Annotated in this window: 198 protein-coding genes, 1 tRNA gene, 1 pseudogene and 1 riboswitch (2 of these 201 cut by a window edge); of the genes and pseudogenes, 106 read left to right on the forward strand and 94 right to left on the reverse strand. The window is 44.5% G+C overall.

What is annotated here, in order from left to right; all coding sequences use genetic code 11:
- The 6 genes from Q1A23_RS00705 to Q1A23_RS00730 all read left to right on the forward strand — a co-directional run.
- Positions 1-1,579: the 3' portion of a TonB-dependent receptor gene (locus tag Q1A23_RS00705; protein WP_299818034.1), read on the forward strand. Its footprint begins 809 nt before the window's first position; only the last 1,579 of its 2,388 coding nucleotides appear in the window; its start codon lies beyond the left edge, outside the window; its stop codon occupies positions 1,577-1,579.
- Positions 1,580-1,609: 30 nt separating this feature from the next.
- Complete coding sequence (locus Q1A23_RS00710) at positions 1,610-2,833, forward strand: DUF4374 domain-containing protein (RefSeq protein ID WP_299818037.1); 1,224 nt, start codon at positions 1,610-1,612, stop codon at positions 2,831-2,833.
- A gap of 81 nt (positions 2,834-2,914) precedes the next feature.
- Positions 2,915-4,141, forward strand: coding sequence for a PepSY-associated TM helix domain-containing protein (locus Q1A23_RS00715; protein WP_299818040.1), 1,227 nt, complete (start codon positions 2,915-2,917; stop codon positions 4,139-4,141).
- Positions 4,142-4,440: 299 nt separating this feature from the next.
- A complete protein-coding gene (locus Q1A23_RS00720) occupies positions 4,441-5,265 on the forward strand; it encodes a helix-turn-helix domain-containing protein (RefSeq protein WP_299818043.1) in 825 nt (274 codons plus the stop codon).
- A 61-nt stretch (positions 5,266-5,326) separates the two neighbouring features.
- Positions 5,327-5,896, forward strand: a complete 570-nt coding sequence (locus tag Q1A23_RS00725; protein WP_299818046.1) for a hypothetical protein — start codon at positions 5,327-5,329, stop codon at positions 5,894-5,896.
- Positions 5,897-5,917: 21 nt separating this feature from the next.
- Positions 5,918-6,406: a hypothetical protein gene (locus Q1A23_RS00730; RefSeq protein ID WP_299818049.1), complete on the forward strand. Its 489-nt coding sequence runs from the start codon at positions 5,918-5,920 to the stop codon at positions 6,404-6,406.
- 264 nt (positions 6,407-6,670) lie between these two features.
- Here Q1A23_RS00730 and Q1A23_RS00735 read toward each other — a convergent pair whose 3' ends face one another.
- From Q1A23_RS00735 to Q1A23_RS00765, 7 genes are all read right to left on the reverse strand, one after another.
- Complete coding sequence (locus Q1A23_RS00735; RefSeq protein WP_299818052.1) at positions 6,671-8,968, reverse strand: toxin-antitoxin system YwqK family antitoxin; 2,298 nt, start codon at positions 8,966-8,968, stop codon at positions 6,671-6,673.
- A gap of 40 nt (positions 8,969-9,008) precedes the next feature.
- On the reverse strand, positions 9,009-10,940 hold the full coding sequence (locus tag Q1A23_RS00740) for a tetratricopeptide repeat protein (protein ID WP_299818055.1): 1,932 nt from the start codon (positions 10,938-10,940) through the stop codon (positions 9,009-9,011).
- Between the two features lie 39 nt (positions 10,941-10,979).
- Positions 10,980-11,426 carry a hypothetical protein gene (locus tag Q1A23_RS00745; protein ID WP_299818057.1) on the reverse strand — a complete coding sequence of 149 codons (447 nt, stop codon included), beginning with the start codon at positions 11,424-11,426 and terminating at the stop codon, positions 10,980-10,982.
- A gap of 68 nt (positions 11,427-11,494) precedes the next feature.
- Positions 11,495-12,121: a hypothetical protein gene (locus Q1A23_RS00750; RefSeq protein WP_299818059.1), complete on the reverse strand. Its 627-nt coding sequence runs from the start codon at positions 12,119-12,121 to the stop codon at positions 11,495-11,497.
- A 445-nt stretch (positions 12,122-12,566) separates the two neighbouring features.
- Positions 12,567-13,463 carry a hypothetical protein gene (locus Q1A23_RS00755; RefSeq protein WP_299818061.1) on the reverse strand — a complete coding sequence of 299 codons (897 nt, stop codon included), beginning with the start codon at positions 13,461-13,463 and terminating at the stop codon, positions 12,567-12,569.
- A gap of 131 nt (positions 13,464-13,594) precedes the next feature.
- Positions 13,595-14,449, reverse strand: coding sequence for a DUF5677 domain-containing protein (locus Q1A23_RS00760; protein ID WP_299818063.1), 855 nt, complete (start codon positions 14,447-14,449; stop codon positions 13,595-13,597).
- Between the two features lie 246 nt (positions 14,450-14,695).
- Positions 14,696-17,362, reverse strand: coding sequence for a UvrD-helicase domain-containing protein (locus tag Q1A23_RS00765; protein WP_299818065.1), 2,667 nt, complete (start codon positions 17,360-17,362; stop codon positions 14,696-14,698).
- Positions 17,363-17,642: 280 nt separating this feature from the next.
- Here Q1A23_RS00765 and Q1A23_RS00770 point away from each other — a divergent pair, with 280 nt between their 5' ends.
- Positions 17,643-17,993 (forward strand): hypothetical protein, encoded by a 351-nt coding sequence (locus tag Q1A23_RS00770; protein ID WP_299818067.1) that lies wholly within the window; start codon positions 17,643-17,645, stop codon positions 17,991-17,993.
- A gap of 372 nt (positions 17,994-18,365) precedes the next feature.
- On the opposite strand, the gene Q1A23_RS00775 is transcribed toward Q1A23_RS00770, so the two are convergent.
- The 13 genes from Q1A23_RS00775 to Q1A23_RS00835 all read right to left on the reverse strand — a co-directional run bounded on the left by Q1A23_RS00775 (position 18,366) and on the right by Q1A23_RS00835 (position 38,364).
- Entirely contained in the window at positions 18,366-19,634 is a 1,269-nt protein-coding gene (locus Q1A23_RS00775; protein WP_299818069.1) for a hypothetical protein, read from the reverse strand.
- Entirely contained in the window at positions 19,624-22,656 is a 3,033-nt protein-coding gene (locus Q1A23_RS00780; RefSeq protein ID WP_299818071.1) for an AAA family ATPase, read from the reverse strand. Before Q1A23_RS00780 ends, Q1A23_RS00775 begins: the two co-directional genes overlap by 11 nt.
- A 115-nt stretch (positions 22,657-22,771) precedes the next feature.
- Entirely contained in the window at positions 22,772-23,701 is a 930-nt protein-coding gene (locus tag Q1A23_RS00785; RefSeq protein ID WP_299818073.1) for a hypothetical protein, read from the reverse strand.
- A 662-nt stretch (positions 23,702-24,363) separates the two neighbouring features.
- Positions 24,364-25,260, reverse strand: a complete 897-nt coding sequence (locus tag Q1A23_RS00790; RefSeq protein ID WP_299818075.1) for a hypothetical protein — start codon at positions 25,258-25,260, stop codon at positions 24,364-24,366.
- On the reverse strand, positions 25,250-26,452 hold the full coding sequence (locus Q1A23_RS00795) for a hypothetical protein (protein ID WP_299818077.1): 1,203 nt from the start codon (positions 26,450-26,452) through the stop codon (positions 25,250-25,252). Before Q1A23_RS00795 ends, Q1A23_RS00790 begins: the two co-directional genes overlap by 11 nt.
- Before the next feature lie 53 nt (positions 26,453-26,505).
- A complete protein-coding gene (locus Q1A23_RS00800) occupies positions 26,506-26,919 on the reverse strand; it encodes a hypothetical protein (RefSeq protein ID WP_299818080.1) in 414 nt (137 codons plus the stop codon).
- A 499-nt stretch (positions 26,920-27,418) separates the two neighbouring features.
- Entirely contained in the window at positions 27,419-28,105 is a 687-nt protein-coding gene (locus tag Q1A23_RS00805) for a SprT family zinc-dependent metalloprotease (protein WP_299818082.1), read from the reverse strand.
- Complete coding sequence (locus tag Q1A23_RS00810) at positions 28,068-31,343, reverse strand: HsdR family type I site-specific deoxyribonuclease (RefSeq protein ID WP_299818084.1); 3,276 nt, start codon at positions 31,341-31,343, stop codon at positions 28,068-28,070. The genes Q1A23_RS00805 and Q1A23_RS00810 overlap by 38 nt, the downstream gene beginning before the upstream one ends.
- A gap of 34 nt (positions 31,344-31,377) precedes the next feature.
- The gene (locus Q1A23_RS00815) at positions 31,378-32,370 is read right to left on the reverse strand and encodes a hypothetical protein (protein ID WP_299818087.1); all 993 of its coding nucleotides are present in this window, start codon (positions 32,368-32,370) and stop codon (positions 31,378-31,380) included.
- 120 nt (positions 32,371-32,490) lie between these two features.
- On the reverse strand, positions 32,491-33,771 hold the full coding sequence (locus Q1A23_RS00820; RefSeq protein WP_299818090.1) for a restriction endonuclease subunit S: 1,281 nt from the start codon (positions 33,769-33,771) through the stop codon (positions 32,491-32,493).
- Positions 33,764-36,157, reverse strand: a complete 2,394-nt coding sequence (locus tag Q1A23_RS00825; protein ID WP_299818092.1) for a class I SAM-dependent DNA methyltransferase — start codon at positions 36,155-36,157, stop codon at positions 33,764-33,766. Before Q1A23_RS00825 ends, Q1A23_RS00820 begins: the two co-directional genes overlap by 8 nt.
- Positions 36,158-36,248: 91 nt before the next feature.
- Positions 36,249-37,088, reverse strand: a complete 840-nt coding sequence (locus Q1A23_RS00830; RefSeq protein ID WP_299818095.1) for a hypothetical protein — start codon at positions 37,086-37,088, stop codon at positions 36,249-36,251.
- A gap of 31 nt (positions 37,089-37,119) precedes the next feature.
- On the reverse strand, positions 37,120-38,364 hold the full coding sequence (locus Q1A23_RS00835) for a PD-(D/E)XK nuclease family protein (protein ID WP_299818097.1): 1,245 nt from the start codon (positions 38,362-38,364) through the stop codon (positions 37,120-37,122).
- A gap of 53 nt (positions 38,365-38,417) precedes the next feature.
- Here Q1A23_RS00835 and Q1A23_RS00840 point away from each other — a divergent pair, with 53 nt between their 5' ends.
- Both Q1A23_RS00840 and Q1A23_RS00845 read left to right on the forward strand, forming a co-directional pair.
- Complete coding sequence (locus Q1A23_RS00840) at positions 38,418-39,038, forward strand: hypothetical protein (RefSeq protein WP_299818098.1); 621 nt, start codon at positions 38,418-38,420, stop codon at positions 39,036-39,038.
- A gap of 169 nt (positions 39,039-39,207) precedes the next feature.
- Positions 39,208-39,900, forward strand: coding sequence for an SOS response-associated peptidase (locus Q1A23_RS00845; protein WP_299818100.1), 693 nt, complete (start codon positions 39,208-39,210; stop codon positions 39,898-39,900).
- 113 nt (positions 39,901-40,013) lie between these two features.
- On the opposite strand, the gene Q1A23_RS00850 is transcribed toward Q1A23_RS00845, so the two are convergent.
- From Q1A23_RS00850 to Q1A23_RS00870, 5 genes are all read right to left on the reverse strand, one after another.
- A complete protein-coding gene (locus Q1A23_RS00850; protein ID WP_299818103.1) occupies positions 40,014-40,394 on the reverse strand; it encodes a DUF6567 family protein in 381 nt (126 codons plus the stop codon).
- Positions 40,395-41,185: 791 nt separating this feature from the next.
- Positions 41,186-41,692, reverse strand: coding sequence for a hypothetical protein (locus tag Q1A23_RS00855; protein WP_299818106.1), 507 nt, complete (start codon positions 41,690-41,692; stop codon positions 41,186-41,188).
- Between the two features lie 92 nt (positions 41,693-41,784).
- Positions 41,785-42,795, reverse strand: a complete 1,011-nt coding sequence (locus tag Q1A23_RS00860; RefSeq protein ID WP_299818109.1) for a type IX secretion system membrane protein PorP/SprF — start codon at positions 42,793-42,795, stop codon at positions 41,785-41,787.
- Positions 42,796-42,801: 6 nt separating this feature from the next.
- Entirely contained in the window at positions 42,802-53,013 is a 10,212-nt protein-coding gene (locus Q1A23_RS00865; RefSeq protein WP_299818112.1) for a PKD domain-containing protein, read from the reverse strand.
- Positions 53,014-53,280: 267 nt separating this feature from the next.
- Positions 53,281-53,781, reverse strand: coding sequence for an SH3 domain-containing protein (locus Q1A23_RS00870; protein ID WP_299818115.1), 501 nt, complete (start codon positions 53,779-53,781; stop codon positions 53,281-53,283).
- 171 nt (positions 53,782-53,952) lie between these two features.
- Here Q1A23_RS00870 and Q1A23_RS00875 point away from each other — a divergent pair, with 171 nt between their 5' ends.
- The 4 genes from Q1A23_RS00875 to Q1A23_RS19555 all read left to right on the forward strand — a co-directional run bounded on the left by Q1A23_RS00875 (position 53,953) and on the right by Q1A23_RS19555 (position 57,261).
- Positions 53,953-54,516, forward strand: a complete 564-nt coding sequence (locus Q1A23_RS00875; RefSeq protein WP_299818117.1) for a helix-turn-helix transcriptional regulator — start codon at positions 53,953-53,955, stop codon at positions 54,514-54,516.
- Between the two features lie 11 nt (positions 54,517-54,527).
- Positions 54,528-55,388: a hypothetical protein gene (locus Q1A23_RS00880; RefSeq protein ID WP_299818119.1), complete on the forward strand. Its 861-nt coding sequence runs from the start codon at positions 54,528-54,530 to the stop codon at positions 55,386-55,388.
- 93 nt (positions 55,389-55,481) lie between these two features.
- Positions 55,482-55,664 carry a hypothetical protein gene (locus tag Q1A23_RS00885; protein ID WP_299818122.1) on the forward strand — a complete coding sequence of 61 codons (183 nt, stop codon included), beginning with the start codon at positions 55,482-55,484 and terminating at the stop codon, positions 55,662-55,664.
- On the forward strand, positions 55,657-57,261 hold the full coding sequence (locus Q1A23_RS19555; RefSeq protein WP_363322012.1) for a recombinase family protein: 1,605 nt from the start codon (positions 55,657-55,659) through the stop codon (positions 57,259-57,261). The genes Q1A23_RS00885 and Q1A23_RS19555 overlap by 8 nt, the downstream gene beginning before the upstream one ends.
- Here the strand turns inward: Q1A23_RS19555 and Q1A23_RS00890 are convergent.
- Positions 57,218-57,293, reverse strand: a tRNA-Met gene (locus tag Q1A23_RS00890). The genes Q1A23_RS19555 and Q1A23_RS00890 overlap by 44 nt on opposite strands.
- A gap of 80 nt (positions 57,294-57,373) precedes the next feature.
- Entirely contained in the window at positions 57,374-59,134 is a 1,761-nt protein-coding gene (locus tag Q1A23_RS00895) for a BamA/TamA family outer membrane protein (RefSeq protein ID WP_299818125.1), read from the reverse strand.
- Between the two features lie 174 nt (positions 59,135-59,308).
- On the opposite strand from Q1A23_RS00895, the gene hemW reads away from it, so the two are divergent.
- The 5 genes from hemW to Q1A23_RS00920 all read left to right on the forward strand — a co-directional run bounded on the left by hemW (position 59,309) and on the right by Q1A23_RS00920 (position 63,219).
- Entirely contained in the window at positions 59,309-60,436 is a 1,128-nt protein-coding gene (gene hemW, locus Q1A23_RS00900; protein ID WP_299818128.1) for a radical SAM family heme chaperone HemW, read from the forward strand.
- 104 nt (positions 60,437-60,540) lie between these two features.
- A complete protein-coding gene (locus Q1A23_RS00905) occupies positions 60,541-60,966 on the forward strand; it encodes a hypothetical protein (RefSeq protein ID WP_299818131.1) in 426 nt (141 codons plus the stop codon).
- Between the two features lie 71 nt (positions 60,967-61,037).
- A complete protein-coding gene (locus Q1A23_RS00910) occupies positions 61,038-61,808 on the forward strand; it encodes a cyclase family protein (RefSeq protein ID WP_299818134.1) in 771 nt (256 codons plus the stop codon).
- A gap of 64 nt (positions 61,809-61,872) precedes the next feature.
- On the forward strand, positions 61,873-62,808 hold the full coding sequence (ctlX, locus tag Q1A23_RS00915; protein ID WP_299818136.1) for a citrulline utilization hydrolase CtlX: 936 nt from the start codon (positions 61,873-61,875) through the stop codon (positions 62,806-62,808).
- Positions 62,809-63,219 carry a GNAT family N-acetyltransferase gene (locus tag Q1A23_RS00920; RefSeq protein WP_299818138.1) on the forward strand — a complete coding sequence of 137 codons (411 nt, stop codon included), beginning with the start codon at positions 62,809-62,811 and terminating at the stop codon, positions 63,217-63,219.
- A gap of 96 nt (positions 63,220-63,315) precedes the next feature.
- On the opposite strand, the gene metF is transcribed toward Q1A23_RS00920, so the two are convergent.
- The 4 genes from metF to rplU form a co-directional block, all read right to left on the reverse strand.
- Positions 63,316-64,272 carry a methylenetetrahydrofolate reductase [NAD(P)H] gene (metF, locus tag Q1A23_RS00925; protein WP_299818141.1) on the reverse strand — a complete coding sequence of 319 codons (957 nt, stop codon included), beginning with the start codon at positions 64,270-64,272 and terminating at the stop codon, positions 63,316-63,318.
- 265 nt (positions 64,273-64,537) lie between these two features.
- Positions 64,538-68,248, reverse strand: coding sequence for a methionine synthase (metH, locus tag Q1A23_RS00930; protein WP_299818144.1), 3,711 nt, complete (start codon positions 68,246-68,248; stop codon positions 64,538-64,540).
- Positions 68,249-68,319: 71 nt separating this feature from the next.
- Positions 68,320-68,429: riboswitch (SAM riboswitch) on the reverse strand.
- A 264-nt stretch (positions 68,430-68,693) separates the two neighbouring features.
- Positions 68,694-68,963, reverse strand: a complete 270-nt coding sequence (gene rpmA, locus Q1A23_RS00935; protein WP_219876965.1) for a 50S ribosomal protein L27 — start codon at positions 68,961-68,963, stop codon at positions 68,694-68,696.
- A gap of 74 nt (positions 68,964-69,037) precedes the next feature.
- Complete coding sequence (gene rplU, locus Q1A23_RS00940) at positions 69,038-69,346, reverse strand: 50S ribosomal protein L21 (protein WP_299818153.1); 309 nt, start codon at positions 69,344-69,346, stop codon at positions 69,038-69,040.
- 646 nt (positions 69,347-69,992) lie between these two features.
- Here rplU and Q1A23_RS00945 point away from each other — a divergent pair.
- The 4 genes from Q1A23_RS00945 to Q1A23_RS00960 all read left to right on the forward strand — a co-directional run bounded on the left by Q1A23_RS00945 (position 69,993) and on the right by Q1A23_RS00960 (position 75,944).
- The gene (locus tag Q1A23_RS00945) at positions 69,993-70,952 is read left to right on the forward strand and encodes a ribonucleoside-diphosphate reductase small subunit (RefSeq protein ID WP_299818156.1); all 960 of its coding nucleotides are present in this window, start codon (positions 69,993-69,995) and stop codon (positions 70,950-70,952) included.
- 355 nt (positions 70,953-71,307) lie between these two features.
- On the forward strand, positions 71,308-73,686 hold the full coding sequence (locus Q1A23_RS00950) for a ribonucleoside-diphosphate reductase subunit alpha (RefSeq protein WP_299818159.1): 2,379 nt from the start codon (positions 71,308-71,310) through the stop codon (positions 73,684-73,686).
- Positions 73,687-73,791: 105 nt separating this feature from the next.
- Positions 73,792-74,646: a hypothetical protein gene (locus Q1A23_RS00955; protein ID WP_299818162.1), complete on the forward strand. Its 855-nt coding sequence runs from the start codon at positions 73,792-73,794 to the stop codon at positions 74,644-74,646.
- A 779-nt stretch (positions 74,647-75,425) separates the two neighbouring features.
- Entirely contained in the window at positions 75,426-75,944 is a 519-nt protein-coding gene (locus tag Q1A23_RS00960; RefSeq protein WP_299818165.1) for a transposase, read from the forward strand.
- A 176-nt stretch (positions 75,945-76,120) separates the two neighbouring features.
- Here Q1A23_RS00960 and Q1A23_RS00965 read toward each other — a convergent pair whose 3' ends face one another.
- The 3 genes from Q1A23_RS00965 to Q1A23_RS00975 form a co-directional block, all read right to left on the reverse strand.
- A complete protein-coding gene (locus tag Q1A23_RS00965; protein WP_299818168.1) occupies positions 76,121-76,750 on the reverse strand; it encodes an OmpA family protein in 630 nt (209 codons plus the stop codon).
- A gap of 198 nt (positions 76,751-76,948) precedes the next feature.
- Positions 76,949-77,362 (reverse strand): hypothetical protein, encoded by a 414-nt coding sequence (locus tag Q1A23_RS00970; RefSeq protein ID WP_299818170.1) that lies wholly within the window; start codon positions 77,360-77,362, stop codon positions 76,949-76,951.
- Between the two features lie 172 nt (positions 77,363-77,534).
- On the reverse strand, positions 77,535-79,274 hold the full coding sequence (locus Q1A23_RS00975; RefSeq protein ID WP_299818173.1) for a T9SS type A sorting domain-containing protein: 1,740 nt from the start codon (positions 79,272-79,274) through the stop codon (positions 77,535-77,537).
- Between the two features lie 502 nt (positions 79,275-79,776).
- Between Q1A23_RS00975 and Q1A23_RS00980 the strand changes: the two genes are divergently transcribed.
- The gene (locus Q1A23_RS00980) at positions 79,777-80,163 is read left to right on the forward strand and encodes an Hsp20/alpha crystallin family protein (RefSeq protein WP_299818176.1); all 387 of its coding nucleotides are present in this window, start codon (positions 79,777-79,779) and stop codon (positions 80,161-80,163) included.
- Positions 80,164-80,290: 127 nt separating this feature from the next.
- Here the strand turns inward: Q1A23_RS00980 and Q1A23_RS00985 are convergent, their stop codons facing one another.
- The gene (locus Q1A23_RS00985) at positions 80,291-80,560 is read right to left on the reverse strand and encodes a hypothetical protein (protein ID WP_299818179.1); all 270 of its coding nucleotides are present in this window, start codon (positions 80,558-80,560) and stop codon (positions 80,291-80,293) included.
- Between the two features lie 1,110 nt (positions 80,561-81,670).
- On the opposite strand from Q1A23_RS00985, the gene Q1A23_RS00990 reads away from it, so the two are divergent.
- The 5 genes from Q1A23_RS00990 to Q1A23_RS01010 all read left to right on the forward strand — a co-directional run bounded on the left by Q1A23_RS00990 (position 81,671) and on the right by Q1A23_RS01010 (position 84,530).
- The gene (locus Q1A23_RS00990; RefSeq protein ID WP_299818182.1) at positions 81,671-81,979 is read left to right on the forward strand and encodes a hypothetical protein; all 309 of its coding nucleotides are present in this window, start codon (positions 81,671-81,673) and stop codon (positions 81,977-81,979) included.
- Between the two features lie 37 nt (positions 81,980-82,016).
- Positions 82,017-82,748, forward strand: a complete 732-nt coding sequence (locus Q1A23_RS00995) for a hypothetical protein (RefSeq protein ID WP_299818184.1) — start codon at positions 82,017-82,019, stop codon at positions 82,746-82,748.
- Between the two features lie 78 nt (positions 82,749-82,826).
- Positions 82,827-83,576: an alpha/beta fold hydrolase gene (locus Q1A23_RS01000; RefSeq protein ID WP_299818187.1), complete on the forward strand. Its 750-nt coding sequence runs from the start codon at positions 82,827-82,829 to the stop codon at positions 83,574-83,576.
- Positions 83,577-83,579: 3 nt separating this feature from the next.
- Entirely contained in the window at positions 83,580-84,002 is a 423-nt protein-coding gene (locus Q1A23_RS01005; RefSeq protein WP_299818190.1) for a septal ring lytic transglycosylase RlpA family protein, read from the forward strand.
- A gap of 132 nt (positions 84,003-84,134) precedes the next feature.
- Positions 84,135-84,530, forward strand: a complete 396-nt coding sequence (locus Q1A23_RS01010; RefSeq protein WP_299818193.1) for a hypothetical protein — start codon at positions 84,135-84,137, stop codon at positions 84,528-84,530.
- Between the two features lie 33 nt (positions 84,531-84,563).
- Here the strand turns inward: Q1A23_RS01010 and Q1A23_RS01015 are convergent, their stop codons facing one another.
- The 7 genes from Q1A23_RS01015 to Q1A23_RS01045 all read right to left on the reverse strand — a co-directional run bounded on the left by Q1A23_RS01015 (position 84,564) and on the right by Q1A23_RS01045 (position 89,120).
- The gene (locus Q1A23_RS01015; protein ID WP_299818196.1) at positions 84,564-84,896 is read right to left on the reverse strand and encodes a DUF962 domain-containing protein; all 333 of its coding nucleotides are present in this window, start codon (positions 84,894-84,896) and stop codon (positions 84,564-84,566) included.
- 111 nt (positions 84,897-85,007) lie between these two features.
- A complete protein-coding gene (locus Q1A23_RS01020; RefSeq protein ID WP_299818199.1) occupies positions 85,008-85,757 on the reverse strand; it encodes a ZIP family metal transporter in 750 nt (249 codons plus the stop codon).
- 12 nt (positions 85,758-85,769) lie between these two features.
- The gene (locus tag Q1A23_RS01025; RefSeq protein ID WP_299818202.1) at positions 85,770-86,507 is read right to left on the reverse strand and encodes a class I SAM-dependent methyltransferase; all 738 of its coding nucleotides are present in this window, start codon (positions 86,505-86,507) and stop codon (positions 85,770-85,772) included.
- A gap of 172 nt (positions 86,508-86,679) precedes the next feature.
- On the reverse strand, positions 86,680-86,988 hold the full coding sequence (locus Q1A23_RS01030) for a hypothetical protein (protein WP_299818205.1): 309 nt from the start codon (positions 86,986-86,988) through the stop codon (positions 86,680-86,682).
- Between the two features lie 116 nt (positions 86,989-87,104).
- Entirely contained in the window at positions 87,105-87,692 is a 588-nt protein-coding gene (locus tag Q1A23_RS01035; RefSeq protein WP_299818207.1) for a hypothetical protein, read from the reverse strand.
- A 102-nt stretch (positions 87,693-87,794) separates the two neighbouring features.
- Entirely contained in the window at positions 87,795-88,652 is an 858-nt protein-coding gene (gene nadC / locus Q1A23_RS01040; RefSeq protein ID WP_299818210.1) for a carboxylating nicotinate-nucleotide diphosphorylase, read from the reverse strand.
- 66 nt (positions 88,653-88,718) lie between these two features.
- Positions 88,719-89,120, reverse strand: a complete 402-nt coding sequence (locus Q1A23_RS01045; RefSeq protein WP_299818213.1) for a DUF4783 domain-containing protein — start codon at positions 89,118-89,120, stop codon at positions 88,719-88,721.
- 215 nt (positions 89,121-89,335) lie between these two features.
- Here Q1A23_RS01045 and gpmI point away from each other — a divergent pair, with 215 nt between their 5' ends.
- The 3 genes from gpmI (at position 89,336) to Q1A23_RS01060 (ending at position 93,027) form a co-directional block, all read left to right on the forward strand.
- Entirely contained in the window at positions 89,336-90,859 is a 1,524-nt protein-coding gene (gpmI, locus tag Q1A23_RS01050; protein WP_299818216.1) for a 2,3-bisphosphoglycerate-independent phosphoglycerate mutase, read from the forward strand.
- 7 nt (positions 90,860-90,866) lie between these two features.
- Positions 90,867-91,442: a hypothetical protein gene (locus tag Q1A23_RS01055; RefSeq protein WP_299818219.1), complete on the forward strand. Its 576-nt coding sequence runs from the start codon at positions 90,867-90,869 to the stop codon at positions 91,440-91,442.
- 97 nt (positions 91,443-91,539) lie between these two features.
- Positions 91,540-93,027, forward strand: coding sequence for a M43 family zinc metalloprotease (locus Q1A23_RS01060; RefSeq protein WP_299818222.1), 1,488 nt, complete (start codon positions 91,540-91,542; stop codon positions 93,025-93,027).
- A 52-nt stretch (positions 93,028-93,079) separates the two neighbouring features.
- Here the strand turns inward: Q1A23_RS01060 and Q1A23_RS01065 are convergent, their stop codons facing one another.
- From Q1A23_RS01065 to prfA, 3 genes are all read right to left on the reverse strand, one after another.
- On the reverse strand, positions 93,080-93,499 hold the full coding sequence (locus Q1A23_RS01065; RefSeq protein ID WP_299818225.1) for a secondary thiamine-phosphate synthase enzyme YjbQ: 420 nt from the start codon (positions 93,497-93,499) through the stop codon (positions 93,080-93,082).
- Between the two features lie 115 nt (positions 93,500-93,614).
- Positions 93,615-94,988, reverse strand: coding sequence for a hypothetical protein (locus Q1A23_RS01070; protein WP_299818228.1), 1,374 nt, complete (start codon positions 94,986-94,988; stop codon positions 93,615-93,617).
- A gap of 163 nt (positions 94,989-95,151) precedes the next feature.
- A complete protein-coding gene (gene prfA / locus Q1A23_RS01075; RefSeq protein ID WP_299818231.1) occupies positions 95,152-96,225 on the reverse strand; it encodes a peptide chain release factor 1 in 1,074 nt (357 codons plus the stop codon).
- A gap of 311 nt (positions 96,226-96,536) precedes the next feature.
- On the opposite strand from prfA, the gene Q1A23_RS01080 reads away from it, so the two are divergent.
- Positions 96,537-96,857: a thioredoxin family protein gene (locus Q1A23_RS01080; protein WP_299818233.1), complete on the forward strand. Its 321-nt coding sequence runs from the start codon at positions 96,537-96,539 to the stop codon at positions 96,855-96,857.
- Between the two features lie 12 nt (positions 96,858-96,869).
- Positions 96,870-97,112, forward strand: coding sequence for a hypothetical protein (locus Q1A23_RS01085; RefSeq protein ID WP_299818236.1), 243 nt, complete (start codon positions 96,870-96,872; stop codon positions 97,110-97,112).
- Positions 97,113-97,172: 60 nt separating this feature from the next.
- Here Q1A23_RS01085 and Q1A23_RS01090 read toward each other — a convergent pair whose 3' ends face one another.
- From Q1A23_RS01090 to rbfA, 8 genes are all read right to left on the reverse strand, one after another.
- The gene (locus tag Q1A23_RS01090; protein ID WP_299818239.1) at positions 97,173-97,784 is read right to left on the reverse strand and encodes a TetR/AcrR family transcriptional regulator; all 612 of its coding nucleotides are present in this window, start codon (positions 97,782-97,784) and stop codon (positions 97,173-97,175) included.
- 115 nt (positions 97,785-97,899) lie between these two features.
- Entirely contained in the window at positions 97,900-98,589 is a 690-nt protein-coding gene (locus Q1A23_RS01095; RefSeq protein ID WP_299818242.1) for a carotenoid biosynthesis protein, read from the reverse strand.
- Positions 98,582-100,087 (reverse strand): 1-hydroxycarotenoid 3,4-desaturase CrtD, encoded by a 1,506-nt coding sequence (crtD, locus tag Q1A23_RS01100; RefSeq protein ID WP_299818829.1) that lies wholly within the window; start codon positions 100,085-100,087, stop codon positions 98,582-98,584. The genes Q1A23_RS01095 and crtD overlap by 8 nt, the downstream gene beginning before the upstream one ends.
- Before the next feature lie 68 nt (positions 100,088-100,155).
- On the reverse strand, positions 100,156-100,596 hold the full coding sequence (locus tag Q1A23_RS01105; RefSeq protein ID WP_299818245.1) for a hypothetical protein: 441 nt from the start codon (positions 100,594-100,596) through the stop codon (positions 100,156-100,158).
- Positions 100,597-100,776: 180 nt separating this feature from the next.
- Positions 100,777-103,698, reverse strand: a complete 2,922-nt coding sequence (locus Q1A23_RS01110) for a DEAD/DEAH box helicase (RefSeq protein ID WP_299818248.1) — start codon at positions 103,696-103,698, stop codon at positions 100,777-100,779.
- Positions 103,699-103,924: 226 nt separating this feature from the next.
- Entirely contained in the window at positions 103,925-105,148 is a 1,224-nt protein-coding gene (locus Q1A23_RS01115) for an FtsX-like permease family protein (RefSeq protein ID WP_299818251.1), read from the reverse strand.
- Positions 105,149-105,216: 68 nt separating this feature from the next.
- Positions 105,217-106,026 (reverse strand): class I SAM-dependent methyltransferase, encoded by an 810-nt coding sequence (locus Q1A23_RS01120; RefSeq protein ID WP_299818254.1) that lies wholly within the window; start codon positions 106,024-106,026, stop codon positions 105,217-105,219.
- A gap of 22 nt (positions 106,027-106,048) precedes the next feature.
- Entirely contained in the window at positions 106,049-106,441 is a 393-nt protein-coding gene (gene rbfA, locus Q1A23_RS01125) for a 30S ribosome-binding factor RbfA (RefSeq protein ID WP_299818257.1), read from the reverse strand.
- A 102-nt stretch (positions 106,442-106,543) separates the two neighbouring features.
- Between rbfA and Q1A23_RS01130 the strand changes: the two genes are divergently transcribed.
- Positions 106,544-107,947: a hypothetical protein gene (locus tag Q1A23_RS01130; RefSeq protein WP_299818260.1), complete on the forward strand. Its 1,404-nt coding sequence runs from the start codon at positions 106,544-106,546 to the stop codon at positions 107,945-107,947.
- Between the two features lie 12 nt (positions 107,948-107,959).
- On the opposite strand, the gene rpiB is transcribed toward Q1A23_RS01130, so the two are convergent.
- From rpiB to Q1A23_RS01170, 9 genes and pseudogenes are all read right to left on the reverse strand, one after another.
- Positions 107,960-108,397, reverse strand: a complete 438-nt coding sequence (gene rpiB / locus Q1A23_RS01135) for a ribose 5-phosphate isomerase B (protein WP_299818263.1) — start codon at positions 108,395-108,397, stop codon at positions 107,960-107,962.
- Complete coding sequence (tatC, locus tag Q1A23_RS01140) at positions 108,397-109,239, reverse strand: twin-arginine translocase subunit TatC (RefSeq protein WP_299818266.1); 843 nt, start codon at positions 109,237-109,239, stop codon at positions 108,397-108,399. Before tatC ends, rpiB begins: the two co-directional genes overlap by 1 nt.
- Before the next feature lie 21 nt (positions 109,240-109,260).
- Positions 109,261-110,535 carry a serine hydroxymethyltransferase gene (gene glyA / locus Q1A23_RS01145; protein ID WP_299818269.1) on the reverse strand — a complete coding sequence of 425 codons (1,275 nt, stop codon included), beginning with the start codon at positions 110,533-110,535 and terminating at the stop codon, positions 109,261-109,263.
- A gap of 178 nt (positions 110,536-110,713) precedes the next feature.
- Positions 110,714-113,125: an IPT/TIG domain-containing protein gene (locus tag Q1A23_RS01150; protein WP_299818271.1), complete on the reverse strand. Its 2,412-nt coding sequence runs from the start codon at positions 113,123-113,125 to the stop codon at positions 110,714-110,716.
- A gap of 48 nt (positions 113,126-113,173) precedes the next feature.
- Positions 113,174-113,473 (reverse strand): annotated as a pseudogene (locus Q1A23_RS19560) (IPT/TIG domain-containing protein); the annotation flags it as partial.
- A 355-nt stretch (positions 113,474-113,828) separates the two neighbouring features.
- Positions 113,829-114,524 carry a metallophosphoesterase family protein gene (locus Q1A23_RS01155; RefSeq protein ID WP_299818274.1) on the reverse strand — a complete coding sequence of 232 codons (696 nt, stop codon included), beginning with the start codon at positions 114,522-114,524 and terminating at the stop codon, positions 113,829-113,831.
- Between the two features lie 87 nt (positions 114,525-114,611).
- Positions 114,612-114,845, reverse strand: a complete 234-nt coding sequence (locus Q1A23_RS01160; protein WP_299818277.1) for a hypothetical protein — start codon at positions 114,843-114,845, stop codon at positions 114,612-114,614.
- A 33-nt stretch (positions 114,846-114,878) separates the two neighbouring features.
- Positions 114,879-115,181, reverse strand: coding sequence for a hypothetical protein (locus tag Q1A23_RS01165; protein ID WP_299818279.1), 303 nt, complete (start codon positions 115,179-115,181; stop codon positions 114,879-114,881).
- A gap of 88 nt (positions 115,182-115,269) precedes the next feature.
- Positions 115,270-116,130, reverse strand: a complete 861-nt coding sequence (locus Q1A23_RS01170; RefSeq protein ID WP_299818281.1) for an SDR family oxidoreductase — start codon at positions 116,128-116,130, stop codon at positions 115,270-115,272.
- Between the two features lie 137 nt (positions 116,131-116,267).
- On the opposite strand from Q1A23_RS01170, the gene Q1A23_RS01175 reads away from it, so the two are divergent.
- From Q1A23_RS01175 to Q1A23_RS01200, 6 genes are all read left to right on the forward strand, one after another.
- Positions 116,268-116,516, forward strand: a complete 249-nt coding sequence (locus tag Q1A23_RS01175) for a 4a-hydroxytetrahydrobiopterin dehydratase (RefSeq protein WP_299818283.1) — start codon at positions 116,268-116,270, stop codon at positions 116,514-116,516.
- Positions 116,517-116,646: 130 nt separating this feature from the next.
- A complete protein-coding gene (rsmI, locus tag Q1A23_RS01180) occupies positions 116,647-117,357 on the forward strand; it encodes a 16S rRNA (cytidine(1402)-2'-O)-methyltransferase (RefSeq protein WP_299818286.1) in 711 nt (236 codons plus the stop codon).
- 2 nt (positions 117,358-117,359) lie between these two features.
- Entirely contained in the window at positions 117,360-118,580 is a 1,221-nt protein-coding gene (locus tag Q1A23_RS01185) for a DUF4105 domain-containing protein (protein ID WP_299818288.1), read from the forward strand.
- Between the two features lie 10 nt (positions 118,581-118,590).
- Positions 118,591-119,394 carry an inositol monophosphatase family protein gene (locus tag Q1A23_RS01190; RefSeq protein WP_299818291.1) on the forward strand — a complete coding sequence of 268 codons (804 nt, stop codon included), beginning with the start codon at positions 118,591-118,593 and terminating at the stop codon, positions 119,392-119,394.
- A gap of 34 nt (positions 119,395-119,428) precedes the next feature.
- Complete coding sequence (locus Q1A23_RS01195; protein WP_299818293.1) at positions 119,429-119,608, forward strand: FeoB-associated Cys-rich membrane protein; 180 nt, start codon at positions 119,429-119,431, stop codon at positions 119,606-119,608.
- A gap of 152 nt (positions 119,609-119,760) precedes the next feature.
- Positions 119,761-120,099, forward strand: coding sequence for a hypothetical protein (locus Q1A23_RS01200; RefSeq protein ID WP_299818296.1), 339 nt, complete (start codon positions 119,761-119,763; stop codon positions 120,097-120,099).
- A gap of 59 nt (positions 120,100-120,158) precedes the next feature.
- Here the strand turns inward: Q1A23_RS01200 and Q1A23_RS01205 are convergent, their stop codons facing one another.
- The 5 genes from Q1A23_RS01205 to Q1A23_RS01225 form a co-directional block, all read right to left on the reverse strand.
- On the reverse strand, positions 120,159-121,091 hold the full coding sequence (locus Q1A23_RS01205; protein ID WP_299818298.1) for a mechanosensitive ion channel family protein: 933 nt from the start codon (positions 121,089-121,091) through the stop codon (positions 120,159-120,161).
- A 32-nt stretch (positions 121,092-121,123) separates the two neighbouring features.
- A complete protein-coding gene (locus tag Q1A23_RS01210) occupies positions 121,124-122,146 on the reverse strand; it encodes an SPASM domain-containing protein (protein ID WP_299818300.1) in 1,023 nt (340 codons plus the stop codon).
- 118 nt (positions 122,147-122,264) lie between these two features.
- Positions 122,265-123,446 carry a hypothetical protein gene (locus Q1A23_RS01215; protein ID WP_299818303.1) on the reverse strand — a complete coding sequence of 394 codons (1,182 nt, stop codon included), beginning with the start codon at positions 123,444-123,446 and terminating at the stop codon, positions 122,265-122,267.
- A gap of 237 nt (positions 123,447-123,683) precedes the next feature.
- The gene (gene radA / locus Q1A23_RS01220; RefSeq protein WP_299818304.1) at positions 123,684-125,063 is read right to left on the reverse strand and encodes a DNA repair protein RadA; all 1,380 of its coding nucleotides are present in this window, start codon (positions 125,061-125,063) and stop codon (positions 123,684-123,686) included.
- Positions 125,064-125,127: 64 nt separating this feature from the next.
- Positions 125,128-128,043 (reverse strand): CHASE domain-containing protein, encoded by a 2,916-nt coding sequence (locus tag Q1A23_RS01225; RefSeq protein WP_299818306.1) that lies wholly within the window; start codon positions 128,041-128,043, stop codon positions 125,128-125,130.
- A 229-nt stretch (positions 128,044-128,272) separates the two neighbouring features.
- Here Q1A23_RS01225 and Q1A23_RS01230 point away from each other — a divergent pair, with 229 nt between their 5' ends.
- The 5 genes from Q1A23_RS01230 (at position 128,273) to Q1A23_RS01250 (ending at position 132,748) form a co-directional block, all read left to right on the forward strand.
- Positions 128,273-128,755: an Mpo1-like protein gene (locus Q1A23_RS01230; RefSeq protein ID WP_299818307.1), complete on the forward strand. Its 483-nt coding sequence runs from the start codon at positions 128,273-128,275 to the stop codon at positions 128,753-128,755.
- Between the two features lie 24 nt (positions 128,756-128,779).
- Entirely contained in the window at positions 128,780-129,496 is a 717-nt protein-coding gene (locus Q1A23_RS01235) for a hypothetical protein (RefSeq protein ID WP_299818309.1), read from the forward strand.
- 206 nt (positions 129,497-129,702) lie between these two features.
- Complete coding sequence (gene fumC / locus Q1A23_RS01240; protein ID WP_299818312.1) at positions 129,703-131,100, forward strand: class II fumarate hydratase; 1,398 nt, start codon at positions 129,703-129,705, stop codon at positions 131,098-131,100.
- Between the two features lie 119 nt (positions 131,101-131,219).
- Positions 131,220-132,062, forward strand: coding sequence for a GIY-YIG nuclease family protein (locus Q1A23_RS01245; protein ID WP_299818314.1), 843 nt, complete (start codon positions 131,220-131,222; stop codon positions 132,060-132,062).
- Between the two features lie 155 nt (positions 132,063-132,217).
- Complete coding sequence (locus Q1A23_RS01250) at positions 132,218-132,748, forward strand: YkgJ family cysteine cluster protein (RefSeq protein WP_299818317.1); 531 nt, start codon at positions 132,218-132,220, stop codon at positions 132,746-132,748.
- Positions 132,749-132,843: 95 nt separating this feature from the next.
- Here the strand turns inward: Q1A23_RS01250 and Q1A23_RS01255 are convergent, their stop codons facing one another.
- Complete coding sequence (locus Q1A23_RS01255; RefSeq protein ID WP_299818320.1) at positions 132,844-133,584, reverse strand: SDR family oxidoreductase; 741 nt, start codon at positions 133,582-133,584, stop codon at positions 132,844-132,846.
- Between the two features lie 330 nt (positions 133,585-133,914).
- Between Q1A23_RS01255 and rlmF the strand changes: the two genes are divergently transcribed.
- From rlmF to Q1A23_RS01280, 5 genes are all read left to right on the forward strand, one after another.
- Positions 133,915-134,880, forward strand: a complete 966-nt coding sequence (rlmF, locus tag Q1A23_RS01260; protein WP_299818323.1) for a 23S rRNA (adenine(1618)-N(6))-methyltransferase RlmF — start codon at positions 133,915-133,917, stop codon at positions 134,878-134,880.
- A gap of 128 nt (positions 134,881-135,008) precedes the next feature.
- The gene (locus tag Q1A23_RS01265; protein ID WP_299818325.1) at positions 135,009-135,539 is read left to right on the forward strand and encodes a GNAT family N-acetyltransferase; all 531 of its coding nucleotides are present in this window, start codon (positions 135,009-135,011) and stop codon (positions 135,537-135,539) included.
- A 234-nt stretch (positions 135,540-135,773) separates the two neighbouring features.
- Positions 135,774-136,550 carry an SDR family oxidoreductase gene (locus Q1A23_RS01270; RefSeq protein ID WP_299818328.1) on the forward strand — a complete coding sequence of 259 codons (777 nt, stop codon included), beginning with the start codon at positions 135,774-135,776 and terminating at the stop codon, positions 136,548-136,550.
- 96 nt (positions 136,551-136,646) lie between these two features.
- Positions 136,647-137,042, forward strand: a complete 396-nt coding sequence (locus Q1A23_RS01275; RefSeq protein ID WP_299818331.1) for a methionine-R-sulfoxide reductase — start codon at positions 136,647-136,649, stop codon at positions 137,040-137,042.
- Between the two features lie 21 nt (positions 137,043-137,063).
- The gene (locus tag Q1A23_RS01280; RefSeq protein WP_299818334.1) at positions 137,064-137,381 is read left to right on the forward strand and encodes a peptide-methionine (R)-S-oxide reductase; all 318 of its coding nucleotides are present in this window, start codon (positions 137,064-137,066) and stop codon (positions 137,379-137,381) included.
- A 13-nt stretch (positions 137,382-137,394) separates the two neighbouring features.
- Here Q1A23_RS01280 and Q1A23_RS01285 read toward each other — a convergent pair whose 3' ends face one another.
- The 3 genes from Q1A23_RS01285 to Q1A23_RS01295 form a co-directional block, all read right to left on the reverse strand.
- A complete protein-coding gene (locus tag Q1A23_RS01285) occupies positions 137,395-138,324 on the reverse strand; it encodes a hypothetical protein (RefSeq protein ID WP_299818337.1) in 930 nt (309 codons plus the stop codon).
- A 161-nt stretch (positions 138,325-138,485) separates the two neighbouring features.
- Positions 138,486-139,082 (reverse strand): hypothetical protein, encoded by a 597-nt coding sequence (locus tag Q1A23_RS01290; RefSeq protein WP_299818339.1) that lies wholly within the window; start codon positions 139,080-139,082, stop codon positions 138,486-138,488.
- Between the two features lie 32 nt (positions 139,083-139,114).
- Entirely contained in the window at positions 139,115-139,840 is a 726-nt protein-coding gene (locus Q1A23_RS01295) for a hypothetical protein (protein WP_299818341.1), read from the reverse strand.
- Between the two features lie 261 nt (positions 139,841-140,101).
- Here Q1A23_RS01295 and Q1A23_RS01300 point away from each other — a divergent pair, with 261 nt between their 5' ends.
- From Q1A23_RS01300 to Q1A23_RS01310, 3 genes are all read left to right on the forward strand, one after another.
- Positions 140,102-140,482, forward strand: coding sequence for a diacylglycerol kinase family protein (locus Q1A23_RS01300; protein WP_299818342.1), 381 nt, complete (start codon positions 140,102-140,104; stop codon positions 140,480-140,482).
- Between the two features lie 72 nt (positions 140,483-140,554).
- On the forward strand, positions 140,555-140,944 hold the full coding sequence (locus tag Q1A23_RS01305; protein ID WP_299818345.1) for a hypothetical protein: 390 nt from the start codon (positions 140,555-140,557) through the stop codon (positions 140,942-140,944).
- Positions 140,945-140,946: 2 nt separating this feature from the next.
- Positions 140,947-141,423 carry a DinB family protein gene (locus tag Q1A23_RS01310; RefSeq protein ID WP_299818348.1) on the forward strand — a complete coding sequence of 159 codons (477 nt, stop codon included), beginning with the start codon at positions 140,947-140,949 and terminating at the stop codon, positions 141,421-141,423.
- A 212-nt stretch (positions 141,424-141,635) separates the two neighbouring features.
- On the opposite strand, the gene Q1A23_RS01315 is transcribed toward Q1A23_RS01310, so the two are convergent.
- Positions 141,636-142,424: a DUF4382 domain-containing protein gene (locus Q1A23_RS01315; RefSeq protein WP_299818351.1), complete on the reverse strand. Its 789-nt coding sequence runs from the start codon at positions 142,422-142,424 to the stop codon at positions 141,636-141,638.
- A gap of 258 nt (positions 142,425-142,682) precedes the next feature.
- A complete protein-coding gene (locus tag Q1A23_RS01320) occupies positions 142,683-145,688 on the reverse strand; it encodes an AsmA-like C-terminal region-containing protein (protein WP_299818354.1) in 3,006 nt (1,001 codons plus the stop codon).
- Positions 145,689-145,826: 138 nt separating this feature from the next.
- On the opposite strand from Q1A23_RS01320, the gene Q1A23_RS01325 reads away from it, so the two are divergent.
- The 3 genes from Q1A23_RS01325 (at position 145,827) to Q1A23_RS01335 (ending at position 148,994) form a co-directional block, all read left to right on the forward strand.
- Positions 145,827-146,840, forward strand: a complete 1,014-nt coding sequence (locus Q1A23_RS01325) for a PorP/SprF family type IX secretion system membrane protein (RefSeq protein ID WP_299818357.1) — start codon at positions 145,827-145,829, stop codon at positions 146,838-146,840.
- Positions 146,841-146,903: 63 nt separating this feature from the next.
- Positions 146,904-148,136 (forward strand): gliding motility lipoprotein GldJ, encoded by a 1,233-nt coding sequence (gene gldJ, locus Q1A23_RS01330; RefSeq protein WP_299818360.1) that lies wholly within the window; start codon positions 146,904-146,906, stop codon positions 148,134-148,136.
- 96 nt (positions 148,137-148,232) lie between these two features.
- Positions 148,233-148,994, forward strand: coding sequence for a creatininase family protein (locus tag Q1A23_RS01335; RefSeq protein ID WP_299818363.1), 762 nt, complete (start codon positions 148,233-148,235; stop codon positions 148,992-148,994).
- 198 nt (positions 148,995-149,192) lie between these two features.
- Here Q1A23_RS01335 and Q1A23_RS01340 read toward each other — a convergent pair whose 3' ends face one another.
- Together Q1A23_RS01340 and Q1A23_RS01345 are read right to left on the reverse strand one after the other, a co-directional pair.
- The gene (locus Q1A23_RS01340) at positions 149,193-150,323 is read right to left on the reverse strand and encodes a hypothetical protein (protein ID WP_299818367.1); all 1,131 of its coding nucleotides are present in this window, start codon (positions 150,321-150,323) and stop codon (positions 149,193-149,195) included.
- A 120-nt stretch (positions 150,324-150,443) separates the two neighbouring features.
- On the reverse strand, positions 150,444-151,130 hold the full coding sequence (locus Q1A23_RS01345; protein WP_299818370.1) for a ComF family protein: 687 nt from the start codon (positions 151,128-151,130) through the stop codon (positions 150,444-150,446).
- 95 nt (positions 151,131-151,225) lie between these two features.
- Between Q1A23_RS01345 and Q1A23_RS01350 the strand changes: the two genes are divergently transcribed.
- From Q1A23_RS01350 to Q1A23_RS01405, 12 genes are all read left to right on the forward strand, one after another.
- Positions 151,226-151,579, forward strand: a complete 354-nt coding sequence (locus Q1A23_RS01350) for a carboxymuconolactone decarboxylase family protein (protein WP_299818372.1) — start codon at positions 151,226-151,228, stop codon at positions 151,577-151,579.
- A gap of 68 nt (positions 151,580-151,647) precedes the next feature.
- Positions 151,648-152,007, forward strand: a complete 360-nt coding sequence (locus Q1A23_RS01355; protein ID WP_299818375.1) for a hypothetical protein — start codon at positions 151,648-151,650, stop codon at positions 152,005-152,007.
- Positions 152,008-152,157: 150 nt separating this feature from the next.
- On the forward strand, positions 152,158-152,919 hold the full coding sequence (locus tag Q1A23_RS01360; protein WP_299818378.1) for an exodeoxyribonuclease III: 762 nt from the start codon (positions 152,158-152,160) through the stop codon (positions 152,917-152,919).
- Between the two features lie 133 nt (positions 152,920-153,052).
- The gene (locus Q1A23_RS01365) at positions 153,053-156,364 is read left to right on the forward strand and encodes a DUF4175 family protein (RefSeq protein WP_299818382.1); all 3,312 of its coding nucleotides are present in this window, start codon (positions 153,053-153,055) and stop codon (positions 156,362-156,364) included.
- A gap of 27 nt (positions 156,365-156,391) precedes the next feature.
- Positions 156,392-156,817, forward strand: coding sequence for an ATP-binding protein (locus tag Q1A23_RS01370; RefSeq protein ID WP_299818385.1), 426 nt, complete (start codon positions 156,392-156,394; stop codon positions 156,815-156,817).
- Positions 156,801-157,229, forward strand: coding sequence for an rRNA maturation RNase YbeY (ybeY, locus tag Q1A23_RS01375; protein WP_299818388.1), 429 nt, complete (start codon positions 156,801-156,803; stop codon positions 157,227-157,229). Before Q1A23_RS01370 ends, ybeY begins: the two co-directional genes overlap by 17 nt.
- A 66-nt stretch (positions 157,230-157,295) precedes the next feature.
- Positions 157,296-159,158 (forward strand): tRNA uridine-5-carboxymethylaminomethyl(34) synthesis enzyme MnmG, encoded by a 1,863-nt coding sequence (mnmG, locus tag Q1A23_RS01380; protein ID WP_299818391.1) that lies wholly within the window; start codon positions 157,296-157,298, stop codon positions 159,156-159,158.
- Complete coding sequence (locus Q1A23_RS01385; RefSeq protein ID WP_299818394.1) at positions 159,159-160,046, forward strand: class I SAM-dependent methyltransferase; 888 nt, start codon at positions 159,159-159,161, stop codon at positions 160,044-160,046.
- Between the two features lie 75 nt (positions 160,047-160,121).
- Positions 160,122-161,735: an Ig-like domain-containing domain gene (locus Q1A23_RS01390; protein WP_299818396.1), complete on the forward strand. Its 1,614-nt coding sequence runs from the start codon at positions 160,122-160,124 to the stop codon at positions 161,733-161,735.
- A 1,156-nt stretch (positions 161,736-162,891) separates the two neighbouring features.
- Entirely contained in the window at positions 162,892-164,967 is a 2,076-nt protein-coding gene (locus Q1A23_RS01395) for a cation:proton antiporter (RefSeq protein WP_299818399.1), read from the forward strand.
- Positions 164,939-165,442 carry a DUF4385 domain-containing protein gene (locus tag Q1A23_RS01400; protein ID WP_299818402.1) on the forward strand — a complete coding sequence of 168 codons (504 nt, stop codon included), beginning with the start codon at positions 164,939-164,941 and terminating at the stop codon, positions 165,440-165,442. Before Q1A23_RS01395 ends, Q1A23_RS01400 begins: the two co-directional genes overlap by 29 nt.
- An 81-nt stretch (positions 165,443-165,523) precedes the next feature.
- Positions 165,524-165,982, forward strand: a complete 459-nt coding sequence (locus Q1A23_RS01405; RefSeq protein WP_299818404.1) for a hypothetical protein — start codon at positions 165,524-165,526, stop codon at positions 165,980-165,982.
- Positions 165,983-166,195: 213 nt separating this feature from the next.
- Here the strand turns inward: Q1A23_RS01405 and Q1A23_RS01410 are convergent, their stop codons facing one another.
- Positions 166,196-167,332: a hypothetical protein gene (locus Q1A23_RS01410; protein ID WP_299818407.1), complete on the reverse strand. Its 1,137-nt coding sequence runs from the start codon at positions 167,330-167,332 to the stop codon at positions 166,196-166,198.
- A 232-nt stretch (positions 167,333-167,564) separates the two neighbouring features.
- On the opposite strand from Q1A23_RS01410, the gene Q1A23_RS01415 reads away from it, so the two are divergent.
- Both Q1A23_RS01415 and Q1A23_RS01420 read left to right on the forward strand, forming a co-directional pair.
- The gene (locus tag Q1A23_RS01415; RefSeq protein WP_299818409.1) at positions 167,565-169,067 is read left to right on the forward strand and encodes a glycine--tRNA ligase; all 1,503 of its coding nucleotides are present in this window, start codon (positions 167,565-167,567) and stop codon (positions 169,065-169,067) included.
- A 780-nt stretch (positions 169,068-169,847) separates the two neighbouring features.
- Entirely contained in the window at positions 169,848-170,018 is a 171-nt protein-coding gene (locus tag Q1A23_RS01420) for a hypothetical protein (RefSeq protein ID WP_299818412.1), read from the forward strand.
- On the opposite strand, the gene Q1A23_RS01425 is transcribed toward Q1A23_RS01420, so the two are convergent.
- On the reverse strand, positions 170,015-170,194 hold the full coding sequence (locus Q1A23_RS01425) for a hypothetical protein (protein ID WP_299818415.1): 180 nt from the start codon (positions 170,192-170,194) through the stop codon (positions 170,015-170,017). The genes Q1A23_RS01420 and Q1A23_RS01425 overlap by 4 nt on opposite strands.
- Before the next feature lie 58 nt (positions 170,195-170,252).
- On the opposite strand from Q1A23_RS01425, the gene Q1A23_RS01430 reads away from it, so the two are divergent.
- From Q1A23_RS01430 to Q1A23_RS01475, 10 genes are all read left to right on the forward strand, one after another.
- The gene (locus tag Q1A23_RS01430) at positions 170,253-172,685 is read left to right on the forward strand and encodes an MMPL family transporter (protein ID WP_299818418.1); all 2,433 of its coding nucleotides are present in this window, start codon (positions 170,253-170,255) and stop codon (positions 172,683-172,685) included.
- Positions 172,675-176,028 carry an isoleucine--tRNA ligase gene (ileS, locus tag Q1A23_RS01435; RefSeq protein ID WP_299818421.1) on the forward strand — a complete coding sequence of 1,118 codons (3,354 nt, stop codon included), beginning with the start codon at positions 172,675-172,677 and terminating at the stop codon, positions 176,026-176,028. The genes Q1A23_RS01430 and ileS overlap by 11 nt, the downstream gene beginning before the upstream one ends.
- A 132-nt stretch (positions 176,029-176,160) precedes the next feature.
- On the forward strand, positions 176,161-176,781 hold the full coding sequence (locus tag Q1A23_RS01440; protein WP_299818424.1) for a lipoprotein signal peptidase: 621 nt from the start codon (positions 176,161-176,163) through the stop codon (positions 176,779-176,781).
- A 217-nt stretch (positions 176,782-176,998) separates the two neighbouring features.
- On the forward strand, positions 176,999-178,828 hold the full coding sequence (locus Q1A23_RS01445; protein ID WP_299818427.1) for an ABC transporter ATP-binding protein: 1,830 nt from the start codon (positions 176,999-177,001) through the stop codon (positions 178,826-178,828).
- A 390-nt stretch (positions 178,829-179,218) separates the two neighbouring features.
- Positions 179,219-181,486, forward strand: coding sequence for a ribonuclease R (rnr, locus tag Q1A23_RS01450; protein WP_299818430.1), 2,268 nt, complete (start codon positions 179,219-179,221; stop codon positions 181,484-181,486).
- Between the two features lie 5 nt (positions 181,487-181,491).
- On the forward strand, positions 181,492-182,466 hold the full coding sequence (locus Q1A23_RS01455; protein WP_299818433.1) for a polyprenyl synthetase family protein: 975 nt from the start codon (positions 181,492-181,494) through the stop codon (positions 182,464-182,466).
- An 82-nt stretch (positions 182,467-182,548) separates the two neighbouring features.
- Positions 182,549-183,172, forward strand: coding sequence for a rhomboid family intramembrane serine protease (locus tag Q1A23_RS01460; protein WP_299818436.1), 624 nt, complete (start codon positions 182,549-182,551; stop codon positions 183,170-183,172).
- Between the two features lie 97 nt (positions 183,173-183,269).
- Positions 183,270-183,752 (forward strand): fasciclin domain-containing protein, encoded by a 483-nt coding sequence (locus Q1A23_RS01465; protein WP_299818439.1) that lies wholly within the window; start codon positions 183,270-183,272, stop codon positions 183,750-183,752.
- Between the two features lie 96 nt (positions 183,753-183,848).
- Positions 183,849-184,283 carry a hypothetical protein gene (locus Q1A23_RS01470; protein WP_299818442.1) on the forward strand — a complete coding sequence of 145 codons (435 nt, stop codon included), beginning with the start codon at positions 183,849-183,851 and terminating at the stop codon, positions 184,281-184,283.
- Positions 184,284-184,432: 149 nt separating this feature from the next.
- Complete coding sequence (locus Q1A23_RS01475) at positions 184,433-186,211, forward strand: SLC13 family permease (protein WP_299818445.1); 1,779 nt, start codon at positions 184,433-184,435, stop codon at positions 186,209-186,211.
- Positions 186,212-186,353: 142 nt separating this feature from the next.
- On the opposite strand, the gene Q1A23_RS01480 is transcribed toward Q1A23_RS01475, so the two are convergent.
- Complete coding sequence (locus Q1A23_RS01480) at positions 186,354-188,207, reverse strand: ABC transporter ATP-binding protein (protein WP_299818449.1); 1,854 nt, start codon at positions 188,205-188,207, stop codon at positions 186,354-186,356.
- 228 nt (positions 188,208-188,435) lie between these two features.
- On the opposite strand from Q1A23_RS01480, the gene Q1A23_RS01485 reads away from it, so the two are divergent.
- Together Q1A23_RS01485 and Q1A23_RS01490 are read left to right on the forward strand one after the other, a co-directional pair.
- The gene (locus Q1A23_RS01485) at positions 188,436-188,948 is read left to right on the forward strand and encodes a hypothetical protein (RefSeq protein WP_299818452.1); all 513 of its coding nucleotides are present in this window, start codon (positions 188,436-188,438) and stop codon (positions 188,946-188,948) included.
- Between the two features lie 21 nt (positions 188,949-188,969).
- A complete protein-coding gene (locus tag Q1A23_RS01490) occupies positions 188,970-189,431 on the forward strand; it encodes a hypothetical protein (protein ID WP_299818455.1) in 462 nt (153 codons plus the stop codon).
- A gap of 653 nt (positions 189,432-190,084) precedes the next feature.
- On the opposite strand, the gene Q1A23_RS01495 is transcribed toward Q1A23_RS01490, so the two are convergent.
- From Q1A23_RS01495 to Q1A23_RS01505, 3 genes are all read right to left on the reverse strand, one after another.
- Positions 190,085-191,134, reverse strand: coding sequence for a glutathione synthetase (locus tag Q1A23_RS01495; protein ID WP_299818458.1), 1,050 nt, complete (start codon positions 191,132-191,134; stop codon positions 190,085-190,087).
- Positions 191,135-191,174: 40 nt separating this feature from the next.
- Positions 191,175-193,016 carry a tyrosine/phenylalanine carboxypeptidase domain-containing protein gene (locus Q1A23_RS01500; protein ID WP_299818460.1) on the reverse strand — a complete coding sequence of 614 codons (1,842 nt, stop codon included), beginning with the start codon at positions 193,014-193,016 and terminating at the stop codon, positions 191,175-191,177.
- 151 nt (positions 193,017-193,167) lie between these two features.
- On the reverse strand, positions 193,168-193,977 hold the full coding sequence (locus Q1A23_RS01505) for an N-formylglutamate amidohydrolase (RefSeq protein ID WP_299818463.1): 810 nt from the start codon (positions 193,975-193,977) through the stop codon (positions 193,168-193,170).
- 90 nt (positions 193,978-194,067) lie between these two features.
- Here Q1A23_RS01505 and Q1A23_RS01510 point away from each other — a divergent pair, with 90 nt between their 5' ends.
- The 6 genes from Q1A23_RS01510 to Q1A23_RS01535 all read left to right on the forward strand — a co-directional run bounded on the left by Q1A23_RS01510 (position 194,068) and on the right by Q1A23_RS01535 (position 198,061).
- Positions 194,068-195,690 (forward strand): rhomboid family intramembrane serine protease, encoded by a 1,623-nt coding sequence (locus tag Q1A23_RS01510; protein WP_299818466.1) that lies wholly within the window; start codon positions 194,068-194,070, stop codon positions 195,688-195,690.
- A 35-nt stretch (positions 195,691-195,725) separates the two neighbouring features.
- On the forward strand, positions 195,726-195,920 hold the full coding sequence (locus Q1A23_RS01515) for a zinc-ribbon domain-containing protein (RefSeq protein ID WP_299818469.1): 195 nt from the start codon (positions 195,726-195,728) through the stop codon (positions 195,918-195,920).
- A gap of 136 nt (positions 195,921-196,056) precedes the next feature.
- The gene (locus Q1A23_RS01520; RefSeq protein WP_299818472.1) at positions 196,057-196,242 is read left to right on the forward strand and encodes a hypothetical protein; all 186 of its coding nucleotides are present in this window, start codon (positions 196,057-196,059) and stop codon (positions 196,240-196,242) included.
- A gap of 152 nt (positions 196,243-196,394) precedes the next feature.
- Entirely contained in the window at positions 196,395-196,775 is a 381-nt protein-coding gene (locus Q1A23_RS01525; protein WP_299818475.1) for a magnesium citrate secondary transporter, read from the forward strand.
- A gap of 181 nt (positions 196,776-196,956) precedes the next feature.
- Positions 196,957-197,676: a head GIN domain-containing protein gene (locus Q1A23_RS01530; protein WP_299818478.1), complete on the forward strand. Its 720-nt coding sequence runs from the start codon at positions 196,957-196,959 to the stop codon at positions 197,674-197,676.
- 193 nt (positions 197,677-197,869) lie between these two features.
- Entirely contained in the window at positions 197,870-198,061 is a 192-nt protein-coding gene (locus tag Q1A23_RS01535; protein WP_299818481.1) for a hypothetical protein, read from the forward strand.
- A 64-nt stretch (positions 198,062-198,125) separates the two neighbouring features.
- On the opposite strand, the gene bla is transcribed toward Q1A23_RS01535, so the two are convergent.
- From bla to recF, 6 genes are all read right to left on the reverse strand, one after another.
- The gene (gene bla, locus Q1A23_RS01540; protein WP_299818484.1) at positions 198,126-198,854 is read right to left on the reverse strand and encodes a subclass B1 metallo-beta-lactamase; all 729 of its coding nucleotides are present in this window, start codon (positions 198,852-198,854) and stop codon (positions 198,126-198,128) included.
- Between the two features lie 6 nt (positions 198,855-198,860).
- A complete protein-coding gene (locus Q1A23_RS01545) occupies positions 198,861-200,243 on the reverse strand; it encodes a M28 family metallopeptidase (RefSeq protein ID WP_299818487.1) in 1,383 nt (460 codons plus the stop codon).
- Between the two features lie 528 nt (positions 200,244-200,771).
- Entirely contained in the window at positions 200,772-201,326 is a 555-nt protein-coding gene (locus tag Q1A23_RS01550) for an acyl-CoA thioesterase (protein ID WP_299818490.1), read from the reverse strand.
- A gap of 57 nt (positions 201,327-201,383) precedes the next feature.
- Positions 201,384-201,707, reverse strand: coding sequence for a DUF721 domain-containing protein (locus Q1A23_RS01555; protein WP_187068191.1), 324 nt, complete (start codon positions 201,705-201,707; stop codon positions 201,384-201,386).
- A 41-nt stretch (positions 201,708-201,748) separates the two neighbouring features.
- Entirely contained in the window at positions 201,749-203,146 is a 1,398-nt protein-coding gene (locus Q1A23_RS01560) for a hypothetical protein (protein ID WP_299818499.1), read from the reverse strand.
- Between the two features lie 43 nt (positions 203,147-203,189).
- Entirely contained in the window at positions 203,190-204,296 is a 1,107-nt protein-coding gene (recF, locus tag Q1A23_RS01565) for a DNA replication/repair protein RecF (protein ID WP_299818501.1), read from the reverse strand.
- A 128-nt stretch (positions 204,297-204,424) separates the two neighbouring features.
- Between recF and pdhA the strand changes: the two genes are divergently transcribed.
- The 14 genes from pdhA to recJ all read left to right on the forward strand — a co-directional run bounded on the left by pdhA (position 204,425) and on the right by recJ (position 220,168).
- Complete coding sequence (gene pdhA, locus Q1A23_RS01570) at positions 204,425-205,471, forward strand: pyruvate dehydrogenase (acetyl-transferring) E1 component subunit alpha (RefSeq protein ID WP_299818504.1); 1,047 nt, start codon at positions 204,425-204,427, stop codon at positions 205,469-205,471.
- A gap of 122 nt (positions 205,472-205,593) precedes the next feature.
- Positions 205,594-206,307 carry a tetratricopeptide repeat protein gene (locus Q1A23_RS01575; RefSeq protein ID WP_299818507.1) on the forward strand — a complete coding sequence of 238 codons (714 nt, stop codon included), beginning with the start codon at positions 205,594-205,596 and terminating at the stop codon, positions 206,305-206,307.
- Between the two features lie 108 nt (positions 206,308-206,415).
- On the forward strand, positions 206,416-206,892 hold the full coding sequence (gene ribH / locus Q1A23_RS01580) for a 6,7-dimethyl-8-ribityllumazine synthase (protein ID WP_299818510.1): 477 nt from the start codon (positions 206,416-206,418) through the stop codon (positions 206,890-206,892).
- A gap of 366 nt (positions 206,893-207,258) precedes the next feature.
- Positions 207,259-207,648, forward strand: a complete 390-nt coding sequence (locus tag Q1A23_RS01585; protein WP_299818513.1) for a TraR/DksA C4-type zinc finger protein — start codon at positions 207,259-207,261, stop codon at positions 207,646-207,648.
- An 11-nt stretch (positions 207,649-207,659) separates the two neighbouring features.
- The gene (scpB, locus tag Q1A23_RS01590; RefSeq protein ID WP_299818516.1) at positions 207,660-208,223 is read left to right on the forward strand and encodes an SMC-Scp complex subunit ScpB; all 564 of its coding nucleotides are present in this window, start codon (positions 207,660-207,662) and stop codon (positions 208,221-208,223) included.
- 95 nt (positions 208,224-208,318) lie between these two features.
- Positions 208,319-209,890 (forward strand): pseudouridine synthase, encoded by a 1,572-nt coding sequence (locus Q1A23_RS01595; RefSeq protein ID WP_299818518.1) that lies wholly within the window; start codon positions 208,319-208,321, stop codon positions 209,888-209,890.
- A gap of 3 nt (positions 209,891-209,893) precedes the next feature.
- Positions 209,894-210,610 (forward strand): type III pantothenate kinase, encoded by a 717-nt coding sequence (locus tag Q1A23_RS01600; protein WP_299818521.1) that lies wholly within the window; start codon positions 209,894-209,896, stop codon positions 210,608-210,610.
- A complete protein-coding gene (locus Q1A23_RS01605) occupies positions 210,603-211,895 on the forward strand; it encodes a hypothetical protein (RefSeq protein ID WP_299818524.1) in 1,293 nt (430 codons plus the stop codon). The genes Q1A23_RS01600 and Q1A23_RS01605 overlap by 8 nt, the downstream gene beginning before the upstream one ends.
- 140 nt (positions 211,896-212,035) lie before the next feature.
- Positions 212,036-212,578 (forward strand): LPS export ABC transporter periplasmic protein LptC, encoded by a 543-nt coding sequence (lptC, locus tag Q1A23_RS01610; RefSeq protein WP_299818526.1) that lies wholly within the window; start codon positions 212,036-212,038, stop codon positions 212,576-212,578.
- A complete protein-coding gene (locus Q1A23_RS01615; RefSeq protein ID WP_299818529.1) occupies positions 212,575-212,757 on the forward strand; it encodes a hypothetical protein in 183 nt (60 codons plus the stop codon). The genes lptC and Q1A23_RS01615 overlap by 4 nt, the downstream gene beginning before the upstream one ends.
- A gap of 8 nt (positions 212,758-212,765) precedes the next feature.
- A complete protein-coding gene (locus Q1A23_RS01620; protein WP_299818531.1) occupies positions 212,766-214,064 on the forward strand; it encodes a hemolysin family protein in 1,299 nt (432 codons plus the stop codon).
- Positions 214,065-214,144: 80 nt separating this feature from the next.
- The gene (locus tag Q1A23_RS01625) at positions 214,145-216,256 is read left to right on the forward strand and encodes a peptidylprolyl isomerase (RefSeq protein WP_299818534.1); all 2,112 of its coding nucleotides are present in this window, start codon (positions 214,145-214,147) and stop codon (positions 216,254-216,256) included.
- A gap of 131 nt (positions 216,257-216,387) precedes the next feature.
- Positions 216,388-218,205 carry a tetratricopeptide repeat protein gene (locus Q1A23_RS01630; protein WP_299818536.1) on the forward strand — a complete coding sequence of 606 codons (1,818 nt, stop codon included), beginning with the start codon at positions 216,388-216,390 and terminating at the stop codon, positions 218,203-218,205.
- A gap of 256 nt (positions 218,206-218,461) precedes the next feature.
- A complete protein-coding gene (recJ, locus tag Q1A23_RS01635; RefSeq protein WP_299818538.1) occupies positions 218,462-220,168 on the forward strand; it encodes a single-stranded-DNA-specific exonuclease RecJ in 1,707 nt (568 codons plus the stop codon).
- 67 nt (positions 220,169-220,235) lie between these two features.
- On the opposite strand, the gene Q1A23_RS01640 is transcribed toward recJ, so the two are convergent.
- A complete protein-coding gene (locus Q1A23_RS01640; protein WP_299818540.1) occupies positions 220,236-221,045 on the reverse strand; it encodes a GH25 family lysozyme in 810 nt (269 codons plus the stop codon).
- A 193-nt stretch (positions 221,046-221,238) separates the two neighbouring features.
- On the opposite strand from Q1A23_RS01640, the gene lptB reads away from it, so the two are divergent.
- Positions 221,239-221,970, forward strand: a complete 732-nt coding sequence (lptB, locus tag Q1A23_RS01645) for an LPS export ABC transporter ATP-binding protein (protein WP_299818542.1) — start codon at positions 221,239-221,241, stop codon at positions 221,968-221,970.
- Between the two features lie 325 nt (positions 221,971-222,295).
- Positions 222,296-223,774, forward strand: a complete 1,479-nt coding sequence (locus Q1A23_RS01650; RefSeq protein ID WP_299818832.1) for a GH3 auxin-responsive promoter family protein — start codon at positions 222,296-222,298, stop codon at positions 223,772-223,774.
- 142 nt (positions 223,775-223,916) lie between these two features.
- Here the strand turns inward: Q1A23_RS01650 and Q1A23_RS01655 are convergent, their stop codons facing one another.
- The 4 genes from Q1A23_RS01655 to gltX all read right to left on the reverse strand — a co-directional run bounded on the left by Q1A23_RS01655 (position 223,917) and on the right by gltX (position 227,081).
- Positions 223,917-224,117 carry a hypothetical protein gene (locus tag Q1A23_RS01655; RefSeq protein ID WP_299818544.1) on the reverse strand — a complete coding sequence of 67 codons (201 nt, stop codon included), beginning with the start codon at positions 224,115-224,117 and terminating at the stop codon, positions 223,917-223,919.
- Between the two features lie 37 nt (positions 224,118-224,154).
- On the reverse strand, positions 224,155-224,922 hold the full coding sequence (locus Q1A23_RS01660) for a TIGR00266 family protein (protein WP_299818545.1): 768 nt from the start codon (positions 224,920-224,922) through the stop codon (positions 224,155-224,157).
- A 121-nt stretch (positions 224,923-225,043) separates the two neighbouring features.
- Entirely contained in the window at positions 225,044-225,409 is a 366-nt protein-coding gene (locus tag Q1A23_RS01665) for a hypothetical protein (RefSeq protein WP_299818548.1), read from the reverse strand.
- Between the two features lie 130 nt (positions 225,410-225,539).
- Positions 225,540-227,081, reverse strand: a complete 1,542-nt coding sequence (gene gltX, locus Q1A23_RS01670; RefSeq protein ID WP_299818551.1) for a glutamate--tRNA ligase — start codon at positions 227,079-227,081, stop codon at positions 225,540-225,542.
- A gap of 173 nt (positions 227,082-227,254) precedes the next feature.
- Here gltX and Q1A23_RS01675 point away from each other — a divergent pair, with 173 nt between their 5' ends.
- Positions 227,255-228,283: a YihY/virulence factor BrkB family protein gene (locus Q1A23_RS01675; protein WP_299818554.1), complete on the forward strand. Its 1,029-nt coding sequence runs from the start codon at positions 227,255-227,257 to the stop codon at positions 228,281-228,283.
- 270 nt (positions 228,284-228,553) lie between these two features.
- Here Q1A23_RS01675 and Q1A23_RS01680 read toward each other — a convergent pair whose 3' ends face one another.
- A complete protein-coding gene (locus Q1A23_RS01680) occupies positions 228,554-228,934 on the reverse strand; it encodes a RidA family protein (protein WP_299818557.1) in 381 nt (126 codons plus the stop codon).
- A gap of 48 nt (positions 228,935-228,982) precedes the next feature.
- Here Q1A23_RS01680 and Q1A23_RS01685 point away from each other — a divergent pair, with 48 nt between their 5' ends.
- A complete protein-coding gene (locus Q1A23_RS01685; RefSeq protein WP_299818560.1) occupies positions 228,983-229,660 on the forward strand; it encodes a 3-hydroxyacyl-CoA dehydrogenase family protein in 678 nt (225 codons plus the stop codon).
- A gap of 77 nt (positions 229,661-229,737) precedes the next feature.
- On the opposite strand, the gene glmS is transcribed toward Q1A23_RS01685, so the two are convergent.
- Positions 229,738-230,686: the 3' portion of a glutamine--fructose-6-phosphate transaminase (isomerizing) gene (glmS, locus tag Q1A23_RS01690; protein WP_299818562.1), read on the reverse strand. It continues 887 nt past the right edge of the window; only the last 949 of its 1,836 coding nucleotides appear in the window; its start codon lies off the right edge, out of view; its stop codon occupies positions 229,738-229,740.

Genomic DNA, 230,686 nt, shown 5'->3' on the forward strand with positions numbered 1-230,686 from the left:
GAGGGGCAGCGGCAACTATAACTACTCCGACAACAACTATAAAGTATGGGCAGAGATAACCGACGGAAATGGTAATATAAAAGAGACTGCCGAAGTAGAGCGCTTCCATGACCGCTACCGCTCTGCTACTTTGATGCTGGAGACCGGCTGGACGGGCCGCAAGTTTGCCGACAACCTGCTATTTGGTGTGATCGCGTCAGGAAATGACCAACAGGTGCAGACGGGTGCAACTATGGCGTCGGTTTACGGCGGCATTTTGCGTAACAACCAGTCTGTGGTGCCTACCTTAAAGTATAGCAAAGACAACCTGTTTACCGAAGGCCTGAACGTAAGCCTGAATACAGCCTTTAACTATACCAAGAGCGAGAGAATTGACACCCTAAGTGGTGCCAGGTTTAACTGGGCCGGCGAAAGATTTATAACCGAAGGCTCTAAAGATGGCGAAAACCAGCGCACTTTCACCACATTTGATGATACCGACTTTAACAGCCAGCTAAATGCAGGCTATACTATCAGTCCAATGCACTCGCTGGCGCTAAACTATGCCGTTTCATACTTTAGGCGCGATGCATTTGATACTGAAAACCCCGATAAGATAGAAAACAAGCTTCCGAAGGCGCTAAACAAGCAGGTGTTGGGATTGGCTTATAAGTTTGATCCCTCTGAAAAGTGGTCTACAACGCTATTTGGTAAACTGTACCTGATGCACGCCGAAACAAGCAAGGAGTTTGATTTTGGAGGAGAGACACGCCGTATTGATGCCCTTGATGTAAGCAAAGATAATTTGGGCTATGGCTTGGCAAGCACCTACTTTCTGCTGCCAACGCTCCAGATAAAAGCATCTTACGAGCATACTTACCGGCTACCTGAACCTATCGAGATCTTTGGCGATGCCCTTTTCATCAACCCAAACCCTGACTTGGGGCCGGAGCAGAGCAACAACTTTAATGTGGGGGCTGCTTACAGTTTTAAGCTTTCACAAGATCATCAGTTTAACCTGGAAAGCAGCTTTATTTACCGCGATTCAAAAGATTTAATTCATCAGAATGTTCGGATCGCCAGCCCAATCACCACCTACGGCAACCTAAGCGAAATTCGCACTTTGGGTGTAGAAGGAAGCATAAGATACCAGTGGCGAAAAATGCTGCACCTGGGTGGTAGTGCCACTTACCAGGATATAACCGATCAGGCCGACCTCCTTTACAACGATTACAATGGTTGGGTGAGGAACTTTAATAAAAGTTATCGCCAGCCTAACAAACCCTACCTGTTTGCAAACGCCAATGCAGGTTTTACACTTAAAGACCTGTTGGCCCCTGAGTCTGCAGTAGGTATAAACTACTACTACAATTTTGTAGAGCAGTACTTTTTAAACTGGGCACAGAACGGATCAAAAAATGACAAAGTAGTTATCCCGAGGCAATCTTCGCATAACGTGGAAGTATACCTGAGCCTATCCAACGGAAAGTATAACATCTCGGCGGAGTGCCGCAACCTGACCGATGCCCTGCTTTACGACAAATATTATTTACAAAAACCCGGGCGTGCTTTTTACCTGAAGCTGCGGTATGTCCTCTAATTTATCATTCATATAAAATAAGTAACTCCTATGTCTCTAGCTAAACTTACTAAACGATTTGCATTGCCCGTTCTTGGCCTCTGCGCAACAGCTTTCTTTACATCTTGTAGTGATGATGCTTCTGATCCAAATCCTGCAGCTACCGGAGAAGAGCAATTTGTGGTATCGCTTGCCTTAGAAGGCAACGATGGTAGCTTTACATACTACTCAGTACCTTTTGATGATGTGATGACAGGAACGCTCTCTGCCGTTGGCCAAGGTATAGAGCAGCCGGGCTATTTCGACTTCACGCAGATTGACAAAACCATTTACAGCATTGGCGGATTAGATGATGTGAATGTAGTAGGCATCTCGAGAGATGAAAAAGGAGAACTGAAGAAAATAGGAAACGTATCGTTCGCCAACAGCCTTTCTGATATTGTAAAAGCCGACGATAACACCTTAGTGGCCGTAGAAATGGCAGGAACCTCTGATGTTGTGAAATTCCATACGATAAACGCTAATACACTTACTGTTACAAGCACCAAACAACATAAGGTTTCTGACGTCACAAGCACAAAAGCTCCTGCTTATGCTGGCATGCGCATTAGTGGTAACAACTTGTTTCTAAGTTACTACATCAGCGATCCGGTTACTTTTAACACACCTCATACCGATAAGGCTCAAATAGCTGTTTATTCTTATCCTGGATTAGAGTTCCAGAAGGTGATTGAGGATACACGCACAGGCCCGATAGGTGGCTTTAATACAAAAACAGGCCTGGTGAAGAATGAGCAGGGAGATGTGTATGCTGTTTCGCACTCTAACCCCGCAAACGGCTACAGCCAATCTACTAAACCGGCAGGCATTCTGCGCATCAAGAGCGGACAGACAACGTTTGACCAAACATACTTCTTTGATGTGGCAGCAGTTACTGGCGGCAAAACAATTTCGCATATGAAGTACCTCGGCAACGGAAAAGTATTTGCCGAGATCAACATGACAGATCGTGCGCAGCAGGTTAGGTGGTCGGATAGCCCCCTGAAATCAGCCGTAATCGACCTTAACAACAAAACACTCAACTTTATTGAAGGTATGCCAGAGCATGCAGGTGTGGGGCGCAGGCTGGCCACACTACACGATGGCAATGCTGTATACATGGCTGTACCAGAAGGCAACAGCATATACATGTATAAAATAAACCTTGAGAATAACACGGCTACCAAAGGTGCTGAAGTGCAGGCAAATTTTGTAGCTGGTATTTCAAAGCTATAGCAGCGCACAATAGTGCAGTTCCAGCTCCATCCAAAACAGGTGGAGCTGGCATTATTCATTCTTTATTACATTTCAGCTCCGATGAAAGGCAAAAAAAACAGCAGCAAAAGTGTTTTCAGGAAGGTTAACGATTGGTTGCATCTCTGGCTTGGCCTCACTTCAGGTATTGTGGTGTTTATTGTGAGCATCACAGGCTGCTTTTATGCTTTCCAGCAAGAGATAAAAGATGCTATGGAGCCTTGGCGCTTTGTAGAAGTACAAAACAAAGCGTTTGTACCACCCAGCCAGCTGTTGGATACTGCTAAAGTATACATGCCCAACGCTGAGCCTACCGGCCTAACCTACAGCAATAAAGAAGGTGCAGCAGCCGTAGGTTTTGAAGGTGAGGAAAATGGCAAGCGCACATTTACAGCTATTTTCATGAATCCTTATACTGGCGAGTTTTTACAGAAGCAGCAAAGTATAGGAGAAGGGCAGTTTGACTTTTTTCGATTTATCATTGATGGCCATCGCGCTTTGTGGTTGCCTTATAACATAGGGCGCCCTATTGTTGGGGTAGCCACGCTTGTTTTTGTGCTGCTGCTGGTAACAGGGTTGGTAATGTGGTGGCCCAGGAAATGGAATAAGTCTAATGCAGCTAAAAGCTTTAAGATAAAATGGAGTGGCAGCTTTAAACGTGTAAACTATGACCTGCACAATGTAGTCGGTTTTTATAGTTTGATTCTGGCTTTTGTATTGGCTGTTACTGGTTTAGTGTGGAGTTTTGAGTGGTTTGCTAATTCGCTATACTATGTAACGTCTGGTGGTCAGGAAAAACCAGAGCACCATCACCCCCACTCAGATATCTCTAAAGCCGGCTTACTTGCCAACGACACCATACCTGTGCTTGACAAAGCCTGGTTTAAAACTTTGGCCCAGGAGCCTACTGCACAGGGTTTTTACATGACCCCTACGCTGCACGACAAAGAAGATGCGATTGAGGTTATAGCTTACCAGGACCACGGATCATGGTATAACCGAAACGAGTACTACTACGACCAGTATACCTTAGAGCACTACCGCGTAAAAGGCGACAAGTATACAGAAGCCAGCCTTGCTGACCAGCTCGATATGCTTAATTACGATATTCACATTGGGGCTGTTTGGGGACTATGGGGCAAGACACTTGCCTTCTTTATCAGTCTTATTTGTGCCAGTTTACCTATTACAGGTTTTTTAGTATGGTGGAACAAGAAGAAACCTAAGAAAAAACGAAGCGCTAGTGTAGTTAACTTCAGGAAGGCATCAGCAGGAGCTACAACTAGATAAACTTAAAACGGATTCTACGTTTGGAAATCAACTAAAACCATGTGTACTTCCGGTTTGTTTCAGCCATTTTCAAATGCCATACATGGAGGTTATAAATAGTCTATCAAAAACTAGAAGCTATTTAAAACAAAGAAGCCTGACTCATTTCTGAATCAGGCTTCTTTTTAGGTAGACCAACTAGTTCAGCAATCGAACTTTTTAGAGGAAGACATTGCTGCCTTAGAGGCTTTCTACTACCATGCCGGCTACACCTCCACGGGCGGCTCTAAATCATCTCCAAAATCTAAAAAGAAGTAGAGATGACGGCAAAGCAACACCTTCCACAGAACGCAGCTAACCCGGGCAGCACGAAGCAACCGGCTGCAAAACCAGGCATCAAGACTTTCCTGACAGCTGAATCCCGTTATGACAAGCGTCTAAGCTCAACTGCCAAGATCATCCTCTCTGAGATCGCAGGCCTTGCCAAAAAGCACAATAGATGCTGGGCCACCAATGCACACTTTGCTAAAAAGTTCGGTGTAGACCCTAAGACTATCTCTAGAAGCATTACCTGCCTTGCCAAACTCGGTTATATCCGGGTTGAGATCAACCAGGAAGAAGGAAATAAAAGGAGCATTTTTTTGTGTGAGGATACCCCAAAAACGCCCCGACCTATGGACAAAAACGACCCCAGCTCTGGACAAAATACGCCAGAGGATGCGGCTTCACTCCTTATATATAATAAGAATATTAAATCTAAAGATGAAAGTGAAGGGAACACGCACGCCAATTTTAATTCAAAAGTTTTATCAGGTTCAATAGCTGCTAGGCAGCAGCCAAGTTGGCAAGAGGTGGAGCTGTATATGCTAACACTCGGTCATGGCTGGCTGAAGGGGAATGAAAAGGCTCAAGCGACAGCCTTCGTTGATTACTACTCTGCCACAGGCTGGCAAATGAAATCCGGCCCTATACAAAACTGGCAGGCGGCTGCCCGCAACTGGTTAAACAAATCACAAACACTTTCTCACAACTCAAAAAACCAAAAAAATGACAGCAATACGATCAATAAAGGAAATAACCGATGGATGGGCTTCCCTGGCTACCACAGCACCGACAGAAACAAGAAATACAGCGGTAAGCTATAGCATTGCCCCTAGATGGACTACTGAAGCCATACTTGCCTACTTCCTGCACAGTCTGCAAAGTGTGGACTGGCCACAAGAGACAAGAGAAAAGCTGATTGAATTCAATTGGCACCGGAACATTTTCGAGATACTGGCAGCCTATGCTGCAAACGATGTGGATGCTATGCATAGACTCCAAATCAACCCAAAGAAAGGCTTTTTGCTAATGGGACCTGTCGGGTGTGGAAAAACTGAGGCCATTATGATGCTTAGAAAGTTTATAAAGCCTGGGCTCAAGTGTGAGTTTATGTATGACATCAAAACAGCATGCAGCATAAAAGGGGAGGCAGCAATTACACCTTTTCGTTTTGGCCCGATACACTCCACTTCGAGCAAACAAATCGAATGCCTGTTTGATGACTTGGGGGTAGATGTTCCCATAAATTACTTCGGAAGATATATACATATTGGTCAGGAGCTTATTTATGGCAGGCATCTAAATTTCAAGAAAACAGGAGTCAGAAGCCACTTTACTACCAATCTAAATGTGGAAGAGCTTACTGAATACTATAAAGAAATCTCTGGGTCCAGGCTTAGGGAAATGTGTAATGTAGTCCAATACCCAGATGATGCACCCGATTTACGATTTTAACCCTTTAACAAACTTAAACTTATGAGACAGCTAAAAGAAAAAACCGCCTCCATTTCCTGCAGGGTACCTGTAGACACGAAACAGAAGTTTATTGAAATGTCTGACATACTGCAGCTAAGCTTAGCACAGTACGTTGCTCTATTGGTACACATTGGAGACAGCGGAGAAGCAGGCTTTAAAGAAGTAGAAAAACAATTGGAGGATGCCTATGCCACACAGAAGGCTTTAAAGGAGGAACTTCAGAAGTATAAGGACTTGCTACCGTTTGCCCAGGCTCCTTATTTAACTCCCCTAACCGCCATTCTGCAGAATGACCAAATCCTGAAAGAGCTTTATGAAAACCACAGAAAAGAGCCTTTAGCTAAAGCGATTTTACTAACGAAGGAATTTCAGTTCAACGTCATGCTTGAGGCAAAGTTTTTCGAGAAAACAACTTACTATTCCATGGGGGGCTTTGGCTGGACCTATATGGGTAAAGACAGAAACACTGTAACTATAAGAAAATTTTAAGCATCAATGGAGAACGTACTAATGCACCCCGAGCCTTGTGATTTATACTGGGAGCCTACTATGGCAACAGATTCTAATTCTACCTTTTCACTAGTACCCTTTTTCCTACTATTCCTTGTAGTAGGCTTTATAATTGGGCTATTCATCTTACAAATGAAAAAGGAAAAGCATCTGCTAGAACGAGAATGTTGAAAGCAAAACCGCCACAGCTAACAGTACAGATCTTACTTTGCTGTGGCGGTTTTAATTAGAAACTGGAAGCTGCTACTTTAACGCTCCATTCTTGTAGTTTTCTTTCCTAATCATTTTGTTGTTGCTGTCCAGGTACGTTGTTTTGCCATTGCGAACCCCGTCCTTAATCTTTCGCTCTTCCTTCAGGCCAGCAGTAGCATCATGATATACAAACTCACCTGAAAATGGCTGCCCACTAAGCGTTTTGTACTTCTCATCAAGAGGCTGTCCACTCGCATAGTTCTGCTCCAGTACGACATCCTGCTCAGGATAATGGTATGCCCACAAGCCCACTTTGTTTTCTTTTATGAAATCACCTTTAACCAGTAAATCACCCTTCGGAGTCGTTACCTTATACTCTCCATCCTTGTAACCATAGATCCCGCTGGATATAACACCAGTAAGGCTTCGGAAGACCTTTTCAAAGTCAGCATGATGTATTTTCTCCTGCCTAAAGATCCTGTACTCCTGTGAAATGGTTTTGTCGCTCAGGTACTCTGTTTGCCGGCACATGAGGCTGGCTGAGCTCTCATTGTAGATCTCATACTTTGTTAATGGCTTCTCTCCTGCGCTGTCATAGGTTGTTAGTTGCTCAAGATTTCCGTCTCGGAGTATTTTGATTTCAGAGGGCTTGCCAAGTTTGTTCCAGACAATGTATTCCCCGTTCAGCTCACCTGCCTTAAAGTTTAACGTTTCAACTATGATATTCCTATCAAAATAAGCTATCCATTTACCCTCCTCTTTACCATTTAGGTATTCGCCCTCAAAATATAGCCTTGCCTTGGTACCGTCTGCTAACTCACGTGAGTAGCCTTCTATCCAATGCCCATGTTTCTCGTCATTTAAGAATGTACCTTTACTTATTAAGACACCTGTAGAATCTTTCAATTCATAGCTTCCATTTAGCAGATCATTCTTAAAAGTCGCTACTTCTTGAACAGGATATACCTTATAATAGAATTTTAGCTTATCACCGGTAGGGGCTTCAACTTTGTCAATTACAAAAAAGCTTTTTTCTATACCGTTCTTTTTTCCTTTAACATAGTTTGTTTCAGCCATTACTTTGTCCGCACGCACTCCTACTGGTGTATAGTATATCCACTTCCCTTCCCTAAGGTCATTTATATACAATCCTTCGCTTAGCTTACCCAATAAGTCAGAGTAGACCCATTTGCCATTTTTTGATCCGTTTTCATACTCACCTTCACTATCAACAGCCCAAACGAAGCTTCTTTCCCCTGTTTCAGGAACAGTTAAATGAACTTTGACTTGCCGCTTATAAAGTCCATTTAACCTTCCATCTGTGTAATTAGCTATTTCAATGGTATCAGCACCTATAAATTCTTTTACCTCACCGTGCTTGACTCCATTCTTGTAGTTTCCATAAGCAACTACTTCTTCTTTGCCATCCTCAATAAAATAAGATACCCACTTCCCGTCGTTCTCCCCATTCTTTGTCGCACCCGTTATCTTAAAATTGAGATTCCCGCTCTCTTCATCATAATAGTACTCCGTGTATTTACCTGTTTGAACCCCATTAACATAATTTTTTTCGATCGACTTCTTCCCTTGTTCATAAAGTAAAGCGGTACCATTTAACTCTCCATTAAGCATATAGTATTCCACTTTTTTGCTCCCAAGGCTATCATACTCAATGAACTTTCCATTTTCGTTACCGTCAGCAAAAAACCCTTGCTTTTGTAGTTGTCCATTTCTATAATAGGATTTAAACTGGCCATGTAGCTCACCATTCTTTAAAAAATATTCTGTCTCTAACTCACCATCATCATAATAGCTGGTTTTTTTCCCGTTATCAGGATCATAAATACCAGCTTTTCTGATTACCGTTATTTGATAAGCAGTTAAACTTGCATCTGACCACTCATCTTCATCCCTTTTCTGGGTGCTTATTTTGATAACATAAGTAGCATTGGCATAAGTTGAAACGACCTCACCGTCTTCTATCTTACTACCTATTAGCTTAAAGCCTGTAGATGTCAGAGAGCTCTGTATTTGTGTATAGAAGGCCTTACTTAAAGTTACATATGAAATTTTATCTGGCTGAGAATCAAATGTGAAGAGATAAAACCAGCCTTGGGCTTTATTGTTGTAGCTGTTCTTATTATAAGACCAGGTTATCGTGTTGTATTGAACATTATCTCCATTTTGCGAGTCATGATAAACCCAGCCTTTAGCAAGCAGATTCGAATTAACCCCTTCCCAGTTTTGCTTACCACATAAGCCGATTAACTCTGCAAGAGTTAACTTTTGAGCAAAACAAGTAGGCGAAATAAAAAGCAGAGCAGCTAAAACCAGTAATAGCTTTTTCATATAGGTACTGTACTTAATAATGCTAAATGTATTAAAATGATTACTTGCAAACTGTTTTGGCCAATTCTGTAGCATCCAGGTCGCCTAATTCACCGGCTATGTTTAAGTCTACACAGGCCCCTTCTTTTTCCCCCATTGCGCTCTTCAATGCTCCACGTCGGTAATAGGCATTAGCATATTGGGCATTCAATTCAATTGCTTTTGTGTAATCTTTTAAAGCTGCCTTATTTTTTTTCTGTTCTTCTTTAATTGTACCACGATTAAAATATGGTGTAGCATCCTCAGGGTCTAGCTTGATAGCCATTTTATAATCTTTTAAGGCTGCCTTTTCATCGCCTAAGTTCATTTTTGCCACACCACGATCATTATAGGCAACAGAAGACTTAGGATTTAACGCTAATGCTTTATTATAATCTTCGATTGCACCCTTAAAGTCTTCGATGTAGTGCTTAGAATTACCGCGCAGGATATATACATCTATATCATCAGGATTCAGCTTTAGGAAGTTACTGAAATCTACTATAGCTCCTTTATAGTCTTCTAAATCATTCTTCACTGTCCCTCTACAGTAATATGCAAAAGCATTAACATCATTAAGCTCAATAGCCTTATCGTAGTCGAGAAGTGCCTTTTGATAATCATTCATAAAGTCATATGCTAACCCTCGGGATACATAGTTGTAACTATTATTAGGTGCCAACTTAATGGCCTCATCAAAATCTAAAATAGCTTCAACATAGTTTCCCATGCCTCTATTTATCGTTCCACGCTCAATAAATGCACCTACAAACTCAGAGTTTAGATTTATGGCAGCTGAAAAATCTGAAATTGCTCCTATACTATCTCCCATTTCGGCTCGTAATATGCCGCGGTTAAAAAGTGCATCCAAATTCGAGGAGTCTGCCTCAATCGATTTACCATAGTTGTCCAGCGCATTTTCTTTATTATTGAGCAACCCCCAAATAACTGCACGATTATAATATGAATAGGAGTGGTTCGGGTTTATCACAAGTACTTGATCATAATCTGCAAGGGCTCCCTGATAGTCTTTGGCTTGAAGCCTGACATAACCTCTTTTATAAAATGCATCAGCATATTCAGGGGCTAATTCAATGACTTTAGTAAGATCGTGTATCGAAGTTGAGTCATTTATAGCTTCTTTTGCTAGTGCTCTGTTATAGTAAGCACTTGCATATTTATTGTCTATCTCAATAGCTTTACTATAGTCTTTTATTGCACTTTGATATTCTTCTAGTATCGCTCTGACATATCCCCTACTGTTATAAGTTTCCGCATTACTTGAGTCGAGAGCAAGAGCAGCCGAAAAGTCCTCAATTGCACCTAAATTATTTTCAAGATAACCTTTAGCTTCCCCTCGTCTATAATATGCGTTAGCATCTTTGGGATCTAACAAGATAGCCTCATCATAGTCATTTATTGCTTCACTATAGTTTTCTAAGGCAGCCTTGGCAATACCACGACTATAATAAAAAAAGTTGTCGGTTGGACTTATTTCAATCGCACGATCATAATCATTTAAGGCTCCTTCTATATCACCAAGCTCTAACTTTGTTATAGCCCTATTTAAGTACATCTTAGGGTAACTATCGTTATTTAGTCCGATAGCTCTATTATAATCAATTAGGGCGCTTTCGTGCTCCTCAAGGTACGCTTTTACAAACGCACGACTGTAATAGGCCATACCTGTGCCAGGGGTTAAGCTGATAGAGCGATCAAAGTCTTCTATTGCCTCAGCATTATTACCTATATAAAATTTTGCCATTCCTCTTTTGAGAAATGCTTCTTCATCTCTTGGATTTAGCTCAATGGCTTTGTTAAGATCCTCAATAGCTCCTGTGTAATTTTCAGCTTCTAACTTAGCCATTCCACTTGCCTTCAAGGCATCAAGGGACTGTGCAGAAGAGTTTAACACACTAAAAGAGAAAGCTAAAAACAGTAAAAGTTTTTTCATGGATTGTTAAGTATTGTTTTCTAAAATTTTGAAGTTAAGCTATTGGTTCTCACAGTCACTCGCGTAGGACTCGACATCCTCGCCGGCATCCATCGCTCTCTTAGCATAAGACTCGCCGTCTTCTACTGTGTCAGCATTATATGCCTTCCTGGCATATTCATAAGCTTCATCTGCAGCATAGTTTGCTTCATCGCAGCCACAGTCTGAGGCGTAGCTCATTGCGCTTTCAAACTCGTCCATTGCTTTTCTAGCGTAGTACTGTATATCCTCCATCGCTTCTGAGTGATATGCCTGTCTGGCATAGTCGTACCCATTGCTCGCAGCAGACTTTGCATCGGAGCAGTCTATGCTTTCTTCGTTTTCATACTCAGACTCAGTTGTTTCAGAGTAAGCTGGGCTCTCATCAGATGTGCCGGTATAAGAAGTGTCATTGGTCTCACAACTGAAGAGCAGGAAACTGATCAGGAGCAGGTAAAGGTGTTTCATGTTGCGTTAATAAGGAAAGTAGAAATTATTGATATAAAGCAGTATGCAATCAGGCACATCTTTTTTTCCTAGTTACAATCTATTCCAAAGGAAGAGCTCAAGGGAGTACAGGTGATGGCCATGGTGGAGAATTTACCTTGTGCCTCGCCTTGATTAAACCCTTCCACAGAATTACACATGATTCCGAAGGAGTTGGTTGAGGTAGACGAGTTATACTTATCGCCCTTCTTGATCGTGATTTTTACAGTCTTAGCATCACCAGGATTGACCGCATAGAAAGAGTAGAACCCATTTATATTCACCCTATAGATGGAAACACAGTCATTTTGCTTAATGAAGACGGGGGAAAGACCAGTTTCTCTTATAAATGTGTTAAAGTTTGAAATATCTACTTCATTTGAAGTACTATGGCAGCGGGTAAGTGTCGCAGCAAAATCATAGAAAGCCGCAGTCTTTTTAAGAACCCTTTTAAGAGCTATAAGATCTCCTTCATTGTCATCTATAGCTTCTTCAATGTCATCTTCCAGAGCGTTTATTTTCCTGAAGAAGTATTCGCAGTCTTCTTCGTTAGCATTTGCAGCAAAGGACCTTGTAAGGCTCCGGAGTTCATACTCCAGATCATCGATTTTATCAGCCTTAGGTGAAAAGCTTAGCAGCAGCATAGCCGCAAGGATGAGTAGTAAATTTGTTTTCATTTAGTAGTTATTTGTTGCCTTATTTATCTCATTTTCATGCCGCCGCCATATTTATGCAGCAGGTAAAGCGTTCTAAACACATCAAACCTCACATCATCTTCAAGATTACTTCTTTTTTGTCAGCGTCACTCAGATCATCTATTCTTGTGTTGAGATAGAAGTAATAGTGGTTTAACATATGATGGAAGGTGCCACCTACGCTGCCCCTCAAATGTTCTACTTGTTACTGGTCATAGCGCCTTTTGTCTATTATTTAATCAACAATGTAAAGTACATCTCACATCATTTCAGGTGTGCCATCAGGTTCTAAAATAATGCTAGGATATACATATAAGAAATAAAGCAGAACTGCCACACCTATATTACAATTAATGCTTTTTGGTTTTACAAACACTTAAGGCACAAAAGACGTAAAGCTATTTGTTAGTGTAGATCTTTTAATTTTTTATTTCTTCCCACTTCTTTTAGACATCTTAGGAACGCCACTACCTGGACTAATTATTTTAGTAAACTTTGCATCTGTTAAAAGTCTCTGCAAAATATTGCTAATGGGTTCTTTTGTTCTTTTACTTTCCTCCATTGCCTCCGCAATTATTTTACCTGATATTGTTTGACCTTGAGGTGGCTGAATAAAGGTTTGAGTACGAAAAGTTGCATTTGTTTCATCTTCTGAAACTTTCATAGCTTTGTCAATAATTTCCAAGCTTTCACTATCTTCCAGTAATCCAATTCCATGGCCGTAAATATGTTCTAACTTAACTTTATCACCTGCCTGCCTAAGAAGTTCTATTTGAAATAAGTCTTCATCAGAAAAAGGTATATGGAAATCATTAAACTTTAAAAAAATTCTACCATCAACCATCATTTGGATATGGTAATGTGGCAATGAGCCAACTTTACCAGCTTTGTGACCTTCCATATCTGTATGACCTATTGAAAAAGCCCATTCTATGTTTTTATATCTGATGGTAGTTTCAAGATAAGACGTTGATGATACATCTGCTTTTAAGTCATTAATATTACCAATAGGTTTTTCAATATTTGCCAACCATCTGAAGTAAGATTCGAGTCGAAAGAAGCCTACTGGTTGTTTAAGATAGCTTTCAAAATTCTTCTTCCTTATTCCGGAAGGATAGGTAAACCAATGAAAACATGGTTTTTGTTCTTCAAAAGAAGATAATTTACCATTACATAGATAGCACTTATCATTTCCCAAATCTTGAACAAAAGCTTGGTACTCACGTTTATTTCCTTCTAATTGAAGACGTGTTTCCCTTTCTATTACATCCTGAGGAATCTTTTCTAAAAACTTTTGTAAATCCGTATCTTTATATGGGTTCATGGTAAAGGTTTAACAACTTATCATATATCGCTTTTAATTAGCTTAACTATTAGCAGCTTATTATCATATTGTAGATGCCAGTTCATTATACCAATGATTTTAGCTGTGTTGCTATATCCTAAGTAGTAATACTATCTACCTAATTTATGTGCTGACTTAGCTAACAATTGTGTAATAATTGATGGTGGCTTGATGTTGCACTCCTCGAAAGTCACAATCTCAGGCATTCTTATTTGCTCGTCTAATACTTCCCTAATCAATTTGATGTCTTTCTTTATTAACTTATCAAGCTGCAAATCTTTTTTAAATGATTTGTAAAATTCTATAAATAGAATCGCAGCATAATAAGAACAGAAATCAGCATGATACCTATTGAAGTTTTTAGTAGAAAATATAAAGTTATCTGATTGCTTGTTTTCAGTCCACCCCAATCGCAGCAATAAACCAGGCTCAAAATGCACTGTTTTAGAAGTTGCATAATAGAGATAATCATAAAGTTTAATCAATTTGGCATCAGTAGCCATTTGTGCTACACTTGGAAATTCCTTATCACCTTTTAACCCATTCTTCACTAATATAGCCTTTATTTCATCTGTTAACTCCCCAACTTGTTTTTCTGCATCTTTAAATTCTAAAAATATCTGATGTGGTTTCTGTTCAAGTAAAAATGACTTTTGAACGATAGTACCCTCTAAAGTTCTTTTTCGAGTCATTAACCTAATTAGCTTATCTCTATCAATCTTGATGTGTTCATTAATATATTTTATAGCTATTAAATCCTCACAAATACCTCTTAATGAAGACATGAGAAAAAATGAATCTTGTATGTTCTCTAAAGAATTACATAGGCAGTTGAATTCATAATTTTTAGCAAACGCTGCTTTAGTTACACATAAGAAAGCACTGTCTTCTCCCAGGCGCTCAACTATTATAGTCTGGTAATGCGGATGTATATCTCTAAAAATTTTATCAAGTTGTTCTTTCAAAATGTACTTACTTTTCCAGGTTGAATTTTCAATCTATTTTAACTTTATTAAATTGTACACCTTAACCAGTAAAATATACTTCTATATATTAAGCTTTGAGAATTGTGCTAATGCAAGGCCTGGTATCCTTAAGAGTAGATGATCTCATCTAACAGTATAACTAAAAGTTCACATCTGAAGGGTTACAATTAACGAGCAAATTTCATTGATCAAACTGCAAAAGTATTATACGTTTAGCTTGTTAACTTATACCTCACTTAGAGCCCTTTGCTTCTTTGTTTTGTTGTCCCACTCCATATTGGAGTAGTCACATCCGTAGAGAAAATTCGTGCAGCCCCAGAATGTGTACAGATTTCCGTTCTTGGCAACACCTTTCTTCCTTACAACCAAGTCGGCGATTTTACAATCCGGACATTTCTTTACCTTCTTATCTTTTTTGCCTACTTCCAGTTCGGTAATAAACTTGGACTTGTAGGTCTCGTCTGCCACAAAGTAAACCTGCTCCTTGGCCCTGGTCATGGCCACGTAAAACAGGCGTCTCTCCTCGCCGTTCTCATATTGGTCAGCATCGCTCAGCAATAGGTTAAGCACTTGGTCATCCGACATCTCGGAAGGAAAACCATGCCTGCCCGAGTTGCAGTTAATGACGATCACAATATCCGCCTCAAGGCCCTTTGACTTGTGCACCGTCAGGAACTCTGCTTTGACCTTCGGCCTGCCGATGGGGCTGTACTCTACGACGTCAGCCTCGCGTGTAAACTCGTGGCCTGCCTCTACCTCGGTGACTGATATGCAGCGCTTGATGCTAAAGGCGCTGTTCTTGTCCTCCAGCCTCCTTAGATCAAAGCTGTAGCGACCGAGTATGAAGATAGACTTCTTGTCTAAATCAACATGCCTGGACAGCAGCTCATCTAAGATGTTCTTTACCGCTATCGTATCGCCTTGGTCGCCAGAAGGTGCGTAGACAAGGTCGTACTTGGTCTTCTTGTCAGGAAACGCGGGTTTGAGTGACTTGGCGGTTTGGCTGTCGTTTTTGAGTATGAAATCACTCGACAGGTTAATTAGCGGATTACAGAAGCGGTACGTGGTCTCTATTTTTGACTTGATGCAATACCCGAAGTAGCGCTCAAAGTCCTTGAACAGGGTAATGTCGCTGCCCGTGAAGCGGTAAATCGACTGCCAGTCATCGCCCACGCAGAACAGCCTGCATCCGGGGTTATTGTCCCGTAGTGCCTTTATTAGTTTATAGCGGCCAATGGAGATGTCCTGGAACTCATCAATGATGATGTAGTCAAACTTCTTTTGGTAAGCGCCGGCAACAACATAGGCTGTGGCTTTGTTGATCATGTCGCTGAAGTCTATCTCCTGCCTTTCAGTCAGGTGTGCCTCATACCTTTCATAGATGGGCTTTATGATCTGAATAAAGCGATTGTTTCGCTCTCTCATCATCTCATCCTTTACCAATCCGTTGTGTTCAGCCAGGTCGCTTACTGTGTAGTTGTTTGACTTCATCAGGGTAATGAATGTCTGGAACAGCGTCACAAAGCCATCCACCTCCTCGCCGGCAGTATGGTTGATAATTGCCCAGATCTCTTTAGGGGACTTCGGAGACAGCTTTATGCCGGCGTTCTGCAGCTTCTCTGTGAGACTGGCAGTCCAGGTGCCGTCAAGCATCTCATAGCTGTAGGTCTCTATCAGCCGGGTTCTGTTCTGCTTGTGCACATCCCGTTGCCAGTTGATTTTGCTCCAGTATTTCTGGTTCGCCTGCTCCTGCGTTTCGCCTCTTTTCGCGAAGAAAGGGGGCACGCTGTTATCCTTTGAAATTGCCTGGTGCTCCAGGTAAACCCGCTTGCCGTCCTGAAGAATGGTGAAGTCCGGCTTGTACTGCCGTTTGTCTGTTGTGGCCGTCTCGAACTCGTAAGGGTACTCGTACTCGTAGTTGATGCCGTTGAAGAGCAGGAAGTTGGCGATCCGGCACTCCTCAATGCTTTTGACAATCTCCATTCGGTGGGTGGTCCTGCCGTTACTGGAGGTAGTGTATGCTTTGTAGGTCCGGAAGTTCTGGTCCTTGATGTACTGGATGTACTCGCCCTGATTCTTGAAATCAAACTGGTTTTTGACAGGCTTTAGGAAGTTGGCAAAGTAGTCCGTAACTGCCGCTAAGTACTCTTCATGTTTTATTAACTCATTGAAGGTTTTCTTGATAAACGGCTTAAACTGCTGCTCTTCGAAAATTGATGGGCGCTTTTCCTCTACCTGCTTGATCACGTCTATGCCAAAGCTGTGGAAGGTTTTTGCAACTACCCCTTCCACATTTACGCGGGAAGCAAGCGTAACTGCTGACTTTCTTGTAAAGGAAATCAGCAGGATGTTCTCCGGGTCCGTCTTGTAGCGCTCCACCAAGTACTTTACCTTGCCCACGATGGTCGTGGTTTTACCGGAGCCTGCTCCGGCAATCACCAGGTTGGCATCCTCGTCCTCCACGATGGCTGTTCTTTGCTGCAGGTCCAGCGGCTTGCCTGCGGCTGTGTCGAAGAAGTCTTTGTAGGCATTAAGTTCTTGCTTTACAAAGGCTGCGTTATGCTTGCTTCTGCCGCTTTGTGCGCTCTTGTAGTAGTACAGAAACTTCTTCACCATTACTGTGCTCTTCTGCTCTAACTTGGCCTTTTCAACTGGCTTCCCCTTTAAGGAAGCATATAACTCCTGATAGTTGGCTAACCATATTTCCAATTTGGAGTTAGTAAAATAGCCCAGTTTATAATCAAGATTTACCTCATAAGCCGCTACTGCCGCCTTTATATACTGTAGCTTGCTAGACAACAGCTGTTGAAGTTCCGCCTTCGTTTTTTGATTACTGTTCCACTTGAATATGAAGTAGCCAGCAACGGCTATAAATAAAAGTATTAACGGCATTTTAATTTGGTAATGCTTATGAGAGCCTTAAAACTCTAAGTTTTTGTCAACTTCGAGCCAAGCCCCTATACTAGATTTAGTGTTTACTATTATGGAGTAACTTCTTGTTAAAATCTAATAAATACCCTGAAGTGTTGAATCAGAATTTTAATGCACCCCTCTAATCCATTCTATTATATAAATATATTAATATGTAACAATATACTCTTTACAGTATCTGCTTTTTTAGTTAAAATTAAAGCAGAGCTTTGCACTAGAACCCTTTTCTAAACTTTCTTTTATGACGTTCAACTTCTACATTGGTGGATATGGCCGAGACAGTCATCGCTTCACTCTTGACAACTCTAGGTTACGCTGCTCTGAGTACTATGGAATACCGTCCGATCATGACAAGATCATTTCTGTTGCAGAAAATGAAGATTGGGGGAAACTGTTAAATTTCCTTAAAGGCTGTGACTGGAAGAGAAGGTACGATAGTGATATTCTGGATGGAACGCAGTGGGAGTTGAAAGTGAAGGCACCACGCATTCATATTAACTCTTATGGTTCTAATGCTTATCCCGAAAACTTTGGGGAGTTCCTGGTTTTGCTAAACAGAGTGTTAGGCGAAACTGGTCTACAGGTAAAATAGCAGATAGTTAGTTAATCCCAGCATCCCATAGACTCAAACCGTAGATTTTCCCTTTTACACCTTGGGCAATGCCATGTCTCTTTTGCCCATAGATACTCGTCAGAAGCAAAACTATATCCTAAAGCATCATCTTCTCTTTCTTCGGTTTCTGGCTTGTAAAAGCTAACTTTCTTCCGACACTTTGGGCACTTGCAGTATAGCCTATTAATATCCCTACCCACAACTATTCCACAAGCATCGCAGTACGCAGGCTCAATTTGAGTTCTAGTGTCTGGATAGCTGAACCCTATACCCTGCATGATTGCTTCTGACTCTAGCCCGCATGTACAAACGGCTTTGATGATGCTTCCCATATATTTTCCACAATACAGATCAACTTGCTAATGGAGTCAAACCCGTTACAGATTCAATAATTCTTTTACCGACTCCCTGCATCAAACTTCCATCTGGCTCAACTAAGTCTATGAATTCTAAGCTACATGAATGATTGTCTGCGTAAAAATCAGAAGGATGATACGCTTCATGTAGCTTCTGTATTCCATGCACCTGAGGGTATAGGAGTGTGCTATGATTTGCTCCAAAGTGTATGTTGTAAGCATACATCTGCTTTAAATCATTATCAGAGGGAGTATGATCTGAAAGTACTTTCCACTTTGTATCAACAATAACTTTCTGCTTCACCTTTACACCGCCTTTATCTTCTTCATATTGAATTACAATATCCGGACGGATAGTCTTGGAGCTCCAGAACTTCCTGCTTGACTGTCCAGATACAAAAAGCCTGTTCGCTTGAAATAGCTGCTCATCCTTCTTGATTTGCCTATACACATACTTTTCAAACAGCTGGTTCATGTCAAACAGAATAGAAAGTATGTCTTCGCCACCTGAGGATAAGTCCGGACTATAGTTAAGAATGATTAGTTTAGAAAGTTGGATTACCTGCTCGTAAGGCTGCGTTTTGCGATTAAATATGATTTTACTAAATGTAGCATTTGTAACTACTATATCATCAAAATCACCAAAGGTATAGAGTAACTTAAACGCATTACTTCTTATATGTGCAGAACTAACACCTGTTAAAATAGTCAGCGCCTTTTTTATTATCTGATGTAAAAGGTGGTTTTGATCATATACCTGATGATCAGTAAAGAATCGCTCTTTATGTACAAGATTCCTTTTTATCTGCTCTTGAAAAAGCAATCTACCCTTTAAGGCATTCTGATTGTTTTGCTCTTGCCGATAGCGCTTTACCAATCCCTGGTGCTCTAGTTGATCCACTCCTTCCAGGAACTGCCAGAGAAACAACTCCAGCAACGAAGATGAGCGCAACCGAAGCATTGCACTTGATAAGGAAGAAACTGATAGATACCCAGTTTCTCTAAGAAGCAGGAATAAGGCCTTTTGCCACTTTACAGTATCATCTCCTACATCAGCTTTAGGTAATACTTCAATCGTAAGGCCATCAATTTGTATAACTCCTACATAGCTTTTAAAATGGAGACGCTTATGGCCAACATTAAAATAGATATTACCATGCTTTTCATTGTGTTGTACAAGCCTATTAAAATGCTTTGTAGTGAATTTAACTTCATCCACCTCAAGGCATGAATGTTCAAAGACTTGTACAACATCAACCGGCATAAACTTGCTTAAATGTGTCTACTGACCAGGATGCAGAGTCTGTAAACTCAAATACATCCTTTTCACTTAACTCATAATCATTACCCCAATTACCTTTTGCAAACTTTCTTCTGCCTGTGGCCCCATTGGTTTTCTTTTTTACAAATCCCTCGCCCAGAACCATACCTATGCGCCCATAGTCGCCATAGAAATATTCTTGTAGCAAGGGAATGATGTTGTCTTTAAAGATTTTCTTAAGTTCTGTTATTACATCATCTGTACGCGCTAAGGAGATAAAATACGAATGGCCGATACAATGATCTCTGTTCAGGAGCACTTCAATTCTATCATTGATGGCTCTGAACAGTTCCTGAGGATTTACCCCTGGAAACTCCATTCCTACGAAATGCTTATTTGGATCAAACCCGATCTCTCCCTCTCCCTTCATACCATTCCAAATAGTATACTTTTCAGCATGCAGATCTTCTGGTGTTCCGATAACTTCCAGTACCATGGCTTCGGCAGCCTTATAACGATTGCTTTGCCAATTGTTATCCTTGTGACGCCATAACAGGTTGTAAAAAAGGTGAGCTGCACTTGGCACTAGCGCAGCATCCGGAGCCAGTTCTTTGAATGAAAAACGACGTCTAAGAGCAGTATCGAGAGCCTCTACACTTCGGTCTGCAGTATTCATTGTTCCCAGCAGATAAAGGTTAGCAGGAACAGAGAAATCTTCTTTAGAATAAGGCAGTATAACTTTTAACTGTTCTATATTGCCAGCTCTCTTATCAGGCTCTATAAGTGTTATCAGCTCTCCGAATATTTGAGAGACATTACCCCGGTTTATCTCATCTATGATGAGAACATGATTCTTCCGGAACTCTTCTGTTATTGAAACCGATTCAAAATAATTTTGCTTTATCAGTCCTTTGTTAAGGCTGTAGATAGTCTGTTGTGAAAAGGCTTTTTTGTAAATCTCCGTAACCGGTAAGTTAACTTCTTTTACCAGCCACTTTACCTTGCGGAAGTGCCGATAAGAAACCGGAGAATCCTGCTCAAAGTAGTAGCCACCGCTTACTTGACCGATTGCACGTATTTTATAGTTACCATTAGAGACAAACACAAAATCGCCGTGCTTCATATCCACTACAAACATTTTTACAGCAGTCGTCTCATACTTACTCCTCTCTAGGCCATCTTTATCCAGAAGATCCTTAATTTCCTTACGGTTCTTTACCCCCTCAAAATTTATTCCGCCGCCCCACCCTAAGGCTATACAGTCGTTCTTTAAGCAGTATTGATAGATTTCATCATCGTCTGAAGAAGCTGTATTACCAACAGACATCTTATAGAAACGTGCATTTTTGAAGCTTTCCTTTATAACAATTTTAAACTGATCAGATTGACTTTTAGGCTCATAGTTTACATAGCTTTCTGCTCTTTCACATATATTCTTAAATATCCCTGGTAGAAGCTCATAAGCAATGTCGCCTGATTGCGTTAATGCGGTTTCTTCCTCTTCTTCTTTAGTTTCTTCAGAAGGCAGCACCGGCTTGATGCCCTCTACAAAGTCTTCATAAGAAAAAGACTGATGGAATGTAACAAACTCAACCTGCTTACGCTCCTGATAAACCTGAAATTGCTTGTTTATAGCTTCTCTTGTCGTATACTTTTTCTTCAGTTCATCTTCCGTTAATTCTTCTATTATCTGGAGTGCATACTGCTTTGTGTAGTATGTTTTGCCTGTACCAGGAGGTCCATATAATATCTGATTTAATGGCATAGTATGTTTAGCAGTACCTTTATCATTTTGATTCTGTTCTTCGGTTTTAGTTGCTTTAGCCTGGCTTGACTGGAAGTTGAAAAGTATAGCTCTGTAAGCCTTATCAAAAGCAGCTTTTCTAAAGGCAGCATTATCATATTCTTTACGCTCAGTGCTGTTATCCCTTTCTATCTCAAATTGGACAGCCTCAACAATGGCGTTTATATGTTGTTGAACAACCTGCGCAGATGTATTCTTATAGTATGCTGCATTGTCACCGCCAGTAAAGCCTCCCTTTTCAACTCCAGGAATTATATAATCTTCTGGTGCAATGAAATAAAATGAGTTGCTCTTTAAATTTAAGCAGTATCGCTTACCAACATGGAAACCTAGCTGTCTCGATCCTGTGCTAAATACTAAGTTATCTTCGTCTGCTAAGGAAAGCTCATCTATGATGAAGTCTAACACCTGAAAGAAGACGTTTAGATCATCAATTGAGCACTTGCTAATTCTATCTTTAAATTCCTTTTCGTCTTTCTGGAAGGGATAATCAATGGCGCTGTTCAGCTCTCTCCATTTAGGGAGCTCTTCTGCTATACTTTTTGTAAGTTCTTCCCAACTAGCATATGGCTTATCTACAGAGTTAAAACCATTGCTATTTACTCTATGACCTTTGTATAAGCCACCACTAATTCCCGCTTTATCAATTCGAAAAAATAGTTGATATGCATCCTGCGGACTTGTTGCCTTATCCGGAATTATAGCTCCCCAAACATGATCGGTACCATAGTTATTAGGTCCATCAAAATCATTCCAATGCGCTTTAGCATTGGGAATGTCATTTTCTGCGATAATGTCGTTTGTTAGGTGTTGTAGTAGTTGCTTTACTTCCTGCTTCTCTGCTTGATTATAGAAAAAGGGAAAAAGTATAATGTATGGGTCTTTCCACTGATGGAACATCCCTAATTTACTCGTTTTATAGCCTCTTATACTTCGGAGATATTCATGTGAAGGAGAATAATAAGCAGCAATATCCCTGCTTTCAATTGCTGCCTTAAATTCATCAATCGTTTGTTGGCTAACCTTCTCTACGTTAAGTAACTTCTGAGCGATCAGGAAACGAAGGAGAACAACTGGCTTGAAAGTTTTATCAGGTTGCCAGTCATTAACCAACTCTGTAAGAATATCAGGCTTAATCTTATTGAGCTCATTAAATATGACTTTAGGATCACGTAGGTTGTGTAGTTCTTTACTTTTTTCAACAAGATTTTCTATAGTCATGCTGGTCTGGCTTCTGGTTCTAAGAATTCGATACTAAATCAGGATTGTAAACTTCTGAGGATTGATGATCACATTCGTTCTTCCCAAATGTAACACCGGTTTAGATGTACCGCTTTTAAGTTAGTCTCTCATCTAAAATGTACTCTGCTTCGTTCTTCAATCTTTGAATCAAGATTTTGGCAAAAATTTCAAAATTTTCTACATGACAGTCTTCAAGATGGCTAGAGTAGAAATTATTGAAAACTACTGCATCACCATTATAATAGAACCAGTAATTCGTGATTGTGCCACAATTGTGGAAGTTATGACCAGCACCATAATTAAAAAAACATAAATACTCTTTTGCCTTATTTTTCAGGTAATGTTCTGTAAAATGTCCGAGAGCTACACATTTACCACCATGTAAGAAGGCTACGTCTGCTTTCTCTCCATTTCCTAATTCAAAATCATAAATAACTTCTATCTCTGAATTAGTAAATTCTGTTAAAGTCTTTAGTTCTTCTTCTAATGACCATTTGATAGTAGATTTAGAGATAACATTACCATCTAGGGTGTACTTCGTTTCATCTCCACTTTTGCGCGCATAGAATAGGCAATCTTCCTCTTCAAAATAGATTTTGCTATAATCAGGGCTCACAATATATTCACCCCACTTATTCATTACACCCATTCTATACTCATCAGGATCTATTCCATAGTACTCTGCCGAATCATAAGCTAATAGTTGTCTCCCTGTCACCTGAACTATAAAGCAGTCATGAGGCTCGAGTAAATCTTCTTCAACAGAGTATATATCCCTCAATACTATATGGCCTGAGCTTGATATTAAAGCCATATTATAATTTTCATCCCAGTCACTGTAGCTAACGCTTATTAACTTTTTGTCTTTTCCCCACCAGTCACACTCAAAAATATCTACATCAAGCAGTCTGTTGAGGTTGATTTCAGTTGCATCTCTATTATTGATTAATCGCCAGACAGTTAGGGCTTCCTGATCATCTTCATTTATTACCTCTTGGCAAGATTTTATTTCTAATTCCATCATATCATCCAAATTTTATAAGTTAAGCAGTAGTAGTCGCTACGGCACTAAATGAATACATTAAAAACATTTATTTTCTGATATATTTAGATTGGCTAATCTAAGCGAATTGAATTAAAATAATCGTAATGACTATCCTTCTGGTGGCTTTTAAGGTTGATGAACTCTTCGGTTATCATAAATGGTCAGCTTTTATAGATCAATATAAAAGTAGCCATTTCTTCTAGAAAGTTTTATTCAGTATTGGGCTATCAGCTGGGCAGTCATGATCAGATGCCGCTGCCTACACGATATAACCAGACTTATTGTCCTTACAATAAGCGCTCGTAGCAGCACTAAAACCACGTGTAACCCAACAAGTGACGAAGAACAAGAATGATGAGTACGTTTATTCACGAAAGAGATATTTATAACCAGTCAAGTGTCTTAAATGCTCCTCTTGAAAAATCGTGTAAAACGCAAAATGCCCGTTTGTCTGAGTCCCAAAAAAGATAATGGAGCTAAACACTTACACAATTTTTAAAGCTAAGGAGCGGGCAAGAACAATGCATATTTATTCTTCCCCGCTCCTAAAACATATCACTTATAAAACAGGTTAATTTAACCAAGTCAAGTCCCTAGTTAACACGATTTTAGCAAACTTATACCAGAGAAATCTAGCATGGCTATTTACTCCTGAAAAAGCTTTCAATTCGCTTCTCTGTGTTTGATGGTAAATCAGTGTTATATAACACTTTATTTCCTACCTTCATTTCATCAAACCACTTTCCTAAATAAGCGCGGATGATGTCCTCATCGTTCCTATGCGCAGGGGACGGGTTAATTTCTAAAACCAACACATCTAGGTTTTCATAGCTCTGCTCCGAAGCAATTAAGCCATAGTTTTCTTTTTCAAACTTTTCCTTCCAGTTTGAATTGTCTCTAAATCCTTCTTTTTGAAAAAAGTTAGCTGTTATAAACGCGGTCTTGTTTTCCTGTCTGTCTTTGGACTGCGAGTGGTATAAGTAGCCGTCTGTTACAATAACCAAAACATTTCTGTATTGTGGATTTGGGTCTACGCATAGCTCCTTTGCATCATACTTGAAAAAGCGCCAAATATCAGATCCAGACCAATTCTTGGTTCTTATAGCTTGTGCATAAATTTCTTCCAGACCTTGTGTGAAAGTAGTGGTGATATTGTCGTAAACATCTTTTTTTCCTTTGTTGTCCAGCTTCGTCAAATCAACTGACAAACTGCTGGCAATGCTGTTTATGTTAGGATCTTTTGGGGCAGGAGTGAACAGGACTCTTATTTTATCCTTGGCTTGAAAGGCTCCCTTAGCCTTCATATTGTTTTTGAAGATCTCTGTTATTTTGTTTACAACCTGAATATCTCTTTCACTCTGTGATGGTTGCATTGGTTGTACTACTCTGTCAGAAAGATCTAAAATAATACTGATGTTGAGTAAGTCTGGCTGCACAGCACTTGTTGGTTTACTGGCAGAAGCTTCTTTTTGCTCTGTCTCTTCTTGGCATCCAAAAAGAAGCAAAGCTATAAGAAGAATAGTTAGTCTATTTTTCATTCTCTTGTGTTAAGGCTTCTAAAGGTTTTACATTTAGATTGATAAAATCACAAACAATATTGTGCGCATTCTGTCGGAGCATCTCATTGCTACTGTTGAAGTTCAGGAACTCAAGCCAGCCATCTAAAAACCGCATAAGAGAATGCTCTAATTCTTTAGGTTTGATAACATCGGAGTGCTCCAGTATCGTATTAAGCTTTTCTATTTCCGTGTTGTTTGTACCTATAGTATAAGTAAGCTTGTTTATTTCTTCATCTAACTTCTGTACCTGTTCCTCCTTCTTCTGTATTTCCTCTTTCTTAGCATTAATCAATACACTTAGCTGGTCCAGCTTGCCATATGCTTCCATCACGAAGTCAAAAACGAAACCCCAGATCAAGTACACGATAAATCCTGCAAAGATGATGAGCCAGAAGTTCACAGCCTGAAATGCCATTGCTACTGTATAAGGGGGTAAACTTTCGAAACTATTCTCAGCTTTTATCGTGTAAATCTTTTCTGTAATCTCATAGGCTAGTATACAGTCAAATATGAAGGTCACTAAAATAAGCATAGCTATTTTAGGGTATTTCCCCCACCCTTTTACCTCCTGAAACTTGTGAATCAGATAGCCTAACCCTAAGAATACAAAAGGGATTGTGAGGATTAGTATCAGTTCAGTAAAGCCATCATGGAAAGCTATCGTAAGAGCCTTGGGATCAAATATGGAGCTAGCGACTCCGATTTCATTCAATGTGAATTCTTTGAAGAAGGCAGAGAATGAAGCAGAGCTGTAAAAGATAAATAGATAAACAGTCAAAAATGCTAGGATAATACAACCCACCATGAAGCCGGCTTTTCCAACCTTATCGCCTATAAACTGATCGGGGTTCTTTTTTATTTCTCTGATTTCCTCCTGCAGGTATTCAATTTTGCTTTCCAGTTTTGGAAGCTCTTCCATTTTGATCTTTTCTATCCGCTCCTGGAGAAACTCATTCTTTTTGATATACTCCTTAAGCTTTACCCTATAAGGTTGCTTAGCTTTTTCTTGCTCTATCTCATCCTTTCGTAAGATTTCCTTATGATTGTGGTAAATTTTGCCGATACATGTTTTTAGGCCTGTTTCTGAAGCTCCATGATTTAGAGCCTTTGCCTTTCCTTCGTCGTACCAATCAACTAAAACAAACTCCTCAAATGAAGGTGTGCGCTCCATAGTATCAGTTTGGCTGGTATTATCGAAGATTCCTTTGAATAGCTTAACCATAATTAAAGAGCCTGTTTTACTTGTTCAATAATCACTTTCTTATCAGTGCCTTTAGTTGCTTCCTCTATCAGATATTGCATGATGACTGGGATGTTTTGCTCCTCAAAGCCGAACTTTTTACAGAATTTCCTAAGAGTCAGCTCTTCGTGTTCATCCACTCTTCCATCTGCCAGGATCATGGTAACATAATCATACAAGTACTCTATTTTGGTTAGGGTGTCCTGTGGAATAGTGAATTTGATGCTGTCTGGGCGGAGGATAATTTTCTCGATTTCCTCTCTTGCTATACCTTTATTTTGTCCCAGCTGAAAAAGCATTTCAAGTTCTTCAGAATCTATTTGAGTGTCAGAAAGAGCTAGAAAGTACAGGTTAAGGAAGTGACTCTTTAGTTCCTGGTCAAGTATTGTTGTTTGCATAACTTTAATAAATAGTATTTAGGAATATATTAGAAGGCAAAATTGTGTGTGGCTTTACCAGTCACAGCTAATAGAGAAATATAAAATCTCTTTTAAAAGAGAACCCACTCTTTCTATACTTATACAAGAGATGCCTATAAGATTATTTTATCTCTTTTGATACAAAAGGACAAAGCTGGCCTGAGGGTGTTTTCCCTTTAAATGAAAAGTATTCAGTAGTAAAGTTCTAATATAGTTAAAATATACTAATATTCTAATGTTATGCTGATTTTTATTGACAAGATTATAAGCAATAATCAACGTTATTTTTGTTGCTGTTAAGAAGCATCAAACATTAAAGCTACTTGTTAAGTAGTGTTATGCCTTTTCTTCTCTTAAGATGCGATGTTGAGCAGACTGTGAAACAGGGGATAGCATCAAATTGATAGGTTTCTGGACCCGTAATGGATATGGTCAACAGAGGATGTAATAAGCATTAGGAGCTATTGCTACTTAGTTTCTACAAATCCATCCCAGCTCCGTTCACCCGTAACCAGTTCTTTCTTTCCCGGTAATCCGGCAGCACTTTGTCTACTTCATTCCAAAATGCTTCGGAGTGGTTGGCGTGGATCAGGTGGGCCAGTTCGTGCACAATGATGTAATCCAGCACCTTGAGCGGGGCCATCATGCACTTCCAGTGGAAGTTGAGGTCGCCTTTGGTGTTGCAGCTGGCCCAGCGGTTTTGCAGGTCCATAATACGGATCTCGCTGGTGGTAAGGCCCATCAGCTTTTCGTAGTAACGCACGCGCTCTGGTATGCGCTTGGCACCTTTCTCTTTGTAGTACTGCTTGAAAATCTGCTCAGCTTTAGGAGCATGCTTTTTCTGGAGCAGGAAATACCCATCCTTTAGCTTGAGCGGTGCTTCCTGCTGTTCTACTAGTTCCAATCTGTAGTTGCGGCCCAGGTACAGGTAGCTTTCGCCATTCACGGCTTCGCGTGTTTTCTTTACCTGGTTCAGCTCTTCCAGCTCTGCCTGGTGCTTGAAAATAGAGGCAGCTTTGCTGTCTACCAGCTCGTCAATGGCGGCATCGGAGAGCTCTTTGGGAGCCATCACCATAACCTCGCCGTCACGCTCTACATAGATACTAACTGTTTTGCGCTGGCTTCGCTTAAGATTGTACTGGATCAGGTGCTTGCTGCTCTTCATGGATCAACTCGTTGTGTCTGCGCCTTGCCAGGTCCAGCAGGTCATTTATAATCTTGTTCTCGTGGTCAATCAACCCCTTTACATCAGATGAAATAAGGATGTCTGACAGGTCGCCTTTAAGCAGGTCTATCTCGCTGCCTTTTTCCCAGAAGCTGGTAAACTTAATGGTGGCCCTCATCAGCTTTACCGCCAGCTTTAAAGTAGCTTTCGCTTTTTCTTCCTCTTCTGCTGATGGTGCTTTGCCTTTGAATGCGGTCTGCATCATTAGGTCGTAGAAGGGGGCTTCGGTGGCAGAGAGTCCAGCTATACCTTCCTGACGGCCAGCAGCAGTCTCATTTCGGAGGTTTTCCAGTGCTTTTACCATAGCTTCCCAGTCGTCGTGGTGCTGCTGCAGGAGTTTCTCCAGGCGTTCGCTCAGCTTGGTGTAAAAGGCCGGGTCATCATCCACGTTTACCTTGATGTGCTTACGGATGGCGTGCTCCATTTCAGAGGCTACGGCTTTCGGGTTGCTGTTCTTCCTGGCTTCTTTGATGAAGTCTTTGGAGAGCAGCTCTACCGGCGGAATCTTCGGGTTAATGCCCAGGCTGACCAGGTGCTCGTTGATGAGCTGGCGGATCTTCTCGCCGGCACCTTCTATGTTGATTGTGTCGTCTTTGTAGCGGTTGCGGATAAGGATCTGCAGGTGGCCCAGTTGCTTGGCCGGGATACGGTATGGCGAAGCGGCAGGACGCGGAAGTACAATATCCATACTTTCCATGAACTGCTTTAGGTATACGTCGAAGCTGGAGCGGAACTTGATGTCTGCGGCCAGTTCTATGCATTGCTCCTGTAGCTTGAGTAGGGTAGGGATGTCCTTGATCTGTTGGGTCAGGTACTTCTCAAAGTTGACTACGCCTTTACTCTCGAAGAGCTGCACCAGCCTGCGGTAACGCGACTCCAGTATCGGTATCTCTGTCTCCACCCCCTTAAGGTTCTCCATGATCTCCTGCACTTCGTCGGAGCCGTAAATGCTGAGGGCAGTCTGCAGGTTTTGGGTGTTGGTAGCGTAGTCAATTACATAGCCACGGGTTTTGCCTTTGTAGGTTCGGTTTACGCGGGCAATGGCCTGCAGCAGGTTGTGCTCCTTCAGCTTTTTATCCAAGTACATTACCTGTTCGATAGGGGCATCAAAGCCCGTTAGCAGCATATCGCACACTACCAGGAAGGCGATACCTGTTTCCGTAACATCGTAGTTGAAGGCTTTCTTGAAGTTCTCTACGGCATTATTGGCAGAAGCTTCTTTACGGGCCTGCGTGATGATCGCTTCTTCGTTTGTGCCCTGCCCGGAAACTACGGCGTATACCTGCAGGAACTCCAGCTTTTTGATCAGCTCTTCATCCTGCTTGGCTTCTGCTTTTAGCGAGGCTATTTTCTCCTGCAACGCTTTTAGCAGGGCATCTTTGTAGCGCACGGCTGCCAGCACCGAGCTGGTTACCACCTGTGCCTTAAAGCCGTTGGGCAGGATGTTTTCAGTGTAGTGGTTTACAATATCCCGGGCTACGGCATTAACGTGTTCCTCTGCTTCTTTCAGATCACTACCGATGGCGTATTTGCGCTTGATCAGCTCTTTCTCTTTCTGCTCTTTGCTGCCGAAAGCTTCTTCGAACTTCTGGTCCAGTCCGCTTTTGTCGTTGATGGCGTTGTCGGGTTCGCGGCCCTCGTAAAGGATAGGGATAGTGGCTCCGTCGTTTACGGCATCGCGCAGGCGGTACTGGTCTATATAGCCGCCGAAGCGGTCGTGTGTCTTTTTCTTGTGGCGCTCCGTGATGAGCGGCGTACCGGTAAAGGCGATCTTGGTAGCGTTTGGGAAAGCCTCGAACAGGTTGTTTCCTAAGTCGCTGCTTTGCGTGCGGTGCGCCTCGTCTATCAGGATCAGGATCTTCTCGGATGGGTTTACCTCGCCGAACGCGTTGAACTGCTTTAGGGGCTCAGCTGCCTGGCTCAGTATCTCGCCGGCTATACCTGTCAGCTTGTACTCCTTTGCCTGGAACTTGTGCATCATCACCATCACGGCGTTGCTGGTAGGGGTGGAGAGCTTCGGCTTGACGTCTTTTATGCTTTCAATAAAGTCTATCTTCTCGCCGGTGAGCGTCGCGGTGTCGCTGAGCTGGTCTTCCAGGTCGGTTCGGTCGTTTACGAGCAGTACTTTGTAGTCTTTTAGCTTCTCTACTGTGCGCAGCTTTTTGATGAGCATCACCATGGTTAAGCTCTTGCCGGAGCCTTGCGTGTGCCATACTACACCGGATCGCTCCAAGGGTGTCTGGCCTGTTTTCAGGCGCTCTACTATCTTGCCCACGGCGCGGTACTGCTGATAGCGGCACACAATCTTGGCTTCTTTGCCTCCGCCTACTGGCATAAACAGCGTAAAGCTGCGGACAATATCCAGCAGGGTACGCGGAGGGAGAATACCCTGCACCAACCGCTCCTGGCTGCGCTCTACATCCAGCGGCTTGATGTAGTTCTGGAAAGCTTCAGGGTAGATGTACTTCCACTCGGCGAAGAACTGTTCATCGAGACTGGTGATGGTGCCGTAGCAGGCTTTGTCGCCGTAGGTGGCTACGCAGATCTGGTTATACCAGAACAGGCTTTCTTCGCCTTCCTTCAGGCCGGCTGCGTGAGTGGAAGGGCGCTGGTTGCTGTAGCGCTGCAGTTGCTTCAGGGCCTCGTGCAGCGGGTTGGTGGTATAGGCGTTGGTGTTCTTGCACTCCACTACTACTAGCGGCAGACCATTCACGAACAGCACCACATCGGGTATGATACAGGCTTTTGCCAGCCCCAGCGTATCTACCTTAAACTGGTTGATGGCAATGAAGCTGTTCCGCTCGGGGTGGTCGAAATCTATTAGCTTGATAGGACGCGGATCGGCGGGGTCATCGTGGTAATCGGCGCGAAGGCTGTTGTTGAGCAGCGTGTGCGTGAAGCTTTTGTTAGCCTCCAGCAGGTGCTTGCGCCCGAAGTCGCTGATCTCGTTGTATAGCTCATCTACCTGCTTCTCGCTTAGCCAGGGCTGCCCGTTCTCGTCCAGGTTTATACTTTGTAGGGCTTTCTTCAGCACGCCGGGCAGCAGCACTTCTTTAAAGTTGGTGCGCAGCGAAAGCGTAGCGTCTGAAGGTATACCAGCAGACTGCTTATATACTTGCCAGCCAAGGCTCTCCAGCTGCTTCAGGAAGGGTTGCTCTACTAAAGTATGTTCTGTCATAGCTAACTAAAAGTCTTAATTGTTCCTAGAGAAATTATCGTAATATCTTCTCTAACTTAAGTTTTTGAAATTCCTCTTTGGCTTTTTGCTTATCACAGTTTTGTCCTAAGTGGATTGCTTTTATTCTGAAGCTTCCATATTTGCTAATAAAAGGTAGTTCTATAAATGCAACGTCACCTGCTTCTTGATGAACTGTGAAATTAAAATCATAGTCATCCGTATGCTCCTTTATAAGGAAACGGGTTTCATTCTCGATGTCATATGAACTTGGTAAATAGAAACCGCCTATTTTAGAAATCTTAGAAAGGGCAAATTGTCTATTGTATTTGCTCATAAAGTGGCTTTCGAGTGCCTTTAAAAGCAAAGTGTGGTTTGGGGTAGAAGTATATTTATAGTAAATATCACGAAAATCAATATGCTGGCTTTGTACTTCGAACTCTAGCTTAACTCCCTTGCTACAGTCTGCAAACACTTCCCACATACTGTCCTCTTGTAGATTATTCAAAGTACTTTTTTTCGCTAAAGATAAGGAGTAGGTTTGCTTCATTATATGCTTCTCATAGAGGTCGCCGTTTGGTGCATAGGATTTTCTGTATCCATCTATATTGTGATCATTATAGAAAGTTCGAAACTCATCAAAGTCGTAATTCTTGATTAAATTATACAATCTAAACTTTTCAGATGTTAGAATTTTAATAGCAGAATCAAGCTTTGTGAAGTGATAGAACTCTGAGATCTGTGGTCTAGGATAATAATAGTCAAAAATTATTTCAGAAAGCTTTGGAGCATATTCAACTATCATCTCTCTTGTTACAATATCACAGTTTAGAATCATTCTATTGCCAAAATGAGTTCTGCCAAACATTACATCATGTTTGGTTATCTTTCTTGAGATTCCATACTGCTGAAAGATTTGATGTATTTCATCAACTACACTATCTAATTTCTTATTTAGAGCTTCTGTTTTGTTTTGTATATCGAACTCTTTTTTAATTAGCTCTATGTATTGATCTGGAATTTCTGTCATGGAATAAAATTACTGTAAAGCCTATGCTTCCAAATTATAAAGTATTATGATGGTATTAGTGTCGCAGTTTAAAATATAGAATGATGTTACAGGGATCAGTATTACAGCGTAGTGTAAGCATTAGTAAACAGCTTCCTCATCAACCTGCACTCGTACTTTGCCTGAAAGCAAATCAGACATCAAGCCTTTCTTAATTTGTTGAATCTTGTGTCTATGATCCATTTCCTCTTCCAGAAGCTTATCTGCTCTTTCTAATCTTGACGCTATTAGTTCTTGCTCCTTTCTATCTTTAGGAGTTGGAAACTTTATTTTCCTAATGTCTGATAAGACTAGACGTTTAAGAGCACTTCCACTTTGAAGCTGATACAGTTGTACATCAAAATAACTTGTCTTGAATAGATAGCCTAAATATGTAGAATTGATGTGCTCGTAAGGGGTAAGTATTGCAATAGAAGACAGCAGTACTACTTGTTCATCATCATTGAAAACAATAACTCTACCTATCGTACCATCCTTGGACAGTAAGACATCTCCCTTTTTAGGAGAACAGTTCTGCCTAGCGAGCTCTTGAAAATCTTTCTGACTAATTTTGGTCATACCCTCATAGTCAAAACCATAATCAGTCATATCCTTAACGTTACCGATCCTGTAGCCATAGTCTAAAGGCTTTGGGCTGAAATGAGCTCCATCGGTGACTTTAGAACATAATGTTTGAACAGCATCAATATCCCACTCCTTCGGAATCATGCCCAGCGGAGAAGGTTTGTATAGTTCAGGAGCATCTTGGAAGCGGGGGCGGAGTTTGGCTGTGGCCACGTCTATACCTCGGGCGAAGAGGTCTTGCATAAGCCCTTGTTTGATGGCTTTATACTTCTTAATGGTAGCCTCAGTCTTCTTAATTTGACCATCTACCGTCCTCAGAATTCTGGTTATTTTCTTCTGCTCATTATAGGGTGGAATAACAATACCTATAGTTGAGAAGACATCGTTCATCAACTTTGGGTTTCCTATGTATGATACATACCTTTTCGCTATTGTAGACAAAAGATATGCGAAGTAACCATAGTGTATTTTATTAGATTCTTTAGCTGTTAATACTCCACAAACATTAGTGCAATTGTACTTCCCGTCTCTGTAAAAAACAGTTCCTGCATAGGCGCCGTCAGTCGTCCATGTAATTTTCTCCCCCTCAAAATCATAGGTATCTATTTTGCCCATCTCACCGTTATTCGCCGACTGAGATGAATAAACCGGATATACTCCAGGATTTTTGGAGACCTCTTCTTGACTGATAACTCTGCCTCTGCCAAGTATAAAATAATCAGCTACAGTACCATATTCCCAACCTTCAGGAATAAAGCTGATTCCAGACTTCTGTAATTGCTTTTTAACTTTATTCATACCCCAACTCCACTAAGAATTCCTGTAAAATAGCCTGTTCTTCTTCTCTGCTGCTCAAAAGCTCCTTCAAGTTCACCTGGTATTTCTCAAACAGGTTCTCCAGCTGAGCCAGCACGTCCATCTGGTTCTGCTTCAGGTGCGTTTGTAAGCCTGACCATAAAGCATTTTGCCACCGTTGTAGTATCAGCGCTTCAGCATCGGTAGGCGTTATTTTCTGGCGGGCCACCTCTACCAGCTCGTCTTTCTTTTTTTCCATCGTGCTGATGTCGGTTTTCAGCTTCTTCAGCTCTTTTGTCAGGTCTTCGTGCTTCGCTACTAGCGCTCTTATACTATTGTCGGTTTTGGCTTTTGCCTTTAGTTCTTTAAGCACCTCTTTTGGCAAGGCACCGCTTTCGCTGTTTTCCCAGTCGTAGTCTTCGCCTTCGGCTTCTTCCAGAGCGGCTTCTATTTCGGCAATGCGAGCTTTATATTGCTCTATCTTCTCCAACTGCTCCGGAAACTGCGAGGCCAGTATGTCGGCACCTGGTATAAGCTCCGGGCCCCAACCGCTGGCCGCCACCGATTTCAGGTCGCTGTTCAGGTCGCTCCAGAAGCCGGCAAAAGCACCGCGTAACTGCGAGTCGCTCAGCATCGGCAAAGGCTGGAAGAACTCCACCAGCGACGTATAGCCCTGCTGCTTTACCTCGTGCAGCGGCTTACCGTTTGGCAATTGCTGCAGCTCCTGCTGGTATTGGCTCCACCACAGGCCAAACATGCTGTTGTACTGCTGCAGCACCTCGGCTACGCCTGTATGCGCCTCTACCAGCGGCTTTATGCTTTCCTTCTCGCTTATGTGCGGGTGGAACTGCAGGTACTCTGGTTTCAGGTCGCAGAGCAAGTCTTCTTTAAGTCCCTTGTAGTGCGCCATACCGTTCTGTTGCAGCGCCTCCACCTCGCTGGCAGGTATACCGCCATTCAGGTGCGCGTGCACGTCGTGTGGCTCCGGGGCAGGAGAGTTGTCCACGTAGCGGCGGATGTTCAAGTTAAAGTCCTCCTGCGCCAGCTCCAGATGCGAAACCAGCCGTGCGTATTTCTCCACTTGCTGTCGGGTGTGGTACACGTAGCTGATCTTCTCAATATCTTCAGGGCGCAGCTTGTTCTGGTTCTTGCCCTCTTTGTATTCTTTGTCGGCGTTGATGAACAGCACCTCTTTGCGGTCGGTAGCGTTCTGCTTGTTTACCACCAGCACGCAGGCAGGTATACCGGTGCCGTAGAATAGTCCCGGTGGCAGTCCGATCACCGCCTCCAGCAGTCCACTTTGTACCAACCAGGTACGGCAGGCTTTCTCCTCACCGCCCCTGAACAGTACACCGTGCGGCATCACTACCGCCATGCGGCCCGTAGTTTTGAGTGTGCTTACCATGTGCTGCACAAACATAAAGTCGCCTTTCTTGCCACTCTCAGGCATCCAGTACTTAAAGCGGTCTTTGTGCAACATCTCCTTTGAGGTGTAGTTCTGGCTGAACGGAGGGTTAGCGATCACGCGGTCGTAGCGGCGCAGCTCTCCGTTCTCTTGCAGGTGCTGCGGGTTCTTTAGGGTGTCTTCGTTGCGGATGTCGGCAGAGTAGAAGCCGTGCAACAGCATGTTCATGCGGCAGAGCGCCCAGGTTGTGCCGTTGAGCTCCTGCCCGTACAGCGCCAGGTCGCGGGTATTACCGCCCATCTCTTCCACAAAGTTCTTGCTCTGGATCAGCATACCACCCGAGCCTACCGTAGGGTCGTAAATGCTCATGCCCTGTGCCGGCTCCAGAATGGTTACCAGCAGGCGCACCACTTCGGCAGGCGTATAGAATTCGCCACCCTTCTTGCCCGCGCTGTCAGCAAAGTACTTGATCAGGTATTCGTAGGCAGCGCCCAGCAGGTCCGGGAACTCAAAGTCAGAATCCTTCAGCGGGATGTTCTCGAAGTGCTGGATAAACTCCACCAGCTTTGCATCGTCCATCGCCTTCTGACCGATCTTCTTGTTGTAGTTAATGCCTTTCAGCACGTCCTGCAGGGTGTTTGGGTTGGCGTCCTCAATGGCAGCCAGGGCTTTATTGAGTGATGTGCCCACGTCCTTCTTCAGGTGGCGGATGTTCTTCCAGAGCGATTGCTCCGGTATGTAGAAGTTATACTTGTTGGGGTTATCGAGCTGCTTCTGTATCAGCTCTTCGCTCCAGCCTTTCGCCTCGTACTCTTTCTTCAGGTTGGCTCTGTCCTCCTCAAACTTGTCAGACAAACGCTTCAGGAACAACATCCCGAAGATATGCTCCTTAAACTCAGAGGCATCCATGTTGCCTCGCAGAATGTCGCAAGCCTTAAGCAGGAGGGACTCTAATCTGGGTAGGGTAAGTTTATGTTTGGTCATTTTACATTCACGCTTTATAGCGTGAATGTACAGGAAATATAGGTGAATTAATAGTTGATATTTTTATAGTTTGTTGTATTATGTAGTGGCCTTAGCATAAAACTGATTTAGACATGTTAGGGTTTTTCTGATGTCTCAACCTAAATAGTAAATCATCAATTTGCTCTAGTTTTGATTGTATAAATTCAATGTTTTGATCTTTATTTATAAGGCTCTTAGATGGATGGGCTACTGAATTTCTTAGTTTATTCATTGAATACAGTTCTTCCCATTCTTCATTTGAAGTATACCCTAAAATAAGGTGAAGATTAAATTCTTTAATTATTTCAAAAAATTGCCTAAAGTATAAGCTTTCCGTTATACTATTTTCATAATCTTCGGATAGTAGCTTATTATAATTTTTTACTAATGATCTGATTTTATTATCATATTTAGCTTTCTCTTTTAAGTTTTCTAGTAGCACTCCTTCTTCTATATTATCCTGAATAAATTCACTTAATGTTCTTTCTAACTCGCACACCAGACTAAAAATATATACTTGTGCGCTCCTGGTGTTTAAATTACTCAGAGAGACCAAGCCTGAAACTTTTCCATTTAGGGTTAAAAAAAAGTGGCTTTTGGACATATAGCCAAACTTGAATATGAGTTCTTTTATACTTGTATCTAGCGTGATAGTGTCTTTATATGTAATGATTTCGCGAGTAGCAGCACTGTAGTCATTTAGTGATACCGATCTAAAGTACTCATATGCCTGACCATCAGATGAAATTATTGGGAGAATATTGAACCTGTTCTCCTGCATGATAGTGAGATAATTGTTACCATCAATTTCACTATCTTTTATTGCTACCCATTTATTTTTGCTAACACCTATCGTTGCAGCGGTGATGTTTGGATTTATTACGTCGTGATAGTAAAGTTCTTCAATCATAGCTTTATCTGTATAATTAAGTATCAATCTCTTAGTTGGAAACCATTGTTGTTAGAAAGCCATCAATATTACATTCTTCCAGATAGGCTTTTGCTTCACTCCATAGATCAGCTATATATTGTTTTCTAAAAGAAGGGTCTGCTATTAGTAAGGTTCTCTTATCAGAGAATGCTTCAAAATTTACAGGTTTACTAAAATACTTTTTTGCAACCCATCGTTCGTCTTTTCTTTCGATAGTCGATTTACACATTAATGCCAGTTGGTCGTACTCAGAACTGCTGCTTTTATGTCTGTCTTTGCCGTTGCCCAGCACAGTTATACCGCAGTATATGTTTCTAATACCTCGTCTGATGTACAAGCAGATTATATCATCCTTATGATGCGCTAACTCAATCATAATTCCGAACCAAGGGTTACGGTTTCTATTTTTATGAATTACACTATTCAGCTTTTGTGCATCAAACTTCTCATTCGGGAGTATACTGAAGCCGTCATTGCTAATCTCAGCTTCGAGTTCATTCCAAAAGTCCCACTCCGTGTACCATTTAATGTGCTTCCAGTTCTTTACTATTTTAGAAGCTTTTAAAATGTTATCGTTTTCTGAAAGCAATTCTTTTATCTCAATTCGTTCTTCTGCAGGCATAGAGTTACCAGTAAGTTCTTCAATTAATTTTTTGTATTGGACGATAGTTTCTCTAAGAGTGGGCTTTGTAGAAACCTCCTTTAGGCATGAATCCAGCCAAGGGAGAATCTCATTGCCATAGGAACATAGAAAGAGTTTTTTATAAAGTTTAGGATCAGTCTTTAACGCACCAAGACTGAAGTCACTCGGCTCCTTTCCATCCAATGTGAGGTAAATAATCTTGATTTCCTGTGCACCTTCAGCTTCCATAATCTCATGATACCTGTCAAGCTGTCTCTTCTGATCTCTGGCCCAGATCTTATTCTCAATAATTATCGCCTTTATGCCACTTCTTATTAGGATGTCAATGTCGTTGTATTCCTTGTGTACTCGTGCATTTGGGTATTGAGTTACTGTCAAATTAAACAGTTCGAGAAAGCTTTTTAGGAAGGTGTCACCTAGTCTATGGCTACCTGTCGGATTAAGTAATTCTGCAATGAATCTCGAGTGAATCCGTACTTCATCAGTTTTACTCCTGAGTATGCCGAAAATATTAAAATCATCCTGCTCGCGCAGCTTTTTATATTTGAAATCTATTACTCCAATTTTATCTAGAAGTGTTTGCATGTAAATCAGCTTGTTTTCGTATCCCATAAAATTACAATATAAATTATGGCATATATAGTATAATATCAAAGTAATAGAAGATGAAAGAAGATAGCTTGTCAACGAAAGACATGTTGCTAAACATCGGCTCCATGAGAAATAAAGCCCATAGCCTAATCGGAAACGGAAAGAGATATGAGGACCTTCTAAAATGTATACTTGCAAGAGACTTTTATCATGACGAAGATATTCCGGTGCCTTCACTAAAAGAACTAAGTGAGGCGAGCGGGGTAAAGTATGGGAAAGTAAGGAAGCTTATAGAGGCCATATACGATGACCTTGTGATGAATTATGAGGCACGCCCGGTGTTTACCTTTCATAAATTCCGTTATGAACTCTTGATTAGAGGGTATAGTAAAAACAAGTTCTTAAGCATGGAGGTTGATCAGTTGCCTATCATGCCCAGAGTAGGGGAGGAGATTTCCTTACCATTCTTCTCGGCGTACCTGGAGACATCCCACTTCTTTGTCGAAAAGATAAGCTATGAGCTTGAAGAAGAGGTGCAAGTGGTTCAAATATGGCTACAGGCAGGATACTACAACTCCTATTGGCATTACAGGAAGGATAAAGCTAAAGAAGAGCATGAGCTTGGTTTGATGGACTTTTTCCGTCTGGATGAGTTTGAGTTAAAAGAGAAGCTGAAAGTTGGGTTGTATAGGTAAAGCCTTAAGCCGCCTGACTTCTATTTAATAGAATTAACCTATTTTAGCTCTTACGAAGAAAGAACCGTTATGAGGTCATATACCCAATCATATACTTATTAAGCTTTAGCGGAATCAGCCGGATTGGGTGTTACAAGTTGTAACAAAAAGTAATAAACAATTATAACAGATGTGTGGCAGGTATTCCGTAACCATTACGGTAAAAGATAAGAACAACAAAGCTTCCCGTATAGCACGATTGCTGGAGAAGTTGAAGATGGATTCGTACTACAATGCCGCACCTTCCCAGCTGTTACCGGTTGTAACAGGGGATGAGCCGGAGAAAGCACAGCTCTTTTCCTGGGGATTGTTGCCGCATTGGGCTAAAGACAATAACTACAGAAATAAGGCAGTCAATGCTCGTGCGGAAACGCTTTTGGATAAGCCAAGCTTCCGGGAATTGATCAACCGCAGGCGCTGCCTTGTTCCGGCAGACGGATTTTACGAATGGCGGAAAACAGCTGGCGGAAAAATACCTTACCGCTTCCTCCTTAAGAGCGAAGAACTGTTCACTTTTGCCGGACTTTGGGATGAGTGGACGGACACCGAAACAGGTGAAGCACAGCAAACTTTCACTATCATTACTACGGAAGCAAACGAGCTTGTAAAGCCGACACACAACCGGATGCCGGTAATCCTTACGCCGGAAAAAGAAGAGGCTTGGCTTGATGTAACAAAAAGCAACAACTTGTTACAGGAACTCTTGCAGCCCTTTCCGGCAGAAGAGATGAAGTCTTATGTGGATTCTCCGCTAGTTTATTCTATAGCTAACAGTACACCTGCTGTTTTAGCTCAAGTGCCGGAACAGGGTAGTTTGTTTTAGAAGTGTTACAAGTTGTAACATGTTTTGTCTAATAACGGCACCTGAGTAAGTAGAGTGTAAGACGTAGAAGCAAAGTCTAAGCACTGTGCTCCTACGTCTATCAAAGTAACTTTTTACTGCTTTGCTGTTACATTAGAGTTGTTAAACTCCACCACATCAGCAGTAACTGTACATGTCACAGTTCTATAAAGCAGCCCTACATAAAGTGATGACTTATAACTTACAGTTACGTTTGCCAGAGCTTGGTTCGCGCTTAAAGGATTAGAAGCCAACATTTGCTGCTTTGCGTTAGCTACCAAGGATTCCTTTGCCATGCCGCCAATTCCGAAGACATAAGTAGCTGTTGACTCGCCTTTGATGCTTTGCTTAGCATAGGAGAAATTAGCTGAGTTTAGTGATGCGGAGCTAGCCATATCACCACTGTGAAATGCAGCGCAGCTGGAGAACGTTACAGCAATAAGCAACGCACCGAATGATTTTAACAGTTTGTTCATTTTGTGTTATGTTATTTGATTTGTTAATGATTCAAAGTTACACCAATAATATTTTATATTATATTTTTAATATATATCATTTTACATATTTCTATTCCGTGTACATAAGTTGTTGTGTTATAAGACTATTCAAAAGAAGTAAAAAATGAATATCTGCTCCAGCCAAGCTTTTAGAGCAAAAAGAGGCGCTAAAGCAAGCAACCCAAGAGACTAAATCAACAGCAGAAGCAGCTTTACAAGCTACAGTTCTTTTCGTGGGGCCGCCAGCCATTTTGGGCGAAAGCGCTAATCAATTCCTTGAGTGGCAGATAACAGGGCAAGATAAAGTGACTTACCGCATCATGTTAAAGAATGAAGAGCTGTTTATTTTTGCGGAGCTTTGGAATGGATGGGCGGGTAAAAGCTCAAGCGAGTGCTGCACAAGTTCATTATCATCAAGACAGAGGCCAGTGTCGTGGTGAAGTCAGCGCACAACCGGATGCCGGTGATCCTTAACCGTAAAAGGAGGAGGCTTGGCTGCATGTAACAAAAAGTAGCAACTTGTTACAGGAATTCCTGCAGCCTTTTCCGGTAGCAGCAATGAGTTCTTATGCGGTTTCTCCGCTAGTTAACTCTATAGCTAACAGTAAGCCTACTGTGTTAGCTGAGAAACCGGAGCAAGGTAGTCTGTTTGATAAGTGTTACAAGTTGTAAAGCTGTATACAAAAGTATACTTATCATCTAAACAACTTCACCGCTATGCTTCTGTTACTTCAAGAAGCATATCCTTTAGTTTGATAGAAGTAGTGGCTTTAATTAAAGATGTCATTTATTTCTTTATTTGCAGATCTCCCATTCAACAAATTATCAAAGTTTTGAAGCATCTCTTTATCACTAAATTCTATAAAAGTATCGTAGCTGCTATTGTATGGCTTTATCATTAACTCAAATGAACCGTCTTCAAAGCCTTTGAACAACAACACTATTTCAGAAGTAAACTGATCTACGTAACCATGAAATTTGTACAGTTCTTTATCCATGACTTTAAAGCGACAGATTTCTTTTTCAAAGGCTTTCTGATGCAATTCATTTAAGCTGCCCCATTCAAGTGCCTTTTTAGTTCCTTGTTTAAGAGTTACTAGTGCACCTGGTCCTAATCTGTAAGCCTTATCAAGGCTCAACTCATCGCCAAAAGTCTTATTATAGGTTTCTATATAAGTATCTGTTCCGTTGATAGAAACGCTAATTTTCGCTTGTGAATGGGCGAATTGTACTTGAAGTAATAATATAATTGTTATAATCAATGCTTTTAAGTCCATGATGTCACTCTTAATTTATTGACAATAAGTTTTTTATCAATGAGCTAGGTTAAATTCGTAGTTATTTAATCCTTTAGGGCAACATATCATAGTTACCAAATCCACTGCGGACAGATAATCTTGTTGCGGTTATTTAGCTTAAAGCCAATCACTATCTCATGGCTGTTGGCGCTTACCCGGTTCAGGTCTGAGGTTGCAAAGTCGTAGGAGTAACTCACATCTGCATAGTACCCCAAGTGCACACCTGCCATAATAGAGGCTGCATCTTTGTGACGGTAAGATACGCCCGCCCAGAGACGCTCCGCATATATTCCTTTGGCGTTTACATCCACAGTTGTTAAACCGCCTTCTCCCATTTTTGCCAGAACTGAAGGTATCACATCCAGCTCACGGTTTACCTTAATTCTGTAGCCGGCTGTAGCATAAAAGTGTGGTTGCAGCGACGCTCGCGGACTGTTCTTCACCTCTATATCGCCCCTGCTTTTCACCAGCTGAAGCCCCGAGGCCCCCACATAAAAATCACGTCCGTAAAACCAGAGCCCCACGCCAAGGTCCAGTTTGTTCATGTTGCCGATGTCACCTGAAAGATAAGGGTCATCTGGGGTACTCATGTCCAGCTCATTTCTGTTCAACCTATACTGCACCAAACCTGCAGAAAAACCGCTGGAAAAGTACATGTCTCTGGCAACAGGCAAGTGGAAGGCATAGCTCGCATTGATAGAAGATACAGTCAACAATCCGGACCGGTCAAACTGCGCAACGGCACCCACCCCGTGATGCGGCTGTGCGTAAAAGCGGTTGTTTTTGTTGGCCTTTGTTCTGAATTTGCCCGCGTCGTGCATTTTAGATTTTGAGGACGGGGCATTTCTATCGTTTTTATTCAGAGATGTATGGATGCTGGAGTAAAAGGTGATCGGAGCGCCCTCTAATCCTACCCACTGGCTACGAAAACCAAGCCTTAAATCCGTATAGCTCTCGATACCGCCTACCGCCGGGTTAAGGAGATAGTTGTTTTGCACATACTGGGTAAACTGTGGCCGCTGTTGCCCCATTGCTGTTAAGCACACGCAGCAAAAAATAATAATAGTGGTAAAAAACTTCATGTGCCGTTATTTAATAAGTGTAACACTACCTGAAACCGGTTTCTCCCCGCCCATACCTAAGTCAATCACATAGTAGTAAGCAGCCATTGGAAGCGGCTTCCCATTGTGGGTTCCATCCCACGGAACCTTATATCCATAGGACTCATACACGAGTGCTCCCCAACGCGTGAACACTTTTACATGGCAGTCAGGATAAGACTCAATATTTCTGATCTCCCACCAGTCGTTGATGTTGTCCCCGTTCACGGTGATGGCGTTTGTCGGGTCGATGCGAGGCAGCACAGTAACCGTTACTTCATCGGTATAAGTACAGCCTGCCTTTGTCGTCACTGTCAAAGTATAGGTTGTCGTTTCCTGCGGAGTAGCCACCGGATTGGCAATATTCGGGTTAGACAGACCGGTAGCAGGTGACCATTGGTAAGTTTCCCCACCCTTGCCGTGCAGGCCTGTATTTTGACCTTTGATGATGATAACATCCTGACCCGCGTCAGCAGTAGAAGCGAGAACTTCCGCCGTTACTTTCACCCTGCTGGCACTGGCGCAGCCGAAGCTGTTAACCGTCTGCACATAGAAATCAGTAGAAGTCATCAGAACATCGGTCGTATAGGTGCTACCTCTGTGCAGCATCACACCGTCTGTCGGTTGGTCATACCACTCAAATACTACACCTGCAACCGGTGATGAGGCCTTTAAAGTGGCCGTTTCCCCAGGACAGATGGTTGCTCCTGTTCCGGAAGGTGGCGCCGGCAAGGGATCCACCGTGATGGCGATTGCCGCACTCACACTGTTCTGACATGGAAGGGACGACACCACACGTCTGAACCAGGTAGTGCGGCTAAGTGGTCCCGGTTGGTAGGTGGCAGTGTTGTTTACACCTGAAGCTGCCGTAAAGCCAGCTGTGGCGCTGGTAATGCTTTGCTCCCACAGGTAAACGTAAGTGCCGCTGCCGCCTGTAGGCAAGGTGCCTTGCAGCGAAGCCGGTGTAACGCCTGCGCAAATGCGCTGCGGAGAGCCTACTGTGTTGTTGGCTATCGGCATGTTAACCGTTACTTTCACAACGTTGCTAACCACTTCAGAGCATGGTGCTGATGACACGATGCGCCTGAACCAGGTGGTGGAAGTCAAGGTGCCTGGATCATAATCTACTCCATTGTTGATTCCCCTTGCAGGGGCAAAGTTCATATTATCTGTGCTAGCCTCCCACAGGTAAGTATAAGAGCCGCTGCCGCCTGAAGGCACAGTGCCTGTGAGTGCGCCTGCCGGAGAACCGACACAAACGGTTTGATCGGTACTGATGCTGTTTCCGGTTACCTGAGGAAGCACTGTAATCTGAACAGCAACAGAGACATGCACACAGCCTCCGGAATACACCGCCCTGCGGAACCAGGTAGTCGTTGTTATTTGCTCCGGAGCATATGTAAACTCATTGTTTGTACCGTCCGCCGGTACAAAGCCGGTATTTGGCCCTTTGGTACTGCTCTCCCACACATAGCGATACTCACCATCGCCGCCCGTTGGCTTTGTACCGGTTAACGGTGCCGGGGTCACGCCCATGCACACAGCCTGCGCCAGACCGACTTTGTTATTTGCGATTGGCGGGTTCACAGAAATCTTAACAGCATTGCTATAGCTCGGAGGGCAAGGACCGGCCGTAACCATACGCCTGAACCAGGTAGTCTGCGTAAGTGCTCCCGGATCATAACTTTCCTGGTTGTTTACACCTACCGCTGCCACAAAACCTGAGTTAGGCCCTTTGGTGCTGCTCTGCCATTCATAAGTGTAGTTCCCGTTACCGCCTTTTGGTTCTGATCCGGACAGACCGATCGGTGTACCACCCATGCAGACAGCCTGGTCCTCAGAAATCAGATTGTCTGAGATCGGCTGGTTGACTGTTATTTTTACTGCTGAAGTTACAGAGGTACAATTACCAGACATCACTACTCTTCTGTACCAGGTGTCCTGCGTCAGGCTGGTGGCTTGGTACGTCTGCACGTTGTTTTTACCTGGTGCCGCTTCGTAAACTACCCCGTCCTGGCTGTACTCCCACAGATATGCGTAAACTCCGTCACCACCCTTAGGCACAGAGCCTGCAAACAAGGCCGGTACATCGCCTGAACAAATCACTTGGTTGCCGCTGATTGTGTTTTCCGTAATTACAGGATTTACCGTAACCCTGATGACATTGCTCACTAGTGCCGGACAAGGCGCGGACAGTACTGTTCTCCGGAACCAGGTTGTTTGGGTAAGGGCACTTGCCTGGTACTGATCTCCGTTGTTCATGCCCGAAGCTGGCTTAAAGCCACTGGTCGCACTCTCGGTACTGTACTCCCACAGGTAAACATAAGCTCCACTACCGCCTGTCGGTGATGAACCTGTTAAAGCAGTGGGTGCGGTACCGGCGCAGATAATTTGGTCTCCTGTAATAGCATTGTCTGCAATTGCTTCGTTTACCATGATTTTAACAACAGCGCTGACATGTTCCTCACAGGGCCCTGAGATTACCCGCCTTCTGTACCAGGATGTTTGGGTAAGGGTGCTTGGGGAATAGTGCTGGCCATTACTCGTCCCCGTTGCCTGTGTAAAGCCGTCTGTGGCGCTTAAAGTGCTTACTTCCCACACATAAGTATAAGTGCCATTGCCGCCAGTCGGCAGGCTACCGTTTAGCGTTGCCGCATCACTGCCCTTACATACAATCTGGTCTGCAGAGATAGCATTATTGCTAATCTTCTCATTCACCTTCACCTCTATGGCCGAAGACAAATCAGCGCATCCGCCAGATTGAACAACACGTCTGTACCAGGTAGTTTTGGTAAGCGGTCCCGGCTCATAGCCTTGTTTGCTATTATCTCCCGGCGCCGCTGTAAAAATACCGGTTGGACCGTTTGTGCTTATCTCCCAGCGATAGGAGTATGTGCCGTCGCCCCCGGTTGGCGCTGTACCGCTTAGTGCCGCCGGTACTGTACCCGTGCATATTGTCTGTGGAGAGCTGATGCTGTTGTTGGCGATCACACCGTTCACGATGATCTGCACCGGTTCTGATATGCTCTCACATCCTCCTGATAAAACCCTGCGCCTGTACCAGGTCTCCTGCGTCAAGGCCGTAGTCTGGTAGTCGCGTGAGTTGTTGACTCCCGTGGCTGGCACATAGGTCACGTTGTCAGCGCTCTGCTCCCACAGGTACACATAGACACCGTTACCGCCTGTAGGAGTGGAACCTACAAGGTCAGCCGGTTTCTCCCCCGTGCAGATAGCTTGGCTTTCTGTAACACTGTTGCCTGCCAGCAGAGGATTCACCTTTACAGTAACAGGAGTTCGTGGACTGGCACACCCTTTTGCATCCGTCACCTGCACGTAATAGGTGGTGGTGCTATGAAGGGCAGGTGTTTTGAAACTGGTTCCGGTATGCAGTGTGTTTTCACTAGTGACTTCCTCATACCAGGTATAGATGCCGCCGTTGTCTGTTACTATCAATGTGGCCATGTCGCCCTTGCAAATTTCCTGACCTGCTGCCGTAGGAGCCAAAGGTAGCGGGTTCACCGTCACTTTAATGGCAGATGACACGACTTCGCAACCGCCGGACTTTACAATACGCCTGTACCAGGTGGTAGCAGTTAGTGCTCCCGCAGCATAGTCCTTGCCATCGTTAGCGCCCGGGGCATTCACGAATCCTGCGGAGGCGGATGTTGTGCTCACCTGCCAGGTATACCTGTAATCTCCGTCACCCCCCGCAGGAGTAGAGCCGACAAACGCTGTCGGGATACTGCCATAGCAGATCTCCTGTTCCTGTCCGATAGTGTTGTTGGTCAGGGAAGGGTTGGCGGTAACCAACACCACGTTGCTCTCGCTTTGCTGGCATACCCCCGAAGTCACCACTCGTTTAAAATAAGTGCTCTCCGCTAGTGCCGGAGGAGCATAACCAGGTCCTGTGTTTGCTCCGGGTGCCGCTGTAAACGTGACGTTGTCAGTACTCCAGAGCCAGGTGTAGGTGTAGCTCCCAGAGCCATTGGTTGGCGTAGAGCCTGTCAGGGCACTCGGTATTGCTCCTGCACAAATCACCTGTTCCTGCCCGATGGTATTGTTTGCAATAGGCTGCTCCACTTTAACCGTAACCGCGGTGCGGGTAGCGCTGGCGCAGCCGTCTTTCACGGCCTGCACATAAAAGGTAGTGGTTGCTGTGAGATTATCTGTTTTGTAAGACTCTCCGGTAAATAAGGCCGTTCCGCCGACAGCATCTGCATACCATTCGAAAGCATCTGCAGCACCGGAGGCCATGAGCGTGGCGGTACTGCCGGCGCAGATGGTCTGCCCGCTGGCTGTCGGTGCGGAAGGAAGTGCTTTTACCGTTACCTTGATAGCGTCAGAAAGCAAGAAACAGGCTCCTGAAAAGGCCTTACGGCGGAACCAGGTTGTTTGCGTTAAAGCGCCTGGGCTGTAGCTAATACCTGTGTTGGCGCCTGCGGCTGCGGCAAACCCGCTTGTGGCGGAGGTAGTGCTGCTTTCCCACACATAAGTGAAGGAGCCTGTACCGTTTCCGCCCTCCGGCTCAGGACCTGTGAGCTCTGCCGGTATCGTGTTGTAGCATATCTCCTGTGACGAAGAGATGGAATTCATCGTGATTACCGGCGTTACCGCAATCTCAATTGCGGGGCTAAAGTCTGACGCACAGACGCCAGAAGTAACTTTTCTGCGGAACCAGGTCGTCTGTGTGAGCGCTGCAGGCGCATAGGTTGCACCGTTGTTTATACCTGTAGTTGCGGTAAATCCTTCGGTAGCGGAGGTCGTGCTGCTCTCCCATAGGAAGGAGTAGGTTCCAGCCCCCGCTCCCCCTGTCGGTACCGTTCCGGTGAGGGCGGTTGGCACCGAGCCTGCGCAAATGCTCTGAGCGGAAGCGACGGTGTTATTGCCTATAGGAACCTCTACTGTTATTTTGATCAGGTTGCTGAAAACGCTGCAGCTGCCGGAGGTGACTTTTCTGCGGAACCAGGTGGTTTGGGTTAGCGCCTCAGGGGAATAGTCTTGCCCGTTGACAGCTCCTGGAGCCGTTGAGAAGCTGTTGCCGTCTGTGCTTTGTTCCCATGTGTAGGCAAAGGCGCCATTACCTCCTTGCGGCAAACTTCCCGTAAGCTTTTGTGGCAATGAGCCGCTGCAAACAGTCTGAGCCGCAGAAATGGCATTGTTGGCAATGGTTGCTGTTACCGTTATTTTAACTTCGTTACTGTAACTCGGCTCACAACTTCCTGATGTCACTTTCCTGCGGAACCAAGTATCTGCGGTTAGTGCCCCCGGAGTATAATCCTTCTGGCTGTTAGCACCTGCGGCTGATGAGAAGGTAGCACCGTCGGCGCTGCTTTCCCAGAGGTAAGTGAAGCTCCCGCTACCATCCCCGCCTGTCGGAGTTGAGCCTGGCAGGCCTGTCGCGGTGCCTCCAAGGCAAATCTCCTGCGCTCCTGAAATGGTGTTGCCGGCCACTGGATTATCCACCGTCACCGTTACCGCCGTTCTTGTGCTGCTCGCGCAGTCATTCTGGATGGATTCGGCATAAAACGTAGTGGTGGTTGACAGGGGATCTGTTGTGAAGGTACTGCCTGTTTCCAGCACAGAACCTCCAGTTGGAGTAGCGTACCAGTTATAGGTGGTGGCTGTTCCCATGGCTGTTAGAGTAGCCGTTGAGCCCGCACAGATTCGTTTCGGAGATACAGACGGAGCCGCCGGCAAAGGTTTTACAGTAATCGCTATGGCATTTGAAGTACCTGAGCAAGCCCCCGAGTTGACAACCCTTCTGTACCAGGTGTTTTGGGTATGCGCTGCAGTAGGCGAATAATCCTTCGAGGTGTTAGTACCTGCCGCTGGGCTGAAGCCATTCGTAGCAGATACGGTACTGCTTTCCCATCGGTAGCTGAAATTGCCGGCACCGTCACCTCCTGTAGGCGTTGACCCCACAAGCGCTCCCGGAATACTACCGCTACAGATAGACTGCTCCGTATAGATAGTGTTGTCTGCGATTGGTTCAGAGACCGTAACCTTGACAGGGTTACTGTAGTCTGGGGCACACATGCCGCCGCTTACCTTCCTTCTGAACCAAGTAGTTACCTCAATGGCACCTGGGCTGTAATGCTGAGTATTAATTGTTCCTGATGCGGCAGTATAGGTTGTACCATCGGTACTACTCTCCCAGCTATATGTGTAGGCTCCACTACCACCTGATGGTATGCTACCAGTAAGCTGAGCGGCACTTGTCCCTTTACAGATTGTCTGATCCGCTGTAATTGTGTTGCTGCCTAAGTTTTTCTCTACCGTAACCTTCACTGCTTCGCTGTTGACGGTACAGCTTCCCGAGGTTACATCGCGCCGGAACCAGGTGGTTTCTGTCAGTACTCCGGGGGTGTACTCCCGCTCAGTAGCGTTCGCCATAGGGGTGAAGGTTGTTCCGTTTGTGCTGAAAGACCACGCATACGCAAAGGTGCCTGTGCCGCCGCTTGGTTCGGCCCCGGATATTTTTGCGGGTGTAGTCCCCTCGCAAATTGTTTGTTCACCCGTGATAGTATTTGCTGTAATCGCCGGCGTGATATTGATCTCCACCACGTTACTTTCGCTGTTGGCGCACTGCCCTGAGATAACTACTCTTCGGAACCAAGTTGTCTGCGTCAGGGTACCTGGGCTATAGGTGCTTCCTGTATTTGTGCCTGAAGCAGCAGAGAATCCCGCTGTGGCAGAGGTGGTACTGCTTTCCCAGCGATACGTGTAGGTGCCGCTGCCTCCAGACGGATTACTTCCTGTCAGGGTGGCAGCCGGCATTCCCTTGCATAGGCTTTGCTGTCCGCTAACGATGTTGTTGGTGATTGGCTGCTGTACTGTAACGGTAACGTTTGTCCTGGTGGCGCTTGTACAGCCATTTACCATTGTCTCCACATAGTAACTCGTGGTGGCGTTAAGCACTGGTGTGGTAAAAACATTGGTGTTCTCAGCTACTTTGTAGCCGCCGGCATCATACCAGGTATAGCTGCCGCCTGGAGCGGTGGCCGTAAGCGACGCGGTATTGCCCTTGCAGATTGTCGGGTTCGCGACTGTAGGAGCAACAGGGGCCGTTTTAACTGCTATCTCTACAGCAGCAGACTGGCTGATACAACCTCCTGACAGGACTTCGCGGTAATACCATGTCTTGACAGACACTGCACCGGGCGCATAATCCTTTTCCGTGGCTCCGGAAACCAAGGTAAAGCCAGTAGAGGCGCTGGTGGTGCTTTTATACCACCTGTACGTGTAGCCATCATTGCCGCCTACAGGCGCAGCCCCCACAATGGTTGCTGCGACTGCCCCTGCACAAATATCTTGATTGGCGCTAAGCGTGTTGTTGCTGATCACAGGGTTAACCTTCACGGTTACGGCTGTTCGGGCTGGGCTCGCGCAGTTGCTGCTATTGACCGCCTCCACGTAATAAGTTTTCGTAGTGGAAAGCTGCGGAGTAGGAAAACTGTTGGCTGTTGCCAAAGGAAAGCCTCCCGAGGCAACATCATACCACTTGTAGGTAATGCCAGTGACTACAGGCGCAACCAATGTAGCGGAGCTCCCTGTACAGATTTCTGTGCCTGCGACGGTAGGTGCACCCGGTCTTGCAATTGTAGTGATTTCTACCGGGGCACTAATGTCTTGTATACATTCACCTGACTTCACGATTCTCCTGAACCAAGTCTTCTGCGTAAGCACGCCTGGGCTGTAGTCTTTCTCGTTGTTTATTCCGATTGCGTTAACAAAAGAAGTACCGTTGGTGCTGCTTTGCCAGGTGTAAGCATAATTCCCGTCTCCTCCGGTAGGGGTAGAGCCTGTCAAAGTGGGAGCGGTTGAATTTTCGCAGATACTGGCAGATGACCCGATGATATTGTTTGCCACCGGCTCGGTCACAGTTAAGGTAACCGGGGTACGGGAGGCGCTGATACAGTTCTGCGCACTAACCGCCTCGACATAATAGGTGGTTGTTGTATTGGCTGGATTTACTGTTAAAGCTGTTCCAGTATAGATAGCCGTACCGCCCGTTGCGGCTGTGTACCACTTATAGGTTGGGCCGCTGCCTGAGACCGTAAGCGTAGCGCTGCTGCCCTTGCAAACAGTTACCGGCGTGACACTAGGGGCAGCAGGAAGTTCATTTATAGTGATGATTTGGCTCTCAGGGGTCGAGATTCCACACTCGTTCGTCGCCTGCACAGTAACCGTATAGGTGCCTGCTACAGGAAAATTGATCTCCGGATACTGTGAAGAGCTGCTTGTACCGCCTACAAATGTCGCTCCTCCGCCCACAGACCAGGTGTAAGCGCTGATGGTTCCATTCTTTGCGTTGTAGGCTGGGGTATGGCTGGTATTGACAGTACTGAATTTAATTGTCTGCGGACCACAGTAGGTCTTGTCAGATGGCAGCTGGACGATTGGTTTTTCTTTGACAATGATGCTCTTGGTGGCTGTGCTAGTGCCGCAGGAGTTCGTGGCAACAAGTGTGATGGTGTAGTTGCCTGCCTGCGTGAAGCTGAATACAGGATTGGTGCTGGTTAACGAGCCATTTGTTAATGTATAGCCGCTGTTGGGACTTACCGACCATGTATAGCTCAAGTTCTCCCCAACAGAGGTATTGGTTGGAGTAACAGTTAGATTGGCACACCCTTCTCCGCTGGCAGGATTAGTGGTAAATGCTGCCTGTGGTGGAGCAATAACTTTGATTTCCTTTACTATTTCATCTGACCCGCACCCACTCGTAGCCGTCAGCTTTACTTTATATGTGCCTGTGGCTGTGAATTTGAGACTAATGTTTTCTGAAGTAGAGTTGCCTGTCTGCCATCCCCAGCCTGTTGCTGGCTCAATCTCCCATTTATAGTCAGTTACTGATACACAGTTATTCCCAACTATTGTGTTTCCCCTGATTGTTGTATTGGTGAATGATATAATATCTTGAGGGCAGTAAGAAATCTTTAGAGGTGAAGAACTATAATTCGCTTTAGGTTTAGACCCAATTTTAATAGAACTAACTGTAACAGTTGTTTCCCCACAAGGATTTTCTGCCCTTGCTGTTAATGTAAATGCATTCTTTGTATTACCGCATGAGCTTTTATTGAATTCATGGGTAAGGCTTGCTGGTATGTTATCCTGTGTAAATTCGTAAGCAGGCGTACCATCATCAAACTGGAAAGTATATTTTGTAGCTGGCGTGTTACCTGATACATCACTAATTGGAAAAGTATAGGCCTGAGGGGTACACCCTACAGTGTTGCCTGGCTGCCCTACAGTAAGGCTTGGATTACTTCCGATATATGCAGGATAAGTTTTCCGTGATACGCACCCATTAGAACCCGTAACAGTTAGGACGATGTTGAAAGCACCTAATTGAGTATATGTATGGGATGCAGTAGTAAAGTTTGCGCCAAATGATTCTACAGAGGTCCCATCTCCCCAATCAATGGAGTAGCCGCTATTATTTGCTGATGTTGTGGATTGGTTACTAACATTAAATGTATAATTAACAGTAGAAGCATTTTCAGAGCATCTTACAAACGGAGTTTGCCATGAGCTTACATCCGTATCTTTTAACTCAGCACTTGGTGCCTCCTTTACTCTTACTACTCTAGCAATAGAACTTGAACATCCCTTATCTGATGTTACAGTAAGCCTAACTGAAAAATCTTTTGTGCCTGAACCTACAACGTTAAATTTGTGAGCAGGAGAATGTGAATTCACTATAGGGCTGCCATCTCCAAAATCCCAGCTATAGCTAAGACCGCTTCCTGTCGAGTTATTTGTGAATTTGATTGAAGTCCCTGAACAAGCCTCATCATTGGTGAATGAAAAATCAACTGCTGGTTTAGGGTTGACAGTAACAGTTACTGCCTCCGAAGGCGCTGTTGAACCAGTACAATCGGCAACTCCATTAGCCTCTACAGTATAACTGCCACTTTCGGATACGTTATAAAAATCATTCGGCCCCTCATAAACTATGTTGCCCCCTTTCTTCCATATATATGCTGTGCCCTTTAAACTTGATGTTAACTTGATACTACTTCCTTCGCACACCTCTAAAGGTCCTGCTGGTGTAATAACGGGTTTACAATTAGGGTCTGCCGCAAATACATTCAACGAAAATCCTGAAAAGTCTCTGGTAAGCGCAAAAACTGAAAAGAGAGATAGAAAGGCAAGGGTAATGGACAGAACAATTCTGTTCCGGAGTAAACGTATTCCCATAGAATGGTTAAACTAAGTTTGTTTTCTTAGGCAATAGCAGGCAGGTCGTGTTTTGGTACGTCCATTCGAATATTCACCTATTGTTATATTTCGGATGCGAATTTAAATATAATCGGTTGATTAATATATAACAATGAAAAAATATGTAACAAATAATGATAAAACATAAAACCCCAAATGGTCTCTAAAAAGGACTGCACTTGGGGTTTCGCTGGAGAAGCAAGGAGATGCTTCAATAGTTACTGCAGCAGTTGAATACAGAAGGCCTTAATAAGCTATCAGATATTTCTTGCTCACATAGCCTGCTACCTGCCTAACCGAGCCTTCAGCATCCGTAACATAATCTATCTTTACCCAGGAGGAAGAGATACTGCTAGTGCCACTTATAACCTCTCCTCTGGAAACTCTACCCACCACGCTATAGTCAGAACCTGGCCCACTTCGCACGTTTAACAGATCTGCATCTATGTAGTAGCGTGCTTTGCTTAAAACTGATCCCCCAGAACTAGAAGGAAAGTATGTACTTGATGTACCTGAAGAGCTAGAAGAGTAAGTGCTCTTACCTGAAGAGCTGCCCCCTCCACAAACCCCGCATGAGCCGCCGCTGTTGCAATGCTTGCAATAGTTACAGGAAGAGCAGGCGGTGCAGTTGACTTTTCCGGTGCATCTGCCACCGTGCGCATCACCAGCAGACAAATCAGATTCTTTAGGCGCAATAAGAGACAGCAAAAGAGATGTTGCAAAAATGTAAACGCTACAGGTGCTCATGTAAGAGAGGTTAATATATAATTCTGAGTCGCTAATTTATTAAACTATATATTCAAAATCTAAGATTTTTGAATACCTATAGTCCTCTCGATCTAACACTGCAACTTATGCAACAAAATATATTTTTTAAACTTTATTGCAAATGTAACATAATGTTACTTCCTTTGGATCATGACAGAGATTCACAATAAAATAAAATCAATCCGCCTTTCTAAAAAGCTAACTCAGGAAGATGTTGCTCAGAAATTAGGCATGAGCAAAGCCAATTACAGCAGGATAGAAAAAGGCGATGTAGCTTTGACTCCTGAGAAATTAGAAATCCTGCAAGAAGTGTTTGGGATGTCCAGCGAGGAGATACGGAACCATGAAACAGCGCAGGAGAGGCTAGGGTTAACGAATAGCAACGTATTAGAAGAAACAATAAAACAGCAGGCTGCCCAGATTGAGCGCATGCAGGCAAACACAGAGCATTTTTTAGAGGCTTTAGTAAAGCACTTTCAAAACCCTGCCCTTGCGTCCACCCTTGAAACCAAAGACACACCTATGGACGCCATGGCAGCAGTTTTCAATATAGATGGCTTGGCCCACATCCTTAACAAGGAAAACACCTTTGCCGACTCGCCACTTTTACATGCGTATAATGAATACAAGAAAGCACAGTTACTAATGACAACAAGTTATTTTATTGACGCATTAAATAAGGACTTGAAGAGTAGGTTAAGCGGGAAAAAATAAACAATCCAACTATGAAAGCACCAGACGCATCTTATTTTAAGCCAGCCACTCCGCTAATTAACCACAACCTGAAGCTTAGCCAGAAGGATGCCGTATCGCAGGTACGGAAAAGGATAGCAACGCTTGAACAAGCGGGCTTGGCTGACGATACGTACCAGCAGCTCCTTAGAGAGCGTCTTGTGCCACGACCGCTGGAGGTAAAAAAGCACAAACATTTCAACATTACTGAATGCGTTTGGTTTGTTATGCTAAAGGAGCTAAAAAGCTGCAACTACGCACCTGAGGTCCTGTGGAGCTTTATGCTTCGCCTCTTTGCAGACATAGTAGAAGAAGCAGATGCACTTATCTCTACTGAAGAAGAAACAGGAAACCCTATACTATCCTACCCTAATGCCTCCAGCACCTTTCTAGAATTGCTTGTTGCCGCAGCGCTTGTCCAGCAGAAAGACCTGGTTATACAATTCACACGTGATGGGGATATAGGATTTCTGGCACAGGTACCCAGCAGTGAAAACTACGCGCTCCATGATCAGGCTGTAATCTCCTTCTCTGTTTACAGCATACTGAAGTGCATAGCAGGACCGATGAGCTTACCCGAGATAAAAACTCAGACAACTTTAACATCACCTGAAGAAAAACAGGTGCTTGAGCTGGCAAGAGCTAAAGAATGGGAGAAGATAGAGATCAAACAAGTAACTGATAAACAGCACACCAATTGGTTACTGGCAACGTCTAAATACCTGGTTCTCACAAAACAGGAATTTCATCTGTTCTCCAATAAAATGCCCAGCCACAACAGATTAAACAATGTTGAGTATGGACCTAAAACCGTCAAATTCGAATATGAAGAACGCTTAAGGCTGAAAGTTTGATCTTTTAGCAACAGTGGCACCGTAGCCATCGGGCCAAACAACAATAGGCTCTTCTACTGGAGAAACCAGAGAGGCGCTAGATCAATGTTAACTTTGAACACTTTAAAGAAAAACCAGAAAAAACAGAAAGCATTACCACCATTAACTTCTGATCTATTGAGAACCTATCCTGGTTTACAGGATTTGACTGATGAGCAAGCGGAAGAAAGCTTGAGAACGCTTCAGGAGCTTGCAGCAATTGCATTTAGCATTTTTAACAACGTGAGCCATGAGTAAACAAGCCTTATTTCAACAATTCGCTAAAACTGGCAAAGACACCAGTAAAGCAGAAAGCAAGAAAGCGGTGATCTATACACGGGTATCAACTAAGAATCAGGCAGAACATAACCAGAGTCTACCTTTTCAGAAAAAGGCCTGTACTGATTTTGCAAACAAGCAAGGGTATGAAATAGTAGAATTTTTCGGAGGAACCCACGAAAGCGCCAAGAATGATGAGCGCAAGGAATTCAACCGCATGCTCAATTTTGTGCGACGGAAGGATTCTGATATTGGGCATATCATTGTATATAGTTTTGATCGCTTTTCCAGGTCAGGGCTGAACGCAGCGACTATCAAGAAGGATCTTGAAAAGGAGGGAGTTCATGTTTGCTCGGTTACCCAACACGTGGATTCTAAAACTCCAAGCGGCGTTTTCACTCAGAACATGATGTTACTAGTGGGTGAGCTAGATAACGACCAGCGCAGGGAAAAAACCATGGCCGGTTCAATTGAAAGACTCAGACAAGGCCATGCAACTTTTAAGGCACCTATGGGCTTCGACCAGAAGACTGAGAATGGCGAACAAAAAATCACAGTCAACGCTACAGGCAAGCTGATTCAAAAAGCCTTTAAAATGAAGGCCAACGAGGGACTGAGCAATGAGCAAATTTTAGAAAGGCTTCGAATGATGGGTTTAAGAATTCGCAAGCAGATGCTCACAGCAATATTTAAGAATCCTTTCTATTGTGGCAAGATTGTCAACAAGTTAATCCCGGGAGAAGTGGTAAACGGAAGGCAGGAAAAACTGATCTCGGAGGATATATTTCTGAAGGTGAATCAGATTCAGGCCCGCAACAACCATGGCTACAAACACAAAGCCATAGATGACACCTTACCACTAAAGCGCTTTGTATACTGCAGCAAATGCGGCACACTGATGACGGGATATGAAGTCAAGAGGAAGAAACTCTTTTATTATAAATGCAATAAAAAAGGGTGCGGAAGTAACAAAAGCGCACAGCACATGCATGCCCAGTTCAACAGCTTCCTGAAAACTTATGACTTAGCCCCCGACTACATTGCCCCGTTAAAGCATCAGCTGGCAGTCACATTCAACGAACTTACCAAGCAACAGGCAGAGGTCAAGCAAGACTATAGGGCTACTATCAAAGCCATAGAAGACAAATTGGAGAAAGCAGCTGAAAACCTTATTGATGGCAACATCAAAAAGGCAATGTACGATAAACTCGTTACACGCCTGGAAGCTGAATTACACGCAATAAAGGAAGAAAAAAGAAAAGCTACTTTAGAATTATCGAACCTTGAAAAATTCGTAGATTTTGGCACCAGTATTCTTGTAAACATCTCAGAATCATGGGGTTTAGGCAACACCAACGAGAAGCACAGGATCCAAAAACTCTTGTTCCCTAACGGTATTTCCTACAACACAGAAACAGGGCATTATCGAACCAAAAGAACCAACACAATACTTAACTTAATTCACACTATGTCAAGCACTTACAGCACTAAAAACAAAAGACCGATTAGCGTTTCCACTAATCGGTCCGTTTTGGTAGCGGGAACAGGACTCGAACCTGTGACCTTTGGGTTATGAGCCCAACGAGCTACCAACTGCTCCATCCCGCACTATTATGATACAAAAGTATAGCTTTGAAGTATACTATGCAAGTGTTTATACAAAAAAAGGCTAAAAAAGTTGGAGATTGCTAAAATCTGCTGGTTATACCAAAATGTATCTTAGAATATTTAAAAGATAACGGCTGATCACTTGATTTGCCCAAAGAGTATACTAGCTGAAATATGCCTGCGCCTGTGCTAAAGCTGATACCACCACCAACACCAAAAGGATAATCAGATGCTTCGCTGTTCTCTAAATCGCTGCGATAGTAAGCTTGGTCGTAGAACAGGAGTACGTAAGAGTCGGCGGCTGTAAACAGGCGATATTCTAAGGTGCCAACGGCAAAGGCTGAAGCATAAAAGAAGTACTCGTCAAAACCCCGAAGCGTGTTAAGGCCTCCGATCCGGTACATATCGTTCAAGAACACTTGGTCGTTTAGCAGCGCCTCGCCGCGTAGTCTTGTTAGCAAGGCGCTGTTCTTGCCAAACCGCAGAAAGTTCTCTACCCTTAGGCCCAGGCTAAGTTGGGTTGTCTTCAGGTCTAGGGTATCGTAAAAGCTTTTCTCCAGGTCAGGGTTGCGCAACAGTCTTTTTGTGCCTGCCGCCAGCTGCATCTCAACAAGCCGTCCTCTTCTCGGAAAGTAAAAGTCATCCAGGTTATTCCAGAGGTAGTTAAGGCCGTAGGTATTTGTGCGGGCATCCGCTAAATCAAACTGTTGCAGGCTTTGGGTATTAGCCGACGATAGTATGCGTGAGTTGCGCCACTCTGTGAACACGCTAAACTTGCCATACTTTAAAGTATAATAAGCCAGTTGCAGGCGCGGCTGTATGGTAATAAACGACGAGTCTTGCTTGAGCAGATTAAGTTTGGTGCCGAGCTCGAATGGCGTGCCAAATAAGTTAGGGTGCAGGTACTCGCCGTTAAGTATAACAGAGCCTTTATTTACCCGTCGCCATTGCAGCCCCAGTTGCTTGCCTGTGCCGCGTATGTTGCGGATGTTCAAGTTAGCCTCGCCGGTTATCAGCAGCTTGTCCTGCCTCGAAGGGTCGGGCAAAAACCCGACGATACCATCTATCTGGTTTGCCTGCCGGTCTTCCAGAAAATAATACACTTTGGCCTTATCGCGGGTAAACTGCACCTGTGGCGGCCGTGTTTGCCTGATGTAAGGCAGTTGCGTAAGCATGCGCTGCGATGCGTTTACCTGATCCTGATTGTAAATTTGCCCGGGCAAGAGCTGCAGGTAACGCATCAGGAACTTAGGCTGTGTTTTGGTTTCGCCTACTATCTCCAGCGAGTCATAGGTAACGACAAAGGCCTTTTCCACCATCAAGGCAGCATTAATTTTACCGTCTTTTATACTGATGGAGTCGAGCCAGACAGAGGCAAACGGATAACCGTTTCGCTCGGCATAATCTAAAATGCGTTGCTGCAGCTTTACGTATTCCTGCGGCTTAAAAGGCACATCTCTGTAGAATTTATCCCTGAAGCCTGATTCAATTAAAATGCCCTCGCTTAAATTACCATTGCGAAGCTGTGCCCACGCATATTGCTGGCCAAGGTGTAGTTTCACGTGGAGCGTATCGCGGCGCAAGTATAAACTATCTGCCGAGGCCAGCAAGTATGCGTCTTGCTGCAGCCTGTGCACAAAAGAACGTACTTCTTTAACCGCCTCTACAGAATCGGAAAACGTGGTCTGATAAGTATAACTGCGAACAGCAGGAGCATCTGCGGGGGTGTTATGCACCCGAAGTATAACTTTAGGCCGGGGTGTAGCAGCAGGTTGCTTTTGAGCCTGCACATGCGGCAGCCACAAAAGCAAACACAATACTACGGCGGCTATTTTATACATTTGCAGGATGAACTGTTAAAGGGTTAAATTGTTACTAGTTATGTGGTTCTAAAGGACTGATAGTTATACTTTGTACCAGCAAAGGTAAAGGGTTCTGTTATACTTTTAAGAATACAGAAATTCAGTTTGCAGTACACCAGTAATTTAACCACCCAACAATTTAGCATTTAAATTTTGTCCGGAATATACCTCCATATCCCTTTCTGCAAGCAGGCCTGCCATTACTGCGATTTCCATTTCAGCACCTCGATGGGGCTAAAGGAAAAAACCATACAAGCCATTGCCCAGGAACTGGAACTGCGAAAAAACTACCTGCAAGACCAGGCGGTTAAAACCATCTACTTCGGCGGCGGCACCCCGTCGTTACTTACCCAGGATGAACTGCAACTACTTCTGCAAACCATTAACAGGCTGTTTATAGTTTCGGATAACGCTGAAATTACGCTGGAGGCTAACCCAGATGACCTGTCTCCGGAGAAACTGCAGGAACTAAAGGCTGCTGGCATCCACCGCTTAAGTATAGGCTTGCAATCGTTTCATGAGCCGCACCTGCGCATGATGAACCGCGCCCACAATGCCACCGAAAGCCTGCAATGCGTACGCGATGCCCAAGCCGCTGGCTTCGATAATATTACCGTAGATTTAATTTATGGCATACCGGCACCAGACCACAGCATTTGGTTGGATGACCTGAAAACGCTTTTCTCGCTGAACGTGCAGCATGTGTCCTGCTACGCTTTAACCATTGAACCCGACACAGCTTTAGGCCGCTGGAGTAAAAAAGGAAAATTTATTCCTTCTGAGGATGACTTTACGGCACAGCAGTTCGAAATCTTGCTGGACCACATGGCGAAGCATGACTATGTGCAGTACGAAATATCTAACTTCTGCCAGCCAGGCTACGAGTCGAAGCATAACAGTAATTACTGGCGAGGCGTGCATTACCTGGGTGTTGGGCCAAGCGCACATTCTTTTAATGGTGTGTCGCGGCAGTACAATGTAGCCAACAACCGCAAGTATACGGATGCCATTAACCAGCGCCTACTACCTGCAGAGGTAGAAAACCTTACACCAGCCGACCAGGCAAACGATTATTTACTTACAACGCTACGCACTATCTGGGGCTGCGATTTAACCCAGCTGCGCGACAAGTATAAACACAATGTGCAGGCAACACACGAAAAGTATTTGCAGGAGTTACAGTATAAAGAATTGGCACGTATAAAAGATAACATCCTTTACCTGACTGATAAAGGAAAACTCTTGGCCGACCAGATCACGCTTGACTTATTTGCAGAGTAATGCATGAATCAAGCTCGCTGCTAAACACAAATATGGTTATATTCCGTACAAACAATATTTGCAAACGGTGTCAGTAATTTCGAAGCTTCTAATCTAATTGGTACATGTCAGCATTGCTCCTAACTACAGTCTACAAATCAAACGATTTTAAGATAGAAGCAGATGATGATGCGTTGTATGTACGTACAGAGTGGCTGCAGCCGCTTACTGATAAAGAATTTGTGTTTGAGGCAATGAAAGCTTACGAGGTGATCGTGGAACGCAAAGCCGAGCTAGTGCTTGTAAATGCGCAGCAGGTATCTATACTTGGCCCCGAAACAAAAGACTGGCTATCCAACACCTACTATACCTTGTTTTCCCAAACAGCCGTAAAAAAAATGGCTCGTGTTATGCCTGATAACCTGTTTAAAAAACTGGCCTTGTCCTCTGTCGTAACCCGCGCCGAGGCATCTACCGAAATATCTTATACCATACAGGATTTTGCCTCGGAAGAAGAAGCTGTGCGCTGGCTGCTGGAAGATTACCTGTAAGCATACTTTTACATGGCACAAGGTATAGGTTTCGGTATTTTAGCTTATACTTGCTAAAAAGCCCCTATACCATGGAAGCCACCATTACTTACCGCGACCAACTTTATACTTTTAATCCCACGCAACCGCTGGATATCTCGATGCCGTTGCACAACAAAGCGCTGCAACCAGAGTGCTTTTGGGCAGATCCTGCTCAGTTTGATGTGATCAGGGTAGGGGATTTTGTAGGAAGCGTGGCAGAAGGAGGAAGCACCAACTATAAGCGCATACACCTAACGCCGCACGGCAACGGTACCCACACCGAATGCTACGGCCACATCTCTGCCGATGAAAACGCGACCATACACAACTGCCTGAAACGTTTTTTATTTGTGGCCCAGCTGATAACGGTAGAGCCGCAGAAGCTGGAGAACGGCGATGAAATAGTTTTGCTTGAGGATGTGCGGGCGCAGCTACAAGGCATAAAGTGCGAGGCGCTTATACTGCGCACCTTGCCTAACTCTGATGACAAACTTACTCGCCACTACTCTGGCACTAATCCGCCATACTTGGAGCACACCATTGGGCAATACCTGGCAGAGAAAGGCGTACAGCACTTACTCTTAGACTTGCCCTCTGTAGACCGCGAACTTGATGAAGGTAAGTTGCTATGCCACCATGCCTTTTGGCAGTACCCGAAGAACACCCGCTGCGGCGCCACTATCACAGAACTGATTTACGTTCCGGAGCATGTAGCAGATGGTTTATACTTGCTGAACCTGCAAATTGCCAGCCTGCAGCTCGATGCCAGCCCCAGCAAGCCTGTACTTTATACTTTATCGCCAGTATTTCCGCAGTTGTAGCACGCAACAGATCTAAAGAATGTACGATAAGTAAACTAATACTACGCCTCCATTCTCAGAAAATATGAAACAGAGCACCGACACCATCCTGATGATTGAGCCGACAAATTTCTGCTATAACCCGGATGCCGCCGAAACAAATAAATTCCAGCGGCAGGCCGAAGGGTTATCAACAGCAGAAGTGCAGGCAAGAGCGCTGGAGGAGTTCAGGCAGATGGTGCAGCAACTACAGGAAATTGGGGTGACTGTAAACGTGATACAGGACGTGGAAAACTCCTGCACCCCGGACTCTATCTTCCCGAACAACTGGTTTTCGACACACCAAACAGGCCAGCTCGTTACTTACCCCATGGCCCCGGTTAACCGAAGAGGCGAACGCAGGCAAGATGTGATCGATTTTCTTACTCAAAAGTATGGCTTTACACAACACCTGCAGTTGGAGCATTTTGAGGATCAACCTGAACCCAGATTTTTAGAAGGAACCGGGAGCATGATTTTGGACAGGGTGAACAAGTTAGCCTACGCAGCTTTATCGCCTAGAACAGAAATGGAGCCGCTGCTGGAATTTTGCAATAAGCTAAAGTATAAACCGGTAACTTTTAGCGCTTACGGGCCTACAGGAGAGTTAATTTACCACACCAATGTGATGATGTGCCTCGGAAGCACATTTGCCGTTATTGGTATGGATGTAGTGGCTCCGGAAGATCGTCAGAAACTAAGGCAGCAACTGGAAAGTACCGGCAAAGAGATTATCGAACTGAGTGCCGCCCAAACCCACCACAGCTTTGCCGGTAACATGCTGCAACTGCAGAATAAGAGCGGTGAAAGTATACTTGTGATGTCTCAGGCTGCTTATACTTCGCTTACAGCAGAGCAGCTCGCAAAGCTCCGGAAGCACAACAACCACCTGCTATACTTCCCGATACACCTGATTGAGCAATGCGGCGGCGGTAGCGTGCGCTGTATGATTGCAGAGATTTTTAAACCTGCACAAGTATAAATGCTGCCAGTCACCATACGCCCCCTGGCCCCAGCCGAACTGCTGCCGATGGAGCTGCTCTTGTTAGCAGATCCCAGCGAGGAAATCATACTTTCGTACATCCATCAAAGCCATACTTTTATTGCTGATTACAATGGAGAAACCGCTGGTGTGCTGGTAATACAGCAGCAGGGTGCAGCAGCAGAGGTGATGAACGTGGCAGTACCCGAAGCAATGCAGGGGAGAGGCATAGGCCGAAAACTTGTCGCCTTCGCGAAGCAATGGGCGAGCCAGCAAAGTATAAAGCAGCTTAGTGTTTGCACCGGCAACAGCACTTTACCAGCCTTAAGCCTTTATAAAAGCTGCGGTTTTAAGGTTGAAAGTATAGACGAAGGGTATTTTCTGCGAAATTATCCCGAACCGATAATGTAAAACGGCATGCGGTGTACTGACAGGGTGAAATTAAGGCTGGAGCTGTAGCCCCAGCCTAAGGTAGTTAAAGTATAGGTAGTGTGTAAGGTATTCTCGTTAAAACAGCGCCTCTGCCACTTTTCTTACCGACTCTGATTTGCCCATAGAGTAGTAATGCAGGCAGGGTACGCCAAAATCCATCAGTTCTTTAGATTGCTTAATTGCCCACTCCACACCAACCTGTGCGGCCGCTTTGTTATCCGGGCAGGCTTCAATGGCGTCGGCCAGGTCGCAGGGAATCTCTATATGGAAGAAGCTGGGAAGTATACTTAGCTGGCTTTTGGTAGTCATTGGTTTAAGGCCCGGTATAATGGGCACGTTTATACCTTCTTCACGGCAGCGGTTCACAAAGTCAAAGTATTTCTGGTTGTCGAAAAACATCTGTGTTACGATGTACTCTGCCCCAAGCTCTACTTTCTTTTTAAGCCAGCGCAGGTCTGACTTTGGATTGGGTGCCTCGAAATGTTTTTCAGGGTAACCAGCCACGCCAATGCAGAAGTCGGTGCAGCTGTTGCTTACCTGCTCCTCGTCCAGGTAACAGCCCTGGTTCATAGCCACCACCTGCTCAATCAGCTCCGACGCATAGTTATGGCCACCAGGCTCCGGCACAAAGCGCTGCTCACTTTTTACGCAGTCTCCGCGCAGTACCAGCACGTTGTCTATACCTAAAAAGTGCAGGTCGATTAATGCATTTTCTGTTTCTTCTTTGCTAAAGCCCCCGCAGATCAGGTGTGGCACCGTATCTACTTTGTAGTTATTTTGGATAGCCGCACAAATACCAACCGTTCCGGGGCGCTTGCGCGTGGTAATTTTCTCCAGGAGGCCATTCTCCCGCTGCTTGTACACATACTCTTCCCGGTGATAGGTTACGTCAATAAACGGCGGGTTAAACTCCATCAACGGGTCGATGTGGTTGAAGAGGGTTCTCATGTTCTCGCCCTTCAGGGGAGGCAGTATCTCAAAAGTGAACAGGGTTTTCCCGTTGGCATTCTTGAAGTGGTCTGTTACTTTCAATTTATTAGGTAAATTGTTAGATGGTTCAATTGTTAAACGGTTGGTTTCGTGGGGTCCAACCACCCCTAACCCCTCCTTGTCTAAGGCGGGGAGTTTTTACTTACTGCTTCATCAGCTCTTACAAAAGTACTGGCCCCTTTTCATTTGTCATCCTGGAAGGATCTTGTGTAAAAGGAGGTTAAACAGTAGCTCCTGAGTTTATACTTAAGTTATGGTAGCAGCAGAATTCCTCGCCTTGCCCAAAGAGGGGATAAGAGTGGTTGGGTTACACCGCCTGCTGCGCCACCGGCTTTGGCTCGTAGTTCAGGTTAGGCGATAGCCATCGTTCCAGTTCTTCTTTGGCCATTCCTTTGCGCTGCGCAATGTCGGCTACCTGGTCTTCGCCTACCTTACCCAAGCCAAAATACCTGGACTCAGGGTGCGAGAAGTATAAACCGCTTACTGACGCTGCCGGATACATTGCCAGGTTTTCTGTAAGTATAACGCCTGATGTTCTTTCAGCATCCAGCAGGTTAAACAGCGTTATTTTCTCTGTGTGGTCAGGGCAGCCTGGGTAACCCGGTGCAGGCCGTATACCTTTGTAGCTTTCCTTGATCAGGTCTTCGTTGCTTAGGTTTTCTCCTGGTGCATAAGCCCACAACTCTCTTCTGACTTTCAGGTGCATTAGCTCTGCAAAGGCTTCTGCTAACCGGTCAGCCAAAGCCTTCACCATAATAGACCTGTAATCATCGTGCTCTGCTTCATACTTTTCAAGCAATTTCTCTATACCAAACCCTACAGACACTACAAAGCCGCCAATGTAGTCTGCCACAGCAGTTTCTTTAGGAGCCACAAAGTCAGAGAAGGACATATTAGGAACATTAGCGCCCTTCTTGCCCTGCTGCCTTAACGTATGAAACTCGGTCAGCACCTTTCCACGTGAATCATCGGCGTACACTTCAATGGTATCGTCGGCCTCTACGTTGGCAGGATAAAAACCAACTACTGCACGTGCTTCCAGCAGTTGCTTATCTACAATCTCCTGCAGCATTTCCTGGGCATCTGCAAACAGCTTGGTTGCTTCAGGCCCTAACTCAGGATCGTTTAAAATTTTAGGGTACTGCCGCTTTAGCTCCCAAGTATGAAAGAACGGGGTCCAGTCGATGAAGGGCACAATCTCCGTTAGTGGGTAGTTGGTATATACTCTATTGCCCAGGAAGCTTGGCTTGGCTGGCTGTGTTGCTAACCAGTCTACTTTATACTTATTGGCACGGGCCTCTTCTATACTTCCAAAAGCACGGTCTTTAGTGCGACTCAGATGATCTTCGCGTAGCTTTTCGTATTCTGCTTTTATCTCGGCAATATAGCTATCGCGGTCGCTGCCCAGTAGGCTGCTTACTACCGTAACGCTACGCGATGCATCGTGCACATGCACTACAGGTCCGCTATACTGCGGCGCAATTTTTACTGCTGTATGCACCCTGGATGTAGTTGCGCCACCAATCAACAGCGGAATCTTCATGCCCCGGCGTTCCATCTCCTGCGCTACGTATACCATCTCATCCAGCGACGGCGTGATCAAGCCACTTAAACCAATAATATCTACTTTCTGTGCTTCGGCTTCAGCCAGGATCTTATCTAGCTGCACCATCACGCCCAGGTCTATTACCTCATAGTTGTTACAGGCCAGCACCACGCCTACAATGTTTTTTCCAATGTCGTGCACGTCGCCTTTTACCGTGGCCATAAGTATAGTGCCAGCTGTGGACTTAGATGTATCTGAGGACAGCTTTTCAGCTTCCATGAACGGCAGCAGGTACGCCACAGACTTCTTCATCACGCGTGCACTCTTCACCACCTGCGGCAAAAACATCTTGCCAGCCCCGAACAAGTCGCCCACCACCGACATGCCGGCCATCAGCGGGCCTTCAATCACATCCAGCGTTTTAGTTGCTTCCTGGCGGGCTTCTTCGGTGTCTTCCTCCACAAACTCTACTATGCCGCGTACCAGCGCATGTTTCAGGCGTTCCTCCACCGAAGCCTCGCGCCAGGCATTATCTGCTCCGGCAGCTGCTTTGCCTTTTCCTTTTATCTTTTCGGCATAGGTTACCAGCTTCTCGGTAGCGTCGGGGTGGCGGTTAAAGATCACATCTTCTATCAGGTCGCGCAGTTCGGTTGGTATCTCGCTGTACACGCCCATCATACCAGCATTTACAATGCCCATATCCATACCCGCCTGCACGGCATAGTATAAAAATACGGTGTGCATGGCCTCCCGTACCAGGTCGTTGCCCCTAAACGAGAACGACAGGTTACTTACGCCACCGCTTACCAAGGCATGCGGCAGGTTCGCCTTAATCCATTTCACCGTCTCGACATAGTCTACAGCATAGTTGTTATGCTCTTCTATACCTGTGGCAATGGCTAAAATATTTGGGTCAAAAATGATGTCCTGCGGCGGAAAACCTACTTCATCTACCAAGATGCGATACGAACGCTCACAGATTTCTATTCTACGATCATACGTATCAGCCTGCCCCTGCTCATCAAAGGCCATCACCACAACGGCTGCACCATACTGGCGTACTTTGCGGGCAAGCTTCTTAAAGGCTTCTTCGCCCTCTTTTAAGCTGATGGAGTTAACGATGCTTTTGCCCTGCACGCACTTCAGACCCGCTTCAATTACACTCCATTTAGAAGAGTCGATCATGATAGGCAGTTTGGCAATGTCAGGCTCAGAAGCAATCAGGTTAAGGAAATCAGTCATGGTCTGCTCTGAGTCCAGCATGCCTTCGTCCATGTTCACGTCAATTATCTGCGCGCCACCTTCTACCTGCTGCTGCGCCACAGAAAGCGCTTCCTCGAACTTGCCCTCTACTATCAAACGGGCAAATTTCTTGGAGCCGGTTACGTTCGTGCGTTCGCCAACATTTACAAAAAGGGTATCAGAGGTGATGGTGAGAGGCTCGAGGCCGCTGTAGCGTGGGAGAGGAGCTACTAGAGTGGGAACGTGCGGTTTATACTTCTGCACTAAGTCTGCGATTACTTTGGTATGGATTGGCGTAGTGCCACAACAGCCACCCAATACATTTACCAGCCCTTCTTTCAGGTATTCTTCTACAATGGCACCCATTTGCTGGGCTGTTTCGTCGTAGCCGCCAAAGGCATTTGGCAAACCGGCATTTGGGTAAGCGCTAATGTAACAGTCAGAAATACGCGACAGCTCCTGAATATGCGTTTTGAGTTGACGTGCGCCAAGAGCACAGTTAAAGCCCACGCTAAGTATAGGCGCATGCGAGATGGAGTTCCAGAATGCCTCTACTGTCTGGCCGGACAAGGTACGGCCGCTGGCATCGGTTATCGTTCCGGATACCATGATCGGCAGTTCTTTACCACCATCGTTTAGGAATTGCTGTATTGCAAAAAGTGCAGCCTTACAGTTAAGTGTATCAAAAACAGTCTCAACTAACAATAAGTCAGAGCCACCATCCACTAAACCACGCACCTGCTCATAGTATGCCTCTACCAGCTGGTCGAAGGTGATGGCGCGGTAGCCGGGGTTGTTTACATCCGGAGAAAGCGAAGCGGTACGGTTAGTCGGGCCAATAGCACCAGCCACAAAGCGTTTATGCAACGGGTTCTTTGTTTCTATTTCATCCGCCGCCTCACGCGCTATTTTCGCTGACTCATAATTTAGCTCATATACGATCTCCTCCAGCTTATAATCAGCCATGGCTATACTTGTGCCGCTAAAGGTATTGGTTTCTATGATGTCAGCGCCAGCTTCTAAATACTCGGTATGTATGGCTTTTATGATATCTGGCCTGGTAATGGATAGAAGGTCATTATTGCCTTTCAGGTCCAGGAAGTGGTTTTTAAAGCGTTCGCCACGAAAATCGGATTCCTGCAGTTGGTAACGCTGTATCATGGTGCCCATTGCGCCATCAAGCACAAGTACGCGTTCTTTTAATAAGTTCTGGATCGGATGGTTCTTCATGTGGTGTCGCTCTCTTCTTCTAAGTCTTCAGTAACTACTTATCAAGAAGGACACCCAAAGGCAGGTATACTTTCTTATCTTCTCTCAGCTAAAGTATAACTGAGAAGGGAATTAGCACCAGGCTTGTACAAGGTTGCTAAGACGTCATAGGGCCCAATCCCTCGGTCTTTCTTGATAAGAAGTTGCAATTTAAACAGATATCCTGAATTACGAAATCTTTTAAATATAGATATGTGCTATTTATTCAGATAGCACATAAAACAGAAAAGGACACGTGATGTGTCCTTTTCCTAAAAGAGTTTAATTGTTTTCACTCTGTAACTCTTTATACTTACTTATACGGCAACCAGAGATATAAGTTGTTGATGCTTAATATTTTGGCAAAAAAAGAAAGGGATGCCAGCAGGTATCCCTTTCTTTTAACTGTGCAACAGTTATACTTTGCTTATGCTTCTGCTTCCACTCTAGGAATTACAGATACATAAGAACGGTTTTTCACGCTCTTTCTGAACTCTACAACGCCGTCGATCAAAGCGAACAAAGTATGGTCTTTGCCCATACCCACGTTTTTGCCTGGGTGGTGTGCAGTACCTCTTTGTCTTACAATGATGTTACCAGCGATGATGTCCTGGCCACCGTAAATCTTAACACCAAGTCGTTTAGAATGTGACTCGCGGCCGTTATTAGAACTACCAGCTCCTTTTTTGTGTGCCATTTTGTTTAACTATTTACTTCAGGTTAGCGGGGGCATCCCCTGAATAGATTCTACGATTAATTTCTTCTTACTGCTTAACCAATGCTCTCGATCAGGACCTTTGTGAAGTGCTGGCGGTGGCCATTCTTCTTACGGTATCCTTTTCTTCTCTTCTTTTTGAAAACGATTACTTTGTCGCCTTTCACGTTGCCAAGGATTTTACCAACCACTTTAACACCGCTAACGAAAGGAGCACCTAAAGTAATGCTGCCGTTATCATCAGTAAGAAGAACATTGGTGAACTCAACGGCGTCACCCTCATTGCCGGAAAGCTTGTTAGCGTAGATGAACCTTCCGGCCTCTACTTTGGTCTGTTGACCTGCGATTTCTACAATTGCGTACATCAGCTTCAATGTATGATTAAAAATTTAGTCTGCAAAAGTACGGCACATATTTTAAATATGCAACGCTCTAAACTATAAATTGTTAACCGATTCTCAAATACTACACATAAACATGTGGATAACTATGTTGAAATCCACAGGCACTTTCTAAGCGTGTCTTGAATTATCCCACAAATGTTTTAGCATCAAGACAGTACAGCCCGTTATAGAAATCCACATTTTCCACACCTGGTGTGTAAATCTTAATTCAAGTACACATATTTTATCAGTTACGCCATCCTTGTTTACACACTTGTCTTAATTTATTTTGCGTTTCAAGGCCAAAATCCCTATTAGCGATTACAACAGGCACTTTACAAAGATTTAATAGATACTTAATAATATTATAACAAAACTATATAGTTAATAACTTATGTGGATAAAGGTGTTTATTCAGCCATAAAAACCAATATATCAAACACTTAAAAGAGTGTGCATAAATTGAACAACTTTAGCCCCTAAATTCAAGTTCAATTATCTATATTTGAAGTCAGTATATTTTGGATGTCTGCAAAACATTCACCTAAAACTAAATTTCCTCTGGGGTGTTTTCTAAGCAAATAGTTTGCTTACCCCTTCAACAAATAAAACGCTTAATTACAAGTTTATGGAGCCAATATTACAAGAGAACCCAAACCGCTTTGTACTGTTCCCGATTCAGCACGACGATATATGGCAGATGTACAAGAAGGCTGAAGCCAGCTTTTGGACTGCCGAAGAGATCGACCTGTCGCAGGATATCAAGGACTGGGAGAACCTGAATGATGGCGAGCGCCACTTTATCAGCCACGTACTGGCGTTCTTTGCAGCCTCTGACGGTATTGTAAACGAGAACCTGGCCATAAACTTTATGCAGGAGGTGCAGATTCCGGAGGCGCGTTGCTTCTATGGCTTCCAGATTATGATGGAGAACATCCACGCTGAAACCTACTCGCTCCTGATAGATACTTATATAAAGAAGCAGTCTGAGAAAGATTACCTGTTTAATGCTCTGGAAACGGTGCCGTGTGTGAAGAAAAAAGGGGAATGGGCGCTTAAGTGGATCAACAGCGAAAACTTTACAGAACGCCTGATCGCTTTTGCTGCTGTAGAGGGTATTTTCTTCTCGGGTTCTTTCTGCTCTATTTTCTGGCTGAAGAAGCGTGGTTTAATGCCGGGCTTAACTTTCTCGAACGAGCTTATCAGCCGCGACGAAGGCTTGCACTGCGATTTTGCCTGCCTGCTGTACTCTATGCTGAACAATAAGCTGCCGGAAAGCCGCGTGCACGAGATCATCCGTGATGCGGTAACTTTTGAGCAGGAATTTGTAACAGATGCGTTGCCAGTTGACCTGATCGGCATGAACGCGAAGCTAATGAGCCAGTACATTGAGTTTGTGGCTGACCGCTTATTGGTAGCTTTAGGCTGCAGCAAGATTTACAACGCCACCAACCCATTCGACTTTATGGAAATGATCTCGCTGCAGGGTAAGACAAACTTCTTTGAGAAGCGCGTGGGCGAGTACCAGAAAGCAGGTGTGCTGGGAGACAAAGACAAAAACGTTTTCTCTCTGGACGAAGACTTTTAATAGAATTAAAGTTTCGCTATGTTTAGGAAGCCAAAGGGAAAAGGCCCATCTTCTTTTCCTGCCCTAAACATTTATACTTAATGCTTACCAAGCGGATGCTAAGGCAACAGGCCTGGATAACGCAACGGAACCACAGCTGGCAGCATCGCCAGTTAACAGGGTATCTCTACCCTTATATATAGTAAAAGCATTTTGCTTTACACATAAATAGTTGTACTACAACGGCTTATACCTATAACATCGTATGAGCGGTTGTATACTTTAAAGTATAACCGCCTGCTGTTAACCGGCAGTTTCATTTATATATTATTTCAATCAACCCGAGGCCTTTAACCTCGCTAATAGTATACCATATATGTTAGTAGTTAAACGAGACGGCAGACGCGAATCTGTCAAATTCGATAAGATAACGGCACGCATCGAGAAGCTGTGCTACGGCCTGCACATGGATTACGTGTCGCCGATTGAAGTGGCCAAAAAGGTGATTGACGGTATTTATGATGGGGTAACCACCGTAGAACTGGACAACCTTGCAGCCGAGACAGCCGCATCGCTTACAACCAAGCACCCGGATTATGCTGTACTGGCTGCCCGTGTTGCAATCTCAAGCCTGCACAAGGTTACGAGTAAGTCTTTCTCCAACACCATGAAGCGCCTGTATACTTACACCGACCCTAAAACCGGTGAGAATGCTTCGCTGTTGGCTAAAGATGTGTATGAGATCATCCGTAAGCATGCTGCCATGCTGGACTCTACCATTATCTACGACCGCGACTATAACTATGACTACTTCGGTTATAAAACGCTGGAGCGCTCTTATTTACTGCGTTTAGATGGTAAGATCGTAGAGCGCCCGCAGCACATGCTGATGCGTGTAGCAGTAGGTATACACAAAGAAGATATCGAATCGGCTATTGAGACATACAACCTGATGTCGGAGAAGTGGTTTACGCATGCTACGCCAACTTTATTTAACGCTGGCACTCCTAAGCCACAGCTTTCGTCATGCTTCCTTCTTGCCATGAAGGATGACAGTATACCAGGCATTTACGATACCCTAAAGCAATGTGCGCAGATTTCGCAGAGCGCTGGTGGTATTGGCCTGAGCATACATAACGTGCGTGCTACTGGTTCTTACATCAAAGGCACCAACGGTACATCTAACGGTATCATCCCGATGCTGAAGGTGTTTAACGACACGGCCCGCTACGTAGACCAAGGTGGAGGCAAGCGTAAAGGCGCTTTTGCTATTTACTTGGAGCCTTGGCATGCCGATATCTTTGACTTCCTGGAACTGAAGAAGAACCACGGTAAAGAGGAGAACCGCGCAAGAGATTTATTCTATGCTCTCTGGACGCCAGACCTATTTATGAAGCGCGTGGAAGAGAACGGCGACTGGAGTCTGTTCTGCCCGAACGAAGCACCTGGGCTTGCCGAGTGCTGGGGTAAAGACTTTGAGCGCCTGTATGAGAAGTATGAGCGTGAAGGCCGTGCCCGCAAAACAGTAAAAGCGCAGGATCTATGGTTCCATATCCTGGAGTCGCAGATTGAGACGGGTACGCCATACATGTTGTATAAAGATGCTGCCAACAGCAAATCGAACCAGCAGAACCTTGGAACTATAAAAAGCTCGAACCTGTGCACCGAAATTATGGAGTACACCGACGAGAACGAAGTTGCTGTTTGTAACCTTGCCTCGCTGGCCCTACCTCGCTACGTGAAAGAGAATGGTAACCACAAAGTATTCGACCACCAGAAACTGTTTGATGTAACTTACCACGTTACGCTTAACCTGAACAAAGTAATCGACATTAACTATTACCCGGTAGTTGAAGCCCAGAACTCTAACATGCGCCACAGGCCAATTGGTTTGGGTGTACAAGGCTTAGCCGATACATTTATTGCGCTACGTATGCCTTTTGAGAGCGACGAAGCGAAGAGACTGAACGAAGACATCTTTGAGACAATCTATTTTGCTTCGATGACAGCCTCGAAAGACCTCGCGAAGAAACAGGGACCATACGAAACATTTAAGGGCTCTCCTTTATCTAAAGGTCAGTTCCAGTTTGATATGTGGGGCGTACAGCCTAAGTCTGGCCGTTGGGACTGGGAAGAACTACGCAAGGAGGTAATGGAGCACGGTGTACGTAACTCGCTGTTATTAGCACCAATGCCAACTGCTTCTACTGCACAGATTTTGGGTAACAACGAATCGTTTGAGCCTTATACTTCTAACATTTACCTGCGCCGCGTACTGTCTGGTGAGTTCATGATCGTTAACAAGCACCTGCTGAAAGACCTGATTGCGCTTGGCCTGTGGAATGACAAGATGAAGCAGGATATCATTGCAGCCAACGGCTCGGTACAGGATATCCCAAGCATTCCGCAGAACATCAAAGACCTGTACAAAACAGTATGGGAAATCAGCCAGCGTACGGTAATTGATATGAGTGCTGACCGTGGTGCTTATATTTGCCAGAGCCAATCGCTGAACCTACACGTAATGAACGTGAACTTCGGTAAGCTGACGTCGATGCACTTTCATGCCTGGAAGCGTGGCCTAAAAACAGGTATGTACTACCTGCGCACCAAAGCCGCTGTAGATGCCATTAAGTTTACTGTGGAGAAACAAGCTGCTGAAACGTTACAGCCAGTTTACAACCAAGATCAGAATCGCAGCGATATGAGTTGCAGTTTAGATAACCCTGACGCTTGCGAAGCTTGCGGATCGTAAAAATATAAAAGAGGGAGGGCTTAACGGCTCTCCCTCTTTTTTTGCCTGATGCAAGTGTATCCTGTGTTATTAATTTTAGTTCCTCATTAGAAAGTATTCATCAAAATGATAACCAACTCATCTCGCTCCAAAGAAAGAGCTAGAGCATTAGAAGAATTACAGTACATACTAAAAATAAAGAGTAAAGTACTTGTTGTACATTATTCCTGCGAATCATTCTTAAATCTCCGTAATAGAGTTCCGAGAATCACATCTATTGCTATTCATAATTTAGAATCTGGCCAAACCCATTCTTTTTCTATCTATTTATCCGCTCAAATGAAGAATGTAGATATAAATAAGTTAACTGAAACTGCACGAGACCAGCTGGAAAAAGATACCTTAAATGAATATTATAAGTTCGTGAGAAAGCATAAAACTTATAAATGGGTGCACTGGAAAATGCGGAACCAAGTCTATGGTTTTGAAGCAATTAATGCGAGGTATAGAATCCTAAACGGAAAGCCAGTTTGCATAGCTGATAATAATAAGTATGATTTACCCAGAATTATAGAGCAACTATATACTTCACAATATGAAAAGGCCTCAGAAGAAGGGAAGTTTCTATCACTTGCTAAACGTAACAAAATTGCTCTTGGAAATGCTATTTCTGGATACCAGGAGGCTACTGCTTATGAAGATAATAATCATCAGTTACTCTGGATGTCTTCTCAACAAAAAGTAAAGGTAATTTCAGAGTTACTGTTATTAGCATCTAATGATGAACTTAAAGTAGCTGCTACTCTAGTTAATGTTCATGGCTTTAGGAGTTTGAAGTTCTTGAAAAGAAGTTCTCTATGGTCACTATTTATACTTATTTCAGGTATGGCAGGCAAAGAGTTTCTGAATATTACAATCAAGTCACTATCAGATCATCTTTCTGTAGGGCCCTTTATTTTGAGTATATTAGGCTTAAACTAATAGTTCTCGCCGTTGTTGGTGTTTTCACCAACAACTAAACTCCTGCCACGAAGCAATTTTTTAGTAACCTGAACTACCCAAAGCATCACCCTCTAGAAAGTATAAGCTGCTGCTACTGGCTGACCCAAAGTGGTCATTGGTGAAAACACCAACAACGGCGGGTAGTAACGGCGCGTGGAGCGGCAACAATGAAACAGCATAAAGAAAAATGATAGAGAAGGGGCAGAAAAACACCAACAACTAAACAGCAGCAACGAAGCAGCAAACATCACCACCCTCAACGCCTTATAGCTGCAGTAAGAAAAGTATAAGCAGTTACTACTCGCTAACCCAAAGTGGTTGTTGGTGAGAACACCAACAACGGCCGGGCGGCATAATTGAGGGAAAAGGCAGATCGCAGATGTTACGAAGTTATAGAGTATTAAGCGTAGACGGCACAAGAGAGGGACCTAGCAACAGCAGAAGCCATAGAGGAGGGAACAGGAAGCAGACGCAGAGAAAAGTACCATAACATTAAGATACAACCAGCAGTACCTCAAACTCCGTCCACTAAGCCATGGCTTCACCTTCTACCTAAAGCTTACAACATACACATTAAGGTAAAGCTATAGTGAAAGCAGGCGCTAATGTAGTTGTTGGTGAAAACACCAACAACGGCTTGGAAACGGCACGGATACCAAAAACGGCAGGAGACGTAGGGTAGAGAGTAGTGAATATATACAATAGACTCTAGAGAACTACCATGTAACATCAAGATACAACCGGCAGTATCTTAGCAAATGCATGAGCAACAGCATATTGCCTTTTTTACAGCAACTATACTGGAGTGGAAGCACCTGCTAAAGCCTGATAAGTATAAACGGATAATTATTGATAGTCTACGCTATATGGTTGAGCAGAAGCGGGTAAAAGTATACGGTTTTGTGATCATGCCCAACCACCTGCACTTACTCTGGAAAATGGAGGAGCCACACAGGCGGGAAGATGTGCAGCGGGATTTCCTAAAGTATACTGCACAACAAATAAAGTATGACCTGATGAGAAGTCACCCTCTGGTATTAGAAAAATTCCGGGTTGATGCGAAAGACCGAAAATACCAGATATGGGAGCGTAATCCGTTATCGATCTACTGCTATTCTATTGCTGTTACAGAACAGAAGCTGGGTTATATACACAATAACCCGATTCAGGATAAATGGAAGCTGGTCAAACTACCTGAATTTTACTTTTTCTCTTCGGCCAGGTTCTACCATGAAAACAAGGATGATTTTAGCTTTTTAACTCACTACCTTGATTAAAGTCAATCCAGTAGTTGTTGGTGTTTTCACCAACAACGGCAGCAAAAGAGCACCAACAACCACTTTGAAGGCTTGGCATCATGCACAGCTCCTGCTTGCGGCTGAACTAAAAAACAAAACCCACCTGAGATCGCTCTCAAGTGGGTTTTGCTAAAACTACAGTTTATACTTTGTGTTTACTCCCTGGTTACGGCTACGATGGCTACCCTACGGTTAAGCTGGCGGCCCCTGGCAGTTTCGTTGGTTGCTCTTGGTGCTGTCTCACCCATGGCTTCGATGGACAACCTGTCTGCAGCAATGCCTCCTTGGTTCTGCAACCAGTCTTTTACAGCATTGGCGCGCTCAGCAGAAAGCTCTTTATTATACTCGTTGCCGGCACGGGCATCCGCATGTCCGAAAACACGAATCTGGCCATTCTGTGGCAGGTCTTTAAGCTCGTTAGCTATTTGCTGCAGCTTTTCCTCACCTTCAGTCCGTATTTGCGATTTGTCTGTGTCAAAAAGAAGCTTATCATCCAATGTATAAATGTTATACTCCTTTTCCTGGCGCATTTCTATGTCGGAGCCTTTCAGTTCCGGATCATCGTTCACAACGGGGGCATCCCAGTTCACACCTGCCCAAAAGTCTTCACCTACATCTTTTATTTCAGCGCCGTCTGCTTCTACTCTTCCGCGTTCATCGTCATACATCACGGCTGTATCGGCTGTGGCATCAGAGAGCGAATCATTTTCTAGGCCTCCCTTAGGGTCGTTGCAGGCAGCCATTACGCCGACTCCCACACATAGTAGTAGTTTGTATGTTTTCATAGTATCGTATGATTGGTTCCTTAATTGGTACGAGGCATACCTTACTATGTTTGTTTAGGATGCTATTGCCAAGTATGGTGACACTATACAACTACAAGCCAGGGGATGGTAAAACAGCGATCTTAATAAAAGGGTACCCAAAAGCGGAAAGTTTGCGGAGGCGGCAAACCGTGCAGTAAAAACAGCGGTACAGCATACCTAATCCTGGTCCGGAACTGCGAGCCATGCCATTGCTTCCTCTTCGATCGCGAAATCACGAATGGTTAGCAGCGACGTATAACCTTTCCGCTTTTCCTTCATCAGCTCTATGGTCTGGCAATTTTCGGGGCAGTCAGAGGGGAGCCTGGCCAGGCGCACGATGGGGCTGGAAAGTACACGCGGCAGGAAGAACTCGTTGCTCCATTGGGCATCAGCAGGATCAATGGCTTTCATTTTGCGGTCATCCGCCAACCAACCAGTTAACCTGAACTGGTCCATGAGGTGAAGGCAGAGCAAAACCGCCCCCCGAAACTCTGCACCTTTTACGTTACCTTGCCATACAGCCATGCCTACACGCAACTCATCGTCGTAGCTTATACTTACAAATGCGTTTCTAAAGTAGATTGATCGCATGGTATACTTTCGGGCTAAAGCTATACTACAGCATAGCTGATTTTAAGAGTTGAAGACTTTTGCAGGCGTAAAGGGCTAACCATTTAAATGTCTGTACATCAAACCTAAGGTTAAAAAAAGAAAAAACCTACCTTGTTTAAGGTAGGTTTTGCAAGTATGGGTTTAGTATACTTTATTTCTTAATAAAGCGAAGTGTTTCGCGGTGTTCGTTACTTACGACAGAAACAAAATATGCTCCGCTTTTAAGGTCCTGTACAGGCAGTAGCAACTCCTGCTCTGCAGTAGCTTTAAGTTGCTTAACTGTTCTGCCAGTTGCATCCAGCACGTAAACATCTACATTGCCTTTAAGTCCGTTAAGGCTGATATTTACTGCCTCTGTGGCAACAGTAGGGTAAAGCATTAACTTTGGAGCCAATACACCTCTCACATCTACCGCTACTATGTTAGAGTAAGCTGTTTCACCGCTGAAATCTACCTGCTGCAAGCGATAGTAATTGGTACCTGTAGCTGGCTTAGCATCTGTGAAGGTATAATTCAGCTTTGCGCTGCTGTTGCCGCTACCTTTTACTTCACCCACTTTAGTGAATGTTTTGCCATCCAGGCTGCGCTCTACTATAAACTTGTTGTTGTCTTTCTCCATAGCTGTTGCCCAACCCAATACCGCTTGGTTGTTCAGCAACTGCGCCCTAAACGACATCAACTCAACAGGCATGGGCGCTATGCTTCCGTCGGCAGTTGCCCAGCTAATGTCTCCAATTGCAATGCCCTGTCTTCCTCTGGCGGCATCGTTATTAAGATACTTTATCTCTACTCTGTCTACGTCTTCAACAAAGCTGATCGTAACATTACCCCTGTTAGACGTTACCTTAGCATCTACACCATCTGCTTTCGCCATAGCCGCACCATTGCTGAACTCGTTAGAGAAAGTAGGTATCATTTGGTTCTTTGTTAAGGCAATTGCATTAGCGCCGTTGTAGCCGGTTACCACTATTTTATCTCTGAACTGCCCAGCATTACGGTCAATGTCGTGTAGTGTAAACGTTAGGCCCGACACACTCTTACCCAATATAAGTGTTACCTGGGTTCCGCTTTCAGCAGCAGCACCTGTTTGTATAAGGTTTAGCGCCTTCTTCTTCAGAAAACCAGTATTTACGTTATCCGTCTCTACTGTTGCACCTGTACCAACAGCACTTCTAACCCAACGCATGGTAACCCCATCAACTGTATAAGGCTCTGTTGATCTTGTTGAAGAGACATCAAATGGTCGTTCGCCTACAGGGCGGCTGGCCCAGCTGAATGTAGATACACCCGTAACAGGTGTTCCTGATATCAGCACATCATCTATGCCATAAAAGTCAGTATTCTCATTGTTCACGTTGATCTTCCAACGGAAACGAACGTTGGGCTGATTGTTAACTTCGAACGGCAACTTAATCGAAACACCCTTGTTGACAGCATTCCATGTAAAGAAGCTCGTAGTGTTTTGTGTGAAGCCTGTAACTGCCTTATACGTAACGCCATCCAGGCTGTACTCTAGCGTTACAGGATTTGTGTTTGGTATATACGAGGTGCTGTTGCCAGGCCCTGGCGCTGTCACAACTGTATGTTTGTTTTTCCTGTAGTACTGCGATCTGATCTCTTTCCAGGTAATGGTCAGGTTATGTAGGTTATAAGTAGAGATGCTATTGTCCAGGCGCAGCACTTGCTGCCCGGTTGCATTAACATCTGTTTGCATATAGCTGCCGCCAGTATATAGCGTGTCTGTATAAGCATGTGCATCAGAAAGTACAAAGTTAGTCTTGTAGGCACCAGTTACTGTATTATTGAAATTTTCGTGATACACTACTACCTGTGCCTGTGCGGTAGTAAGTAAAAGAAAAGCTGCAATAAGGAAAGAATAAAACTTCTTCATAACTCTAGTAATTAATTACCAATCATTATGAAAGAAGTATGCCACAGCTCTTTAGCCCGTGCCACCAAAGCAATGCACAGCTTCCCTTTCACAAACAAAACCCTAATTAACAACACCTTATAAAAACAAACAGGTTATTAGTTAATCAGAAAGGTCGTTTTATTAAGCAAACGTGTACCTAATTACTAGCAATTTTTTCCAAATATGGGAAACCAGCATGGGAATTGGGAATTAGCTGTTAGATGTTCTCTTAGATACGCTTATAGGTATGAAAAAATGGAAGCGCAACAGATAATGTGTATTTTTTAAATGAATAACGCACACATTGGAAAAAAGCAACATCAAAATTTTTATACTTCAACACTATCCCTTATTTACCCTATGTTAAATCGTCAGGGTTGACAGAATAAAGTAATAGCTCCAGGTTACATAGTGTCAGTATTTGGTTGTTTGGCACTTGGTTTGCAATACGTTAAGCAAAAAACAACGAAGGAGAAGATCAATGAAACGAATCATCAATAAGGATTTTTTACATAACATTGCCTTACACCTTGACTTGTTCAATACAATTGGGGGAGGCGTAAGCGAAACCTTTGTAAGTGTAAAGCAACACGAATTGGATGCAGTTATTGAAGTATGGGCCGCAGGTGTAAATCCTGAGTCCTTTAAAGTGGTGCTGCGCAACAATAACCTTACTGTGAGCTCAACAATTCAGAGTAACCATAGCATGCATGTAGCAGCTCCTATTTTTAGCAGGACCTTTGTGTTGCCGCCAGCCGTGAACATGGCGCTGATTGATGCCACTTATGAAGATGGGAAACTGCGCATCAAGTTACCTTACAACGAGTCTGCAAACAAGGCAAGAGAAATAGTGATTAAACAGTTATAAAAGTTATTAAACAGATAAAAAGAAAGGGCGCCTCTCTAGAGAGACGCCCTTTCTTTTTATCTGTAAGCAGTTCCGATTCAAAAAAGCAGTAATATAGTAACCTAGCGTTACTGTACGCTGCAGATGTTTAAGGAGCTTGTACCTTAAACTTCGCTTTTATTATTGATGTAAGATAATCGTGCACCTCAACAGTTTCTTTATCATAATCAAAAGTGTTGTAGGTATCAGCAGCTATTTGCTCTATCCGGCACCCATTCTCAATCATCATAAATATTAACTCCCTTAAACGGTAAGGGTGCCCGGCTACATTTATCAGGCATTCCATGTCATCACTCTCCACGCGCAGAAACATGTGCTGCACATGGTTTACATCCGTCATTATCTCTTGGTTAGACATAAGCTTTATACTTTGGCTACTCTTATAAAGTCTCTTATCGCCAAAAAAGTGCCATACTTTGGGGCCAAATGCATTAAGCCTCCTAAATCCTTACCTTGGTGCAGCATTTACTTTGATCAATACAAAGCCTTTCCTGCCAAGCAGCGAATATACTGTTGCTACTATTTGCGTGGATGGTCTTGGCGCCACCCCACTACAAACACAATAACCCAAACAGAGTAAAAAGGAGAAAGCACAGCTGCCAGGTAAGGGTCTACAGCAAACATAAGTATAAGCTGGAGCAGGAAGGTTGCGATAGCTCCAATAATAGCGTATTAATAGTATCGGTTACGGAAGTTCATACTATACGGTACGCAAGTTACTGCAAAAGGAGAGAATCAGAGCGCAAGCATAATTTTTACAGTAAGGCTATAGTGCAGGGGCTGGCATTAAGAAAAGGAATCAAAAAAATACCCGACTTTTAGGGCCGGGTATTCATTAGTCTAAATGCTTCTGCTCTGGATATGTCTTTTTCGACAATCAATGGGGGGTCATCATCTTTAGCAACAACTAATGTGTAGTTATTGTCTTTGTCCTGGTAGTAGATGAGTGTAGTAAGATCTTCGTATCCGATACTAAAGATTTTTCGGGGCTCATGCTTATACCTGTATTTATAATTATCTAATTTTATATTCCTCAATAACCTCATAATCCAACACCTTTCTAGTATTTTAACGGTACTTGTGCCAGGTAATGTTTCAAATATATCTGTTATACCATTACTTTCTTGTAATCTTTATAACGTTGACAGACATTTAATTATATTCAATTATTAGTATCTTACCTGCTGCTTTACCCTAAGTGGCGACAGGAAAGCAGGATATACTTTACCGGCTACTGTAACAACTATAATTAAATGAATACCAAATACTTAACGCACAACACCTACTTTGGTTAACATAAGTATAAATTTGAGCTTTAAACCATAGGGGTATAAATACTTTTGGTAGCTTGGCTGCTGCTGCGCCGCTATAGGCAAGCTGCAACTAAATAAGGCGCTGTAGATGCTATATACAATATGGTGGCTAAAGCTTTTATACTTAAAGCTGAAACTTTACTAACACATTACCCATGAACAACAATGGAAAGTATAGCTGGCTTGTCTGGCTGTTTTACTTTATCGCTTTTGAGGTGGTGGTTTTCCTAGGCTTACAATGGTTGCTTTCAGGCTTGGGCAACAGCAACCAGTTTCAGGCAGAAAATACCGTAGTGCCTAATTGGGTAAAAGCTGTTACGTTTATCCTTTTATACATTTTATGCCTGTTGTTCGTTGTAATGCTGGTGAGCAGCTTTGTGCCTAACAAACACCGCGGCCAATTAATGCGTTGGGTATACTTAGCTTTAGTAGGCATGGCAATAATGCTTTTCTTTTTATTTTAATGGTGCCGCAAAAGCACGGCTATCAATTTAAAAACCAATGAAAAAACTTTTTTACCTGATACTGTTCTTCCTTACCACGGGGTTTACAGCAAACGCACAGATAGGAGAAATAGAAAATACCCGCCAGGGCCGTTACTTTATAAAACAGCAAAACGGCCAGGTTATATACGCCAACAAGATCAGGCTCCGCTCTCCGCTGTTTAAGCAAAACCATTTCCTGCTGGATGACTCTTTGCAGTATAACCCCAGTACCGTGGCTGCATTCCAAAACGAGGATGGTTACTTTGCCCGCGTAGATTATGGCAACAGCTACGACGACTTTGCCAAGCGTGTATTAGATGGGCCACGCATCGATAAGTTTTATACATCGCGCACCGTCTATGACTATGGTTACGGCTACAACCCATACGGTTACGGAGGGCCACGATCCAGCCGCCGCAGAATCAATTTCTTCTCCAAAGACGACGGCCCCCTATACCTGCTGGACTACAACAACCTAAGAGAGGCCCTGGCAGACAACGCCGCAAGCATGAATATACTGCAGCAGTACAGGCGTAATAAAGTTATCAACACAGGAGTATCCATTGTAGGGGCAGGTTTATTGGCTGTGGGCTCTCTTTCTTCTATTCAGAACTCTGGCAATACCGGTGTGTCGCCGTTGGTGTATGCAGGGGCTGGTATACTTGGAGCGCAATTAGTTATCAACCTCTTCCAGAAAGACAAACTGACACAGGCTATGGAAGTTTACAACTATCAGGTGCAGCAATAGCAGCCAACCCAAATTGTAAATGCATACTTACTTTTGTTTTTAGGCATTCACGCGCGTCTGTCTCTCAAATTGACTAACTTGGCCATAGCCTACAATTGGCTGTACAACATCTCTATGGATAACCTTTTACTTTTACATGGGGCGCTAGGATCAGCGGATACATTAACTCCCTTACAGCAAGCACTAGAGGACAAGTATAACATCCATAAACTTGATTTTTCGGGGCATGGTAAGAGCAGCATTCCGCAGGAGCCGTACAGCATGGCGCTGTTTTCTAATGATATTTTAAGCTACCTGGATACACAGGGGCTAGACAAGGTGCATATTTTAGGCTACAGCATGGGTGGCTATGTAGCTTTATACTTTGCATTACTGCATCCGGAGCGGGTAAGCAGTATATTTACACTAGCCACTAAGTTTGCATGGTCTCCTGAAGCTGCCGAGAAAGAGTGTAGAATGCTTAACCCAAAGAAGATAAAGGAGAAGGTGCCCCAGTTTGCTAAAGTGCTGGCAGAGCGCCACGCACCTAACGACTGGAAGCAGGTAATGCACAAAACTGCCGAGATGATGCAACAACTTGGAGCTGTGCCAGAGCTTACTGCAGCTAATTTGCCCCAAATACAATTGCCCGTACGCCTCAGCATCGGCGACAGCGACAACATGGTAACAGTAGAAGAAACGCTTTGGGCTTACCGGCTTTTACCGAATGCCAGCCTGCTTGTGTTGCCGGCCACACGCCATCCTCTTGAGATAATAGAGATTAACAGACTTGCCTACGAAGCCGAACAATTTATTAACAATTGTTTGCCCGTAACTAAAATAGTTTAACCCATGACATTATTACGTTTTACAAAGCATTTACAGATGCTAAAGCAAATATTGATACTTGCTGTTTTTGCTGTGAGCATCACTTCCTGTGCAAGTTCTTCTGCTGGTTTTGGCCAGCGCGGCTACACCGAAGAGGGAAAAGCCTCCTACTACAGCCGCAAATTACAGGGCCGGAAAATGGCAAACGGCGAGCCTTACCGTAGAGGTAAGTTAACGGCAGCTCATAAAACTTTACCTTTTGGCACTAAAGTAAAAGTGACTAACCTACAGACAAACCAAACTGTTAAAGTTAAGATTACAGATAGAGGCCCCTATGTTAGCGGAAGAATTGTAGACTTATCGGAGGCTGCCGCTAAAAAAATTGGCTCAGTTAAAGCTGGAGTTGTGCCTGTAAAAATGAAAGTTATAAAACCGGCGGCTAAGTGATACAGACCAAAACATAGCATTTTAGATATATAAATAGGCTGTTTCTGCCATTTTCACACACTTAACGTGTTATTTCCCTAAATTATCCTACTGATTTCTTGATTCTTATAAAATTTACACTTATTTTTGAGTATGATAAAACTGTGGCAACCTGTACGAGAATTTTTACCTATAGCAGCTATACTGCTGCTATGCTTAATTATCGTACCAGTAGCACAGGCTAACGACAATGGCAACAGCAGCAATGGCACAAACGCTACTGTTGCGCAACAAGCTACTACCCAAACAGGCCCTACAGCCATAGCACCCGCTGAAACAGCCAAAGCAGCGAAGCCAAAGCCAAGAGTAGCAACCACCAAACCACAGGACAAGTCAGTTTTAGACAATGATGTGCTTAACAGCCCAATTAGTTACTTTAAAAAAGCATTTACCACCGAAGAGGAGGAATCTGATGCCACATCAAGTAACGGAGCTGTGATGATTACAGTTAAGGCGCTCATTGCTACGCTCCTTTCCACTATCATGTAATTTCCCCTTCCTGTTTATTAAAGCCTCGCTATATTACCCCTCGTCGCTTTTAAATTTCTGCTTTCCGCGCAGTATATCAAAAAACAACTTAAAGCCTGATGCCAAGCTGTAGAACGGGTATTTAAAAGTAGCCGGCTTGTTTCGCTCGAAAAAGAAATTCCCTACCCAAGCAAACCTATAGCCAATAACCGGCACCAGCAGCAGCAACTTATACTTACCTGCTGCTAGTGCGGCTACAGCCACCACTAACAGCAGGCCTGTACCAATAAAGTGCAGCACACGGCTTGTTGTATGCTGATGCTCCGATAAGTAATAGGGGTAAAAATCTTTTAGCGAAGTATAATGCTCGGGTGCTGCCTTGCTCATACCTATAACTATTTATACTTGCATAAGCTAAGCGAAAGCGTGTACAATACTAAAGCGTTATTTATACTTTAAGCAATGCTGCCACAGCTTAAAGGTGCACATGCCTCTTTATTAAATAAAGTCACTAATAATGGCTAACACCAGCCCTAACAGCGTAGCAATAAGTTTGGTACGGTTAAAATGATGGTCCGGGCTTGATTCGAAAAGTATGGTAGTAGAGATATGCAGGAAATTACCCGCAACCAAACCCGTTAACGCTGTATAAACTAAACCATCGGGTGCTTCCTGGGCTAGAACTGTGTTGCTAAAAATAATACCCAATGGAGAGCCTAACGCAAATATCAGTAACCACAAAAACGCTTTCCGGAAGTTCTCCAATCGCGAAAGCAGCACCGACATCAAAGCAAAAGCAGCCGGAATATGGTGTAAGGTAATACCGAGCAGCACCAGATAAAAATTATCACCTGCATGATGGTGACTATGGTCTGCAACGCCATGCCGATGCTCTACAAGTATACTTCCTTCCAAAAAAGAATGCACAAACAATGACCCCAGCAGCAAAAAAGGCATGGAACCAACCCGGTCCTGGTGGTGGTGAATGTGGCCGTGCTCTACACCATGAGAGAATAGCTCTAGTATTAATTGCAGGAAAAAGCCTGCCAGCACCCAATAACCTACACCATACCCATTGTTGCCAACAAGCACATCGGGAAGCAAATGTATAATTGTGATTGTAAAGAGGTAAGCACCACTAAAAGAAAGTGCCATTTTTAGCCACTTAATGTTAGTAGGCGGAAATACCTTTACCAGAAACCCTGAGAAAACTACTGTAAAAAACAGAACTAGTATGGCTATGATCATGTAGGGGAGGCGCTATTTCTTTAAAACAAAGATCATCCGATCGCTTTTCTCACGATCATAAGGGTTTAATTTGTAATCGCCGAGCACTTCTATCAGGCGTAGCTTCGTCATTTTAAAGTATTCTATGAAGTCTTCCTCGCGCAAGGCGCGCACCCGCTCCTGGTACTGGTAATACTGGCCATTATCTGTGAAGCTGATCGTCTTAACAATAAAGTCATGCTCCAGCCCACGGTGGATGTTAAACGTTATGCCGCCTACTTCTTTTACCTCATCGGTTACAAGGTTGGCAATAACTTTTTCGGTATTCATAAAATCTATAACCAGCTTACCTCCGTGCTTCAGGCTTTCTGTTGTCGCGCAAAGGGCAACAACATTCTCGGTTTCGTTATCAAAATACCCAAAGCTTGTGAAAAGGTTAAGTATAAAATCGAAGCTTTCGGGCTTGTATACTTGCCGCATGTCATGCACATCAAAATGCAAACGCTCGTTCTCGTATTGTTTGGCGTAGGCTATACTTTGCTCCGAGAGGTCGAGGCCCGTTACGTTATAGCCTTGCTGGTTAAGGTATAGGGAGTGGCGCCCTTTGCCACAAGCAAGGTCCAGTATCCGCTCATACTGCTTCGGGTGGAGGTAAGCCAACAGGTTATTCATAAACAGCTGCGCCTCTTCCAGATTGCGGTCCTGGTATAAAATATGGTAGTATGGCGAATCAAACCATGTGCTAAACCATTCTACTTCCTGTTGTGCCATTGGGTGTGCTAAAAGCAATTAAGACTGCAAATATAAGGTAATCTGCCAAACCTGCCTATACGTAACACGGCAGGCTAAGTGTTGTGCTCTACCTGCAATGCGCAGGAGGAATAAAAAAAGCCTGCCGCTGCTAGTACAAAGCAACGGCAGGCTTCTAAACTCTGGTCTAAAACTAGCGTCTGATAGCGCCTGCTTCTGTATTTGTTTCGGTTTCTTCTTTGATGCTATCGCCAGGCTGAATCGTGTTACCTCCCATATCGTGGTTAGGCATTACTTCTTCCTTATCAGTATGGCCTTGTTTTACACCATGAGCTGCTACTTCAGCATTTCCGGCGTCACTTACGTTAAAAGTGTTGCGAGTTCCCGGCTCTACGTAGTCAGTTGATACTTTTTCACCTGGTCTCAGGTCTTTCGGAGTATCACAAGATGCCATAAACAAACCACAAGCTGCGGCAAATACTGCAATTATGTTCTTATTCATTTTTGTATGATTTTATACTTTCTTTATAGTCATCCTGCCAACAAATCTGCTAGCAATGTATTATCTATTAATCTTTTACGACTGTCGTGTTGCCTTTGGTTGTACTGCGGCAGTTGCTAAGCTATAAAGCTTTTGCGGCGAAGCAGGTTATCCATCAGCTTAAGGTCGTTTTGGGTATTAAAAATTTTGTAAGGCAGGTATATAAAAACAGGAACCTCAAACGTGCGTGCCAACCAGCCTTTCCAGCCTGTCGGCAACTGCGTACCCGATGGTGGCTTTAACCAAAGCAGGTAAGCCTCATCCCTACGCTGCACCATCTTGATCATGTCCCAGGTCATGTTCATACCCTCACGCTCGTTGCGCTTCATCAGTATCTGTCGGTTGTCGATGTCGTAATTAAGCTTTTCGAACAACACGTTACCTTGCTCTATGCGTGTGATGCCCATTACCTGCGCCGAACGCACAAGTATAAAAAGGATGGTAACAATTACGGCTATGGCTACCCACCACCACGAGAAGCTAAACAAAGCGGGTAGCATAAAGATGGCAAACGGTATCAAAGCATACCACCACTCCTTTTTCCAGACTTGCGTTACGGCAATGCGCGTAAATAAGTCTTTATCCATCTGGTACTTTTTTGTTCGGATGGCACCTGGGGCTGGCCCCTGTGGCGCTCTGAAACCTCTTTGGTTTGGTTGCTGCATAAAAAATAAAGTAAAATTCTCTGTTCTGCTTACTCTCCGGCAAAGCCTTTAAGAGAGGGCCAGTTCACTATTTGCTGCTTTACCAGCAGTATCAGGTTTAAATTAGTAAGCTTTTAAGCTTATGTCCATACTTTTGATGGAGTGCGTCAGCGCCCCAACCGAGATATAATCCACGCCACACTCAGCTACGGCACGTATTGTTTCTTCTGTTATCCCACCAGATGCCTCTGTTTCATACTTGCCGGCTATCATGGCTACGGCTTCGCGCATCATGTCGGTGCTCATGTTATCCAGCATAATGCGGTGCACGCCTCCTGTTTCCAGCACCTGCTGCACCTCTTCCAAAGTACGGGTTTCTACCTCAATCTTCAGGTCTTTGCCGTGCTCCTTCAGGTAACGCTGTGTTGCTGTGATGGCATTTTTTATACCTCCGGCATAGTCCACATGGTTGTCTTTCAGCATTACCATGTCATACAACCCGAAACGGTGGTTGCGGCCGCCGCCAATCAAAACTGCCCATTTCTCCATTATCCTGAAGTTAGGGGTCGTTTTGCGTGTATCCAGCAATTTGGCTCCTGTACCTTCAATCAGGCTGCTAAGGTAATGGGTATAGGTGGCAATTCCGCTCATGCGCTGCATGCAATTAAGCACCAGCCGCTCTGCCGTAAGTATGGATTGTGCCTTTCCTTTTACAGTAAGTCCTATATCACCATACTTTACCGGCGCACCGTCCTGCAACAGTACTTCTACCTGCAATTCAGGGTCTACAGCTTTAAAAATGTAACCGGCCAGCTCTACGCCCGCCAGTATGCCTTCTCCCTTTACCAGCAGGCGCGCCTGGTTTTGCGCATCGGCAGGTATAGAGGCCAGCGAAGAGTGGTCACCATCGCCAACATCCTCGGCTAGGGCCAACGAGATGAACTCGTTTATACTTTTTGGGGTAAGGTAAGTAGGTTTCACGGCACAAAAATAAAAAAAGGCTCGGAGTTTATACCGAGCCTTCTTGAAAATCTCATTATTATCTTTTTAATCTTTGATAAAGTTCATCGATTGTATCTTGGATTCTTTCATCCGAACCAGCACAGTATAGGTGCCGTTTTTGGAAGTATACGTGCCAATGGCGTAGCGCTGGCCTTTATCCGATGCTCCCTGGTGACTGTAAGAGAAATCAACAGGAGGGTTTTTGCTGAAGAAATTCTTCATTACAAACTCCGCTTGCGTGCTGCTGTAGCTTGTGGCATCGCCGCTCTCTAAAGTAATCTCCACCATGCTGCTAAAGTTACGGGCCAAATCTTTAGACGAGCCTATCTTAATAGCCGACTTTACGCCACCCATTACATCGCCTTGGGCTACGGACTGCTCCGCTGTAACAAAAACAACTGCCAACAACAACGAAAATACTACTGCAATCTGTTTTAAGTTTTTCATAAATCCTGTTTGTGATCTCGCCCTCATAATAGCTAAAACTATGCCAAGTAAAGGTACCGCCTAAACATTGGTAAAGTTAGTTGTAATATCTAAATATATAAAATCCGGATACGCACTTAAGCAGCATAATTACTTAAACATTAAAGCCCTAAAGCCAGTAGCTGCTATTGCACGTGGTCAGGCACCCATTCAAAGATTATGTTTATATTTGCACTATGGATAAAAAGGTACTTTTAGTGATTTTAGACGGGTGGGGGATAACCACTATCCCAGAGGCTTCTGCGATACTTAAAGCCCATACACCGTTCATTGATTCTATCATGCAGCATTATCCGAGCACCTACCTGGAGGCTTCAGGAGAGGCTGTTGGCTTACCAGAGGGGCAGATGGGAAACTCTGAGGTAGGACACATGAACATTGGTGCCGGCCGTGTTGTGTATCAAGACCTGGTGCGTATCAATAAATCCATATCAGAGCACAAGCTTGGCACAATGCCTGTGCTGGCCAATGCTTTTGCCTTTGCCAAAGAAAACAAGAAACCTGTTCACCTGATCGGTCTTTTATCTGACGGTGGTGTGCACTCGCATATAAACCACCTGAAAGCCCTTTGCACTACTGCATTTGACTATGGGTTGCACAACGTATACATACATGCCTTTACCGATGGCCGCGACACAGACCCTAAAGGTGGTGTAAAATATATAAACGAGCTGGAGCAACACCTTGAAAACACAACCGGCACTATTGCATCTGTTACCGGACGCTACTACGCCATGGACCGCGACAACCGTTGGGAGCGTGTAAAGCTGGCTTATGATGCCATGGTAAAAGGAGAGGGCAAGCCATCCCGAAACCTTATACAGTCGGTGCTGGAGTCGTACAAAGATGGCGTAACCGATGAGTTTATACATCCGATAATCAAAGTAAACGATCAGCAGCAACCTATTGCCACCATACAGGAGGGCGATGTGGTGATTTGCTTTAACTTTAGAACGGACCGTGGCCGCGAGATAACCCAGGCCTTAACCCAGCGTGATTTCCCGGAGCAGCATATGCAGCGGCTAAACCTGCGCTATATCACCATGACCAATTATGACGATACATTTGCTGGCGTAGAGGCTATTTTTGATAAAGACAACCTGAACAATACACTCGGCGAAGTTGTAGCCAAGGCAGGCAAAAAGCAGATACGGATTGCCGAAACAGAGAAATACCCGCACGTTACGTTCTTCTTCTCGGGTGGCCGCGAAATGCAGTTTGAAGGTGAGAGCCGCCTGCTGTGCCCTTCGCCTAAAGTGCCTACGTACGACCTTCAGCCAGAAATGAGTGCTATGGATATTCGCGATGCCATTGTGCCGGAACTGGCCACCAGATCGGCTGACTTTATCTGCCTGAATTTTGCAAACCCCGATATGGTAGGCCATACAGGCGTGTTTGAGGCGGCGGTAAAGGCCTGCGAAGTAGTAGACCAGTGCGCTGAAAAAGTAATTACAACTGCCCTTGCCAACGACTATGCCACCATTGTGATTGCAGACCACGGCAACGCCGACATGATGATAAACCCTGACGGAACACCTAATACAGCTCACACTACTAACCTGGTACCTTGTGTACTGGTTAGCAATGACTTTAAGGGCACCTTGCATCCAGGTAAATTAGGAGACCTGGCACCTACTATACTTCAGCTAATGGGTATAGAGAAGCCAATAGAAATGACCGGAGAATCGCTGATAGATTAAATAATGTATGGCTAAGTATAAGTTAGGTTTACTTTTAGTGCTGCTGCTTGCCTTTACGGCTTGCGAACGCCCTGCACCACCAGCTACTGCCGATGCAACTGGCAGCTATAACCTAACGCTATACTTACAGGAGCAGAAAGCGCGCATGCAGGCAAAAAAGCCCATGGTGCTTAAATCTGTAACTACAGAAGGGCAACCCACCGAAACAGTAGAGACAGATGACATAGACTGGCAAGATGAGCTATCGGTGTTTGAGCAACTGGACCTGCGCAGGCCTGCCTTGGAAGAATATTACCTAAAACAGGAAAAAGTTTTAGAAAACGGCGACATAGCCGTTGAGTATAAAAAGCGGGAAGACAGCGAACCCATTGTGCATTATCTTTTCCTTACACTTTCACCAGACCGGAAATTAAAGCATCTAGCTGCCACACTACAGGATAAAAACCCCTTGTTTTACTCCTACCGCCGCGTGTACCTGGAAGCAGAGCCTGCTACAGGCAATATTTCCAGCTACTCTATAGAGGGCGTTCAGAAGCTGATCTTTAATGATTCGCTGCACTACGCAGTAAAAGCCAACTTGTAAAACATCCCTATTTATACTATAAACATTTATTATATTGCTACACTAAAAGGCTAATAGTGTAGCGTTTGCCTTTTTTATACTATACCGGTTGCCACCTATGCGCATACTTCTGCTTGCCGCCTTATTTGCTTTATACTTTACTTTGCCAGCCGCCGCACAGCAGCGCAACTGTGGCACAGAAGCTTACATACAAACGTTAAAGCAAAGCGATGCCGGCTTTGAGCAAATGCATGAGCAGGCCCGGCAGGCGGTGCAGCAGGCATTAAAGCAGCAAAACAATGCACAGTACCTGCGGCAGGCTGCCAGCACCATTACTATTCCCGTAGTATTCCATGTGCTTTATTACAACTCAACGCAAAATATTTCGGACGAGCAGTTACTGTCGCAGCTCAGCATTCTGAATGCAGACTTCAGAAGAAAGAATGCAGATGCTGTTAATACACCTTCTTACTTTCAGCCTTTTGCGGCAGATACCGAAATTGAGTTTTGCCTCGCAACCATAGATCCCAACGGAGACCCCACTACAGGCATTACCCGCACCCCTACCACCCGAAGCTCTTTCAGCTACTCCACCGAAAATGTTAAGTATACAAACAGAGGAGGAAAAGATGCCTGGAACAGTAGCCAGTATTTAAATATTTGGGTGTGCCGGATAGATGATAACATCATAGGCTACGCTACCCCTCCCGGAGGACCACCAGCAACTGATGGCGTTGTGCTGGATTACACAACAATAGGGGCACCTCCTTTCAATAGGTTTTCTACCAACTACAACCTGGGCCGTACTGCAACACACGAAGTAGGCCATTGGCTGGGCCTGAATCATATCTGGGGTAATGGCTCTACGTGCAACGACTCTGATGGCATAGCCGACACGCCAAACCAACGCGAAGAGAATGTAGGTTGTCCTTCTGGGATGTCTCTCTCTTGCAACGACTCGCCTTACGGAGATATGTATCAGAATTTCATGGACTATACTGATGATGCTTGCATGAACCTGTTCACGCAAGGCCAGGCAGCTTACATGCGGGCTGCCATAAGTACATCAAGGGCAACCATACTTAACTCTCTTGCCTGCTCCGGTACACTTCGCTCAGACTTTAGCACCACCGTTGCAGGCGATACGCTTGTTGTGGCGGGCTATGCTGTTAAGTTTTCTGATGCTTCGGCTGGAGTTAGGCCTACGTCCTATAGGTGGGAGTTTGAGGGCGGCAATCCGGCTACATCAACTGAAAAGAACCCCACAGTTACATATACTCGCCCTGGCATTTACGATGTTAAGCTAACCATTTCGAACGGCTCCTTAACCAGCACAGAGGTGAAAACAGACTATGTGCACGTTACAGTAAACGACTTAGTTGTATACCCTAACCCAAGCTCCGACTTTATAACTATTGAGCAGCCGGCGCGCATTCTGGTAAGGCAGGTTGAGATGGTAAACCACATTGGCCAAACTGTAATTACCGCTGAGGTACGAGACAGGGTGTTGCGTGTTGATGTGCGCGATGTGCCTGCGGGCATTTACTTCCTGCGCATTACCAGCACCAATGGCACCATTATCAAAAAAGTAAGCGTGGTGAGGTAAAAGAGCTTTGGCGTAGGTAATAATAATCGCAGCCGCAAATAGCAACTCTTTTTTACTCCCCCTGCAGCGTAACCACAATAGTGCGCTTGCCGGCATGGTTGCGGTGCTCACACAAGTATACTCCTTGCCAGGTACCCAAATTTAATTCTCCGTTTGTGATAGGCACAGTTACCGAAGAACCTAGTATAGCAGCTTTCAGGTGTGCGGGCATGTCATCCGGTCCTTCTGAAGTATGGCGGTAGTAAGCTTGATTTTCGGGCACCATATGGTTAAAGTGGCTCTCAAAGTCTTGTCTTACAGTAGGGTCTGCATCTTCGTTTACTGTTAGGCTTGCCGATGTATGCTTGATAAAGATATGAGCTAACCCTACACTAAACTCTTCCAACTCCGGCAGCTGTGCCACAATTAGGTCTGTAATTAAATGGAAACCCCGCTTTACAGCTGGCAAACGTATCTCTTTCTGAAACCACATGTTTTTAAAATGAATGAGTGATTAGGTGCACTACTCCAGCTTTAAAGGTAGTTACAAAGTATACTACTGCTCTCGCACAAAGTAGTTTAGCTATAATACTTCGCCAAGAAGTTACCTAATCAATTAACCTCTCGTAAGCCCCGGCATCAGGCGTTGTTACATTGCGGGTCTTTCCTTTCAAGTCGTTGCGTACGGCAGGCAGAAACCTGGCAGCGCCACTAGCCGGTGACAAAGTATCCAATGCGAAATCTGCTTTACCGGGCTCCTTAAACTTAGGGGCTGTGTTTAACTTGTTATCGTTTGCGCTTAATTGGGTTTTGTATACTTCGGTGCGTAACAGGTTGTTACTTATATCTGCACCCACAGGCATCGGGGATAGTAACACCTCATCTACTGTGTTAAAACCATCAGAGTATACAATTGAGTTAACCAATTTAAGTGATGTTGGCTGGTCTTTAACATCGGTGCCAGGTATAAAATCAGTTACTACAAATAAAGGAACCTCGCGCAGAAGCGGGTTATTGTAGCTGACAATTGTAGAGTAAAGCACCTCATAGTTTCCGCCACCCAGGCCGCCAAAGGCGTATTGGCCGCAGTTATGTATCAGCGTATTTACCACCTTCACATCCGAAGTAAAAGCCACAATGCCATCTAAAAACGCATACTGCACAACGCAACCCTCCACTAAAGTGCCCGCCTTGCCAGGGTTACCTATGCGCAGCCCGTAAAGGGTGTTTTTGATGTCGGTATACTTCAGGCTGTTGTTAGAGCTTTTGGTAAGTATGCGTATGCCTTCCCATTGGCCGGGTGCAGTTAAGTACTCTGCTTCGCGCCTGTAACCACCAAATACTACGCGTTCTTCGGGTGTGCCCTCTGAGAGCAGCTGCCCATTAACAAGTAGCACCGACTTGGTGCTGCCATAAATTTTGGTGCCTTTCTCAATGGTTAGCGTAGCGCCTTCCTGCACCAGCACCGTATCCAGCAGCACGTGCGGTTTATCGCTTTTCCAGGTGGTGGTGCCTGTGGTTTCTTTTCTATGGAAATAGGCATTCTGGCCATAAGCCACCAGTTTCACATTTTGCAGTTGTCCGTTTGTCCTGAAAAGTATAGAATCTGCTACCAGGAAAGGAAGATTGGCATCGGTTGGGTTAATGTTAACCTTTACCAGCACATAAATGCTATCGCCGCCGCGCAGCTCCAGGTTATTAACCAAGGGGCTCTGGATGCCGTTAACTGTAAGCTGGTAAGGCGATGCACCTGAACCGGCTAACGCTATTTCGCTTATTTTGACGGCTTTTTTGTTGGGATTGTATACTTTTAAACGCTTGGTTATACTTCCTCGGCTTACAAATACCGTATCAAACAGCACCGTATCGCCAGAGAACCTCAGCACAGCATCAGGGTCTGTGGTAATGATCTCATCTTTAGGCTCACACCCTACTACAGATAGCAGCAGGAGCAGGGGCAATATGGCGAGCAGGTATCTCAAGTATGGTTGTTTAACTATGATTTGTTCTGTTAAAGTATAAAGTAGTGCACCAGAAGGATCAGCAATTTAGCAATTAAACCAGCAACAATAAAAAAGGATGCAGTTTCAGCTTTAATCGCTTGGCTACATCCTTTTTCTATATCTTAAACTGTTGCTTCTGGTGTTATGCTGTTGCTCCCTCTTTTAGCCTTTCAGCATTTTCAGCAATACGCAGCTCCTCTACAAAGTCTTCTATGCCACCATCCATAACATTTGGCAGGTTGTAAACTGTGTAACCGATGCGGTGATCTGTTACGCGGCCCTGTGGATAGTTGTACGTACGAATCTTGTCAGAACGGTCGCCGCCGCCTACCATGCTTTTACGCTGCGCACCTTCGGCCTCAAGCTTTTTGGCAAGCTCTTGCTCGTAAATACGGGAGCGAAGTACTGCCAATGCTTTATCAAAGTTCTTTAACTGCGATTTCTGGTCCTGGCACTGGGCTACTAAACCTGTAGGTATGTGTGTTAAGCGAACAGCTGAATAAGTTGTGTTTACCGACTGGCCACCTGGTCCGGAAGAGCAGAAAAGGTCTTTACGAACATCGTTCATGTCAAGCTCAATGTCAAACTCCTCTACCTCCGGCAATACTACCACAGAGGCTACCGAAGTATGAATACGGCCCTGCGTTTCTGTGGCTGGCACACGCTGTACACGGTGTACCCCCGACTCAAACTTAAGCTTACCATACACGTCCTCGCCAGACATGCCCACGATAATTTCTTTATAACCGCCTGACGTGCCCTCTGTAGCATCGATCAGTTCTGTACGCCAGCCCATTTTCTCAGCAAAGCGCGTATACATGCGGTAAAGGTCACCGGCAAATATAGAGGCTTCATCGCCACCTGCACCTGCCCGGATCTCCATGATGATATCTTTACTGTCGTTTGGATCCTTTGGTATCAGAAGCTCTCTTAAGTATTCTTCCATCTGCTCGCGCTGCGGAAGCAACTCATCAAGCTCTTCTTTGGCCATTTCACGGAAGTCCTCATCCTTTTCTGTTGCAACCACCTGCTTAGCACTATCGATGTTGCTCAGGATGTTGAGGTACTTCTTATATTCAACTACAATCTTGTCAAGGTCTTTATACTCTTTGTTCAGCGCCTTGAACTTCTTCATGTCGCTAGCCACATCAGGCTGTATAAGCAATTGGCTTACCTCCTCAAATCGCTGATTAATGGCTTCTAACTTATCTAACATGTGTCTTGTCTGGTTTTAGGCTGCAAAGATACTAAATTGGCAACTAGATTATGTAATCCATTTTGCCATTGGCAAATAATTCTGCAGCCTTAATTGATTCTATGCTATAACTTTAAATACAGTAGTATAGTTTCCGGACTGCATAAGTATGAATCACGTTTTTCAAATAACTTTATAGACATTATCTATTAAGCGATAAATTAAATCTATCTAAACTATTACAATACTCTCGTCTGAAACCTTTAATTTTGACAGGAGTAAAAAAAGTACGTTTTACAGAACCAGATTAAATCATTATAAAAAGAAATACTATGGCCGTTATACTTGCATCTGACAACGACTTTCAGGAAGTGCTAAATTCAAACCAGAAGGTGGTGGTAAAATATTACGCTGACTGGTGTGGCAGTTGCCGTTTATTTTCGCCTAAGTTTAAGCGTATGTCTGATGATGAAAACTTTGCTAATGTTGCTTTTGTAGATATAAACGCAGAAACCAGCCCAGAGGCGCGTAAGTTGGCAAATGTCACCAACCTGCCTTTTTTCGCTATTTTTAAAAACGGTGAGTTGTTAGACTCAGTAGCGGCAAGCAAAGAAGAGGCGGTAAGAGCCCTTATTCACAAACTAGAAGCATAATAACGTAGCACCATGAAGATACCTGCGATAAAAAAACTTGTAGAAACCTACAACCTGCAACAACTCATGTCTGCTGAAGAAGCCATTGTGGAAGAGCAGCCGTTAGCCATTGAGGTAGAAGGTGACGACGAAGGAGAACAGCTAACGCATGTTTTGGCTGCTGTCTGGATACTGAACCACATGGAAGATAATGGCTCAGACTTTAAAACTGCCCTGCGGGAATACACTAAAAAAGTGCGTGTTTCTATAAGCTAAGGAAGAGACTAAAAGTATAAAGCCCCTGCACAGCTGTTTGTGCAGGGGCTTTATTATTTATTATGAGTTTAGCTTAGCAAAAAAAGCTTCGGCCATTTTCCCACCTGTATCTGTGCAAATGCCCCTGATGTAGTACAAGTACACGCTTCTGAAAACTTCTTCCAGGCTGTAACGGTCCGGAGGAAAGATGACGGGGTTCAATATCATGGTAAGTTGCTCCAGTATAATCTTAGTTACCAGCTGCAGGTTAATGTCTCTGCGGAACAGCGCCTGCAATATACCTTTGTTGATTATATCAGAAATCTGGAAATAAGAATGTGTACTGAAGTGGTTTAAGCAAACCTGCCACACCTCCGGGTACTTTTGCTGAACATCCAGGATAAAAAGCGGATTTGTGTTTTGGAGGTTGTCTAGCCCATCCTGCAGCAGCATCATGATCTCTTCCACGGGGTTATTAGCCTTCGCCAAAAAAGCGGCCTGGAGCTCTTTCTGAGATTCAATGTCAAACAACACCGTCTGCATCACCAAGTCGGCTTTGCCGGAAAACATTTCGTTGTAAGTATGCTTTCTGATATCCAGTTTCCGGATCAAATCATCCTCTGTGTTCGCCTCTATACCCTCTTTTTTAAATATCTGAAGTGTTTCTTCCAGGATTGTTTCCAGAAATGTCATGTAATTTATCTTAAAGCAACTATAGATACTATATAACAAGGCGTTGCCAATGCCATAGCTACGCAAGTTACCATTTTTTGTAACGCTATATTATTCCCAGAAATTCAAAATATTTTTACTGCGGCGTTAAAAGCAGGTAAATACTTACGAAAAACAGCACTTGCACAACGTAAACGTAGGGCGCCAGCTTGTTCTGCTTCCTAAAATCAGCTTTCTGGAAGTATAACTGCAGCAGGAGCGCCACCACCAGCCACCCTGCATAGTTCGATAAAGGAATTTCGCCCTGCCGCCAGCTCCAGAAATCGAACTGCATGGCTACAGGCTCTATAAAAAAATCGAGGAGCACCATTAAAGTGGCGCCAAGTATGGCCTTTGCCACCCAATGCCAATTCGTAAAGTTACTGATATGCCCTGTCGTGTACACCAGCATCAGCCAGTTAAGCCCGATTAGCACAGGCACCTCCCATACTTTAAATCCAAGGGCATCGCCGTAAGTATAATCCCCAAATAAAAGCCCGGTATGTATGCCTATCACCTCTGATAAAAAACCAACGGCAAAAACAACTGCAGCAAAAAGTATAAACGCTTTATTCCAGCATTTATGGAAAGAGAACAGCAGGGTGTTAGTGAGCAGCAGGTTCATGGGGGTCAGGTTCTGAAAATAAACAGGCTCTCCGCTAAACAGCAGGCCCCAGAAACCAACCGCATGAAAAATGACCAGCACAGCCGCCGCTAAAGGCAAGCTGTACTTTTTATACTTGTGCCAGCTGGTTCTGTTTTGATTCGGGGTGATGGTTTTAAGCATGATTGGGTGTTTTTACGGCTTGTTGCGGTGCAGGGGCTAACTCGCCTACTATTTTAGCAGACAGCAGGCACAGCGGGATGCCCCCACCAGGATGTACGCTGCCACCGCAGAAGTATAGGCCTTTTAGTTTACTGCTAAAGTTGGGATGCCGCAGGAAAGCTGCCATCTTGTTATTAGAGCTACTGCCATACAATGCGCCGCCAAAAGAGGATGTCTTGCTTTCGATCAGCAGCGGGTCCAGCACTTGCTCCTCTTCTATAAGTTCTATAAGCGGTTCGATACTTGTGCCCAGCATTTTGCTCAGCTTATTAAGCACGGCCTGTCTTGTACCTGCTGTTAACCTCTCCCAGTCCTGGCCCTGGTTATGCGGCACATTCACCATCACAAACCAGTTCTCGCTATCAGCTGGTGCATCCTGCGGGGCTGCTTTGGAGGTAATGTTGATGTACACAGTCGGATCAGGGCTTATTGTTTTATACTTAAAGATATGTTCAAATTCTGTTTTATAGTCTTCGCTGAAAAAGATATTGTGCACGTGCAGCGCCGGAAACTGCTGCTTTATACCCCAGTAAAATATCAGCGCAGAGCTGGATCGTGGTTGCTGTAGCGTCTGCTCTGGTGCCTTCTGGTTAGGCAGTAGCTTGCGGTAAGTTGGCACAATATCCATATTGCTTACAACTAGGCTGGCGCTATACTTGCCTTTACTCGTTTCTATGCCGCTTATACTTGCACCTGATGTTAAAATCTGCTTTACAGGCTCGTTATACTTAAACACCACACCGAGTTCTTCTGCTAACTTTACCAAACTGGCTGCAATAGCATGTATACCGCCCTCCGGGTAAAAGGCACCTATGTTGTGCTCCAGGTGCGGAATAATATTTAGTGTGCCCGGTGCTTGGTATGGGTCAGAGCCATTGTATGTAGCAAACCTATCCAGTAGCTGCACAAACCGCTTATCAGAAAATTGCTTTGCATTTGCCTGGTGCATAGTGGTGGTAAGGCCAAGGTCCGAGAGGCAGCTCAGCGCCTTCAGCACATCCGGGCTAAGGTACGTATCCAGCCTGTGCAGCGACTTCTTCAGGAATGTATCTGCTGTTCCTTTATAGAGGCGCGCGCTCTTTGCCAGCGCCTCCACTACTGCCTCCTTGGGAACTTGCAGCTGCTGGTGTACTTCCGCTGCAAATTTATCGGCATCAGCATAAGCTTTTACATGGCTGCCATCGGGCCAAAAATAATGGGTAATCGGGTCGAGGCGTTTGTAGGTAAAGTAGTCAGCGGGATTGCGACCAGCCAACGTGAAAAGTTCATCCACGAGGTGTGGTAGCGTGAACAGCGAGGGACCGGCGTCAAACCTATACTTGCCGAGCCAAAACTCCTGCATTTTGCCACCAAAGGTTTCGTTTGCTTCAAAAACAGTTACGCTGTAGCCTTTTACAGCCAGCCGTATACTTGCTGCTATGCCCCCGATTCCTGCTCCTATAATGGCCGCCTTTGTCATGTTATGAATGTACGCAGTTTTGATTTCTCCTGCACTTAACTGCCAGGGTAGCACAAAGGTTTTATGTTTTATACTTTCCCGAACACACTTCTGTAGATTGGTTTGCGCATGCCAAACTGAAACAGCATGAGCGGGTAAAGCAGCACATCCAATAGTTTAAAGCCGGTACTGTAGGTTATAATGTCATGGATAATGGCACCGGCTCCGTTTTTGGAAACCAAATGCTTGTGGTGCCACAGGCGCAGGGGAGAAGGAAGCTCTTGCCCCTGGTCTACAAAGTATGCTTCCCTATCGGTTATACTTCTTTCAGTAATCAGGCTTGTCCACCGAAAAGATTTAATGCCTGTTTGCAGTTCTACCTCCACCACATCGCCAGGTTCAGAGCCATCGAAGCGCAGCAGCCGCAGCTTGGGGTAGGGCGGGGACAGCCTCCGGAACAGCTTCTCGTCGAAGGCATTAAATACTGCCAGGTAGTTCTGTGCTACGGCTGTTCTTAAATGGAGCTGCATGGTTTATTTACTGTATTTTTAAATAGATGATCTGCAGAAACTGCGGGTTATTTCATACTTTATAACCTCCTCCGGCAGCCAAAGTTATACTTCAGGCAAAACAAAAGCCGCTACAATTAAACTTGCAGCGGCTTTTTATACTTGTTACGGATCAAACCTTAATCTTGAACCCATTTATACTTAGCTCAGCAGGTTATCTATATCCTCTTTTGTAAGGCTTTTGATGATTGTTTCGTCGGTGCTGATAAGATCAGTTACCAGTTGTATTTTGCGGTTTTGCAAGGCAAGGATTTTTTCCTCTACAGTATCTTTTGTGATAAACTTATAAGTAAATACTGTGTTCTGCTGGCCTATACGATGCGCTCTATCCACAGCCTGTGCCTCTACAGCAGGGTTCCACCAAGGGTCAAGTATAAACACATAATCCGCGGCAGTTAAGTTTAAGCCCACGCCACCTGCTTTTAGCGATATCAGGAACACTTGTATACTTTGGTCGGTCTGGAAACGCTCTACCTGCTCGTAACGGTTTTTGGTGTTTCCATCAAGGTAAGTATAGCTGATCTCGCGCTTATCCAAAGCTTTGCGTATAATCTCCAGGTGCTTTACAAACTGGCTAAAGATAAGAACCTTGTGGCCTTCCTTTACTACATTCTTGGTCATGTGCAGCACCTCCTTCAGCTTAGCCGATTCGCCCTCATAGCCTGGATCAGTCATAAGGGGGTGGTTTGCAATCTGGCGTAGCTTGGTAAGGCCCTGCAAAAGCATAAACTGGGTGTTACCACGCCCGTTCTCTTCCAGGTTCTTCAGTATCTTGTTGCGGTAATATGATTTTGTCTCTTCGTAAGCATGCTCCTGCTCTTCCGTCATTTTACAGAAGATAGTCTGCTCTATTTTTTCGGGCAGCTCTTTGGCCACCTGCGATTTGTGCCTGCGAAGTATAAATGGCTTTATGAGCGCGTGAAGCCTGCGTGTTTTATGCTCGTCCTTGTCCTTTTCTATCGGCTTTAAGAACTCGTTCCGGAAAAAATGCTGGTTACCCAACAAACCAGGGTTGATAAACGACATCTGCGACCACAGGTCCATGGTGCTGTTCTCTACCGGCGTACCCGTAAGTATAAGCCTGTGCCTTGACTTTAGTTCTCTAACAGATCGCGAAGTATTTGAATCTGGGTTCTTTATCGCCTGCGACTCATCCAGTATGATGTAATCGAAATAATATGATTTAAGCAGATCTGCATCTAATCGTACAATGCCGTAAGAAGTCAACACCACGTCATACTCCTGAAACAGCTCTACATTTTTTTCGCGGTAGGTGCCTGTGTAGTTTAGTATGCGCAACCCAGGAGTAAATTTCTGGGCTTCGTTCATCCAGTTATATACCAAGGAGGTAGGCATAACAAGCAGCGAGGCAGCTTCGGCTCCGTTCTCTTTACGATACTGCAGCATGGCCAGCGTCTGTACTGTTTTGCCCAGGCCCATATCATCTGCAAGGCATCCGCCAAACTTATAGTTTTGCACAAAATGCAGCCAATTATACCCAGCTTTCTGGTAAGGCCGAAGCTCCCCTATAAAACCTGCCGGCAGAGGCTGGTCTTCTATAGATTCGAACTCGCGCAGCTTCTCCAGTTTACGGCTCATGGTTACTGTTGCCAGGTTTCCGTTCTGTAAGTCGTTAACCAGCGCCATGTGGTGCTTTTTAAGCGTGAGCTGCTCCTCGCCCTCGGCAAACGCAAAAAGCTCTATGTACTGCGTAAACCACTCTTCGGGTATAACAGCTATTTGCCCGTTTGGTAGTATAAATTCGCTGTTTTTGGTAAGTATATGGTTTTTAAGCCTGATAAATGGAATTTCAAACTCGCCAAACCGAACTGTCCCGTAAATGTCAAACCAATCGTTTTTTTCGGTTATACCTACATCCAGCGTTATCTCGCCTATAAAGTAATTCTTCCCGTTTTTCTCTGTTTGCTGCACCGTAAACCCCAGCTGCTCCAGTTCCTGTAGGTTACTGTTTAACCAGGAAAAAGCTTCGCTTTTATCAAGCACGGCCTGTCCGTTTTTAACTTCTAAGGCACGCTTGTTCAGCTCTTTTGCAAATTCTTTTTCGTGGTTAAGGTCCCGTATCAGCTTATGGAAAACGTACGTATCAGTTGTTTTCTCCATGCTTACGCTAATGCGCTTTGCCTCCTGCGTTTGCACCAGGTGCTGCCCATACATGAACGCCAGGTTAAACATAATCTTACTCCTTCCGCGATCTGCTTTCTGCTCTCCGTTTACTTTAGAAGCAACGGCATCCGTAGCCAGAATTTCCGAGAAAGTCAGGAATGGGCTTGGCTCAAATTTTTCGTCTTTGATATCGAACCCTTTGGCAAACACATCAAACGACTCCAGCAGCGGAGCCACAAACTTGCGGTAGTAGTTTTCCTCTAAAGAGCGCGGTATGGCAATAAACTTCTTATTAAGGAAGGGCTGCAGCTTTTTACCGTCTATGGGTTTGTTAAAGCTATACACCACATCGTTCAGCATTAGCCAGGCTGGCTCATAGCAAATCAAAGAGGCGTTTTTGTACTGGAATTCCAGCTTTTCGCCAGCATACCTTATCCTCGGGAAATAGTGCGTGTTATCCTCATTCCGCATAAAGTGGAACAGAACAGAGGCTTTTTCGGGAGCCAGCTTTATTCTTTTCCAGGTCGGCTCTCCGTCTTTGCCCATGATAAAGGTATTTTTATCATTCCGCAGCAACTCCATTATCTTGCCCATGCGCCCCTGTATGTAGTGGCTTATAGTCTCCTGTAGTGTTTTATCTCCTTTTTCAGAGTCGTATACTTTCAGGAAAAAATCGACAGGAGATATTTTTTTTGTGGCAAAGCGTTTCAGTACCGCATCCTGCTGTATCTGGTCTATTAGCTGTATTAGTTTAAAATCATCAGCATCCAGGCGTGAGGAGAATTCGTCGGCATTTTTGGCAGAGATATTCTGGTGCTGCAGGGTAAGTTGGCCTTTAGAGTTTACTTGAACCACAAAAGATTCGAACAGGTATCCCAAATATTCGTGTTCAAACAAAGAATAAACTACCTGAAAAGGCTGAGTGGTGTAAACTTTCATGCCAAAGACAATTTTAGGACTTCAAATTTAGTCTTAAAAAGGCTCATTTCCTATCGAAAAAACCGCCCTTGGCTATAGTTAGGCTGCTATTGACTAAATTCTGAGATAAACAGAAGAGCAGGCCTAAAGTTTTGATTTTATACTTCTGAAAAGGAAATAATAATTGGCTTAGAAGTATATGTAATTGCTTGGTAGGGGGGAGAGAGCAGCGATTGAGAGTATAGTGTTACAGATTTTCGGTTACAGACATGGCTGCTGCTTTACGTGCTGGCCTAATAGACACCAGCAACGTAATAATTATGATAGCCAAACCGGTAAAGATAAAATCCTCTACCTCCATTTTTACCGGGTAAGCCTCTACCACAGAGGTAGCCATACCCATGCTCACCAAGCCAAAGTTTTGCTGCAGGTTGCAAATAAGCATACCTAGGGTTAAACCGTAGGCAGCCCCGATAAACGCAACCAGGGCACCTTCAAAAAGAAATATATTCCGAATGGTACTGGCTGTAGCCCCCATAGAGGCAAGTATGGCAATATCCTTTTTCTTATCTATTACAAGCATAGACAGCGAGAAGAAGATGTTTAGTGAAGCAATGAAAAGTATAAAGGCAAAAGTGATGAACACAAACAGCTTTTCTACCTTAACGGCCCGTAGCAAACTGGTGTGCTGCTCGTCGCTGTTTTGTATCTTAAACGCTGGCCCCAGCAACTCCTGCAATTGCCGCTTTACCTGTTCTATACGGAAGCCCTGCTCTACTTTAAGCTCTAAGGCCGTTCGCCGCCGGCCATACTCCAGTAACTCCTCAGCAAAATTGAGAGGCACAAACACATACGCATCATCATACTGGCGCTCAATGGCAAAAATACCTCCTGGCGTTATGTTAAGGCTGTTAAAAGCGCCTTCGGGGTTAAGCGGGTTGAACTTTGTATTGCGGGGATACAGGAATTGCAGCGGCACAAACTGGTTATTGGGCCTTATCGAGAGCTGGTATTGCACTCCTCGCCCAATCAGCGCATGGTAAGTGTCGTTATAGATTAACTCGGTGTTTCCCTCAACCACCGATTGTGCAATCTCGTTCTGCTGGAAAAAGTTTTCGCTTACGCCCTTTACTTTAACCACCATTTGCCTGTCGTTGTAGCGTAAAAGGGCATTATCCTCTATCACCTCTGATACTACGGCCACACCCGGCGTATTCCGGATTCGGTTCATAAACTCCGTATCCGTTTCAAAAGATTTGCCCTCGGCTGCTGTAACTTTTAAGTCAGGGTCGAAGCTGGAGTAGATTTCTCGGATTAGATCTTCCAGACCATTGAAAACGGAAAGCACAATGATAAGCGCAGCAGACCCGACAGCCACACCTATCATAGCAATGTTGGATATAATGCTGATGATGTTCCTCTTCTTTCTAGAGAAAAAATATCGCTTCGCTATCAGAAAAGGTACATTCATTTATTTCGTTACTTCGTTGATTGTTATTTGTTATTCGAGTTCAACAATATAGCAATTTAGCAATCAAACTACTTCCAGGCTTTTACAATTAGACCTGTGCCTGACGGGTGTTTTCCATTTACATCCAGCCAGTTCAAAATCATACTTACCGGGAATGTAAGCAGGTAGTAGAATGGCAATATCAGAAAAAATATTTTGGAAGTGTTCAGCATCAGCATTGGGTACTTCATGGATAAGCGCCACGAAATTTGCCCCGGCTTGCCATAAGAATAACGGGCATCCACTCTTCTGAATCCGGCCAGCTTTAGTTTGTCCTGAATTTCCTGGATGTTATAGCCGTCACGTACGTGCTCCTCAATAAAAGAGGTTTCGTCGTCGCCGTGCACATCGGAGCCCCCCTGGTCGGATGGGGTAGAGATAAGCAGCATACCGCCGGAGCGCAACGATGCCTGAAAGTTTTTGAAAACCTCCACATCCTCCAAAATGTGCTCCATCACATCCACAGAAAGTATGAGGTCGTAATTGTTAGGCTCTCTGTACTTTACGAGGTCTCCGATTTTAAACAATACGTTATGCCGGCCTATAGTTCTGATAAAGCGATTACTGTCTGATATCTGCTCTTCTTTAACGTCTACAGCCAATATACTCCACTTGCGGCTCATGCCAGACAGGAAGTAAGTATATTGCCCAAAGCCGGAGCCGGCATCCAGAATATGTTGCTCTTTGCCTTTGCGGTTAGCAGCCCACTCGCGCAGTTCTTTGTGCACGTGCCAGGTACGCAGCAACAGCAGGTCTAGTAGGTTATAAAATACACGGCGAAGAAAAGGTGTTTTGTTAAATACATCGCCAAGCACGCGCTTTATAGGGTCGTACTGCATAGGGTGAATAAAGCTTATGCTTCTATTTAGTATAAGTATCGTCGTCTTCGTCCTCTTCTGGTGCCGGCGGTATTTCCAAGCCTGAGAAAAGCTTGTCCATGTTGGCAGCATACTCTGCGCTGTCGTCCAGGTAAAAGGACAGCTCAGGAATTACACGAACCTGGCTTTTGATGCGTTGCGCCAAATGGTGACGAATTGTTTTGGTATTTAACCTAACTTCCAACAGCAGTTCCTGCGGGTTAGGGGCCATCATAACACTTAGGTAAGTGCGGGCCAGACCAAGGTCAGGCGATACGCGCACAGTACTTACTGATATAAAAGCGCCCCCAAACAGATGCGGAACTTCCCGTTGAAAGATATCCGCCAGTTCTTTCTGAATCAGGCGCGAAAATTTCTGTTGTCTTTTACTTTCCATACGAAGATGCAAATATCATATTAATTTCGCATTTTTACCCCAAAAGCGCCTTACTCATTTTGAGATAGGCCAGTTTATAGTTTCTTCTAACTCCGTCTTTCCTTGATTAGTTACTTCCGAAGCATACTGCCTTCCCGACTGATCCTGCTGGTTATAATTTACCTTGCTATTCAGCTGCCTTTAATTTTGCTGCGGGTTACACCCACATCGCCGGAGCTACTGCACATGCTGGTTGGGGAGCGCCTTGCCGACGGCTTTAGCATGTACCGCGATGTGTATGATAACACGGCACCGCTATCTGCCATGGTTTTCTGGATGCTGGACCTGCTTTTTGGGCGTTCATTTCTGGCTTACCGGTTAACTGCTGTTGTGTTGCTTCTGCTACAAGCTATACTTCTTAACAGCACGCTTAACCGCCACAATGTATATGCTACCAAAGATTATATTCCGGCACTTTTATACTTGGTGCTAGGCAGTATCTCCTTTGAGTTTAACATGCTTACGCCGCTACTCATAGGAAATACATTCATTATACTTTCGCTACCTTACATTGTCACGTTATCAAAAGAGGGCTTCGATAACAACAGGTTATTTGTGGGCGGGTTTATACTTGGGCTGGCTGCCCTTTGCTATTTGCCATTAGCTATGTTTTTGGTAGTAGGCGCATTTGCCGTCATCTTTTTTGCATCTAACACCTTTCGTAGCTTCTTGCTCATGCTTTGCGGCTTTAGCTTTCCGTATGTGGTGCTGATGACCTACTATTTTTATAACGGCGCTTTGGCTGAGTTTCTGGAGATGCACTTATTCCGCCCCTGGCAACTACAGGTTAATTTTTTGAGGCCTCCCGCAGATGTGGCTAAACTAATGGCGATACCTGCTTTAATTGCCATACTTTCCTTTATGAGCGCCTCCTCGCTTCCACAGCGCCTTGTGTTCCAGGTTAAGTTTCAGCAGCTGATGGCCGTTTGGATGGGAGTTGCTTTACTTGTTATGTTTACACGCGAGGAAATTACAGTTGCCACATTTATACTTTCGCTTCCGCCAATCGCATACTTCAGTCAGTTCCTGTTCACATCAGGGCAAAAGCCTTGGGTACTTAATACGATTATACTTGTAGCGCTGGCAGGTACTGTTATCCTGCGTTATCGCTCTGTGCTAGGCATCAATCAATACCTTTCATTAGATGAGTCGCCGCTACTTTTAACCGATGCGCCAGATACATCTATCAGCAACAGCACAGTTTTAGTATTAGGTAAGGATTTTAACTTTTACATTCAAAACAAGCCTGTAACGCCTTATCTTAACTGGGAACTGTCGCAGCGCCACTTCGGAGATCTCGATGAATACCTGTCTGTATTTGAAATCTCCCAAAATTTTGAACGTGAAATGCCCACTTATTTAATTGATAAAGAAGGGCTAATGGCTGAACTGAAGTATAAATTGCCTGCTGTATTCGGGAAGTATGAGCAGGATCCGCGTAATAGCAACATATATAAGCTTAAATAAAAAATAGCTGCCTTAGCAGGCAGCTATTTTGTTTACTCTGTTCAGGTGGCGGCCACCTTCAAATTTTGTCTCTAAAAACACTTTCACCATTTCCCTGGCCACATCTTCAGTTACAAACCTTGCTGGTATGCAAAGTATGTTTGCGTTGTTGTGCTCACGGGCCAGTTTTGCCAACTCTGGCGTCCAGCACAGGGCGGCGCGTATCTCCTGGTATTTATTTGCCGTCATGGCTACACCGTTGCCGCTACCACAGATAAGTATACCTAATTGGGCATCGCCGGCTATTACGGCTTTGGCAAGCGGGTGCACATGGTCGGGGTAGTCTACAGATTCTTCTGAGTCAGGACCAAAATCCTTACTTTCATAACCTAATGCAGTTAATTCCGCCTTCAGCATACTTTTGTAAGTATAACCTGCATGGTCCCCGCCTATTGCTATTTTCTGTGCCATTATATAGTGTTGTTTTCGTTTAGTCGCTTCAGGTCTTTTGCTCTGATCGATTTTGATATGCTTATACTTGCCTCATAAAGCAGCATAAGCGGCATTGATATCAGTAGCTGGCTAATTACATCCGGAGGTGTAATAATTGCCCCAATAATCAATATTACTATGAAAGCATGTCTTCTGTACAACTTCATCGTCTCGGCAGTAACTAGCCCTGCCTTCGTCAGGAAGTATACAATTACCGGCATTTCAAACATGAAAGCACATGCCAGGCAAAGCGTTGTTAATGTTGATATATACGAAGAAAGATCAAATTCATTTATAATGCTTGGGTCTACCTGATAACCCGCCAGAAAGTTGATGGAGATAGGTGAGACCACGTAGTAGCCAAAGAGCAGCCCCATCGCAAAAAGTATAGATACAAAGAAAACTGCTCCTTGTGAGTTCTTCTGCTCTTGTGGGTACAAACCGGGCTTTACAAATCGCCAGATCTCCCAGAATGCATACGGGAACGCACAGGCCAGGCCAAGTATAGCCGACACCAGCAAGTGCATTGTAAACTGGCCACTCATCTGCCTGCTTTGTATCGTAAAGCCCATCTCTTTAATGCAAAGCACATCAGAGCCTATACTTTCGCCTACCTCGCACATTACTCTGTAGCTTAGAAAGTCAGGGCGCGAGGGCGCAAGTATAATATCATGAAACACAAAGCCTTTCGCCAAAAAAGCTATGGTACCGAAGATAAAAATAGAGGCTAACGCCCTGATAATGTGCCACCGCAGCTCTTCTAAATGGTCCACAAAGGACATCTCGTGCTTCGGCTCATCATCCATGTATGGTTGGTCCATCAAAATGGGTCCTATTCTTTATTAGTAAGCGAATAACGGGTAATCCTGCATCCAGCTGTTAATGTCTTTGCGCACCTCGCTGATCTTGCTATCGTTATCGTGGTTTGTCAGCGTAACATCTATCAACTCTACAATGCGGCTCATATCAGTTTCTTTCAGGCCTCGTGTTGTAATTGCTGCAGTACCCACACGCATACCTGATGTTACAAACGGTGATTTGTCGTCAAAAGGCACCATGTTCTTATTGATGGTAATGTCTGCTTTAACTAGTGTATTCTCTGCCAATTTACCTGTTAAGCCCTTAGAGCGCAGGTCGATCAGCATCATGTGGTTATCTGTGCCACCAGAGATAATGTTGTAACCACGCTCTACAAAAGCTTTCGCCATTGCCTGCGCGTTTTGCTGCACCTGCTTCACGTAAGTTAGGTAATCATCAGAAAGTGCCTCAAAATAAGCTACTGCTTTTGCTGCTATCACGTGCTCCAGGGGTCCGCCCTGTGTTCCCGGAAAAACAGCGCCATCCAAAACAGACGACATCATGCGGGTTTCGCCTTTTGGAGTCTTCAGGCCAAATGGGTTTTCGAAATCTTTACCCATCATGATCATGCCGCCACGTGGCCCACGAAGCGTTTTGTGCGTTGTGGTTGTTACAATATGGCAATGCTCGAAAGGGTTGTTTAACAGGCCTCTGGCAATTAAGCCGGATGGATGAGAAATGTCAGCTAAAAGTAGAGCACCTACCTCATCGGCCGCTGCACGCAATTTTTTGTAGTCCCAGTCGCGGCTATAAGCAGAGGCTCCGCAGATGATAAGCTTCGGCTTTTCACGACGGGCAGTTTCTACTACCTTGTCAAAATCGATTAGACCAGTTTCCTGCTCAACACCATAAAAAGACGGCTGATACAGCTTACCAGAGAAGTTTACAGGTGAACCGTGGGTTAAGTGACCACCATGCGACAGGTCAAATCCAAGAATCTTATCGCCTGGTTGCAACACAGCCAACATAACAGCGGCATTAGCCTGAGCACCTGAGTGTGGCTGTACGTTAACCCATGCTGCACCAAATAATTCTTTAGCACGGTCTATAGCCAACTGCTCTGACAAGTCAACTATTTCGCATCCGCCATAATAGCGTTTGCCTGGCAGCCCTTCCGCATATTTGTTTGTCATCACGCTGCCCATAGCTTGCATTACTTGCTCCGAAACAAAATTTTCGGAGGCAATTAGCTCTATGCCATGTGTTTGGCGATCTTTTTCCCTAGCTATTAAATCGAATATTGCTGTATCTTTTTGCATTGCTTATTGTAGATTTTATGTGTTCAAAATTAAAGTATGCCCCGCAATAAACCAATGTTTCAGGTATTTATCTACGAAGGGTACCTTAAGCCTTGCTCATAATTAAATTATGTCTTTAAAAGACGAAGCCGCTTCTGCTGGGCAGAAGCGGCTTCGTCTTTTTATACTTACAAACTACTTATCTTTTAAACACTTTCACTTGCTGTACTTTGCCTTCAAGCTCTACGGTTAGTATATACATGCCGCTTTGCAGCTTATCGTAGAATGGTAAACTAATTTCGTTATACCCCTTTAGTATAACTACTCCTGTACTGATCACTTGCTTTCCGTCTATTGCATGTAGCTTTAGCGCTGCTTTTTCGCTGACATTAGACGTAAGAATTAGCTTTGAATCGCGGCTTAAAGGGTTTGGTGCCACAAGTAACTGCATTGGCTGTTGTGTAGCGTTCAACTCCACCGAAACCACTTTACTGTATTCGAAAGTGCCATCTACGTCTACTTGCTTTAAGCGGTAGTATAACGTTGTCTCATTACCATTATAACGGTGTGTGTAATTGTAATTTAAAGCGACTGCACTGTTTCCAGCCTTACTCTTTACTGAAGCCACCTTCATAAAATTGCCCATTGTGCCTTCCGCCACCTCTACATCAAAATGAGAGTTATCTGTTTCTGTTGCAGTACGCCACTCAAGCAAAACAGCTTTACCTTTAGTTTTAGCGGTAAATGACGTTAGCTCTACAGGTTGCGGCCCAATAGAATTACCATTTATAGTTAAAGTACTGGAAGCAGAACCTTGCGTATGCACTATTGAACCAGTATGCTGCACACCATCCTCTGTTTTAGTAGTAGGCAAGTACTTTAGGTAAATAGTGGTAGGAGCTAGTTTATTATTAACAACATTTCGCAAGGCCAAAAATCTACTATATGTACCTTCTCTAGACAATGAAATTGAATAAACGTTATTAGGATCCGTAACATCTATAGAGACAGGAGTTCCATTAGTTAAACCATCGCCACTAACAATATATTCTTCTACCACTTCACTATTAGCCGCTACATCCTTAAAGTTTATTGTGCTAGGAGTAACTGTGATGTTTGCGTTTAAAACAACGTAGGTACCTGTACTTGCAAATTGGCCACCAGCAGTTTGTACTTTTAATGTACCTGTTGTTGCACTTGCAGGCACAAGTAAAGTAATTTCTGTTCCTGCACTATTTACAGTAAAGCCAGAGGAGGTAATTGAACCACTTCCTACATAAACTCGTGTCGCACCCGTAAAATTGTATCCGTAGATTTTAAGTGGTGAGCCTATATATCCTGCTCCTGGATCAAAAGAAGTAATAACTGGTGCAGATGTAACAGTATATATACCTGCTGTAGTTACTTGGCCATCATCTGTAACAACCCTAATAGCGCCTGTTGAGGCTAAAGTGGGCACGTTAATTATGATTACATTATCTGCGCCACCATAAATAAAGTCTTTCCTATCTACATATCCGCTACCAATATACACTCGGGTAGCATTTGTGAAATTACTACCGACTACAGTTACCTGAGAACTCACATCTCCAGCCTCAGGGTAAAAGGAGTTAACGATGGGCGCACCTTCTACTGTGAATAGTAGTGTGCTCGCTTTTCTACCTGTTGTAGATACTACCGTAATTGCTCCAGAATAGGCTGTTTTTGGAACGGCAACTTTTATTTCAGTATCTGTCTTACTAATAAATGTAGATGTAGTACCTCCTGCAAAACTTACAGAAGTGGCATTTCCAAAATTCTTACCTGTGATTGTTACTACTGTGTTAACAGTTGCACTAGTTGGTTCAAAGCCATCAATAACAGGAAGAGTTGCATCAAGTTTGAAAGTTTGTGAACTACTACCCTGACCGCCAGCCGTCAACACCCTTACTGTGCCCGTAGAATAAGCCGCCGCAGGAACCAAAATTGTTATGGTATTATCGTCTACTACTGTTATATCTGTTGTTGAACTGCCACCAACATACACTCTTATGGCATCTTTGATATTTTCGCCCCGGATAGTTAGGGTAGTTACCCCTGCCTCTCCCTCTAGAGGAGATATTTCAGTAATAACAGGAGCGCCACTTACAGTAAATGTTGACTTAGAGGCTTGCCCATTATTAGATTGAACTTTAACTGCACCTGTAGTAGCTGTTGGCGGCACGTCTACAATTACGTCACCAACTTCGTTTACTGTGAATACTGTAGTAACACCACTACCGAAGTAAACTCTGGTTGTGCCCGTTAAGTTTGCTCCCTTTATTGTTACTGTTGTTCCTACTGGTCCGGCTTCTGGTTCGAAAGACGCAATAGTTGGAGCGCCAGTAATGTTAAAGGTAGTTGCACTTGTGGCACGTCCTTCATTTGACTGCAGGATTGGCTTCGCCGATGTAGCAGTTGCAGGAATTACTACTTTAATCTGAAAATCATCTATTACTGTTATACCTGTTGTATTACCACTACCAAAATAAACACGGGTTACACCGGCTAAGTTGGTTCCTCTAAATGTCACCTCTTCTCCAGCAACCCCACTAGTTGCAGAAACTGAACTAATAGTTGGAGCCAAAGGCATTTGGAAAATCTCATTCGATTTACTAAGCACATACCCGCTAGCGTTATTTACTCTTATCCTTCCTGGATTAGCAGTCACCGGAACCTGCACACTTATTTTTTTCCCGCCATCTAAGATATCAAAAACAGTTGTAGAGCCATTCCCAAAGTATACTCTGTTTGCTGTAGAGAAATTCGTGCCTGTTATCTCCACAACGTCACCTACTTTACCCGATGGAGTAAATGACGTGATAGTAGGAGCACCGGTTTGTGCATAAGCATCGACTATAGCACATAGAACAAGTATGCATTGAAGTATAAGCGCGGTGAGAAGCTTAGTTTTACGAGGGTGGGCGTAAACTTGTGCCATAGCTATATGTAGTGTAAAAAGGCTGATTTAATCGTAACAGTAAATTTTCTGCACAAAATAAGATAATTATTATGTCTTTACAGCAACTTTCGCTTAATATTTTCGTAGCAGAAGCAGAAATTTCTAAAAATCATAAAATCGTATATATAAATAGACATATACAAATTTCCGACTTATATCTTTCTAATCGTCTCTTATAAGGGGATAACGAGGCTAAATTTTATAGCTTTAAAAGGTGATAAAGATATTTTAGCAGGAACATAATTTAATACCAACCATTATTAGCGACGGTGTATAAAAAATCTGATTTTTAACAACTTATCACCTAAACAAATACAATAGCCCACAATAATTACTAACGCTTACGAGCTACTTTATAGGGTTTGTCTAAATTTGCCTGAATAAATAATTTACCTGAATCTAAGTCTAAGGCACACAGGTTTCCGAATGCTGCATTTCTGTAATAAACGCAGCCAGCGTCTAAATTCATTCTGACGTTAGTATGTAATACATCTTTTTTTATACTATGCAAAGGTGTTGGGGTATGTCCATGGAGTAAACGTTTGTTTTTAATCTTGCTTCTATCCAGTTTATAGTTGCGGATATTCAACATAGCATCTGTATCTTTAAAAATATCTTTCTGCTTAAAGTCGAAGCCTGCGTGTACTAAAAAGTAATCCGGGAGTTCAAGGTAGTATGGAAGGGAATTTATAAACTTTACATATTTATCAGGCAATTGCTCAAACTGGTTAATCCCGAAACTTTTTAAAACGAGCTTCTTTTCAATAGAAGTCAGTTTAGCTGCCTTGTCGCCTTTCTTAGCTGCTTCTAATAGCATTTGGTCATGGTTGCCCCTTAAGCAGAAAACCTGGTAGTGCTGCTTCTGAAGATGAAGTATAAAATCAATGACACCCTTACTATCTGGCCCTTTGTTAACTAAATCTCCTAGTATGTATAGCTCATCTGTCTTTTGCAGCTTAAGCTGCTCTAATACCATTGCCTTTAGCGTTTTGGCACAACCATGAATATCAGTTAAAGCGAATCGGGACATAAATGTGAGGTAATGCTACAGGTAAATATAAAAAGAAAAAGCACCTGTTTTGCAGGTGCTTTTTATGTAGCTAAGTGTTAGGTATATTTAATTATACTTGTTGTTATCCAAGTCCGTCTTGTTTGTATTTCGGTTTGGGTTATTTGTCTGAACATTTGCTCCTGGCTCGTCCGGACCGTCTGTATACTTTTTCTTTAGCTCCTCGTGTTCTGCTCTTGTCTGGTTTGGGTCAACGGGCTTTGCGCCTGCCTTAGACTGGCCTCTGCCTGTTGGGTTTCCTTGGTTTTCAGAGCTTGGTTGTGTGTGCTTATAAGATGGCATAATATCCTCCTTTGATTTTAGTTAATGTATAGTTTATGTTCCGCGGCCTTCGTCCTCGGTGCGCATATTATCTGGCGGTGGCACACCGTCGTCGGCATAATCGTTCACGCCAGTTGCCGATGGTCCTTCTGAGGCAGTATCGCTACCAAATCCTTCTTTACCATCACGGTTACCAAAGCCGCCGCGCTGGTGCTCGTTCTTCGGCGGATCTGCACCGGGTATGATATGTCCCGCACGCATTTCCTGTTCGCTGGTGTCATCCTCCAGCACGCGTATCGGCCGCTGGTTAGGCCCTTGCCCTTTCAGCTGCCCTTTGTCATTTTTATCTTCAGCCATAACATTTCTGAATTTATATTTCCTGTGCTTCTAAAATAGAGCAACTGTTTAGTTTTACTCTTTTTTAGGAGCTATGGTTTAGTTCTTTTTAAGACCCCACCTGTTCGCCGCCATTAACATGTATAACCTGGCCTGTAATATAAGAGCCGTCTTCGGAAGCAAGCAACACATAAGCAGGAGCAACTTCAGAAGGTTGACCAGGGCGCTTTAAAGGCACATTAGAGCCGAATTCCTTAACTTTTTTGGCATCAAAAGAAGCTGGTATCAACGGCGTCCAAATTGGGCCGGGCGCAACTGCGTTAACCCTGATTTTCTTTTCAGCCAAATTTTGGGACAGGGATCTGGTGAAGGCTGTAATGGCTCCTTTGGTAGAGGCATAATCCATGAGGTGATGGCTGCCGCGATAGGAGGTAACAGAAGTGGAGTTGACAATACTGCTGCCCTCCTTCATGTGCTCCAAGGCGGCCTTGGTCATATAAAACATGCTGAAAATGTTTGTCTCAAAGGTTTTCTGCAGCTGCTCTTTCGAAATATCCTTCAGGTCCTGCTGCTCGTGCTGCTCTGCGGCGTTGTTTATAAGTATGTCTAGCTTGCCAAGCTCTTTTACTGTTTGCTCTACAGCTTTTTTGCAGAATGCCTCATCACCAACATCGCCTGCAATGATGATGCACTTCTGCCCTTCCTTCTCAATCAGCTGTTTTGTGTCTTTGGCGTCTTTATCTTCATCTAAGTATACTATAGCAACATCTGCACCCTCGCGGGCAAAGTGTACTGCCACAGAGCGTCCGATACCGCTATCACCACCAGTAATAAGAGCCACTTTATTTTTAAGCTTATCGCTTCCTTTGTAGGTATCGCGTATTACCTCCGGCTCCGGGGTCATCTTATACTGATCGCCAGGCTGGTCTTTTTGCACCTGCGCTGGAACAGATTTAGGTTTATTAGTCATAGTTTTGATAGCTTTATAGTATAAATCTGCAATTTGTATTGGCTTAGCTATACGCCTTGTTTTCAGGCTACGTTGTTCCTGGCAACGCAAAGTATGGCCAGCCAAAGCAGTATACTTACATTTATTAGAAACAAAATATGTGGAAAGAAGAGGACAATAAGTTAAAGCGCACCCTTACGTTTAAAGACTTTAAGCAGGCGATGGCATTCATGAACCAGGTGGCAGAGGTGGCTGAAGAAATGGACCACCACCCTTGGTGGAGCAATGTATACAACACAATAGAAGTGGAGCTTACTACACACGATGCCGGCAACACCATCACAGAAAAGGATTACAAACTGGCCGATAAAATAGACCAGCTCTACGATATAATCAAAAGCAGCTAACTGCTACTTATGGCCTGCTGAAGTATAAATACTATAGTCTTACATTTACCATACTTGCTTTATACTTTAGTCTATACTTCGCCTGTCAGCAATTAATAACCAACAAGCAAATATGTAGTATCTTTGTGGTATGCAGGAACCCGAGAAAACTAATTTATACTTGGTGCCAACCCCTATTGGCAACCTAGAGGATATTACCTTGCGCGCCATACGTGTGCTGAAGGAGGTTGATGTTATACTTGCTGAGGACACCCGCACCAGCGGCAAACTGCTGCAACACCTGGGCATCGAAAAGCGCATGCATAGCCACCACTTGCACAACGAGCACAAGGCTACCTCGCATCTGGTGGAGCGCCTGAAAGCAGGGGAGGTAATGGCTTTGATTTCGGATGCAGGAACACCGGGCATTTCAGACCCTGGCTTTTACCTGGTGCGAGAATGCCTGAAGCACGACCTTAAAATTGAATGCTTACCTGGTGCCACAGCCTTTGTTCCTGCCTTGGTTAAGTCTGGTTTTAGTACTGATAGGTTTACGTTCGAAGGATTTTTACCCATAAAGAAAGGCCGCCAGACGCGCCTGCAAAGCCTGGCAACAGAAGAGCGCACCATGATTTTTTACGAATCTCCTCATCGCCTGCTTAAAACACTTACGCAGTTTAAAGAGTATTTCGGAGGCGAGCGCCAGGCATCTGTTTCACGTGAAATCTCTAAAATGTTTGAAGAAACCCTGAATGGCAGCCTGGACGAGCTTGTGGAAATTTTTACCACTAAAGCTATCAAAGGCGAATTCGTACTTGTAGTGGCAGGAGAGAAGGCAGGCAAAGCAACAAGCGCTGAGTAATTATGAAAAGATTTTTAAAGAGAATTAGCTTACTGCTACTGATTCTACTCCTCGCAGTTCAGGCGAAAGCGCAGTTTGAAGGGGTACACATATCGCCAGAGGCTAAGATAAGCCTTATAACCTGCTCTAGCGGCGATGACCTGTATGCGGTTTTTGGGCACAGCGCCGTGCGGGTGCAGGACCCAACCTTAGGTATGGACGTGATCTTTAACTACGGCACCTTCGACTTTAATGAGCCTAATTTTTACCTGAAGTTTGCCAGGGGTAAGCTTAACTACAAACTATCGGCGGCGCACTTCCAGGATTTTGTATATAATTACGCACAGGAAAACCGCTCTGTATTTGAGCAGGAACTAAACCTGACACCAGAGCAAAAGCAGAAATACTGGCTGTTTTTAACAAACAACTACCTGCCAGCCAACCGCTTTTATCTTTATGATTTCTTCTTCGACAACTGTGCCACCCGCATCCGAGATGGCCTGGAAGCCACTTTCCCGGATCAGATCAAGTTCAATATTGATCATTTGGACAAAGATTACAGTTTCCGCAACCTGATCGATTTATACTTGCCGCCGCAGCCTTGGGGAGACTTTGGTATTGACCTGGCACTTGGAGCCAAAATTGACCGCGAAGCCACGCCTTACGAATACATGTTTCTGCCGGATTTCCTTTCGCAGGGGTTTGCCAATGCAACTATAAACCAGAGTGGCCAGGCGGTACCCCTTGCAGGCAAGCCCGTAGCTGTATTTACACAAGAGCCACCAGCAGATAAGCCTTTCGCGTTGTTCACGCCAACCATACTTAGCTGGGCATTATTACTTATAGTAGTAGCGGCAACCTTACTCGATATAAAGAAGAAGCGCCGTTCGCGCACTTTAGACACGCTCCTCTTCTTTGCAGCCGGCTTGCTTGGCATTTTACTTTTGCTGCTTTGGTTTGGCACAGACCACCAGGCAACAGCCAATAACTTTAACCTTTTGTGGGCCATACCAACGCATATGGTAGCCGCATTCTACTTAGGCAAGCGTATATTGCCTGAATGGGTAAGAAGATACATGGAGATATCGGGTCTTATAACAGGTATGTTTGTTTTATTCTGGTGGATACTGCCACAGGAACCACACCTGGCCTTTATCCCGTTGGCATTAACCTTCGCGTTAAGAGCAGAGTATATTGCATGGTTCGAGAAGAAAAAGAAAGAACCGGTAACAGCCAAAGTATAAACCCATAGCTATGAACCTAAAGCAAATCAGCCAAAATCTAAATATACTTGCCCAAAGGGTAGGTGCGTTTATCAAACACGAAGGAGAAAACTTTGACCGCTCCAGAGTAGAGATGAAAGGCTTTAACAACCTGGTATCTTATGTGGATAAACAGGCTGAAGAGCAGTTGGTAGAAGGCCTGCGACAATTGTTACCTGAAGCCGGCTTTATTACCGAAGAGGACACCGACAACACCAAAGGCGAACGCTATAACTGGATTATTGACCCTCTGGATGGCACTACCAACTTTACGCATGGCTTACCTGCCTATTCGGTAAGTGTGGGCTTGATGGATGGTGATGAAGTAGTAGTTGGCGTAGTGTATGAGCCTAGTCGCGATGAGTGTTTTTGGGCCTACAAAGGTGGAGGTGCCTTTTGCAACGATAAGCAGATAAAAGTATCAGATGCCCCGGCTCTTAAGGATTCCCTAATTGCAACCGGCTTCCCGTACTACGACTTTGGCCTGACGCAGCAGTACCTGCAGGTGCTTGGCAGTTTTATGGGCAAATCGCATGGGGTAAGGCGCCTGGGTTCTGCGGCCCTCGATCTTGTGTATGTTGCCATAGGCAGGTTTGAAGGCTTTTTTGAATATAACCTTAACCCTTGGGATGTAGCAGGCGGCGCAATTATTGTGCAGGAAGCTGGTGGCAAAGTCACAAAGTTTACTCACAGCAACGACTTTATTTTTGGCCGTGAGATTGTTGCCAGCAATGGCCATGTGCACCAGGAAATGCTGGATACCATTGCCGAGCATTGGAAAAAATCTGATATCTAAACTTTTTATACCCTCGCAAGGTTACTTATAGCGTATGGTACAGGAACTTATTATACTTGTTGTTTTTCTGGCGGCGGCCTTTTACATGGGCCGTATGTTGTACCGCAGCTTTGCAGCCAAAAGTGGCTGCGTTAAGGGTTGCGGCACCGCCTGCTCTTCCATTGATTTTAAAAAGATACAGCAGGAACTCGATAAGTCAATGGCAAAAAGTTAAGCAGCAGCAGGTGCAAGTTGCATACTTTACTTATTGATTATCAGCAACTACTTCTCTCCCCTAAATCATTAATACTTATAAACCCTGTATCCAAACTTTGTTTTTGCGTATAGTTCTATACTTACAAGTTGAACACAAAACATTTAATTGTTATGCAAGATAAAGTTGAAGAAAGATCCCTTGTGAACGTACTTAACCGCCTGCGCAAAGATGGCTATAAGTATGATTTCAAAGTCTCTGGCGATGGCAGACTTTGTACCATGGAAGAAAAAGACATGTTTGGGCCGGAACAAGTGCGCATCGTAGATTTTTACCGTTTTGAGGGCGAGAGCAACCCCGACGATATGTCTATACTTTATGCTGTTGAAACCAGCAATGGCTTAAAAGGCACTATTTCGAACTCGTATGGCCCTTATGCCGATGAGGGAGTAGACAACTTCCTGAAGCAAGTGGAAGACATGGGTAAAAACCTGGATAAAAAAGACAGATAAAATAACGAGGGCCGATACATTATCGGCCCTCGTTATTTTATCATTTATAAGTATCGCTTCTATTCTTGCCCGTTTCCCCTTTGCTCGCTTTTATCTGCAGGCAGGTTTATGTCCTTTAATTCATCGCTGAGCCTATCGCCACCTTTTATAGCGAAATCAAGTGTACGGATAGGGAACGGAATAACAATGCTGTTTTCATCAAAAGCTTTCTTGATACGGATAATGGCATCGCTTTTTGCGCTAACATAATCAAACTGGCGGCTGTAACTTACCCAGAAGCGTGCTTTAAAATTGATGGAGCTATCGCCGAAGGCATCGTACACAACCTCTATATCACGGTTTTTCTGCCGGTTTTTAACATCTTGTAGCGCCTCAATTACAACTGCCTGTACTCTCTCCAGATCTTCCCCATAAGACACGCCCACATCCAGGTCTACGCGCCGGGCACCATGATACGACAAGTTTGTTACCGGGTTCTCAAACACCATCTTATTAGGAAGCTTTACGATCTCTCCGGTTGGTTTTCTAATGTCTATGGTGCGTAGTGTTATCCGCTCAATTATGCCAAAGTAATCATTTGTCTCGATCATATCTCCTACGCCAAATGGCTTCTGAACGGCAATGATGATCCCTGATATAAAGTTTGCTGCAATATCCTGAAAGGCAAAACCCAGGGCTAAACCTAAAATACCAACACCAGCCAATAAGGAAATAACCACTCTATCGAGCTTGAGCACGCTTAGCACAAAGAAAAAGCCAACAAGCAGCAGCGCCCAGTACAGCAGGTTAGATACTAAATTGTTTAAAGCTGCACTATGAGAAAAGCGGTTGATTACGTTATTAAGGCCATTGCGAATTAACTTTGCTACATAGAAAGTTAAAATAAGCAGAATAAAAGCCACAAATAAATTCGGAAGCAGTAATACAAGGTGGTTACCCCATATCTGTAGCTTATCGAGAAGCAGATCTAGCGCATTGTTTATATCTTTCATCTAGTGGTGTAACTATGTTATTATTTGTGTGCTTAGGCCCATACTTTAGTGCCTTCGGTGCAGTTGCGGCACATTTCAATATCGGCACGCGAGCCTAGTACGGTTTGCCGGAAACGGTTATACGTTGGCCCACGCCACACATTTTTAAAATTGTTTTCCTTTAGGTCGCCTTGCCTGTAAGAGGCATCCTTGTCGAAGCAGCAAGGCACAACTAAGCCATCCCAGGTTATCACACACGAATGCCACATTTTCCAGCAATGGTTTAACAACTTGTTTTTTATAGCATAGCTGCCATCCCCGTTGTTCTCGTACCTGGAGTAATAATCTATTGTGGGGATAAGCGGGGAGCCCTGCTGGTAATCGTATATTTGGGCTGTTTTAAATACAACCTCGTCTACACCTAACTCCTGCGCCAATTGCTGTACGTCTTGCAGCTGATGCTCGTTTGGTTTTACAACCAAAAACTGAAACATAACATGCGGTGTCTTAGACTTGAGCTCCTTCTTCCACTTTATAATGTTACGCGTACCTTCCAGCACCTTATCCAGGTTGCCGCCAACCCGGTAAGCCGCATAGGTTTCCTGGGTAGTTCCGTCAATCGATATAATGAGCCTGTCCAGGCCAGAGGCCACAGTTTTACGGGCAGTATCGTCGTTTAAAAAATGTGCGTTTGTGGATGTTGCTGTATAAATGCCTTTGCCGGATGCATACTTTACCAGCTCCAGAAAATTTTTGTGCAAGTATGGCTCACCCTGAAAATAGAAAATAAGGTATAGCAGCCGCTTGTGCAGTTGGTCTATAGTGCTTTTAAAAAGCTCGTCCTGCAGCATGCCAGTTGGCCTGGTAAACGACCGCAGTCCGCTGGGGCACTCGGGGCAACGCAGATTACAGGATGTTGTTGGCTCTAATGATATACTTAATGGCAGGCCCCAATGTACTGCCTTGCCCGTTATTTTAGAAACAATGTAACTGCTCACCACCTGAACTACATTAAAAGCACGTTGCGGCGTTAGTTTTGATAAGAAATTAAACCCGTCGGTAAGGTGCAGCTTCATGCGTGTAGAATGGTTAAGGTATAAGCTAAGTATAAAGTATACTCCGGCAAAAAAAAGGGGCAGCTGTAGCTACCCCTCTAAGTTATACTTTATGGTTTCAAACGCCAAAATTAGTATATTAATACCTAAATAGCGCTTTTACATTGCCTTGATTATCACTTATCTCGCTTAGGCCGTTATAGCTGTTAACATACACCTTACCACCTTGTGCTATTGTTTTTATAGCGGCCAGGTTAATCAGGTCGTGGTCTCCACGCTGGTATTCCTGATGCACGATAGCAGTAGCGCTTGCCGGATCATAGCTTCCCCAAACAGGCTGGCTAGGAGAAATGAACAAGGTATCTACACGGCCATGTACTGCCTCTGCAGCCACGGTGGCCAGGTCCTCGGAAGTAGAGCCGGTGCCCGCCACGTTCTGGTAACGGTTAAGCGAATCGGTGTGGCTCTGCTGCATAATCGGCTTGATTAGCTTCAAGGCTTTTTCGTGTAGTGCATTGCCGTTATCGACGCCCTCATTGATGTTGATGTTATCCGGCACAATGTTTTTATACTTGCTATGCGCTTTGTAAAGGCTGCAGTAGTGGTCCACACCGGCTAAAACCAATGGTTCGTGTGCATCGTGGAGTATCTTCTGCATGCTGTTGTCAATCTCTATCACAAACTCCCGCACACGCTCGTGCTCTTCGTCTCCTTTTGTAGAGCCAGGCCCGTGCACAATGTTAGTACCATTAACGGTAGTAGTGGAATGCGTAAAGTCCTGGTCATTGCCTTTTATATCAAACTTAAGCGCTTTGTTCATCGACTCCGGCACAAAAGAGCTGATATCAATCGGCCTGATCTTCTCGATAGTTGCTTCGTAAAACGCTACTTTTTCGCGGTACAGCGACAGTATAAAGAAGCGCCCGTTCTGGCTAAGTATAGGCAACACCGGAGTGAAGTAGAAGTGGTCTAACACATACACTACATCCGGCATGGCAATTGGCAAAGTATAGTGCTGCGAAAAGCCTTTGGTGATAAATACAGCTAAGCCTTCTGCCTGGTGGCGCCAAAAGTTTGTATCGCTTAGTAAGGCATCGGCGGGCTTTAAATATTCATCTATTTCAGCTTCAGGCACATCATGCCTTTCCAGTAAAGCCCTGGCTTCTTTTATTTTATTTTTGAAAAGTATGTTGTCCTGGCCGTTAAGGGTTTCCTGGCCAGCCCGGTGAGTTGGTATGAAGATAGAAATGCAAAGTGCATTTTGTGTGTTGTTCTGCACATTAAGCAGTTTCTCAATGTCATTTTTGTTGATCAATGCCATAGTTTGTTTTTGTTAAGTATAAGATCTGAAACAATGTCATTTACTCATTTTAAAGGAGCAATAAGGGGTAGAAATTAAGTACGCATCTATAGTATGAACGGTTATTGATGCGCAAAAGATGAAGTTTCAGCTTAAATAGAGGTACAAAAAAACCGCTGGGCATTCTTGAAATGCCCAGCGGTTAAATTTTTACTATAAAGCAGCAGCTATACCTCTGCCTATCAACTACATACTAAATCACCCAAACAAACTACTGAACACATCTTCTAACCTTCCGAAAGGATGTATGTTGATGGAGAACTTAGTCAGGTCGAGTCCTTTTTTATTGTACTTTGAGATGTAGATGTCCTTAAAGCCAAGTTTTTCTGCCTCGCTTATCCGGTTCTCTACCCGGTTTACGGCACGTATCTCTCCACCTAAGCCTACTTCAGCAGCAAAGCACGAGGTGCTGGGAATGGCCATGTCCTCGAAAGAAGAAAGTATGGATGCGCAAACCGCCAGATCAAGGGCAGGGTCTTCTACTTTTAAACCCCCGGCAATGTTCAGGAACACGTCCTGGGCGCCCAATTTATAACCGCCCCGCTTCTCCAGTACTGCCAGCAGCATGTTCAGGCGCTTGGCATCAAACCCGGTGCTTGCACGCTGCGGCGTACCGTAAGTTGCAGGGCTAACCAAGCTCTGTACTTCTATCAGCAGGGGTCTGTTACCTTCTAGTGTTGCGCCAATCGATATTCCACTAAAAGCATCTTCGCGCTGCGTTATCAGTATTTCGGAGGGGTTGCTTACTTCTCTTAGCCCAGAGCCCAGCATTTCGTAAATACCCAACTCTGACGTAGAGCCAAACCGGTTTTTAGTTGTGCGGAGTATACGGTAGGTCATGTGCCGATCCCCTTCAAAGGTAAGCACCGTATCTACCATGTGTTCCAGTATTTTCGGGCCTGCCAGATTGCCTTCTTTGGTAATGTGGCCGATCAGGAAAACCGGTGTGCCGCTCTCTTTGGCAAACTTCAGTAGTTCGGCGGTGCACTCACGCACCTGGCTCACGCTACCGGCTCCTGCCTCTATAAAAGACGAGTGAAGCGTCTGGATTGAGTCTATTACCAGCACCTGCGGGCGTAGCTGCTCTATTTGCTTAAATATATTCTGTGTGCCTGTCTCGGTAAGTATAAAGCAGTCCGAAGTTTGAGCCATAAGGCGCTCTGCACGCATTTTTATTTGCTGTTCGCTTTCTTCGCCGCTTACATACAGCACTCGTAACCCACTAAGGCTCAATGCAATTTGCAACATCAGCGTAGATTTACCAATACCGGGCTCGCCACCTATCAACACCATAGAACCGGGCACTATGCCACCTCCCAATACGCGGTTAAGCTCCTGGTCCGGCGTGATGATGCGGTGTTGTTCCTGGTAGCTTATATCTGCTATGGGCTTTGGTTTGTTAGATACTTGCGCCGTGCTGCTTCCTACTTTCCAGACGCCGGTAGGGGTGATTTCCTCACGCTGCACAACTTCTTCCACATAGGTGTTCCACTCGCCGCAGGCCGGGCACTTGCCTATCCATTTAGCTGACTGGGCGCCACAGTTCTGGCAGAAGTATGATGTTTTTATTTTGGCCATCTATAGTCGTTAATCGTGTTTTGCTAAACACATGCTTAGTAATTAGGCGCTGCTAAAGAATAATTTATACCTCCTGCGCTACCTGCTCTTGCTTAAAGTATACTTTAAATGTGGTGCCTTCGCCTATTTCGCTGTTCACTTCTATGCGGCCACCGTTGTTCTCGATAATGCGCTTTACGATGTATAAACCAATACCTGTACCCTCTACATGGCTATGAAGACGCTTGAACATGGTAAACAGCTTGTCCTGCTGCTCTTTTTTAATGCCCAGGCCATTATCCTGCACCTCCAGTACTACAAAGCCTCCCTCGCGGTAAGTGCTAAGCTTAATCTCGGGCCTACGATCAGGGAATTTATACTTAATAGCATTTGAGACAAGATTATAGATGATACTGCGCAGGTTCTTACGGGCAAACAGCACATCCTTTACCTGCAGGTCGGCTTCTATAACTGCATCAGCCGATCGTATAAGGCCACCTATATCCAAGGTAACATCTTGCAGGGCCACTTCAAAAGAAATAGGCTCAACAGCGGCATGCATTTCTTTCTGCACTTTTGTTATCTCAGCAAGGTCTGCAATAGTGCCTTTCAGTTTGTTGATGGAGCCCTGCACCATGTCCAGAATCTGGAGGTCGCCGTCGTCGAGCTTTTCCTGCAACTCCTCCCGCAGCAAGGCAGCCAGTCCTTCCATGTTGGCGATAGGAGACTTCAGATCATGGGAGGCTGTGTATACAAAGTTGTCCAGGTCGTTGTTGATGCGCTGCAGCTCTTTGTTTTTGTCACTTAGCTCATCGTTGGTTAGCAGTAGCGCCTCTCGGGCTTTTACCAACTCGGTTACCTCTACGGCAAATACCAACACGGCCTCTATGTTATTGTGTGCATCAACCAAAGGTTGGCAGACCATGTTAAAGTATGCCTTTTGCTTACCCTTATTGCCCTCTATAGTTGCTTGTACTTCTTTACCGATAAATGGCTTGCCTGAGTTAAATACTGTTTCAATTCTTTCAAAGAATCCTATCCCTTCAGAGTCTGTGTGTGCCTCGTAAATTGTTTTACCAACCAAAGGGCGGTTGCCATACAATTTGCGATACTGGGAGTTAGCCAGCACATACTGGAAGTCCGGGGCTCGGACCAGGCCTACTACCGCAGGCACCTCCAGGAAAAGCTTTTGCAGGAGTTCTGCGTTCTGCTTCACCTTCCGTTCCGCTTCCTTCATCTCCGTTATATCTATCACAGAGCCTATAAAACCGAAGAATTCTCCATTCGCATCAAAACGGGGAGTATCAGTTAGCACTACCCAACGGTACATGCCATCGTGGCGGCGCAACCTGAATTCCACTCTAAAAGCGGTGTGATTTTTAAGGGCTTTTTCAAAAACACTACTAATGCTCTTTACGTCCTCTGGATGGGCAACATCTTTCCAGGTAAGGTTCATGGTGTCTTCAAAGCTAAGGCCGGTAAAATCCATCCATTGCTTGTTCACATACTTAAACCGCCCTGATTCATCCCGCACTTTTATAATAACCGGGGCACTATCAGCCATAATCCTAAAACGAGCCTCGCTTTCAATTAAAGCCTGCTGCGCGCGGTTCTCTTCCGTTATATCCCGTACCTCTACGATGGTAGCTTTTGGTATACCACTTTCCAGAATTGGCCGCGCGGCACACGTTACGCTAAAGAATGTGCCATCTTTGCGAATAAACACGTCTTCGTGGGCCCTTACATCGTTATTTGTTGGCAGCGCTCTATCAATCGGGCACTCTTCCATTGGGTAGTGCGATCCATCGGGGTGCTTGTAATGGATCATATCGTGCAGCGGCTTTTGCCTTATCTCCTCAAAAGTATAGCCTGTCATCTCTTCAGCCGCAGGGTTCATAAAGGTACAATACCCTCTTTCATCCATCATAAATAGTGCGGCAGTAGCATTATCTGTAATTGTCTGCTTCAGGCGGTTAGAGCGGCGCGTATTCGTTAAAGACCAGATAATGAAGAACATGAGCAAGCTTATGATACCACCGCCCAAAAGTATGAATTTCGGTAACTCGGCATCTGCTGACCTTCCAAAGTTCTGTTTTGATGTTACAAAAATACGCCAGGTATTATTGCCCACAGTTAGTGTATTTAGCTTACTAAAGCGCCTGTTATTTGCCGTGTGGTAATGCAGCGTTGTATCTGTGCTATACAACAGGGCATCTTCCGTAAGGTCAATCCCATCGTACAATTCCAGGTCTATATCCTTGAAATTATCACCCAGGATATTGGACACGAAATCTTTGGCCCTGAACGGACTGTATATAAATCCTTTTATAAGCTTTTGGCGGTCCTGGATAGATTGTGGGTCGGTGTTATTTTTGTAAACCGGCAAGTAAATAAGAAACCCTGCCTGCTCATCCTGCCCATCTTCCTGTACCAGGCGCACCTTTCCCGACATAGCAGGCTGTTTAGTATCGCGGGCAATGCGCATGGCTGATTGCCTGATAGGCTCACTAAACATATCGAAGCCAAAGGCGCGCAGGTTCCTGTCTGTGAACGGCTCCAGGTATACAATGGAAGTATAGGTTTTGCGGTTATTTTCGGGCCGCACCTTGTAATTTAAGTAGCCTTCTTTCTTAATTTTCTGCTCATGCGCGGCCAACTCTTCTGGCCTAAGGTACTGGGCATATCCTAACCCTTGTATGCCCGGATAGTTCTCCTCCAGGTTTAGCGACTTGTAGTATAATCTCCAGGCTTTTCGCTCAACAGTATCAGAGGCAACAAACAGCGCCTTAGCACCTATAAGTATTTGGATATTGTCGTATATGCGCTTTTCTATAGCCTGTGTGGCTTGGTCGGCACGCACGCTGAAAAGCTTTTCGCTACGTTCTTCTGCCTTCCGCTTTGTTTCTGAATAGATAAAGAGCGTAAGCAAAAAGATCAGCAGGAAAGAGAAAATCGCTATAAAATAATCTTTAGCGAACTGTATAAGCCTGGCAGCTTTCATAAGTCTTTAGTAAGTGCCTTCAAATCAAAATTTATAAGTGAAGACTTCATTAAAGTAAAAAAGATTCATTAATGTACAATTTGCCTTTTCTCAAATATAATAAAAACGAACCGAAGCCATACCATTTAACTACAGCCAAAGGAGTAATAACTACGGCAAAAGTTTAATAGCCAAGGCATAAACCTAAAAATAACTATATTTAAAAAACATTCTTTAAATAAGCAAAACTATGAGAACAATGCAGCAATGGTTTGATGAGTATGGGCAAAGCCACCAGAACCAAACAAATAAATTGATCCATTGGATTTGTGTGCCGCTTATTTTCTTCAGCATTATTGGTTTACTGGCCAGCATACCTTGCGGGGCACTTAAAGCTCTTTTCCCGGGTGCTATACAGCCTTACATACATTTTGGCACCGTTGTTATTTTGCTTGGCCTGCTTTTTTACCTGCGCCTTTCTTTTGCTATGTTTCTGGGCATGGCTGTTATTTGCTTATTTATGCTGTGGGCTGTTCAGGCTTTGGCTGCCGCTACCACCATACCACTTTGGGTAAGCTGCCTTGTAATTTTTGTGCTCGCATGGGCTGGCCAGTTTTATGGACATAAAGTGGAGGGCAAGAAACCTTCTTTTCTAAAAGACTTACAATTTCTTTTGATCGGCCCTGCCTGGTTACTTGGCTTTATTTATCGGAAATTGAGCATACCGTATTAACTTTGCAGTACCAATCGTTTACTTATGCTCGATATCCTCAAAATATTACTTTTAGCCTTTTTTGCTGTTACGGTTCTTTTACCTGTTGTACGCTACATGCTTCGCACTATTTCTCCGGCCACAGGTGTAGCGCCTCTTACGGCAGATGAGGCAAAATATATACAGAAACAGGACCTTAAGCTCAGCATTGCCTATTTTTTCTTTGCCTGTATACTTGCTGTTTTCTTTGCGGGTACCCTGGCACTTATCTCGAGCATCATTCACTCATCAAAAGAGCAGCTGTTTTTGTTTACGCCTAACTTTACTGCTTTTTTTGCGCCCGGGCTTTTGCTGGGGCTGGTGATTGCCATGCTCCCGCTGCGCCTTATCCAAAATACATTGCTAGGGCACGACACAGAGCTTTACAGCACCTACCTTAACCGTACCGAAGGAAAACGATCCATCAAAAAATACAGGATCATATTTTTGCTGCTGCTCGTTGTTTCTAGCATTGTAATCTGGTATAGCCTGCGCTGGCATGTAGTTGTAAATGAGAACAATGTGGAGGTACATAACCTTTTAGGAGAAAAACGCACCTATTCTTACCAACAGATACAAAGCATTCGTTACCTTGGCACAGAAGGGGAGTACCTTATCTCATTTGATGATGAGACGCACATCAACACCACTTACTTAAAGCCTGTTCAGCTCGAAATCATTGCGCTCCTTTCGGAAAAGTCCGGGCACAGGGTAATTAGGTAGCGTATACGTATGGCTGCTGTTGGTTTGGCTCTAAATGCGCTTTAAGGGCAGGAGCTATAATACTGCTGCACCTATAAATTTCTGCCAAAGGCCGAAAAGCCATGGTGCTGATTAGTTGATAAAGGCAAGAAGCCGCAGCACAGGAGTATATTTTTTTGTAGTTTTACCGCCGATAATTTGATCCTTTAAACCTAAGTATAAACTATATGCAAGTTCGCGTAGAGAAAGACACGATGGGCCCGATTGAGGTGCCTGCAGACAAATACTGGGGTGCTCAGACACAGCGCTCAAAAGAAAACTTTACCATCGGTGGCCAACTGATGCCAAAGGAAGTAATCGAGGCTTTTGCTATACTTAAAAAATCTGCTGCTTTTGCTAACGCTGAGTTGGGCGTTCTGGCGCAGGATAAAGCTGAAATTATCGGTAAAGTTTGCGATGAGATTCTGGAAGGCAAGCTGGCTGACGAGTTTCCGCTGGTAGTATGGCAGACAGGTTCTGGCACGCAGTCCAATATGAACGTGAACGAAGTGGTGGCTAACCGCGCACACGTACTGTTGGGCGGCAACCTGATGGACGAGAAAAAGAAGATCCACCCGAACGACGACGTAAACAAGTCTCAGTCTTCGAACGACACTTTCCCGACAGCGATGCACATTGCTGCTTATAAAAAAGTGGTTGAGCACACCCTGCCGTTAGTTAAAAAACTACGCGATACGCTTAACAGCAAAGCAGAGGCTTACATGGATGTTGTGAAGATCGGACGTACGCACCTGATGGACGCAACGCCGCTTACATTGGGCCAGGAGCTTTCTGGTTATGTAGCCCAGCTGGACTACGGCATGAAGGCGCTTCGCAACACGCTGGAGCACCTGAGCACGCTTGCCCTTGGCGGTTCTGCGGTAGGTACAGGCCTTAACACACCGGCCGGTTACGATGTATTGGTTGCCGAGAAAATCTCTCAATATGCCGGCCATACGTTCATTACGGCTCCGAACAAATTCGAAGCACTTGCTGCACACGATGCTATTGTAGAAACATCTGGTGCATTAAAGCAACTGGCTGTGTCGCTGATGAAGATCGCGAATGATATCCGTTTGCTGGCTTCTGGCCCGCGTTCCGGTATTGCAGAGATCCTGATCCCGGAAAACGAGCCGGGTTCGTCTATTATGCCAGGTAAAGTAAACCCAACGCAGGCTGAGGCCATGACCATGGTTTGCGCACAGGTGATTGGTAACGACGTAGCTATCTCGGTGGGTGGCATGAACGGCCATTTCGAACTGAATGTGTTTAAGCCGGTAATGATCTATAACCTGTTGATAAGCGCCCAGCTGATCGGTGATGCCTGCGACTCGTTCGACAAGCATTGCGCGGTAGGTATAGAGCCAAACACGGCCCGCATTAAAGAGAACCTGGAGAACTCGCTGATGCTGGTAACGGCCCTTAACCCACACATCGGTTACGACAACGCAGCCAAAATCGCGAAGAAAGCCCACAAAGAAGGCACAACCCTTCGTCAGGCAGCCATCGCCCTTGACCTGCTAACCAACGAGCAGTACGACGAGTGGGTGAAGCCGGAAGATATGATCGGTAGCTTGAAGAAGTAAGAACTATAGTTTAACAGATAAGGGAAAAGCAGCTCCATTTGGGGCTGCTTTTTTGTTTTGTATAAGTTCATGTAGCTTTTGCTATATTTATACTTCTAACCATCCTTTAAGCTACAGCTATGAACAGACCGCAAACAATTCAAATTTTCTTACCTGATGGATCACCGCGTAGTGTGAAGATTGCAGAAATAACTAACAGAGTTGTAAAGGCAGTTCTAGTCCCAAGAAATAAGTTAGAGTATATAGCTAGTAGAGAGGAGTTGAAAAATGTTGGCGTATATTTTCTATTTGGAGAGAGTGCTGATAAAGCAAAACCTATGGTTTATATAGGTGAAGCTGAAGACTGCTTGGATCGGATTAAGCAGCACAACAGGTTAAAGGAATTTTGGAACTATGCAGTTGTAATGGTTTCTAAAATCAATGCTTTCACTAAGTCTCATACTAAATACTTGGAACATGTTGCTGTGGCAGAAGCCAAAGAAGCCAACCGCTTTGATGCAGAAAATACGGTAGTTCCAAGCAAACCTTTTGTAACTGAATCTATGGAGGCTGATTTATTAGACAGCTTCGATACAATTAAGATTCTGCTCTCTACATTAGGCTTTCCTGTGTTTGATAAAATAAATAAAGAGTCCATAACTAAAAAAGAACTTCTAATGCTTAAAGGTGATAATCTTTATGCTGAAGGAGATTTAATTGATGATGGTTTTGTCGTTTTCAAAGGATCAGGGTTAAAGCCAAACACAACTGCTTCTTGCCATGATTATTTGGTAAACCTGAGGAAAAAGCTGATAGAAGAGCAGATTGTTATGAACGTTGATGGCAAGTATAGATTTATGGAAGATTATATTTTCAATTCTCCAAGTACGGCTGGTGGTGTCGTATTAGGAAGGGCAACCAATGGTTGGACAAGCTGGAAAGACAAAAGTGGAATAACCCTTGATGAATTAAAAAGAAAATAGCTGTACCCGCTAGTGCGAGCTTGTAGCTCGTACTCTTCTTAACACAAAAGTATTATAGTACGAGCTATAAGCTTACACCAGCAAAGACGACTAAAAGAAGTAGTGTTACGTTTATACTAGTACTGGCTGCAATTTAAGCTACCTTTAGATAGCACATGAAAGAAGTGCTTAAATTCGGAAGTATGGGTGATTCAACAAATTTATGTTTGTCTTGTGGGTTGTGTTGCGATGGCACCCTGATTGGCTTTGTGCAGCTCAATCGGGAAGAGTTGCCTGGGTTAAGAGAATTATTGAATGTTGAGGAGGCCACTAATGATGGGGTTCTTATTCAGCCCTGTAACCGCTATTGTGGTGGTTGCACTATTTACTCAGACAGGCCGAAACAATGTGCCAGCTATGATTGCGAACTCCTAAAATCCCTCCAACGAAAAGAACTGGATTATACTTCGGCCATCGAAACAGTTGAGGTGGCTAAACAGAGAAAGAGCGCTATAGAAGAAAAATTAGCGTTACTACAGATCAAGCTACAATCACAATCATTTTACTTTAAGATGACCGAGCTGAAAAAGCTGTATCAGAAAAACGAGCACGAATTATCATCAACACCAGAATTCAAAGAGTTAATAGCGGATATTAAGCAACTTGATAGTCTGCTGTCAGAAAGATTTGGTGTTACCGTATTTTAAAAGCAAAAGATTATTGCCTGGATCCCGTAGTTCTATGCAATTACTTTTATAGCTACTACTTGAAAATATACTTGCTTTATAACATTCCCAAAGTTCTACTGCTTCCCAACAGGCTTCAGCAAAATCTCATTCACGTTGGCACGGCTTGGCAAATTGAGTGCATAAAGTATAGAATCTGCGATATCATCCGGCTCTAATTTTGACTCGCCTTCGCCCCAATCCATATCGTTTAGCAGTTCCTTGTCTGTGATAGACTCCCGCAGGTCTGTGTCTACGGTGCCTGGCTCTACAGACGTAATGCGAATGTTGTAGTCAGGAGAAAGCTCCATGCGTAACCCTTCTGACAGCGCAATGATAGCAGCTTTGGTAGCTCCGTACACAGCACCACCCTGGTACATCACTCGCCCATCAATAGAGGCCATGTTCACAATATGCCCGCTCTTGTTTTTGATCATGGTTGGCAGCACCGCATAAACAGCTTTAAGTATACCCTTCAGGTTTACGTCTACCATCTTCTCCCATTCTTCCAGGTGGCGGTTTTTCATGTAGGAGAGGGGCATTAATCCGGCGCTGTTTACGAGTATATCAATGGTACCATAGGTATCTAAAGCTGTCTGGGCCATAGCTTCCACCTGCTTCAGGTCTGTTACATTGGTTTCTGCTATGGTGGCTTCACCGCCTTCGCTTTCAATTTCCTGCTTTACTTTTTTCAAGTCGTCTGTATGGCGGGCAGCCAGCACTACATTGGCGCCTGCTGCGGCCAGGGCTTTTGCGGTGGCTTTGCCTATACCTTGCGATGCCCCGGTTACAATGGCTACTTTATCTTTCAGCTTCATAGTTTATAGGTTTCGTAAAGCTGTTTATACTTGCCCCGGAGAAGGAGGTTATGACGAGGCAGCGGCATAAGTGGCAATTTTTACTTCTTTATCAGCCTCCTGAGGAATAAGTATACTTGTGATGAAGTAAATTTAGCTTCTCTCACCATCCCGCAAGTTTAGCAACAGCGCAACATGTGGGAGTGTTTTGCAGCCAGTTTGTAAAGGAGTTTTCAGTAACCATACTTTTCCAAGAGTTAGTTACTACTGCGCTTAAACTTGCTGGATAAAGTATAGATTTGTCAAATTTTCTCCAGGCACACGTAATACCAGTTGCATACAATAAGTACCATGCCCTCCAAAAAGAAGGAACATCCGAAAGAAAAAGCAGCATTGCACCCACGCAGCAAGCACCGCCGACGCTATGACTTCGATCAGCTTATAGCCAGTTGCCCGGAGCTAAAGCCTTTTGTGAAGCTAAATGAGTACAACGATGCCTCTGTGGATTTCTTTGATCCAAATGCAGTAAAAATGCTGAATAAAGCACTATTAGCGCATTTTTACGGAATCAAAAACTGGGATATTCCGCAGAACTACCTTACCCCGCCCATACCCGGAAGAGCAGATTATATACATCATGCAGCAGATTTACTGGCCAGCTCAAACGGTGGAAAAGTGCCAACCGGAAGCAAGATAAAGTGCCTGGATGTAGGCGTAGGGGCCAGTTGTATTTACCCCATCATTGGCCACAAAGAGTATGGCTGGTCGTTTGTTGGCGCTGATATTGATCCTGTTTCTATTAAGTCTTCAGATAAAATAGTAGAAGCCAATACAGCTCTTAAAGGAAATATTGAGCTACGCCTGCAGCATAACCCTAAAAATATCTTTGCAGGCATCATAAACAAAGGCGAGCACTTCGACCTTACCGTTTGCAACCCGCCGTTCCATGCCTCTTTGGCTGAGGCACAGGCTGGCACCATGCGTAAACTCAAAAATCTGCAGCAAAAGCATAGCAGCAAGCCCACATTAAATTTCGGTGGCCAGAAGGCGGAGCTGTGGTGCGAAGGAGGAGAGGCAAAATTTGTGGAAAGCATGGTAAAAGAGAGCAAGCAATTTAGCACATCCTGCTTCTGGTTTACAACTTTGGTATCGAAAGCATCTAACCTGAAAAGTATACTTTATACTTTAAAAGCGGCGGGTGCACAACACACACATACTATACCCATGGGCCAGGGCAACAAAACAAGCCGCCTTGTAGCCTGGACATTTCTTGACTCAAAACAACAGAAAACATGGGCCGAAGCCAGGTGGAAGTAACCCAGACAGAAAGTTGATTTATACTTTCAGAAAAACACTAGAGTGTAAAATAAACTTCCGCATTTATACTTAGGCAGCCATTTAAACTACAAAGTATAAACCAGCTGCTATTACAAAGGCAAACTGCTATGAAGTACATAAGGCTGAAAGATGCATCGCACAGGCTATTTGAGGAGGCTTGGGAGCTATACCAAAACTCTTTTCCTTTGGAGGAGCGCCGCCCCCTGCCTTGGCAGCTAGATATCATGCCTCAAGCCAATTATCACTTCGAGCTTATACTTCAAGAGGGCAGCTTTATAGGGCTGCTTTTGTGGTGGAGCTTTGAGGAGGTGCGCTACATAGAGCATTTTGCTACTGTACCGGCAGTACGGGGTAAAGGCTATGGCAAACGTATATTGCATGCTTTTGTTAACCGAGATACACGCCCCGTGCTTTTAGAAGTAGAGCTTCCGCAGGAAGAAATAAAGAGGCGCCGCATCCGGTTTTATGAGCAGAGTGGCTTTGTGCTAAATCACCATTTTTACCAGCAGCCTTCTTACCACCAGGGGCAGCAACCGTTAACGCTGTTGCTCATGTCTTACCCAACTACTGTCACCGCCGAAGATGTGGCGCATTTTGTGAGTGTGCGGCACCCGCTCATTTACAGGCTTGCGCAGTAAGTTTAACAGCGGCTTATTTAGAGCAAACGGCTGTTGATGGCTTAATATCGATGATAAGCTTAGAAGACGCTGCTCCACCTAAATCCAAATACACCGGAAAAGTACTATAGCTAAGTATAACCCAGCTTACCCGCTCCTCCGTGAAAGTTTAAGGCAGCTACAAAACCATCAGCCTAAGCAAACAGTATGTTTACAAATGCCTTAGGCTAAATTCACATCCTAAAACACTTGCACATGGACAAACTTAAAGGGAAAGTTGCCCTGATCACAGGCTCAGACTCGGGTATAGGGCAGGCAACGGCTATCGCGTACGCCAAAGAAGGCGCTGATATAGTTATCTGTTACCACTCAGATAAAGAAGGCGCTGAAGAGACATTAAAAGAAGTAGAAAAGCTGAACAGAAAAGGCATTGTGCTGCAGGTAGATATAAGCGATGAGCAGAAAGTGGAGCAGCTATTTGAACAGGCTTTGAAAACCTTTGGAGCTATAGATATCCTGGTGAACAATGCTGCAGTAAACGGTTCCGGCATTAACGTGGCCGACATGGACACAGAGGTATTTGACCGCACCATCCGCACCAACCTGTATGGCACGTTCTTCTGTTCCCGCGCTTTTATCAGGCACCGTAAACAAAAGGGCGGCAAAGGCAAAATCGTTAATGTGTCTTCTGTGCACGAGGAGATTGTATCGGCGGGCACAGCGGACTATTGCGCCTCCAAAGCTGGTGTTCGTAACCTTACCCGCACCCTGGCCTTAGAGCTGGCAGAGGATGGCATCAACGTAAACAATGTTTGCCCCGGCATGATCCTGACGCCTATGAACCAGGAAGCTATGGACGACAAAGGAGCTCGTAAAGAGAGCGAAAAGAACATACCGATGAAGCGTGCAGGCAAACCAGAAGAAATAGCGAAAGTGGCCTTGTTCCTGGCATCTTCAGACTCAGACTATGTTACCGGCTCGAGCTACTTTATGGATGGCGGCCTTTCGCAGCTTGTGGGGCAAGGGGCATAACCAGCGTATGAACCCGCCAAACTGTCACCTTAAAACCCTGCGGTGCGTTATTTGTTAATGCAGTACAGATAAGACTTACCACAAAGTATAAACCACATGAAAATAGCAAAAGACCCATCAGAGTATAACAAGCTTACCCCGGACGAAGAACGCATTATTGTACATAAAGGCACCGAGTACCCGGGTACAGGTGAGTATGAGCGTAACAAGGCAGAGGGGGTGTATCTGTGTCGCCGCTGCAACGCACCGCTTTATACTTCGGAGTATAAATTTGAGTCTAATTGTGGCTGGCCTAGTTTTGATGATGAGATAAGCGGAGCTGTAAAGCGTGTGCCGGATGCGGATGGCCGCCGGACTGAAATTGTATGCGCCAACTGCGGTGGCCATTTAGGCCATGTGTTCGAAGGCGAGTACCTTACTCCAAAAAACATTCGCCATTGCGTAAACTCTATCTCTATGAAGTTTGTGCCGGTAGAAGACCTGGAAAAATAGACCTGGAACAGTAATAACAGTATGTTTAGGCACAGGGGCAGAGTAGACAATAATAGGCTTACGAAAGAAGAAGGCGTTTATACTTGCTCTAGCTGCGGCAATCTGCTTTTCGAGGCGAGTGCAAAGTTTAGTGTTGGCTCCGGCTTTCCTAGCTTTTGGGCGCAGGTAGGGGAGGGTGTTGTGCATAACCCACTAAATAGTTATGGCCAATACCGGGTGCAGCTGCTGTGCAGTAAATGCCGGCAGCACCTGGGCCACCTCTTCGAGGATAACCGCACCCCGACCAATGTGCGCTACTGCATTAATGCGGGGGCTATAAAATTTAACTCTGAGCCTTAGGTATGATATAACGCTACTTTGTTTTAGCGTAATATACCTTTCCTATAAAAGACCGCACAAACATGTTCAGGCGCATGTTGGCTTCATAATCATGCCCTGCCAGAAAATCTATTCTGTTAAAGGTAGCGTCTGTTCTCGTCCAGGAGTCGGGGGTGTAGCCGGGGCTGTTTATACTTACTTTGATTTTGTTGGAGATCGGGTCCTGGCTTACATTCAGGTTAACAACGTAGGAGGCAGGCACCTTACCTTCCTTAGCCTCATAGTTGGGGTAGTAATTAAAGGCCGGCCCTTTGTTTGGGCTTTTAGTAGGATTGTTGCGCTGCATAAGCACAACTGTGTTGTTTACCAATCGCTTTATACTTTCGCGCTGGCGCTTTTTAAAGCCCTTAGAAAAATTAATGCTATCTATAGCGAAACTGATGATACCGGGCTGTTCCACGTTAAGTGGCTCATATAGTTCATTAACTGTAATAAGCCTTTTAAACGGGCCTGCTACAATGCTATCGGTGTAAAAGTCCTGCTCGTGCTGCAGAAAATTCTCCTCTGGCGAGAAAAGTTTTAGTTCGTTATACAAATCATCTTGCACACCTCCTCTTAACTTGCCGATGCCGCTGTTTGGCCGCAGGTATAACTGATAGTATACGCCTGGTTGATTCTCAATCACGAGCTTATCCAGCGAGGCTACCAGAGTATAGTTATACTTGCGGTAGCGCTTCCTGGCCGTAGTATCTACATCAAAGGTGTGCTTCTCTTGCCCAAGCGTTTCTATTTTCTGCAGAAACCAACCATTTACGCGGTTAAACTGATAATCATACTTATCGCCGGCGTTATTAGAAAAAGTAAGCTTATCTATAGTTACGGGTCTTTGGTATAGATCAGGCGTACACGACCAGGCAAAGAGCCCCGTCAAAATCAAAGCAGAAAAGTATAGCAGCTTTTTCATATAACTTTGTTTTAGAGTTAGCTATACTAATTAACTAAGTTTTTAGTTATAAAACAACAGTCACTGCTCTGTTTTCATTGTATACTCTTTAAACATCTTATTAAAACAAAAGGCACCTGCCGAGTTGCCGGCCGGTGCCTTCTTCTATTTTGGTAACATACTTATTGGTATACAGATGCGAGTACAACAACTACAACGGCTGTAATGGCAGCCAACCCTATGCCGGCTCCAGCTGCTACTTTACCGGCTTTTTTTCGGTGTGCCTGCTGCTCATACCCTTTCACATAATGTGGGTCTGTGAGGTAATTAATATTAGAGACTGGATTGCGGTAGGCTTTAGGCTTCGTTAAACCAATGGCTGCGGAACCAGCCAGGCCATAAGGAAAAAAAAGTGCACATCCCGCTGATCCCCACATTGCTCCGGTGCCTTTGTATAACCTCCTCGCATCATCGCTCCCTAACTGGTACATCTGGTCCGGGTTTAAATAGTTGCTGCTACTGGTTTGGCTCTCGGGCAGGTTCTGTGTAAACACCTCTTTAGTGCCATTGGCAAAATGTATCATAAATACATCAGCCTTGGGTAAAGTATGTAAAGCGCCATGCAGCGAGTCGGGGTGCTGATACACAATTTCCTGCAGTTTTATCTCCAGTACACGCGCCATTAGCTCGTCTCCGTTTAGCTTCACAATCCTGTCCTGGGCAAAGGTGGTTTGCAAGGCTGCGAGCAGCAACAGCAACAAAAGTATGCACTTCTTCATGGCAAGCAGATTAATTAAATTACATGTTATACTTATCGCTGCGAGTTAAACCCAAACAACAAGCTAAACCTACCACCGTCTTTAGAAGGGGCAAAGGCGAAATTCACCGGAAAGTTAACTCCCTGGCTCTGGAAGTTTGTACCCACCGCCATCACTACTCCAGCACCGCCCAACGACACATTCGGCCCAAGGCCAAACTCAAAGCCTTTAGCTCCTCTTACTCCAATTAAGGCACTTAAGCTTGGCAGAAACTTACCCTGCTCCAGGCCGCCAACCAAGGGCACAAACTCAAATAAACCGGATACACCGTTATCTAGGGTAAACACACGCGTTTCGAACTGCCACCCAAACTGTGTCATAAAAGCGTTTACATTCGTATCGTAGTCGTCGCGGATGTTGCTTCTGTACTTATCGGTGAGCACGGTAAAACCAATCCTGGGGCCTGATAGCTTCAGGTGCTCCTGCTCATACCTATACCCGCTCTGCTTGCTGCCATCTGCCTGAGGCACATTTCCGGTTGCCGGCTCGTTAAACACTTCTTTGATGCCATTCTCGTAAGTAATCATAAACACATCCTGCTTAGCTATCAAAATTACAGGCCCTTGCAGGTTATCAAAGCGTTTATACTTGATCACTTCTAATCCGATTTCCTGCACCTTTACCTGTATTTCATCGCCGTTGCGCTTTAGCAGCACATCCTGCGCCTGCGCCATAAAACATGGCACCAGCACCAGTAACACTAGTATAATTTTCTTCATAAGCTTTGGTGTTTACCGCAGGATTTTCCTTTGCTAAAAATAGCTTTTTATCTATACTAAACAAATTAAATATCAGACATAAAACCCTAACTAACAGGTATTTTAAACGGTGTGTAAACTTGCAAATTGGCCAGCCATGCGTTGGCAGCTTATTTACCGGTGCTTGTACTAGCAGGCCACTTGATGCGGCAGCTTTAAAAAACTTTATACCTTGTAGTTCTGTAAAAGCAAACTATAGCAGCCACTATATACTTATACTTTATGTCCCGACCATCTTTCATTGCGTCCAGGTACAACAGTTTTAAATTTGCCCTAAAAGGTCTTGCCGCTGTTTTCAGATCAGAGCCTAACATGCACCTGCATGTAATAGCCAGCATTATGGTACTTATAATGGCCTACAGGTTTGAGGTTACCCGCACAGAGTGGTGCATCCTTATCTTTTGTATTGGGTTAGTCTGGATGGCCGAGACATTTAATACTGCCCTCGAAACTATAACAGACCTGGTATCGCCGGAGCAAAACCTGCTGGCCGGCAAAACCAAGGACCTTGCAGCGGGTGCTGTGTTGTTGGCGGCCATTACGGCAGCAGTTATTGGCCTCATTATTTTCGTGCCTTACTGGGTGTCGTATTTCAGCGTTTAAACAAACATCTTTTCTTTAGATCATAGTGTTTATTACCTTTGCGCTGCATTTAAATAAACAAGCCTTACAGGCATGACAAAAGCAAAGAGTTTAGCACTAATAATGCTGCTGGCAGGTATGATGATGGCTTGTAAACCGGGTGCATCGCCAAGTATACCCGCAGCAGCTACCGCCAATGCACAGGCTGCCCCCTGGTTAAGCCAGCTGATTGACGAGATAGAACAGGCTAAACCATCCAACCCTCCCGCCAAAATTTACCGTTATACTTACAAGGAGCAGGAAGTATACTACCTCACGGGCCGTTGCTGCGATATACCCGGCAAGCTTTATGACATGGAGGGAAACATACTTTGCGAACCAGACGGAGGTATAACAGGCAGGGGAGATGGCCGCTGCACAGACTTTTTTGAGAAACGGTCCAACGAGACTTTAATTTGGGAAGATAAACGAGAACATCAGTAACCATGACAGGAAACGACGTATTAAAAAATTTATCAGAATATAACATTTGGGCCAACCAAACGATGCTGGATGTATTTAGTGGCTTACCAAGCGTACCTAACAATGCTGCCCGTCTTTTTAGCCATGCCTTAAACGCACAGGCTATCTGGATTGCACGCATCACAGGCACGCAAAGCCCGGTTAAAGTATGGCAAGAGCATAACCTGGATGAGTTGAAGGAACTGCACAAAAGCGCATCTTACAAAATAGCAGCGCTTGTAGCTAACGCTGATGAAGCAGAGTTTAACCGCCTGATAGATTACACTAACAGCCAGGGCAACAAGTACAGCACCCGCGTGCTGGACATCCTGACGCACGCTTTTAACCACGCTACGTACCATCGTGCACAGGTAGCCACAGACTTGCGCAAGAATGGCCATACCCCTCCAAACACAGATTACGTAACGTATGTGCGTGAGCTGATGGGACAGGTGTTCTAATTTGTGACAAAAGACCATTAGACAAAGAATTATTTGAAAAAGGAGATGGACTCTATTAAAAGTTCTACCCGTACGTTTTCTATCTAACGGTGCTTTGTCACAAAGTATAGATAGGTATACTTTCAAATTCTAAGTAAACAACCAAAACAAAAAAGGAGCTTCCCATATTGGAGAGCTCCTTTTTATTTGTCTTTTGTCATATAATCAAGAGACTACTCCAGCACCACCGTACCCAAGTCTTTTATCTGGTCCTGGGCTATACTTACATTGTCTATGGTTTTATTGTGCGCATCCCCTTCTGTATAAAACTTAACAGTATACGTGCCAGCCGGAACCCCTTTGATCAGGAAGTCTCCGGCATCGTTGGCAAACCCGCCAATAGTATCGTTGGCAGCCGATATAACATAAATGCCCGGTTTATATGCTGCTGGAGTTACCTTGCCTTTAATGCCGCCTGCTACAGCTTGCGTAATGGTGCGCACAACAGGCTTCAGGTTATACTGTCCGTTTCCTCTTGCCACTATGGATTTGGCGGCATCAAAGTCTAGCAGCAGCACATATGTCACATCACTTTCCAGGTCTGCGTCTATTTTTAATTTAACGCCGGAGGTTTGGCCGCTAGGGGTTTTAAGGCTCTTCACATCTCCGTTTTTAAGCACAAGAGAGTTATCGTTGCCAAGCACCAGCCTGATCTGGGAAATTCTGCCCGCGGGCAAAGTAGAGCTTGCCAGCAATGTATCGCGGCCGTTAGCGAAATCGAGCAGGTTGTAAACACCTGGGTTGATCTCATCCAATGTGATCCATCCTGATTCTGTATCACCGTTATCTTTGTGTACCTGCACCGACTTAATATCGATGTTTACTGCAGCATAATCGCCAGGTGCATCGGTTAAGCGCACTTGCATTTTAGCAGTACCGCTTTCGTCGCTGTTACTGTCGCAGCCACTAAACATGGCAAGGCCGCTAAGCAATAGCGGAAGTATAAATATCTTTTTCATCATAATTGTACATTAAGGGTTTAACCCAACATTAGAGGCAGCCACAGAGGCAACAGTTAAAGCGTTGGAACTACAGTTAATTTAGTTTATTTAAAGTATAAGTTCTTGTTATGCGCCTATTGCCCTGGAATGGTTAAACGAAGAAAGTTGAACGAAATTACGTGCAGCCATAAAAGAAAGATGCCTGAAACTGTCGTCTCAGGCATCTTTCTTTGTATAGTAATTTAAAATTGTGATATAGCTATATAAATAGCACAACTACTACTTGTTCCCTGATTTGGTTGTATCGTTTTTAGGCTGCGTTTTCGATCTGAGCAAATCTCCAATCTTATTTGTTGCCTGCTTCTTTATGTTTTGTTCAGCCTCTTTGCGTTTCTTTTCCAGCTCTTCACGGGCTTTCTGCTCAGCTTCGATTCTACGCCTGGTCAGTTCATTTTGTACGCTATCCTGCAGCTGTTGCTTGCGCTGCTCCAGTTGCAGTTTTGCATCGTCTACTTTACTCTGTACGGCACTCTTAACCAGATCCTTTGCCTGCTCTTTTACCGAGCCTCCTGCCAAGGCCACTTTAGGGTTAGATAGCGTACCGCCTATACTTAGGTTTAAAGTAACTCTCTCAGAGGTTGCTACTGCATTGTTGCCTAACAAACTTGCCAAACGTGTATTCAGTTCGCGGCCTACTTTGCCCGCAGGTACATTCAAAGCAGTTATATAGTCAATCTCTCCATTAACGTTATTAGAGCCGCCCACGGTCATATCCACATTGCCTACTTTCATATCAAACGGCCGAATAACCAGGCTGCCATCGATAATTTGCGCATCTATCTTTTTATTCTCTACCACAAAACTCTTCAGCTCTTCAAAATTGGTGAGGCTGCTTATTTTATCTACAATAGGCACATCGCGCACAGCAGCTTTAATTACATTTATTATACCATTACCATCTAAGGTCTTAAAGATTGGTGTCATGTCCTGGCCCAGTTCCCCGGCAAAGGCAAAGCTTGTGTTAAACTTACCCTCCAGCAGCTTGGCGATAGGAGCAATGGCCTGAATTGTGTTAAAGGTGTTAAATGCCTCTTTGAAACCCAGGTTCTGGATGTCCAGCTTCATGTCGAACAAAGGCTTTTGCAGATCCTGAGTATTGTAGCTACCGCCAACTGCAAAAGTACCACCCAAGGTGTTAAAGGTTACCTTGTTCAGCTTGGCTACTTTATCCTTTACCTGCACCTGCCCGTTTACATTGCTCAGCTTCATGTTAGAGTACAGCACCTGCTTGGCATCAATATTAAGCGCCATATCTAAGTTTGCCGGCACTTCTACTACACCCTCGGCAGTTTCTTCGGCAGGAGCGCCGGCTTCATCCACCATCCACTCATTTACATCAAAAGTGTTAGAGCTGATGTTAAAGTTACCGCGCAGAGACTGGTTATCAGCCAAAGCATAGCCTATGTAGTTAGAAACAGTACCGTTTGCCTGAAAGTCACTTTTGCCTAGCTGGCCAGCCATGTTTTGCAGGTTTACACGCTCATTGTTAAAAGTAGCGTTGGCCCTGCTGATTTTTATACCCTGCGGCAGATCGGTACTCACAAAGCTTAGGTTGCTGATGGCCATGGTGCCATTTGCTATAACGTTGTTATACTTCTCGGCTTCAATGTCGCTCAGTTTACCTTTAGCGGCCACATCAGCTGTGATTCTACCAGCTACTGTCATGCCTTCCTGCGGGAAAATCTTTGTAAGTTTGGCTAAGTCAAGTATACCTTTTATGCGGCCATCAAAAGCAGGTTTGTCTATACCCTGAATCAGCATGTTTCCTTCCAAAGGCTCGCCATCCAGGGTCATGCTAAAGCGCTGCACGTTCACGCGGGTATCGTCGGTATTTCCGGTCGTGTTCCGGATATTGGTCACCATGCTCAGGTTTTGGATAGGTGCCGGAAAGTCTTTGGATTTGATATAGCCATTGGTCATGTTCAGGTCTGCGTTTACTACCGGCATACTCTTCTCCGAGTAAGTGCCTTTGGCATCGGCATCTACTTTAAGCAAACCACGCAGCGTCATGCCCTCTATCGGAAACACCTTCGTCATTTCAGCCAGATCAACATTTGCTTTCACATTGCCGTCAATCTGCATTACCTCCAGGCCTTTAACGGTTACTCGCGCATCTACAGGATTTTTACCCAGGTCCATGTGAAACTTACGAATATCGATATTAGTGTTCTGGGGAGTGCCGTCGGTGCTTACCACACTCATATCAGCATTTACATTACGGGCAGCCTCTGGCAGGTCAGGGTATTTGAACATACCATCTATCACCTGCAGGTTTACACCGTAACCTGGCATCAACGTGTCTATCATACGGCCTTTAAAAAAACCGTCAAAGCTTAACTTTCCTTCTGTCTTTATATCGTTAAACTGCTCGCTATACATACCCGGCACTATCGACAGCACATTTCTGAAGTCTGTTTCTGTGGCGCTAAAGGTAAGGTCAAAGTCAATGGCCTCTTCCGGCATCAGGATAGTACCATCAAACTTAAAAGGAAACTCGTTGATGCGGATGTTATTTTCTTTAAAAGTATAAAGGTATTTGTTCAGGTCCATGGCCATGGTTACATCGGCATTCAGCTTTGCATTTTCGATATAGTTGGCACCATCGTAGGTCATGGTAAAGCGATCTGCGGTGGTTTTAGAATCCATGTCAAAAACATCTTTCTCAAAATCGCCCGAGCCGGCATGGTTTACGCCATAAAGCGCCGCACCAAAAGGGATACTTAAATCATCGTAAAAAAGCGTGCCGTTGTTTATCTCCCAGCCTTTAATGGCCATGCTAAAGTCTGAGGCCGCTGTGTCTGCTTCTGTGGCGGCTGTTGTGTCTGATAAAAAGATGTCCCAGTTCGCTTTTCCGCTTTTCAGCACAATAAGGCGTATAACAGGTTCGTCTAAAGTAACAGAGTTAACCTTCAGTTCGTCGCCGGAAATAACACTAGCCAAATTCAATCCCATTCTAAAAGAGGGAATTTGTGCCAAAGTGTCTGTCTGGAAAGAATCCTTGCCTACAATGGCCAGATTGTCTACGCCAAGCGACAGGTTAGGGAAATCTCTGAACAAAGAAAGGCTAACATCATCTGTCTCATAGATAACGGTGGCGTTTATATTCTTTGCTATCTCTTTGTCGAGGGTTTGTTTAATTTTATCTTTGAAAAGAACCGGCACAAGCGCGGCAAAGGCAAGCAAAACTGCCAGGAAAATAAAGAAACCAATAACTACTTTTTTCATATAGGGTGGTGGTGATAATTTCTGATACAAAAGCTAATTAAAGCTAAACTATGTAATTAAAGCTAAAACCGTGCTAAATATTGCCCGCTTAATTTATTATAAGTACATAAACTATAAAAAACCGGCTTAACAAGAAGTATGATTATAAAAAAGGTATGCTACTGCGTTATACTTTGCCTTTGCTGCCTCACAGCATTGGCACAGGAAACTCATTTTACGCAGCAGTATGCCAATAAGCTGTACTTAAACCCTGCGTTTGCCGGTTTAAACCACAGCTGGAGCGCCACGCTGACGCACCGTAACCAATGGCCTGCTTTAAACGGATCTTTTGTAACTAACCAGTTTGCTGCCGATTACAGGCTCGAAAATTCAAAAAGTGCAATAAATCTGGTAGTGCACCAGGACCGTGCCGGTGTAGGAGGATTACAAAAACTACAGGCCACAGCAGGTTACGCTTATCATACGGCTTTAACGGACAAATGGGCTATGTCTGTAGGGTTGCAGGCAAGCGTGGCATCCCTTAGCATCAACTACGATAACTTGGTTTTTGGGGACCAACTATCTGATAACGGGCAAATTGCATTAACATCGGCAGAGGCCGCCAGGTTTGAGCCAAGGAGCTATGCTAGCTTTGCAGTCGGGGGTTTGTTTTACGCTGATCAGTTTTGGCTGGGCTTAAAAGTTGCTAATCTAAACCGACCAGCATATGGCTTTGAGGAAAAGACCAGGTTACCTTTAGACTTTCTTGTAAATGCCGGGTATAAATTTTACGCCAGATCTTACGAAGAACGCGGCCAACTTTTTGAGTTAAGCTTTACGCCATCAGCCACTTACATACAACAAAACAATTTTAGAAGGGTAGATTTAGGATTGCATACTATATACACGCCGCTTACGTTAGGTATAATATATAAAGGTATTCCGGTAGTAACTGGAACTAACCAGGACCAAGCCTTGTCCGTAATAGCAGGACTGCAATTAGAAGGCTTTAAAGTTGGCTTTAGCCACGATATTGGCCTTAGCGGTTTAAGCAAACAAGTAGGGGGTGCAAATGAGATTACCCTTGCTTTTGAACACCTGGAAATTAATAATTTGTTTGGAAGCCGCCGGGGCCGCAAAATTAACAGAAGCATCCCTTGTCCGGCATTCTAATTTTAATTATAATTGCACTTTAATTTACGTTAAAAGAACCTTATCTTAATTGGGTACTATTTTATGAAGTTTGCAAAGTATCTATCTGCTGTAGTATTTGGAGGATTACTCCTGACAGCTTGCTCTAAAGGGGGACAGCCAACCAGCAGAAACCCTGGTGACTACAGTACCGCTACCGGTATTGAATACGGCGAGGAAGAAGAGTCTTTCCAGGTAAACGATTATGCTGATATTGAAGGCGGTCCTGGACTTATTTTTATTGAAGGTGGCCGTACTACACTAGGTTCTATGGAAGAAGATGTGGCTATGACGCGCGACAACATTGAGCGTACAGTTACAGTTGCTTCTTTCTTTATGGATGAAACTGAAGTGGCCAACATTCACTGGCTAGAGTACCTGCACTACTTAAAGCAAGACTCTTTACCAGAAGTATACACAGCTGCTTTACCGGATACAACAGTTTGGTCTCGCCAACTGTCTTTCAACGACCCTTATGTAACGTATTACCTGCGTTACCCTGGTTTCCGTTTCTTCCCGGTAGTAGGTGTTAGCTGGTTACAGGCTAATGATTACGCTATCTGGCGTACAGCTAAGGTTAACGAAAACCTTGCGAAAGAAGCAGAAGGTGGCGGCGGCCGCAGAGGCCTGTTTGGCCGTAGAGGTGGCGGAGAAGAGTCTGTAGAAGGCAGCAAGCCGTCTATCGAGTCTGGATATGTGTTGCCTAACTACCGCCTACCAACAGAAGCTGAGTGGGAATATGCTGCACAAGCTATGATCGGTACACAATATTCTGAAGACGAAAACCAGAACAACCGCAGACTTTATCCTTGGGATGGCCACCAGGTACGTAACCCGTACGGTCGCGAAATGGGTAAGTTCCTGGCTAACTTTAAGCGTGGCCGTGGTGACTATGCCGGTATTGCCGGTGCTTTGAACGATGGCGCCATGATCACAGACTATATTTACAGCTACCCTCCAAACGACTTTGGTTTATACAACATGGCTGGCAACGTAAACGAGTGGGTGCAGGATACATACCGTCCGCTTTCATTTGAGGATGTTGAAGACTTAAACCCATTCCGTCGTGATGGTTACCTTGACGAGCAGGAGAACTACGATTCAAGCGAAGGCTTCCACTCTCTTGTAACTGACGAGGTGAAAGTTTATAAAGGCGGATCATGGAAAGATGTGGCTTACTGGTTATCTCCAGGTACACGCCGCTTCATGACACAGGATTCATCAACTGCAACAATCGGTTTCCGTTGCGCAATGATAAACGCTGGATCAAACAGATAAACAACAATATCGAAATAGAGAAAAGCCTGGGGATAAAACCTCAGGCTTTTTTTATGCGCATACTATAATTTGTAGCACAACAAGAAACTTACTACTATGAGACCATACATACTTGCAGAGTCAAACTGGAAAGCCCTCAAAGAGCAAAAAGTAGATTTGGCTATACTTCCATGGGGAGCAACAGAAGCCCACAATTACCATTTGCCTTACGGCACAGATATTTTTGAAGCAGAAAGTATAGCCGCTGAAGCAGGAAGGATTGCCTGGGAGCAGGGAGCCAGCATAACAGTACTGCCCGCCATACCTTTTGGGGTAAACACAGGCCAGGCTGATATTAAGCTGGATATTAACTTAAACCCAAGTACGCAGCTGGCCATTGTTAGAGATATTGTAGAAGTATTAAATCGCCAGGGTATACACAAGCTACTTATCGTAAACAGCCATGGCGGCAACGATTTTAAGCCTATACTTCGTGAACTGGGCTTACGCTTTCCGGAGATGCTACTTGTTAGTAGCAATTGGTTTCAGTTGCCCGATAAGCACCAATACTTTGATAAAAAGGGAGACCATGCAGATGAGATGGAAACAAGCCTTATACTTTATCTAAAGCCTGAACTGGTTTTGCCTTTAGACGAAGCAGGAGAGGGCAAAGAGCGAAAGTCGAAGATACAGGGAATTCGGGAAGGTTGGGCTTGGTCGGAGCGCCAATGGTCTATGGTATCGGAGGACACGGGCATCGGAAACCCTAAAGCCGCTACAAAAGAAAAAGGAGAACGCTTCTTTAAAGTAGTGACCGAGAAGATGGCCGAACTATACCTGCAATTGGCCTACGTGGATATAAAGAACAGGTATGAATAGTGATCTATACTATAAGGTATTTAAACAAGGCTGCCCCTCCGTATTAAAGAAAGGGCAGCCTTGTGATTTTTATCAGCAGTAGTATAAATTGATGGCTAACAACTTCTTGTACCTGCTTGAGAGAATAACCTTAAAGAAGTAAAGAAAGAAGCCAGGACAAAGGCAATTAGATGTATCAAGGCAGTTTGCCAGCAGTTGCTACCTCTTCACCTTAAGCGCGCGTAGCTCCTCATCAATTTTCTGATTCCAGCGTTGCTGTGCAGCGGTGTCAATGCCGTGGCCGGTTTCGTTGTCATACTGTTCCTGCAGGCGGTTCATTTCTCTGTAAGCCTCAATGTACTTATACTGCATGATGCTGTTATAATCTGCTACTGTTAAGCTATCGGGATGTATGGTTTGCTTAAAACGCTCTGCCACCAGCTTTACAATGTCAAAGTGCCGCTGCTCATGGTTTAAAGTATAAGTATCGCGTGCTTCGGCTCTTGCCCAGGAGGCACTCTTCACTACAAATACTTTCATGGTCAGGTTTAAGTGTATTATGCCATTCTTTATTTCATTCTTACCTTCGTAGGCAAACCCCGGAAAAACGGCTGCGGCATAACGGCTCTGGCTCACCTTTGTGGGGCTTCCCAAGAAATCGCCCCAATTAAGTGGACGGCTTAGTGCATAGTATACAGTATCATCTTTGGCATCAAAAGTATGATCATCAAAATTAACTTTGATCGCTTTTGCCAGCAGCTCGTTCTTGTCAGCCTCCAGGTTTATCCATGAGTCAAAGTAGCGCAACGATTCGGTTAGCACCTGCCGCAAGGATGGCTCCACCACATCGTGCTGGCCGGCAGGCCTGTTATACCTTATGCCCCCTTTTTGCTCTATCAAAGGAACAGTTTCGCCGTCGCGCTGCAAACTGAATTGAACGTGTGTTACAACCCGCCCCTCTACACGGCCTTTGGCAGGCGCGCTTTCTGTTACGCTGAGTTCTTTTATGCGCATTACTACAGGGCGCAGCTTCGTATTCTGTGATAGGCTTTTGTGCAGGTATTGTTCAACAGCTGCCTGTGCTCCACCTTTTAAATCAACGGGTACGGCTTTGGTAGCTTGCGCTGCTCCAACAGGAGCCGGCATAAGATAAGCTACTGCTTTTTTGTTTTTGCGTTCGTCTATAACCTTAGCTATATAAAACTCTTTAGGCTTAAAGGGCAACGCTTCTGTTTTTAGAACAATAGGTTGGGTGCCAGATATAACCGGCGGCCCGGCGGCCCACACACTTATAACGACCAGCAGTAAAAGCGACCAAAGAGCGGCTCTGCGAAAGGCTTTGCCTCTCATGCTATTGCTCTTAAGCTTATTTATAAATTTCATATTGGATTATACTTGAGATACTGCCTTTTAAGCAGCTACTACTAAACAAAAACGCTTTGTATTTCAGTTCTATTGCAGGCCTAAAACTTAAGCTGCTGCTATAGCTACTACACTTACCTCCTGGGCCCCTGCAGCCAGTAAAGAAGCGGCGCAAGCCTCCAACGTTGCGCCGGTCGTTAAAACATCATCAACAAGCAGTATGCGTTTGCCTTTTATACTTTCAGAGGCTTTCACCTGAAACACCTGCTCCACGTTATGCCATCGGTCCAGCCTGTTCTTGCGGGTTTGGGTGCTCGTGTCAATAGTGCGAAGTAGCGCATCAGGCTTGTAAGGGAGTTTCATACTTTCAGATATTCCTCTGCTAAAGCAATCTGACTGGTTATAGCCCCGGCGGCGCATTTTATACTTGTGCAGCGGCACAGACACTATCAAATCAAACTGTTCTGCATACTGATGTTCCGCTAAAATCGCTCCATACCGGTGCCCCAAGTGCTCTCCCAATTCTTTGGCTCCTTTATACTTTAATTTATGAAGTATGCGCTGCACCCGGCCTTTAGGCATAAACAGCAAGTATGCAAAAGCGTATCGCACCTGCACTTTGCCCCAAAAGCGGCGCTGCAAAGGGTTAAGCTCTGTGGCCCCGTGCAGGTGGTAATCAGTATAAGGAAGCTTGATATTGCAGTTTGTACAAATATACTTCTCACCACGCGCCATGGCACCGTCGCAGGCATAGCAACTCTCTGGGAATAAAAGCGAAAGCAGATCTTCGAACATTGTGTAAGAGCGTTGGTTTAAGGTATTATGCGTAATTTCGTGTAACTTTATATTTATACTTTTTATTAGCTTTTATAGCAACAGAACACACAACAATGAGCTTAGTAGAAGAATTCAATGACTACCGCACGCGCATGAACGAGCGCATCATGTCTTATGACAATAAAGTAATTAAACGCTTTTTTAACCTGGACACCAACACTTACATGGAGGGTGCCCTGGATGTAAAAACAAAGGAGATGCTAGGCCTTGTAGCCTCTATGGTATTGCGCTGCGACGATTGTATTAAGTACCACGTGGGCAAGTGCTACGAAGAAGGCGTTACCGATGAGCAGATAATGGAGGTTTTCTCTATAGCTAACTTAGTTGGTGGCTCTATCGTGATACCTCACTTCCGCCGTGCCGTTGAGTACTGGGAAGAGTTAAAGGAACGTGGTTCTGCTAATTAAATTATTACAGCTTGTTACTTGTTGATCGTTTATAGACCAGCGGTTGACAAGTAACAACTATTTACAACATGATATACGACTCAGACAATTTAGATCATAACTGGGCCCAACTTCGCGCCGACCTCATGAAGCGCTTTGGTAAAAAGCCGGACATGAATGCCATACTTTTTCTAATCGGAATTCAGGAACTTGGTATGGGCATTCGGGAGTTTACTAAAGAGGAGAAGCAGGACCTGATGCACATTGCAACCTGCAGGGTGTTCAGCCAATCTGGTTACTACGAATTCGCAGGCCGGGACGAAGAGGGGTGGCCCCATTTCAAAGCCGTTAAAACTATTCCGTTTGCTAACCTGCGCGAGCAGGAGAATATGCTTAAGTGGCATGTAATCGAATATTTTAACAGCGCTGACGATATTCAGAAACCTTAATACAAAACAGTTTACAGGTGCGCCTTAAGTAATACTATGAAGACTAAAATCCTGAAGGTTATACTTCTATCGTCGTTGCTGTTCCTAACCAAGGATACAGGCAAAAACTAAAAGGCGTAATACCTGAACTGACATACGCATTATTCACCCATGAAAATAATTACCTACAACGTTAACGGCATTCGTGCCGCGCTTACCAAAGGCTTTGATACCTGGCTAACGGCAGCTAACCCTGATGTGCTTTGCCTGCAGGAGATAAAAGCAGATGAATCTAAGTTTGACAAAGCTCGATTTGAAGATCTTGGTTACCATACTTACATACACCCTGCCGTAAAAAAGGGCTATAGTGGTGTGGCTATACTTTCAAAACAAAAGCCAAAGCACGTAGAAGTTGGCTGCGGCATGGAATGCTATGATGTAGAGGGCCGCGTTTTGAGAGCAGATTTCGACGATGTTTCTGTGATGAGCGTATACATGCCTTCCGGCTCAAGCGGGGAGGAGCGCCAGAACTTTAAGTTTAAATGGATGGATGACTTTTACGGTTACATCGGCGACTTAAAGTCTACAGTACCTGGCCTTATCGTGAGCGGCGACTATAACATCTGCCATCAGGCCATTGATATTCATAACCCGAAGTCTAACGCTAAAAGCTCTGGTTTTTTGCCGGAAGAGCGTAGTTGGATGGGCAAGTTCATAGAGAGCGGCTTTATAGACTCTTTCAGGCATTTTAACGCTGAACCTCACAACTATACCTGGTGGAGTTACAGGGCAGGGGCACGCAACAAAAATCTTGGCTGGCGTATTGATTATAACATGGCTACCGAAAACATGCGTCATCGCTTAAAACGATCTGCCATACTTACCGAGGCTAAGCACTCTGACCATTGCCCGGTACTACTGGAAATTGACTAAGCTCGTATACTAAAATTGGCAAGTATAAGTTTATACTTTATAAGCATATCAAAAGTATATTACGTACTTATATACAGCTACTTACACAAATCATATTAATCTATTGCTATAGCAGAAATGTAAAGAGTAAAATATGAAACAAAACGATGCGCTAGATTTACTGTTGCATCAGCTGCAGGAGTTTAAACAGAAATTCTACCTCAACATGCTTCTGAGGGGTAGCATATTTGCTGTTGGGCTCCTGCTTTCTATTTACATCGTTTACAGCCTGCTGGAGTACATGTTTTACTTTCCGCAGTATGTGCGTGGCTTTCTGCTTTTCTCTTTTATTGCCGTAGTAATTTATGTGCTCGTGCGCTGGATCGTGTTGCCTATCTCGGCGCTGGCTAACCTTAAAAAGGTGCTTACCGACGAACAGGCTGCCTTACAGGTGGGTTCGCACTATCCTGAAATAAAGGATAAACTGCTTAATGCCATACAGCTTAAGAACCTGGATCGCACCAACGAACTTATTGCTGCAAGTATAGAACAAAGATCCGGTCAACTGCTCGGCTTTAAATTTAAAGAGGCGGTTACTTATCGCGAAAACAAGCCGCTGTTAAAGTACGTGGCTTTGCCAGCCATTATTGCATTGCTTATTGTGCTGGTTTACCCAACTATTTTTGTGCAGGGCACCGAGCGCATCATTAACTACAAACGCTATTACGCCCCGTTGGCACCTTTCGAGTTTGTGGTTACCAACGATAAGTTACAAACCTACAGGGGAGAAGACTTTGAGTTGAAGGTGGATGTGGAAGGCAAGACAGTACCAAGCGAAGTATACATTAACTACAGCGGCCGCCGGCAAAAACTCATTCAAGCTGCTGATGGTTCCTACTCTTATACTTTTAAACAGCCCCAGCGAAGTATAAATTTCCAGCTAGAAGGCTCCGGCTTTTTATCTGATGAATACGCGCTGCAACTGCTCTCGCGGCCAAACCTGAAAGACTTTTACATGGAAGTGGAGTACCCGGCTTATTTAAAGCGGAAACCTGAGCATGTACAGAATACCGGAAATGCCACCGTTCCTGAAGGCAGCACCATTCGCTGGAATTTTAAAGCTACTGAAACTGAAAGTATACATCTTGCCTTTGAAGAGCCCACACAAGGTATAAATGCATCTAAAAATGGAGATACCTTCAGCGTGAGTAAAAAAATCAACCAGCCTCATAACTATAGTATAAAGTTAGAAAACGCCCATAGTACTAACAAAGAGCAGATCACTTATCAAATAACTACCATACCGGATCGTTTGCCACAGATAAGCTTAGAGCAGTACCAGGATACGGCGCTGTATACATTTATGATTTTGGGTGGTGATGTATCGGATGATTATGGTTTAACACGCCTAGCCCTGAACTACCGTATCAACAACAGCAAAAACCCACAGGCGAAGTATAAAAGTATAAATCTGCCGCTGGGCAACCAGTTAATTCAAACGTACTATTACCAATGGAATACGGCATCGCTTAACCTGCAGCCCGGCGATAAGGTTGAGTATTTTATGCAGGTATGGGATAATGATGGGTTGAGAGGCCCTAAAAGTACCCGCACCCGAACATTCGAGTTAAAAATTCCGGACAAGCGCGACTTACAAAAAGAACTGGATAATAACTCTCAATCTATAGCTAGCCAACTGAGCAAAACCTTGGAAAAAGCAAACAAGTTGGAGCAGGACCTGTCTAAGTCGGAGGAGAAGATGAAGACTAAGCGAGATCTTAACTGGCAGGATAAGAAGCAGCTTGAGGACCTTGTGGAGAAGAAAAAGCAACTGGAGCAGGACATCTCTTCGATGAAAGAGCTATTTAAAGAGCTTAACAAGAAGCAGAACATGCTTAGTGAGCAAGACAAGCAGATGGCGCAGAAGGCACAGGAACTACAGAAGCTGATGGATGACCTGCTGGACCCTGAAACAAAAAAACTTTACGAAGAACTTGAGAAGCTACTGGAGCAACAGCGCCCAAACGATGCTGAACTTCAGAAGTTACTGAGCAAGTTAGATAACCGCGAACGAAACCTGGAGCGTGAGTTGGAGCGTGCTTTAGAACTCTTTAAACAGCTGCAATTCGAGCAGAAGCTGGATAACGTAACAGACAAGCTGCAGGAGATGGCCCAGGAGCAAAAACAACTGGCCGATAAAACACAGCAGAAGCAGGAAGGGAATAACCAACTACAGGAGCAGCAAAAGGAACTGCAGCAGGAATTTGAGGATGTGAAGAAGCAGATGGAGGAACTCAAGGACCTGAACAACAAACTGGAGAACCCTAATAATTTAGACGATCAACAACAACAGCAGGAGCAACAAAGCATAGAGCAGGAAATGAAGCAGAGCCAGGAGCAGCTTCAGAAAAACCAAAACAAGAAGGCCAGCGAGTCGCAGCAGAAGGCGGGGCAGAAGATGGAGAAAATGGCGCAGCAAATGGAGCAAATGAAAAGCGCCATGAGTATGCAGGGGATGGAGCAAAACCTCGATAACCTACGCGATATCCTGGAAAACCTGATTAAACTTTCTTTTGATCAGGAAGACTTGATGAAGCAATTCAGGGGGGTGAACCAAAGCGACCCACGTTTTATTGCGCTTTCGCAGCAGCAGCTCAGCCTCAGGGATAATGCCAAGGTAATTGAAGACAGTTTATTTGCTTTAGCCAGTAAGGTTTTCCAGTTACAATCTTTCGTTACCCGTGAGGTTGCCTCTATGAACCAAAGTATGGATAACAGCATGCAGGAACTTCGCGACCGCAATTTAGGCAGAGCAACAGCACAACAGCAGTTAGCCATGACAAGTATGAACAACCTGGCGCTGATGCTGAACGATGCCTTAAAGCAAATGCAGCAGGCTATGCAGCAAATGAAAGGCAATATGGCCGGAAAACAGAAGGGAAATAAGCCGCAGCCCGGAAATTTAGGTGATCTTCAGCAACAATTAAATAAAAAAATCGAAGATTTGAAAAAAGGAGGCAAATCAGGTAAGGCACTTTCTGAAGAATTAGCTAAATTGGCTGCTGAGCAAGAGGCTCTCCGAAACGCTTTGAGAGAAATGGAAAAGCAGGGTCAGAAACCTGGCGAAAATGGCAGGAACGGCGAATTAGGAAATTTGGGTAAGATGATGGAACAAAGCGAGGCTGATCTCGTTAATAAACGTTTGACTGAGCAAACCATCATGCGCCAGCGCGAGATTTTAACCCGCCTGTTAGAGGCCGAGAAGTCTGCCAAGGAACGTGAGTTGGATAACAAACGCGAAGCGAAAACGGCACAGGAAGTAAACAGAAAAGCTCCTCCTTCGTTTGAGAAATATTTAAAAGCAAAAGAAAAGCAGACTGAGTTGCTTAAAACCATTTCGCCTGCTCTTGCTCCTTATTATAAACAGAAGGTAAACGAGTACTTTCAGAATATAAGTAATAATTAAGCACCTATTTTACACTTAACGATTAATATGAATCAGGTTAAAATTCAGATTCCTTCTCTAATCGAAAACATCCGAGTGGTTGAAAGCTTTATTGACAACTCAAAAGATGAGTTCGACTTTGAAGATGACATTTATGGCAACATCATGGTTGCTGTTACAGAATCTGTAAACAATGCCATCCGCCACGGAAATAAATTCGATAAGGATAAAAACGTATATCTGACGTTGCAGGTAGAGGATAACCAACTCACTTTTGAGGTTGAGGACGAAGGTCCTGGTTTTGATTACGAGAACTTACCAGATCCAACAGCGCCAGAGAACCTGGAGAACCCAGGAGGTAGAGGCATCTTTTTGATGCGCAACCTTTGCGACCAGGTTAATTTCGAAGATAACGGCAAAAAAGTACAGCTAGTTTTTAATATCATACCATCACAGAATGGATCATCCAATTGAGTTCATTAGCGAGGACGTAGAGTTTGAGCTAACGAACCCAAATCAAGTTGCAGAGTGGATTAACGATATAATTGAACAACACGACCAGGAGCTAGTAAACCTAACCTACGTTTTCTGTTCTGATGATTATCTTCACGAGATCAACATATCGTATCTCGACCACGACACACTAACAGATATTATCACCTTTGATAATGCCGATGAAGAAGGCATCATTGAAGGTGATATTTTTATTAGTATCGATCGTGTTAAAGATAATGCAAGCGATTTGGGCACAGCCTTTGAAGATGAATTGCACCGTGTACTCATACATGGCGTACTGCACCTGCTCGGTTATAAAGATAAAACTGAAGAGCAGGAGGCACTTATGCGCAAACAAGAAGATTCTTCCTTATCTTTGCGGAAATTTTAATCGCAAAAAGGAATTCCCAACCCCCAGATGATGTTTCACGTGAAACATCTCTAAATCCAGAAATACATGTTTCCAGAATACGACGTAATAGTAGTTGGTGCAGGCCATGCAGGTTGCGAAGCGGCTGCAGCGGCAGCAAAAATGGGCTCAAAAGTGCTGTTGGCAACCATGAACATGAACACCATTGCACAGATGTCTTGCAACCCAGCCATGGGAGGCGTAGCTAAAGGACAAATAGTACGCGAAGTAGATGCATTGGGTGGTATGAGCGGTATCATTACAGATAAGACGATGATACAGTTCAGAATGCTTAACAAATCCAAAGGCCCTGCTATGTGGAGCCCAAGAGCGCAAAGCGACCGCATGCGGTTTGCTGAAGAATGGCGCCTTACGCTAGAGCAAACTGAGAACGTAGACTTCTGGCAAGAGATGATTACAGCCATAGAAGTAGAAGATGGAAGCGCCACAGGAGTACGTACTAGCCTGGGGATAACTATACGCGGAAAGGCCGTAGTTTTAACGAATGGCACATTTTTGAATGGTATTATCCACATTGGCGAGAAGCAATTAGGTGGAGGCCGTGCAGCCGAAAAATCAGCAAAAGGCATAACCGAGCAATTGGTTGAATTAGGGTTTGAAGCTGGTAGGATGAAGACAGGAACACCTCCACGTGTAGACGGTCGTAGCCTCGACTACAGCAAAATGGAGGAACAATTTGGGGATGAGACTCCATCCAAATTTTCTTATACCGACACTACACCGCTGACACAGCAACGCAGCTGCTACATTACGTACACAAACTCTGAAGTTCACGAGATCCTTAAAACTGGATTCGAAAAATCACCTATGTTTCAGGGTCGCATACAGGGTTTAGGTCCGCGTTATTGCCCAAGCATTGAGGATAAGATAAACCGTTTTGCTGACCGTGACCGCCATCAGATATTTGTAGAACCTGAAGGATGGAATACAGTCGAAGTATATGTGAATGGCTTCTCAAGCTCACTTCCAGAAGATGTACAGCTTAAGGCGCTTCGTAAAATTGTAGGATTCGAAAACGCAAAAATGTTCCGGCCAGGTTATGCAATCGAGTATGACTTTTTCCCGCCTACACAGCTTAACCTGACACTAGAAACAAAGCTGGTAAATAACTTATACTTTGCTGGCCAGATAAACGGAACAACCGGTTACGAAGAAGCAGCTTGCCAAGGATTAATGGCAGGTATCAATGCGCATAACAAAGTACATGGCAAAGAACCTTTCGTACTTAAGAGATCGGAAGCTTATATCGGAGTACTGATAGATGACCTGGTAAACAAAGGTACAGATGAACCTTATCGTATGTTTACCTCACGTGCAGAACACCGAATTCTGCTAAGACAAGACAACGCCGATATTCGCCTTACAAAACTTGGGTATGAATTAGGTTTGGCTGACGAAGCGCGACTGAAAGCTGTGGATAAGAAGATAGAGGAAACAAGAGAAATCATAGCATACTTAAATAATAAGCCGATTGAGCCTGGAGATATCAACAGCAAACTGGAAGAACTTGGCTCTGCTCCAATAGTAGAAAAGCAACGTGCAGGGCAATTGATTAAGCGCCCCAACGTTGAGATAGAGCACATAGCCGCAGCAATACCAGCCATAGCAGAATACCTAAGCAAATTTAAAGTAGATAGTGTGGAGCAGGCGGGTATAGCTGTAAAGTATGAGAGCTATATCGAGAAGGAGCATGTAATGGCTAACAAGATGGGTGAACTCGAAAATTACATCATCAAAGACAAAATCAATTACCGCAACATACCTGCTTTATCAGCTGAGGCGAAGGAGAAGCTACTAAAGGTGCAGCCAGAAACAATCGGGCAGGCTTCACGGATAAGTGGTGTATCGCCGGCAGATATTTCTGTGTTAATGGTATACTTAGGAAAATAAATGAGCTACGAAAGACTAGAGCAATGCCCGGTGTGCGGCAAAAATCAATTTAAAAACTTTTTAGTGGTAACTGATAATTCAGTTTCAAAAGAAAGCTTTGTAATTGTGGAATGCGAAAACTGCTCTTTTAAGTTTACTAACCCAAGGCCAGATGTTGCCAGTATAGGTAACTATTACGAATCAGAAGATTATATATCGCACAGCAATACAAAGGCAGGGATTATCAACAAGGCATACCATGTAGTAAGGTCTATAACAACAAAACAGAAGGTAGAACTTATTAACAGGTATGCCCCCACTAAAGGATCTGTTTTGGATTACGGTTGTGGCACAGGAGTATTCTTGTCAGCTTGCAAAAAAGATGGTTGGGAAATAAGGGGCGTAGAGCCTAGTACAAAAGCACGTGAAGCAGCATCGAAAGAAACCGAAGAACTGATAGCTTCAGACATAAGTGAGCTAACAGGAGAGAAGTTTGATACCATAACCATGTGGCATGTGCTGGAGCATATCCATACTTTAAACGAAACGCTGGCACAGCTGATAGATATGCTTCAGGATGATGGAACGCTGGTGATAGCGGTCCCGAACGCTGACTCTCATGATGCGCAATTGTATAAAGAAAATTGGGCAGCTTACGATGTACCAAGGCATTTATACCACTTTACACAACCAACTATGAAACGCTTTTTGAAGAAGCATAAAATGGTGTTGGAAGAAGTGCTACCTATGAAATTTGATGCCTACTATGTAAGCATGTTGAGTGAAAAGCATAAAGCTGGAAAAACAAAAATGCTGAATAGTGTGATGAACGGTTATAAGTCTAACAGCTATGCAGAGAAAAACGGCAATGATTACTCGAGTTTGATATTCATAGCTCGAAAGAAATAAAAGAGAACATTCTTATAAATTAAGTAAAGGCAAGCGAAAGTTTGCCTCTTTTACTTTAAAAAGAAAGCACCATAGATGAAGCTAACGCATATTTTCCTGATCTTATCCACAGCAGTAGCAGCAGCATCCTGCGCAAGTATAAGCGCACCAGAGGGAGGGCCTAAAGACGAAACACCACCCGTACTACAGGAAAGCAATCCCAAAAACCAGGAGTTGAATGTTAAGACCAAAACTGTAACATTAACCTTTGATGAAGAGGTACAGCAAAATAAATTGAATTCAGAGCTTCTGATCACACCAAATACAGATAACAAGTACAGAGTGAGATCAAACAAAAACATACTAAACCTGGAGTTCGAAAAACCTTTATTAGAGAACACCACCTACACCTTAAATTTCAGGGATGGAATAACAGACATAACCGAAAAAAATAAAGCTGAGAATCTTAGGATATCCTTCAGTACAGGAACGTTCATCGATACTAGCAGGGTGAGCGGTAAAGTAGTTAATCTATTAACACAGCTCCCGCAAAAAGAAGCTTTAGTAGTACTGTACCCCACAAGCGACACATTAAGCATCAGAAAGAACAGGCCCTATTACCAAACTGAAACTAACGCTGCTGGAGAGTATGAGCTGACAAACATAAAGGAAGGTGAATACAGGATATATGCATTAACAGATAAAAACAACAACTCTTTTTACGATAACGAAGAGGAGAAAATAGGGTATCTGGCAAAGCCAATAACTATAACAGCAGCAACTGATACAGTTAACCTGACCCTAGTTAGGATAGATACGAAAAGGCCAATATTGCTACGCCGTGAAAACTACACAGACCGATTTACAGCTAACTATAGTGAAGGTATAAAATCGTTTAGAGCCAGGCCAGCAGATGCAACAAAAGTAAAGCTACCACACAAAATTTCACCTGACGGCAAGGCTGCAGACCTGTTTAAAACCCAAGGCTACGCCGGTGGAAAAACTATCTTGACGGCTGTGGATTCTGCAGGTAATATAGCCACCGATACTATTGATATTAAGTTTGAGGGGAAGCGGGCACAGCGCATAAGAGGAGCACAGTTGAAACTTACTAACAATGGAAACGGACAAAATTATGCATCGGGATCAGTAGTAACTTTAGAAGTGGAAACACCCGTTGCCATTGCAGGAGCAGAGCCAATCAGCATACTATCGGATACTATAGTAGTACGTAAAATACGTTACCCAGAAGATATAACCTTAGACTCAACTAGAACAGAGCTTAGCTTTAAACTGCCTAACGTAAACGGTAAAAATAAAAGGATATCATTGTTAGTGGATAGCACAGCAGTTAAGCCATTAGAAGGTGCTCCTATCAGGTTTGCACCTGTGCCAATTACGGTAGCAGAAAGCGGAGGGGTAGGAAACATAAAAGGTGCTGCAACTACTAAGTATGCATCTTATACGATACAATTGATAACGGAAAACTATACCGTTGTACAGGAAATTAAGAACGTTAGAACATTTGAATTTAAAAATGTGGTACCTGGCAACTACAGGATAAGAGTCTTGATTGATGAAAATAACAACGGGACTTGGGAAGCCGGAGATCCGGAATTCAAACAAGAGCCTGAGAAGGTTTACCTCTATCCAAAAACGCTTGATGTCAGAGCCAACTGGGCAATGGAAGGCGAAAAGCTGGTGTTTTGATTTAAGAAAGATAATAGAGAAAGGGAGGCAGAATTGTCTCCCTTTTTTTTGACATGAAAACACCAATCTTAGACAAAAGCATAGTTTAGAAACAATTGTGAAACGCACCCTTGATTGGAGGCTATATAAGCTATTCCACCAGTAAAATCAACCGATTGTAATTCTTCAATTAAACTATACTTGCGCTATTACACAGTAGTAGCGGGTATGCTTAAAGTATAAATCAAAGCAAGCAGCTGTATCTTAAACAGCTGTTAAACTATGTAAGCCTTATCTCCCAGCAAGTATAAACTTCGCTTTATAAGCTTCACCTATATTACAGCCTCCCAGAAAGCTTATCCAATAGCTGGCCCATACCACATCAAGTTTATACTTAGTAAGCTGGCAGAAATTTAAAATTACCTCCAAGAGCATTTGTAAATCGCTACCAATACACATGGACTGCAGCTTTATAAATACTTAAGCCTCTCTAGTAAAATCCCGCCAATTACAGCATCTAAGCCTTTACTCTGTTAATCTCACGCTACAAATGCATTGGCTTTTTTATGCTGAGTATCTAAAAATGTGTAAACCAAAGTTTAGATAGACTAAGTAAGATAAGTGTAAAAAACTACATGCAAATCAACACATTTGAGAAGCTGATAATCTGTGGGTACAACTGTGGATAATGGTGGGTAACACAGTGACAACTTTACACACCCGAACAAGTCTTAGTGTAAAATGCACCACAAAGGCCTAGAAAAGTGGAAACTGGTGTACAATTATAGCCTCGCAAAGACCTTTTCCACGTAAATGTGAATTGTGTATAAAGAAATACACATAAAAAGGCAAAAAGTGGAAAACAGATTTAAAAATCTGACACTCAACAAAGAAAAGTAAAAGCAGATGTGGAAGGTTTGGTGACAACCAAAACAAGTGTAAACAAGTTATAAATGCTTCACAAAAGTGGGTAGAGTTATAAACTTATGAACACACCTAATAATGAAAGAAGATTTATTTAAAGATTTATCTTATAAAAAACTTATAAGTTATATAGGATGTGGGAAAGTGGAGAACTAACTCAAAAAAGGGAAAACAGGAAGAAAGCCGTTACAAAAGTGTAAAATAAAAATTCTATATCTTTATATCATATACAGAATAAAACTCGCAAGAATATATGAAGTTATTGATGAGCCTGGCGCTCCCGTTCGAAGAACCGATACTGATATTTACGTTGGTGCTTTTAGTTATACTGGTAGTACCGATATTTTTGAAAAGATTTAACATACCAGGTATAGTAGGCTTAATAGTAGCAGGTGTTATACTTGGGCCCAATGGATTTCATATTCTGGAACGGGATGCAAGTATCGTATTATTCGGAACAGTAGGCTTATTGTACATCATGTTCCAGGCAGGTCTGGAAATAGACATGATAGATTTTAAAAGGTATAAAGTACGGAGTATAGTTTTCGGTACATTAACCTTCTTGATACCAAGTATAGTAGGTACGCTCGTTTTTTTATACCTCCACGATTATAACATCAAGCCTGCTATACTATTGGCAAGTATGTTTGCTCCGCACACCTTACTGGCTTATCCTATTATAAGCCGCCTGGGCTTAAGTAAAAACGAAGCGGTAACAATAACAATAGGAGGCACCCTGATAACAGACACAGCTGTACTGTTTGTGCTTGCCATCATAATAAACTCTACACAGGGCGATACAAACATAGGCTTTTGGGTATGGATGGTTATCAAAATGATCTTGTTTGTAGCTGTGGTACTTTGGCTGTTTCCTAAGATTGCACAATGGATGTTTAAGCAGCTGGAGAGCGAAAAGGGAGCGCAATATATCTTTGTACTGACAGTCATATTCTTTGCGGCGTTTTTATCAGAGTTGGCTGGAATGGAAGCCATTATTGGCGCGTTCTTGGCAGGGTTGGCATTAAACCCGCTTATACCGCATACATCGCCGCTTATGAACAGAGTGGACTTTGTAGGCAATAACATCTTCGTGCCCTTCTTCCTGATCAGTACAGGTATGCTTGTGGATCTGAAAGTACTATTTACAGACACGAACGCCATGTTAATAGCTGCTACGATTGTAGTGCTGTCGCCGTTAACAAAGTATGCCGCAGCATTTATAACACAGAAGCTATTTAAATTTAGTGTACTGCAGCGTAACCTGATGTTTGGTTTAAGTAGCGCGCATGCAGCAGCAACGCTGGCAGTAGTATTAGCCGGATACGAAATAGGCTTGATAGGCGAGAGCGCCCTGAACGGAGCCGTAGTCTTGATCCTGTCCTCAAGTATGGTAAGCTCGCTATCTACAGAGAAGGTAGGCAAGAAACTGGCAATAATGGAGAGCAGAAGGAAGCCGGACATAAGCCAGAAGCCAGACAGGATACTTGTTCCGATAGGTAACCCTGTAACTATCGAGAGGCTGATAGACCTGTCAGTCATGCTGAAGAATCCGCAGCACAAAGAACCAATTTATCCTTTGGCTGTAGTGATAGATAACGAGCACGCAGAAGAGGAAATTTTTAAGAAGAATAAAATGCTTCAGGAGGCAATCACACATGCCTCAGCCACCGACAACGACGTGCAACTGGTTTCTAAAATTGATGTGAACGTATCAAGTGGCATACTTAGAGCCATAAAGGAGCTCATGATAACCGAGGTTGTACTAGGCTGGAATGCTAAAATCACAACAAAGGATCGCATTTTCGGGTCAGTACTGGATAAACTGCTGGAGAACACAGACGAGATGATTCTGGTATGTAAGCTCATACAGCCATTAAATACCACGGGCAGAATTATGGTGATAGTACCCACAAATGCAGAGTTGGAAAGAGGGTACATGCGGTGGATCAGATCAGTTAAACTCTTATCAACTCAGTTAGGTGCACCAATTATTTTCAGGGCCCGTAGAAGAACACTTAACAAGCTGAAGAAGGCTGTAAATAGCACCAAGCCAACAGTAGAAGCTACTTACCAAGAGTATACAAGCCTGAACGAATTTGCGAACATGAAGTCAGAGCTTAAAAAAGACGATATGGTAGTGGTGATCTCAGCAAGAAAGAAAACGGTATCATACAATAGCAACATGGATTACGTGCCGCGTGTGCTATCCAGAAATTACAAGGATAACAGCTTTATCGTAGTTTATCCTGAACAATACTCAGAGTATCAAACGGTGCCAGTTAAACAAACATCGATGGCCCATGAAGAAACAGACAGCGAAGCAATTTAACTACGATCAGGATTTTGATAAAACGGATTTCAGGAAGCACCCTGAACTTTACAGCGTAGGAAAAGGGGAGCAGGGCGTGCTGCTGGTAGAGCCCTACAAGTCGGAGATACTGCCGCACTGGCGCTTTAAAACGCCTGAAATTGCTACCGAATCGTCGGAGAAAATATATGCTCTATTTCTGGAGTATCTGCAGCAGGATGATTTTATTGGTGCAGACATGGCACGGAAGTACCTGCAGATGGGCTATACAAGGGCAAGGCGCTACGCAAACCATAAAAGCGGCAAGAAGTACGATGGGCCTGTTCCGGATGATAAGAAGGGCCAGAGCGGCGCGCATGGTAGAGACCAACTGCCACAGGATCCTGATCCGGTTAAAGCCAAATCAGCTGAGATCTTTAAAAAGAAATGGGACCAGGCAAAGAACAATGAGACTTACCTGCAGCTGATGGAAAATTTTAAAGCTAAATACAGGTAGCTGGGCAACATCCGGCATAAAAACTATAACCACAGAATAAGTTAAACACGTATCTTTGCTAAAAATAATTTCTATTAAAAAATGATCAACAAAGACATCAGGTTAGGTAAAGGACTTGGTAAGATCAAGTTCGGCCTGACAATGGAAGAAGTAGAGGAGTTGATAGGCGAGCCGGAAGAAGTAGAGGAATCCGATGAGGAGGACGAGTTCGAGCACGAAGCCTGGAACTACTGGGAAGAGGGCTACTCTTTATACTTTGATAAGGAAGATGATTACAAACTGAGCTGCATCGAAACAGCCAACCGCGAAGTTCAGCTTTGGGGTGAGCGAATTTTTGAGATGAGCAAAGACCAGATCATCCGTCTGTTCGCTGACAACAACATTACCAACCCAGAGGAGGAGGAAGCCGAAACTGGTGAAACCCGCTTATCTTTTGAAAAGGAAATGATTGATTTATACTTTGACGAAGACCAACTGATTGCTGTAAACTTCGGGGTGTTTATTAACGACAACCTGGAAGTAATGTGGCCAGAAAAGTAGCAAGTATAAACTATATATAAACAAACAGCCCCGGCTTAAAACAAGTCGGGGCTGTTTGTTTATAAACCTGCTGCTGCCATAAATGCTGTGGAAAAAGAAACAGAAAACCTGTAATTAACAGTATAGACTGCATTTCTATAGATTACACATGCATTCTTAAAACGACAAAGCCCGGCTTATACCGGGCTTTGTCGTTTTAAGGCTTATAAACTTCTACTCAAAGAAGAAGTTTATAAGCTCTTGCTGTATTACCGGATTGATGGCTACGGCAAGTATAATGGAGATGATCAGACCAATGGAAACAGACAGAATATCTTTACCGATCAACCTGAAAGTTTTAGCAAATTTAACAGGACCATCGTGTGCACGCAGGCGCATGCCAAGCTCACGGCCTGCCAGTAAACCTACAAATACCCAGGTAGTACTCATCGGTATGTTATTTACTTCCTTAAAGTAATAAAGTATAATCGAGTAGACTAAGTCGATGATGGTAGCACTACGAACATCGCGTACCTCTGATTTTTCGCTTATAATGTGCTGGATTTTTTCGCCACGCTGGTAGAACATGTAGCCCAGGCCCAGGAAAATAAAACCTGCGAAAGCTGCAAACTCCCACATACTAAGCTGGCGTGGCAGGTAAACAGCTATATTGGCCAAATCCTGAGCAAGCCAGGTATGCCACAGGAAGCCGCTGATAACCCATTGCGCTATTACCCACGCCCCATGCGCCTGCCCTTTAACGAATTTCTTAATTACCTTACTTAGTACAACATAGATGATAAAGGCAGCAACAAAGGCGGCAACGTAGCCCATTAAGCTTTTATTTACCATGCTGATAATAGCACCGGAGCTAACTGTAAACACGCTTAGCAGCATGAAAGTAGTTGATACCGGAATACGGAACCTGGTTAAAAGCAGTAACACGATTGGTGCGGCTAATTGCAGGTACACGAAGTTATCCGGATTTTGGTCAAAACCTTTAGAGGTAAGGCGTTGATACGTTACATCGCCGTTAAAGGCATACCAGCTATAGAAAACAGTACCCAGGAAGATGGTACCCATGAACAGCCATTGCCAGTACCACTTTTTGTCTTCGTTGGATACGATAAAAGTACCGATAGTCTGTATACTATCGTTAGCGATGGCAGAGTAGCCAGCAAACGCAAAACCCACCCACATGGCTATAGAAGCGTATGGGTATACCAGCCCGGCAAGTATGAGCGCAAAAGCAATGAAGTAAAGAAATTTCTTTTCCTTCTGGATAATGATATCCACAGTACTATAGCGCTTTCTGAACTTGTAAGGCTGATTAGGAACTACAGGCTTTTTCCCTTTCTTTGTCTTAGCCATTTAAGATAAAAAGTTGGTTAGAATAAAAAACGGTGCAAGTTACCCTAAAATCAAAAGCCAGGGTTAAACTCTATGTTAAGAAATTGTTAACACGCCTGGTGTTAAGCCTAAGCAGCCCGTTTAAATAGAAAACAAGGCAAACAAAAGTATAAATCGTAAAGTATAATGCCCCAACATAAAAACTGTAGCCACATACTGGCATAATAAATCTCTAAAAAGCTATCTTTGCAGCATGGCAACACAAGAAAAAACAACTGTGGAAAATGCACAGTTAAAAGATATTATCTCTCACGCGAAAGAGTACGGTTTCGTTTTCTCATCCAGCGACATCTATGATGGCCTGCAAGCTGTTTACGATTACGGGCAGATGGGAGTAGAGTTGAAAAACAACATAAAGAACCTTTGGTGGAAATGCATGACGCAGCTTAACCAAAATGTAGTTGGTTTAGATGCCGCCATCTTTATGCACCCGTTGGTTTGGAAGGCATCCGGACACGTGGATAGCTTCAATGACCCTATGATTGATAACAAGGACTCGAAGAAGCGTTACCGTGCCGATGTGCTGATAGAAGATAAAGCCGCACAATACGAAGCAGAAGGAAAAGTAGAAGAAGCCGGGGCCTTACTTGCCGAAATGGGCAAGCTGCTGGAAAACGAAAACCTGGACGGTGTACGTGACCTGATCATCAGCGAAGGTATAAAATGCCCAATCTCCGGAACTGCCAACTGGACTGATGTACGCCAGTTTAACCTGATGTTTTCCACACAAGTTGGTTCTGTTGCCGAGGAGTCTCAAACTATATACCTGCGCCCCGAAACAGCTCAGGGTATCTTTGTAAACTTCCTGAACGTACAGAAGACAGGCCGTATGAAGGTGCCTTTCGGAATTGCTCAGATTGGTAAAGCTTTTCGTAACGAGATTGTAGCGCGTCAGTTTATCTTTAGAATGCGTGAGTTCGAGCAGATGGAGCTGCAGTTCTTTGTTCGCCCTGGCACAGAGATGGAGTGGTATAACCAATGGAAAGAAGCGCGTAAGGCGTGGCATCTGGCAATCGGTATTCCTGCAGAGAACCTGCGCTACCACGACCACGACAAGCTTGCCCACTACGCCAACGCAGCTGTGGATATCGAATATAAATTTCCGTTCGGTTTTAAAGAAGTAGAAGGTATACACTCTCGTACTGACTTTGACTTAACCCAGCACCAGGAGCTGAGCCGCAAGAAAATGCAGTACTTCGACAATGACCTGAACGAAGAAGGAAAGCCATACGGTAACTACATTCCTTATGTCATCGAGACATCAGCCGGAGCAGATCGTTTGTTCCTGATGACGCTTTGCAATGCTTACACAGAGGAAGAGATAGTAGAAGGAGAAAGCACAAAGTCGCGTACATTCCTGAAGTTTCACCCGGCATTGGCTCCTGTTAAAGCAGCTATACTTCCGCTAACCAAAAAAGACGGCCTGCCAGAGAAAGCAACTGAGATCTTCGATTCGCTGAAGTATGATTTCAACATGATTTACGAAGAGCGCGATAGCATTGGCAAGCGTTATACCCGCCAGGATCTAATCGGTACCCCATTCTGTATTGCTGTAGATCACCAGACGCTGGAAGATAACACCGTTACCGTTCGTGACCGTGATAGCCGTGAGCAGGTGCGTATGCCAATCAGCGAATTGCATAGCTACATAAACAATGCCGTAAGCTTTAAGAGCATTTTCGAAAAGCTAGGCTAAGTATAAAGTATAGAAACAGGAGAAGCAGCATGGGAAACCGTGCTGCTTTTTTTGTGCCTACAATAAAGTATGGTTTGATAAATAACCCAGGAATAGAAAGTGTAAGATGTGCTTAAATCAACTTAAATCATGATTTGGCCTTAGTTATATACAGGTATAATTGCTACTTATAGTAGGTGCATAAAGCTAAATTATGGCAAAATGGCACAGACCCACTTTCATATTTACCAAAACATACAAGGTAAATTTAGCTAAGCAGGTAAAGAAATTAAGTCTCTTTACTGCCATGCCTAACGAGACAGAAGTATGGTAACTACACTTGTTCAATACCTGCCGTCCTATTATCAGCAACGCCATTCCGTGTAGAACAGGTAAAGCAATAAGGCTGTATTATGTCCGGTAGTGTATAACTTATGTAAAATATATCAAAACCTATACTTGCTCAGAATTGGGTAAGGCATCAGATATATTACATGTGAATAATTTGCGTAAACTTCCGCTTGAGAGAGATTACACATGTAACCTAGAAAGGTTATACACAGATCTCCTACGAGTTTGAACTTATACTTAGAAGTATGTTTTGGCAAGAGCAAAAGCTGTTGAAATCAGAAAGCAAAATGGCTTTAAGAAATGCTAAAAGTATAAAAAGCTGATCTTTTTCAACACCCTAAGCATGGTTGTTTAAACGATTAACTAAAACAAAAGCAGGGTTAGCAAATAGGTAAAGCCGCACAGAAAGGGTAGCCGTATGTATAGGTAAGACTAATACATTTTTAAAGAATGGCAGATTCATCAAAATCAAATAGCAGCAGTAATAGCTTAAAAGAGGATAACCCGTGCTGGAAAGGCTATGAGCCTGTAGGTACAAAGAAGAAGGATGGTAAGGAAGTACCGAACTGTGTCCCTAAAAACAAAGCATCAGGTTCAGGATCATCCAAAAGCAAAAGCTAACGTAAGAGCAAGTATAAAAGGGGCAGCATCAAGAACATGGGTGCTGCTCCTTTTGCTTTGTAGCCTGCTAAGAATCTGCCGTTTCCGGTAAGGTTTATACTTTCAAGCCCACATGACAAACCAAAATTGCCTACCTTTGCCGAATTGTAGCAGATCATGTGGAATAAGGTTGCCATTTTTATAATTAAAAACAGGTTAAGGCTGCTCATTGTCTTAGCCATACTTACTGCGTTTATGGCCTACAAAGCCAAAGATGCAGAAATGTCTTACGATTTTGCCAATGTCGTTTCTCCAGACGACGTGGACATGCAATACTTTCAGCGCTTTAAGCAGACCTTCGGCGAGGATGGCAATATCCTGGTAGTGGGCATGCAGGATAGTAAGGTATACAAGCTTCAGAATTTTAAAGAGCTGAAAGCCTTGTCGGACCAGCTGGCACAGGTAAAAGGAGTAAAAGCAGTAATCGCGTTGCCAAACCTGGTGCAGGTCGTCAAAGATACCGCTGATCGCAGGTTTACAACTTCACAGATATTTGCAAATTTTCCTGAAACGCAGCCACAGCTTGATAGCCTGCTGCAGGTAGTGCGCAACCAGGGTTTTTACGATGGTCAGATCATCAACGACAAAACCGGAGCTACCTTGCTGGCGGTTACCGTGGATCCTGCTTTCCTAAACTCGGCCCGCCGCATAGAGGTGATGGATAATGTGCTGGCGAACACAGAGTCCTTCAGCAAAAAGACTGGTATAAAGCTGCACTACGCCGGGTTGCCTTTTGTGCGAGCCGTAATGACAACTAAAGTATCCGCCGAGATGAAAATGTTCCTGGTGCTGGCTTTGCTGGTTACAGGCGTTACACTCTTCATCTTCTTCCGCTCTTTTTACGCTGTTATATTTCCGCTGCTGATGATCAGCATTGTAGTGGTGTGGGTGCTTGGTACCCTTTCGCTGCTTGACTACAAGATATCACTATTAACAGGGCTTATACCTGCTATACTTGTCGTGATCGGTATACCAAACTCAACTTACCTGCTGACACGCTACCACTACGATTACCGCAAGCATGGAAATAAAATACTGGCGCTGACCAGGGTAATCAGCAAAATAGGTGTAGTAAACCTGGTAACAAATACTACCACAGCCATTGGCTTTGTAGTGTTCACTTTTACGCATGTGGCCATACTTTACGAGTTTGGTGTGGTGGCTGGTATCAACATCTTTGTTACGTTTATCATTAGTATTGTGCTGCTGCCGGTGGTGTTCTCTTACCTGCCTCCGCCAACACCAAGGCAACTGCGCCACCTCGATGCGAAGCCGCTAAACAAGCTGCTTGAGTTTATAGATTACATTGTGCACGAGAAGCGCCATTTGGTATACTTCTTTACTATTGTTGCTCTTGCGTTGTCTTTATTTGGCATTTATAAGGTAAAGACGGTATCGTATATGGTTGACGACCTGCCTGAAGAAAGCAGCGTGAATGCCGACCTTGCCTTTTTCGAAAACCACTTTAACGGGGTAATGCCGCTGGAGATTATTGTAGACACAGGTGTAAAGCAGGGGGTAATGCGACTGCCAAACCTGGGCAAGCTAAACCAACTGGAAAACTTCCTGCGCACGCAACCTATACTTTCTGCCCCTATTTCGGTGGTTGGCTTAGTTAAAACAGCAACGCAAGCATTTTACGGTGGCGACCCAGGCTCATACAGGCTGCCTGATAATACTGAACGCAACTTTATCTTCAGTTACCTGGCAAAGCAAGGAGAGGGGGAAAACCAACGACTACTCCGCTCTTTCGTAGACAGCACCGGGCAACAAGCGCGTATTTCACTTAAAGTGGCTGATGCTGGCTCCAGGGTTTTAGATACGCTTATCATCAACAAAATAAAGCCTGAGCTGCGCGATATATATGGCGGAGAGGGAGTAACAGTAGAAGAAGCTGGAAACACCATGACGTTTACCCGCGACGACTCCGGTGCTCAAACTACAGTTAGCCTTACCGGTACCACGCTACTTTTCATTAAAGGAAACGAGTACCTTATCAACAACCTGCGTAGTAGCCTCATACTTGCCTTCGTGTTGGTAACTATTGTGATTGCCCTGTTGTTTAAGTCTGCGAGGGTGGTAATAATATCGCTGATACCGAACATGATACCGCTGCTGATTGCAGGTGGGTTGATGGGATTTTTCAACATACCGCTGAAGCCAAGTACCGCACTAATATTCAGTATTGCGCTGGGCATCGCCATCGACGACTCTATTCACTTTCTGGCAAAGTATAGAAGCGAGTTATTGTCGAATGGGTTTAACATCAGCAGGGCCATTACCACCAGTTTAACAGAGGCCGGCACAAGTATGATTTATACTTCGGTTATTCTGTTCTTTGGTTTTGTGATTTTTGCTTTCTCCGAATTTGGAGGTACAAAGGCGCTTGGTGTGCTAATGTCGGTAAGTTTGCTGATTGCATTATTCACAAACCTGATTATATTGCCAACTTTGCTGATTAGCTTCGATAGCGGCAAGTATGAGCGAGACCCTTATGCCCTGATAGAACACTACGATGAGTTTTACCTGGAGCACGAGGACGAGGAATTAGACCTGAATCAACTAAGATTAAAGTTTGAAGAGGAAATTACGGAAGAAGATAAAAAACCTGTAAACGGTGAAGTATAACGAGTATAAAAATCTGAATTACGCCAAAGTAGGCGAGGATGTGCTGGCCTTCTGGAAACAGCATAACGTTTTCGAAAGATCGGTGGCTACCCGTGAGGGCAACACGCCGTTCGTGTTTTATGAAGGCCCGCCGTCAGCGAACGGTACGCCGGGTATTCACCACGTGATGGCCCGTGCGGTGAAAGACATTTTCTGCCGCTACAAAACTTTAAAGGGTTTCCAGGTAAACCGTAAAGGCGGCTGGGACACCCACGGCTTGCCTGTAGAGCTGCAGGTTGAGAAAGAGCTTGGCATTACCAAAGAAGATATTGGTAAAAAGATAACGGTAGAGGAGTATAACCAACGCTGCCGCGAAACAGTAATGCGTTTCAAGAACCAGTGGGACACGCTTACCGAGCAGATGGGCTATTGGGTAGACTTGAACAACCCCTACATTACCTTCGAAAGAGAATACATTGAGTCTTGCTGGGCCTTATTAAAGAAACTGTACGATAAAGGTTACCTGTACAAAGGCTACACCATACAGCCATACTCACCGGCAGCAGGCACAGGTCTGAGCTCGCACGAGCTTAACCAGCCGGGTTGCTACAAAATGGTGAAGGATACAACCATTGTGGCCCAGTTTGCCGTGAAGCGCATCACCCGCAACATGTTCCTTTTTGAGCGTGAAGATGAGAAAGTACACTTCCTGGCCTGGACAACTACACCATGGACACTTCCAGGAAACACGGCTCTGGCAGTCGGCAAAAACATCAAGTATGTAAAAGTACAGACCTACAACCAGTATACTTACGAGCCGATCTCGGTTATACTTGCCAAGGATCTGGTAAGCCGTTACTTCAACCCGAAGGCTGCTGATATTCCTTTAACAGAGTATAGCTCCGGCGATAAGCTGATCCCTTACAAAATAGTGGAGCAATTTGACGGTAGCGACCTGGCAGGTGTGGAGTATCACCAGCTGATGCCATACGTGCAGCCGGATAAGCCAGCTTTCCGTGTTATCATCGGTGATTATGTAACCACAGAGGATGGTACCGGTATCGTGCACATCTCGCCAACATTTGGTGCTGATGACTTTAGGGTAGCCGCTCATAACGACATACCTGCACTATTAGTGACAGATGAAACAGGCAAACAGGTTCCTATAGTAGACCGCCAGGGGCGCTTTGTGTCCGAGATTACCGACTTTGCCGGCATGTATGTGAAAAACTATGCTAAAGAAGATGAGTCTTCTGCAGAGTATAAGCCTACGGACGTAAAGATTGCGATCAAGCTTAAAGAAGAAGGCAAAGCCTTTAAAGTAGAGAAATACGAGCACACCTATCCGCATTGCTGGAGAACCGATATGCCGGTGCTATACTATCCGTTGGATAGCTGGTTTATCAAAACCACGGCAGTTAAAGACAGGCTGATCGAACTAAATAAAACCATCAACTGGAAACCAGAATCTACAGGTACAGGTCGCTTTGGTAACTGGCTCGAGAACCTGGTAGACTGGAACCTGTCGCGCTCACGCTACTGGGGTACGCCATTGCCTATCTGGAGAACAGAAGACGGTGAAGAAGAACTTTGCATTGGCTCTATTCCTGAACTGATGGCAGAGATAGAGAAGTCTGTTAAAGCCGGCGTGATGGCCGAGGTGATTGATGTACCAGACCTGCACCGCCCTTATGTGGACAACATCATTTTGGTAAGCAAGTCGGGTAAGCCAATGTACAGAGAGACAGACCTTATCGACGTTTGGTTTGACTCTGGAGCGATGCCTTATGCACAATGGCATTACCCGCTCGAGAACAAAGATATATTTGAGCAAAACTTCCCGGCCGACTTTATTGCAGAAGGTGTAGACCAGACGCGTGGTTGGTTCTTTACGCTGCATGCCCTGGCTGTAATGCTGGAGGATAACGTAGCATATAAGAACGTAATCGCCAACGGCCTGGTGCTGGATAAAGACGGAAACAAAATGAGCAAGCGCCTGGGCAATGCCATCGATCCGTTTGAGATGATCGGTAAGTATGGCCCGGATGCCGTGCGTTGGTATATGATTGCCAATGCGCCACCTTGGGACAACCTTAAATTTAATCCGGAGGGTGTAGTAGAAACGCAGCGTCGCTTCTTTGGTACATTACAGAACACATACTCGTTCTTCGCGCTGTATGCCAACCTCGATAACTTTACCTATGCCGAAGCTGATGTGCCAATGGCGCAGCGTACAGAGTCTGATCGATGGATTATCTCAAAGCTGAACACGCTGATTGGCATTGTAGATGCGAACTACGAAGATTATGACCCTACACGTGCTGCCCGAGCCATTCAGGATTTTGTGGTAGACGATTTGAGTAACTGGTATGTGCGACTGAACCGCAAGCGTTTCTGGAAAGGCGAGTACAACACCGATAAAATTGCAGCTTACCAGACACTTTATACTTGCCTTGAGACTATTGCTAAAATCGCGGCCCCTATTGCGCCATTCTACATGGAGCAGCTGTACCGCGACCTGAATGCAGTAAGCAATAAGCATAAAGAAGATTCGGTGCACCTGGCATACTACCCAGAAGTAGAGAAAGCCTACATCAACAAAGATCTGGAAGAGCGTATGGAACTGGCGCAGACAGTTTCATCGCTGGTGCACTCGCTGCGCAAAAAGCATATGATCAAAGTACGCCAGCCGTTGCAGCGTATACTTATACCGGTGCTTAACGATAAGATGAAGCAGCAGATAGAAGCTGTTGCCGACCTGATCATGAGCGAAGTTAACGTGAAAACGATAGAGTACATCGACGATACATCAGGTATACTTGTGAAGAAGATCAAGCCTAACTTTAAGAAGCTGGGCCAGGTGTTCGGACCTAAGATGAAGCTTGTAGCCGCCGCTGTACAGCAAATGGACCAGAATGATATCGCGCACCTGGAGCGTGAAGGAGGTTTCGAGATTATGCTTTCTGATGACGAAACGGCTGTGCTTACACCGGATGATGTAGAGATATCTTCTGAAGATATTCCGGGTTGGCTGGTAGCAAGCGAAGGCAAGCTTACTGTTGCCTTAGATGTTACTATTACCGAAGAACTGAAGCAGGAGGGCATTGCCCGCGACTTGGTTAATCGTATCCAGAACCTGCGTAAAGACAGCAACCTGGAAGTGCAGGATAAGATCCACATCTCGATGCAGCAAGCCGCAGAGGAGGTAAACCAGGCAGTAGCTAACTATAGCGCTTATATTTGCGCTGAAACACAGGCGCTTACTTTGGACGTTGTTGAGGAGCTAATCAACCCTACTACGCTGGATATTGACGACTACACAGTTCTGATAAATATCCAGACAGACGGTAACGCTGCCATTTAAGTAAAAGCACCGGGTAACCTATTAGCTTATCCCGGTGCTTTTATACTTTTAAGTATATTTGCAGCAGCTTAAAGCAAGCATCAAAATACGTAACCTTGTATACGTGCCACCTAAGCTGCCAAAAGAATAAATATGAAATACTGGAAATACTACATGGCGGCATTGGCCGTGATCATCATTGACCAGGTTGTAAAGCTGATCGTTCATTACAATATGGAGATGGGCATGCCAGGCGAAATTCACCTGATAGGTGATTGGCTAAAACTGCACTACACACTCAACCCTGGAATGGCCTTCGGTGTAGAGTTAGGCTCTGAATATGGTAAGCTAATGCTTACGCTGTTCCGTTTAGTAGCCATGTTCGGTATCAGTTACTACCTGTATTACCTCGTAAAACATAAAGCTCCTGTAGGCCTTATCTGGTGCATCTCGCTTATACTTGGCGGTGCTGTTGGCAACCTTATTGATAGTACTTTTTACGGTGTTTGGTTTGATAATGCGCCTTATGGTTCATCTACACCATGGTTTCATGGGCAGGTAATCGATATGTTCTACATTGATATATGGGAAGGCATTGTGCCAAACTGGATTCCCCTTTTTGGTGGTAAACCAATGTCGCTGTGGCCAATCTTCAACGTAGCCGATTCAGCCATTTTCATTGGTGTTCTCCTGATCCTGTTTAACCAGAAGCGTTTCTTTGGAGAACACGAAGAGCCTGAGCACAAGACTGTAGAACAACAGCAGGGCTTGTAAGCAGAAGTATAAAGTATAAAAGAAGGGGCTGTTCCATGTGGAGTAGCCCCTTTTTGTTACTTTATGTTCAGTTAAGAGGCAGCATACAATACAGGCTTTGCAAGTACAGATAGTCTTTCAATACACACATTCAAGAGATTATTAAGTATAAGTTACATTTTAAGCAACTATTACCTCAAAACTCTTATTTTTACCAGAAGCATTAACTCATTTACCATTGGCAACTCCAACTCCCATACTTAAAGTCACAGGCTTAGAAACTGTTTTCTCCACACACCGCGGCATTACAAAAGCTGTGGACAAAGTATCTTTTGAAGTATACCCCGGCGAAACAGTTGCTATAGTAGGAGAGTCGGGTTCAGGTAAGTCGGTAACATCGTTGTCGGTGATGCGGCTGATAAATACCCCACCGGGCAGAATAGCAGGAGGAACGGCCGTGTTTCAATCAGAAGAGTTCGGGGTAGTAGACTTATTTCAGCTGCCGGAAAAGCAGATGCAGCAAATACGCGGGAACGAGATAAGCATGATTTTTCAGGAGCCGATGTCGTCGCTTAACCCGGTTTATACTTGTGGAAAACAAGTAGCGGAAGTTTTGCTGTTGCATACTTCTATATCTGAAAAAGAGGCTAAAGAACGCACGATACAGCTTTTTGAGAAGGCAAAGCTGCCACGCCCCGAGAAGATTTTCGATGCTTATCCACATGAAATATCAGGTGGGCAGAAGCAGCGCGTAATGATAGCCATGGCCATGGCCTGTGAGCCAAGTATACTTATTGCTGATGAGCCAACCACCGCTCTTGATGTAACAGTACAGGCGCGTATGCTCCAGTTGATAGACGAACTGCGGGTAAAAGAAAATACAGCAGTCCTGTTTATTACCCATGATTTAGGAGTAGTAGCCGAGATAGCAGACCGCATTTTGGTAATGTATAAAGGCAAGCTGGTGGAGCAAGGTAAGGTGATGGATATTTTCACAAACCCACAGCACCCGTACACCAAAGGGTTACTTGCCTGCCGCCCAAAACTGTCTGCCAAAGCACAATCTATACTTCCGACAGTATCAGATTTTATGCTGGAAGACGAGTATGGCAACATCATCGAACGAAGAAAAGAAATACAAGAACCCTCTCTTGCTGATGTGGTAAACGCATATGTTGGTACTGTTACCGATATTAAACACCAGCAGGAAAACAAGCAGAAGCCACCGCTGCTAAAAGTGGAAAACCTGAAGGTATACTTCCCTATAAAAAAAGGCTTTTTTGGCCGCACCACAGATTATGTAAAGGCAGTTGATGGTGTGAGCTTTGATGTAATGCCCGGCGAAACCATTGGGTTAGTAGGCGAATCGGGGTGTGGAAAAACTACACTTGGCCGTGCCCTGTTGCGCCTGGTAGAACCAACCGAAGGAAGTATAAACTTTAATGGCCGCGATATTGCCAAGCTTAGTTCAGAAGAGCTTCGCAAAAGCCGCCGCGATTTCCAGATGATCTTCCAGGACCCCTATGCCTCCCTTAATCCCATGCACACAGTAGGCGATGCGATTATGGAGCCGATGCGTGTGCATAATCTTTATGCCAGCGACAAAGAGCGCCGTGGAAAAGCGATGGAACTGCTTGAAAAAGTAGGACTTATGCCTGAGCACTTCCAACGTTATCCACACGAATTCTCCGGTGGCCAGCGACAGCGCATTTGCATTGCCAGAGCATTAGCCTTACAACCAAAGTGCATCATCTGCGATGAGTCTGTATCAGCGCTGGATGTGTCGGTGCAGGCGCAGGTGCTTAACCTACTCAACAAACTCAAGCAGGAGTTCCAGATAACCTACATCTTCATTACCCACGATCTGTCGGTAGCTAAATATATGTCGGATCGTATTCTGGTAATGAGCAAAGGCCAGATAGTAGAAAGTGGTACACCAGAGCAGCTTTACCGTAACCCGCAGCAGGAGTATACCCGCGCGCTTATCAATGCCATACCTAAAGGCGAGCCAGAGGATATTTTAAAAGCGCAGGAGAAGCGGGAGGCAATACGTGCCGGAGTATTGTAGATTTCTGCAGCCTCACGTTTATTTAACCTATTCCCTAAACCTACAAATTTGGAATCAATACTTTGCTTCATGTTGCCACGTTGGTGATTTAAGAAGTTTACACGCCATACTTTGCGTTGAGCGCGCCAAAAACTAAAGGTGAAAGTATAGGCAGGTAAAACAAAGTATGGAGGTAAGCTAGTAAGGATAGCAAAGTATAACGCTGCTTAATCTCTCAAAACCCATCAACAACCCATCATATATAGAAAATTCTATATAAATTGACATCAATTAATCAAATCCTTTAGCCAAAGCGCCTTTTGTGGCGTATAGTAAATTTAAACTATTTAGGTTAAAGATTATAAATGGGAGTGGCGGCTGCATTAGTTGCCCCCATATCGACGAAGATACATGAGAAGTAAAGACAGTAGCAAAAGAGGCGGCAGAGACAAAGATGGCCGCAACGAAAAAGGCAATTCCCGTAGAGGAGAATCATCATCAAATAGCAGAGGATCATCAGCAAGAGGCGAATCATCTAGAAAAGATAAAAAGCGAGACAGCGAACGCAGATCAGCTAAAACAATAGTTCTGGAGTCTTTTTCAAATAGCCCGGACACAATTTTTACGGTGCGCCAGATCTTCCGTAGACTGGGTATAGTAGACAAAAAGGGCCGTGAAACAGTATCTGATATTCTGAAAACCCTTGTTCGCGAAAACAAATTATTGCTGATAGATGGCGATAAATACCAGCTTAACCTGCGCGTAAACATTATTACCGGGCGTGTGGATCTGGCAAACAGCAAGTATGCCTACATCGTGTCGGAGGAAACAGAAGAGGATGTGCGTGTATTCAGGGAACACCTGAAGTATGCAATGGATGGCGATACCGTTAAAGTAGAAGTACTGCCAACCATGCAGGGAGGCCGTGCTGAGGGTGTTGTGGTAGAAGTGCTGGAGCGTACCCGTACCGAACTGGTGGGTATTATGCAGCTATCTAAGAACTTTGGTTTTGTAGTGCCTGATTTTAAGAAACTGTACTTTGATGTGTTTGTAGGTGAGCGCGGATTAAATGGCGCAGAAGCAGGCGATAAAGTATTGGTTAAAATTGTGGAGTGGCCAAAAGAGTCAGGAAAGAACCCGACAGGTGAAGTAATTCGCGTATTTGGCCCTGCTGGAGAACACGAAGCCGAAATACATTCTATTATGGCAGAGTTTGGTTTGCCGTTTGAGTTTCCGGAAACGGTGGAAGAAGAAGCCGAAGCTATATCCGAGAAGATAACGGCCGCTGAAATTGCCAAGCGCCGCGACTTTAGAGATGTAACCACTTTTACCATTGACCCCGCAGATGCAAAGGATTTTGATGATGCGCTGTCGATACAAAAACTTGAGAACGGTAATTGGGAAATAGGTGTGCATATTGCCGATGTAACCCATTACGTGCATCCGCGAAGTGTCCTGGAGAAGGAAGCTTTCCACAGGGCAACTTCGGTTTACCTTGTGGATAGAACCATACCAATGTTGCCGGAGCGCCTCTCAAACGGCCTTTGTTCGCTTAGACCAAACGAAGAGAAACTCACATTTTCAGCAGTTTTTGAGCTGGACGAAAACGGTAAATTGTACAACGAGTGGTTTGGGCGCACCATCATTTACTCAGACAGGCGTTTTGCTTACGAAGAGGCCCAGGAGCGCATCGAAACCGGCGAAGGCGACTTTGCTGAAGAGATCAACATCCTGAACAGCATTGCCAAAAAGCTGCAGGCCAAACGCTTCCAGAACGGCGCCATTAGCTTTGAAACCACAGAAGTTAAGTTTAAGCTTGACGAGAATGGGAAACCGCTTTATGTGTATGTAAAAGAGCGTAAAGATGCTCATAAGCTTATAGAGGAGTTCATGCTGCTAGCCAATAAAAAGGTGGCAGAGTATGTGTACAACCTCGGCAAAGGCAAAAAGCGCCCAACTATGGTTTACCGTACACACGGCTCCCCAGACCCGGATAAGCTAAGCACATTCTCCTTGTTTGCCCGCAAGTTTGGCTATAAAGTAGATCCGGATGGTGATATCTCCAAAGAACTGAACAACCTGACCGAAGAGATTGAAGGTAAACCGGAGCAGAGCGTTTTGCAGAACCTGGCTATCAGAACAATGGCTAAGGCAAAGTATAGCACCGAGCCCGAAGGCCACTTTGGTCTGGCTTTTGCGCATTACTCGCACTTTACATCTCCTATCCGCCGCTACCCCGACATGATGGCGCACCGCCTGCTGCAGTACTACCTCGATGGCGAAAAGTCTCCGGAAAAGGAGGACTATGATGCACGCTGCCAGCACTCCTCCGAAATGGAGAAACGTGCCGCAGATGCTGAGCGTGCCTCTATTAAGTATAAGCAGGTAGAGTTTATGAAGGATACTATCGGCAACGAATACAAAGGAATAGTGTCTGGTGTTACAGAATGGGGTATATTTGTGGAGATCGAAGAAAACAAGTGCGAGGGCATGGTTCGTCTGTCTGATTTGAATGACGATTACTATGAACTGGACGCTAACAACTACCGCATCATTGGCCGCCAGAACAAGCGTATTATTTCGTTTGGCGATGAGGTGCTGGTAAGAGTTAAAAGCGCTAACCTTGCCGACCGTACCATCGATCTGGAACTGGTAGAAACCCTGAAACAACACAAATAAAACCTGTGGATATTAACATCCTTTCAGAACGATTACATCATACTTTATCAACATTGCGCTACGGCGAAAATCCTCCAGAGCTGTATGAGCCTATCCGGTACATTATGGCTTTGGGGGGCAAGCGCATTCGTCCTTTATTGGTGCTTTTAGCGGCCAAAATGTACGATAATGATATTGATAAGGCACTTTTGCCAGCAGCGGCAGTAGAGGTTTTCCACAACTTTACGCTAATGCACGACGACATTATGGATCGTGCCCCGCTACGCCGCGGACAACAAACCGTGCACGAAAAATGGGATGCCAACACGGCCATACTTAGCGGCGACGTGATGCTGGTGCGCGCTTACGAGCTGTTGTTGCATGTAGAAGAAGGCAAACTGGCTAAAGTTCTGAAGTTATTCAGTACGACAGCCGCTGAAGTATGCGAGGGGCAACAACTGGACATGAATTTTGAGAACCGCGTGCAGGTAAGTATACAGGAGTACATCCATATGATTACTTTGAAGACTGCCGTACTTTTAGGTTTTAGCCTGGAGCTGGGAGCCACACTACAGGGTGCACCCAACGAAGATGCAGAGCATCTGAGGCTGTTTGGCAACAATGTGGGCATTGCCTTCCAGTTGCGCGACGATTTGCTCGATGTGTACGGCGACAAGGATAAATTTGGCAAGCAGGTAGGAGGAGATATACTTTCAGACAAAAAAACATTTCTGATGTTGACGGCGCTGGAGCAGGCAAACGAGCACCAAAAGCAGACCATCATTAACTGGCGCAATAAAACAGAGGACAGCATAGCCGCTGAAAAAGTACAGGCTATAACCGAGATTTACGACCAACTGCACATACGCCACCAAACAGAGCAGCACATCGATTTATACTTCCAGAAAGCGCTGCACCACCTGGATGCCATTGCCTTACCGGAAGAAAGAAAAGAAACCTTGCGCGGGCTGGCCCTGCAGCTAATGGAAAGGGACAGTTAAACCTTTACCGGTAGTATAGTGCGTAAAAGTTTCTTTAATTACCGGTTAATCATTTATCATTACTAATTTACTACTACTCATCATGAGCGTTACCATTATACTGATTATTATCACGGTTGCTGTTTCCCTTTATGCCTGGCAAAACGATAGCCTGATGCACAAGTGGATATTCCAGCCTTATGCTGTGCAGCGCGATAATTCGTGGTATCGTTTTATTACTTCCGGCTTTCTGCACGCCGACTTTACGCACCTGTTCTTTAACATGTTCACGTTCTTCTTTTTTGGTGGAGCGGTAGAGCAGACTTTCGAAATGCTTTTCGGGCCAACTACAGGCATTCTTTTATACTTGCTGGTTTACCTTGGAGGCATTATCGTGTCAGATATTCCTACTTTCATCAAGCACCGCAACGACCCACCTTACCGTGCCTTAGGCGCATCGGGTGGTGTGGCAGCTGTTGTTTTCTCAAGTATACTTTTCTACCCAACACAGGATATTTGCCTGTATGCCATCCTATGTATACCCGGGTTTATACTTGGTGTGCTGTATGTGGTGTACTCGTATTACCAAGGCAAAAAAATGGGCGACAATATAAACCATGATGCCCACTTGTACGGAGCTATTTATGGGTTTGTGCTCAGCTTAATTTTAGTACCGCAGGCGTTCCCTAATTTTGTGTCGCAGATTGCTGACTGGCGTATGTTTTAGCAGCAAGTTAAAGAGGCAAAAAGCAACTACATCTCGTGTTATGTGGCTTAAGTCTGGCCACTTGCGTATAAAGTGCTATAAACTAGTACTTAAAAACGTGAATACCATCCCCGCCATTGCCCTTAAAAATTTTGCTTTTTCGCTCATACTTTGCCTTTCTGTGTTGCAAGTGCAGGCGCAACAGGTAGCAGCTGTGCCACAAGCGCGTACCTCCATGCTGCAATTCATTATTGAGAAACAGCCGGAATTAGGCAACTTAATTGCTAAGGCAGGACTTGCACCAATACTATCCGGAGACGCAGCGTATACATTTCTGGTGCCGCCTGCCTCGGAGATCAAAGATCTTAAAAATGAACCCGCGCAACGCCTCAGAACTATCCTGTCAGGACACATCCTAAAAGGCAAGTACCTTGAAAGCGATTTTAAGGATGGCACCACATTAGAGACTTTGGCAGGCACTCAACTTAACATTTGCCGCAAAAAAGACCATACTTTGGTAAGCGGTTCACGGATTGTTGAGGCGAACACAGAGGTTAAGAATGGCGTTATTCATCAATTATCCCGATCTATCAAGCTTTAGCCTCCCCATCGTACTATCTACAGCTATCAGTCCAAGTTATACTTTGTAAAGTGTCAGGCATGTACAGCAGAAGTACGTATTAGTGCTTAAGCATCCATGTCCGAAAAACTAAAAAATACCGATTTCGATTCTAAAGCAGTTGTTGCTAAAACAGACTGCTACGAAATACTATATCAAAAAAATAAAAACAGGATTTACTTTACAATCAATGGCTTCTGGAAGAGTGCAGAAGTTGTTCCTGATCTCCTGAAAGATATCCTGCACTCTACTACACTTGTGCGTAAGGGCTTTACCTTGCTGGTGAATTTCGGTAATATGATTACCCATCCACAACAACTTAACACGCTGCACATTGAGGTTCAGAAGCTGTTTGTAGAAGCGGGCCTTGCGTATGGTGTCTATATAGAACCTATCGACAAAATAGCTAACTTTCAGGTAGAGCAGACGGTACTAGCCAGTCTTATAAAATTAGAGCGTTTTAGTACATTACCAGAAGCTGAAGAGCGGCTGGAAAGCATCTCTTTCAATTAATTTCTCTTTAAATCTGGTTTAGCGTATAGCTTTTCTCTTAAACTACCGTATTTCTCCCTATCAATCAGGTTATAAAGAATAACAGTTTTTATCCTATCTGTAACTTTTAAGGCTGGTCCTGCGCTTGGCAAGCTCTTGATACTATACCTATGACATATGAAATTGCCATAGTATTGGGTATTATTCTGGTAGCAGTTATACTTTTTATAACTGAGCGGCTATCTATTGATACAGTTGCCATCCTGACGATGGTGCTGTTTATGGTAACCGGCACGCTTACGCCTGCTGAAGGCCTGGCTGGTTTCAGTAGTCCTGCTACATTAACAGTAGCCGCCATGTTCGTCATCAGCTCAGCCATTTTCAAATCAGGGGCTTTAAGCAGTGTAGGAGTAGGGCTTACACGTATAGGCCGTAAAAACTACCTTCTTTGCCTGCTTTCTGTAATGGTAATCGCAGGTATATTATCTGCCTTTATCAATGATACGGCGGTTGTAGCGCTGTTAATGCCCGTTGTTATACAAGTAAGCCACGATATAAAGGTAAGCCCTGCAAAGCTCTTGATTCCGCTTTCTTTTGGAGCGCTGATGGGTGGGGTATGCACTTTAATTGGCACATCCACCAACATACTTGTAAGCGGTATAGCCGAAGCGCAGGGGGAGGAGCCGCTGCAGATGTTTGAGTTCACTAAAGCCGGAATTTGGTTCTTACTAGTGGGGGTGGTGTACATGTTTTTTATCGGCAGGCATTTGCTTCCAAACAGGAGTGTAGCCGAAGATCTGTCAGAAACTTTTCACCTGGGGGATTACGTGACCGAGATTGTGCTGCTGCCTGAGTCGCCGGCAGTAGGGGTGCCCTTAGAAAAAGCTACCATGGTTAAAGACCTGGACATAGAGGTGATGCAGGTAACGCGGCAAAAAGAGAAAATACAGGTGTTCCCTTCGTTGATTCTGCACGCAAATGATATACTGAAGGTGCGTTGCAATGTAGACAAGCTTAAGCTGCTGAAAGAGGAGAAAGGAATTTTGCTTAAATCGGAGCGCAAGTTTAAAGACAAAGACCTGCGCCTGAACGACAGCAAGTTCTACGAGGCTGTTGTGCCGCCTAACTCATACTTAGAGGGTAAGTCGTTGAAGCAGCTTGATTTCAGGACCTACAACCACGGAGCGTCTGTACTGGCCATTCGCCACCGCAACGAGGTACTGCACGAAAAGCTGACACATGTAAAATTATCAGCCGGCGATGTGCTCTTGATAGCAGCCAACGAGTTTCAAGCATCCAAGCTTCGGCAAAACGAGGACCTGCTGCTTATCTCCCAAACAGAGCACAGCCACTATAACTACAGTAAAATAATACCTGTTTTGATAATAAGCGTGCTGGTAGTGGCTACTGCGGCAATGGGTTTGGCATCTATTGTATTAAGTGCCCTAACTGGTGTCGTTTTACTTATTTTGTTTAAGTGTATCAGGGTAGATGAAGTATACAAAGCCATTGACTGGAAAGTGATTTTTATGCTGGCAGGTGTGCTGTCGATGGGGGCGGCGCTGGAGAAAACAGGGGCCGCAAAGCTATTGGCTGATTACCTGATATACGGTTTAGGAGATTACGGCCCGCATGCGTTGCTGTCGGTGATTTTCTTCATCACGTTTATGGCTACCAATTTTATGTCGAATAATGCTACGGCAGCTTTACTAGCGCCTATTGCCATTGTTACGGCACAAGAACTGGGCATTAGCCCTAAGCCCTTTATTATGGCTGTAGCCTATGCAGCCTCGCTTAGCTTTATGACCCCGATGGGTTACCAAACCAATACCATGATTTACGGGCCCGGCAATTACCGCTTCTCTGATTATTTAAAAGTAGGCACTCCACTCAACATTCTCTTCTGGATACTAGCCTCGCTTATCATTCCGATTTTCTTTCCATTTTAAATTATGTTCCACGTGAATAAATCTTAATAAATATATATGCTATGCCTAATACAGTAAGAGAACTCAGCAAAGTTTAGAAGAAGCATCTGTTGTTATAGAGGAGGCAAAAAGTAGTAACACATATTTAAACTTTCATTCACAATTACAAATAACCACGTGCCTGCAACTGGAAAAGCTCGGCATACTTTCCTTGCTGCGCCAGCAATTCCTCATGCGAACCCAGTTCTTTCAGCTGTCCTTGCTCCAGGAACAGTATTCTATCCGCCATGCGCACCGTGGAGAAGCGGTGAGAGATGAGCACAGCGGTTTTACCTGCAATTAACTCCGAGAAACGTACAAACACCTCATGCTCGGCACGTGCATCCAGGGCAGAGGTAGGCTCATCGAGTATCAGCAACTGTGCATCGCGCATGTAGGCACGTGCCAGGGCAACTTTCTGCCACTCACCCCCCGATAGTTCTACGCCTTTGTTAAAGCGCTTGCCGAGTACTTGTTCATACTTATCCGGTAAGCGCTGAATAACAGGGTCAGCAAGGCTTTTGTAAGCAGAACTCTGTATCCGTTCATGGTCCTGTATGTTGCTGATCTGGCCGATGGCGATGTTGTCCGAAGCTGTCATCTGGAAGCGTACGTAATCCTGAAAGATAATACCTACCTGGTGGCGCAGGTCGTTTAAGTCATACTCGCGCAGGTCCTTGCCATCTAAAAGTATACGTCCTTCCGTAGGCTCGTATAGCCGTGCCAGCAACTTAACCAATGTAGTTTTGCCGGCACCGTTTTCCCCGACTAAAGCCAGTTTTTCGCCGGCTCTTAAATGGAAAGACAGGTACCGGACTGCCCACCTTTCGCTATTATGGTATTTAAACCCAACATTTTCAAAGGTAAAACCTTCCTGTATAGGCCTCGGAATGGGCAGAGGATCTGTTGGCGGCGTAATCTGTGGGCGTAGTTCCAGGAAATCGAACAGGTCCTGCAAGTATAAGGCACTTTCTGCAATTTGTGAGAAGCGGTTCATGATGCCCTGCAAAAGCCCGCGCATGCTGTTGAAGGAGCCAGCCAGAAAGGTGAGCGTACCAACTGTTATGGCACCGGCCACCGTCTGGAAAAGTATGAACACATAAGCGCCATAGTAAGCCAGCGCGCCTAACGATGAAAGTATACTTCCCCACACAGCTCTTTTTAAGGTGATGCTTTTATTCAGGTTGTAATACTTATCCGAGAGCAGCTTAAAGCGGCTGGACAGGAAGCCTGAAAGGTTAAAGGTCTTGATCTCCTTAGCTGTTTCGTCGGAGGCGCCGATGTAGCGCAGATAGTCTAGTTCGCGGCGTTCGGGTGTCCAGGATCGGGAGAGGGAGTAACTGCGTTCGTTAAAATGCGTCTCGCCCAAAAACGAAGGTATAACCGCTACCAAAAGTATAAGTATAAGCCAGGGGTTGAAGGCAATTAAACCGATGGCCAGAAAACCAATCGTTACAATATCCTGCAACTGCGATAGCACCTGCGACATAAGCACCACCCGTGTTACCGTTTGCCGCCGTGCCCGCTCCAGCTTGTCGTAAAAAGTAGCATCTTCAAATTGCGCCAGGTCCAGGGTGGCGGCATGCTCTATCAAGGCTATAGAAGTGCGGTTGGAGAACAGGTCGCCCAGAAGGCTATCCAGTAAGGTAATTCCCCTGTTAATGATGTCAGAAAGTATAGCCAGGCCCAGTTCCAGAGCCACCAGCATCCATAAGTATGAAAGATTAGGCTCGCCTGCAACGTCTATCAACCGGAGAACCTCGTCTATTATCAGCTTACCAATATACAGCATAGCCAGCGGCAACGACGACTTTACAAGGCGCAGCAGCAGGTTACCGATGGTCATACCTTTGCTTGTCTCCCAGATCAGCCTGAAAAACTTGGGAAGGTTCTTTAAGGCTCCTACCTGCTCCTTAAAGCTTTTCTTATCATTGTTTGCCGTAGTTGCCGTTCTGCTGCCTTTTGTTTGTTTACTCATACTTATACTTTAAACGCCGCTGCTACTGCTTTGGCTATACCTATACCAGTAAGTATAAATTATGTTTAGGGTGCAGGCTAAGCACAAAGTCTTTAGCTGTTGATGATAGGTGGTGAAATCTCAAGGGAAATATTGAATATCTGAGTTACTAATGTATTTTTATCGTATGAAAGCGTTTTACGCATACCTGATTGCATTATAAAATTACAGTTAAACAACCACACAACTATGAAAAAACACCTGTTTACCCTTTTGCTTTGTTTCGGCTTAGCTTATGCTTCCTTTGGGCAAACTGCTGTACCTCAAGCAGATGTAGCCACCGTAGAGGCTGTTGTAAATGCGGGCCTTAAAATAATATCCGGGCCAAAAGACCAGCCGCGCGACATGGAGAAATTTAAGGCGCTGTTTCTGCCCAATGCCCAATTGGGAGGCGTGTTCTTTAACGGCGACAGCAGCTTTGTGCGCATTACCACAGTAGAGAATTTTGCAGATAAAAATGGCCCTGCTTATACGAAGATGGGTTTTTACGAGAATCAGATTAGCCTGAAGATAGAGCAGTTCGGGAACATTGCCACCGCTTTTCAGGCTTATGAAACGCGTTACGGCAAAGATGGCAAAGTAGAAGATCGTGGTATTAACACGTACCAACTTGTGTTTGATAAAGGCCGCTGGTGGATTGCAAGCCTTCTGTTTACACCAGAAAACGCAAAGTACCCGCTCCCAAAAAAATATTTAAAGTAGGCAGGTTTCGGTAACTAAACAATGACCAGGTATTTACTTTACTTCCTGACAGGTTTTGCGCATGCCCTCGTTATCCTGATTTACAGAGGTTATATGGGTATAGAGCCAACCGTGTACTCCACAACAGCCCTTGTTAGCGGCATGGTGCTTTTTGGAGTGGTGTCTTGGTTAAAGCTGTATCTGGAGCGCATTGGCGCCATCATGGCTTTGCTATGCGTGCTGGCTATGTTTCCGTGGGCAGTTGATGCAGGCCGCAAAGTACTGGAGTATGATGCTTTCTTAAGCGGCGTTTTAATCGTTACCCAAAGTATGCTGCTGCTGCTTGCCTTAGCTACCTTTGCAACAAGTATGCGCTATGTGTTAAGCAAAGTGCCCTGGGCGCGTGGTACCTCTACGCCAGGGCCCGTGGCTAAAGTAATTCTCTCCGTTATACCCATTACCATCATAATTATATGGCTGCTGCTGATGGGCAAAGTGCAGTAACTGTAACAGAGAAGCATAAAAGCAGAAGCGCCCGGCCAAAGGTCGGGCGCTTCTGCTATATGTCTAACTTAAAATTTGAGAGGTATACCCCTCTATATTAATGAGAAAAGCCCTGCCAAAAAATGACGGGGCTTTTTCTCACCTTAAAACAAACTAAACTAATCTAAACTTTAACTAACCTTATCTTTAGTAATTAACTTCTTATCTCTAACTGCGGGCTCAGGTTTATGCTCTCCTGTGGCCACTTTTGCAGTATAAATTTTTAGGTCTGGTAAAAAAAGTTGTCTAATAGTTGCAAGTATAAAAACTTGTCTATATATTAGCTTTCCGCAATACCGTCCCTCTCAATTCGGGTGCAAAATTAGTAGTTTGTTTTCTTATTGCAAGCAAAGTCCGCAAATAAATTTCTGACATTTTGTAAATCAGCAAATATGTTGTTTTAACATGCTGATTTATAAGGCAATGCATTCAAAAATAATTTTAAATTCTTTTTGAATTTACTGTTCACAGGAGCCCACTTGCAGCATTAACATAGGATATATACTACAACACCATGTGTTATGCTGGATGCAGAAAGGCTGAAACTAAAAATCGAGGGCAGCAGGAAATATACCTGCTGCCCTCGATTTTTAGTTTTAAACGGAATTAACTTATTAAATCATCGAAACAGTTTTGTTGTCAAGTTGGGTGCCATAGGTTTTTTTGTAATGCACCTTGCGCTCCAGGGCTGCCATCAGGGGCTCAGAGAAATCTACGCCTTCCAATTCGCTGGCATCATATAACCCGCCAGGACTAAACACATTTATCTCCATCAGCTTATCGCCTACAATATCGAGGCCCACCAGGAACATACCGTCTTGTATTAGTTTAGGCTTTACCAGCTCTACCAGGTCTAACATGGTTTGTGTTACTTTTGCTGCTTGCGTAGAGCCGCCGGCATGTAGGTTGCTTCTGATGTCGTCTTTGCCGCTCACACGGTGTATGGCGCAATACTTCCCTTTATACTGGAGAGCCTCGCCGTTCATAACAAGCAACCGAACATCGCCCTCTGTGGCTTGCGGCAGGTACTCCTGCGCTATTACGTACCCATCGCGGCTGATAGCCTCTACAATCTGGTTGAGGTTGGTGGCATCTTCCTTCTTTACCATAAAAACGCCCGAGCCACCCGAGCCTTGCAGCGGCTTGAGTATAATATTGTTTTTTTGCTCGTTAAAGAATTCTTTTATCTCGTCTTTATCGCGGGTAATGAGGGTGCGCGGCCTTACAGCTTCCGGAAAATGCTGAAAGTACATCTTGTTTACTGCATCGGAGAGTGAAGTAGGATCATTTAGTACAATTACCCCGTGGCGCAAAGCCAGCTGGCCAAAAATAATCCCCGCGTTTTGTGCCCAGCCACGTCCTTCTGCTTCTGCAGATGGGTCGTTGCGGAGCATGAGCACGTCCAGGTCGGGGGCTGTAACACGCACTTTAGTTGCTTTGTCGCCTTGCACGGCCTCCAGGTATGTGGCACCTGATTTATACTTGCGCTTGCTGTCGGCTTGTATGGCGGTGGCACCCATGTAACCGTCAGGGTAATAGGCCAGGTCGCCAACGCCCATCAAGTACACGTTGTGGCCGGCATTGTGCATGCGCTGTGCCAGGAAAATGGTTGAATAATTTGCTTTCTCTGTATTTACGTCGTTTACTACGAATCCAATATTCATGGGTGCTGTTGTGTGGTTTTGTTATAGATGTGGCAGAAGATTACAGTAAGTTAAATACTGATATGCCTTTTTTTAGTTGTTCCAGCTTAGGCTGAACACCTGAATCGAGGAGATAGCGGGGCTTTAAGGGAACAGGCCTTAGCACATTGCGGTAAATAAGCTCTTGTACAATGGGTATGTAATCCTGCCTGATTTTACCGATTAACAATGGCTCCAGCTCTTTACCCTGTTTCAGGTACTCGAGCAGGTGCACGAGGCCGCGCAAGTATACGGCATCTTTCGTTAGGCCGCCTCCCCGGTGCACACGCATGGTTATATCCCAGGCTGCTTCATCAGTAAAATGATGCTCGTCTTTTAACCGCCTGAAATTATCTGTAAAGCTACAGCCTTTGGTAAGGTGATACACAGCTACCACGCGGGCCGCAAGTATGCGCATGCGGTCCTGGTCCAGGCCACCAACCAGCCACTCGCTGAGTACAGCAAGCCCTTCCTGCAGCTCTTCGTAGCCGGGGCTGCCGATGTATAGCTGTTGCAGCGGCTGCGCCTTGCCGTTGTAGTAAGTAAGTATATGGGTGCCTACTTCGTGCTGTATAAGTGCCTGCGCCCTATGGCGGGGTATTTTAGCGTCGGTGCCAACATTCAGTCTTCCTTCTGATACAATCAGCCCAACAATATCATCCCGCACATCTACACCTGAATCTACTCCAGCATATTGGTTTTTAAGATAGGCAATCTCCTGCTCTGCCATAGCAGCAAACTCAGGTACAGGTATCAGCTCAATGTCTGTGTGGCGTGTAGGCGCTGGTATGGCTGCGAGTATGCCCTCTGCTACTTTTAAAAGCTGGCTATCCACGCCGCCGTATAATTGCATGCTGCTGTACAAAAAATCGGGCGTGCTCCTGTCCGACAGCATCGTAATCATTTTGTCAAGCTCGTGGCGTTTGTCCCGGAAGAGGAAGGCGAGGGTAGGATCATCTACTTTTTCAATGGGAATGTTGTAGAGGTCGCGCTTCAGTTTATCGGTATCCACGGGCATAAGGCGGTAGTGGAATGTTGGCGTTTTCTCAAACCCGCTTTTCCTGAACTCCTCCCAAGCCTCGTTATTGTTTACAGGTGTTACCAACAGCAGAAACCGGAACTGGTCGCTTATACTTGTCAGTTGTTTGTCAATGCGCCAGGCAATGCGGTTAACAGCTTTCCTGCCTAATGCCTGAAAGTGGATTACCTTGCGGGAGCTCTGCACCTGCACAAAATCGAAAATTGTTTTCTTGATGGCATCAGCGATTTTGTGCCTGAGGGTTCGCTGCAGCAGCGGGTATACGTTGCCGGTTTCCGGACTCTTGTAAACTGGCTTTAATTCCAGGCCAAGTATAAGCACAGCATGCTTTTTCAACTCTTCTTCAGGCATCAGGCAAAGCGGCTCCTGCAGCAGCCTCTCGTTAGATTCTACTTCAACAGTTGTGCGCCTGCCGCTTATTTTTATACTTTCCAGCTCATCCTGCAGCACCTTAATGGTAGCTGGCAATTGCTTTTCGGGGCCAAGCACTTTAAAGAGCGGGGCATCTTTTTCCTGGGCAGCCATCAGTTCTATTATCATAAAAGCCCCAAACTTATCGGCCATAGCTTTGGCTATGCTTTGTACAAGCGGCCGCAGCGCATTTGTGCTTTCCTGGTCTGCAATAATGTAAGAGGCAGTTGCTTTTACAAAATCAGCTGTAGCGTGATCCGGTTTGCCGGTTGGGTGCCTGAAAAGTATAAGAAAGGGCAGGGGACGGTCTACGTATACCAACCCGCCATCAGGTAGGCGGCGGTGCACTTGTTTGCCGCGCTGCAGGCTTTTTGTTATCCGCTGGATAAAACTGTTGGTTATACTTTCGGTCATGGTTTTTATACTTTCTGCAGCAGGCTTATATTTTCATGGAGCAGCGCACGCTGTCGCGTTTTAAGAGGGATATACTATAGGCCATGTTCAGCTGAAGGTGATTTAAAGTAACTACAATAAGGCAAGTGCAATTTTGAGTCTGCTTAAGATTTTACAGCACGCTACATACAGTATGCAGAGCAGCTAAAACAGGTTGGGTTGTTTGTGCCAGCGCCTTTTTTATTTCCTGCACTTGCGCATGGTCAGGTTCGCCGGTCCACTCGTCCATGAAAAACTTCTTAAACTCAATGCTGATTACGCAGGCATTATCTCCAAAGGTGTCGTGAATCCAGCGCATAAAATGTCCGCCCTCAAACTTGATATTCTCGCGCACATCCAGTTGCCGGCCATGGTAATTGTAGCTGCTTAGGTTTTGCATGAAAGCATCTACCACAGGTGCCCACTTCTGGCGGTTCATGTTGCCGGTGCCAATGTTTACCTCCGGGTTTTGCGCAGGGTCCGCTTCAGGACCTGCGGAGCCATCGCGTTTGTGGTTATAGCTGTGCAGGTCGTATACTACAAAGCAGCCGTGCCGCTGCTGTATCTCTTCCAGAAACAGCTTTACATCTGCGTAAAAGCTGTCGTACTGCGCCAGCGATTCTTCTGCAAACGCATCGGCAAGTTCATCTTTCCAAACGTTTAGGCCCCAGGCATCTTCTGGTTTGCGATAAATAGCCTTGTCGCGCGAGCGGTTCAGGTCCAGTTCGAAGCGGGAGTTGTGTCCTATTATATGGTTGTCGGCTATTGCCGCCCACTGGTCCGTAAACGGGTCTTCTTCGCGCAGGCGCTCCTCGGCAGCAAGGGCAAACAGGTTGCTGATGTTGTGGCGTACATTGTGGCCGCTGTGTATGGCAGTTGCTATTAAAGGGCTGTCGCCGCGCTTAATGGTATAGTATGCTGTGTCGGTTTTTGCTTTTGTCATAGCTTTATGTTTGCTTAAATGTACCCTTTTAAGCATCTGAAGGTTATCTGCCGGTTAGTTGCCTTAATTTGTTTTGACCTTGGCTAAGGCTTGTCTATTTTTGTTTACTTTTTAGATTACCAGATGCATACAGACTATACTGCCCAAACACAGGCACTTACCACCGAACAGTTAAAAACCATTTTATCAGAGTACCGCACTTACGAGCCGCAACTTGTTTTGGCGGCCATGGCAGAGCTGCAGCAGCGCGGTATAGTGATACCAAACCCAGCGCAATTGCACCAGGAACTGCTACAGGTGATAGAAGAAATGGAGCAACCTAAAAAGAAGACTCCAGCCCAGAAGGCAAAGAACTTTCTGATGGTGTTTGTGCCGCAGCCGCAATACCAGGTTACCCCGGTTATCCTTAATATAAACCTGTTGGTGTTTATAGTGGGGACTATACTTGGGCTTGATATCATGAACCCGGATGCTGGCCGCCTGATAGAAATGGGTGCAAACTTTGGCCCTTACACGCTTTCCGAAGAGTGGTGGCGATTGCTTACCAGTATGTTTTTGCATGGCGGTTTATTGCACCTGCTGTTTAACATGATGGCTTTGGTAAACATTGGCGCGCAGCTGGAAGCAATGGTAGGGCGTACGCAGTTTTTACTGGCTTATATACTTTGCGGCCTTGCTGGCAGCGTAACCAGCTTATGGTGGACCAGCCCCGAAATAAGCGTATCCGTGGGTGCCTCTGGCGCTATTTTCGGTTTGTTTGGCATGATGCTGATCCTGTTTGTGCTGGAGCGCCAACTAGACTGGAAGAGCAAGCGAGCCATACTCTCTAACATGGCTGTGGTGATAGGTATAAACCTGGCTTTTGGCATGCGTGCCAACATAGATAATGCCGCACACATAGGCGGACTAGTAGCGGGTATACTTTATGGCGCTGTTTTGCTGCTCCGTTCCGGGCGCTACATCACGCACAGGTATAACACTACCGGCACCGCCGTAACAGCTGCCGTTGGGGTGGCATTAATAGTCGGGTTTTTCAGTTTTATACCTTTCCAGGGGAAGGTGCGTTGGGCTTATGTGCTGGAGCAGGTAGGCAAAAAAGAAATGGTGGCCATGCAGGCTGTCGTTGCCCTGGATAAAGCCGGAGATGAATACGATGCGAAAGAGCTTTTGCCGCTAGTTAAGGAAGGAATGCAGCTTTGGGAAGAGAGCGAAGTGCTGTTGGAAAGTATGGAAGATGTGCCTGAAGAAGAACAGGGAAAATTGTCAGCGCTGCTAGATTATGTGCGCCTTCGCAAACTGTCTTACCAGATGCTGCACGATGACCTGGAGGCGGGGCAGCCGCTCATGCACCAAAAGCAGCAGCAGATGCTAAGCGCCATCGGGAGTTATGCAAGCATGTTGCAGGAAAACGATTTTTCTTCTTTAACAAGCCAAAAAATGACTCCTGAAGAAGAAGAGCATGCAGCTAACTTACTAACCAACAGCGAGGGTAAGGCATTAGACTCAGCAGACTTTTCTGCGATAAAAGAGCCTTTGTATGTGCTGGACGGAAAGGAACTGGGCACGGCACCTGTAGCAGAGGCCTTACCGGAAGTAAGGGCGCTTTTACCAAGCGACATCGAGCATGTTACCTTACTTAAAGGCCCGGAAGCTGTAAAGATATACGGCGATAAAGCTGCAGGCGGCGCAGTCATTATCAACACAAAAAAGTAAGTACCCGTAGTATAGTACTTAAGGAAAAACGAACGTTGGCAAGACCAGAGATACTAAATACCTGCCCGACTTGTGGCGCAACAGTACCCGAAGGAGTGCGGCAATGCCCTTCATGTGGCGAGGTGCTGCCTGTTAAAACAAAAGCCTGGTACAAAAACTTAACTCCCACAGAAATCTTTCTCCTTATACTTGGCAGTATTATGCTAATGGTTGGATTGGTGGCGCTGTAACTTAAACATTTTGAAAAATCCAATTACAAGACTTGCATTTTTATAACAAATTATTAACTTTAGATAACTGTAACTTTATGTTGTGGTGTGGGTATAGTTATTCTATCAAGATAGTTTGTTCTTTAAATTGACAAGCATGACAAAATTCTACGATTACCTTCTTCCAACTGTAGCAGTTTTCTTTGTTGCTGCTTTTATGCACATCATCCGTGTGCAGCATATACAGCTTAACCTTATGCTCTCGTTAATGCTTACATACATGATCGGGATGGCAGCAGGCGCAATATTCTTCACCTTAAAAGAAGAGCACATTTCCTTCTAGCTTTTTCAGGAGCTTATACTTTACATAACATAGGTAACCGTAAGGCTATACTTTAGTTAAGGCTCTTATCTGATAAAATTATACTACCCGCGCCCGCACAGAATCTCGGCAACGCTCGCGTAAAGCCATAAAAGGCTACAAGTATAAAAGTAATGAGAACCTTACAGCACCCCCTGTTTATAATCAGCATGCTGCTTTTCTGCCTGAACCGGGTACTAGAGTATAAGCAGCTTTTTATCTGGCCGCTGCACACCCACCTCGACGACCTGCTGTGCCTGCCCATAACCCTCACAATCGTACTTGCGGCAGAGCGTGCTTACTTTCAAAATCCATACTTTGTGCTGCCCTGGCACTACCTGCTCATTGCCGTGTTATCGTTTAGCATTGTGTTTGAGTGGCTATTACCTATGTATGCCACCAGATATACTTCAGATGTCTGGGATGTTGTGGCTTATGCAGTAGGGGCAGGTGCTTTTCATGCTTTTAGTAACCAACGCATTATGCCTGCAAACGCTGTGAAATCAAGCAATTAATACAATTTTCTTGGCTTTAAGAGATTAATAATTAAATGTTTGTAGAGATTTGCACAATAGTTTCCAGAAAATTTTACAACCGGCAAGCAACCTTTGGTTTTATACTGCATCTTTAACTCGAAAGCAGCCTGAAACTACCAGCCGCTGCAGAACAAAACAGACAAACTAAAACGCTTATACTATGAAGATCTCGAAATTCTACGCAACCCCTCTTGTGATCACCTTGTTGCTTATGCTGGTTAACCTGCCGCTTATGGCACAACAACTTAAAGGCAATGGCAACATGCAAACTCAAAACAGAAATGTATCAGGCTTTACAGGCATTGATGTAAGCGGAGGCTTTTCTGTAGAGGTTACGCAGGGCAACAACGAAAGCCTGAAACTGGAAGCAGAAGAAAACCTGCTAGACAACATTAAAACAGAAGTAAGAAACGGTGTGTTGCACATTTACAACGACAAGAGCCTGTCTTCTACAAAAGGAATGAAAGCTTACATCACCGTGAAAGAACTGAACAAAATAGATATCAGCGGCGGCGTAAAGGTGGTAGGTAAGTCTACGTTCAGAACCAACACCATGGCGCTGGACATGAGCGGAGGCTCTAAGGTAACGTTAGCTGTAGATGCCAAGCAGGTGAAAACCGATATGAGCGGCGCCAGCAAAGTAGAACTTAGCGGCAAAACAGATGAGCTTAGAATGGAGATGTCCGGGGCTTCCAATGTAGATGCTTCCGGGCTTGTAGCAAAAGATGTAAGAGTAGGAGCCAGCGGTGCCAGTAAGGTTAAAGTGCATGCTGATAAAACGCTTCACATAGATGCCTCTGGTGCATCGGCAGTATACTACAAAGGCACGCCAAGCATTACATCAGAGACTTCGGCGGCAGCCAAAATTTCAAGATTGTAAAGAGAATACAACCACATATCCTAAGAAAAGCAGCTCTATTTTAGGGCTGCTTTTTTGTTGTAATGCTACACCACCCTTTACCTGAAGCAGCTTGTACAGCTTACATAATATACAAAACCTGAGCCAAGCTAAGAAAACAACGTATCACGAAGTGATAAAGAAATAGGCTGAGAAGTATGGCGATGTGCCTGCCGTGATAAAAGGAACAGAAAACGACGGCAGCGGCGATAGGGTGCTCCGTATCCACTTTCCGGATAAAAGCGATAGCAATGATAATTTTGAGGAGATAGGCTGGAACGAGTTTTTAGAAGAATTTGACAGTAATAAACATACTTTGCTCCACAACCCAAATGGTAACTTAGATAAACTGGTAAACAGAGATTAATTTATAAGTATAAAGGCCTGTGCTACGCCAGCACAGGCCTTTATACTTATAAATCTTTATGTAATTACTTCTCCTGCTTTTGGAGTAATTCTAAAGTATGACCCAGTAATGCTTGGTTTCCCCAGGGGCCGTGGCTGGGTATAACCACCTTTGCCTTCGGGAACCGCCGCTGCACATTCCGGATAGCATTAGGCCAACTTTTCAGGTCTGCATCTGCTGTATTGCCTAAGTTGGTAGCTTGTATATCTTTAACAAGGCATCCTCCAAATAGAATGCTTTGCTGCGGCAAGTATACCACCACGTTATCGGTAGTATGGCCGCCACCGGGGTAATATACTTCAAATTGCTGCTTGCCAATTGTAAACATTGTATCCGTGGCAAAAATAATATCAGGAGAGCCTAATTTATACTCAGCGGCAAGAACAGATGTAAGCTTAGAGCTAGCCACCGGGATACCTTGTGCCTGCAGCACGCCAATGCCGCCCATCTTATCATCATGAAAATGTGTTGGTACACATAGCTTCACAGGCTGTTTAAGGTTCTCTTTTACCCAAGCCATCAGCTGCTCTGTAGGCTCGCTGCCCCAGCCGGTATCAACCAGTACAGCGCCATCTTTAGTGGAAACCACCATACCATGCGACGGCACATTCTGGCCATTATACAGCTTATAAGAAGTATGAATGTATACGTCAGAAGCTATTTTGGTAACTTTTAGCTGCTGCTCCTGCGCCAGCAAAGTATAAGCTGGCAATAGGAACAGCAGGCAAAGAAAAGACGGCAGTAACTTTCTCATTTATACTTAGCGTACTGGCACAGGCAATACCGGCAAGCTGGCATGGCCTGCTGCATCTACAGACTGCACAGCAAAAAAGTAATTGTCTTTAGAGTAGGGCAGGGTAGCTTTGGTATCGGTTACATAAAACTTCTTCTCCCAATTGGATTCATGCGTTGGGCGCATCAGCACGTAGTAACCTGCCGGTTTGGCTCCTTTGCTTGGGGCCTCCCACTTCAGGTCAGTTTTGTTTGTAAGGTTAGAGGTGATAACGCCTACTTTTTCGGGTGCAGCAGGTGCCCAACCTAAGCTTGCCATACTTGCCAGGTTAACACCGGCGTTTTTGCGCAGGTATTCAAAGTCCATAAATTCTGGCAGGTCACCGTACTGTTTGCCGTCTTCTTTGCGCACATCCTGGTGCTGGTGGTCAAAGTCCTCGTTCATCTCGCTCATACGCACCGCTGAAAAGCCTTGGCGGTTAAAAGGAGTGTGGTCGCCACCACGTAAAAAGCGGTCTGAGCGGTGCACTAGTATTACATCAATCTGGTCTACATACTTTTCGCCAACAGTTTCCATGTAGCGGGCAAGGTTGCGGCTAGGGCTGTCGTTTTCGGCACCCAGGGTTTTGCGCAGGCGTGCCTGTTCTTCGGTTTCGCTGGCCGGTGTGCCTTCACTAAAGATGCGTACTCTGGAGTTGTCGTGAATGCCGGTCTCTGCAGAGTAAGAGTTGCCTACAATGTCGTTGTTCTGCATGGCTACCAGGTTCCAGCCTTCTTTCTTGGCGCGCTCTGCCAGGTGTGTAGAACCGTACAGCCCTTGTTCCTCGCCCTGGAAAGCCACGAACATCAGCGTAGCCGGAAACTTTTTAGAAGCCATAACGCGTGCCATTTCCATCACAATCGCAACACCAGAAGCATCGTCGTTAGCGCCCGGTGCTTTGCTTTTAGCGTCCATCACATCAGTTACCCTCGAGTCTAAGTGGCCGCCAACAATAAACACACGGTCATCATTCGGATCGGTGCCTTTAAGTATGGCAATAACGTTGGCCATTTCGGTATCCTGCGGTACGCGGCGTCCGTCAGCTTTTACTACAAACTTATCCATCTCCACGGTCATGCGGCCGCCAGAGGCTTGTGCATACTTCTCAAATTCGGATTTTACCCATTCGCGCGCCGCGCCGATGCCTTCCTTTTTGCTGGTAGTGGTGCTCAACGTGTGGCGTGTGCCAAAGCTTACCATTTTGCGCACCAGTTCTTCCAGGTTTTTAGAGGACAGCTGGTTTACCATCTGTTTGATTTCGTCGTCCTGGCGCACTACTTCCTGTGCTATACTTTGGGAAGGTGTGATAACGTATGATCCTGCCAGCAGGGCTGCTACGAACAGTTTTTTAAGGTTGGATTTAGAGATCATGTTTAGGTTAGGTATTTGTATAAGTTTTAAATATAATCAAGAATCGCTAGAAATCATTGTCTTGACGTTGGTAGAGAATTATGAAAGGGTTTTCTCTTAGTAGCTGTGACTTTTACTGCGGCTGATATTTTTCCTCAGTCTAACTTGCGTGCACTTTCATCTTATACTTTGGTGCCCTCAAGGCCGGGAGGCCTCGTCCTCGGGCATCGCGCTGTCTATCTTTCCTTTGCTCATACGTCGCAATGCCTCGCTTGCGCTCGTCACCGGAAACCTAGAAGGCGCTCAACCCAAGGACTGGAAAGGACACTTCTTAGCTAGCAGCTGTTGTAACAAGCAGCAAAGTATAATTTCCCTCTTGCGAGGGCCAGGTTTATGTTTGTAGGGGCAGGTCGCAACCTGTCCGTGGAATGACAGATGCTACAAAGTATAAACATCAACTAGGGCAAGGGCCAAAAGCTCCCCTTTGATGGGGTGTAGGGGGATGTTATTTGTTTTTAAGTTAAATCCTGCCTATCCATTAATCCTGATTTAGAACGCCAGCTTACAACGCTCGTCCTGCAGCAAGTATAACTCCTCATCCACGCTAAGTATACTTTTGGTGTTGAAGAACTCCATCTGGTAGCGTTGCGAAAACTCTTTGCGTTTAATGGCTTCCAGAAAGCGTCGGGCATCGTCTCTGGACTCAAGTATGAGGCCGGGTACCTGTGTTGGCTTCTCGTCCTCGTCTTTGGCCACCATGGTAAAGTAGGAAGTGTTGGTGTGCTTGATGATACCTGTTTTTACATTTTCGGCCTCTACTTTTATGCCAACCATCAGCGAGGTATTGCCTACATAGTTGATAGATGCCTTTAGCGATACCAGTTCCCCAACCTCTACGGGTTGTAAAAAGTTAACGCCATCTACCGAAACAGTTACGCAGTAATTGCCGGCATGCTTGGCAGAGCAGGCATAGGCCACCTTGTCCATGAGGGAGAGTAAGATGCCACCATGAATCTTGCCACCGAAGTTGGCATAGCTCGGAATCATGAGCTCGGTGAGGGTGGTCTGGGAATAGGATACAGGACGAAATACAGGTGTGGTCATGATTAAAGTATAGCAAGTATAAATGCCTATACTTTAACTAAGGGCTAGCTGTTGCGCTTACAGGAAAACCACATCCTTTACAACCTCGCTGCCGGCTTCGATGTTCAGCAGCTCAATTACCTTACTTTTCGACATGTTCAGTTCGTGCTTCAGCGGGGCAGAGGTGAGGCGTACAAACAGCTTTCCGTCTTTAAAGTATAGCTGCTGCGTTTTCATGGCAATAGGCTTGCCCATAATTTTCTCCCAGTTCTGCACCAGCTGCACTTCGCCCAGCTTGCCGTCCAGTCTATAGGCTTTCATCAGCGCTTTCAGGCTGTCTCCAATCGGCTGGATGTCCGCTTTCCTTCTGTCAATCTCTTCTTTCTTCTTGTAGTAGCGCACGGGCTTGATTTTGAGTGAGTAATGGGTGGTTAAATTTAAAACTAAAATTTTTCTGATCTAGTTTGAAACTGAATTGCACAATTAGGTAGCCATGACTTGAGGTTCTGCTTGTCTTTTTCCGTTAAGTAATCATCGTCAAGCCTTATAGATTTTAATTTTGTTAATCTTCTGATATTGGGCGAGATATACCTGATAGGATTATTCCAAATCTCAAGTTTCTCAAGACTTTTAAGATCGATTATATTATCTGGTATACTATCAATTTGATTGTCAAATATCTGAAGCTCTTTTAGATTCTTTAAATGTTTTGTCTCTTTTGTAATACTCTTTATTTCATTTGTGTAAAGGTCTAACATCTCAAGTCTTTCAAGACGCTTGTCTACAAAATTTAAATCTTGGAACCTGTTATGATCAATTGATAACCAAAGTAGGTTAGGTAAATTCTTAATTTGTTCAGGTAAGCGCACTAAGTTATTGTCAGATATATCCAAATGCTCTAAACTATCCAGTTTAGAAAAATCTAATCGGATATCGGTTATATCAGTTGAGCCAATGTATAATGTATTTAACTTCTTTAATTTATAGATGTCCTTTGAGATTTCTTTGATAGGATTATGACCTACCATTAGCCATTCAAGACTTTCAATTTCAAAAATCTGTTTAGGAATTTCAGTAAAGTCATTCCCTGTTAGGATAGCTTGGTAAATTTCTAGTTCGGATACTTTATCTGGTAAAGAAGTTAAGTTCTTATCCTGAAGGTGCAGGTAATATCCTGTATTATCTTTTGCAACCGCTGAATACTCAGCTTTATATGCGCTTTTTGCCTTTCCTGAAAGTATAAGATTACAAATTTCTGTTGCTTTATTTCTTACCTGATCTGTTTCTAAACTATCAATAGTAAATAGCCAGCCTTCTAATCTGCTATTATTGATGATGCAGTCATACTGAAAATTAGGATCCCAGTTTACTTTTTCAAATGTTCCAACTTCACCATTTTGGAAGTAAAATCTTAATGTCGAGGGGATGTCTTCTACTTTAGTAGAGGTGATAAGGATACCACTATCGGGGATGTTGATTTCCTTAACCCAAAATTCTGTTTCAGGAAGTGGAGGGTGGCCTTCAATACCGAATATGATTCCTGCTTGACCTTTATAGTTGTTCGGAAAAATAATAGCGTTGTGCTCAGTCCATTCTAAATAACTCCAGCATAAAAAGAGTATATAAATGAGAGAAAACGCAATTTGATTTATCCATACTATCTTATGGTTTGTAACTAACTTCTGAACTGTGAAATCAATTGCAAACAGAATAAGTCCTAATCCAATAAAGAAAAGACCAAAAACATATAAATAGCCTAAGGTCCCAATCCCAATAATCAGTCCAAGAGATATGCTGATTAGACCTAAAACCTTCAACGGACTATTCGTTAGCTTTCTCAACTCTAATTTGCTTACTAGGAATTAACAATCTAACCATAAACAATTAAGCAATCACCTTCACCACCCCATCCTTCACTTCAAATCTACGGATACTTTCCGAAAGGCCTTCGAGTATTTGATCTGTCCTTTCCAAGTGGGTATCCGTTAAAAAGATCTGGCCAAAAGTATGGGCGGCTACCATTTGCATAAGCTTGGTAATGCGTTTTTCGTCCAGGCGGTCAAAGATGTCATCGAGCAGGAGCAGGGGCTTGTGGTGCTGGCGTTGGTCCATAACCTCAAAATGTGCCAGTTTTAAGGCTATAACATAGCTTTTCTGCTGCCCCTGCGAGCCAAAACTCTTCACCGGGTTGCCATCCATCAAAAACACGAAATCATCTTTGTGCGGGCCAACGGTGGTTCGTTGTAAAGCCAGGTCTTTGCGTTCGGCCTGGTGCAGCAACTGTGCAAAATCACTTCCGGGTAGCTGGCTTTTATAGGTAAGCGTTACTGTCTCAGAACTGTCGGAAATGTGGCTGTAATGCTTCTGAAACACAGGCACAAACTCCTCCAGGAACTTTTCGCGCTCCTGTGTTAGCTGCTCAGCAAAAGGTATAAGCTGCTCGTTTAATATCTGCAGGTAATCACGGTCGTAATAATGGCGCTCAGCAAATTGCTTAAGTAGCGAGTTGCGCTGTTTAAGCAGGTAATTGTATTGGATCAGCTGCTCCAGGTACGTATGGTTAAGCTGCGAAATAAGGCTGTCGAAGTACTTCCGGCGTTCTTCGCTGCCTTCGCGAATCAGGTCGGTGTCGTAAGGCGAGATCAGCACTACCGGAAACTGGCCAATATGATCGCTCATCTTCTCATAAATCACTTTATTGTGCGTTACGGTCTTCTTCTGGCCCTGCTTCATACTTACCTGTACTGTATGCTTAGCGCCTTCCACCTCAAAACGGCCTTTCACCATAAAAAAGTCTTCGCCCTGCTTTATACTTTGTACTTCGGTACCCGGAAAAGCGCTTTTGGTCATGGAGAGGTAATGGATAGCATCGAGCAGATTTGTTTTGCCGCTGCCGTTATCGCCGATAAAGCAGTTTATATGCTCCGAGAAAGCCAGCGAGGCCTCTTCGTAGTTTTTAAAAAACAGTAAACTAAGATTTTCGAGGAGCATTTTTTCTACTTTGAATTCTTTTTCCTTAATTTCGCAAGCTAAACCCCGTTATGGGCCTGATTGCCCGCTGTTTCAGGCGATTTTCTGCCTGAACATGCAACGGATAAAACCCAGATTAGATTTTTACCATGGCAGCTACGAAAGATAAGGCAAAAGCGAAGTCGGCGAAAGCAAAGGTACAGGCTGAGTCAAAGTTTTCAAAAGAAACATATATGTGGTGGTTCGAGAACATGAAACTCATCCGCCGCTTCGAAGAAAAAACAGGCCAGTTGTACGGCCAGCAAAAAATAAAAGGCTTCTGCCACCTGTACATTGGCCAGGAGGCTTGTGTGGCGGGTGCAGTAACTGCGCTTAACAAAGACGATAAGTGGATTACTGCTTACCGCGACCACGCACACCCGCTTGCTTTAGGCACAGACCCAGGTGCTGTAATGGCAGAGATGTTTGCTAAAGCTACTGGTTGCTCTAAAGGCAAAGGCGGTTCTATGCACATGTTTGATAAGAGCGTGAACTTTGTGGGAGGCCACGGTATTGTGGGTGGCCAGGTGCCACTTGGTGCAGGTCTTGCCTTTGCAGAGAAGTATAACAAAACTGGCAACCTGTGCATTTGCTATATGGGTGACGGTGCTGTACGCCAGGGTGCTTTCCATGAGGCGCTTAACATGGCCATGACCTGGAAGCTGCCTGTAATTTTCGTGATCGAGAACAACGGCTATGCAATGGGTACTTCTGTAACGCGTACTTCTAACGTGCAGGACTTGTACAAATTGGGATCAGCCTACGATATGCCATCTTTTGCAGTAGATGCCATGAGCGTAGAGAACGTGCACAACGCTGTGGCCGAGGCTGCAGAACGTGCCCGTGCCGGCGAAGGCCCTACCTTGCTTGAGTTCAGAACTTACCGCTACAAAGGCCACTCTATGTCTGACCCTGCTAAGTATAGAACCAAAGAAGAACTGGAAGATTACAAAGGCCGCGATACCATTGAGTCTGTAAAAGCTACTATCCTTAAAAATGGTTGGGCAACTGAAGAAGAACTTGATCAGATTGATGATAAGATAAAGCAAAGAGTAGCAGAAGCTGTACAATTTGCTGAAGATTCTCCGTATCCGGATCCTTCTGAGCTTTACACAGATATCTATGTAGAGTCGGATTATCCATACATTATGGACTAATCTTAAATAGAAATAACAGAAATCAGGAATTAAAAATTAGGAATTGATTGTTGACCTGTTAATAAGATTGGTTCAAATCATTTTTAATTTTTACATTTGAATTTATAATTCAATTTAAATCAATGGCAAAAGAAACAGTTAAGAAACACAGCGAGTTTGAGGAGCTGGTTGAGAATCCGGATGCGCTGGCAGATCGCCTGACGCACTCAGAGGATTTCGTGAAGAAAAACAAAACGAAGCTGCTCGGTGTGTTTGCCGCAATCGCTGCTATTGTTGTGGCTGGTTTCTTATGGTATAATTATAAGTCTTCTCGCAACGTAGAAGCCCAGAACGCAATGTTCCAGGCGGTATACTATTTTGAGGCAGACTCTCTTAACAAAGCCCTTAACGGCGACGGACAATACCAGGGTTTACTTGCCATAGCTGATGAGTATAGTGGTACAGATGCTGGTAACTTAGCTAATTTCTATGCTGGTGTAGCTTTGCTGAAAGAAGGAAAGTTTGCAGAAGCGCAGAGCCGTTTAGAAGAGTTTAGCTCTGATGATTACCTGTTGCAGGCCCGTGCCTATAGCCTGACTGGCGATGCGCTATTGGAGCAAGGTAAAAGCAAAGAGGCAGCCGACATGTACATGAAAGCCGCTAACCATAATGCAAACGAGTATTTCTCGCCACAATACCTGATGAAAGCAGGCATTGCTTACGAGTCAGATAATAACTTCTCGGCAGCAGCACAGGCTTATGATAAGATCATCACAGATTTTGCTGCCTCTACAGAAGTTGCCGAAGCTAAGAAGTATAAAGCACGTGCCGAAGCTTTGGCAGGTGGTAACAACTAAGTATAAACAGGCTTGTGCCTAATTAATAGAAGCGCTTTTGTCTTGCCGGCAAAAGCGCTTTTTTATTTGTATTTTGCCAACTAGAAAGTATAAACCAGCAGATAAAGTATGGCTACAGCGTTAAAAAATCTGGACGATTATAAAAACGAGAATTTTAAAGACATCTCTGATAAGACCATTGGCATAGTAGTGGCCGAGTGGCACGATGACATTACAAGCGTACTATGCCAGGGTGCTGTTGATACGCTATTGAAGCATGGAGCCCAGAAAGAGAACATCTACATCAACAGCGTGCCAGGCAGTTTTGAGTTGACGTTAGGCGCACAATTGCTGGCGCAGCAGGAAGAAGTGGACGCTGTTATTTGTATTGGAGTGGTTATAAAAGGTGATACAAAGCACGACGACTACATAAACCATGCAGTAGCAAATGGCTTAACAAATGTAGCCTTGAAGTTTAATAAACCGGTGGCGTTTGGCCTGGTAACCACGAATAACCTGGAGCAAGCCTTAGACAGAGCCGGTGGTAAACATGGAAACAAGGGCGTAGAGGCTGCCGCGGCAGTAATTGGTATGCTTAGCTTTTAAAATAGCGACCAACCGATAATTAGAGGTATAATTTCAGGTTTGATAAGTACGTGTGCTAAAAGTTAGCACAGTTATTGATGCCTGTAAGCTGTACTCAATCAAGCCGTTACTATAATGGGAGTATACTGTTTAAGTGCCGTATTAATTTTGCATTAACATAGTATATTAAATTGATTAATCTTATTTTTGCACGAATTTTAGTGAAGATGCTAATAAACAGCCTTTTGTAATTAGGAGTAGCTGTGAGCATAAATGGCATGAGTAAATGTATACTTTTGTGCCGCCAAGGCGTATTAGCCATTCATTGATAGTTGGAATTAAAAAAGCAGGTATTGAGTTAAAGATATACAGTTCTAAATAATTAAAATGAACACAAACGAAGAAAAGCAGCGTTATTCGCGCGAGGAGTTAGCAGAGTTTGAAGCCATCATTGAAGAAAAACTAACGAATGCCCGCAAAGAAGTTACCTTCATAAAGGAGACCCTTAGCCGCCGCAACGATTCAGGTACTGATAACACAGCATCTCCAACAAAAGTATTGGAAGACGGTGCTGATACTGCCGAGAAAGAAAGCTTAAACCAATTGGCCTCTCGCCAGATGAAGTTTATTCAGCAGTTAGAAAATGCCTTGATACGTATTAAAAATGGCACCTATGGCGTTTGTATCGTAACGGGCAAGCTTATCCCGAAAGAGAGATTGCGTGCCGTGCCACACACACAGCACTCCATTGAGGCTAAACTACAGCGTAACGACTAGTATTTTTAGATTTGAATATCCTGCAAAACCATATTCAGTCCCTGGTATTCTGTGCCCAATCACCGATAAGTATCGAAGAGATTCAGCGATGCTTACAGGAGTCACTTGGCATGGAAGAAGTGTTGGTGGGCGATGTGCTGGAAGCCGTTGAGGCGATAAACGAACAGCTAAACGATGCCAACTTTGCTTTCCAGATCTACGCGATCGGGGGCGGCTACCAGTTTCTGACAAAACCGGAGTACCAGGAAACGGTAAGTACTTACCTGAAACAGAAGTCAAAGAAAAAATTGTCAGCGTCTTCTCTGGAGACGCTGGCAATTATTGCCTACAAGCAACCTATAACCCGTAGCCAGGTAGAGCAGATCCGTGGCGTTGGTTGCGACTATGCTATTCACAAGCTGCTCGATAAAGAACTGATCGAGATTAAAGGCAAAGCTGATACCATTGGGCGGCCGGTACTTTACGGTACGTCCCAGAAATTTATGGACTACTTCGGCATCAACCACATCAAAGACCTTCCGCAACTAAAAGACTTCGCCACAGAAGAAAACATGATTGGCGAAACAGCAGACTAGACTGCAGCCCTGATTGAACTATAAATAGAGTATTTCTATTAATACTGCACACAACGAGGATACAGTAGCGATACTGCATCAAAAATAATAATACAATGGCAAGAGAAAACGAAAGACCTGCCCGCGATAACGCCGGCAGAAGAGATGATTCTGACAGAAACCGTTCTGACAGACCTAATAATGACCGCGAAGGCAAAAAAATCTTTAACAGAAGAGATAAAAACGATAGACCTGAAGGAGGAGAAGAGCGTGGCGAGCGCCGTAGCTTTAACTCTGATAGAAGGAACAACGATAGAAGAGATAACCGCGAAGGCGGTGAGCGCCGCTCTTTTGGCGACAGGAGAGAAGGTGGCGAAAGAGGCGACCGCCGTTCGTTTGGGTCTGACAGGAAAGAGGGCGGCGAGAGACGCCCGTTCAACAGCGACAGGCCGCGACGCGAGGACGGAGAGCGCCGTAGCTTTGGCAACGACAGAAGAGAAGGCGGCGAGCGCAGATCTTTTGGCGGGGACAGGCGCGAAGGTGGTGAAAACCGCGAAAGACGCCCATCTGAAGGAAATCGCGTGAAGCGGTACGATCGCGACAACAATGGTGGCGAGCGTAAACCATTTAACGCAGACAGACCTGACAGGAGAGACGACCGCAGAGGCGACAGAAATGAAGGTGGGGAGCGCCGTTCTTTCAACAGCGACCGCCCACGCCGTGAAGACGGTGAAAGAAAGTCTTTTAGCAGAGATAACCGCGAAGGCGGAGAGCGCCGCTCTTTCAGCAACGATCGACCACGCCGCGATGATGGCGACAGAAAGCAGTTTAGAGAAAGCAGAGAAGATAGATTAGGAAAGCAGGCCCCGACGCGTTTTAACGATCGCAAAGGAGATGCAGAAGAAGCTCCAAACTATAACCTGAGCCGCTACAAAGATAACCCACGCATTAAAAAGACAAACCGTAAAGAGGATGAAGATGGCACAATCCGTCTGAACCGCTTTATAGCCAATGCAGGTGTTTGTTCGCGTCGCGAAGCCGATACCCTGATTGAGTCTGGTGAGATTAAAGTGAATGGTGAGGTGATCACGGAAATGGGATATAAAGTACAGCCAACAGATAATGTGCAGTACGGAAAGAAAATCCTGAACCGTGAGAAAATGGTGTATGTGCTGCTGAATAAGCCAAAGGACTTTATCACTACAACAGAAGATCCGGAAGGCCGCAAAACAGTTATGGACTTAGTTGCAACAGCCTCTAAGGAACGTATCTTCCCGGTAGGCCGACTTGACCGTAACACAACAGGCTTGTTGCTGTTCACAAACGACGGTGAGTTGGCTCAGAAGCTGACGCATCCATCAAACAACATCAGAAAAATATACCAGGTAGAGCTGGATAAGCCAATCACAAAAGCAGACTTCCAGAAGATTGCTGAAGGCGTAGAGTTAGAAGATGGCAAAGCAGAAGTAGATGATGTAGCGCTTTTAGGTGACTCGAACCAGTTTTTGGGGGTAGAAATCCATATTGGTCGCAACAGGATTGTGCGCCGTATTTTTGAACACTTGGGTTACGATGTAGTGAGCCTGGATAGAGTGCAGTATGCCGGGCTTACTAAAAAAGACGTACCTCGCGGCAACTGGCGCTTCTTAACAGAGAAAGAAGTTATCAGGCTGAAATATTTTATGTAAGCTATGCGAAGCGCCGCTATTGATGTTGGAAATACTGGCACCAAGTATGGCATCTTTGAAGAAGATGCGCTGGTAAAGCAGGGCTACTTTATAGGGCAGGAACTGCCTCAGGAGCTACTAAGCCAAGTATTTGAACATGTAATTGTAGCCTCTGTAGCGGAGAGCACGCAAAGTATAACAGCAAGGCTGTCTGTGACAGGAAGTATAATAGAGCTTTCTGCGCAGACAGCCTTGCCTGTTTTTAACAAGTATAAAACCCCGCAGACACTTGGTGCAGATAGAATTGCAGCTGCTGTAGGGGCTAATTACTTGTTTTCGGGGCATAACTGCCTTGTGTTTGATGCAGGTACCTGTATTACTCATGATTTTATAGATAAAGAAGGCAACTATTTGGGTGGCGGTATAGCACCTGGCCTGACTATGAAATTTAAAGCCTTACATACTTTTACAAAGCGCCTGCCGTTAGTAGAGCGAACTGAAAACGAATACCCGCTTACCGGCCAAACAACACAGGAGTCTATTTTAAGTGGCGTTTTAGCCGGAACCGTAGCCGAACTAAACGGTTTCATACAGGCATATTCAGAAAAAGCGAAGGATCTGACGGTTATACTTTGCGGAGGAGACGCAGGATTTTTTGAAAGTAAATTAAAAGGACGCATCTTTGTAATTCCTGAGTTAGTTTTAATCGGGCTTCACAGAATATTAGCACATAATGTATAAATCACTCCGAGTACTGATAGGCGTTGCCATACTTTGCCTGGCACATGCCGCACAGGCACAAAACATTGGTAACACCCCGTACTCCCGCTATGGCCTCGGGGACTACAACTACAACCTTGGCAATGTGCGCAACGCAGGTATGGCTGGTGTTGGCATAAGCGCAGGAAACAGCTTTCAGGCAAACACAGCAAACCCGGCTTTGCTATACTATAACAGCATAACCGTTTTCGATATTGGAGTGGCGGGCCAGGTTAAGACTCTTAAAACTTCTTCGCAAAAGCAGACTGATGGCAATGCCAACTTGTATAACCTTACGCTGGCAGTACCGGTTTCGAAGCGCTGGAGTTCCGCAATTGGTTTAAGGCCCTACAGCGTAGTAAACTACGAAGCAACCACTACATCAGGAATTAGCAGTAACCCACGTGCAAGAGTGGAGCAGCAATATAAAGGTGAGGGCGGCTTATCAGAAGTATTCTTTTCGCATGGTGTTAAAATTGCCGATGGTCTAACCATAGGCGGTAGTGCTTCCTATATCTTCGGATCTATCACAAAAGAATCTGCTGCAGTAGTGAAAGACGACTCTCTGGCTGCCATCGGCAACGAGAAAATAGTTTATAACGAGCGCATCCGTTACGATAGCTTCCTGTTTAGGGCTGGCGCTAACTACCGCAGAAAATTAAACGATACCTACTACTTAAGCGCAGGTGCTGTTTATGCACTAGAGGCAAACCTGGATGCAGAACGCAAAGCTTCGTATGAGCGCAGGACGCTTTCCGATAATCTGTTAGACAATAACATTATGCCGGACAGCGCAGAGAATAGCATAAACTTACCTGCCAGCTTACGTGCCGGTTTAACGTTAGACAACGGACGCAACCTGACAATAGGGGCTGATTTTTATACGCAGAAGTGGAGCAGCTTCAGAAACTTTGATGGCGAAAGCGAACTAGGCGATAGTTACCGTGTGGCATTAGGTGCTGAGTATACGCCAAATGCGAACTCTATCGATAATTTTTTAGAGCGTGTTACTTACAGAGCCGGCTTATACTATGGCGACACGCCGTATGCAGTTAATGGCAAAACGATAACTGACAAAGGTATAACCGCAGGATTTACAACACCGCTAGGGCGCTCTACTATTTACGACCTGTACCAGCTAAACGCTGCGTTCGGATACGGCCAGCGCGGCACAACCGATAACAATCTTATTTCGGAGAACTATTTCCAGTTTAGCGTTGGTTTTACTGTAAACAGCAGGTGGTTTATTAAGCGCCGCGTAGACTAAGCATTGCGACAAAAGTATAAAAACTGAAAAGGCCGTTCTTGGAGCGGCCTTTTTTTGCGCTATGGCAGGCTGTGGCACCGATAATGAACTGAGAAGTATAAAATTTGTTAATTTCACGGAAACGCACGAGGAAGTATAAAATGCGGAAAGCATGGATTTTTGGGTTATTGGCACTAATGGCAAGTATGGCTTTTAGCTGTACCGATGAGCTACAGGACCCTGATAAAGAAGTAAAGTATAACGGCCCCACACTTGAGAACAAGGACGTGGTAACGCTTTACTCAGACTCTGCAAAGCTGCTTGTGAAACTGCAGGCACCTGTACAGCAGGAATTCGAAAACGGCGACGGTGTTTTCCCGAAGGGGTTGTATGTAGAGTTTTTTGAGAAGCCCGGAGAAATGACTTCTACGCTAAAAGCCAATTATGCCAAACAGGACAAAAATAAAGATGTGTACCTGGCTAAAGGCAATGTAGTGGTTAATAATATTCAGAAGCAGGAGAAGTTGGAGACAGAGGAGTTATACTGGGATAAGAACAAGCAGGAAATCTACACCGATAAATTCGTGAAGATTACAACCGCAGAAGAGATAATTACAGGCAAAGGCCTGCGCGCCAACCAGGACTTCTCGAGATACTCGATTACAAAAGTTACAGGCACATTTAGCTTAAAAGAAGAGGAATGAACCAAAAACTGCTGAATACTATTTTATTGTCGCTGGCCTTTGTAGCGATGGTTATTGGCGTGCATCGCAGTATAGAAGAAGGTGATGTTGCAGGTAACTACTGGATTTTTATGATTGTGTTGGTGCTGTACATGCTGTACCGCTACCGCCGCAACAAGAGCGAAGACGCTGAAAAATAAGTAAAACCATGATAGACCCCAGTCAGATTGTTTTGTTGCTTGTAGCGCTGGTATTCTCTGCCTTTTTTTCTGGTATAGAAATGGCCTTTGTGGCTGCAAACAGAATACAGATCGAACTAAGCGAAAAAAACAATGTACTATCGGGGCGCATTCTCTGGCACCTTCTGCAGCGCCCATCTAAGTTTCTAGGCACGGCACTTATCGGCAATACACTTGCCTTGGTGCTTTACGGGTTTGCAATTGCAGGCATCTTAAATTCACTTTTAACGGCATACCTGCCAGAGCCCCTACAACTAAACCTGCTCATACTGCTGTTCCAGATAGTGGTTGCCTCGGTGGTAGTGTTGCTTACCGCAGAGTTTTTGCCTCGTAGCCTGGCTGCTATAAACCCCAACAGGTTGCTGCAGGTATTTGCTGTACCTATATTGGTGCTATACTATCTGCTTTATCCGGTTGTTTCCCTGATAGTTAGCCTGAGCAAATGGGTGGCAGAAAAAGTCTTCAGGATAGAGTTTTCAGAAGACAAGCCTGCCTTCGGGTTTACTGATCTGAATGCTTATATCAAAAATCACCTGTACCATCCGGAGCAGGAAAACGCACCGGAGGTAGACCCGCAGATCTTCCATAATGCTCTGGAGTTCAAGACCGTGAAGGTGCGGGAGTGTATGGTACCCCGCACAGAGATAGAAGCTGTAGAAATAAACGATTCTATCGATACCCTGCGCCAGGCGTTTGTCCAGACGGGACATTCCAAGATACTTGTTTACGAAGATAGCATTGACAATATTGTAGGTTACTGCCACCAACTCGATATGTTTAAGCGGCCACAGCGCGTTGCCGAAATTGTGTCGCAGGTAAGTATGGTGCCGGAAAGTATGTTGGCAAGCGAGTTGTTTGTTAAATTTGTTTCTGAGCATCGCAGCGTAGCCGTTGTCATTGATGAGTTTGGCGGCACCTCGGGCATTGTTACGGTAGAAGACGTGATAGAGGAAATTTTTGGGGAGATAGAAGACGAGTATGATGTGAACGATGAATTGCTGGAGCAGGTAATTCCTGAAGAGGGTTTATACTTGCTAAGCGCTCGTCATGAAATAGACTACCTGAATGAAGCGTATGAACTAAGTTTGCCAAAAGGCGATTACGAAACGCTTGGAGGTCTTATCTTGTCAGCTTTTGGTGAGATTCCGGCCCCTGGCGATGAGATAGAGGAAGGGCCGTTTCACATTACAGTCCTCTCCATGGATGATAACCGAATCAACGCTGTAAAGCTGGTTAAAAAATCAGATTATCAGCTAGATGGAGAATAATGAGCAGGAGCGCATAAATTTTTTGAATTTTAACGCGATTAACCTTATTTTGCACAATCCTTTTATAAGTTAAATAAAGAATGGCATTAATTAATAAGATTAGAGAGAAGTCTGGTTGGGCTGTAGGCGCTATTGCCATAGGGCTTGGTGTGTTTGTAGTAGGCGGCGACCTGTTAGCTCCTAACTCGAGGCTAATGGGTAACGATGCAACTGTAATCGGTGAAATTGCCGGCGAAGAAATCGACTACAACCAGTTTGACGCTGCTTTTCAGCAGCTAAAAGCAAATTATGAAAACCAGGTTGGTCGTGCTGCTAACGAAGGTGAAATGGCCATGTTGCGTGAGCAGGCTTGGAACCAGCTAATCTTTAAAGTTGCCTTAGAGAAAGAATACGATCGTTTAGGTATAGAAGTAACGGAAGAAGAACTGGCCGATATGGTACAGGGCAATAATATTCATCCGGCTGTGCAGCAAGCATTCGTAAATCCGCAAACCGGTTTGTTTGATCAGAGCCAGGTAATCCAATACCTGCAAAACCTGGACCAGATGGGCCCGGAAGCACGTCCGATGTGGGCAAATTTCGAAGAAGGCATCATCTCAGATCGAATTCAGACGAAGTACTCAAACTTATTGACGAAGTCTGTATACGTTACAACTGCAGAGGCTAAAAACTTTTACAAGGCCCAGAACAGTACTGCGTCTGTAAAAGTTTTATTTGTGCCTTATGCTACCCTTTCAGATTCTGCAGTAGAAGTGTCAGACGCTAAGATCAAAGAGTACTACGAGCGCAATAAAGAACTTTACAAAGTAGAGGAAGGCCGTTCAATAGAGTATGTAACAATTGATGTGAACGCATCTAAGGAAGACAGCAGCTATTATCAGCAAGAGATAACACAACTGGCACAACAGTTCGCTAACGCTACTAACGACTCTGCCTTTGTTTACACGAATTCAGACCAGCCTTTTGATGGCAGCCCTAAAACACCTGGCGACCTTCCTGAGCAACTGCGTAAGCAATTGCCTTTACAAAAGGGCAAAGTATATGGCCCGTACACCAGCAATGGTACAATGGCGCTGTATAAAGTAATGGATGCTAAAGAAGGTGCGGAAAGCGCTATCAGAGCAAGCCATATTCTGATTAGGCCGGAAGGCGATACACCAGAGGCAAAAGCAGCTGCTAAAACTAAAGCACAGGATGTGTTTAACCAGATTAAAGGTGGAGCAGATTTCGCACAGATGGCAACACAGCATGGCTCTGACGGAACAGCATCAGTAGGCGGTGACTTAGGATGGTTTGCAGAAGGCCGCATGGTTGGTCCATTTGATAAAGCTGTATTCGGGCATTCAGGTACAGGCTTATTGCCTAACCTGGTAGAAACAGAGTATGGCTACCACATTGTAAAAGTAACAGAGCCTAAAACGAAGCAGCAATACCAGATTGCAGCTGTAGAGCGTGCCGTAGAGGCCAGCGAAACCACCCGTGATGCAGCTTATGCTATCGCAGACGAGCTATCGGGTACAAGCGGTAGCGTAGAAGAGTTTAGAGAGAATGTTGCCAACAACAAATCGTTAGTGAAAGAAGAAGCTAAGGAAATTGGTAAAAACAACATACTTGTAAACAACCTGAGCAATGCCCGTGAACTGGTGCGTTGGGCTTATGCCAAAGATACTGAAGTAGGCGATGTGTCTAAGGTATTTGAAATCGGAGATAAATTTGTAGTAGCTACGCTTACAGGTAAGCGCGAAAAAGGCTATGCCAAAGTTGAAGACATCAAAGAAGAATTAACTGCTGCCGTTCGTAACGAGGTAAAGGCAGAGCAGATAATAGAGAAGCTGAATGGCCAGAAAGGCTCTTTAGATCAGATTGCTGCTAGCTATGGCCCTAATGCAATGGTTAAAACAGTTGATAACGTATCATTTGCTGCTACCAGCATCCCTGGTTTTGGTATAGAGCCTGTTGCCATCGGTAAAGCTTTTGGCTTAAAGCAGGGTGCCCGTACGGCTCCGTTGCAAGGCCTTAACGGTGTGTTGATCGTTGAGCAGGTTAGCCTGAACCCGGCTCCTGAAATTAACGACTTCTCAAACGTGAAAGCGCAGCTTGCCACAATGCGTTCTGGTAATGTGCAAAGCAATGCTTTCGAGGCTATCAAAGCAAAAGCAGATATCAAAGACAACCGCGTTAAATTCTTCTAATTTCTCGCAACTTCTAAATCTGAAAAAGCCACTCCCCAAAAGAGTGGCTTTTTTTGTTGTATAGCCGTACCTTCAATTTATCTGAGGATACTTAACATCAACTTTGGGATAAAAAACGTTTTAAGTATACTATGCCTGCAACCACACTTCGAATTTTACTTGGTATCCTTTTGCTGTTTACGATTACCCTAACAGCCACAGCCCAAAACCAGGAGCTGCAGCTGGCGCGCGAGTATTACAACAAAGGCGATTATGCAAAAGCTGAAGAACTGTACAGCAAGCTAATAGACCAGCCAAGACTTTTCCAGGCGGTGTACCCCGACTATTTAAAGGTGCTGCTGGCGCAGCGTAATTATAAAGAAGCTGAAAAGCTGGTAAAGAAAACCACAAAGCGTTACCCCGACATGCCAAACTACCAGGTAGATTTGGGCAGAGTATATCAAGCCTCAGGAAACAAGGCAGGCGCCGAAAAGCATTTTGACAAAATGTTGGAGCAGTTAAAGGCCGAGCAGGTTATAGCGGTGGCAAGTGCCTTTATGCAAAACGACCTGTTTGACTATGCTGAAAAAACATACTTGCGAGGCCGCGCGCTTAGCAACAACCCACTAGAGTATAACCGGCCACTCATTGCCCTCTACTCGTACCGCCAGAAAAACACCAGCCTTATACCTGAAATACTAAACCTGTTGCAGGCAGATGAAAATGAACTGGGATATGTGCAGAACATGCTGCAGAACAGTATGCGGGAAGAAAAGAATCTGGACGAGCTTGAAAAAGAGCTTATACTTAGGGTGCAGCAAAACCCGGATAAGCTGGCCTATAATGAGCTACTGATATGGCTGTACATCCAACGGAAAGATTTTTATGGTGCGCTGATGCAGGCAAGGGCCGTAGATAAACGCACACGCAGCGGCGGTACACGTGTAATGGAGTTAGGGGCCATAAGCCTGAAGAACGATGACTATCAAGGTGCTATAGAGGCTTATGAGTACATTGTGAAAGAGTATCCGGAGGGGCCATACTATTTTATTGCACGGCAAAGGCTGATTAATGCACGCGAAGAGCAGGTGCAGAACACGTTTCCGGTAGATAGCGATAAGATAAGAGCACTTGTTGCAGATTACGAGGCAATTCTAAACGAGGTGGGGCGCTCAGCCCAGACAGTAGAAGTGCTGCAGCATATGGCCGGCCTTTATGCCTTTTACCTGGATGACAGAGAGAAGGCTATAGAGCTGCTGCAGGAAGCCATTGCCATGCCCAGAGCAAACCCAGATATGGTAGCAGAAGCTAAACTGACACTTGGAGATATATACCTGCTAAAGGGGGAGCCCTGGGAGAGTACCTTGCTTTATTCGCAGGTGGAGAAGACCCATAAGGAAACTACTATCGGGCATGAGGCAAAGCTGCGTAATGCCAGGCTTAATTATTACAAAGGCGATTTTGAGCTGGCGCAGGCGCACCTCGATATTCTTAAGCTTGCCACCAGCCGCGAAATAGCCAACGATGCCATGGACCTGAGCTTGCTGATAACAGATAACACCGGTTTAGACACCTCTACCGTAGCCATGGAAGAATATGCAGCCATAGACCTGCTGGAGTTCCAGAATAAGCTGACAGAGGCTATAAATGCCCTAGATGCTATGCTAAAAAAATATCCCGGCCATAGCCTTACCGACGAGATATACTTTAAGAAGGCAAACATTTATGAGCGTATGGGGCAGTTTGAGCAGGCTGTAGAGAATTTGAATAAGATTGTAAGTAACCCGCAGTATGACATCTTAAGTGACGATGCCTTGTACCGGATGGCCTACATCTACGAAGAAAACCTGAAGGATAAGGAAAAAGCACAGGGGCTTTACAACGACCTGCTTGTAAAGCACCAGGGGAGCATATACCTGGCTGAGGCCCGTAAGCGCTTCCGTAAGTTGCGTGGCGATAGTGTAAATTAGCAGGTTAATCACCAAAAAAGATAACCAAGACCAGTATAAAAATGATGAAGAAACCATACATCACTAAGTCAAGGGAATAATTTTTATACTTTTCGAAAATCTCTATGAATCGTTTCACGGTTTATCCTGTTGTAAATCTGCCGCAAAGATAATGTTTTTTGAGATTTGGCTGATTGGCAACAAATGGTTTGTGTCCTAAAGTACCTCTAAATTAGCTACCTTTGCTGCAAATTAACTTGTAGTGTAGCAGAAGCATATGGAGAAAAGGTGGGTATACAACCAGGAGGCGCCAGCCGAGGTAGTGGATAATCTTGCACAAAGTTTAAAGATAAGCCCAACGCTTGCCGCTATACTTTGCCAGCGCGGAATCTGCACTTACGAAGAAGCCAAATACTTTTTCAGGCCATCTCTTGCTGATCTGCACGACCCATTCCTGATGAAGGATATGGACCATGCCGTTAACCGCCTGAACGAGGCGCTGCATGCCGGCGAACGCATACTTGTGTATGGCGATTATGATGTAGACGGCACCACCTCTGTGGCATTAATGTACGGCTTCCTGCGTAACTACACCCACCAGATTGATTTTTACATTCCAGACAGGTATAAAGAAGGATATGGCGTATCGTCGCAAGGGATAGACTATGCTGCCGAAAATGGGTTTAATCTTATCATAAGCCTGGACTGTGGTATAAAGTCTGCTGATAAGGTGGCTTATGCTGCCGAGAAAGGCATCGACTTTATTATCTGCGACCACCACTTGCCCGACGACGACATACCACAAGCCGTTGCCGTACTCGATCCAAAACAGGTAGACTGCCCTTACCCTTATAAAGAACTATCGGGTTGCGGTGTAGGGTTTAAACTGATCCAGGCCTTCTGTATTCAGAACGACATTGAGCAGGAAGAAATTTACAAGCTACTGGACCTGCTGGTGGTAAGTATAGCTTCTGATATTGTGCCTATAACCGGCGAAAACCGGATACTTGCTTACTACGGACTAAAGCACCTTAACGGGCCACAGCCAATGCGCCCGGGTTTAGAGGCTTTGAAAGAACTGGCAGGTATAACCGGCGAAATGGACATAACCAGCATTGTGTTTGGGTTTGCCCCCAGAATAAATGCAGCTGGCCGTATGGGCGATGCCAAAAACTCGGTGCGTATGCTGTTGGCCAAAACAAAGGAAGAAGCCTTTAAAATGGCAGATATCATAAACGAGTCAAACAAGGCACGCCGCGACAAAGACAGCGACATTACAAGAGAAGCGCTGCAGATGATTGAGGATGACGATTTTCTGCGTAGCGCAAACTCCACCGTATTATTTAAAGACAACTGGCATAAAGGTGTGATAGGTATCGTGGCTTCGCGTTGCATTGAAAAGTACTACCGGCCTACTATTATACTTACGCAATCCAACGGCAAGGCATCTGGTTCTGCGCGCTCGGTGCATGGCTTTAATGTGCACAATGCTATAGAGAGTTGCTCTGATTTGCTGGAGCAGTTTGGTGGGCATATGTATGCTGCTGGCTTAACGTTGCCCGTTGAGAACATACAAGCCTTTAGAGAGCGTTTTGAGCAGGTGGTGGCTGATACTATTACAGAAGAACAGAAGATACCGCAGATCGAAATAGACGGCAAAATTGAGCTGAAGCAGATAACGCGAAACTTCTATAACATTGTTAGGCAGATGGAGCCATTTGGGCCAGGGAATATGCGGCCTATGTTTGTGTCGGAGTGCGTGTACGATACGGGCAGCGTGCGCATTGTCGGCGACTCGCACTTAAAGCTGCGCCTTACGCAGGATGGGCATCAAAGTATAGATGCCATTGGCTTTGGCCTGAGCGATTATTATGATAAAATATCAAAGGGTATTCCGTTTAACGTATGCTATACCATCGAAGAGAACATTTACCGGGGCGTAATTACCCTGCAACTCCGGATAAAGGACATACGCATGCAATAAAACAAAAAGAGGCTCCTGCAACAGGAGCCTCTTTTTGTTTTAACCTTAATGTAATGCTGTTGCCATACTATGGTTTCGGGTACATGTGCTTCAGCTGCTGTAACGGGCTTTCCTGGGCAATAGCGTTATCCTGCAGGCAAAGTTGTGCCAGCGTTTCAAAGTCCCCGGCAAAAAAGTTAATATCAACTGCGGCGTTTATACCCGATACGCTGCCCTTGTCGGTATATTGCCAGAACATCCAGCTGTCGGTATGATGAATTTCAGGTTTATTCTCGCTGTAACGCGCAATCCAGAAAAGGTACTCCGAAAAGTGCCCTTTTAAGTGGCGGCGATAGTAGTTCTGGCTTGTATAGATAATCGGCTTAACACCATAGTGTGCTGTAACGGCCTCTAACCATATTTTTATACTCTTGCGCATTTCTTCGCTGCTTATTTTAGGGTCAGCTACTTCAACATCCAGTACAGGAGGCAAATCGCCAGGCTCTAATGTAACAGTACTTATAAAAAGATCGATCTGCCCTTGAATAGGAGCTTCGGGCTTAAAAAAATGATAAGCACCACGCTTAATGCCATGTCGCTTTGTTTCTTCCCAGTTGCGGGCAAAGTATGGGTCTAACCTAAAATCGCCTTGTGTCGCTTTTACGAACGCAAATTTAACATCCGATTCACCTACCAACGCCCAGTCCACATCCTTTTGCCAACGGGATACATCTATACCTTTTAGAGAGGTAGTGTTTGTGCTACTGGTGTTGGCAGCTTTGGGCTCGTTATTGTCTGGCACAGGCACATCCGTAACATTTGCGATGTAACCTGCGAAAAACAATAAACCAGACACCACTAGCTTATTGCCAGCAGAAATGAGTAAAGAAAAAATCATAAAGGAGGTTGTAAATAAAGCGAGCTATTAAATTATAGATTAAATTAATAACTATCAATAGCTTAAGGCAACATTTATATACTTTGTTAGTTAAATTTAAATAGTAAAAATCTAATATATATTTCGAGATTCGGATTAACATGTAAAAAGATGAACGTTGCAGGATGCAGCCTTTATGCGTAATTTAGCCCCGATGATACTGAGAGCAGAACACCTGATAAAAAAGTATAAGTCTCGCCTTGTGGTAAACGATGTGAGCGTAGAGGTAAACCAAGGCGAGATAGTTGGTTTGCTGGGCCCAAACGGAGCCGGTAAAACAACATCTTTTTACATGATAGTTGGCCTTGTGAAACCTAATGAGGGTAAAATATTTCTGGATACGGAAGATATAACAAACCTGCCAATGTACCAGCGTGCCAAGCGCGGTGTTGGTTACCTGGCGCAGGAGGCATCGGTTTTCAGGCAGCTTACCGTGGAAGAGAATATCCTGTCGGTGTTAGAGATGACTAACCTGCCCAAGCAAGCACAGCGCGAAAAGGTAGAAGAGTTATTGGAAGAGTTCTCGTTGACGCACGTGCGTAAAAATAAAGGTATTGTGTTATCTGGTGGCGAGCGTAGGCGCACCGAAATTGCACGCGCTTTGGCCGTAGATCCTAAGTTTGTACTGCTTGATGAGCCATTTGCCGGCGTAGACCCTATTGCCGTGGAAGAAATTCAAAGTATAGTGGCTAAGCTTAAAAGCAAAAATATCGGTATCCTTATAACAGACCACAACGTTAACGAAACCCTGTCTATTACTGATCGTGCCTATTTGCTTTTTGAGGGTAAGATTCTGAAATCTGGCAGCGCCGAAGAACTAGCCGCCGATGAGCAAGTGCGCCGCGTATACTTGGGCAAGCATTTTGAACTGAAGCGGAAGATTTAACTAGTAATTGTTGGCGGCATGTTTTCTTTGGCTGATTTTACGCTGAAAAGAGAGCACGCATGGCATGATAATTTATAGCTCATAAAGAGCTTACTGCCTTAAGCAATTATGCAATGCTATAAGTTTAGCAATGGAATTTACTTGCAAAGTAAGTTGCCTGTGATCATGGGCTGTAGCTTTAATTGTTTATGCTGGCAGAATAATCTAGGCAACCTGGTAAGAAAGGCAAAACCAATTATTATCTAAGGGCTCAGTATACAAACTATCAACAACTAACAATCAGCAATCTCTTGTGGAAATTATAAACTCAATCGTGACTTGGGTAATGAAGAAACGGATACATGATATTGATCTGTTCCGGAAATACCCACATGAGGTGCAGAACGAACTGTTCCAGAACCTGATTAGTACAGCGAAAGGTACAGATTGGGGAAAGAAGTATGGCTACAAAGACGGCCTCTCGATTCGTGAGTTTCAGGAGCGGGTTCCGGTATGTACTTACGAACAGCTATATCCATTTATAGAACGTGTAATAAAAGGAGAGCAGAACCTGTTGTGGCCAAGTAAGATAGAGTGGTTCGCCAAATCATCAGGTACTACCAATGCCCGCAGCAAGTATATCCCTGTCAGCCCCGAATCTTTGGAAGATTGCCACTATAAAGGCGGCAAGGATATGCTTTCTATCTATGTAAACCTGTTCCCGGAAACCAAGCTGTTTACTGGTAAAGGCCTCTCTATTGGCGGCAGCCATCGCCCCAGCGAATTAAACGCCAAGATGAATTGCGGCGACGTGTCAGCGGTGATTATGCAAAACCTGCCTGTTTGGGCTGAGGCTATGCGTACCCCACCGCTAAAGGTAGCCTTAATGGATAAGTGGGAAGAGAAGATAGAAAAGATGGTGGAGCTGACTGTGCAGGAGAACGTAACCAGCCTAAGCGGCGTGCCCACCTGGACCTATGTGCTGCTGAAACGCATACTTGAAGTCACCGGCAAAAATAATATACTTGAAGTATGGCCAAACCTGGAGCTGTTTACGCATGGCGCTGTGGCATTTGGGCCATACCGCAGGCTGTTTGCAGATGTCATTCCTTCTGATAAGATGAACTACCTGGAAGTATACAACGCTTCGGAGGGCTTTTTCGGGATACAAGACCAGGCCGGTACCCAAGACGAAATGCTGTTGATGCTGGACTATGGCGTATACTATGAGTTTATTCCGATAGATCAGTTTGAAGAAGAAAATCCTAAAACCCTGACGCTGGACCAGGTGGAGCTGGGAAAGAATTACGCTCTCGTTATCTCTACAAATGCAGGTTTATGGCGCTACAAAATCGGAGACACCATTCGCTTTACTAGTTTAAGCCCATACCGCATTAAAATATCTGGCCGTACCAAGCATTACATCAATGCCTTTGGCGAAGAGGTAATCGTAGAAAACGCTGAAACAGCTATCACTAAAGCTTGCCAGGCTACAGATGCGGTGATATCTAACTTTACGGCTGCCCCTGTTTACATGGAAAGCGGCAAACGCGGCGGCCATGAGTGGTTAATTGAGTTTGAGAAGGAGCCGAACAACTTAGAGCAGTTTACAAAGGTGCTGGACGAGACGCTGCGGGATGTAAACTCTGACTACGATGCGAAACGCCAGAACGACATTGCCCTGCAGGAGCCAATCGTGCACATAGCCCCGCAAGGTACGTTTATGAACTGGCTGCGCGACAAGGGCAAACTGGGCGGACAAAATAAGATACCGCGCCTAAGTAACACAAGAGAGTATCTAGAGGAAATGATGCAGTTTGTTTAAATATAGAATAGCAGCTACAGCCTTACAGGCGGCTACTTAAAAGAAGCAAAAAAGGTAAGTCCCGGCCATTTATACTGGCCGGGACTTACCTTTTTAAAGTATACTTACAAGTATAAAAACATGCGACACCTTTTATTCAAGCCTAAATCAGGTTGTAGATAGCAGCATAAACGCCTAAACCCAGGAATATCAGCAGCAAAATATTAACCGCAACGGGTATCTTCTTGTCTTTGATCTCTTTGTAATCAGTAAAGCTAAATGTAAGAACAGCAAGAAGTATAAGGTTGGTAATGGTCAGCACCTTATTAATAGTGCTCCAGATGTTTCTGAGTTTAGCGGTCATAGTCTTGCTCTAAGTATAGCTCATGGTTTATAACAGATTACTCCATAAAGCTACTGAACATGCCGCCTTCTTTCTTCGCGTTCTCACCGCGTGGCATCAGCGCCTCTATCAGTTTTTTAACCGGCATAGATTGCAGCCATACCCTGCCAGTACCGCGCAAGGTTGCCAAAAACAAGCCTTCTCCGCCAAATATCATCGATTTTAAACCTCCGGCCCGTTGCACACTAAAGTCTATGCCTTCTTCAAAAGCAACCACACAACCCGTGTCTACGCGCAGTGTTTCGTTATCCAGGTATTTCTCAACAACGGTACCGCCGGCATGTATAAAAGCTTTGCCATCGCCTTGTAAGCGCTGAAGTATAAAACCCTCGCCGCCAAAAAAGCCGGCACCTAACCGTTGGTTAAAATGAATGCTAAGCTTAGTGCCTAGTGCAGCAGCCAAAAAAGCATCTTTCTGGGCAATTAGTGCGTTGTTGCGTGTAGCAGTAAGGTCAATCGGAAGTATAGTGCCAGGATAAGGCGCAGAGAAAGCAACATGGCTCTTGCCGTGGCCGCGGTGCGTAAAGTGCGTCATAAACAGCGACTCACCGGTAATAAGGCGGCTACCCACCGATACCAGTTTCCCTAAGAAGCCCTGGCTGGGGTTAGAGCCGTCACCCATCTTCGTTTCAAAGTCGATGCCCTCTTCCATGTACACCATGGCACCTGCCTCAGCAATAACAGTTTCATTTGGATCTAGCTCAATCTCCAACACCTGGATGTCGTTGCCAAATATTTTGTAGTCTATCTCGTGTGAGTTTCTCATAGTTGATAAGGTTATTTACGATAGTAGAAAGATAACTTATAATTTTATAAAATGGAAGAAGGGCAAAAAGCCTAATTTTTTAGATTGCCTTTTGCCCTTCCGCAACAATTATACTTTCAACTTAATCTTGTTCGTCATCCTCGTCACCTTTTTTACGCCTGTGTGCCTTTGGCAGGTCTTTTTCTTCCTCTTCCTCGCTTGATGCATCGCTGGTATTGCGTACAAAATCCTCGTCTGTCTCTTCTACCTCCTCACTTTCTTCCACATGAAACTCATCTTCTTCTTCGCGTTTTGCTTTTTCGGCGGCGTCACGCTTCATTAGTTTCTTGTCGTCCACATTCTTGTTCAGGAACTCATTTATGCGGTCTATAGTGTAATTAGAGATGATCTCGCCGTGCTCGTTTACTTTAACCTCAAACCCTTCCAGGTCTTTATGAACGCGCGATTTTTTCTTGCTGCTTTTACCTTCTTTTTTATTCTTAGCCATGATTATCCTAGTTTATACTTTAGTTGTATAAGTTAGGAAGGCTTAATTTGTTACAGACGTGCAAAAACAGCTGTAAAATAAAGAAGGCCGGCCCAACAGGCCAGCCTTCTTATACTGTATACTTTTATACTTATGCAGTAGCGTAATGGCTAAGTTTAGCAATGGCAGCTTCGATGCGCGTAGCAGTCTCTTCACGGCCAATTACCTCAATAATCTGCATCAGATCCGGGCCAGCTTCTGCACCAGTAACGGCAAGGCGCAATGCCTGCATTACCTGCCCAAGCTTCATGCCGTGGCGCTCAAGTATGGCTACAAGTAAATCTTTAACAGTATCTGCGTTAAAGTTATCCAACGATGAAAGCTCATTCTTAAAATCCTCGAAAACGGCAACAGATGGGGTATTCCACTTTTTAGAAGCAACTTTCTCGCTGTACTCTGTTGGAGCCACAAAGAAATACTCTGCTTCTTTCCAGAAATCCTGCGGAAAGCTTACGCGCTCTTTCATCAAGCCTGCAATTTTCTCTGCTTTTTCCGGAGTGGTGGTGATATTATGCTGCTCTAAGGCTTTAATTAAATAACCTGCCAATTCGCTGTCTGGCTTAGCGCGCAGGTACTGCTCGTTAAACCAACGTGCCTTCTGTATGTCAAAGCGAGTGCCTGACTTACCTATACGCTCCACAGAAAACTCCTGGATCAGCTCCTCCATTGAGAAAATTTCCTGCTGTGTGCCTGGGTTCCAGCCCAAGAAAGCCAGAAAGTTTGTGAAAGCCTCTGGGAGGTAACCGCTCTCGCGATAGCCTGTTGATGTCTCGTTTGTAAACGGATCTTGCCAATGCAACGGGAACACCGGGAAACCCAGTTTATCGCCGTCGCGCTTGCTTAGCTTACCGTTACCGTCTGGCTTAAGCAGCAGCGGCAGGTGGGCAAACTCCGGCATGGTATCTTCCCAACCCAGGTAGCGGTACAGCAACACGTGTAGTGGCGCAGATGGCAACCACTCCTCACCCCGTATCACATGGGTGATTTCCATCAAGTGGTCGTCTACAATGTTAGCCAGGTGGTACGTTGGCATACCATCTGATTTCATCAATACTTTATCATCAATGGCGGAAGAGTGTACCATCACCCAGCCACGGATCATATCTTTCAAGCGTACTTCCTCTTTGCGGGGCACTTTCAAACGGATCACATATGGGTCACCGGATTCAAGGCGGCGCTTCACTTCATCCTCTGGTAAGGTAAGTGAGTTCTTCATGGTGGCGCGCGTAATGGCGTTATACTGAGGCGTAGCTACCTTTGCAGCTTTTAAGCGCTCGCGCATCTCCTCCAGCTCTTCAGCGGTATCAAAGGCGTAGTATGCATGGCCGCTTTCTATCAATTGCAACGCATATTGCATGTACATTGGCTTGCGTTCCGACTGGCGGTAAGGCGCATACGGACCGCCTTTCCATGGGCTTTCATCCAGCTCAATGCCGCACCACTCCAGCGACTCACGGATGTAATCTTCGGCACCCGGCACAAAGCGGTTCTGGTCTGTGTCCTCGATGCGCAGAATCATTTTACCGCCTGTTTTACGGGCAAGCAAAAAGTTATAAAGGGCGGTGCGTACACCTCCGATATGGAGAGGCCCTGTCGGGCTTGGGGCAAAGCGTACTCTAACTTCTCTTTCCATGTATGGTTGTGTTCAAGTCAATCGTTTTCGTTGCAAAGGTACAAAATAATGTATGGTTTCGGTAACGCTAAAAGCAAGAGCAGGTTGGCAAAATGCATGTTTTATACTTTGCTGCACTAAAAACATAATCAGGCATTTGCGTATTGGCTTAATAGATATATATGCTACCTGCCATGTTGCGCAAAAGATTGTTGATGTCCTGGGGATTATTTAAAGAAACCTGGCTTGAGTTCCTGGATAATAATTCTTTTCAGAAGGGGGCGGCATTGGCTTACTACACTATTTTTGCACTACCGCCTATGCTCATCATCATTATTAGCGCAGCAGGGTACTTTTTTGGTGAGCAAGCAGTATCCGGTGAGATTTACTTTTACATAAAAGAACTCATTGGCTCGGAGGGGGCATATTCGGTGCAGAAGATGGTGGAGAGCGTAAACGAGTTCGGGGACTTTAACTTAGCTGCCATTGTTGGCGCTATTGCGCTGTTCATTGCTGCCACAGGTGTCTTTATATCGCTGCAGGACTCATTAAACGAGATATGGCATGTTAAGCCTGTGCCTAAGCGGGGATATCTGAAACTGTTGCTAGACAGGTTCCTTTCTTTTGGGATGATTTTGGGAATCGCTATTATATTGCTGCTTTCGTTGCTGGCAAATGCCATTCTGGTAGCTATCGGTGATTTCCTGACTGCGCAATTTTCTGGCTGGATAATTTATGTGTTGCACGCCGCCAACTTTGTGTCCGCTTTCCTGCTGATGTCCTTTCTGTTTGCCTGCATTTATAAATTTTTGCCAGATGCTAAAATCAGGTGGCGTGATGTGGGAGTAGGGGCCTTTGTTACCTCGCTGCTGTTCGTGCTGTTCAGGGGCGTTATTGGCTTTTACCTTGGCAAAAACGATGTAGGCTCGGTATATGGGGCTGCCGGATCTGTGGTGGTTATACTTACCTGGGTGTTCTTTACTTCTCAAATTATCTTTTTTGGCGCTGTTTTTACTTTCGTGTATTCCCGCAAGTATGGGTTTAATATTTATCCAGCCAATTATGCCGTTCGCGTGATCAGGCAGGAAGTAGAAGTGGGCAACTCTGCGGTAAACGCTGAGCCAGGCAAGCATGATAAAGAAGTATATGGGGATTTAGAGGCAGAGGAAGAGCCTGCCAAGCCTGTCGATGATGCGGCGAAGAACGAAGGAGCGAACATCTAAAGTTAAGCTATAAAGAGTTCGGGAGCCGGAGAATATTGTTTTACCGAAATTTTACTGCTATTTTCCTGATAAGTATACTTTCAGAAGTATAAACCATATGGTTAAAGCATCCAGACTAGGAATACAGCAGAGCTTGCTGCGTATAGTAAGCAAGGGCGCTGGTTTTAAGGACAAACGCGTTAATATGGTTCTTATACGATAGAAAGCACAAAAGACAAAGAAGCCATACTTTACTTCTTTGTCTTTTGTCAAAAATTCCTTTGTCTTAAACTACTTCGTAGCAATGCAGGAAATCTCTACATTAACATCCTTGGGCAGGCGGCTAACCTCTACTGTTTCGCGGGCAGGAGGATTGTTGGTAAAGTAGCTACCGTATATTTCGTTTATCTTGCCAAAGTTATTCAGGTCTTTTACAAAGATGGTGCACTTCAGCACGTTGCTAAAGTCCATGCCAGCCTCCGAAAGTATAGCCTGTAGGTTCTGCATTACCTTATGCGTTTCGTTCTCGATGCTGTCGTTAACCAGGTTGCCGCTTTCTGCATCCAAGGCTATCTGCCCCGAAACATAAAGTATACCGTTAGCTAACGTTGCCTGGCTGTAGGGGCCAATAGGAGCTGGTGCATTGGTTGAGTTGATGATGGTATGTGCCATATTCAGATTAGTTTAAATGTGTATCTTTACCATCAAAAGTACAGAAATATGCATATAGTTGTTTTATCTGGCCCTGAAATGGCCTCCGAATTCAAGCAAAAGTTTCCGGAAGGAAAAGAAGGCATTAGCTATACTTTTCTGCACAGCCATAACCTGTTGGATGAGCAACTTAAGCCAACTGATGTGGTGTTTGACTTTTTGCTGCATGAGCAGCCGGAGCGCCTGAGTATGTATGCCCCAGAGCAGGTTGTGTTTTGTAATGCTGCAACAATACAGTTGGCAGCGTTACTGCAAAAGGCCCAACTAGAGGAGCCTTGCACCTTGATTGGCTTTAATGGCTTGCCTTCTCTTTTTAACAGGCCTGTGCTGGAAGTTAGCCTATGGGATACTTCCTGTGAGGCTAAGCTAACAGAAGTATGCGAGGCTTTGGGAACAGAATATTTGCTTGTGAATGATCGCGTAGGTATGGTTACACCGCGTATGATCTGCATGATCATTAACGAAGCTTTTTATACTTTGCAAGAGCAGACAGCAGGCGTAGAAGACATCGATTTAGGTATGAAGCTAGGCACGAATTATCCAAAGGGTCCTTTTGAGTGGGCCAGGCAAATTGGTACAGCAAATGTATACCAGGTGCTGCAGGCGGTTTACGAAGATACTAAAGAAGAAAGGTATAAAATATGCCCGCTGCTAAAGACGATGTACCTTAGGAGTGAAGCAGTATAAATGGCCGATGCTGCAGCATAAAAATATAAAAGAAAAGGGAGCCAAGCGGCTCCCTTTTCTTTTATATTTTTATGGTATTACTCAACAGTAACAGACTTTGCCAAGTTACGTGGTTGGTCTACGTTACAGCCGCGCATTACCGCAATGTGGTATGATAGCAGCTGTAGTGGAATAACAGACAAAAGCGGCATCAAGTGCTCACTTGTTTCTGGTATTTCAATCACATAATCAGCCATTGAAGGTATGGTTGTATCACCTTCGGTTACAATGGCAATCACTTTACCCTTACGGGCTTTCACTTCCTGCACATTCGATACAATTTTCTCATAAGAGCTGTCTTTTGTAGCAATTACCACAACTGGCATGTGCTCATCGATCAGGGCAATCGGGCCGTGCTTCATTTCAGCAGCAGGATAACCTTCTGCGTGTATATATGAGATCTCTTTCAGTTTAAGTGCTCCCTCCAGCGCAACCGGGAAGTTATACCCACGGCCTAAGTACAGGAAGTTAGGAACATCTTTGAACACTTCGGAAATTTCCACAATCTGATCGTTCAGTTTAAGTGCTTGCTCCACTTTTGCCGGAATGCTTTCAAGCTCAACCATTAGCTGGTGCAGCTTAGTCGTTTCCAGAGTGCCGCGCTTGCTTCCCAAAATCATGGCAATAAGGGTAAGCACCGTAACCTGTGCAGTAAATGCTTTTGTACTTGCCACACCAATTTCAGGGCCAGCATGAGTATAAGCACCAGCATCAGTAGCGCGTGCAATAGATGAACCTACTACGTTACAGATGCCAAAGATTGTAGCGCCTTTAGACTTGGCAAGTTCTATTGCAGCCAGGGTATCCGCTGTCTCACCAGACTGGGAAATAGCAATTACGATGTCTTTTTCAGTAATGATTGGGTTGCGATAGCGGAATTCAGACGCATATTCTACCTCAACCGGAATACGCGCTAAATCCTCTATCAGATACTCGGCTACCAAACCTGCATGCCAGGATGTGCCGCATGCTACAACAATAATGCGT

This window comes from uncultured Pontibacter sp. (assembly GCF_947492645.1).
Lineage (GTDB): Bacteria > Bacteroidota > Bacteroidia > Cytophagales > Hymenobacteraceae > Pontibacter.

Excerpts from the sequence above, each read along its gene's own strand:
- Q1A23_RS01285 (WP_299818337.1), bottom strand. The coding sequence starts at position 138,324 with ATGAAAAAGCTGCTATACTTTTCTGCTTTGATTTTGACGGGGCTCTTT.
- Q1A23_RS01685 (WP_299818560.1), top strand. The coding sequence starts at position 228,983 with ATGCATATAGTTGTTTTATCTGGCCCTGAAATGGCCTCCGAATTCAAG.
- Q1A23_RS00880 (WP_299818119.1), top strand. The coding sequence starts at position 54,528 with ATGAAAGCACCAGACGCATCTTATTTTAAGCCAGCCACTCCGCTAATT.
- mnmG (WP_299818391.1), top strand. The coding sequence starts at position 157,296 with ATGTTTCCAGAATACGACGTAATAGTAGTTGGTGCAGGCCATGCAGGT.
- rbfA (WP_299818257.1), bottom strand. The coding sequence starts at position 106,441 with ATGGAAAGTAAAAGACAACAGAAATTTTCGCGCCTGATTCAGAAAGAA.
- Q1A23_RS00825 (WP_299818092.1), bottom strand. The coding sequence starts at position 36,157 with ATGACCAAACATAAACTTACCCTACCCAGATTAGAGTCCCTCCTGCTT.
- Q1A23_RS01225 (WP_299818306.1), bottom strand. The coding sequence starts at position 128,043 with ATGAAAGCTGCCAGGCTTATACAGTTCGCTAAAGATTATTTTATAGCG.
- Q1A23_RS01345 (WP_299818370.1), bottom strand. The coding sequence starts at position 151,130 with ATGTTCGAAGATCTGCTTTCGCTTTTATTCCCAGAGAGTTGCTATGCC.
- rpmA (WP_219876965.1), bottom strand. The coding sequence starts at position 68,963 with ATGGCACACAAAAAAGGAGCTGGTAGTTCTAATAACGGCCGCGAGTCA.
- rsmI (WP_299818286.1), top strand. The coding sequence starts at position 116,647 with ATGCAGGAACCCGAGAAAACTAATTTATACTTGGTGCCAACCCCTATT.
- Q1A23_RS01415 (WP_299818409.1), top strand. The coding sequence starts at position 167,565 with ATGGCAACACAAGAAAAAACAACTGTGGAAAATGCACAGTTAAAAGAT.
- Q1A23_RS00770 (WP_299818067.1), top strand. The coding sequence starts at position 17,643 with ATGACGTTCAACTTCTACATTGGTGGATATGGCCGAGACAGTCATCGC.
- Q1A23_RS01105 (WP_299818245.1), bottom strand. The coding sequence starts at position 100,596 with ATGCAGCTCCATTTAAGAACAGCCGTAGCACAGAACTACCTGGCAGTA.
- Q1A23_RS00955 (WP_299818162.1), top strand. The coding sequence starts at position 73,792 with ATGATAACCAACTCATCTCGCTCCAAAGAAAGAGCTAGAGCATTAGAA.
- Q1A23_RS01475 (WP_299818445.1), top strand. The coding sequence starts at position 184,433 with ATGACATATGAAATTGCCATAGTATTGGGTATTATTCTGGTAGCAGTT.
- Q1A23_RS01030 (WP_299818205.1), bottom strand. The coding sequence starts at position 86,988 with ATGAATAAGAACATAATTGCAGTATTTGCCGCAGCTTGTGGTTTGTTT.
- glyA (WP_299818269.1), bottom strand. The coding sequence starts at position 110,535 with ATGCAAAAAGATACAGCAATATTCGATTTAATAGCTAGGGAAAAAGAT.
- Q1A23_RS01655 (WP_299818544.1), bottom strand. The coding sequence starts at position 224,117 with ATGACCGCTAAACTCAGAAACATCTGGAGCACTATTAATAAGGTGCTG.
- Q1A23_RS01425 (WP_299818415.1), bottom strand. The coding sequence starts at position 170,194 with ATGGCAACCTTATTCCACATGATCTGCTACAATTCGGCAAAGGTAGGC.
- Q1A23_RS01400 (WP_299818402.1), top strand. The coding sequence starts at position 164,939 with ATGAAGAAACAGACAGCGAAGCAATTTAACTACGATCAGGATTTTGAT.
- Q1A23_RS00830 (WP_299818095.1), bottom strand. The coding sequence starts at position 37,088 with ATGATTGAAGAACTTTACTATCACGACGTAATAAATCCAAACATCACC.
- pdhA (WP_299818504.1), top strand. The coding sequence starts at position 204,425 with ATGGCAGCTACGAAAGATAAGGCAAAAGCGAAGTCGGCGAAAGCAAAG.
- bla (WP_299818484.1), bottom strand. The coding sequence starts at position 198,854 with ATGAGAAAGTTACTGCCGTCTTTTCTTTGCCTGCTGTTCCTATTGCCA.
- ctlX (WP_299818136.1), top strand. The coding sequence starts at position 61,873 with ATGAAACAGAGCACCGACACCATCCTGATGATTGAGCCGACAAATTTC.
- Q1A23_RS01325 (WP_299818357.1), top strand. The coding sequence starts at position 145,827 with ATGATTATAAAAAAGGTATGCTACTGCGTTATACTTTGCCTTTGCTGC.
- Q1A23_RS01675 (WP_299818554.1), top strand. The coding sequence starts at position 227,255 with ATGTTGCGCAAAAGATTGTTGATGTCCTGGGGATTATTTAAAGAAACC.
- Q1A23_RS01530 (WP_299818478.1), top strand. The coding sequence starts at position 196,957 with ATGAAGATCTCGAAATTCTACGCAACCCCTCTTGTGATCACCTTGTTG.
- Q1A23_RS01190 (WP_299818291.1), top strand. The coding sequence starts at position 118,591 with ATGAACCTAAAGCAAATCAGCCAAAATCTAAATATACTTGCCCAAAGG.
- Q1A23_RS01335 (WP_299818363.1), top strand. The coding sequence starts at position 148,233 with ATGAGACCATACATACTTGCAGAGTCAAACTGGAAAGCCCTCAAAGAG.
- Q1A23_RS01585 (WP_299818513.1), top strand. The coding sequence starts at position 207,259 with ATGAACACAAACGAAGAAAAGCAGCGTTATTCGCGCGAGGAGTTAGCA.
- Q1A23_RS00905 (WP_299818131.1), top strand. The coding sequence starts at position 60,541 with ATGTCAGCATTGCTCCTAACTACAGTCTACAAATCAAACGATTTTAAG.
- Q1A23_RS01310 (WP_299818348.1), top strand. The coding sequence starts at position 140,947 with ATGACAGGAAACGACGTATTAAAAAATTTATCAGAATATAACATTTGG.
- Q1A23_RS01020 (WP_299818199.1), bottom strand. The coding sequence starts at position 85,757 with ATGATCATAGCCATACTAGTTCTGTTTTTTACAGTAGTTTTCTCAGGG.
- Q1A23_RS00715 (WP_299818040.1), top strand. The coding sequence starts at position 2,915 with ATGAAAGGCAAAAAAAACAGCAGCAAAAGTGTTTTCAGGAAGGTTAAC.
- Q1A23_RS01575 (WP_299818507.1), top strand. The coding sequence starts at position 205,594 with ATGGCAAAAGAAACAGTTAAGAAACACAGCGAGTTTGAGGAGCTGGTT.
- Q1A23_RS01600 (WP_299818521.1), top strand. The coding sequence starts at position 209,894 with ATGCGAAGCGCCGCTATTGATGTTGGAAATACTGGCACCAAGTATGGC.
- Q1A23_RS01160 (WP_299818277.1), bottom strand. The coding sequence starts at position 114,845 with ATGCCATCTTATAAGCACACACAACCAAGCTCTGAAAACCAAGGAAAC.
- Q1A23_RS01280 (WP_299818334.1), top strand. The coding sequence starts at position 137,064 with ATGTTTAGGCACAGGGGCAGAGTAGACAATAATAGGCTTACGAAAGAA.
- rlmF (WP_299818323.1), top strand. The coding sequence starts at position 133,915 with ATGCCCTCCAAAAAGAAGGAACATCCGAAAGAAAAAGCAGCATTGCAC.
- Q1A23_RS00755 (WP_299818061.1), bottom strand. The coding sequence starts at position 13,463 with ATGAACCCATATAAAGATACGGATTTACAAAAGTTTTTAGAAAAGATT.
- Q1A23_RS00730 (WP_299818049.1), top strand. The coding sequence starts at position 5,918 with ATGAGACAGCTAAAAGAAAAAACCGCCTCCATTTCCTGCAGGGTACCT.
- Q1A23_RS00990 (WP_299818182.1), top strand. The coding sequence starts at position 81,671 with ATGAACAACAATGGAAAGTATAGCTGGCTTGTCTGGCTGTTTTACTTT.
- Q1A23_RS00965 (WP_299818168.1), bottom strand. The coding sequence starts at position 76,750 with ATGAAAACATACAAACTACTACTATGTGTGGGAGTCGGCGTAATGGCT.
- Q1A23_RS01265 (WP_299818325.1), top strand. The coding sequence starts at position 135,009 with ATGAAGTACATAAGGCTGAAAGATGCATCGCACAGGCTATTTGAGGAG.
- Q1A23_RS01320 (WP_299818354.1), bottom strand. The coding sequence starts at position 145,688 with ATGAAAAAAGTAGTTATTGGTTTCTTTATTTTCCTGGCAGTTTTGCTT.
- fumC (WP_299818312.1), top strand. The coding sequence starts at position 129,703 with ATGCAAGTTCGCGTAGAGAAAGACACGATGGGCCCGATTGAGGTGCCT.
- Q1A23_RS01550 (WP_299818490.1), bottom strand. The coding sequence starts at position 201,326 with ATGACCACACCTGTATTTCGTCCTGTATCCTATTCCCAGACCACCCTC.
- Q1A23_RS01275 (WP_299818331.1), top strand. The coding sequence starts at position 136,647 with ATGAAAATAGCAAAAGACCCATCAGAGTATAACAAGCTTACCCCGGAC.
- Q1A23_RS00840 (WP_299818098.1), top strand. The coding sequence starts at position 38,418 with ATGAAAGAAGATAGCTTGTCAACGAAAGACATGTTGCTAAACATCGGC.
- Q1A23_RS01250 (WP_299818317.1), top strand. The coding sequence starts at position 132,218 with ATGAAAGAAGTGCTTAAATTCGGAAGTATGGGTGATTCAACAAATTTA.
- Q1A23_RS01245 (WP_299818314.1), top strand. The coding sequence starts at position 131,220 with ATGAACAGACCGCAAACAATTCAAATTTTCTTACCTGATGGATCACCG.
- Q1A23_RS00735 (WP_299818052.1), bottom strand. The coding sequence starts at position 8,968 with ATGAAAAAGCTATTACTGGTTTTAGCTGCTCTGCTTTTTATTTCGCCT.
- Q1A23_RS00710 (WP_299818037.1), top strand. The coding sequence starts at position 1,610 with ATGTCTCTAGCTAAACTTACTAAACGATTTGCATTGCCCGTTCTTGGC.
- recF (WP_299818501.1), bottom strand. The coding sequence starts at position 204,296 with ATGCTCCTCGAAAATCTTAGTTTACTGTTTTTTAAAAACTACGAAGAG.
- rpiB (WP_299818263.1), bottom strand. The coding sequence starts at position 108,397 with ATGGCACAGAAAATAGCAATAGGCGGGGACCATGCAGGTTATACTTAC.
- Q1A23_RS00765 (WP_299818065.1), bottom strand. The coding sequence starts at position 17,362 with ATGCCGTTAATACTTTTATTTATAGCCGTTGCTGGCTACTTCATATTC.
- Q1A23_RS01660 (WP_299818545.1), bottom strand. The coding sequence starts at position 224,922 with ATGAGAAACTCACACGAGATAGACTACAAAATATTTGGCAACGACATC.
- Q1A23_RS01305 (WP_299818345.1), top strand. The coding sequence starts at position 140,555 with ATGACAAAAGCAAAGAGTTTAGCACTAATAATGCTGCTGGCAGGTATG.
- Q1A23_RS01005 (WP_299818190.1), top strand. The coding sequence starts at position 83,580 with ATGACATTATTACGTTTTACAAAGCATTTACAGATGCTAAAGCAAATA.
- Q1A23_RS01230 (WP_299818307.1), top strand. The coding sequence starts at position 128,273 with ATGAGAACAATGCAGCAATGGTTTGATGAGTATGGGCAAAGCCACCAG.
- Q1A23_RS01625 (WP_299818534.1), top strand. The coding sequence starts at position 214,145 with ATGGCATTAATTAATAAGATTAGAGAGAAGTCTGGTTGGGCTGTAGGC.
- rplU (WP_299818153.1), bottom strand. The coding sequence starts at position 69,346 with ATGTACGCAATTGTAGAAATCGCAGGTCAACAGACCAAAGTAGAGGCC.
- ribH (WP_299818510.1), top strand. The coding sequence starts at position 206,416 with ATGGCTACAGCGTTAAAAAATCTGGACGATTATAAAAACGAGAATTTT.
- Q1A23_RS01395 (WP_299818399.1), top strand. The coding sequence starts at position 162,892 with ATGAAGTTATTGATGAGCCTGGCGCTCCCGTTCGAAGAACCGATACTG.
- Q1A23_RS01055 (WP_299818219.1), top strand. The coding sequence starts at position 90,867 with ATGGCTAAGTATAAGTTAGGTTTACTTTTAGTGCTGCTGCTTGCCTTT.
- Q1A23_RS01210 (WP_299818300.1), bottom strand. The coding sequence starts at position 122,146 with ATGAAGCTGCACCTTACCGACGGGTTTAATTTCTTATCAAAACTAACG.
- Q1A23_RS01315 (WP_299818351.1), bottom strand. The coding sequence starts at position 142,424 with ATGATGAAAAAGATATTTATACTTCCGCTATTGCTTAGCGGCCTTGCC.
- Q1A23_RS01385 (WP_299818394.1), top strand. The coding sequence starts at position 159,159 with ATGAGCTACGAAAGACTAGAGCAATGCCCGGTGTGCGGCAAAAATCAA.
- Q1A23_RS01035 (WP_299818207.1), bottom strand. The coding sequence starts at position 87,692 with ATGCAGCAACCAAACCAAAGAGGTTTCAGAGCGCCACAGGGGCCAGCC.
- Q1A23_RS00720 (WP_299818043.1), top strand. The coding sequence starts at position 4,441 with ATGACGGCAAAGCAACACCTTCCACAGAACGCAGCTAACCCGGGCAGC.
- Q1A23_RS01500 (WP_299818460.1), bottom strand. The coding sequence starts at position 193,016 with ATGACCGAAAGTATAACCAACAGTTTTATCCAGCGGATAACAAAAAGC.
- Q1A23_RS01120 (WP_299818254.1), bottom strand. The coding sequence starts at position 106,026 with ATGCAGTACGACCCTATAAAGCGCGTGCTTGGCGATGTATTTAACAAA.
- Q1A23_RS01470 (WP_299818442.1), top strand. The coding sequence starts at position 183,849 with ATGTCCGAAAAACTAAAAAATACCGATTTCGATTCTAAAGCAGTTGTT.
- lptC (WP_299818526.1), top strand. The coding sequence starts at position 212,036 with ATGCGGAAAGCATGGATTTTTGGGTTATTGGCACTAATGGCAAGTATG.
- Q1A23_RS01650 (WP_299818832.1), top strand. The coding sequence starts at position 222,296 with ATGAAGAAACGGATACATGATATTGATCTGTTCCGGAAATACCCACAT.
- Q1A23_RS01370 (WP_299818385.1), top strand. The coding sequence starts at position 156,392 with ATGAATCAGGTTAAAATTCAGATTCCTTCTCTAATCGAAAACATCCGA.
- Q1A23_RS01205 (WP_299818298.1), bottom strand. The coding sequence starts at position 121,091 with ATGAAAGATATAAACAATGCGCTAGATCTGCTTCTCGATAAGCTACAG.
- metH (WP_299818144.1), bottom strand. The coding sequence starts at position 68,248 with ATGAAGAACCATCCGATCCAGAACTTATTAAAAGAACGCGTACTTGTG.
- Q1A23_RS01440 (WP_299818424.1), top strand. The coding sequence starts at position 176,161 with ATGAAATACTGGAAATACTACATGGCGGCATTGGCCGTGATCATCATT.
- rnr (WP_299818430.1), top strand. The coding sequence starts at position 179,219 with ATGAGAAGTAAAGACAGTAGCAAAAGAGGCGGCAGAGACAAAGATGGC.
- Q1A23_RS01025 (WP_299818202.1), bottom strand. The coding sequence starts at position 86,507 with ATGGCACAACAGGAAGTAGAATGGTTTAGCACATGGTTTGATTCGCCA.
- Q1A23_RS00845 (WP_299818100.1), top strand. The coding sequence starts at position 39,208 with ATGTGTGGCAGGTATTCCGTAACCATTACGGTAAAAGATAAGAACAAC.
- Q1A23_RS01155 (WP_299818274.1), bottom strand. The coding sequence starts at position 114,524 with ATGTCCCGATTCGCTTTAACTGATATTCATGGTTGTGCCAAAACGCTA.
- Q1A23_RS01410 (WP_299818407.1), bottom strand. The coding sequence starts at position 167,332 with ATGGCTAAGACAAAGAAAGGGAAAAAGCCTGTAGTTCCTAATCAGCCT.
- Q1A23_RS01110 (WP_299818248.1), bottom strand. The coding sequence starts at position 103,698 with ATGAAAGTTTACACCACTCAGCCTTTTCAGGTAGTTTATTCTTTGTTT.
- Q1A23_RS01290 (WP_299818339.1), bottom strand. The coding sequence starts at position 139,082 with ATGAAGAAGTGCATACTTTTGTTGCTGTTGCTGCTCGCAGCCTTGCAA.
- Q1A23_RS01175 (WP_299818283.1), top strand. The coding sequence starts at position 116,268 with ATGTGGAAAGAAGAGGACAATAAGTTAAAGCGCACCCTTACGTTTAAA.
- Q1A23_RS00865 (WP_299818112.1), bottom strand. The coding sequence starts at position 53,013 with ATGGGAATACGTTTACTCCGGAACAGAATTGTTCTGTCCATTACCCTT.
- Q1A23_RS01355 (WP_299818375.1), top strand. The coding sequence starts at position 151,648 with ATGATATACGACTCAGACAATTTAGATCATAACTGGGCCCAACTTCGC.
- Q1A23_RS00740 (WP_299818055.1), bottom strand. The coding sequence starts at position 10,940 with ATGAAAAAACTTTTACTGTTTTTAGCTTTCTCTTTTAGTGTGTTAAAC.
- Q1A23_RS19555 (WP_363322012.1), top strand. The coding sequence starts at position 55,657 with ATGAGTAAACAAGCCTTATTTCAACAATTCGCTAAAACTGGCAAAGAC.
- Q1A23_RS01060 (WP_299818222.1), top strand. The coding sequence starts at position 91,540 with ATGCGCATACTTCTGCTTGCCGCCTTATTTGCTTTATACTTTACTTTG.
- Q1A23_RS00815 (WP_299818087.1), bottom strand. The coding sequence starts at position 32,370 with ATGACAGAAATTCCAGATCAATACATAGAGCTAATTAAAAAAGAGTTC.
- lptB (WP_299818542.1), top strand. The coding sequence starts at position 221,239 with ATGATACTGAGAGCAGAACACCTGATAAAAAAGTATAAGTCTCGCCTT.
- Q1A23_RS00895 (WP_299818125.1), bottom strand. The coding sequence starts at position 59,134 with ATGTATAAAATAGCCGCCGTAGTATTGTGTTTGCTTTTGTGGCTGCCG.
- Q1A23_RS01095 (WP_299818242.1), bottom strand. The coding sequence starts at position 98,589 with ATGCTTAAAACCATCACCCCGAATCAAAACAGAACCAGCTGGCACAAG.
- Q1A23_RS01235 (WP_299818309.1), top strand. The coding sequence starts at position 128,780 with ATGCTCGATATCCTCAAAATATTACTTTTAGCCTTTTTTGCTGTTACG.
- Q1A23_RS00800 (WP_299818080.1), bottom strand. The coding sequence starts at position 26,919 with ATGCAAACAACAATACTTGACCAGGAACTAAAGAGTCACTTCCTTAAC.
- Q1A23_RS01490 (WP_299818455.1), top strand. The coding sequence starts at position 188,970 with ATGACCAGGTATTTACTTTACTTCCTGACAGGTTTTGCGCATGCCCTC.
- recJ (WP_299818538.1), top strand. The coding sequence starts at position 218,462 with ATGGAGAAAAGGTGGGTATACAACCAGGAGGCGCCAGCCGAGGTAGTG.
- Q1A23_RS01390 (WP_299818396.1), top strand. The coding sequence starts at position 160,122 with ATGAAGCTAACGCATATTTTCCTGATCTTATCCACAGCAGTAGCAGCA.
- Q1A23_RS00820 (WP_299818090.1), bottom strand. The coding sequence starts at position 33,771 with ATGAATAAAGTTAAAAAGCAATTACAGAAGTCTGGAATCAGCTTTATT.
- Q1A23_RS01430 (WP_299818418.1), top strand. The coding sequence starts at position 170,253 with ATGGCCTACAAAGCCAAAGATGCAGAAATGTCTTACGATTTTGCCAAT.
- Q1A23_RS00795 (WP_299818077.1), bottom strand. The coding sequence starts at position 26,452 with ATGGAGCGCACACCTTCATTTGAGGAGTTTGTTTTAGTTGATTGGTAC.
- Q1A23_RS00750 (WP_299818059.1), bottom strand. The coding sequence starts at position 12,121 with ATGAAAACAAATTTACTACTCATCCTTGCGGCTATGCTGCTGCTAAGC.
- Q1A23_RS00805 (WP_299818082.1), bottom strand. The coding sequence starts at position 28,105 with ATGAAGAGCAGCAAGCACCTGATCCAGTACAATCTTAAGCGAAGCCAG.
- Q1A23_RS00745 (WP_299818057.1), bottom strand. The coding sequence starts at position 11,426 with ATGAAACACCTTTACCTGCTCCTGATCAGTTTCCTGCTCTTCAGTTGT.
- Q1A23_RS01525 (WP_299818475.1), top strand. The coding sequence starts at position 196,395 with ATGAGAACCTTACAGCACCCCCTGTTTATAATCAGCATGCTGCTTTTC.
- Q1A23_RS01195 (WP_299818293.1), top strand. The coding sequence starts at position 119,429 with ATGGTACAGGAACTTATTATACTTGTTGTTTTTCTGGCGGCGGCCTTT.
- Q1A23_RS01480 (WP_299818449.1), bottom strand. The coding sequence starts at position 188,207 with ATGAGTAAACAAACAAAAGGCAGCAGAACGGCAACTACGGCAAACAAT.
- Q1A23_RS01615 (WP_299818529.1), top strand. The coding sequence starts at position 212,575 with ATGAACCAAAAACTGCTGAATACTATTTTATTGTCGCTGGCCTTTGTA.
- Q1A23_RS00780 (WP_299818071.1), bottom strand. The coding sequence starts at position 22,656 with ATGACTATAGAAAATCTTGTTGAAAAAAGTAAAGAACTACACAACCTA.
- Q1A23_RS01045 (WP_299818213.1), bottom strand. The coding sequence starts at position 89,120 with ATGAAAAACTTAAAACAGATTGCAGTAGTATTTTCGTTGTTGTTGGCA.
- Q1A23_RS01270 (WP_299818328.1), top strand. The coding sequence starts at position 135,774 with ATGGACAAACTTAAAGGGAAAGTTGCCCTGATCACAGGCTCAGACTCG.
- Q1A23_RS00850 (WP_299818103.1), bottom strand. The coding sequence starts at position 40,394 with ATGAACAAACTGTTAAAATCATTCGGTGCGTTGCTTATTGCTGTAACG.
- Q1A23_RS00875 (WP_299818117.1), top strand. The coding sequence starts at position 53,953 with ATGACAGAGATTCACAATAAAATAAAATCAATCCGCCTTTCTAAAAAG.
- Q1A23_RS00995 (WP_299818184.1), top strand. The coding sequence starts at position 82,017 with ATGAAAAAACTTTTTTACCTGATACTGTTCTTCCTTACCACGGGGTTT.
- Q1A23_RS01090 (WP_299818239.1), bottom strand. The coding sequence starts at position 97,784 with ATGACATTTCTGGAAACAATCCTGGAAGAAACACTTCAGATATTTAAA.
- Q1A23_RS01495 (WP_299818458.1), bottom strand. The coding sequence starts at position 191,134 with ATGAATATTGGATTCGTAGTAAACGACGTAAATACAGAGAAAGCAAAT.
- Q1A23_RS00945 (WP_299818156.1), top strand. The coding sequence starts at position 69,993 with ATGGAGCCAATATTACAAGAGAACCCAAACCGCTTTGTACTGTTCCCG.
- Q1A23_RS01460 (WP_299818436.1), top strand. The coding sequence starts at position 182,549 with ATGAGCGTTACCATTATACTGATTATTATCACGGTTGCTGTTTCCCTT.
- ybeY (WP_299818388.1), top strand. The coding sequence starts at position 156,801 with ATGGATCATCCAATTGAGTTCATTAGCGAGGACGTAGAGTTTGAGCTA.
- Q1A23_RS01665 (WP_299818548.1), bottom strand. The coding sequence starts at position 225,409 with ATGGCTAAGAATAAAAAAGAAGGTAAAAGCAGCAAGAAAAAATCGCGC.
- Q1A23_RS00775 (WP_299818069.1), bottom strand. The coding sequence starts at position 19,634 with ATGCCGGTTGATGTTGTACAAGTCTTTGAACATTCATGCCTTGAGGTG.
- Q1A23_RS01405 (WP_299818404.1), top strand. The coding sequence starts at position 165,524 with ATGATCAACAAAGACATCAGGTTAGGTAAAGGACTTGGTAAGATCAAG.
- tatC (WP_299818266.1), bottom strand. The coding sequence starts at position 109,239 with ATGGACCAACCATACATGGATGATGAGCCGAAGCACGAGATGTCCTTT.
- Q1A23_RS01680 (WP_299818557.1), bottom strand. The coding sequence starts at position 228,934 with ATGGCACATACCATCATCAACTCAACCAATGCACCAGCTCCTATTGGC.
- Q1A23_RS01595 (WP_299818518.1), top strand. The coding sequence starts at position 208,319 with ATGGCAAGAGAAAACGAAAGACCTGCCCGCGATAACGCCGGCAGAAGA.
- Q1A23_RS01200 (WP_299818296.1), top strand. The coding sequence starts at position 119,761 with ATGCAAGATAAAGTTGAAGAAAGATCCCTTGTGAACGTACTTAACCGC.
- Q1A23_RS01300 (WP_299818342.1), top strand. The coding sequence starts at position 140,102 with ATGTCCCGACCATCTTTCATTGCGTCCAGGTACAACAGTTTTAAATTT.
- gpmI (WP_299818216.1), top strand. The coding sequence starts at position 89,336 with ATGGATAAAAAGGTACTTTTAGTGATTTTAGACGGGTGGGGGATAACC.
- Q1A23_RS00810 (WP_299818084.1), bottom strand. The coding sequence starts at position 31,343 with ATGACAGAACATACTTTAGTAGAGCAACCCTTCCTGAAGCAGCTGGAG.
- Q1A23_RS01115 (WP_299818251.1), bottom strand. The coding sequence starts at position 105,148 with ATGAATGTACCTTTTCTGATAGCGAAGCGATATTTTTTCTCTAGAAAG.
- Q1A23_RS00975 (WP_299818173.1), bottom strand. The coding sequence starts at position 79,274 with ATGAAGAAGTTTTATTCTTTCCTTATTGCAGCTTTTCTTTTACTTACT.
- Q1A23_RS01340 (WP_299818367.1), bottom strand. The coding sequence starts at position 150,323 with ATGAGAGGCAAAGCCTTTCGCAGAGCCGCTCTTTGGTCGCTTTTACTG.
- Q1A23_RS01545 (WP_299818487.1), bottom strand. The coding sequence starts at position 200,243 with ATGATCTCTAAATCCAACCTTAAAAAACTGTTCGTAGCAGCCCTGCTG.
- Q1A23_RS01350 (WP_299818372.1), top strand. The coding sequence starts at position 151,226 with ATGAGCTTAGTAGAAGAATTCAATGACTACCGCACGCGCATGAACGAG.
- Q1A23_RS01010 (WP_299818193.1), top strand. The coding sequence starts at position 84,135 with ATGATAAAACTGTGGCAACCTGTACGAGAATTTTTACCTATAGCAGCT.
- Q1A23_RS01620 (WP_299818531.1), top strand. The coding sequence starts at position 212,766 with ATGATAGACCCCAGTCAGATTGTTTTGTTGCTTGTAGCGCTGGTATTC.
- Q1A23_RS01065 (WP_299818225.1), bottom strand. The coding sequence starts at position 93,499 with ATGTGGTTTCAGAAAGAGATACGTTTGCCAGCTGTAAAGCGGGGTTTC.
- Q1A23_RS00860 (WP_299818109.1), bottom strand. The coding sequence starts at position 42,795 with ATGAAGTTTTTTACCACTATTATTATTTTTTGCTGCGTGTGCTTAACA.
- Q1A23_RS01255 (WP_299818320.1), bottom strand. The coding sequence starts at position 133,584 with ATGAAGCTGAAAGATAAAGTAGCCATTGTAACCGGGGCATCGCAAGGT.
- Q1A23_RS00980 (WP_299818176.1), top strand. The coding sequence starts at position 79,777 with ATGAAACGAATCATCAATAAGGATTTTTTACATAACATTGCCTTACAC.
- gltX (WP_299818551.1), bottom strand. The coding sequence starts at position 227,081 with ATGGAAAGAGAAGTTAGAGTACGCTTTGCCCCAAGCCCGACAGGGCCT.
- Q1A23_RS01085 (WP_299818236.1), top strand. The coding sequence starts at position 96,870 with ATGAAGATACCTGCGATAAAAAAACTTGTAGAAACCTACAACCTGCAA.
- Q1A23_RS00960 (WP_299818165.1), top strand. The coding sequence starts at position 75,426 with ATGCATGAGCAACAGCATATTGCCTTTTTTACAGCAACTATACTGGAG.
- Q1A23_RS01605 (WP_299818524.1), top strand. The coding sequence starts at position 210,603 with ATGTATAAATCACTCCGAGTACTGATAGGCGTTGCCATACTTTGCCTG.
- Q1A23_RS01365 (WP_299818382.1), top strand. The coding sequence starts at position 153,053 with ATGAAACAAAACGATGCGCTAGATTTACTGTTGCATCAGCTGCAGGAG.
- crtD (WP_299818829.1), bottom strand. The coding sequence starts at position 100,087 with ATGACAAAGGCGGCCATTATAGGAGCAGGAATCGGGGGCATAGCAGCA.
- Q1A23_RS00835 (WP_299818097.1), bottom strand. The coding sequence starts at position 38,364 with ATGGGATACGAAAACAAGCTGATTTACATGCAAACACTTCTAGATAAA.
- Q1A23_RS00855 (WP_299818106.1), bottom strand. The coding sequence starts at position 41,692 with ATGGACTTAAAAGCATTGATTATAACAATTATATTATTACTTCAAGTA.
- radA (WP_299818304.1), bottom strand. The coding sequence starts at position 125,063 with ATGGCCAAAATAAAAACATCATACTTCTGCCAGAACTGTGGCGCCCAG.
- Q1A23_RS01295 (WP_299818341.1), bottom strand. The coding sequence starts at position 139,840 with ATGAAGAAAATTATACTAGTGTTACTGGTGCTGGTGCCATGTTTTATG.
- Q1A23_RS00910 (WP_299818134.1), top strand. The coding sequence starts at position 61,038 with ATGGAAGCCACCATTACTTACCGCGACCAACTTTATACTTTTAATCCC.
- Q1A23_RS01080 (WP_299818233.1), top strand. The coding sequence starts at position 96,537 with ATGGCCGTTATACTTGCATCTGACAACGACTTTCAGGAAGTGCTAAAT.
- Q1A23_RS01505 (WP_299818463.1), bottom strand. The coding sequence starts at position 193,977 with ATGACAAAAGCAAAAACCGACACAGCATACTATACCATTAAGCGCGGC.
- Q1A23_RS01150 (WP_299818271.1), bottom strand. The coding sequence starts at position 113,125 with ATGCCTTTGGCTCCAACTATTAGTTCAGTTTCTGCAACTAGTGGGGTT.
- Q1A23_RS01215 (WP_299818303.1), bottom strand. The coding sequence starts at position 123,446 with ATGGCATTGATCAACAAAAATGACATTGAGAAACTGCTTAATGTGCAG.
- Q1A23_RS01485 (WP_299818452.1), top strand. The coding sequence starts at position 188,436 with ATGAAAAAACACCTGTTTACCCTTTTGCTTTGTTTCGGCTTAGCTTAT.
- gldJ (WP_299818360.1), top strand. The coding sequence starts at position 146,904 with ATGAAGTTTGCAAAGTATCTATCTGCTGTAGTATTTGGAGGATTACTC.
- Q1A23_RS01015 (WP_299818196.1), bottom strand. The coding sequence starts at position 84,896 with ATGAGCAAGGCAGCACCCGAGCATTATACTTCGCTAAAAGATTTTTAC.
- Q1A23_RS01170 (WP_299818281.1), bottom strand. The coding sequence starts at position 116,130 with ATGACTAATAAACCTAAATCTGTTCCAGCGCAGGTGCAAAAAGACCAG.
- Q1A23_RS00985 (WP_299818179.1), bottom strand. The coding sequence starts at position 80,560 with ATGTCTAACCAAGAGATAATGACGGATGTAAACCATGTGCAGCACATG.
- Q1A23_RS00970 (WP_299818170.1), bottom strand. The coding sequence starts at position 77,362 with ATGCGATCAATCTACTTTAGAAACGCATTTGTAAGTATAAGCTACGAC.
- Q1A23_RS01165 (WP_299818279.1), bottom strand. The coding sequence starts at position 115,181 with ATGGCTGAAGATAAAAATGACAAAGGGCAGCTGAAAGGGCAAGGGCCT.
- Q1A23_RS00950 (WP_299818159.1), top strand. The coding sequence starts at position 71,308 with ATGTTAGTAGTTAAACGAGACGGCAGACGCGAATCTGTCAAATTCGAT.
- Q1A23_RS01640 (WP_299818540.1), bottom strand. The coding sequence starts at position 221,045 with ATGATTTTTTCTTTACTCATTTCTGCTGGCAATAAGCTAGTGGTGTCT.
- Q1A23_RS01420 (WP_299818412.1), top strand. The coding sequence starts at position 169,848 with ATGGCAGATTCATCAAAATCAAATAGCAGCAGTAATAGCTTAAAAGAG.
- Q1A23_RS01630 (WP_299818536.1), top strand. The coding sequence starts at position 216,388 with ATGCCTGCAACCACACTTCGAATTTTACTTGGTATCCTTTTGCTGTTT.
- Q1A23_RS01360 (WP_299818378.1), top strand. The coding sequence starts at position 152,158 with ATGAAAATAATTACCTACAACGTTAACGGCATTCGTGCCGCGCTTACC.
- Q1A23_RS01185 (WP_299818288.1), top strand. The coding sequence starts at position 117,360 with ATGAAAAGATTTTTAAAGAGAATTAGCTTACTGCTACTGATTCTACTC.
- Q1A23_RS00870 (WP_299818115.1), bottom strand. The coding sequence starts at position 53,781 with ATGAGCACCTGTAGCGTTTACATTTTTGCAACATCTCTTTTGCTGTCT.
- Q1A23_RS01520 (WP_299818472.1), top strand. The coding sequence starts at position 196,057 with ATGACAAAATTCTACGATTACCTTCTTCCAACTGTAGCAGTTTTCTTT.
- Q1A23_RS00785 (WP_299818073.1), bottom strand. The coding sequence starts at position 23,701 with ATGATGGAATTAGAAATAAAATCTTGCCAAGAGGTAATAAATGAAGAT.
- Q1A23_RS00790 (WP_299818075.1), bottom strand. The coding sequence starts at position 25,260 with ATGAAAAATAGACTAACTATTCTTCTTATAGCTTTGCTTCTTTTTGGA.
- prfA (WP_299818231.1), bottom strand. The coding sequence starts at position 96,225 with ATGTTAGATAAGTTAGAAGCCATTAATCAGCGATTTGAGGAGGTAAGC.
- Q1A23_RS00920 (WP_299818138.1), top strand. The coding sequence starts at position 62,809 with ATGCTGCCAGTCACCATACGCCCCCTGGCCCCAGCCGAACTGCTGCCG.